The 230686-nt window shown below is 58.6% G+C and carries 210 protein-coding genes, 2 tRNA genes and 3 pseudogenes (1 of these 215 cut by a window edge); 97 read left to right on the forward strand and 118 right to left on the reverse strand.

Features of this window, described 5'->3' with window-relative positions:
- Positions 1–34 precede the first annotated feature (34 nt).
- Together JFU37_RS06325 and JFU37_RS06330 are read left to right on the forward strand one after the other, a co-directional pair.
- The gene (locus JFU37_RS06325; protein ID WP_201114146.1) at positions 35–400 is read left to right on the forward strand and encodes a YkgJ family cysteine cluster protein; all 366 of its coding nucleotides are present in this window, start codon (positions 35–37) and stop codon (positions 398–400) included.
- Positions 401–546: 146 nt separating this feature from the next.
- Positions 547–2829: a putative bifunctional diguanylate cyclase/phosphodiesterase gene (locus JFU37_RS06330; protein WP_201114148.1), complete on the forward strand. Its 2283-nt coding sequence runs from the start codon at positions 547–549 to the stop codon at positions 2827–2829.
- Here the strand turns inward: JFU37_RS06330 and JFU37_RS06335 are convergent.
- Positions 2720–3616, reverse strand: coding sequence for an NAD(P)-dependent oxidoreductase (locus JFU37_RS06335; protein ID WP_201114150.1), 897 nt, complete (start codon positions 3614–3616; stop codon positions 2720–2722). The two genes, JFU37_RS06330 and JFU37_RS06335, sit on opposite strands and share 110 nt — an antisense overlap.
- Before the next feature lie 198 nt (positions 3617–3814).
- Between JFU37_RS06335 and JFU37_RS06340 the strand changes: the two genes are divergently transcribed.
- Entirely contained in the window at positions 3815–6010 is a 2196-nt protein-coding gene (locus JFU37_RS06340) for a hypothetical protein (protein WP_201114152.1), read from the forward strand.
- 297 nt (positions 6011–6307) lie between these two features.
- Here the strand turns inward: JFU37_RS06340 and JFU37_RS06345 are convergent, their stop codons facing one another.
- Positions 6308–6613, reverse strand: a complete 306-nt coding sequence (locus JFU37_RS06345) for a DUF2288 domain-containing protein (protein ID WP_201114154.1) — start codon at positions 6611–6613, stop codon at positions 6308–6310.
- 338 nt (positions 6614–6951) lie between these two features.
- Between JFU37_RS06345 and JFU37_RS06350 the strand changes: the two genes are divergently transcribed.
- The 5 genes from JFU37_RS06350 (at position 6952) to JFU37_RS06370 (ending at position 11954) form a co-directional block, all read left to right on the forward strand.
- Entirely contained in the window at positions 6952–8079 is a 1128-nt protein-coding gene (locus tag JFU37_RS06350) for a branched-chain amino acid ABC transporter substrate-binding protein (RefSeq protein ID WP_201114156.1), read from the forward strand.
- A 232-nt stretch (positions 8080–8311) separates the two neighbouring features.
- Complete coding sequence (gene livH / locus JFU37_RS06355; RefSeq protein WP_201114158.1) at positions 8312–9235, forward strand: high-affinity branched-chain amino acid ABC transporter permease LivH; 924 nt, start codon at positions 8312–8314, stop codon at positions 9233–9235.
- Positions 9232–10488, forward strand: a complete 1257-nt coding sequence (locus tag JFU37_RS06360; RefSeq protein WP_201114160.1) for a high-affinity branched-chain amino acid ABC transporter permease LivM — start codon at positions 9232–9234, stop codon at positions 10486–10488. The genes livH and JFU37_RS06360 overlap by 4 nt, the downstream gene beginning before the upstream one ends.
- The gene (gene livG, locus JFU37_RS06365) at positions 10485–11252 is read left to right on the forward strand and encodes a high-affinity branched-chain amino acid ABC transporter ATP-binding protein LivG (RefSeq protein WP_201114162.1); all 768 of its coding nucleotides are present in this window, start codon (positions 10485–10487) and stop codon (positions 11250–11252) included. The genes JFU37_RS06360 and livG overlap by 4 nt, the downstream gene beginning before the upstream one ends.
- Complete coding sequence (locus JFU37_RS06370; RefSeq protein WP_201114164.1) at positions 11253–11954, forward strand: ABC transporter ATP-binding protein; 702 nt, start codon at positions 11253–11255, stop codon at positions 11952–11954.
- A gap of 185 nt (positions 11955–12139) precedes the next feature.
- Here the strand turns inward: JFU37_RS06370 and JFU37_RS06375 are convergent, their stop codons facing one another.
- On the reverse strand, positions 12140–13048 hold the full coding sequence (locus JFU37_RS06375) for a LysR family transcriptional regulator (RefSeq protein ID WP_201114166.1): 909 nt from the start codon (positions 13046–13048) through the stop codon (positions 12140–12142).
- Positions 13049–13153: 105 nt separating this feature from the next.
- On the opposite strand from JFU37_RS06375, the gene JFU37_RS06380 reads away from it, so the two are divergent.
- From JFU37_RS06380 to JFU37_RS06390, 3 genes are all read left to right on the forward strand, one after another.
- Positions 13154–13753: a short chain dehydrogenase gene (locus JFU37_RS06380; protein WP_201114168.1), complete on the forward strand. Its 600-nt coding sequence runs from the start codon at positions 13154–13156 to the stop codon at positions 13751–13753.
- A gap of 216 nt (positions 13754–13969) precedes the next feature.
- Positions 13970–14623 carry a COG3650 family protein gene (locus JFU37_RS06385; protein WP_201114170.1) on the forward strand — a complete coding sequence of 218 codons (654 nt, stop codon included), beginning with the start codon at positions 13970–13972 and terminating at the stop codon, positions 14621–14623.
- A gap of 95 nt (positions 14624–14718) precedes the next feature.
- Entirely contained in the window at positions 14719–16332 is a 1614-nt protein-coding gene (locus JFU37_RS06390) for an NAD(P)/FAD-dependent oxidoreductase (protein ID WP_201114172.1), read from the forward strand.
- Between the two features lie 117 nt (positions 16333–16449).
- Here the strand turns inward: JFU37_RS06390 and JFU37_RS06395 are convergent, their stop codons facing one another.
- A complete protein-coding gene (locus JFU37_RS06395; RefSeq protein WP_201114174.1) occupies positions 16450–17544 on the reverse strand; it encodes a PLP-dependent cysteine synthase family protein in 1095 nt (364 codons plus the stop codon).
- A 238-nt stretch (positions 17545–17782) separates the two neighbouring features.
- Here JFU37_RS06395 and nhaA point away from each other — a divergent pair, with 238 nt between their 5' ends.
- From nhaA to JFU37_RS06410, 3 genes are all read left to right on the forward strand, one after another.
- Complete coding sequence (nhaA, locus tag JFU37_RS06400; protein WP_201114175.1) at positions 17783–18970, forward strand: Na+/H+ antiporter NhaA; 1188 nt, start codon at positions 17783–17785, stop codon at positions 18968–18970.
- Positions 18971–19091: 121 nt separating this feature from the next.
- Positions 19092–20318 carry an S-type pyocin domain-containing protein gene (locus tag JFU37_RS06405; protein WP_201114177.1) on the forward strand — a complete coding sequence of 409 codons (1227 nt, stop codon included), beginning with the start codon at positions 19092–19094 and terminating at the stop codon, positions 20316–20318.
- 7 nt (positions 20319–20325) lie between these two features.
- Positions 20326–20580: a colicin E3-like toxin immunity protein gene (locus JFU37_RS06410; protein WP_201114179.1), complete on the forward strand. Its 255-nt coding sequence runs from the start codon at positions 20326–20328 to the stop codon at positions 20578–20580.
- A 100-nt stretch (positions 20581–20680) separates the two neighbouring features.
- On the opposite strand, the gene JFU37_RS06415 is transcribed toward JFU37_RS06410, so the two are convergent.
- On the reverse strand, positions 20681–21145 hold the full coding sequence (locus tag JFU37_RS06415) for a glycine zipper 2TM domain-containing protein (protein WP_201114188.1): 465 nt from the start codon (positions 21143–21145) through the stop codon (positions 20681–20683).
- 167 nt (positions 21146–21312) lie between these two features.
- Here JFU37_RS06415 and JFU37_RS06420 point away from each other — a divergent pair, with 167 nt between their 5' ends.
- Positions 21313–21549 (forward strand): hypothetical protein, encoded by a 237-nt coding sequence (locus JFU37_RS06420; RefSeq protein ID WP_201114190.1) that lies wholly within the window; start codon positions 21313–21315, stop codon positions 21547–21549.
- A 5-nt stretch (positions 21550–21554) separates the two neighbouring features.
- On the opposite strand, the gene pdxH is transcribed toward JFU37_RS06420, so the two are convergent.
- The 5 genes from pdxH to dinG form a co-directional block, all read right to left on the reverse strand.
- Positions 21555–22202 (reverse strand): pyridoxamine 5'-phosphate oxidase, encoded by a 648-nt coding sequence (pdxH, locus tag JFU37_RS06425; RefSeq protein WP_201114192.1) that lies wholly within the window; start codon positions 22200–22202, stop codon positions 21555–21557.
- 26 nt (positions 22203–22228) lie between these two features.
- Positions 22229–23218: an OmpA family protein gene (locus JFU37_RS06430; protein WP_201114194.1), complete on the reverse strand. Its 990-nt coding sequence runs from the start codon at positions 23216–23218 to the stop codon at positions 22229–22231.
- Positions 23219–23333: 115 nt separating this feature from the next.
- Positions 23334–24479, reverse strand: a complete 1146-nt coding sequence (locus tag JFU37_RS06435; RefSeq protein ID WP_201114196.1) for a serine hydrolase — start codon at positions 24477–24479, stop codon at positions 23334–23336.
- Positions 24480–24663: 184 nt separating this feature from the next.
- Positions 24664–27174, reverse strand: coding sequence for a beta-galactosidase (locus JFU37_RS06440; RefSeq protein WP_201114198.1), 2511 nt, complete (start codon positions 27172–27174; stop codon positions 24664–24666).
- Between the two features lie 95 nt (positions 27175–27269).
- Positions 27270–29414, reverse strand: coding sequence for an ATP-dependent DNA helicase DinG (gene dinG / locus JFU37_RS06445; RefSeq protein ID WP_201114200.1), 2145 nt, complete (start codon positions 29412–29414; stop codon positions 27270–27272).
- 99 nt (positions 29415–29513) lie between these two features.
- On the opposite strand from dinG, the gene JFU37_RS06450 reads away from it, so the two are divergent.
- Positions 29514–29978: a CopD family protein gene (locus JFU37_RS06450; RefSeq protein ID WP_201114202.1), complete on the forward strand. Its 465-nt coding sequence runs from the start codon at positions 29514–29516 to the stop codon at positions 29976–29978.
- Positions 29979–30121: 143 nt separating this feature from the next.
- Here JFU37_RS06450 and JFU37_RS06455 read toward each other — a convergent pair whose 3' ends face one another.
- From JFU37_RS06455 to JFU37_RS06470, 4 genes and pseudogenes are all read right to left on the reverse strand, one after another.
- Complete coding sequence (locus JFU37_RS06455) at positions 30122–30880, reverse strand: collagen-like protein (RefSeq protein ID WP_201114204.1); 759 nt, start codon at positions 30878–30880, stop codon at positions 30122–30124.
- Complete coding sequence (locus tag JFU37_RS06460; RefSeq protein WP_201114206.1) at positions 30873–31151, reverse strand: DUF1145 domain-containing protein; 279 nt, start codon at positions 31149–31151, stop codon at positions 30873–30875. The genes JFU37_RS06455 and JFU37_RS06460 overlap by 8 nt, the downstream gene beginning before the upstream one ends.
- Before the next feature lie 148 nt (positions 31152–31299).
- Positions 31300–31828 (reverse strand): annotated as a pseudogene (locus JFU37_RS06465) (OmpA family protein).
- Positions 31829–31917: 89 nt separating this feature from the next.
- A complete protein-coding gene (locus JFU37_RS06470; protein WP_201114208.1) occupies positions 31918–32613 on the reverse strand; it encodes an OmpA family protein in 696 nt (231 codons plus the stop codon).
- A gap of 191 nt (positions 32614–32804) precedes the next feature.
- Here JFU37_RS06470 and JFU37_RS06475 point away from each other — a divergent pair, with 191 nt between their 5' ends.
- The 4 genes from JFU37_RS06475 (at position 32805) to JFU37_RS06490 (ending at position 34606) form a co-directional block, all read left to right on the forward strand.
- Positions 32805–33302 carry a DUF6231 family protein gene (locus tag JFU37_RS06475; RefSeq protein WP_201114210.1) on the forward strand — a complete coding sequence of 166 codons (498 nt, stop codon included), beginning with the start codon at positions 32805–32807 and terminating at the stop codon, positions 33300–33302.
- A 4-nt stretch (positions 33303–33306) separates the two neighbouring features.
- Complete coding sequence (locus JFU37_RS06480) at positions 33307–33783, forward strand: YchJ family protein (protein WP_201114211.1); 477 nt, start codon at positions 33307–33309, stop codon at positions 33781–33783.
- A gap of 122 nt (positions 33784–33905) precedes the next feature.
- Positions 33906–34400, forward strand: a complete 495-nt coding sequence (locus JFU37_RS06485; protein ID WP_201114214.1) for an LEA type 2 family protein — start codon at positions 33906–33908, stop codon at positions 34398–34400.
- Positions 34397–34606: an SEC-C metal-binding domain-containing protein gene (locus tag JFU37_RS06490; RefSeq protein ID WP_201114216.1), complete on the forward strand. Its 210-nt coding sequence runs from the start codon at positions 34397–34399 to the stop codon at positions 34604–34606. Before JFU37_RS06485 ends, JFU37_RS06490 begins: the two co-directional genes overlap by 4 nt.
- A gap of 130 nt (positions 34607–34736) precedes the next feature.
- Here the strand turns inward: JFU37_RS06490 and JFU37_RS06495 are convergent, their stop codons facing one another.
- Positions 34737–35288, reverse strand: a complete 552-nt coding sequence (locus JFU37_RS06495) for a cysteine hydrolase family protein (protein ID WP_201114218.1) — start codon at positions 35286–35288, stop codon at positions 34737–34739.
- A gap of 168 nt (positions 35289–35456) precedes the next feature.
- Between JFU37_RS06495 and JFU37_RS06500 the strand changes: the two genes are divergently transcribed.
- From JFU37_RS06500 to JFU37_RS06525, 6 genes are all read left to right on the forward strand, one after another.
- The gene (locus JFU37_RS06500; protein WP_201114220.1) at positions 35457–37907 is read left to right on the forward strand and encodes a penicillin acylase family protein; all 2451 of its coding nucleotides are present in this window, start codon (positions 35457–35459) and stop codon (positions 37905–37907) included.
- A 499-nt stretch (positions 37908–38406) separates the two neighbouring features.
- Positions 38407–39189, forward strand: a complete 783-nt coding sequence (locus JFU37_RS06505) for a transporter substrate-binding domain-containing protein (RefSeq protein WP_201114222.1) — start codon at positions 38407–38409, stop codon at positions 39187–39189.
- 56 nt (positions 39190–39245) lie between these two features.
- Positions 39246–39974, forward strand: a complete 729-nt coding sequence (locus JFU37_RS06510) for an ABC transporter permease (RefSeq protein WP_201114224.1) — start codon at positions 39246–39248, stop codon at positions 39972–39974.
- The gene (locus tag JFU37_RS06515; RefSeq protein ID WP_201114226.1) at positions 39971–40681 is read left to right on the forward strand and encodes an ABC transporter permease; all 711 of its coding nucleotides are present in this window, start codon (positions 39971–39973) and stop codon (positions 40679–40681) included. The genes JFU37_RS06510 and JFU37_RS06515 overlap by 4 nt, the downstream gene beginning before the upstream one ends.
- Positions 40682–40705: 24 nt before the next feature.
- Positions 40706–41824 (forward strand): succinylglutamate desuccinylase/aspartoacylase family protein, encoded by a 1119-nt coding sequence (locus tag JFU37_RS06520; protein ID WP_201114228.1) that lies wholly within the window; start codon positions 40706–40708, stop codon positions 41822–41824.
- Positions 41825–41837: 13 nt separating this feature from the next.
- Positions 41838–42602 (forward strand): ABC transporter ATP-binding protein, encoded by a 765-nt coding sequence (locus tag JFU37_RS06525; protein WP_201114236.1) that lies wholly within the window; start codon positions 41838–41840, stop codon positions 42600–42602.
- A gap of 144 nt (positions 42603–42746) precedes the next feature.
- Here JFU37_RS06525 and JFU37_RS06530 read toward each other — a convergent pair whose 3' ends face one another.
- A complete protein-coding gene (locus JFU37_RS06530; RefSeq protein WP_201114237.1) occupies positions 42747–42956 on the reverse strand; it encodes a hypothetical protein in 210 nt (69 codons plus the stop codon).
- A gap of 107 nt (positions 42957–43063) precedes the next feature.
- Positions 43064–43630: a dCTP deaminase gene (gene dcd / locus JFU37_RS06535; RefSeq protein WP_201114238.1), complete on the reverse strand. Its 567-nt coding sequence runs from the start codon at positions 43628–43630 to the stop codon at positions 43064–43066.
- A 354-nt stretch (positions 43631–43984) separates the two neighbouring features.
- On the opposite strand from dcd, the gene JFU37_RS06540 reads away from it, so the two are divergent.
- The gene (locus JFU37_RS06540) at positions 43985–44194 is read left to right on the forward strand and encodes a cold-shock protein (protein WP_002554837.1); all 210 of its coding nucleotides are present in this window, start codon (positions 43985–43987) and stop codon (positions 44192–44194) included.
- A gap of 164 nt (positions 44195–44358) precedes the next feature.
- Here JFU37_RS06540 and JFU37_RS06545 read toward each other — a convergent pair whose 3' ends face one another.
- A complete protein-coding gene (locus tag JFU37_RS06545; protein WP_201114239.1) occupies positions 44359–45366 on the reverse strand; it encodes a DUF481 domain-containing protein in 1008 nt (335 codons plus the stop codon).
- 222 nt (positions 45367–45588) lie between these two features.
- Here JFU37_RS06545 and JFU37_RS06550 point away from each other — a divergent pair, with 222 nt between their 5' ends.
- The 4 genes from JFU37_RS06550 to JFU37_RS06565 all read left to right on the forward strand — a co-directional run bounded on the left by JFU37_RS06550 (position 45589) and on the right by JFU37_RS06565 (position 50376).
- Positions 45589–45942, forward strand: a complete 354-nt coding sequence (locus JFU37_RS06550) for an MGMT family protein (protein ID WP_201114240.1) — start codon at positions 45589–45591, stop codon at positions 45940–45942.
- A 44-nt stretch (positions 45943–45986) separates the two neighbouring features.
- On the forward strand, positions 45987–47546 hold the full coding sequence (locus tag JFU37_RS06555) for an AmpG family muropeptide MFS transporter (protein WP_201114241.1): 1560 nt from the start codon (positions 45987–45989) through the stop codon (positions 47544–47546).
- Positions 47547–47689: 143 nt separating this feature from the next.
- Positions 47690–49405 (forward strand): proline--tRNA ligase, encoded by a 1716-nt coding sequence (locus JFU37_RS06560; RefSeq protein ID WP_201114242.1) that lies wholly within the window; start codon positions 47690–47692, stop codon positions 49403–49405.
- A 17-nt stretch (positions 49406–49422) separates the two neighbouring features.
- Entirely contained in the window at positions 49423–50376 is a 954-nt protein-coding gene (locus tag JFU37_RS06565; protein WP_201114244.1) for a hypothetical protein, read from the forward strand.
- A 95-nt stretch (positions 50377–50471) separates the two neighbouring features.
- Here the strand turns inward: JFU37_RS06565 and dinB are convergent, their stop codons facing one another.
- Complete coding sequence (dinB, locus tag JFU37_RS06570) at positions 50472–51533, reverse strand: DNA polymerase IV (protein ID WP_201114252.1); 1062 nt, start codon at positions 51531–51533, stop codon at positions 50472–50474.
- 301 nt (positions 51534–51834) lie between these two features.
- Here dinB and JFU37_RS06575 point away from each other — a divergent pair.
- From JFU37_RS06575 to JFU37_RS06590, 4 genes are all read left to right on the forward strand, one after another.
- Positions 51835–51911: transfer RNA gene (locus JFU37_RS06575), tRNA-Met, on the forward strand.
- A 222-nt stretch (positions 51912–52133) separates the two neighbouring features.
- Positions 52134–52210: transfer RNA gene (locus JFU37_RS06580), tRNA-Met, on the forward strand.
- Between the two features lie 278 nt (positions 52211–52488).
- The gene (gene mprF, locus JFU37_RS06585) at positions 52489–55131 is read left to right on the forward strand and encodes a bifunctional lysylphosphatidylglycerol flippase/synthetase MprF (protein WP_201114254.1); all 2643 of its coding nucleotides are present in this window, start codon (positions 52489–52491) and stop codon (positions 55129–55131) included.
- On the forward strand, positions 55131–56429 hold the full coding sequence (locus JFU37_RS06590) for a virulence factor family protein (protein WP_201114257.1): 1299 nt from the start codon (positions 55131–55133) through the stop codon (positions 56427–56429). Before mprF ends, JFU37_RS06590 begins: the two co-directional genes overlap by 1 nt.
- 345 nt (positions 56430–56774) lie before the next feature.
- Here JFU37_RS06590 and JFU37_RS06595 read toward each other — a convergent pair whose 3' ends face one another.
- Positions 56775–57065 (reverse strand): type II toxin-antitoxin system Phd/YefM family antitoxin, encoded by a 291-nt coding sequence (locus JFU37_RS06595; protein WP_201114259.1) that lies wholly within the window; start codon positions 57063–57065, stop codon positions 56775–56777.
- Positions 57066–57557: 492 nt separating this feature from the next.
- Here JFU37_RS06595 and JFU37_RS06600 point away from each other — a divergent pair, with 492 nt between their 5' ends.
- Positions 57558–57863 carry a DUF3077 domain-containing protein gene (locus tag JFU37_RS06600; protein ID WP_201114261.1) on the forward strand — a complete coding sequence of 102 codons (306 nt, stop codon included), beginning with the start codon at positions 57558–57560 and terminating at the stop codon, positions 57861–57863.
- A gap of 210 nt (positions 57864–58073) precedes the next feature.
- Here the strand turns inward: JFU37_RS06600 and JFU37_RS06605 are convergent, their stop codons facing one another.
- Positions 58074–59975 carry a potassium transporter Kup gene (locus tag JFU37_RS06605; RefSeq protein WP_201114263.1) on the reverse strand — a complete coding sequence of 634 codons (1902 nt, stop codon included), beginning with the start codon at positions 59973–59975 and terminating at the stop codon, positions 58074–58076.
- A 289-nt stretch (positions 59976–60264) separates the two neighbouring features.
- On the opposite strand from JFU37_RS06605, the gene rimO reads away from it, so the two are divergent.
- The 6 genes from rimO to tsaA all read left to right on the forward strand — a co-directional run bounded on the left by rimO (position 60265) and on the right by tsaA (position 65497).
- The gene (gene rimO, locus JFU37_RS06610) at positions 60265–61602 is read left to right on the forward strand and encodes a 30S ribosomal protein S12 methylthiotransferase RimO (protein ID WP_201114265.1); all 1338 of its coding nucleotides are present in this window, start codon (positions 60265–60267) and stop codon (positions 61600–61602) included.
- Positions 61603–61714: 112 nt separating this feature from the next.
- Positions 61715–62188, forward strand: coding sequence for a GNAT family N-acetyltransferase (locus JFU37_RS06615; RefSeq protein ID WP_201114267.1), 474 nt, complete (start codon positions 61715–61717; stop codon positions 62186–62188).
- Between the two features lie 197 nt (positions 62189–62385).
- Positions 62386–63096 (forward strand): rRNA pseudouridine synthase, encoded by a 711-nt coding sequence (locus JFU37_RS06620; protein ID WP_201114269.1) that lies wholly within the window; start codon positions 62386–62388, stop codon positions 63094–63096.
- Between the two features lie 75 nt (positions 63097–63171).
- Positions 63172–63642 (forward strand): DUF1456 family protein, encoded by a 471-nt coding sequence (locus tag JFU37_RS06625; RefSeq protein WP_201114271.1) that lies wholly within the window; start codon positions 63172–63174, stop codon positions 63640–63642.
- 216 nt (positions 63643–63858) lie between these two features.
- Positions 63859–64629 (forward strand): SDR family oxidoreductase, encoded by a 771-nt coding sequence (locus tag JFU37_RS06630; protein WP_201114273.1) that lies wholly within the window; start codon positions 63859–63861, stop codon positions 64627–64629.
- A gap of 169 nt (positions 64630–64798) precedes the next feature.
- Positions 64799–65497: a tRNA (N6-threonylcarbamoyladenosine(37)-N6)-methyltransferase TrmO gene (tsaA, locus tag JFU37_RS06635; protein ID WP_201116429.1), complete on the forward strand. Its 699-nt coding sequence runs from the start codon at positions 64799–64801 to the stop codon at positions 65495–65497.
- Between the two features lie 170 nt (positions 65498–65667).
- On the opposite strand, the gene fpr is transcribed toward tsaA, so the two are convergent.
- On the reverse strand, positions 65668–66447 hold the full coding sequence (fpr, locus tag JFU37_RS06640) for a ferredoxin-NADP reductase (protein WP_008054100.1): 780 nt from the start codon (positions 66445–66447) through the stop codon (positions 65668–65670).
- Between the two features lie 136 nt (positions 66448–66583).
- On the opposite strand from fpr, the gene JFU37_RS06645 reads away from it, so the two are divergent.
- The gene (locus JFU37_RS06645) at positions 66584–67510 is read left to right on the forward strand and encodes a LysR family transcriptional regulator (protein WP_201114275.1); all 927 of its coding nucleotides are present in this window, start codon (positions 66584–66586) and stop codon (positions 67508–67510) included.
- On the opposite strand, the gene JFU37_RS06650 is transcribed toward JFU37_RS06645, so the two are convergent.
- The 3 genes from JFU37_RS06650 to JFU37_RS06660 form a co-directional block, all read right to left on the reverse strand.
- Positions 67507–67869, reverse strand: coding sequence for a diacylglycerol kinase (locus tag JFU37_RS06650; protein WP_019580981.1), 363 nt, complete (start codon positions 67867–67869; stop codon positions 67507–67509). The genes JFU37_RS06645 and JFU37_RS06650 overlap by 4 nt on opposite strands.
- A 76-nt stretch (positions 67870–67945) precedes the next feature.
- Positions 67946–68596 carry a response regulator transcription factor ErdR gene (erdR, locus tag JFU37_RS06655; RefSeq protein WP_150745628.1) on the reverse strand — a complete coding sequence of 217 codons (651 nt, stop codon included), beginning with the start codon at positions 68594–68596 and terminating at the stop codon, positions 67946–67948.
- A 242-nt stretch (positions 68597–68838) separates the two neighbouring features.
- Positions 68839–69582: a tRNA-uridine aminocarboxypropyltransferase gene (locus JFU37_RS06660; RefSeq protein ID WP_201114277.1), complete on the reverse strand. Its 744-nt coding sequence runs from the start codon at positions 69580–69582 to the stop codon at positions 68839–68841.
- A 186-nt stretch (positions 69583–69768) separates the two neighbouring features.
- On the opposite strand from JFU37_RS06660, the gene JFU37_RS06665 reads away from it, so the two are divergent.
- Positions 69769–70194: a PA3611 family quorum-sensing-regulated virulence factor gene (locus JFU37_RS06665; protein WP_201114279.1), complete on the forward strand. Its 426-nt coding sequence runs from the start codon at positions 69769–69771 to the stop codon at positions 70192–70194.
- Here JFU37_RS06665 and JFU37_RS06670 read toward each other — a convergent pair whose 3' ends face one another.
- Entirely contained in the window at positions 70195–70389 is a 195-nt protein-coding gene (locus JFU37_RS06670) for a hypothetical protein (protein ID WP_201114281.1), read from the reverse strand. It abuts the gene before it with no gap.
- A gap of 373 nt (positions 70390–70762) precedes the next feature.
- Between JFU37_RS06670 and JFU37_RS06675 the strand changes: the two genes are divergently transcribed.
- The gene (locus JFU37_RS06675; RefSeq protein ID WP_201114283.1) at positions 70763–71881 is read left to right on the forward strand and encodes an LOG family protein; all 1119 of its coding nucleotides are present in this window, start codon (positions 70763–70765) and stop codon (positions 71879–71881) included.
- 42 nt (positions 71882–71923) lie between these two features.
- Here JFU37_RS06675 and recX read toward each other — a convergent pair whose 3' ends face one another.
- From recX to JFU37_RS06690, 3 genes are all read right to left on the reverse strand, one after another.
- Positions 71924–72391 (reverse strand): recombination regulator RecX, encoded by a 468-nt coding sequence (gene recX / locus JFU37_RS06680; protein ID WP_201114285.1) that lies wholly within the window; start codon positions 72389–72391, stop codon positions 71924–71926.
- Between the two features lie 8 nt (positions 72392–72399).
- Entirely contained in the window at positions 72400–73452 is a 1053-nt protein-coding gene (gene recA / locus JFU37_RS06685) for a recombinase RecA (RefSeq protein ID WP_007947175.1), read from the reverse strand.
- 83 nt (positions 73453–73535) lie between these two features.
- Positions 73536–74036, reverse strand: coding sequence for a nicotinamide-nucleotide amidohydrolase family protein (locus JFU37_RS06690; protein WP_201114287.1), 501 nt, complete (start codon positions 74034–74036; stop codon positions 73536–73538).
- Between the two features lie 482 nt (positions 74037–74518).
- Between JFU37_RS06690 and mutS the strand changes: the two genes are divergently transcribed.
- Positions 74519–77098: a DNA mismatch repair protein MutS gene (mutS, locus tag JFU37_RS06695; RefSeq protein ID WP_201114289.1), complete on the forward strand. Its 2580-nt coding sequence runs from the start codon at positions 74519–74521 to the stop codon at positions 77096–77098.
- Between the two features lie 142 nt (positions 77099–77240).
- Positions 77241–77564 (forward strand): ferredoxin FdxA, encoded by a 324-nt coding sequence (gene fdxA, locus JFU37_RS06700; RefSeq protein ID WP_100938647.1) that lies wholly within the window; start codon positions 77241–77243, stop codon positions 77562–77564.
- Positions 77565–78100: 536 nt separating this feature from the next.
- On the opposite strand, the gene rpoS is transcribed toward fdxA, so the two are convergent.
- The 8 genes from rpoS to JFU37_RS06740 all read right to left on the reverse strand — a co-directional run bounded on the left by rpoS (position 78101) and on the right by JFU37_RS06740 (position 85236).
- Positions 78101–79108 carry an RNA polymerase sigma factor RpoS gene (gene rpoS, locus JFU37_RS06705; RefSeq protein ID WP_008154012.1) on the reverse strand — a complete coding sequence of 336 codons (1008 nt, stop codon included), beginning with the start codon at positions 79106–79108 and terminating at the stop codon, positions 78101–78103.
- A gap of 105 nt (positions 79109–79213) precedes the next feature.
- Complete coding sequence (locus tag JFU37_RS06710) at positions 79214–80080, reverse strand: peptidoglycan DD-metalloendopeptidase family protein (protein ID WP_201114291.1); 867 nt, start codon at positions 80078–80080, stop codon at positions 79214–79216.
- Positions 80081–80282: 202 nt separating this feature from the next.
- On the reverse strand, positions 80283–80918 hold the full coding sequence (locus tag JFU37_RS06715; protein ID WP_201116431.1) for a protein-L-isoaspartate(D-aspartate) O-methyltransferase: 636 nt from the start codon (positions 80916–80918) through the stop codon (positions 80283–80285).
- A gap of 41 nt (positions 80919–80959) precedes the next feature.
- Entirely contained in the window at positions 80960–81709 is a 750-nt protein-coding gene (gene surE / locus JFU37_RS06720) for a 5'/3'-nucleotidase SurE (RefSeq protein WP_201114293.1), read from the reverse strand.
- Positions 81697–82755 carry a tRNA pseudouridine(13) synthase TruD gene (truD, locus tag JFU37_RS06725; protein WP_201114295.1) on the reverse strand — a complete coding sequence of 353 codons (1059 nt, stop codon included), beginning with the start codon at positions 82753–82755 and terminating at the stop codon, positions 81697–81699. The genes surE and truD overlap by 13 nt, the downstream gene beginning before the upstream one ends.
- On the reverse strand, positions 82752–83225 hold the full coding sequence (gene ispF / locus JFU37_RS06730; RefSeq protein WP_010462780.1) for a 2-C-methyl-D-erythritol 2,4-cyclodiphosphate synthase: 474 nt from the start codon (positions 83223–83225) through the stop codon (positions 82752–82754). Before ispF ends, truD begins: the two co-directional genes overlap by 4 nt.
- Before the next feature lie 44 nt (positions 83226–83269).
- Positions 83270–84115 carry an S-formylglutathione hydrolase gene (gene fghA, locus JFU37_RS06735; protein WP_201114297.1) on the reverse strand — a complete coding sequence of 282 codons (846 nt, stop codon included), beginning with the start codon at positions 84113–84115 and terminating at the stop codon, positions 83270–83272.
- 8 nt (positions 84116–84123) lie between these two features.
- Complete coding sequence (locus JFU37_RS06740; RefSeq protein WP_201114299.1) at positions 84124–85236, reverse strand: S-(hydroxymethyl)glutathione dehydrogenase/class III alcohol dehydrogenase; 1113 nt, start codon at positions 85234–85236, stop codon at positions 84124–84126.
- A 107-nt stretch (positions 85237–85343) separates the two neighbouring features.
- On the opposite strand from JFU37_RS06740, the gene JFU37_RS06745 reads away from it, so the two are divergent.
- A complete protein-coding gene (locus JFU37_RS06745; protein WP_201114301.1) occupies positions 85344–86240 on the forward strand; it encodes a LysR substrate-binding domain-containing protein in 897 nt (298 codons plus the stop codon).
- A gap of 149 nt (positions 86241–86389) precedes the next feature.
- On the opposite strand, the gene ispD is transcribed toward JFU37_RS06745, so the two are convergent.
- From ispD to rpsB, 23 genes and pseudogenes are all read right to left on the reverse strand, one after another.
- On the reverse strand, positions 86390–87097 hold the full coding sequence (gene ispD, locus JFU37_RS06750; RefSeq protein WP_201114303.1) for a 2-C-methyl-D-erythritol 4-phosphate cytidylyltransferase: 708 nt from the start codon (positions 87095–87097) through the stop codon (positions 86390–86392).
- On the reverse strand, positions 87094–87372 hold the full coding sequence (gene ftsB, locus JFU37_RS06755) for a cell division protein FtsB (RefSeq protein ID WP_008028992.1): 279 nt from the start codon (positions 87370–87372) through the stop codon (positions 87094–87096). Before ftsB ends, ispD begins: the two co-directional genes overlap by 4 nt.
- 170 nt (positions 87373–87542) lie before the next feature.
- On the reverse strand, positions 87543–88832 hold the full coding sequence (eno, locus tag JFU37_RS06760; RefSeq protein ID WP_131059171.1) for a phosphopyruvate hydratase: 1290 nt from the start codon (positions 88830–88832) through the stop codon (positions 87543–87545).
- A gap of 149 nt (positions 88833–88981) precedes the next feature.
- A complete protein-coding gene (gene kdsA, locus JFU37_RS06765) occupies positions 88982–89827 on the reverse strand; it encodes a 3-deoxy-8-phosphooctulonate synthase (protein ID WP_007949350.1) in 846 nt (281 codons plus the stop codon).
- A gap of 5 nt (positions 89828–89832) precedes the next feature.
- Positions 89833–91464 carry a CTP synthase gene (locus JFU37_RS06770; RefSeq protein WP_201114305.1) on the reverse strand — a complete coding sequence of 544 codons (1632 nt, stop codon included), beginning with the start codon at positions 91462–91464 and terminating at the stop codon, positions 89833–89835.
- A gap of 274 nt (positions 91465–91738) precedes the next feature.
- Positions 91739–93066: pseudogene (gene tilS, locus JFU37_RS06775) on the reverse strand (tRNA lysidine(34) synthetase TilS).
- A gap of 129 nt (positions 93067–93195) precedes the next feature.
- The gene (locus JFU37_RS06780) at positions 93196–94143 is read right to left on the reverse strand and encodes an acetyl-CoA carboxylase carboxyltransferase subunit alpha (protein ID WP_201114307.1); all 948 of its coding nucleotides are present in this window, start codon (positions 94141–94143) and stop codon (positions 93196–93198) included.
- Positions 94144–94283: 140 nt separating this feature from the next.
- Positions 94284–97805, reverse strand: a complete 3522-nt coding sequence (gene dnaE / locus JFU37_RS06785) for a DNA polymerase III subunit alpha (RefSeq protein WP_201114309.1) — start codon at positions 97803–97805, stop codon at positions 94284–94286.
- A 76-nt stretch (positions 97806–97881) separates the two neighbouring features.
- Positions 97882–98508 (reverse strand): ribonuclease HII, encoded by a 627-nt coding sequence (rnhB, locus tag JFU37_RS06790; protein ID WP_201116434.1) that lies wholly within the window; start codon positions 98506–98508, stop codon positions 97882–97884.
- A gap of 11 nt (positions 98509–98519) precedes the next feature.
- Positions 98520–99650: a lipid-A-disaccharide synthase gene (gene lpxB, locus JFU37_RS06795; protein ID WP_201114311.1), complete on the reverse strand. Its 1131-nt coding sequence runs from the start codon at positions 99648–99650 to the stop codon at positions 98520–98522.
- Between the two features lie 2 nt (positions 99651–99652).
- Entirely contained in the window at positions 99653–100429 is a 777-nt protein-coding gene (gene lpxA / locus JFU37_RS06800) for an acyl-ACP--UDP-N-acetylglucosamine O-acyltransferase (RefSeq protein WP_201114313.1), read from the reverse strand.
- On the reverse strand, positions 100426–100866 hold the full coding sequence (fabZ, locus tag JFU37_RS06805) for a 3-hydroxyacyl-ACP dehydratase FabZ (protein WP_007907157.1): 441 nt from the start codon (positions 100864–100866) through the stop codon (positions 100426–100428). Before fabZ ends, lpxA begins: the two co-directional genes overlap by 4 nt.
- Before the next feature lie 108 nt (positions 100867–100974).
- Positions 100975–102030, reverse strand: coding sequence for a UDP-3-O-(3-hydroxymyristoyl)glucosamine N-acyltransferase (lpxD, locus tag JFU37_RS06810; RefSeq protein ID WP_201114315.1), 1056 nt, complete (start codon positions 102028–102030; stop codon positions 100975–100977).
- A 3-nt stretch (positions 102031–102033) separates the two neighbouring features.
- Entirely contained in the window at positions 102034–102537 is a 504-nt protein-coding gene (locus tag JFU37_RS06815) for an OmpH family outer membrane protein (RefSeq protein WP_008028980.1), read from the reverse strand.
- 45 nt (positions 102538–102582) lie between these two features.
- Positions 102583–104961, reverse strand: a complete 2379-nt coding sequence (gene bamA / locus JFU37_RS06820) for an outer membrane protein assembly factor BamA (RefSeq protein WP_201114317.1) — start codon at positions 104959–104961, stop codon at positions 102583–102585.
- Positions 104962–105037: 76 nt separating this feature from the next.
- On the reverse strand, positions 105038–106390 hold the full coding sequence (gene rseP / locus JFU37_RS06825) for a sigma E protease regulator RseP (protein WP_201114319.1): 1353 nt from the start codon (positions 106388–106390) through the stop codon (positions 105038–105040).
- A gap of 54 nt (positions 106391–106444) precedes the next feature.
- The gene (gene ispC, locus JFU37_RS06830) at positions 106445–107635 is read right to left on the reverse strand and encodes a 1-deoxy-D-xylulose-5-phosphate reductoisomerase (protein WP_201114321.1); all 1191 of its coding nucleotides are present in this window, start codon (positions 107633–107635) and stop codon (positions 106445–106447) included.
- Positions 107632–108438 (reverse strand): phosphatidate cytidylyltransferase, encoded by an 807-nt coding sequence (locus JFU37_RS06835; protein WP_201114323.1) that lies wholly within the window; start codon positions 108436–108438, stop codon positions 107632–107634. Before JFU37_RS06835 ends, ispC begins: the two co-directional genes overlap by 4 nt.
- Positions 108438–109193, reverse strand: a complete 756-nt coding sequence (gene uppS / locus JFU37_RS06840; protein WP_201114333.1) for a polyprenyl diphosphate synthase — start codon at positions 109191–109193, stop codon at positions 108438–108440. Before uppS ends, JFU37_RS06835 begins: the two co-directional genes overlap by 1 nt.
- A gap of 13 nt (positions 109194–109206) precedes the next feature.
- Positions 109207–109764, reverse strand: a complete 558-nt coding sequence (gene frr, locus JFU37_RS06845) for a ribosome recycling factor (RefSeq protein WP_008028968.1) — start codon at positions 109762–109764, stop codon at positions 109207–109209.
- A complete protein-coding gene (pyrH, locus tag JFU37_RS06850; RefSeq protein ID WP_003172271.1) occupies positions 109761–110504 on the reverse strand; it encodes a UMP kinase in 744 nt (247 codons plus the stop codon). The genes frr and pyrH overlap by 4 nt, the downstream gene beginning before the upstream one ends.
- A gap of 210 nt (positions 110505–110714) precedes the next feature.
- Positions 110715–111578, reverse strand: a complete 864-nt coding sequence (tsf, locus tag JFU37_RS06855) for a translation elongation factor Ts (protein ID WP_201114335.1) — start codon at positions 111576–111578, stop codon at positions 110715–110717.
- A gap of 192 nt (positions 111579–111770) precedes the next feature.
- Positions 111771–112508, reverse strand: a complete 738-nt coding sequence (gene rpsB / locus JFU37_RS06860; RefSeq protein ID WP_007907989.1) for a 30S ribosomal protein S2 — start codon at positions 112506–112508, stop codon at positions 111771–111773.
- A 372-nt stretch (positions 112509–112880) separates the two neighbouring features.
- On the opposite strand from rpsB, the gene map reads away from it, so the two are divergent.
- From map to JFU37_RS06890, 6 genes and pseudogenes are all read left to right on the forward strand, one after another.
- A complete protein-coding gene (map, locus tag JFU37_RS06865; RefSeq protein WP_201114337.1) occupies positions 112881–113663 on the forward strand; it encodes a type I methionyl aminopeptidase in 783 nt (260 codons plus the stop codon).
- Positions 113664–113708: 45 nt separating this feature from the next.
- Complete coding sequence (locus JFU37_RS06870; protein WP_201114339.1) at positions 113709–116411, forward strand: [protein-PII] uridylyltransferase; 2703 nt, start codon at positions 113709–113711, stop codon at positions 116409–116411.
- Between the two features lie 159 nt (positions 116412–116570).
- A complete protein-coding gene (dapC, locus tag JFU37_RS06875) occupies positions 116571–117773 on the forward strand; it encodes a succinyldiaminopimelate transaminase (protein ID WP_201114341.1) in 1203 nt (400 codons plus the stop codon).
- A 404-nt stretch (positions 117774–118177) separates the two neighbouring features.
- Positions 118178–118906 carry a M12 family metallopeptidase gene (locus JFU37_RS06880; protein WP_201114343.1) on the forward strand — a complete coding sequence of 243 codons (729 nt, stop codon included), beginning with the start codon at positions 118178–118180 and terminating at the stop codon, positions 118904–118906.
- 28 nt (positions 118907–118934) lie between these two features.
- Positions 118935–119248, forward strand: a pseudogene (locus JFU37_RS06885) (aminotransferase class I/II-fold pyridoxal phosphate-dependent enzyme); the annotation flags it as partial.
- 169 nt (positions 119249–119417) lie between these two features.
- A complete protein-coding gene (locus JFU37_RS06890) occupies positions 119418–120164 on the forward strand; it encodes a peptidase M12 (RefSeq protein ID WP_201114345.1) in 747 nt (248 codons plus the stop codon).
- 45 nt (positions 120165–120209) lie between these two features.
- Here the strand turns inward: JFU37_RS06890 and JFU37_RS06895 are convergent, their stop codons facing one another.
- Positions 120210–121841: a Na+/H+ antiporter gene (locus JFU37_RS06895; protein WP_201114354.1), complete on the reverse strand. Its 1632-nt coding sequence runs from the start codon at positions 121839–121841 to the stop codon at positions 120210–120212.
- Between the two features lie 312 nt (positions 121842–122153).
- Between JFU37_RS06895 and JFU37_RS06900 the strand changes: the two genes are divergently transcribed.
- The 4 genes from JFU37_RS06900 (at position 122154) to JFU37_RS06915 (ending at position 125372) form a co-directional block, all read left to right on the forward strand.
- Entirely contained in the window at positions 122154–122516 is a 363-nt protein-coding gene (locus JFU37_RS06900; protein WP_201114356.1) for an ArsC family reductase, read from the forward strand.
- Positions 122517–122549: 33 nt separating this feature from the next.
- Positions 122550–123584, forward strand: coding sequence for a 2,3,4,5-tetrahydropyridine-2,6-dicarboxylate N-succinyltransferase (gene dapD, locus JFU37_RS06905; protein ID WP_201114358.1), 1035 nt, complete (start codon positions 122550–122552; stop codon positions 123582–123584).
- Between the two features lie 181 nt (positions 123585–123765).
- Positions 123766–124971, forward strand: coding sequence for an aminotransferase class V-fold PLP-dependent enzyme (locus JFU37_RS06910; protein WP_201114360.1), 1206 nt, complete (start codon positions 123766–123768; stop codon positions 124969–124971).
- Positions 124968–125372, forward strand: coding sequence for a SufE family protein (locus JFU37_RS06915; RefSeq protein WP_201114362.1), 405 nt, complete (start codon positions 124968–124970; stop codon positions 125370–125372). The genes JFU37_RS06910 and JFU37_RS06915 overlap by 4 nt, the downstream gene beginning before the upstream one ends.
- Positions 125373–125500: 128 nt before the next feature.
- Here the strand turns inward: JFU37_RS06915 and tcdA are convergent, their stop codons facing one another.
- Positions 125501–126313 (reverse strand): tRNA cyclic N6-threonylcarbamoyladenosine(37) synthase TcdA, encoded by an 813-nt coding sequence (gene tcdA, locus JFU37_RS06920; protein WP_446738922.1) that lies wholly within the window; start codon positions 126311–126313, stop codon positions 125501–125503.
- Positions 126314–126540: 227 nt separating this feature from the next.
- Here tcdA and JFU37_RS06925 point away from each other — a divergent pair, with 227 nt between their 5' ends.
- From JFU37_RS06925 to JFU37_RS06940, 4 genes are all read left to right on the forward strand, one after another.
- The gene (locus JFU37_RS06925; RefSeq protein WP_201114371.1) at positions 126541–129132 is read left to right on the forward strand and encodes a glycosyltransferase; all 2592 of its coding nucleotides are present in this window, start codon (positions 126541–126543) and stop codon (positions 129130–129132) included.
- Positions 129133–129353: 221 nt separating this feature from the next.
- Positions 129354–130505: a succinyl-diaminopimelate desuccinylase gene (dapE, locus tag JFU37_RS06930; RefSeq protein WP_201114379.1), complete on the forward strand. Its 1152-nt coding sequence runs from the start codon at positions 129354–129356 to the stop codon at positions 130503–130505.
- Positions 130505–131314 carry a putative RNA methyltransferase gene (locus JFU37_RS06935; RefSeq protein WP_201114381.1) on the forward strand — a complete coding sequence of 270 codons (810 nt, stop codon included), beginning with the start codon at positions 130505–130507 and terminating at the stop codon, positions 131312–131314. Before dapE ends, JFU37_RS06935 begins: the two co-directional genes overlap by 1 nt.
- A gap of 75 nt (positions 131315–131389) precedes the next feature.
- Positions 131390–131767, forward strand: coding sequence for a hypothetical protein (locus JFU37_RS06940; protein WP_201114383.1), 378 nt, complete (start codon positions 131390–131392; stop codon positions 131765–131767).
- Positions 131768–131891: 124 nt separating this feature from the next.
- Here the strand turns inward: JFU37_RS06940 and JFU37_RS06945 are convergent, their stop codons facing one another.
- A complete protein-coding gene (locus tag JFU37_RS06945) occupies positions 131892–132101 on the reverse strand; it encodes a cold-shock protein (protein WP_010462862.1) in 210 nt (69 codons plus the stop codon).
- 166 nt (positions 132102–132267) lie between these two features.
- Here JFU37_RS06945 and plsB point away from each other — a divergent pair, with 166 nt between their 5' ends.
- From plsB to JFU37_RS06960, 3 genes are all read left to right on the forward strand, one after another.
- Entirely contained in the window at positions 132268–134769 is a 2502-nt protein-coding gene (gene plsB / locus JFU37_RS06950; RefSeq protein WP_201114399.1) for a glycerol-3-phosphate 1-O-acyltransferase PlsB, read from the forward strand.
- 132 nt (positions 134770–134901) lie between these two features.
- The gene (locus tag JFU37_RS06955; protein WP_201114401.1) at positions 134902–135300 is read left to right on the forward strand and encodes a YbaY family lipoprotein; all 399 of its coding nucleotides are present in this window, start codon (positions 134902–134904) and stop codon (positions 135298–135300) included.
- Positions 135301–135326: 26 nt separating this feature from the next.
- Complete coding sequence (locus tag JFU37_RS06960; RefSeq protein ID WP_201114414.1) at positions 135327–136016, forward strand: DUF4197 domain-containing protein; 690 nt, start codon at positions 135327–135329, stop codon at positions 136014–136016.
- Positions 136017–136125: 109 nt separating this feature from the next.
- On the opposite strand, the gene JFU37_RS06965 is transcribed toward JFU37_RS06960, so the two are convergent.
- From JFU37_RS06965 to JFU37_RS06980, 4 genes are all read right to left on the reverse strand, one after another.
- On the reverse strand, positions 136126–137469 hold the full coding sequence (locus tag JFU37_RS06965; RefSeq protein WP_201114416.1) for a Fic family protein: 1344 nt from the start codon (positions 137467–137469) through the stop codon (positions 136126–136128).
- Positions 137470–137670: 201 nt separating this feature from the next.
- Positions 137671–137955 carry a DUF6124 family protein gene (locus JFU37_RS06970; RefSeq protein WP_201114418.1) on the reverse strand — a complete coding sequence of 95 codons (285 nt, stop codon included), beginning with the start codon at positions 137953–137955 and terminating at the stop codon, positions 137671–137673.
- A gap of 973 nt (positions 137956–138928) precedes the next feature.
- Positions 138929–142000 carry an efflux RND transporter permease subunit gene (locus tag JFU37_RS06975; protein ID WP_201114420.1) on the reverse strand — a complete coding sequence of 1024 codons (3072 nt, stop codon included), beginning with the start codon at positions 141998–142000 and terminating at the stop codon, positions 138929–138931.
- Positions 142001–142006: 6 nt separating this feature from the next.
- Positions 142007–143107: an efflux RND transporter periplasmic adaptor subunit gene (locus JFU37_RS06980; protein WP_201114422.1), complete on the reverse strand. Its 1101-nt coding sequence runs from the start codon at positions 143105–143107 to the stop codon at positions 142007–142009.
- Positions 143108–143200: 93 nt separating this feature from the next.
- On the opposite strand from JFU37_RS06980, the gene JFU37_RS06985 reads away from it, so the two are divergent.
- A complete protein-coding gene (locus JFU37_RS06985) occupies positions 143201–143836 on the forward strand; it encodes a TetR/AcrR family transcriptional regulator (protein WP_201114424.1) in 636 nt (211 codons plus the stop codon).
- Between the two features lie 102 nt (positions 143837–143938).
- On the opposite strand, the gene JFU37_RS06990 is transcribed toward JFU37_RS06985, so the two are convergent.
- Positions 143939–144721 carry a class I SAM-dependent methyltransferase gene (locus JFU37_RS06990; protein ID WP_207201388.1) on the reverse strand — a complete coding sequence of 261 codons (783 nt, stop codon included), beginning with the start codon at positions 144719–144721 and terminating at the stop codon, positions 143939–143941.
- Positions 144722–144815: 94 nt separating this feature from the next.
- Between JFU37_RS06990 and JFU37_RS06995 the strand changes: the two genes are divergently transcribed.
- Positions 144816–145436, forward strand: a complete 621-nt coding sequence (locus tag JFU37_RS06995) for an energy transducer TonB (RefSeq protein ID WP_201114426.1) — start codon at positions 144816–144818, stop codon at positions 145434–145436.
- Positions 145437–145471: 35 nt separating this feature from the next.
- Here JFU37_RS06995 and JFU37_RS07000 read toward each other — a convergent pair whose 3' ends face one another.
- From JFU37_RS07000 to ppc, 6 genes are all read right to left on the reverse strand, one after another.
- On the reverse strand, positions 145472–146293 hold the full coding sequence (locus tag JFU37_RS07000) for an isocitrate lyase/PEP mutase family protein (RefSeq protein ID WP_201114428.1): 822 nt from the start codon (positions 146291–146293) through the stop codon (positions 145472–145474).
- Positions 146294–146326: 33 nt separating this feature from the next.
- Positions 146327–147187 carry a DUF72 domain-containing protein gene (locus JFU37_RS07005; protein ID WP_201114430.1) on the reverse strand — a complete coding sequence of 287 codons (861 nt, stop codon included), beginning with the start codon at positions 147185–147187 and terminating at the stop codon, positions 146327–146329.
- Positions 147187–147492 carry a hypothetical protein gene (locus JFU37_RS07010; protein WP_201114432.1) on the reverse strand — a complete coding sequence of 102 codons (306 nt, stop codon included), beginning with the start codon at positions 147490–147492 and terminating at the stop codon, positions 147187–147189. Before JFU37_RS07010 ends, JFU37_RS07005 begins: the two co-directional genes overlap by 1 nt.
- 276 nt (positions 147493–147768) lie before the next feature.
- Positions 147769–148443: a tRNA (adenosine(37)-N6)-threonylcarbamoyltransferase complex dimerization subunit type 1 TsaB gene (gene tsaB, locus JFU37_RS07015; protein WP_201114440.1), complete on the reverse strand. Its 675-nt coding sequence runs from the start codon at positions 148441–148443 to the stop codon at positions 147769–147771.
- 86 nt (positions 148444–148529) lie between these two features.
- The gene (gene adk / locus JFU37_RS07020; RefSeq protein ID WP_201114442.1) at positions 148530–149177 is read right to left on the reverse strand and encodes an adenylate kinase; all 648 of its coding nucleotides are present in this window, start codon (positions 149175–149177) and stop codon (positions 148530–148532) included.
- A 289-nt stretch (positions 149178–149466) separates the two neighbouring features.
- Positions 149467–152097: a phosphoenolpyruvate carboxylase gene (ppc, locus tag JFU37_RS07025; protein ID WP_201114444.1), complete on the reverse strand. Its 2631-nt coding sequence runs from the start codon at positions 152095–152097 to the stop codon at positions 149467–149469.
- Between ppc and JFU37_RS07030 the strand changes: the two genes are divergently transcribed.
- Positions 152059–152730: a hypothetical protein gene (locus tag JFU37_RS07030; protein WP_201114445.1), complete on the forward strand. Its 672-nt coding sequence runs from the start codon at positions 152059–152061 to the stop codon at positions 152728–152730. The two genes, ppc and JFU37_RS07030, sit on opposite strands and share 39 nt — an antisense overlap.
- A gap of 263 nt (positions 152731–152993) precedes the next feature.
- Here JFU37_RS07030 and JFU37_RS07035 read toward each other — a convergent pair whose 3' ends face one another.
- Positions 152994–154424 (reverse strand): IS1182 family transposase, encoded by a 1431-nt coding sequence (locus JFU37_RS07035; protein ID WP_201111875.1) that lies wholly within the window; start codon positions 154422–154424, stop codon positions 152994–152996.
- A 444-nt stretch (positions 154425–154868) separates the two neighbouring features.
- On the opposite strand from JFU37_RS07035, the gene JFU37_RS07040 reads away from it, so the two are divergent.
- A complete protein-coding gene (locus tag JFU37_RS07040) occupies positions 154869–155213 on the forward strand; it encodes a hypothetical protein (RefSeq protein WP_034150733.1) in 345 nt (114 codons plus the stop codon).
- Positions 155214–155380: 167 nt separating this feature from the next.
- On the opposite strand, the gene JFU37_RS07045 is transcribed toward JFU37_RS07040, so the two are convergent.
- From JFU37_RS07045 to JFU37_RS07115, 15 genes are all read right to left on the reverse strand, one after another.
- Positions 155381–155710: a hypothetical protein gene (locus tag JFU37_RS07045; RefSeq protein ID WP_201114446.1), complete on the reverse strand. Its 330-nt coding sequence runs from the start codon at positions 155708–155710 to the stop codon at positions 155381–155383.
- Positions 155707–156621: an alpha/beta hydrolase gene (locus tag JFU37_RS07050; protein ID WP_201114447.1), complete on the reverse strand. Its 915-nt coding sequence runs from the start codon at positions 156619–156621 to the stop codon at positions 155707–155709. The genes JFU37_RS07045 and JFU37_RS07050 overlap by 4 nt, the downstream gene beginning before the upstream one ends.
- Positions 156622–156769: 148 nt before the next feature.
- Complete coding sequence (locus JFU37_RS07055; protein ID WP_201114448.1) at positions 156770–158047, reverse strand: flavohemoglobin expression-modulating QEGLA motif protein; 1278 nt, start codon at positions 158045–158047, stop codon at positions 156770–156772.
- 34 nt (positions 158048–158081) lie between these two features.
- Complete coding sequence (locus JFU37_RS07060; protein ID WP_201114449.1) at positions 158082–158636, reverse strand: hypothetical protein; 555 nt, start codon at positions 158634–158636, stop codon at positions 158082–158084.
- A 137-nt stretch (positions 158637–158773) separates the two neighbouring features.
- Positions 158774–159490 carry a TetR family transcriptional regulator gene (locus JFU37_RS07065; RefSeq protein ID WP_201114450.1) on the reverse strand — a complete coding sequence of 239 codons (717 nt, stop codon included), beginning with the start codon at positions 159488–159490 and terminating at the stop codon, positions 158774–158776.
- Between the two features lie 99 nt (positions 159491–159589).
- Entirely contained in the window at positions 159590–161092 is a 1503-nt protein-coding gene (gene lysS, locus JFU37_RS07070; protein WP_201114452.1) for a lysine--tRNA ligase, read from the reverse strand.
- Positions 161093–161203: 111 nt separating this feature from the next.
- A protein-coding gene (prfB, locus tag JFU37_RS07075) for a peptide chain release factor 2 (protein ID WP_095920368.1) occupies positions 161204–162299 on the reverse strand; the annotation gives its coding sequence in 2 pieces (ribosomal slippage) (positions 161204–162226 and positions 162228–162299; 1095 coding nt in all).
- Positions 162300–162547: 248 nt separating this feature from the next.
- Positions 162548–163549 (reverse strand): response regulator, encoded by a 1002-nt coding sequence (locus JFU37_RS07080; RefSeq protein ID WP_201114454.1) that lies wholly within the window; start codon positions 163547–163549, stop codon positions 162548–162550.
- 48 nt (positions 163550–163597) lie between these two features.
- The gene (cheB, locus tag JFU37_RS07085) at positions 163598–164608 is read right to left on the reverse strand and encodes a chemotaxis response regulator protein-glutamate methylesterase (RefSeq protein ID WP_201114457.1); all 1011 of its coding nucleotides are present in this window, start codon (positions 164606–164608) and stop codon (positions 163598–163600) included.
- Positions 164605–166905 (reverse strand): hybrid sensor histidine kinase/response regulator, encoded by a 2301-nt coding sequence (locus tag JFU37_RS07090; RefSeq protein ID WP_201114458.1) that lies wholly within the window; start codon positions 166903–166905, stop codon positions 164605–164607. The genes cheB and JFU37_RS07090 overlap by 4 nt, the downstream gene beginning before the upstream one ends.
- Complete coding sequence (locus tag JFU37_RS07095; RefSeq protein WP_201114460.1) at positions 166902–167585, reverse strand: chemotaxis protein CheW; 684 nt, start codon at positions 167583–167585, stop codon at positions 166902–166904. The genes JFU37_RS07090 and JFU37_RS07095 overlap by 4 nt, the downstream gene beginning before the upstream one ends.
- Positions 167582–168847 (reverse strand): CheR family methyltransferase, encoded by a 1266-nt coding sequence (locus tag JFU37_RS07100; RefSeq protein ID WP_201114462.1) that lies wholly within the window; start codon positions 168845–168847, stop codon positions 167582–167584. Before JFU37_RS07100 ends, JFU37_RS07095 begins: the two co-directional genes overlap by 4 nt.
- A complete protein-coding gene (locus tag JFU37_RS07105; RefSeq protein WP_201114464.1) occupies positions 168844–169380 on the reverse strand; it encodes a chemotaxis protein CheW in 537 nt (178 codons plus the stop codon). The genes JFU37_RS07100 and JFU37_RS07105 overlap by 4 nt, the downstream gene beginning before the upstream one ends.
- Positions 169380–171002, reverse strand: a complete 1623-nt coding sequence (locus JFU37_RS07110) for a methyl-accepting chemotaxis protein (protein WP_201114467.1) — start codon at positions 171000–171002, stop codon at positions 169380–169382. Before JFU37_RS07110 ends, JFU37_RS07105 begins: the two co-directional genes overlap by 1 nt.
- Positions 171003–171220: 218 nt before the next feature.
- Positions 171221–171901 carry a tellurite resistance TerB family protein gene (locus JFU37_RS07115; RefSeq protein WP_201114470.1) on the reverse strand — a complete coding sequence of 227 codons (681 nt, stop codon included), beginning with the start codon at positions 171899–171901 and terminating at the stop codon, positions 171221–171223.
- A 198-nt stretch (positions 171902–172099) separates the two neighbouring features.
- Here JFU37_RS07115 and JFU37_RS07120 point away from each other — a divergent pair, with 198 nt between their 5' ends.
- The 8 genes from JFU37_RS07120 (at position 172100) to JFU37_RS07155 (ending at position 182227) form a co-directional block, all read left to right on the forward strand.
- Positions 172100–173014 carry a LysR family transcriptional regulator gene (locus tag JFU37_RS07120; RefSeq protein WP_201114472.1) on the forward strand — a complete coding sequence of 305 codons (915 nt, stop codon included), beginning with the start codon at positions 172100–172102 and terminating at the stop codon, positions 173012–173014.
- A gap of 102 nt (positions 173015–173116) precedes the next feature.
- Positions 173117–174604: a gamma-aminobutyraldehyde dehydrogenase gene (locus JFU37_RS07125; protein ID WP_201114484.1), complete on the forward strand. Its 1488-nt coding sequence runs from the start codon at positions 173117–173119 to the stop codon at positions 174602–174604.
- A gap of 187 nt (positions 174605–174791) precedes the next feature.
- Entirely contained in the window at positions 174792–175943 is a 1152-nt protein-coding gene (gene ydcS / locus JFU37_RS07130; RefSeq protein WP_201114487.1) for a putative ABC transporter substrate-binding protein YdcS, read from the forward strand.
- A gap of 180 nt (positions 175944–176123) precedes the next feature.
- Positions 176124–177161, forward strand: coding sequence for an ABC transporter ATP-binding protein (locus tag JFU37_RS07135; protein WP_201114490.1), 1038 nt, complete (start codon positions 176124–176126; stop codon positions 177159–177161).
- Position 177162: 1 nt separating this feature from the next.
- Positions 177163–178110: an ABC transporter permease gene (locus tag JFU37_RS07140; RefSeq protein ID WP_201114492.1), complete on the forward strand. Its 948-nt coding sequence runs from the start codon at positions 177163–177165 to the stop codon at positions 178108–178110.
- Positions 178100–178909, forward strand: coding sequence for an ABC transporter permease (locus JFU37_RS07145; protein ID WP_201114495.1), 810 nt, complete (start codon positions 178100–178102; stop codon positions 178907–178909). The genes JFU37_RS07140 and JFU37_RS07145 overlap by 11 nt, the downstream gene beginning before the upstream one ends.
- A gap of 182 nt (positions 178910–179091) precedes the next feature.
- The gene (locus tag JFU37_RS07150) at positions 179092–180516 is read left to right on the forward strand and encodes a gamma-aminobutyraldehyde dehydrogenase (protein WP_201114498.1); all 1425 of its coding nucleotides are present in this window, start codon (positions 179092–179094) and stop codon (positions 180514–180516) included.
- Between the two features lie 226 nt (positions 180517–180742).
- Positions 180743–182227, forward strand: a complete 1485-nt coding sequence (locus tag JFU37_RS07155; protein ID WP_201114500.1) for an APC family permease — start codon at positions 180743–180745, stop codon at positions 182225–182227.
- A gap of 44 nt (positions 182228–182271) precedes the next feature.
- Here the strand turns inward: JFU37_RS07155 and JFU37_RS07160 are convergent, their stop codons facing one another.
- Both JFU37_RS07160 and JFU37_RS07165 read right to left on the reverse strand, forming a co-directional pair.
- Positions 182272–182898, reverse strand: a complete 627-nt coding sequence (locus JFU37_RS07160) for an RloB family protein (RefSeq protein WP_201114503.1) — start codon at positions 182896–182898, stop codon at positions 182272–182274.
- A 2-nt stretch (positions 182899–182900) separates the two neighbouring features.
- Complete coding sequence (locus JFU37_RS07165) at positions 182901–184154, reverse strand: AAA family ATPase (protein ID WP_201114506.1); 1254 nt, start codon at positions 184152–184154, stop codon at positions 182901–182903.
- 435 nt (positions 184155–184589) lie between these two features.
- On the opposite strand from JFU37_RS07165, the gene JFU37_RS07170 reads away from it, so the two are divergent.
- The 3 genes from JFU37_RS07170 (at position 184590) to JFU37_RS07180 (ending at position 185872) form a co-directional block, all read left to right on the forward strand.
- A complete protein-coding gene (locus JFU37_RS07170; protein WP_201114509.1) occupies positions 184590–185102 on the forward strand; it encodes a BRO-N domain-containing protein in 513 nt (170 codons plus the stop codon).
- 253 nt (positions 185103–185355) lie between these two features.
- Entirely contained in the window at positions 185356–185604 is a 249-nt protein-coding gene (locus tag JFU37_RS07175; protein ID WP_201114524.1) for a CopG family ribbon-helix-helix protein, read from the forward strand.
- On the forward strand, positions 185582–185872 hold the full coding sequence (locus JFU37_RS07180; RefSeq protein WP_201114526.1) for a type II toxin-antitoxin system RelE/ParE family toxin: 291 nt from the start codon (positions 185582–185584) through the stop codon (positions 185870–185872). Before JFU37_RS07175 ends, JFU37_RS07180 begins: the two co-directional genes overlap by 23 nt.
- Before the next feature lie 51 nt (positions 185873–185923).
- Here the strand turns inward: JFU37_RS07180 and JFU37_RS07185 are convergent, their stop codons facing one another.
- Entirely contained in the window at positions 185924–186109 is a 186-nt protein-coding gene (locus JFU37_RS07185) for a hypothetical protein (protein ID WP_201114528.1), read from the reverse strand.
- 392 nt (positions 186110–186501) lie between these two features.
- Between JFU37_RS07185 and JFU37_RS07190 the strand changes: the two genes are divergently transcribed.
- A complete protein-coding gene (locus tag JFU37_RS07190; RefSeq protein ID WP_201114530.1) occupies positions 186502–188127 on the forward strand; it encodes a glucan biosynthesis protein D in 1626 nt (541 codons plus the stop codon).
- Between the two features lie 141 nt (positions 188128–188268).
- Here JFU37_RS07190 and JFU37_RS07195 read toward each other — a convergent pair whose 3' ends face one another.
- The 3 genes from JFU37_RS07195 to JFU37_RS07205 form a co-directional block, all read right to left on the reverse strand.
- On the reverse strand, positions 188269–189375 hold the full coding sequence (locus JFU37_RS07195) for an NADH:flavin oxidoreductase/NADH oxidase (protein ID WP_201114533.1): 1107 nt from the start codon (positions 189373–189375) through the stop codon (positions 188269–188271).
- A 224-nt stretch (positions 189376–189599) separates the two neighbouring features.
- Positions 189600–191309 carry a single-stranded-DNA-specific exonuclease RecJ gene (gene recJ, locus JFU37_RS07200; protein WP_201114542.1) on the reverse strand — a complete coding sequence of 570 codons (1710 nt, stop codon included), beginning with the start codon at positions 191307–191309 and terminating at the stop codon, positions 189600–189602.
- A 65-nt stretch (positions 191310–191374) separates the two neighbouring features.
- Complete coding sequence (locus tag JFU37_RS07205) at positions 191375–191917, reverse strand: YaeQ family protein (RefSeq protein ID WP_201114544.1); 543 nt, start codon at positions 191915–191917, stop codon at positions 191375–191377.
- A 147-nt stretch (positions 191918–192064) separates the two neighbouring features.
- Between JFU37_RS07205 and JFU37_RS07210 the strand changes: the two genes are divergently transcribed.
- The gene (locus JFU37_RS07210; RefSeq protein ID WP_201114546.1) at positions 192065–193264 is read left to right on the forward strand and encodes a CaiB/BaiF CoA transferase family protein; all 1200 of its coding nucleotides are present in this window, start codon (positions 192065–192067) and stop codon (positions 193262–193264) included.
- The gene (locus tag JFU37_RS07215; protein ID WP_342214918.1) at positions 193245–194171 is read left to right on the forward strand and encodes a TIGR02285 family protein; all 927 of its coding nucleotides are present in this window, start codon (positions 193245–193247) and stop codon (positions 194169–194171) included. Before JFU37_RS07210 ends, JFU37_RS07215 begins: the two co-directional genes overlap by 20 nt.
- 169 nt (positions 194172–194340) lie before the next feature.
- On the opposite strand, the gene JFU37_RS07220 is transcribed toward JFU37_RS07215, so the two are convergent.
- From JFU37_RS07220 to ffh, 10 genes are all read right to left on the reverse strand, one after another.
- Positions 194341–194628 carry a DUF3509 domain-containing protein gene (locus JFU37_RS07220; RefSeq protein WP_201114550.1) on the reverse strand — a complete coding sequence of 96 codons (288 nt, stop codon included), beginning with the start codon at positions 194626–194628 and terminating at the stop codon, positions 194341–194343.
- A 271-nt stretch (positions 194629–194899) separates the two neighbouring features.
- Positions 194900–196309, reverse strand: a complete 1410-nt coding sequence (gene thrC / locus JFU37_RS07225; RefSeq protein WP_201114552.1) for a threonine synthase — start codon at positions 196307–196309, stop codon at positions 194900–194902.
- A gap of 64 nt (positions 196310–196373) precedes the next feature.
- A complete protein-coding gene (locus JFU37_RS07230) occupies positions 196374–197678 on the reverse strand; it encodes a homoserine dehydrogenase (RefSeq protein WP_092281511.1) in 1305 nt (434 codons plus the stop codon).
- Positions 197679–197812: 134 nt separating this feature from the next.
- Positions 197813–198544, reverse strand: coding sequence for a bifunctional protein-disulfide isomerase/oxidoreductase DsbC (dsbC, locus tag JFU37_RS07235; RefSeq protein ID WP_201114561.1), 732 nt, complete (start codon positions 198542–198544; stop codon positions 197813–197815).
- A gap of 237 nt (positions 198545–198781) precedes the next feature.
- The gene (gene xerD / locus JFU37_RS07240; RefSeq protein ID WP_201114563.1) at positions 198782–199678 is read right to left on the reverse strand and encodes a site-specific tyrosine recombinase XerD; all 897 of its coding nucleotides are present in this window, start codon (positions 199676–199678) and stop codon (positions 198782–198784) included.
- Between the two features lie 182 nt (positions 199679–199860).
- Positions 199861–200211 (reverse strand): 50S ribosomal protein L19, encoded by a 351-nt coding sequence (gene rplS, locus JFU37_RS07245; protein ID WP_003175895.1) that lies wholly within the window; start codon positions 200209–200211, stop codon positions 199861–199863.
- A gap of 45 nt (positions 200212–200256) precedes the next feature.
- Positions 200257–201009 carry a tRNA (guanosine(37)-N1)-methyltransferase TrmD gene (gene trmD / locus JFU37_RS07250; RefSeq protein WP_163908654.1) on the reverse strand — a complete coding sequence of 251 codons (753 nt, stop codon included), beginning with the start codon at positions 201007–201009 and terminating at the stop codon, positions 200257–200259.
- A 2-nt stretch (positions 201010–201011) separates the two neighbouring features.
- Positions 201012–201548, reverse strand: a complete 537-nt coding sequence (gene rimM / locus JFU37_RS07255) for a ribosome maturation factor RimM (protein WP_007944873.1) — start codon at positions 201546–201548, stop codon at positions 201012–201014.
- Positions 201549–201553: 5 nt separating this feature from the next.
- Complete coding sequence (gene rpsP / locus JFU37_RS07260; RefSeq protein WP_007944872.1) at positions 201554–201805, reverse strand: 30S ribosomal protein S16; 252 nt, start codon at positions 201803–201805, stop codon at positions 201554–201556.
- 250 nt (positions 201806–202055) lie between these two features.
- A complete protein-coding gene (ffh, locus tag JFU37_RS07265) occupies positions 202056–203432 on the reverse strand; it encodes a signal recognition particle protein (RefSeq protein ID WP_003209589.1) in 1377 nt (458 codons plus the stop codon).
- A 195-nt stretch (positions 203433–203627) separates the two neighbouring features.
- On the opposite strand from ffh, the gene JFU37_RS07270 reads away from it, so the two are divergent.
- The 3 genes from JFU37_RS07270 (at position 203628) to JFU37_RS07280 (ending at position 207266) form a co-directional block, all read left to right on the forward strand.
- Complete coding sequence (locus JFU37_RS07270) at positions 203628–204440, forward strand: cytochrome C assembly family protein (protein WP_201114571.1); 813 nt, start codon at positions 203628–203630, stop codon at positions 204438–204440.
- 12 nt (positions 204441–204452) lie between these two features.
- Positions 204453–205697, forward strand: coding sequence for a transporter associated domain-containing protein (locus JFU37_RS07275; protein ID WP_201114579.1), 1245 nt, complete (start codon positions 204453–204455; stop codon positions 205695–205697).
- A gap of 252 nt (positions 205698–205949) precedes the next feature.
- On the forward strand, positions 205950–207266 hold the full coding sequence (locus tag JFU37_RS07280) for an MFS transporter (RefSeq protein WP_201114581.1): 1317 nt from the start codon (positions 205950–205952) through the stop codon (positions 207264–207266).
- A gap of 93 nt (positions 207267–207359) precedes the next feature.
- Here the strand turns inward: JFU37_RS07280 and purT are convergent, their stop codons facing one another.
- The 4 genes from purT to JFU37_RS07300 form a co-directional block, all read right to left on the reverse strand.
- Positions 207360–208541, reverse strand: a complete 1182-nt coding sequence (gene purT, locus JFU37_RS07285) for a formate-dependent phosphoribosylglycinamide formyltransferase (protein ID WP_201114583.1) — start codon at positions 208539–208541, stop codon at positions 207360–207362.
- Between the two features lie 181 nt (positions 208542–208722).
- Positions 208723–208938 carry a DUF1289 domain-containing protein gene (locus tag JFU37_RS07290; RefSeq protein WP_201114585.1) on the reverse strand — a complete coding sequence of 72 codons (216 nt, stop codon included), beginning with the start codon at positions 208936–208938 and terminating at the stop codon, positions 208723–208725.
- Positions 208935–209459 carry a gamma carbonic anhydrase family protein gene (locus JFU37_RS07295; protein WP_201114587.1) on the reverse strand — a complete coding sequence of 175 codons (525 nt, stop codon included), beginning with the start codon at positions 209457–209459 and terminating at the stop codon, positions 208935–208937. Before JFU37_RS07295 ends, JFU37_RS07290 begins: the two co-directional genes overlap by 4 nt.
- Before the next feature lie 67 nt (positions 209460–209526).
- Positions 209527–210126, reverse strand: coding sequence for a CoA pyrophosphatase (locus JFU37_RS07300; protein WP_201114589.1), 600 nt, complete (start codon positions 210124–210126; stop codon positions 209527–209529).
- 146 nt (positions 210127–210272) lie between these two features.
- Between JFU37_RS07300 and JFU37_RS07305 the strand changes: the two genes are divergently transcribed.
- The 7 genes from JFU37_RS07305 to cmoB all read left to right on the forward strand — a co-directional run bounded on the left by JFU37_RS07305 (position 210273) and on the right by cmoB (position 217175).
- A complete protein-coding gene (locus JFU37_RS07305; RefSeq protein ID WP_201114591.1) occupies positions 210273–210824 on the forward strand; it encodes an NUDIX hydrolase in 552 nt (183 codons plus the stop codon).
- Between the two features lie 107 nt (positions 210825–210931).
- The gene (locus JFU37_RS07310) at positions 210932–211435 is read left to right on the forward strand and encodes a L,D-transpeptidase family protein (RefSeq protein ID WP_201114593.1); all 504 of its coding nucleotides are present in this window, start codon (positions 210932–210934) and stop codon (positions 211433–211435) included.
- A 229-nt stretch (positions 211436–211664) separates the two neighbouring features.
- Entirely contained in the window at positions 211665–214082 is a 2418-nt protein-coding gene (gene lon / locus JFU37_RS07315; protein WP_201114595.1) for an endopeptidase La, read from the forward strand.
- A gap of 193 nt (positions 214083–214275) precedes the next feature.
- On the forward strand, positions 214276–214668 hold the full coding sequence (locus JFU37_RS07320; RefSeq protein ID WP_201114598.1) for a protease inhibitor I42 family protein: 393 nt from the start codon (positions 214276–214278) through the stop codon (positions 214666–214668).
- Positions 214669–214670: 2 nt separating this feature from the next.
- Positions 214671–215315 carry a lysoplasmalogenase family protein gene (locus JFU37_RS07325; RefSeq protein WP_201114600.1) on the forward strand — a complete coding sequence of 215 codons (645 nt, stop codon included), beginning with the start codon at positions 214671–214673 and terminating at the stop codon, positions 215313–215315.
- 127 nt (positions 215316–215442) lie between these two features.
- Complete coding sequence (gene cmoA, locus JFU37_RS07330) at positions 215443–216222, forward strand: carboxy-S-adenosyl-L-methionine synthase CmoA (protein ID WP_201114602.1); 780 nt, start codon at positions 215443–215445, stop codon at positions 216220–216222.
- Complete coding sequence (cmoB, locus tag JFU37_RS07335) at positions 216219–217175, forward strand: tRNA 5-methoxyuridine(34)/uridine 5-oxyacetic acid(34) synthase CmoB (protein ID WP_201114604.1); 957 nt, start codon at positions 216219–216221, stop codon at positions 217173–217175. The genes cmoA and cmoB overlap by 4 nt, the downstream gene beginning before the upstream one ends.
- Positions 217176–217300: 125 nt before the next feature.
- Here cmoB and tadA read toward each other — a convergent pair whose 3' ends face one another.
- The 3 genes from tadA to JFU37_RS30605 all read right to left on the reverse strand — a co-directional run bounded on the left by tadA (position 217301) and on the right by JFU37_RS30605 (position 219699).
- On the reverse strand, positions 217301–217798 hold the full coding sequence (gene tadA / locus JFU37_RS07340) for a tRNA adenosine(34) deaminase TadA (protein WP_201116438.1): 498 nt from the start codon (positions 217796–217798) through the stop codon (positions 217301–217303).
- Positions 217798–219174, reverse strand: a complete 1377-nt coding sequence (locus JFU37_RS07345; RefSeq protein WP_201114605.1) for a multicopper oxidase family protein — start codon at positions 219172–219174, stop codon at positions 217798–217800. The genes tadA and JFU37_RS07345 overlap by 1 nt, the downstream gene beginning before the upstream one ends.
- Before the next feature lie 252 nt (positions 219175–219426).
- Positions 219427–219699, reverse strand: a complete 273-nt coding sequence (locus JFU37_RS30605) for a hypothetical protein (protein WP_242485718.1) — start codon at positions 219697–219699, stop codon at positions 219427–219429.
- Between the two features lie 98 nt (positions 219700–219797).
- On the opposite strand from JFU37_RS30605, the gene JFU37_RS07355 reads away from it, so the two are divergent.
- A complete protein-coding gene (locus JFU37_RS07355; RefSeq protein ID WP_342214919.1) occupies positions 219798–222770 on the forward strand; it encodes a membrane-targeted effector domain-containing toxin in 2973 nt (990 codons plus the stop codon).
- Between the two features lie 638 nt (positions 222771–223408).
- The gene (locus JFU37_RS07360; RefSeq protein ID WP_201114606.1) at positions 223409–223684 is read left to right on the forward strand and encodes a hypothetical protein; all 276 of its coding nucleotides are present in this window, start codon (positions 223409–223411) and stop codon (positions 223682–223684) included.
- Positions 223685–223850: 166 nt separating this feature from the next.
- Here the strand turns inward: JFU37_RS07360 and JFU37_RS07365 are convergent, their stop codons facing one another.
- From JFU37_RS07365 to JFU37_RS07385, 5 genes are all read right to left on the reverse strand, one after another.
- Complete coding sequence (locus tag JFU37_RS07365) at positions 223851–224411, reverse strand: PqiC family protein (RefSeq protein ID WP_201114607.1); 561 nt, start codon at positions 224409–224411, stop codon at positions 223851–223853.
- Positions 224412–224428: 17 nt separating this feature from the next.
- On the reverse strand, positions 224429–226084 hold the full coding sequence (locus tag JFU37_RS07370) for a PqiB family protein (protein ID WP_201114610.1): 1656 nt from the start codon (positions 226082–226084) through the stop codon (positions 224429–224431).
- The gene (locus JFU37_RS07375) at positions 226065–226709 is read right to left on the reverse strand and encodes a paraquat-inducible protein A (RefSeq protein WP_201114612.1); all 645 of its coding nucleotides are present in this window, start codon (positions 226707–226709) and stop codon (positions 226065–226067) included. Before JFU37_RS07375 ends, JFU37_RS07370 begins: the two co-directional genes overlap by 20 nt.
- Entirely contained in the window at positions 226706–227302 is a 597-nt protein-coding gene (locus JFU37_RS07380; protein WP_201114614.1) for a paraquat-inducible protein A, read from the reverse strand. Before JFU37_RS07380 ends, JFU37_RS07375 begins: the two co-directional genes overlap by 4 nt.
- A gap of 573 nt (positions 227303–227875) precedes the next feature.
- Positions 227876–228400: a transporter suffix domain-containing protein gene (locus JFU37_RS07385; protein WP_201114616.1), complete on the reverse strand. Its 525-nt coding sequence runs from the start codon at positions 228398–228400 to the stop codon at positions 227876–227878.
- Positions 228401–228594: 194 nt separating this feature from the next.
- Between JFU37_RS07385 and JFU37_RS07390 the strand changes: the two genes are divergently transcribed.
- Both JFU37_RS07390 and JFU37_RS07395 read left to right on the forward strand, forming a co-directional pair.
- Positions 228595–230151 carry an efflux transporter outer membrane subunit gene (locus JFU37_RS07390; RefSeq protein WP_201114618.1) on the forward strand — a complete coding sequence of 519 codons (1557 nt, stop codon included), beginning with the start codon at positions 228595–228597 and terminating at the stop codon, positions 230149–230151.
- A protein-coding gene (locus JFU37_RS07395) for an HlyD family secretion protein (protein WP_201114620.1) crosses the window boundary here: on the forward strand, positions 230144–230686 show its beginning. The gene runs 597 nt beyond the window's last position; 543 of the gene's 1140 nt are visible here — the first part of the coding sequence; the start codon lies at positions 230144–230146; the stop codon falls past the right edge of the window. The genes JFU37_RS07390 and JFU37_RS07395 overlap by 8 nt, the downstream gene beginning before the upstream one ends.

The following is a 230686-nucleotide window of genomic DNA, read 5'->3' on the forward strand; positions in this document are numbered from 1 at the left end:
CCGTTGCCCCCCATTCCTCCTTTGATAATCGCCCATGTCCGAAGCCAGTCCGTGTCTGAATTGCGGTGCCTGCTGTTCTCATTTTCGCGTGTCTTTTTTTTGGGGTGAATGCACCTCGTCCGGGGGGACGGTGCCCGACGAACTTGTCGCGCCCATCAGCCCGAGTCGGGTCGCCATGCTCGGCACTGACTGTAAACCCACTCGCTGCGTCGCACTGGTGGGTGACGTCGGCAGCACCGTGCAGTGCTCGATTTACGACCAGCGCTCCAGCACCTGCCGGGAGTTCGACGCCTCTTGGGCCAATGGCGAGGCGAATGTGGATTGTGATGCCGCACGGGCAGCGTTCGGGCTACCCGCCCTGCAACCCGAGTTCGAAACGCTGTACGGACAGAGCGCTTAAGGCTTAGCACCAAACGCTATTAAATTAATGCCGAAATCGTTAGTACCAATGTGCCACCACCGCTTGCACTCCATGCATGGCCTCTATACTCCAAAGCATTCGCCAGCGTTCTTGGCGCCGACCATGGTGTAACAACGGGGCATGCTATGGAGTGGCTTGGTCTGCATTTCATTACCGAGCTTCCACAGAGCGGGCTGGTAATACTCGATTGCTCACATGATCCGCTGTTGGTCCTACTGGCTTATGTGGTCGCCTGTGTCGGCAGCTTTGCCACACTGCACATGGTCGAACGGGTCGGTCACGCCGAAAAGCCCGGCGCCCAACTCCTATGGCGCTGGGTGGGTGCCGGATGCCTGGCAGGCGGGATCTGGGCCATGCATTTCATCGGCATGCTGGCGTTTCAAGCGCCTGTCGAAACTCATTACGAACTGTCCGTCGCGCTCCTTTCGCTGTTGATCGCCCTGCTCGCCTCGTGGCTGCTAATGCATACCCTCAGCCATCCTGGCCCGAGCTTTTGGCAATGCCTCAAGGCGTCGATCTGGATCGGTCTGGGCATTGCCGCCATGCATTACGTCGGCATGACCGCCCTGCATTCGAGTGCAGTGGTTTATTACCGACCAGCGCTCTTCGCCCTCTCCATCGTGATCGCAATAGGCGCCAGCCTTGCAGCCCTGTTGATATCCAGCCATCTGCGCGAGGGTACCGGCCTGTTCCATCAACTGCTCAAATACAGCGCCGGTCTGGTGCTTGGGGCAGGCATTGTCAGCATGCACTTCACCGGCATGGCGGCCTTAAATCTGGTACTGCCCATCGACAGTCTCCAAGTGCCACCCAGCGAAAACAATCACCTGCAACTGGGCCTGACAGTGGCGATCATGACGCTGCTGATCATTGGCAGCAGCATCAGCGCTGCACTGGCGGACAAGAAGCTGCAACACAAAGAGCGCGACCTGCAACGGGTCAACGCGCTGCTCAGTCAACTGGACCAGGCGCGCATGTCACTGCAACAGGTCGCGCATTACGACGCCTTGACCAACCTGATCAATCGGCGGGGCTTCAACCAGATTTTCGCCGAGAGGCTCATCGAGAAGACCCACGAGGGCGGCATGCTGGCGGTGCTGTTTCTGGACATCGATCACTTCAAGCGGATCAACGACAGCCTCGGCCACGATGCCGGCGACGAACTGCTCAAAGTCCTCGCCAGCCACATCAAGAGCTCGGTGCGCAGTCATGAAGATGTGGTGGCACGCCTTGGCGGCGACGAGTTCTGTCTGCTCATCAGTCTGCAAGATCGCGAAGAAGCACGGCACATGGCCCAGCGCATCCTGGTGAAAATGAAGGAGCCCATCGAGTTGGCCGGGCGACGCGTGGTCATGACCACCAGTATCGGTATCAGCGTGTTTCCGGAGGACGGCAAGACCTGTGAAGAGCTGTTGAAAAACGCCGACCTCGCGCTGTATCAGTCCAAGGGCAGTGGCCGTAACGGCCTGCATTTCTTCAATACAACCCTGAAAACCCGCGCCACGCTGGAGCTGCAACTGGAGGAAGAGTTGCGCCATGCCTTGCGCGAAAACACCGGGCTAATGCTGTATTACCAACCAATCTATGACTTGAAAACCGGTCAGGTCAGCAAGCTTGAAGCGCTGATTCGCTGGCAACACCCGGTCCATGGATTGCTAGCTCCGGATCGATTCATCGGCATCGCCGAGGCCAACGGTCTGATCGCCGAACTGGACAATTGGGTGCTGCGCAAGGCGTGTGAGGACTTGGGCGAACTGTCACGCCAAGGCTGCGAAGAACTGAAGATTGCAGTGAATTGCTCGCCCTTGAACCTGGGGCGTGAAGAGCTGGCCGATGAAATCGAACAGGCGCTGCGGATCTCGGGGGTGGCGCCGCAGCGGCTGGAACTGGAAGTGACCGAAAATGCGCTGATGGACAACATCACCAATACCCTGGTGTTACTGCGCCAGATTCGTGCCCTCGGCGTGTCGCTGTCGATCGACGACTTCGGCACCGGTTATTCGTCCCTGGCCTACCTCAAGCGCCTGCCGCTGAACACACTGAAAATCGACCGCTCGTTCATCCAGGACATTCCCATGGCCACCCAGGACATGGAGATTGTCCAGGCCATTATCGTCATGGCCCACACCCTGCATTTACAGGTGGTCACCGAAGGCGTCGAAACGTTCGAGCAATACGAATTTCTCGAACGCCATGGTTGCGACTTCGTTCAGGGCTACCTGCTGAGTCGTCCAGTGCCGCTGGCTGAATTGCGCCCGGTGCTGAACGAAATCAACCAGCGCAAACATTCATGCACAGTCAGTTCGTTGAGCCTGGCTCGCGGTACATCTGCACTAATGTCGACGGATCTTTTTCCAGGAATCCCTGGGTCCCATGCAGTCGCATCAATTGTGCGGCCAGTCCACTGATCGGCGTGGCCGAACCCTGCTCGCGGGAAAATTTCACTGCCGTGTCCAGGTCCTTGAGCAACGTGCGGACATGCCACTTCACCGGTTCGAAACGACTCTCGGCCATTTGCGGGGCGAGGATTTGCAGAGGTTTTGAATCGGCAAAACCGCCGGCCAGGGCTTCGGCGATCAAACTGGCGTCGACACCGGAACGCTCAGCCAATGCCACGACTTCGGCGATCACCAGCGCATTGCAGGCGACGATCATCTGATTGCAGGCCTTGGTCACCTGCCCTGCTCCAACGGCGCCCATATGGGTCACTCGCTGGCCGAGGCTCAGCAGAACCGGTCTGACCCGCTCAAGGTCTGCTGCGTCGCCGCCGACCATAATGGCCAGGCTGCCGGCTTCGGCACCGACCACGCCGCCGGATACCGGCGCATCCAGCCATTGCATACCGGTTGTACTGGCAAGCTCCGTCGCCATTTCCCGCGTGGCCGTAGGCTCCAGGCTGGAAAAATCCACCAGCAATTGACCGCTTTTCGCCCCCTCGGCCACCCCGGTCGCGCCAAAAACCACCTCACGTACCACCGACGTATCCGCCAGGCACACCATCACCACATCAGCGTGCTCGCACAGTTGCGCAGGCGTGTTCACATATCGGGCGCCGGCCTCGACCAGAGGCGTGCACTTGGCCGGGTTGCGATTCCACACCGTCAGTGGATAACCCGCTGCCAACAGACGCCGGCACATCGGCAAGCCCATCAGGCCGATCCCGGCAAAGCCAAGCGAAGGTAACGTTGCCATCATCTGGCCTCCTTTTGATTAAAGATCGCCGAATATTGGCCGATTCATCATGACTAAGGAAAGGATTCCCCCTAGCGATGATCAGGCAACCCTTCTGACGCTCGGGCCAAATACGCGCTGAACAAAGACGCGAGCCCCCATTCCGTGAAGGTTCGACAACACCTTGTCGTCGAGCCAACCAGCCCAGGTACATGGCGCCCAATGACTTCTAAAAATAATCCGGCCACTACGGTTTCCGATCTGACACTGAGCCCCGCGGCGAACAGCCCCTCATCGTCAAAGCCATTGATCCCGTCGCGTCCGCTGGCCACTCAGCAGTATCTGTACTTCACCGAAACCAACACCGACCGTATCCTCGATAACCTCGACGGCCTGCGCGACATGGTGTTCCCGCGCCCACCGCACCTGGAAGGCGACAGCGAACATCACAGTGATCAGGAATTCCCGTCGGTGTGCCTGATCGGCCTCGGCCGATGCGGTTCGAACATCGCGCTGGACGTTGCGGAGCTGGTGTACAACGCCCGCAAGTTCTACCTCAACGAATTCAATAACGAAGACCGCCTGTCGCCGGACAAACGCTTTTCCGAAAAGGGCTACAGCCCGGCACAATGGATTCGTAACAACCTGCGCCTGGGCACCAACAAGGGCGCCAAACCGGTGTTCCTGGTGGAACCGCTGGTGATGCTTGGCGACCTGGACAAAGACATCGCCGGGCGCATCCGCTTCTCGCGCAAAGGCGAAAAGAGCGGCTTCCTTCGCGACTACAGCAAAATGAAAATCATGGACTTGTCGGAAGTCCACGCCGGTGGCGCCGGTAACGCGCCGATCCTCGGTCAGTACCTGGCCAAGATCATCCTGAACAAGGACACCCAGCGTTTCTCCAGCCCTGACTGGAAGATGATTCACTCGTACCTGATCGACAGCTGCGGCATCAAGGCCAACCAGTCGCGCCTGTATTTCTCGATTTTCAGTGCCGGTGGCGGTACCGGTTCGGGCATGGCCTCGGAATTCGGCCTGGCCCAGCAGCACTCGTACATGAACAAGACGTTCGACACCAAGCCAATGGACGAACATGACAGCAAAAGTGGTCATTCCTTCGTCTTCGAGCCGATCTTCACCAGCGGCATCTGCGTACTGCCGAACATTTCCGATCACCGCAGTGAAATGTCCGAAGCGCTGCACATCAACGCCGGTCGCTTGCTGTGCAAATACCTGTCGGAAGAGTGGGACTTCTCCTACAACTTCGCCAACGAAGACAGCAGCGAAGCCAGCGTCATGGGCCGTATCCGGCCCTGGAACGCGATGATGCTGATCTCCAACGACATCATGCGTTACGCCGAAGAAAGTGATGACGGCAACATCCAGAACATCGACGTCAACGCGATGGAAAAGCACGCCAACCAGTACATCTCGCAGCAGATCTTCAACATTCTGACGGCGCAGGCGGTAACGACCGACTACGACCAGAACTATTTCCGTCGCGCCGGTATCGATATCGGCGAAACCATTCGCCTCGACGCCAATGACTTGTTCATGAGTCTGGCCGGTCCGGTGGCCATCGCCTATGCCGAGTCCGTGGTGCCGGAAACCCCGCCGCCGAGCAGCGACAAATTCAAGGTGTTCGATAAAGAACCGCAGCGTTTGAACATCGACGACCTGTTCTTCCGCTCCATCGACCTGCCGCACTTCAACAAGGTCACTCAGGCGATCGAAGGCATCAGCTTGTTGCCCATCGAGTCCAAGCGCTATCGCGCCTCGCTGGAGCAGTACAAGAACTCCGGCTATGACGCGGCCGCATTGCACGACCTGCACTTCTTCAAGAACTGCTCGTCCGTCGTGTCGATCGTTTCGCTGCCAAAGGACTACAAGCTGTCCTACATGGACCTGAACCGGTTGAAGACTCACCTCAACAGCCTGTTCCCGAACACCACGCTCAAGCGCTATGCGCTGGTGATCGGTGCGTCGGCCAACCTGTCGTTGACCACGTTGATCGCCAAGAGTCCGTGCCTGTCGGACGACTTCCTGACGCTGATCGTGGCGTTCATCAAGCGCTGCTTTGCGAAAAACCCGTACCGCTTCGATGACACGCTGGACAACTCGATCCTGGACTTCGTCATCAACGAAGAGTTTGACGAAGACCGGATCGATGACCTGCTGAACGAATTCGAGAACCCGGCGAAGATCCTCGACACCAACTGGTACGCGATCAAACCGATGTATGAGAAGAAGTACCGCGAACTGATCAACGACAAGGACAAGTTCGTCTCGATCAACGACATTCGCTTGTCGCGGGACTGTGTGAAGAAGGCGATCAAGTATCTGCGCGAGATTTACCGTCACCGGATTGGCAAGACCAAGGTTATTTCGCTTAACAACCACACCGGTAAAACCGCTTAATCAGCGGCGCGCCTTTCGCGAGCAAGCCCGCTCCCACATTCGACCGCATTATTCCGGATAGAATGCGGTCGAATGTGGGAGCGGGCTTGCTCGCGAAAGCGGCATCAGAACCACCACAAATCCCAACATCCAGAAACAATTAAGCAGCCATCAGGCTGCTCAATAAACTGTTCCCGTTACGTTTACGTCACCCTCGCCAAGACCCTTCTGTGGCCTTTCTCTACGGCAACATGCCATCACGCTACTCGGCTACACACTTTTCCTGAAAAGAGCCGCGCACCAAACAGGTGCAACACCTCAGCTCGTCGCCCTTTCCTGGATCAGAATCCACGGCGAAACGACCACGGCCCACAGCTCCGGATCACGTTCGAAAAGATCCAGCGCCCGCGTTTCAGACAGCTTGGCGAGGGTGTCGGCAGCCAACCAGGCAGCCACTTTCTCGCCGTCATCAGTCGCCACCGCTTCAGCGGCAGCGATCAAATCCAGACCGGGGTCGACCCACAATAGGGCACCCTTGGCGAAGAAGGGTTCCAGCTCTTTCCACGTAATAGATGCGGTTTCACCAAGCAGCTTGGCATAGAGGGTGCTAGGTTCTTGAGTCATGGGTCCTGTCCGGAAAAGAAATCGACGTCATCATAACGTTGGTCGACTGGCAGAAAAACCCGGATGCAATTGAGTCACTGACTGAAAAGACCAGGAAAGCCAAGGATTGCTGTTAATTCAGCTTCAACCCCCGCCGCGATTCTGTCTTTTTCTTTCAAAAAAGCGACACCCTCGGGATTTGCCCCCCGGCGCTGCCTTCCCAGGCTAACAATCGGCGCTCTACACTGTACCGGTACAGTTGCCGGGGGCATTTTCCGGAGGATATCGATGATATCTGACCCGGTTCTGCTGCTACGGCGCCAGGACTATAAAAACTACAACAGTAAGAGTGGAGCACTATGACTAAGGCTACTAAGCAGATTTCCAAACTGTTTGCCGCTATGGTTCTGGCCGGGGTTGCCAGCCATTCGTTCGCAGCTGACACCATCAAGATCGGCATCGCCGGCCCTAAAACCGGTCCTGTAGCCCAATACGGCGACATGCAGTTCAGTGGCGCCAAAATGGCCATCGAACAAATCAACGCCAAGGGTGGCGTAGACGGCAAGAAACTCGAAGCCGTTGAATACGATGACGCCTGTGATCCAAAACAAGCGGTTGCTGTCGCGAACAAAGTCGTCAACGACGGCGTCAAATTCGTCGTCGGTCACCTGTGCTCCAGCTCCACTCAACCCGCTTCGGACATCTACGAAGACGAAGGCGTGATTATGATCACCCCGGCTGCTACCAGCCCGGACATCACCAACCGTGGTTACAAAATGATCTTCCGTACTATCGGTCTCGACAGCGCCCAGGGCCCTGCCGCCGGTAACTACATCGCCGATCACGTCAAACCGAAAATCGTTGCTGTCCTGCACGACAAACAGCAATACGGTGAAGGCATCGCCACCGCCGTGAAGAAAACCCTGGAAGGCAAAGGCGTCAAGGTTGCCGTGTTCGAAGGCATCAACGCCGGCGACAAAGACTTCTCTTCGATGATCTCCAAGCTCAAGCAAGCCAACGTCGACTTCGTCTACTACGGCGGCTACCACCCGGAGCTGGGTCTGATCCTGCGTCAATCCCAGGAAAAAGGCCTGAAAGCCAAGTTCATGGGTCCGGAAGGCGTGGGTAACGACTCCATTTCGCAGATCGCCAAAGACGCTTCCGAAGGCCTGCTGGTAACCCTGCCGAAATCCTTCGACCAGGATCCGGCCAACATTGCCCTGGCTGACGCGTTCAAAGCCAAGAAAGAAGACCCGAGCGGTCCGTTCGTGTTCCCGGCCTACTCGGCTGTTGAAGTCATCGCCGGTGGTATCACTGCCGCCAAGAGCGAAGACACTGCGAAAGTGGCTGCTGCCATCCACGCAGGCACGTTCAAAACCCCGACTGGCGACCTGAGCTTCGACTCCAAGGGCGACCTGAAAGACTTCAAATTCGTGGTTTACGAGTGGCACTTCGGCAAACCTAAAACTGAAGTTTCGCCTCAGTAAGGCGTAGCCTGACTGACTGCCAATAGAGCCCACGGCGTGCCGTGGGCTTTGTTTTACGAACGTATAGGGCCGCGCTGGCGTGATCCGCCAGTCTCCCCACCTGAAAATCTCAAAACCGTCATCAGCGGTTCGCTGGCAAACCTCGAATTCGAAGTGGATGCAGATCCACGGGGCTCGAGCGGGAAAATGACTCCACCAGTGAAATGCGTATCAGGTTTTTAGGAGCGCTGTAATGCCTGACATCTATCACTTCTTCCAGCAGCTGGTTAATGGTTTGACCATTGGCAGCACATATGCCCTGATCGCCATCGGCTATACGATGGTTTACGGCATCATTGGAATGATCAACTTCGCCCACGGCGAGGTGTACATGATTGGTTCCTACGTGGCGTTCATCGCCATCGCGGGCCTGTCCATGATGGGACTCGACAGCGTTCCGCTGTTGATGACCGCCGCTTTCCTCGCAACCATCGTCGTCACCAGTGCCTACGGCTACAGCATCGAACGGATCGCCTACCGCCCCTTGCGCGGCAGCAACCGTCTGATCCCGCTGATTTCCGCCATCGGCATGTCGATCTTCCTGCAGAACACGGTTCTGCTGGCGCAAGACTCCAAGGACAAATCCATCCCCAACCTGATCCCTGGCAACTTCGCCATTGGGCCAGGTGGCGCACAAGAAGTGCTGATTTCCTACATGCAAATCGTGGTGTTTGTGGTGACCCTGGTCGCCATGCTCGGCCTGACGCTGTTCATCTCCCGCTCTCGCCTGGGTCGCGCCTGCCGCGCCTGTGCCGAAGACATCAAGATGGCCAACCTGCTGGGTATCAACACCAACAACATCATCGCCCTGACCTTCGTCATCGGTGCCGCACTGGCGGCCATCGCGGCCGTGCTGCTGAGCATGCAATACGGCGTGATCAACCCGAACGCCGGTTTCCTGGTCGGCCTCAAGGCCTTCACCGCAGCGGTATTGGGCGGTATCGGCAGCATCCCCGGCGCCATGCTCGGCGGGATCGTGCTTGGGGTGGCGGAAGCCTTCGGTGCCGATATCTTCGGCGACCAGTACAAGGACGTCGTGGCATTCGGCCTCTTGGTCCTGGTGTTGTTGTTCCGGCCTACCGGCCTGCTGGGCCGTCCGGAGGTTGAAAAAGTATGACTAAGAATCTTAAACAGGCATTGTTCAGCGCCTTGCTGGTGTGGGCGGTTGCCTACCCGGTACTTGGCCTGAAACTGACCATCGTCGGCATTAACCTCGAAGTCCATGGCACCAGCAATACCACGCTGATCACCATCGCCGTGTGCTCGGTCCTGATGTTCCTGCGTGTGCTGTTCGACCAGAAGATCAGCGCGGCCTGGAAATCCTCGCCCAACATGCCGGTCATGCCGGCCAAGGCCAGTAATTTCCTGACCCTGCCGACCACCCAGCGCTGGATCATCATTGCGTTGATCATCGGTGCACTGGTCTGGCCGTTCTTTGGCTCTCGCGGTGCGGTGGATATCGCCACGCTGGTGCTGATCTACGTGATGCTCGGCCTTGGTCTGAACATCGTGGTCGGTCTGGCTGGCCTGCTCGACCTTGGTTATGTCGGCTTCTATGCCGTCGGCGCCTACAGCTATGCGCTGCTGTCGCACTACTACGGTCTGAGCTTCTGGATCTGCCTGCCGATTGCCGGGATGATGTCGGCCACCTTCGGCTTCCTGCTCGGCTTCCCGGTACTGCGCTTGCGCGGTGACTACCTGGCGATCGTGACGTTGGGCTTCGGTGAAATCATCCGCCTGTTCCTGCGTAACCTGACCGGCCTCACGGGTGGTCCGAACGGCATCAGCAACATTCCCAAGCCCACGCTTTTCGGGCTGAGCTTCGATAAAACTGCCGCAGAAGGTATGCAGACCTTCCACGAGTACTTCGGCCTGGAATACAACTCGATCAACAAGGTGATCTTCCTTTACCTGATCGCGGTGTTGTTGTCGTTGTTCGCGCTGTTCGTCATCAACCGCTTGCTGCGCATGCCACTGGGCCGTGCCTGGGAAGCGTTGCGTGAAGACGAAATCGCCTGCCGTGCGCTGGGTCTCAACCCTACCGTCATCAAGCTTTCAGCCTTCACCCTCGGTGCCTGCTTCGCCGGTTTCGCCGGCAGTTTCTTCGCCGCGCGTCAGGGGCTGGTGACACCCGAGTCGTTCACCTTCATCGAGTCGGCGACCATTCTCGCCATCGTGGTGCTGGGTGGCATGGGCTCGCAACTGGGCGTCGTACTGGCGGCCACGGTGATGATCCTGTTGCCGGAAATGATGCGTGAGTTCAGTGAATACCGCATGTTGATGTTCGGCGCCTTGATGGTGCTGATGATGATCTGGCGTCCTCAAGGTCTGCTGCCCATGCAACGTCCTCACATGGAGCTGCGCAAATGAGCCGCGAGATCCTGAAAGTAGAAAATTTGAGCATGCGCTTCGGTGGCTTGCTGGCGGTCAACGGCGTGGCCCTGACCGTGAAGGAAAAACAGGTCGTGGCGCTGATCGGCCCCAACGGTGCGGGCAAGACCACCGTGTTCAACTGCCTGACCGGTTTCTACAAACCGAGCGGTGGCAGCATCCTGCTGGACGGTCAGCCGATTGAAGGCCTGCCCGGCCACAAGATCGCCCTCAAAGGCGTGGTGCGCACCTTCCAGAACGTGCGGTTGTTCAAGGACATGACGGCGGTCGAGAACCTTTTGATCGCCCAGCATCGTCACCTGAACACCAACTTCCTGGCGGGTCTGTTCAAGACCCCGGGGTTCCGCAAGAGCGAGCGCGAGGCGATGGAGTTTGCCGAGTACTGGCTGGAGAAGGTCAACCTCAAGGCGTTCGCCAACCGTCCGGCCGGCACCTTGGCCTACGGTCAGCAACGTCGCCTGGAAATCGCTCGCTGCATGATGACCCGCCCGCGGATCCTCATGCTCGACGAACCGGCCGCCGGCCTGAACCCGAAGGAAACCGAAGACCTGAAGGCGCTGATCAGCATGCTGCGTGAAGAGCACAACGTCACCGTGCTGCTGATCGAACACGACATGAAACTGGTCATGAGCATTTCCGACCACATCGTCGTGATCAACCAGGGCACGCCTCTGGCCAACGGAACACCGGAGCAGATCCGCGACAATCCTGAAGTGATCAAAGCCTACCTGGGGGAAGCGTAAATGCTGCAATTCGAAAACGTTTCCACCTTCTACGGCAAGATCCAGGCGCTGCACAGCGTCAACGTGGAGATCCGCCAAGGCGAAATCGTGACCCTGATCGGTGCCAACGGCGCGGGCAAATCCACCTTGCTGATGACGCTCTGCGGTTCGCCGCAAGCCCACAGCGGAAGCATCCGCTACATGGGTGAAGAGCTCGTGGGCCAGACCTCAGCGCAGATCATGCGCAAGAGCATCGCCGTGGTGCCGGAAGGTCGTCGAGTGTTCGCCCGCCTGACCGTGGAAGAGAACCTTGCCATGGGCGGGTTCTTCACCGACAAGGGCGATTATCAGGAGCAGATGGACAAGGTTCTCGGACTTTTCCCACGCCTGAAAGAACGCTTCGCCCAGCGTGGCGGCACCATGTCCGGCGGCGAACAGCAAATGCTCGCCATCGGCCGTGCGCTGATGAGCAAACCCAAGCTGCTGCTGCTCGACGAGCCGTCGCTGGGTTTGGCGCCGATCATCATCCAGCAGATCTTCGACATCATCGAACAACTGCGCAAGGACGGTGTGACGGTGTTCCTGGTCGAGCAAAACGCCAACCAGGCGCTGAAAATTGCCGACCGCGCGTACGTTCTGGAGAACGGCCGGGTGGTGATGACAGGCACCGGTGAAGCCCTGCTGACCGATCCGAAAGTGCGTGAAGCGTACCTCGGTGGTTAAGCCTTTGCGGTAAACAAAAAAACGGCCTTTGCGGGCCGTTTTTTTATGCCCAGTGGCAACCCTGAGAACAACGAACATTCACTGTAGGAGCGAGCTTGCTCGCGATGGTCGTCAACGATCACGCTGCTAGCCTGACACCCCCGGGTGCTCTCAGGTTCATCGCGAGCAAGCTCGCTCCTACAAAGTTAAAGCCGATCCAGTGCCTCACCACTGCGCTTGAACCAGCCAATCAGGTAATCCGCCAGCACCTGAGTGCGTTTTGGCAACCCCCCTTGATACGGATGCACCAGGTACATCGGCATGCGGCGAGTCTGATAGTCGCGCAGGAGCCAGCGTAAACGCCCGTCAGCCAATTCCGTTTGCAGCAGGTAGGACGGCAGACGCGCAATTCCGGCCCCCGCCAGTGCGGCTTTTTTCAGCAGACTGTAATGGTTGCTGGCGAACGGTCCCGATACCCGAACCCGCAACAACTCGTGTTGCTGGTGATAGAGCCACTCTTCGCGGCCGCTGTAATGACTGTTGAGCAGACAGCGGTGTTCCGCGAGAGCCTGCGGCGTCAACGGTTCACCGTATTGTTCAAGGTAGGCCGGGCTGGCGCAGGTCATCTCGTGCCAGGCCAGAAGTGGCCGGGCCACTAGACGCTCGTCGTTACCTACGTCGGAGCGAACCGCCAGATCGAAACCGTCGCGGGACAAATCACGATAGCTGTTGCTGAGGTCGAGTTCGATCTGCACCTGCGGGTACTTGTGGGAAAACTCCAGCAACAAGCCATCGAAGAAGGTTTCTCCCAGCGATACCGGAACCGTCATACGCACCGGCCCGGCCATGTCGTCCTTCAACCGCGCCAATGCCTGGCGCGCTCGTTCTACCTGAACGACCAGGGCCTGGGCTTGCGGCAGCAACGCCGCACCCGCCGCCGTCAAACTCAAGCGTCGCGTGGTGCGTTGCAACAGAACCACGGAAAACCGCGTTTCCAGCAGGCTGATGCGCTTGGACAATTGGCCCTTGCTACAGCCCAGTTGCTGAGCCGCCAAGGTAAAACTCCCCGCTTCGATCAGCACCGAAAACGCCGCCAGATCATCCATCTCACTCATGGATTGTTTCCATTTGAAAACCAAAGGTTGCCCATTAGCGCGCTTATCAGCTGAAAAAACCACTCTAAACTGAAGCCTCACTCAACCCGTTCGAGGATCAGCAGCATGAAAATTCTTTTGATAGGCGCAGGCGGCACCATCGGTTCGGCGATCGACAAAGAGCTGTCGGAGCGTCACGAGATCATCCGCATCGGCCGCACCAGTGGCGACCTTCATGTGGATATCAGCGACAGCGCCTCGATTCGCAAGCTGTTCGAACAAACCGGCAAGTTCGATGCGCTGGTCTGCGCCGCGGGCAACGTGACCTTTGCGCCGTTGAGCGAGATGACTGAAGACAGCTTTGCACTGGGCCTGAAAGACAAGCTGATGGGGCAGGTCAACTTGCTGCTGATCGGCCGTGAATTTGCTAATGACGGTGGCTCGTTCACCCTCACCACTGGCGTGCTGAGTCACGACCCGATTCGCAGTGGCGCCTCGGCAGCACTGGTCAACGGCGCACTGGACAGCTTCGTTCGTTCGGCGGCCATCGAACTGCCTCGCGGTTTGCGCGTCAACTCGGTCAGCCCTACCGTTCTGGTCGAAGCCATGGGCAGCTACGCGCCGTACTTCCGCGGCTACAAACCGGTTCCCGCAGCCGATGTAGCGCTGGCCTACGCCAAAAGCGTAGAAGGTCTGCAGACAGGTCAGACCTTTCACGTCGGTTAATCCGACACATTCCGTAGGAGCGAGCTTGCTCCGGGCGGCGTTCCGACGAAGGACGTTAACGATGACTGGGCTGTCTGGATGAACGCGGCGCCTTCACGTTTTTCGCGAGCAAGCTCGCTCCTACAGGTTGATCGACGTGCCTAAATCAATAGTCCGCGGGGTTGTGATGAACGGTCAGGCTGCGTAACGTGGCGGCACTTGTCTGGAGAGCCAAAGATGCGTGTTGCCCGTTCCTTAGTCCTTGTTGCCCTGCTTCCGCTGTTCGCCGCTTGCCAGTTGCTGGATGGCTCGCGTGAAAATGCGTCCCACGTGGGTCAGAGCCGTATGCAGGGCCAGTTGACCGCGGCGGACGGTAAATTGCTGTTTCAGCCCTGCCATGAACAGCGCAGCTACGTCGTCAATGACACCGGCGGCACCAGCATTCTGCAACAGGCCGCCACCCTGGCCGATGACCAAGGCAAGCTTTTTGCCGACATACGCGGGCGGGTCGTCGATAGCCGTCTCGACCTTGAGCAGCTGTACCGTGTCGAGCGTTCGGGCACCGCGTGCGACGATCCCAATTTCAAACTGCTGATCCTGCGCGCCGCCGGCCACTCGCCGGAATGGAACGTCAAGGTCAGCGGCAAAGGCATGGTCATCGACCGCGCCGGCCAGCCGCCATTGGCGGTGCCCTATGTTGAAGAGCAACTGGGCGATGGGCGTTTCAATCTCAGTACCGAAGCCAATAATCAGCGCATCGAACTGTGGGTCGCGCCGCAACGTTGCGTCGACAGCAGCACCGGCAGTGTTCAGCACATGAGCGCCGAACTGCGCATCGATGGCCAGGTTCAGCGTGGCTGCGGGTATTTCGGCGGATCGCGTGACGACTGATCGTTTTAGCCTCACTGGAATCATCCGTTGAGGCTTATAATCGCGGCCTTCAAACGCCTTGGCGCAGTTGTGCGCCCCGCGAACCGGATCCTGTCATGTTACGAATCACTGAACTCAAGCTGCCGATCGACCATCCCGAAGAAGACCTGCGCCCTGCCATTGTGCAGCGCCTGGGCATCGCCAGTGATGACCTGCTCGATTTCACCTTGTTCAAGCGCAGCTACGATGCGCGCAAAAAGTCCTCCGAACTGTGCTTCATCTACACCATCGACCTCACCGCCAAGGATGAGGCGGCGTTGCTGCACACGTTCGCCGATGACCGTAACGTCAACGTGGCGCCGGATGTCAGCTACAAAGTGGTCGGCCAGGCGCCGGCCGACCTGGAGCAACGCCCTGTCGTCGTAGGCTTCGGACCTTGCGGGATTTTCGCCGGGCTGCTGCTGGCGCAAATGGGCTTCAAGCCGATCATCCTCGAGCGCGGCACTGAAGTGCGTCAGCGCACCAAGGACACGTGGGGCCTGTGGCGCAAAAGCGTGCTCAATCCCGAGTCCAACGTGCAGTTCGGTGAAGGCGGAGCGGGAACATTCTCCGACGGCAAGCTTTACAGCCAGATCAAAGATCCGAAGTTCATCGGCCGCAAAGTCCTCCACGAGTTTGTAAAAGCCGGCGCGCCGGAAGAAATCCTCTACGTCAGCAAACCTCACATCGGTACGTTCCGTTTGACCGGCGTAGTGGAAAACATGCGTGAGCAGATTCGTGCCCTGGGTGGCGAAGTCCGTTTTCAACAGCGCGTTACCGATGTGTTGATCGAGGACGGCCAACTGGTTGGCGTCGAACTCAACGGCGGCGAGCAGATTCATTCGAAACACGTGATTCTGGCCCTCGGCCACAGCGCCCGGGACACCTTCCGCATGCTCCACGGCCGTGGCGTGTTCATGGAAGCCAAGCCGTTCTCGGTGGGTTTCCGCATCGAACACCCGCAGTCGCTGATCGACCGTGCGCGTCTGGGCAAATACGCCGGCCACCCGAAACTCGGCGCTGCCGACTATAAGCTGGTGCACCACGCCAAGAACGGGCGCTCGGTCTACAGCTTCTGCATGTGCCCGGGTGGCACCGTGGTGGCGGCGACTTCCGAGCCGAACCGGGTCGTGACCAACGGCATGAGCCAGTACTCGCGTAATGAGCGCAACGCCAACTCCGGGATCGTCGTCGGGATTACCCCGGAAGTCGATTACCCGGGCGGCCCACTGGCGGGTATCGAGTTGCAGGAACGCCTGGAGTCCCACGCCTTTGTGCTGGGCGGCAGCAACTACCAAGCCCCGGCGCAGCTGGTCGGTGACTTCATTGCAGGCACGCCATCCACCGAGCTGGGCAGTGTTGAACCGTCCTACAAACCGGGCGTTGCCTTAGGTGATTTGGCGCTGGCTTTGCCGGCATTCGCGATCGAAGCCATTCGCGAAGCCTTGCCGGCGTTCGAGAAGCAGATTCGCGGTTACTCGCTGCACGACGCGGTGTTGACCGGGATCGAGACCCGTACGTCGTCTCCGCTGCGGATTACCCGTAACGAATCGATGCAGAGTTTGAACGTGAAGGGCTTGTTCCCGGCAGGTGAAGGTGCGGGTTATGCAGGCGGGATTCTGTCAGCCGGTGTGGACGGGATTCGGATTGCAGAAGCCGTGGCCCGCGACATCCTTGGCCTCGAAGCCTGACACAAATCCCCTGTGGGAGCGGGCTTGCTCGCGAATACGGTTTCACATTCAACAGAGATGTTGACTGATCTACCGCTTTCGCGAGCAAGCCCGCTCCCACATTTGATCTATGGCGTGTCAGATGTTGGCGCGCAGCACGGTGGCTGGCAGCGGCTCGCCGCGCTCTACGCTCGCGGCAACGACAGCGATCAACCCACTCAACTCATACCCCTGCGCCTTGAGCCAATCCTGATTGTAGTAACTGGTCTCATAGCGCTCGCCGCCATCGCACAGAATCGCCACGATCGACCCCACCTCTCCCGCCACCGCCATCTGCTGTGCCGCCATCAAGGCGCCGATCAGGTTGGTCCCGCTCGATCCGCCAACACGCCGTCCCAAATGCTGCGCCAGGTAATGCATGGCCGCCAGTGACAGCGCGTCCGGCACCTTGACCATCGCGTCGATCACCTTGGGCAGGAACGACGCCTCCACCCGAGGCCGACCAATGCCTTCAATTCGCGAACCGTGGTCCAGGCGCAGGCTGGCATCGCCGGTCTGGTAGTAATCAAAGAACACCGAACGCTCGGCATCGGCGCACAGCACGCGGGTGCAATGCTGGCGATAACGCACATAACGACCGAGCGTCGCGGTGGTGCCACCGGTGCCGGGGCTGGAAATGAGCCAGCTCGGCTCAGGGTGCCGCTCGAAACGCATTTGATGGAAGATCGATTCGGCGATGTTGTTGTTCGCCCGCCAGTCGGTGGCACGTTCGGCGTACGTGAACTGGTCGATGAAGTGCCCGTCGTGCTCCCGGGCCAGGCGCTCGGATTCGGCGTAGATCTGCGTCGGATCATCCACCAGATGACTTTTGCCGCCGTAAAACGCGATCTGCGCAATTTTTTCTTTGGACGTGGTGGCCGGCATCACCGCAATGAACGGCAAGCCCAGCAAACGGGCGAAGTACGCCTCGGAAATCGCCGTCGAACCGCTGGACGCTTCAATCACCGGCGCACCGGGTTTGAGCCAGCCGTTACACAGCGCATAGAGAAACAGTGAGCGCGCCAAACGGTGCTTCAGGCTACCGGTGGGGTGGCTGGATTCATCCTTGAAATACAACTCGATGCCCGCAAAGCCTGGCAGCGGCAATGGGATCAGGTGGGTGTCGGCGCTACGCTGGAAGTCGGCCTCGATAATCCGGATGGCTTCGCGGGCCCACTGTCGGTTGTCGCTCATGGTGGTTTTCTCGTTGAGTCGGCCTTGTCGCAAGGCTCAGTCCATAAGCTTAGGAAAAATCCTACATCCCGCACAGGTACAGCTGGGCTTCAATACGCTGGGTAACTGCTAGGCTCAGGCTCTTGGTGATCATTGAGCTTGTAACGGTATATAACAAAAAAGAATATAACTTTTGTTTTAACAACTAACCGTACGGGTTAGGGTGTTCCACCTTTTGATTAATCGATGGAGAGCGACCTTGCCTCTGCGTAGCACTTTCACGCGTTTCTTTCAGTTGGAAGCTGCCAGCGGTCTGTTACTGATCGCCGCCGCAGCCCTGGCTTTGATCATCAACAATTCCCCGCTGTCGTGGCTCTACAGCAGTTTCCTGGACACCCCGGTGGTGGCGCAGATCGGTGCGCTACAAATCGCCAAACCGGCGCTGCTGTGGATCAACGACGGCCTGATGGCGATGTTCTTCCTGCTGATTGGCCTGGAAGTGAAGCGCGAAGTCCTCGACGGTCAGCTGTCGAAACCTTCGCAGGTCGTCCTGCCCGGCGCCGCGGCGATTGGCGGCATGGTCGTGCCAGCGTTGGTTTACTGGTTTTTCAACCGCGATAATGCCGCCGCCCTCGGTGGCTGGGCCATTCCCATGGCCACCGACATTGCCTTCGCCCTCGGTGTACTGGCCCTACTGGGCAAACGCGTGCCGGTGTCGCTGAAGCTGTTCTTGATGACCCTGGCGATCATCGACGACCTGGGCGCGATCATCGTCATCGCCATTTTCTATTCAGGCACGCTTTCGACCCTGTCGCTGGCCTTGGCCGGCGCGTGCATCGTGGCGCTGATCGCGATGAACCGACTCGGCGTGGTCAAGCTCGGGCCGTACATGATCATCGGTTTGATCCTCTGGGTGTGTGTGCTCAAAAGCGGCGTCCACGCGACACTGGCCGGAGTCACCCTGGCCTTTTGCATTCCTCTGCGCACGAAAAATGCCGAGCCGTCGCCCCTGCTGACCCTCGAACACGCCCTGCACCCATGGGTGGCGTACGGCATCTTGCCGTTGTTCGCCTTCGCCAACGCCGGGCTGTCCCTGAGCGGCGTGACCGTCGACAGCTTCACCCACCACGTCCCCATGGGCATCGCCGTTGGCCTGCTGCTGGGCAAGACGCTCGGCGTGTTCGGCCTGACCTGGCTGGCCGTGAAAATCGGCATCGCCGCCCTGCCCCAAGGTGCCAATTGGGGCCAGGTGCTGGGCGTGGCGATCCTCTGCGGGATTGGCTTCACCATGAGCCTGTTTGTCGGCTCCCTGGCATTTGAGCCCGGTGTCAGTGATTACGCGGGGATGGATCGGATGGGGATTTTGACCGGTTCGATATTGGCCGCGTTGATCGGATATGCAGTAACGGCGGCAGCCAGTCGCAAGAGCGCTGCACTGCAATCCTGAGTGATAGGGAACACTCTTAGCGTCATTCAGGATTCGTCCTACAGCCACGATTAGCCACGTTCGTTAACGTCGTGCAGCCCATTTCTCAAGGGCTGTCGACGTACGAACGCAAGGAAGATCCGTGGCAGGCAACAAGGAAGTCCCCAGGGTTAAAAACCCGCCGTCCGGCGACGGACATCACGTCACTCACCGCTTCATGACGGCCACCGAACTGGCCGAGCGGGACGCCCGACAAAACGCCTACGACGCCATGCTTGTCAGGCAAGATGCCTTCGAGCGCGGCCGTCAGGTCTTGGCAGAAAGGCAAAAGCCCATTCAAGCCGGATGCGTCTTCGCCAAGTCATGCAATCTGCCGGACGCCATCATCGATTACTCGAATCCTTCGGGGATGGTGCCCACCGACAGTCTCAAGGACTACGGTGAAATTGCCTGGCTTGGCGCTCGCAAAGCAGATGATGCCGGCCTGCTGAACCTGGAGACGATCAGCGGAACGACCGTTTCGCTTGGCATTGGCCGACTTGCGCTGCGCTTCCCGGCTCTCTCCATTCCAGTCGCAGCATTAGGCGCTGCCAGCACAGCTGCGCTAGCCGGCCTGGCCGCGATTTTCTGGGTACCCAGCCTGGGCGATAGCGCCCTCTACACCGAAGACCAGCTCCGAACCCTGAAGCAAGCCCGAACCCGGGTTCGACTCAGCGTCGAGCAACAGGCTGACGGTACGCTCAAAGGCTACGGTTTCTACACCGGCAAGCACCGCGATTGGGAAATGGTTGATGTCGTGCAGTTCACCTTGCGCGGCAGTCAACAGGTGGCTGACCTTGGTGACGGCATTGAACTGATCTGGACTCCAGCTGAGGATGGCTCCGACATCCTCGGCATCCCCAAACTGGAAGCCGCCCCGCAAGCACCGCACATCTGGGTTTACCCGCCGACTAAAGCGGCTGACGGCATCATCGTGAACCCGGTTTATCCGCCTGAGTACAAGGATTTCATTCTTGTGTTTCCGGCGGATTCAGGTGTGAAGCCGCTATATGTTGTGGTCAGCGCGCCTCGTAAAGGCTTGCCAGCAGCCGGTCACAGTTATCATCCAGCACCAAAAACTGAGGAGATCAGTGCATTTCCTGGCCTAAAAAAAACCAAGAAAAAGAACCCCATTGTAGGAGGTGGAGGTCTTAGAGAACGCTGGACTGATGCGAAGGGCAAAACGATCTACGAGTGGGATTCTATGCATGGTGAGCTGGAAGCATATCGCGCAAGCAATGGGAGCCATCTGGGAGCATTTGATGCCATAACAGGTGAGCGACGCGATGATGCTAAAAACGAAAGAAACATCAAGAAAAAATACTTGTGAGGCGAAGATGGGACTGAAACTGAGACTGGAGTGGTATGACAAGCAAACCGAACTTTGTCAGGGCGAAGAGTCCTCCAAAGACTTAGGCGACGATGAATCAATACTTGATTCTCTCGGCATCCCTGTCGAAAACAATATCAACAATGGAGGTTTTGATGTTGCCAACCATTGGATCGAAATTATTCAGCCTCACTTTCAGCACTCTATTGTGTTGGCCACCTACGATTACCAGATCGCTTTCGACTACCGTGACAGTTGGTAACTCTATTTTGATTTTGACCTCCCCAGGCCACAGACATCATCCCAAAAAGAAAACCCCGACCAGTCACCTGATCGGGGTTTTCTTTTACCCGTTATCCCGCTTAGTGCGAAACGCGGCTCGTGCCATTAACCGTGGCAATCCGCACGCGCTCGCCAACACGGAACACCTCGTTTTCCTGAACCTGTTGCACGTAGGCGCGCATGCTGCCGTCGTCTTCGCGCACGGTGATTTCCACGCCTTGGGTGCGGGTCAGGCCTTCTTCGGCCGCAGAACCTACGAGGCCACCGGCGACTGCGCCGATGACTGCAGCAACGATGCTGCCTTTACCGCCACCGATGGCGCTACCGCCGACACCGCCCACGACGGCGCCAGCCGCGCCGCCGATTGGGGTTTTGGTGCCTTCGATTTTGACCGGGCGGAGGGATTCGATGGTGCCCATGCGAACGGTCTGAACGCGACGCGCTTCGTCACGGGAGTAGGAGTCACCGGTCAGGCTCGATTGGCAGCCAGTGAGCAACATCGCCATCGTGGAAAAGGAAGCAACCAGCAGAACAGACTTACGCATAGCATCAACTCCAAAGGACAAGTGTCCATTAAACTCCGCAGCTTGACGCCTGTCACGGCGTCGCCCGGATAAAAGTGTTTTGATTCAGGCTCGGTACAGGCGACTCCACGAGCTCGACACACAGTAGCGGCAAATTCTGCAATCTGCGCCACTGCATAAGGATTCTCATGGATTATTTTATCATTGTCGTCACCACTGTCGCCGGTCTGTACTTCCACGGGTGGCTGTACGTGCGGATCAAACGCTGGATGGACCGCGACCTGGCGTTAGCCCTTGCCGGTAAAGACGAACACAAAAAAGTGTTCATGCTCCAGCAGTTGGCGAACGCTCAAGCGCAGAAAATCAAGCGTCGGGACCTGCCTCAGTGGCTGGAGGCCGCTGCGGCAGGCTATCCCGGTCGGTAAACTGTTTAGGGTGCCAGACGTTCAAGCATCCAGTCAGCGCCCTGTAAACGGTAGTTGAGGCGGTCGTGCAGACGGCTCGGACGGCCCTGCCAGAATTCGACACGCTCAGGTAACAAACGATAACCGCCCCAGTGCTCCGGGCAATGTGGCTGGGTATCGCTGAAACGTTGCTCGGTGTTCTTGAGCAGCGCTTCAAGCTCACCACGATCGGCGATCACCCGGCTTTGAGGTGAAGCCCAGGCACCGAGACGGCTGCCCAGAGGCCGGACTTGATAATAAGCGTCGGACTCCTCGGGCGTTACCTTCACCACCCGACCTTCGATGCGCACCTGGCGCTCCAGGGTCGGCCAGAAAAAGGTCATGGCCGCGAACGGATTCGCCGCCAGATGCTGACCCTTGGCGCTCTCGTAGTTGGTAAAGAACGTGAAGCCCTGCTCGTCCAGGCCCTTGAGCAGCAGAATGCGGCAATGCGGCCGACCGTCCTGATCGACAGTGGCCAAGGTCATGGCATTCGCCTCCACCGGCGCCTGTTCGGTTTTCACCGCGTCGGCAAACCATCGATGGAACAGCGTGAACGGCTCGCCCGGGGCTTGTGCCTCGGTCAGGCCATCACGGGTGTAATCGCGGCGCATATCAGCCAGGGCCTTGGTCATGTGGCGCATTCCTTTTGGTTAACGAATCACTGCTTGGTGGTGTCAGCGGCGACGGCGGGTTTCTTCGAGTCGTCAGTGGCTTTGGCCGGAGCAACCTTTTTCGCCGGAGTCGCCTTTTTAGCAGGTGCCTTCTTGGCCGTGGTTTTTTTGGCCGGGGCTTTTTTCGCAGCCGGTACAGCCGCTTTTTTCGCGGCTGGCGCAGGCGTAACAGGCGCGACCGCCGGCTTGACATCCTGCACCGCGACCATGCGCACCGGCGCCGGGGCTGGCATGTTGTACTTGCTCAGCAAGGCGACCATGGTGTTTTGCGGGGTCACCAGCAGTTCGACGCGGCGGTTCAAGGCTCGGCCTTCAACACTGTCGTTGGCGGCACGCGGTGCTTCACCGCCCATGCCACGCAGCATCAGGCGATCACGCTGCAGGCCGCTAAGACGGAAGATCGCAGCCACGGATTGTGCACGCTCCTGGCTCAATTTCACGTTGGCCGGCGCGTCACCGGAGGTGTCGCTATGACCGAGGACCAGCACGGCTGTTTTCGGATCGACTTCAAGGATTTTCGCGACGCGAGTGAATGGACCCAGCGTCACCGGCAGCAGCATGGCTGGACGTTTAGGGTTGAACGAGCCTTCTACCGGCGCAATGACCACCAATACGTTGTCACGGCGTTCGACTTGCAGATTGCTGTCCTTGACCGCTTCGCGCAGACGCGGCTCGTAGTCGTCGAGCCAGGCTTGGGTCACTTTAGGGTCAGGCATCGGCACCGCTTTGGCGGTGGATTGGTCTTTACCACCGAACGGCCACCACCATTTGCTACCTGTGTCAGCCTCAGCCTTGGCCACTGGCGCCGTGACGGCAGGTTTCAGGGGTGCCGGGGCCGGAGCAGGGTCTTTAGACGCGACCTTGTCGGAGGAGCCGAACGGCCACCAGCTGCCGCCGTCTGTGTCATTTTTTGGGGTTTGTGCGCAACCGGTGATAGCGAAGCACAGTGCCAAAGCGAGGGTTGGTTTGGTTGACATTGGATATCCACAAAAAATCAAGAAATGAGAAATCAGGCCGGACTGGCCCCGCAAAACAGATGCTTTGAATCCGAAAAGGCTTCCGGGTTCCGGTTCTGGAACCCTTGAGCGAGATTTACAGACAAGTGGCCAGTACTCGCACAAGCCTTTGTGCGCGCGGATCCATCAAGACGTACGGCCCCAGTGTATTTGTCACAAAACCGAAGGCGACATCGTGTTCCGGGTCAGCAAACCCGATGGAGCCACCGGCGCCCGGATGGCCGAACGCCCTTGGGCCCAGGCCGTAGGTTGCGTTGGGCACGTCCGGTTGATCGAGCATGCAACCCAGGCCGAAACGGGTCCGGGTCAGTAAAGTCTTGTCCTCGCCAACGCTGTGTTCGCGCGTGAGCTCGTCGAGCATTTCGCTTTCCAGCAGGCTGCCATCGAGCAGACCGGCGTAGAACCCGGCCAGACTGCGAGCATTGCCATGGCCATTGGCGGCCGGCTGCTGCATTCGTCGCCACTCAGGTTTGTTGGTGCTGGTCATGATCGAGGGCGGGTTAGTGAAGGCCCGGGTGGTCATGGCCGTCGGCTCGCGCATAGTCACTTGCAGCAAGCGCTGGGCGGCAGCATCGCCGACGTTGCCCTTGCCACGGGCGATATGCGCCACGCGATGGAACTCTTGATCCGCCAGACCGACATGAAAATCCAGCCCCAACGGCTTCGCGACCCGAGCCACGATGGACTCTCCCGGTCCGCGACCGTCGGCACGGCGCAACAACTCGCCTACCAGCCAGCCATACGTGATCGCCGCATAACCATGACCTTCGCCCGGCGTCCACCACGGCGATTCAGCGGCCAGGGCATCGACCATGGTTTGCCAGTCGTAAAGCGCTTCGGGTGCGAGCAATTCGCGCAGCGCCGGCAAACCGGCCTGATGGCAGAGTAATTGGCGTAGCGTCACGGACTCTTTGCCGGCGGCGGCGAATTCGGGCCAGTAGCGTGCGACCGGTGCATCCAGTTGCAGCTTGCCTTCGGCGACCAGTTGCAGCGCGGTGACGGCGGTGAAGGTCTTGGTGCAGGAAAACAGGTTAGCGATGGTGTCGCTGTGCCAGGCCTCGGTGCCGTCCTTGTCGGCGGTGCCGGACCAGAGGTCGACGACTGTTTCACCGCCGATCTGGATGCACAACGCTGCGCCACGTTCCTGAGGATCGTCGAACAGCGCCGCGAAGGCTTCGCGAACTGCTTCGAACTTAAGCTCGTAATGACCCTGAATCTGCACCCGCAACTCCCTCGGATAATCGTTCTACAAAGTGGCCGGCATTGTTCCAGCCATTGAAGGTTTTGGGAACAGGGGCGGGCTGGGCGGTAAAACCTAAGGTCAAAAGATCGCAGCCTTCGGCAGCTCCTACAGGGCGACACATACCCAATGTAGGAGCTGCCGAAGGCTGCGATGGCCTCAAATATTAGTGGCCATTGCCGGAATGCCCACCCGCATGGCCAGCGCCCTGCCCTGCGCCTTTGCCGGCATCGCCTTTTCTTGCCCCTTCGCCTTCATGGCTGGCTTTATCCGCTTCTGCCTTGGCCTTCTCCGCCTCTTTACCCAACTGATCGACAGTCGCCAGGTTGCTTTTACGCACGCTGTCGACGAAGCCCTGAAACGGCAGATCAGTAATCCCCACCAGGCCAAAGTGACCATTCTCGCCATCCAACAGACGGCCGGTCACCGGTTGATCGAGGTATTGGAACCAGTGCACACCGACAATCGACGGCTCACTGATCGCCTGTTTCAGGAAGTTGGCGTAAGCCGGGCCACGATCTTCTTCCTTGGCCAGTTGCGTCACGCCGCCCCAGAACGGGCCGCGATCAGTCGAACCGAAGTTGAACTCGGTGATCAGCACCGGTTTGTCGAGGCTGCGCAGTTTGGCGAAGTCATAACCGTCCTGCGGTTGCAGGGTGTACATGTTGAAGCTCAATACATCGCAGTATTGGGCGCAGGATTCAATCGCTTCCGGGGTGCTGATGGCAAAGCGACCGCCCAGCAACAACTGGTTCGGCGCGTGCCATTTGAGCGAGTCGGAGATGGTTTTGAAGTAAGTGTCGGCGAAGACCTTCTGGAAGTACTTGAAGTCAGCCTCGATTTCCGGGTGTTCGGCGCTTGGCAGCGGCGGCACGAAGCCCGGGTCTTCCATCAATTCCCAGGCCGGCAAGTCGATGCCCCAGGCCTTGGAAAGGCCCGCCTGATTGCGGTATTTGTCCCTCAGTTGCTTGAGGAACGCGCGTTTTGCCGGCACGTCGGTCGTCATTTTCAAGGTGCCGTAGGCCAGCGCATAGCGGGCCTTCGGGTCGTCACCGGGGCCGGCCCAAGCCAGTTCGTTGTCGGCGAAATAACCGATCAGCCACGGATCGTCGCGATGATCGCGGGCAGCGATGGCCACGGCACGTTCGGTGGCCATGGCGAAACGAGGGTCGAACGGGTCGGGCATGCCGCCCCACCAGTCGGTGCCGGTACTGATGCTGGCGTAATCGCCGACGATCGACAGCGGCAAGGTGTATGGCACGCGATCAGCGTTGGCCAGCACCGGCGCGCTCCAGTTGCCCAAGGTGTTGAAACCCCAGGCCTGCAGGCGATCAAGGGTGTGGCTGGCCCAGCGTTGTTCATCGACCACCGCTTTGCAGGGTTCGGCGGGCGTTTGCTCAGCCGCTTTCGCGACGGTCGCGTCGGCTGCGCCAACCTTGGCCGCCTCGGCGACACCGGATTCAGCCGTCGAAGGGGCGACCGGTTGCTCGGCGGCCTTCTGCGCTGTCGCCTCTACCGCATCGGCTTTGGCCGCTTCGGCGACGCCGGCCTTGGTACCGCTGCCCAATGCACAAGGGTTGCCAAACAGGCGCTGTAAATTGGCACCATAGAAGTCGTACCAGCGACCGGCGTTATAGCCACGGCCCTGATCGACGCCGTTGCCACCACGGTTATCGCCTTCACCATAGTGGCTGGCGAGTGGCTCATCGGGTTTGGGCAGGGATTCGAACATCCACTCGCGACCGGTGATGTAGGTCTGGTTGACGTCCGGGGTGACGGTGTTGACCCCCAACGAATAGAACGGGTGACCTTCCGGGGTCACCAGGTACCAGCGACCGTCACGTTTTTCAGTGCGGAAAAAACCGCTAGCCTTGAACGCCGGGCCTTTGTTCCAGCCGCCGAACTTGTCCAGCGATGACTTCCCGCGCTCGGCCAGCCAGGTTTTCAGTTGCTGCTGTTCTTTGGCGGCGGTGCTTTTCAGTTGTTCATCGCTGCTGACCTTTTCTGGCCATTTGGCCCGGGTGGATTGGCCGTAGGCGTCCACCAGAGCGCCATAAACCGCTGGGGTCACCGCGTCGCCATCCTGCACACCAAAGCGCTCCAACAGGATGCTCTGGGCGACTTTCGGCTGGTCCATCGATAAGGTCACCGACACCACCTGGTTGCGATCCAGCTCACCGGCGCTGCTGGCCAGCAACACGCGCTGACCGTCGACCGTCATCGGCATTGGTGGCCCGGCTTTCATGCCCTGGCTCAGCGGCGAACTCGCCACCAGCGGCACCAACAGGGTCTGCGCAGGGCCTGCCGGCAAGTCGACACGGCTGATCAGCGTTTTGCCGTCATTGCTCTGGATTTTCACGTACAGGGTCACGGCCCAGTCCATTGCGCTCTGGATCCGCAGGCTCATGGCGCTCGACTGCGACCAGTCCCAGGCGCCGGTTTGCGGGGTCAGTCGCAGCGTCGGTTGCGCCACCGGGTTGAATGTCACCCGGCGCAGCACTTCGCCTTCGGCTGTTTGCTCCGCATTGGATTGCGGCAAGCTGGCGTCCTGAGTTGCCACCTGGACCACATCGGCCGGACGCACAAAGTTGAACAGCGTCTGTTGGCCGGCAGGGGCCGCCAGCAAAGGGGCTGCGAACATCAGGGCAAAAATGGCGGGCAACGAACGGCGAATCATGAGAACGAAATTCTCCCTAACGACCAACAATGGCCAGTGGAAAAGCGATGGTAGAGAGATAGACAACGCGGCGGGCACATTTGCCCACCGGTGTATCAGGAAATTTCGCGACGGAATGGCGGCAACGCATTGAGGATCGCTTTGCCGTAGCGCTGGGTCACCAGGCGCCGGTCGAGCAAGGTGATGGTGCCTCGGTCCTCTTCGGTGCGCAGCAAGCGACCGCAGGCCTGGACCAGTTTCAGAGACGCATCCGGCACGGAGATTTCCATGAACGGATTACCGCCCCGGGCTTCGATCCATTCAGCCAGGGCGGCTTCGACCGGGTCATCGGGCACCGAGAACGGAATCTTGGCGATCACCACGTGCTCACAATACGCACCGGGCAAGTCTACACCCTCGGCGAAACTGGCCAGGCCGAACAGCACGCTGGAATCGCCGCCATCGACGCGCGCCTTGTGCTTGTTCAGGGTTTCCTGTTTCGACAGGTTGCCTTGAATGAACACTTGCTTGCGCCAGTCGCGGTCGAGGCCGTCGAACACGTCCTGCATCTGTTTGCGCGAGGAGAACAGCACCAGCGTACCGCGAGAGCCTTCCACCAGAGCAGGCAGATCGCGAATGATTGCGGCGGTATGGGCCGGCGCATCCCGCGGGTCGGCTTTCAGGTCCGGCACCCGCAGCACACCAGCATCGGCGTGATGGAACGGGCTTGGGACCACCGCCGTTACGGCTTTTTTCGGCAGCCCGGCGCGCATGCGGAAGCGGTCGAAAGTGCCCAGCGCCGTCAGGGTCGCCGACGTCACCAGCGCACCATAAGCCACGTTCCACAGATTGCGCCGGAGCATTTCCGCCGCGAGGATCGGGCTGGCGTTGACCTCGATATCGAACAACGAACCGCTTTCGGCCAGGGTCAGCCAGCGGGCCATGGGAGGGTTGTCTTCCGGATCTTCGGCGGTGAACGCGCCCCACAACTCCCAGTTGCCCGAAGAACGAGACAACAGGCTGCCGAACAGCGGATACCACTCTTCGGCCTGGTTGCTGGCGATGCCGATGTTGACCTCGCCATCCATGCCTTCCTTGAGCAATTCGGTGAGGCGGGTGAACAGGTCGGTCAGGCGGGCAAAGCCCTTCTTCAACTCGACACCCATTTCGCGCATGTGCTCGGGAACGACCCCGCCGACGAAGCGATGACGCGGCCGCTCACGACCTTCGACGTCTTCGCCGGGTTTGAAATCGGCCACCTGCTCGCACGCGGTGAACATGAACTGCTGCTGGGTTTTGATCTCACGGGCCAGTTCTGGCACCTGCTCGATCAACTTGCCCAGATCGCCCGGCAGCGGGTGCTGGGCAAGCAATTTGGTGAGGTTCTTGGCGGTGGTTTCCAGCCAGTCGGCGGTAGAGCGCAGGCGCGTGTAGTGGGCGAAGTGGCCGATGGCCTTGTCCGGCAGGTGATGGCCTTCGTCGAAGACGTAAATGGTGTCGCGCGGGTCCGGCAATACGGCACCACCGCCCAACGCCAGGTCGGCCAGCACCATGTCGTGGTTGGTGACGATCACGTCGACCTTGCCCATGCCCTCGCGAGCCTTGTAGAAGGCGCACTGGCCGAAGTTCGGGCAATGACGGTTGGTGCATTGGCTATGATCGGTGGTCAGGCGCGCCCAATCGGCGTCTTCCAGCGCGGTGGACCAGCTGTCGCGGTCGCCGTCCCATTTATTGCCGGCAAGCTTCTCGATCATGCTGGTGAATAGCTTCTGGCTGGCCTCATCGACTTCGATCTTGAAGCCTTCTTCTTCGAACAGCTGCGCGGTGGCGGTTTGTGCGTGGCCTTCCTGAAGCAACATGTCGAGCTTGGACAGGCACATGTAGCGCCCGCGCCCCTTGGCCAGGGCAAAGCTGAAATTCAGCCCGCTGTTGCGCATCAGGTCAGGCAAGTCCTTGTAGACGATCTGCTCTTGCAGGGCCACGGTGGCCGTGGCGATCACCAGGCGTTTGCCGGCAGCCTTGGCGGTCGGGATTGCCGCCAGGCTATAGGCCACGGTTTTTCCGGTACCGGTGCCGGCTTCCACCGCGACAATCGCGGGGTCGCCACTGCGCCGGCCTTCGTCGTCGGTGTCGATGTCACCGAGGACTTTGGCAATTTCGGCGATCATCAGACGTTGACCGTAGCGCGGCTTGAGGCTCTTGGCTTCGAGAAAACGCGAGTAGGCGCCCTGGATCGTGGTTTTGAGTTCGGTGCTGATCATGGATTGTCGGGCGCAAAAAACGCTGGATAAATTTTCAGTGGTTCGGTTCGGCGGCTATCATACCCCGCTAATTAGTCCCGCGCAGAACGGAGTACCTCAATGACACCTTTTGGCATCGTTTATACCCTGCATGTCCTGTCCGCCCTGGTATGGGTGGGCGGTATGTTTTTCGCCTGGATGGTCCTGCGCCCCGCCGCGATGAAAGCCCTGGAAGGTCCAGCCCGGTTGAAGCTGTGGGTAGAAGTGTTTCAAGGTTTTTTCCGCTGGGTCTGGGTGGCGGTGGTGCTTTTACCCATCAGCGGTGTGGGCATGATTCATCTGCAATACGCCGGTTTTGAAACCGCGCCGCGTTATGTTCAGGTAATGATGGGGTTGTACGTGGTGATGACCGCGCTGTTTATCCGGATCCAGGCGCTGATGTTGCCGGAATTGCGTACGGCGGTGGCCGCGCAGGATTGGCCAACGGGGGCTGCTGTGCTGGGGCGGATTCGAAAGTTGGTGGGCATCAATCTGATGGTGGGGTTGGTGCTGGTGGCGATTGCTGCGGCCCGGCCGATGTTTTAAAAGCATCGTCGGAACGCCGCCCGGAGCAAGCCCGCTCCCACAGGTTTTGAGTTGTTCACAAATGTGTTGAACGACTCAAAACCTGTGGGAGCGAGCTTGCTCGCGAAGACCATCGATCAGACGACACACATTTCAGAAACAGCTTACAACCGCTGAACCGTCACCGAACCTGCCGCGCCCGCAGGCCCTGGCTGGCCGTCAGCGCCTGGCTTGCCATTCTTGCCGCCATCGGCCTTGTAGACGAAACATCCCTTGGCTTTACCGCCCGCCCCCGGCTTACCACCAGGGCCGGCCACGCCACCTGCACCGCCAGTGACCTGAACCTTGATCTGTTCGGCCGGGAAATCTCGCGGCACTTCCAACCGAACCAGCGCCCCGGCTGCACCCGGTTGGCCATCACTGCCATCACTGCCGTCGGCACCGCGACCGGCCTGGCCCCAAGTGCAACCCGGCGCCTGACCATTGGCCCCATCGAGACCGACAAAACCCGGTGCGCCCGCGCCACCACGAGCGTCTACCAACAATTGCGGCGCCTTCAGGGTTTTAATTTGCAGATTCAGATTGCGCCCGGATCGGGCGGCCCGCAGATAAGTCCCCGGCGCACCGCGAGCGGTGATTTGGCTGCCTTCCGACAATTCGGCATGACTGACTTTCAGCGCCAGCGGCTGCTCACTCGGCACAATGGCGATCCGCGCTTCACGACCCAGGTGCAATTGGCCAACGGTGACTTCGGTCACGTTAGACGGGATCAGCAACGTGCCGTAGTCGGCGACTTCCAGACGTTCCAGCTGCAAGGTGCTGGCGGTGCTGGGCAAACGCATCAGGGAATTGGTTTCGACACTCACCACTTGGGCGCAGGCGAACGGGCTGATAAGCGCGGCGAGCAGACAGAGTTTATGCATGGGAAGCCTTAGGTACAGTCGGAGCGGGGATGGTTTGCAGGTGGAAAACGCCGAAAAAGACAATTGTCAGGCGATCTAACCAAGGGTGAGCGCGACCTTTGAGGGTGCGATTGCAGAACAGCACCTCAAGAAGATGAAGGCCCGCTAACAGGCCGCCGGCCACATTGAGCAAAAAATGCAGCGGATGGACAAACGGGATGAGCAGATTGGCCAGCACCACCAGCCAGAACAGCAGGGTCAACAGCTTCCCCAGCCACCAAAACACCTTCATACGCTCCCCCGCAGAGAATTATTATTTGCAAGCACAGTAACGGCTTCCATGCGGGATAAGCCAGAGGGCGACGGAAAATTCTTCATGCGGACTGCCGAATGGCCGTCGGAGCACCAGCACTTGTGATCCGACGGCTCTATCACGCGGCTCAGCGATTGATGTGCAACTCTACGCGACGATTTTTCGCGAGCCCTTCTTCGGTTGCGTTATCGGCCACTGGCTGACTTCGCCCTTGCCTTCACGGGTGAGTTTGTTCGGTTACAGGCCCCGGCTGAGCACACTCAGGGTGATACGTCCGTCTGCACAGGTTCGGCGGGCACGCTGGCCGGGGCCGGGGCCATGGCCTGCGGCAACGGGCAACCATGATGTTCGACAGGCGTATTGGCGGGCGTATCGGGGCAGCGATCACGTCGGTCGAAAACACCATCGCCATCTTCATCGCCATCCTGGGCGTAACAGATCAAGCCGCCTGTCAAGATCCCGAGCGCTGCTCCGCCGGCCGCCCAACCGCCACTTTCGATCGCACCCAAACCTCCGCCAACCAGCCCGCCGATGACGCTGCAGATCGGCCAGGTACGTTGATTGAGGGGGGCAGTGCCATCGCTGTGAGTAGCGCAACCGGTCAACAGGCTGCCAAGCAGCAGAACCGGCATGACGGTCCGTGTGAGAACACTCATGGTCAAAGCTCCTGTATTACCGGCCGCTGCCGGTTACACAGGAGTAAAGACCCGCATCCGCGACTGCACAAGCCGCGGATGCGAGGGCGCTAGCGGTCGATTTTGATTTCAGTACGACGGTTCAACGCGCGGCCGTCAGCGGTTTTGTTATCGGCAACCGGCTGGCTTTCACCGGCACCGGTAACAGACACGAATTCGCTGCGGGGTACGCCTTGGGAAATCAGGTACTCGACCACCGAGTGAGCGCGTTTATCCGACAGTTTCTGGTTGTAGGCATCACTGCCGACGCTGTCAGTATGGCCGGTCACTGTCAGTCGAGCCGTTGGGGCTTCCTGTTTCAGGCGAGTAGCGATCTTGTCGAGGACCTGTTTATCCGAAGCGGTGAGCGTAGCCTTGTCGAACTGGAAGTGAACATCGCGGATAACAATGACTTCTTCCTTGACCACCGCCGCCTCTTCGACCACTGGGACTGGCACAGGTGGAGGGCAACCGTCGGCATCGACTCTCACACCTCTAGGTGTATGCGGGCACTTGTCGCGACTGTCCGGTACGCCATCGCCGTCTTCGTCGCCATCACCGTGAACCCAGCAATAGGCCGCAGCCGTGCCGCCAACAAGCAGCGCGCCATACCCCGCCCATGATGAGCTTTCGGTCGCGCCGAGCCCTGCACCCACGACACCACCGACCGCCGCACAGGTCGGCCAGTCGGTTTTCTGCAAACCTGCGCAACCAGTCAACACACTGGTTAGCAGAACCAAGGGTAATGCTGTCCGAACTATGCTCATCTAGTTTTCTCCTGAGGGATCGGCTTAGAACCGATTCTGGTAGTAAAGACCCGACCTTTAATCTCCGCCAGCGATAGGCCACTGCTGTTTTTTCCTGTGTTCAACGGCGTTCGGTGCTTTTTTGAGTCAAGACGCTCTAGGCCCGAACCTTTGAGCAGGCTAGTCTTGGCACCTCTGATTGAGGATCTTCGATGATTGCAGGTATTTCTTCGCGTACCCCGCAGCAAGCGCTGGCCGCTTTGCTGGATCGTTACGCCCCCGCGCGTCTGTTGCTGATCGGCGCCAGCGAGTTCCCGGCACTGGAAGCGTTCAAGCTCGCGCACCCGGACAGCTGCGTTGCGCACGCGACGCCGGGCCCGTTGCCTGCCGAGTTGGCCGCACGCCGGTTTGACCTGGCGCTGGTTGTTGATTGCCTCGAACACTTGCCCAAACGCGACGGACTGAATTTGCTCGGAGGGATCCGCAACCTCAATGCCAGTCGCATCGCGGTGCTGGCGGACTTGCCGGCCAGCGGCTGGCAGGAAACCGATTTTTTCTCGCTGGCCCTGCAAGCCAGTGAGCGCTTCCAGCGCGATGATCAAGTGCTGACGCTGTTCACCTACGATCTACTTGACTACAAACAAGTGCCCGACTGGCTCAACGCTCGGTTTTGGGCCAATCCGGAAAACTTCGGGAAATATTGGTGGTAACGCAATGAGTACATCCATTTGCCCTTGCGGCAGCGGCACCCTGCTCGACGCCTGCTGCGGTCATTACCATGAGGGCCATCCGGCCCCCTGCGCCGAAGCCTTGATGCGTTCGCGCTACAGCGCTTACGTGTTGGGCCTGATCGACTATTTGGTGGCGACCACCCTGCCCGCACAACAGGCCGGCCTCGATCGTCAGTCCATCAGCGACTGGAGCGCGCAAAGCACCTGGCTGGGTCTTGAAGTGGAAAGCTCCGAGGTCTTTGGCGGACAGCCGGAACATGCGTTCGTCACCTTTACTGCGCGCTGGCATGACGGCAGTGGTGAACACAGCCATCGCGAGCGCTCCTCGTTTGTGCAGAACGCCGGCCATTGGTACTTCATTGACCCCACCGTGCCACTCAAGGCCGGGCGTAACGATGCATGCCCTTGCGCCAGCGGGCAGAAGTTCAAGAAGTGTTGCGCGGGGTATTTTGGCGCGTGAGATGACGCCAAAAGATCGCAGCCTTCGGCAGCTCCTAGATAGGAATGGCGTACACCCTGTAGGAGCTGCCGAAGGCTGCGATCTTTTAGGGCTAGACTGGGTCTCAAGGGAGAAACATCACCATGACCAGTCAACGGCACGCCTTACACCTCCTCACCCTGCTCCTGCTTCTGGGTCTCAGCGGTTGTGCGTCCTGGTTCGGCGACGATGAGCCGGAACCCCAAGTGCACCTGGTCAAGGTCGAAGTGGTGCGGGCCAAACTGCTGGAGCAAAAATTCCTGCTGCACTTTCGTATCGACAATCCCAACGACAGCGATCTGACCGTGCGAAGCCTGGAGTATCGTATTCACTTGGGCGACCTGCTACTGACCGAAGGCGAGCACGAGCATTGGTTTACAGTGGGCCCCAAGCGCAGCGCCTATTTCAAAGTGCCGATCCGCACCAACTTGTGGCCGAAGATCCGGGACGTGGTGAAACTGCTGAAAAAACCCGATCAGCCCATTCCCTATCGTTTGGAAGGTGAACTGGAAACCGGTTTATTCATCGCGCACTACGTGCACCTGGCGCGTAATGGCGTGATAATCCCCGCCGATTTAATTCCGGAGCAACACCGATGACTCAGCAACCCCATGTCCATGGCCCTGACTGCGCCCACGATCATGACCATCACGACCACCATGATCACGACCACGGCCATGTCCACGGCCCGAACTGCGGCCACGCTCACCAGGAACCGGTGCGCAACGCCCTGAAAGACGTTGGCCGTAACGACCCTTGCCCATGCGGCAACGGCAAGAAATTCAAGAAGTGCCACGGCGCTTGAGGCTTAGGAAGAATTTCTTCTTCGCCTGTTGAATTGCCTTCGCGAGCAAGCCCGCTCCCACAGGGTTTATGTCGATCACAAAACCAATGTGGGAGCGGGCTTGCTCGCGAAGACGGACTGATAGTCACCATCAGGTCAGGAACTGCGCAGTACTCGCCACAGTCGCATATTCCCCCTGCAAATTCCCCAACGACATCGCATGCACTTCCTCGGCTGAATGCGGGTTGCCGAAATAGTCGGCCTTGTCGAACGTAAAGCACGCATCCTCCGCCACCCACGCCTCAAACCCCAGATTACCGGCGGTTCGCGCCGTGGACTCCACCGAGTTGTGGGTCGCCACACCGACGATGACCAACTGATCGATCCCCGCCTCTCGCAACCTCGCCTCCAGCCCAGTCGCACAAAACGCATCCGGCACCTGTTTCTGGATCAACTGCTCGCCGGCCAATGGCTGGAATCGCTCCTGAAACTCAACCCCCGATTGCTGCGGCCAGAACACTGAATCAGGTGAGCGGGACAGGTGCTGCACATGAATCACTGGCCGCCGGGTCAGGCGCCAATGCCCAAGCAATTCGAGGATACGCTCCTCGGCCTGGGGATTATTTCGCCGACCGAGTTTGGGGTGCAGGATGCCTTTCTGTTGGTCGATGATGATCAGCGCTGCGTTTGTCTTAAGCTCCATGCCGACTTTTCCCATGCAGGGTCATTGAATTTCCTGTACTTCAGCATCACCTCCTCTTACCGGCAAGCCATCAAACGCAAAAGAAATAACCCCGCCGCCGCTTGCGCGCCCCCGTCCTGCTCACTAACGTAGCGCCTTTACTGACGCTACCCCCGCAGGAGCTTTGCCATGGCCTCGCCAGCCCTTACACATTTTCTTCCCCGGTTCGGCGTTGCCGCAGCAGTGGCCGGTGTTTTGAGCCTGACCGGTTGTCAGACCTGGAACACCCAGGACACCCTCCCGCCGACCACCGGCGTGCAGCCGCTCAAGGGGCTGGCGCAGAACGTTTCGGTGCGCCGTAATGCCATGGGCATGCCGCTGATCGAAAGCAACAGCTTCCATGACGCCTTGTTCGCCCTCGGCTACGTCCACGCCAGCGACCGCATCACGCAAATGGTCACCTTGCGCCTGTTGGCCCAGGGCCGTTTGGCGGAGATGTCCGGTTCGGACTTGCTCGATGCCGACCGCTACATGCGTGCAGTCAACCTGAAGAAAAGCGCCAGCGAGCTGTACAAGGCGTCGTCACCGCGCCTCAAACGTTTCTTCGAAGTCTATGCGCGCGGGGTCAACGCCTACCTGTTCCGCTACCGCGACAAGTTGCCAGCGGACCTCGCGGCCACTGGCTACAAGCCTGAATATTGGCAGCCAGAAGATTCGGCGCTGATTTTCTGCCTGCTGAACTTCAGCCAATCGGCCAACCTGCCGGAGGAAATCTCGTCGCTGGTGCTGGCCCAGACCGTCACCACCGACAAACTGGCGTGGCTGACGCCGTCCGCGCCTGACGAAAAACTGCCACTGGCTGAAAGCGAAAAACTTCAGGGCCTCAAGCTCAATGGGCAAATTCCGGGGCTGGCCGAGCTCAGCAAAGCCACCCGTCAACTGTCTGATCTGAACCTGCTGGGCGCCACGTCATCGAATAATTGGGCCATCGCCCCGCAACGCAGTCGCAGCGGCAAAAGCCTGTTGGCCAGCGATAGCCATGGTCCCCTGGGCGTGCCGTCGTTGTTCAGTTATGTGCAGATTCGTGCACCGAAGTACCAGGCCTCTGGCGTGACCATCGCCGGGCTGCCGATGGTGCTCGGTGGATTCAACGGCAAAGTGGCGTGGAGCATGACCGCGGTCATGGGCGACAACCAGGACGTGTTCCTGGAAAAAATCAAACGTCAGGGCAACGGACTGTCCTACGAGGTCGGCGGCAAATGGCAGCCGGTCGTCGTTCGCAACGAAACCTACTTCGTCAAAGGCCAGCGGCCGATTCGCGAAGCGGTGTACGAAACCCGCCACGGGCCAATGCTCAATAGCGCCCAAGGCACCGAGCTGGGTAATGGCTTTGGCCTGGCCCTGCAGACGCCGAGCTTCACCGACGACAAGACCCTTGACGCGTTTTTCGACCTGTCCCGGGCGCAGAACGTCGAGAAAGCATCGGACGCCAGCCGTGAAATCCGCGCCATCGCGCTGAATCTGGTGTTTGCCGACGCCAGCAACATCGGGTGGCAGGTCACCGGTCGTTACCCGAACCGTCGCGAAGGTGAAGGCCTGCTGCCATCGCCGGGCTGGGAAGGTCGTTACGATTGGGACGGTTACGCCGACCCGATGCTCCACCCCTACGACCAGGACCCGGCACAAGGCTGGCTCGGTACCGCCAACCAACGGGTCATTCCCCATGGCTATGGCATGCAACTTTCCAATTCATGGTCGACGCCGGAACGTGGCGAACGCTTGGCCGAACTGGCTGGCGCGGGCAAACACGACACGCGCAGCCTGATCAACATGCAATACGACCAGACCACGACCTTCGCCGCCAAACTAAAGAAAATGTTTGAAGCACCGGGCATGTCCCAACCGCTCAAACAGGCCATCGAAGCCTTGCCCGTCGCTGATCGTGGCAAGGCTCATGAGGCATTGGCACGCTTGATGGCGTTCGATGGCAAGCTCAGCGCGACCTCCTCCGACGCAGCGATCTATGAGCTGTTCTTGCAGGAAAGCACCAAGCAGATCTTCCTCGACGAACTGGGTCCGGAAAGCAGCCAGGCGTGGAAAGCGTTTGTCGCCAACGGCAATTTGTCCTACGCAGCGCAGGCCGATCACCTGCTGGGGCGCGAGGACAGTCCGTTCTGGGATGACACCCGCACGCCACAGAAAGAAGATAAACCGACGATCCTTGCTCGCAGCCTCGCGGCGGCAATCACCGCGGGCGACAGCCAGTTAGGCGGCGATCACAAAGCCTGGCAGTGGGGCAAACTGCACCGCTACGAATGGAAGAATGCCAGCGGCCAGACCGTGCGCGGTCCATTGGCGGCGGGCGGCGATCACACTACCCTGAACACCGCGGCATTCGCCTGGGGCCAGGACTTCAACACCACGCTGGCACCGGGCATGCGCTTTATTGTCGATTTCGGCCAGGCCGAACCGTTGATGGGGCAGAACGGCACTGGGCAATCCGGCAACCCGGCCAGTCCGAACTACCTCGACAGCATCGATCCATGGCTCAAGGGCCAGTACCTGAGCTTGCCCATGCAGCCGCAGAACTTTGACAAGGTTTACGGGAACAAACGGTTGACCCTGACACCTGGGAAGTAGGTTCGCCACCGGCCAACTGTGAGAGCGAGCCTGCTCGCGAAGGAGGTGTGTCAGTTAGCGATGATATTGACTGACACACTGCCTTCGCGAGCAGGCTCGCTCCCACATTGGAATGTGGTTTCCCCTGCACATCTCGACCCATTCTGGTGCGCAGCGATTACACCGTCACCGTCCGGGACGGGTGGACTCGATTCCCTTTGTGGGAGCGAGCCTGCTCGCGAAAGCGGTCTGTCAGAAGCATTGATATCGACCGACACGCCCGCTTCGCGAACAGGCTCGCTCCCATCTTGGTTTGCGACACCACGAACCAAGTTGGTGCAGCTATTTTTTAGTGCCCATTTTCGTGCACAATTCCGGCTCTGCCACTTCTCGTATCACCTTTTAAAACGCTTGTTCGGGACTCTGGTTCGGAAATTGCTACTTTCATTAGGTCTTACGCTTTCCAGTAACAATAATTCTGCGCCACAAGCGCTCATATTGGTTCTTAGGGATTTGAATAATGAAAAAAGCATTGCTGACCCTTTCCGCACTGGCGTTGTGCATGGCTGCCGGCTCCGCCATGGCAAAGGAATACAAAGAACTGCGTTTTGGTGTTGACCCTTCCTACGCTCCGTTCGAGTCGAAAGCGGCCGACGGTAGCCTGGTGGGCTTCGACATCGATCTGGGGAACGCGATCTGCGCCGAGCTGAAGGTCAAGTGCAAATGGGTCGAAAGCGATTTCGACGGCATGATTCCGGGCCTGAAGGCCAACAAATTCGACGGTGTGATCTCTTCGATGACCGTTACCCAGGCCCGCGAAAAAGTCATCGACTTCTCCAGTGAGCTGTTCTCCGGCCCGACGTCTTTTGTGTCCAAGAAGGGCTCCGGCATTACCGCAGATACCGCTTCGCTGAAGGGTAAAAAGGTCGGCTACGAGCAAGGCACCATCCAGGAAGCCTACGCCAAAGCCGTGCTGGACAAGGCTGGCGTGACCACTCAGGCCTACGCCAACCAGGACCAGGTCTATGCTGACCTGACGTCCGGTCGTCTGGACGCGTCGATTCAGGACATGCTGCAAGCCGAACTGGGCTTTTTGAAGTCGCCACAAGGCGCCGAATACGAAGTCAGCAAGCCAGTGGATGATCCACTGCTGCCAGCCAAAACGGCTGTCGGTATCTCGAAAGGTAACAAAGACCTCAAGGCACTTCTTGATAAAGGTATCAAAGCGTTACACGACGATGGCACCTACGCCACCATTCAGAAGAAACACTTTGGCGATCTGAATCTGTACAGCGGCAAATAATGCCCGGCGCCCATCTCGCGATGGGCGCTTTTTTCTTCCGATCAGGTTGCAGATTTATGTTCGAAAACCTATTACAAAACCTGGGGCTTTCAGCCTTCAGCCTCAAGGGCTTCGGTCCGTTGCTGATGCAAGGCACCTGGATGACCATCAAATTATCGGTGTTGTCGCTGTTGGTGGCCGTGTTGCTCGGTCTGCTGGGCGCCAGTGCCAAGCTGTCAAAAGTCAAACTGGTGCGGGTTCCGGCCCAGATGTACACCACACTGATTCGCGGCGTACCGGACCTGGTGCTGATGCTGTTGATTTTCTACAGCCTGCAAACCTGGCTGACGTCGTTTACCGACTTCATGGAATGGGAATACATCGAGATCAACCCGTTCAGCGCCGGGGTCATCACCCTGGGCTTCATTTATGGCGCGTATTTCACCGAAACCTTCCGTGGCGCGATCCTCGCGGTACCTCGTGGTCAGGTTGAAGCCGCCACCGCTTATGGCCTCAAACGCGGTCAGCGTTTTCGTATCGTGGTGTTCCCGCAGATGATGCGTTTTGCCTTGCCGGGTATCGGCAACAACTGGATGGTGATGCTCAAGGCGACCGCGCTGGTGTCGATCATCGGCCTCGCCGATCTGGTCAAGGCGGCCCAGGACGCCGGTAAGAGTTCCTATCAACTGTTTTACTTCCTGGTGCTGGCCGCGATGATTTACCTGCTGATCACCAGCGCTTCCAACGTCGTCCTGCGTTGGCTCGAACGCCGCTACGCCGCCGGTTCCCGGGAGGCCGTACGATGATCGAACTCTTGCAGGAATACTGGAAACCCTTCCTTTATACCGACGGCTACCACATCACCGGCCTGGCCATGACCATGTGGCTACTCAGCGCCTCGATCTTCATCGGTTTTCTGGTGTCGATCCCACTGTCCATCGCCCGAGTCTCGCCGCACTACTACATTCGCTGGCCGGTGCAGTTCTACACCTACCTGTTCCGGGGTACGCCGCTGTATATCCAGCTGCTGATTTGCTACACCGGCATTTACAGCCTGGCCGCCGTACGCGCCCAGCCTGTGCTGGATTCGTTTTTCCGCGATGCGATGAACTGCACCATCCTGGCCTTCGCCCTGAACACGTGCGCGTACACCACGGAGATCTTCTCCGGGGCGATTCGCAGCATGAACCATGGTGAAGTCGAAGCTGCGAAAGCCTATGGTCTGACAGGCTGGAAGCTTTATGCCTACGTGATCATGCCGTCTGCCCTGCGTCGCTCGCTGCCTTATTACAGCAACGAAGTGATTCTGATGCTGCACTCGACCACTGTGGCGTTCACCGCAACGATCCCGGACATCCTGAAAGTGGCGCGAGACGCCAACTCGGCAACGTTCCTGACCTTTCAGTCGTTCGGCATCGCCGCGTTGATCTATCTGACCGTGACCTTTGCGCTGGTCGGCCTGTTCCGTCTCGCCGAACGCCGATGGCTGGCGTTTCTCGGGCCGACCCACTAGGACCCGCTTTAGGAATAAAGAGACATGCGCCACACGATTCATGACCTGCTGGCCCCGCTGCCAGGGACCGCACGACAGATACACAGTTTCCATTTCGGCCCGGAGTCGGCCAAAGGCAAGATCTACATCCAGTCATCCCTGCACGCCGATGAAATGCCCGGCATGCTGGTCGCCTGGCACCTCAAGCAGCGTCTGGCAGACCTGGAAGCCGCTGGCCGCCTGCGCAGCGAAATCGTGCTGGTCCCGGTGGCCAATCCGGTCGGCCTGGAACAAGTGCTGATGGATGTGCCGCTGGGCCGCTATGAGCTGGAAAGCGGGCAGAACTTCAATCGTTGGTTCGTGGATTTGAGTGAAGAGGTCGGCAATGAAATCGAAGGCCAGCTCGGCGACGATCCACAGCACAACCTCAAACTGATCCGCGACAGCCTGCGCGGCGCCCTCGCCCGGCAGACCGCCGGCACTCAACTGCAATCCCAGCGCCTGACCCTGCAACGCCTGGCCTGCGATGCTGACATGGTGCTGGACTTGCATTGCGATTTCGAAGCGGTCGCGCACCTCTACACCACGCCTGAAGCCTGGCCCTTGGTCGAGCCGTTGGCCCGTTACATTGGAGCTGAAGCCAGTCTGCTGGCCACCGACTCTGGCGGTCAGTCGTTCGATGAGTGTTTCACCCTGCTCTGGTGGCAGTTGAAAGAACGCTTCGGCGAGCATTTCGATATACCGCTCGGCAGTCTCTCGGTCACCGTCGAATTGCGCGGCCAGGGTGACGTCAATCACCCTCTGGCCAGTCTCGACAGCCAGGCATTGATCGACTACCTGATTCATTACGGCGCAATCGACGGTGAACCGGCGCTGCTGCCCGAACTGCCCTACCCGGCCACACCGCTGGCCGGTGTCGAACCGGTGGCCACACCTGTGGGCGGGCTGCTGGTATTCACCGCGTTGCCGGGGGAATACCTCGAAGCCGGGCAACTGATCGCCGAAATCATTGACCCGATCAACGATCGCGTCACCCCTGTCCATTGCACCGCCGCCGGGTTGATGTACGCCCGTTCGCTGCGCCGCATGGCCACTGCCGGCATGGTGATCGCCCATGTCGCGGGCACCGAAGCCTATCGCAGCGGCTACCTACTTTCGCCTTGAGGATGCATGCCCCATGTACAAACTGACCATCGAAGGCCTGCATAAAAGCTATGGCGATCATGAAGTACTCAAAGGTGTTTCGCTCAAGGCCAACACCGGCGATGTCATCAGCCTGATCGGCGCCAGCGGCTCGGGCAAAAGTACCTTCCTGCGTTGCATCAACTTTCTGGAACAACCCAACGACGGCGCCATGAGCCTCGACGGCCAGAACGTCCGCATGATCAAGGACCGCCATGGCATGCACGTGGCCGATGCCGATGAACTGCAACGGATCCGCACCCGTCTGGCCATGGTGTTCCAGCACTTCAACCTGTGGAGCCACATGACGGTGCTGGAAAACATCACCATGGCGCCACGCCGGGTGCTGGGCTGTGACAAGAAAGAGGCCGAAGACCGTGCCCGCCGTTACCTCGACAAGGTCGGTCTGGCGGCACGGGTGGCGGATCAGTACCCGGCCTTTCTCTCGGGCGGCCAGCAACAGCGCGTTGCAATTGCCCGCGCACTGGCCATGGAGCCGGAAGTCATGCTGTTCGACGAACCGACTTCAGCGCTCGACCCTGAACTGGTGGGCGAAGTGCTCAAAGTGATCCAGGGTTTGGCTGAAGAAGGCCGGACCATGATCATGGTCACGCACGAAATGAGCTTTGCCCGAAAGGTGTCGAGCCAGGTGCTGTTTCTGCACCAGGGCTTGGTGGAGGAAGAAGGCGCGCCGGAAGACGTGCTCGGCAATCCGAAAAGTGAACGGCTGAAGCAATTCCTCAGCGGCAACCTGAAGTAAATCGGCAGCACACCTACAAATCCCTGTAGGAGCGAGCTTGCTCGCGAAGGACGTTAACGATGACGCGTTTTTCCAGAATAAACGCGTTGCTCTCAGGACCTTCGCGAGCAAGCTCGCTCCTACAAGTTCGCCAGCGGTAGGGTTTCAAGCAACGGGCGCGGGAGGCGGCTCATCCGGCAGGGTGGGCTCTCCGGGCTCCATAGGTTGTTCGTTTGGCGTATCGGGATCAGGCTGGCCGGGGATGCCCCCTGCCCCGCTGATAGGCGGATGTGCCAACAAGGACCAGGCCAAAACGCCAACCTGATTGGGCTCAAGCCTTGCCAGTTCGGCACTTATTCGTGGATCGATCTTCATACAGCACTCCTGAGCAATGGCCCGTTCCGCTGTACGCGAACCGGGCAGTACACCCCAATAGAGTGTCTACCTGCTCAAGAATTCCCGCCAGTTACCAGATGAATGGATCAGGTGCGTGGCAGGGTGACGCCGAGCTGGCCCTGATACTTGCCACCACGGTCCTTGTAGGAGACTTCGCACTCTTCGTCGGATTCGAAGAACAACATCTGTGCCACGCCTTCATTGGCGTAGATTTTCGCCGGCAGGGTCGTGGTGTTGGAGAATTCCAGGGTCACGTGGCCTTCCCACTCTGGCTCAAGCGGCGTCACGTTGACGATAATGCCGCAGCGCGCGTAGGTGCTTTTACCGAGGCAGATGGTCAGCACGTTGCGCGGAATGCGGAAGAACTCCACGGTGCGCGCCAGGGCGAACGAGTTCGGCGGAATGATGCAGACGTCACTCTTGACGTCGACGAAGCTCTTCTCGTCGAAGTTCTTCGGATCGACGGTCGCCGAATTGATGTTGGTGAACACCTTGAATTCATCGGCGCAACGCACGTCGTAGCCATAGCTCGACACACCGTAGGAAATCACTCGGTCGGCGCCTTCACCGCGCACCTGGCGCTCTACGAAGGGCTCGATCATGCCGTGCTCTTGCGCCATGCGGCGAATCCACTTGTCCGATTTGATGCTCATGGCGGGTGTCCTGAATAGCGAGGTGGAAAAATTCTGTCCGGCATCTTACCGGGGCGCGCCGCCGGGTTCAAAGTCCGGGGCGCAAATCTTGCCGATCCCCGGTAAATTGCGGGGCTGGCGCGCAAATTGACGGACCGTCAGTCATGAAAACAGAGAAACCTTCGCAAGAAGCATTGGCACGTTCCGGAAAAAGGGTTAAGGTGGCGCCACTGTGCTGCTTGTGTCACTGAGAATCTCTACACGATATGTTGAATTTCGATCCAACCATCTACAAGAATTTTTCCTGCTCTTTGCACTCAGTCTCGGCCAGGGTTCTTCCTGAGTCGCAGTTATCTTTGTTCAAGGAGTTACACCATGTCTAATCGCCAAACCGGTACCGTTAAGTGGTTCAACGATGAAAAAGGCTTCGGCTTCATCACTCCACAATCCGGTGACGACCTGTTCGTTCACTTCAAAGCTATCCAATCCGACGGCTTCAAAAGCCTGAAAGAAGGCCAACAGGTTTCTTTCATCGCTACCCGCGGTCAGAAAGGCATGCAAGCTGAAGAAGTTCAAGTTATCTAACTTGTACTTGCTTTAGTAAAAGGCCCCGCCCTCAAAAGCGGGGCTTTTTTGTGCCTGTGTGTTTTACAGGTACAAAAAGATCGCAGCCTTCGGCAGCTCCTACAGAATGTACGCCAATCCAATGTAGGAGCTGCCGAAGGCTGCGATCTTTTAATCTTGGCGTCTTACCAGGTCACGCCAAACCCTGCCGTATACCGCGTCTTGCTCAGATCAGCTTCTTCGCTACCGGTGATGATGTGCTTCTCGGCCTTCAGATTCAGCGACGCCCACTCGGTGACCTTGTAGCGCAGCCCCGTCTCGGCATCCAGCGCATAATCGGCCACGCCGGATAATGGCTTGGCGACTTCGCCATTGGTGAAGAACTCGACGCGCTTGCCAATCAGGTAGCGGTTGTAATCCCACTTCATCGCCAGGGAATAGAAGTTCTCCTTGCTGCCATCGGCGAACTCATAGTCCGTGCGATTGACCAGCGAGCCCAGGGAGAATGCGCCCAATTCGTCGTCCCAGAACTGATAACCCGGACCGGTACCGACGGTGCGCTGACGGGAAAGGTCTTCGACCGTGTCGTGCTTGTAGACCAGACGACCTTGCCAGAACCATTTATCGGTCAGGAAGCGGTCAAGGGAGTACTCGGCCCGCCAGTTGTTCGTGGTGACCACGTCATCCTGGAATTCACGGTTGTACTCACCTTCCGCGGTATGTCGCCATCGACCATGACGCGCAGTGGTCTTGAAGTCGATGTCGTAGTCATCGGTGTCCTTTTCCGCCCGCTGATAATCCAGCGCGGCATCGATATTCCCCTTCCACACCAGATCCTCGACCACAGGCTTAGGCTTGAGAATCTGCTGGATACTCGCGAGCTCAACGGTCTTGGGGGCTTCACCGTTGGCCAGGATCACCTTGCCGTCGCCTGCCGCATGCAGCGACTTGGCTTTCTCGCCGGTGTAGGCATCCTGCTTGACCAGCAGTTCCTGATCGCTTTCCAGGGTCTTGACCTGCTTCCAGTCGATAGGAATCGCACCGGCGTAATCGGTCTGGATCAACAGTTTGCCACCATCGAAAAGAGTGATCTTGCCACTCAGTTTGTCACCGTTCTTCAACCAGACAGTATCGGCGAGCAACGGCGTGGAAGCGCTCAAGACAGCGAGGCATAGCAGGGTTCTGGACACCATAAGCAAACACGGGCTCAAGATTGCGAAAAAAAGTCGGCATTATCCGCAGGAATAAGGCCCTAGCAAGGACTGACCCGACTATTTCTATTGAGTTCATTTCTGCAGGAGCAGCCGGTCGACGCTCGATTGCTGCGATAAACTTTAAATTGACGGATCCTCCAGAGCATCCCGTCATCGTTAACGCCCATCGCGAGCAAGCTCGCTCCTACAGGAACCCAGGACGTGACCGACGCAACCACCGAACCCGAAAGCGCGGCGCAAATCCGACGCACGGCGCTCTACCTGACATTGGCCCAAGTCCCCGAGGGCAAAGTCGTCAGTTACGGCCAACTCGCTGAACTGGCGGGCCTGGGCCGCGCCGCCCGCTGGGTCGGGCGAACACTGAGCCAATTGCCGGGCGACAGCAAACTACCCTGGCACCGTGTACTCGGCGCCGGCGGGCGTATCAGCCTGCCTGTTGGCAGCCCTTCAGGGGATGAACAACGCGCGCGTTTGCGCATGGAGGGCGTCAGTATCCTGAATAATCGTGTTGATATTCAGCGCCATGGCTGGCGTCCGGTGGACCACAGCGGTTAGAGTGCGCGCTTTGTTTCCGTAACTCTTGAGGCAGACTCCAGCCCATGCCCCGTAAAACCTGGCGCGCCGCGCTCGCCGCCTATGCCAGCCCTTCAACGCTCGTGCTGTTGTTGCTCGGCTTCGCCGCAGGCCTGCCCTACATGCTGGTGTTTTCGACACTGTCGGTCTGGCTGCGTGAAGCCGGCGTGGCTCGCGAAACCATTGGCTATGCAAGCCTGATCGGCCTGGCCTACGCCTTTAAATGGGTTTGGTCACCGCTGCTCGACCAATGGCGCCTGCCATTGCTCGGCAAACTCGGTCGACGACGCTCCTGGCTGGTCCTTTCCCAGGCACTGGTTATTCTCGGTTTGATCGGGATGGGCTTCTGCGACCCGCAAAAGCATTTGTCCTGGCTGATCGCTATCGCGGTAGTCGTTGCGTTCGCCTCGGCGACGCAAGACATCGCCATCGACGCCTATCGCCTGGAGATTGCTGAAGACAACCGACAAGCCGCACTGGCCGCCAGCTATATGTCGGGTTATCGGATTGCCGCGCTGCTGGCCACCGCCGGCGCGCTGTTCTTTGCCGAGGGTTTCGGCTCCACCGGCTTCAACTACAAGCATTCAGCCTGGGCCGGCACTTACGTGCTGTTTGGCGCCCTGATGGTGCCTGCGCTGCTGACCTCGTTGTTCATGCGCGAACCGCCGGTGCCGCTGCGCACTCAGTTGCAGGCCGGGCGCTACAGCTTTGTGCATCAACTGGCGTCGGTGTTCGTGCTGATCGTATTGCTGATTTCCGTGCCAGCCATGTTCACCCAGCTCTACTACACCGATTTCGCCAGCGTGTTGTTTAAAGGCGTGAGCTTGCTCGACCTGCTTCTCGAAGACCGCGCATTCCTGCGGGCGATCCTCTACACCATGCTCACAGCCTTGTGCCTGTCGTCCATGGGCCGCCGCGGCCTGGCACCGGTGCTGACACCGGTCAACGATTTCATTCTGCGTTACCGCTGGCAGGCTCTGCTGCTGCTGGGACTGATCGCCACCTATCGGATGTCCGATACGGTGATGGGCGTCATGGCCAACGTTTTCTACATCGATCAAGGTTTCACCAAGGATCAGATTGCCAGCGTCAGCAAGATCTTCGGCCTGATCATGACCCTGGTCGGCGCCGGCATGGGCGGCCTGTTGATCGTGCGCTTCGGCATCCTGCCGATTCTGTTCATTGGCGGCGTTGCGTCAGCCGCCACCAACTTGCTGTTCCTGATGCTCGCCGACATGGGCGCCAACCTGAACATGCTCATTCTCACCATTTCCCTGGACAACTTCAGCTCGGGCCTGGCGACCTCGGCGTTCGTCGCCTACCTGTCGAGCCTGACCAACCTCAAGTTCTCCGCCACCCAATACGCCCTGCTCAGCTCGATCATGCTCTTGCTGCCACGCCTGATCGGCGGCTACTCGGGTGTCATGGTGGAGAAATTCGGCTATCACAACTTCTTCCTGATTACCGCCTTGCTGGGCGTTCCGACACTGCTGCTGATCGCCCTGCACTGGTTCCAGGAGAGCCGCCGCGCAGGTCCGACCCCTAAACCAGAGCCGGTTCCGACGCAGGTGGTGGAAGAGTCGTAGGCTCTTTACGCAGGATGCATCGCAAAGAGCGGCGCGATTCCCGCCCTCCCGCCACACCGCCGACCGCACGCCTGTACGTCGGCGGATCTCGCCCGTACAATGCTCCGTCATTTCTCGTCATCAGCAACCGACAACGGCCAACCATGCGCACCAGTCAATTTTTGCTCGCCACACAGAAAGAAACGCCTTCCGACGCGGTCGTGATCAGCCATCAGCTGATGCTGCGCGCCGGCATGATCCGCAAACTCGCCTCGGGCCTGTACACCTGGCTGCCGATGGGCTTGCGAGTGATGCGCAAGGTCGAAGCCGTCGTTCGCGAAGAAATGAACGCCGCCGGCTCTCTCGAAGTGTTGATGCCGAGCACTCAACCGGCTGAGCTGTGGCAGGAATCCGGTCGCTGGGAAGAATACGGCCCTGAATTGCTGCGTTTCAAGGATCGCCACGGTCGCGACTTCTGCGCCGGCCCGACCCACGAAGAAGTCATCACCGACCTGATGCGCAACGAGTTGAGCAGCTACAAACAGCTGCCAATCAACCTGTATCAGATCCAGACCAAATTCCGTGACGAAATCCGTCCACGCTTCGGTTTGATGCGCGGCCGCGAATTCATCATGAAGGACGCCTACTCCTTCCACGCGGACCAGGCTTCGCTGCAGGTCACTTACGACCGCATGCACCAGGCGTACTGCAACGTGTTCACCCGTCTGGGCCTGAAGTTCCGTCCCGTTGAAGCCGACAACGGCTCGATTGGCGGCGCCGGCTCCCACGAGTTCCACGTTCTGGCCGAATCCGGCGAAGACGATATCGTCTTCAGCAACGGTTCCGACTACGCCGCGAACATCGAGAAAGCTGAAGCCGTGCCGCGCGAAACCTCCCGCGCACTGCCTGCCGAAGAGCTACGCCTGGTCGACACCCCGAACGCCAAGACCATCGCGCAACTGGTCGAAGGCTTCAACCTGCCGATCGAGAAGACCATCAAGACCCTGGTGGTTCACGCTGAAGAGCAGGGCAAGCTGATTGCCCTGATCATCCGTGGCGACCATGAGCTGAACGAAATCAAGGCCGCCAACCAGCCTGGCGTCGCCAGCCCGCTGGTCATGGCGTCCGAGTCCGAACTGCGCGACGCCATTGGCGCCGGCGCCGGCTCCCTTGGCCCGTTGAACCTGCCACTGCCAATCATTATCGACCGTTCCGTCGAACTGATGAGCGACTTCGGTATCGGTGCCAACATCGACGACAAGCACTACTTCGGCGTGAACTGGGAGCGCGATCTGCCGGTTCCGACCGTTGCCGACCTGCGCAACGTTGTCGCCGGCGATCCTAGCCCTGACGGCAAAGGCACGCTGGAAATCAAGCGAGGCATCGAAGTCGGGCACATCTTCCAGCTGGGCAACAAGTACAGCAAAGCGATGAAGTGCGAAGTGCTGGGCGAGAACGGCAAGCCGGTCACACTGGAAATGGGCTGCTACGGCATCGGCGTTTCCCGCGTGGTGGCTGCTGCCATCGAGCAGAACAACGACGCCAACGGAATCATCTGGAGCGACACATTGGCGCCGTTCCAGGTCGCACTGGTGCCACTGCGCTACGAAACCGAGCAGGTTCGCGAAGCCACCGACAAACTGTACGCAGAACTGACGGCTGCCGGTTTCGAAGTGCTGCTGGATGATCGTGACAAAAAGACCAGCCCGGGCATCAAGTTCGCGGACATGGAGCTGATCGGCATTCCTCACCGGATCGTGGTCAGTGACCGCGGCCTTGCCGAAGGCAATCTGGAATACAAGAGCCGCACTGAGCCCGACGCGCAAGCGCTGCCGGTCGCTGACGTGCTGTCCTTCCTCCAGGCCCGTATCCGCCGCTGACACCAGATAGAGAAGTCATGTTCAAGCGAAACACCTTAGGCCTCGGTGGTGCCGCCCTGTGCGGCACCCTGCTGGTCAGCGGCTGTGCCAATCACATGTCACAACGCAATGAGCACGAGGAGCGCGTCGAGCGAAAACTGCTCGACCACAGCCTGCAGATCGATGTCGGCGAGCCCAAGATGCTTGAGCTTCCGCAACGCCGGGTGAAAATTCACGAACAGAAGACGTTTGAAATCACCGAGTTCGAAGTCACGCGTCGCTATGACCGCTACACGCCCTACCAACCCTGGCGGGAGATCTACGAGATTCCGCTGGGCGCGGTGGCCGTGGTCGCCGGTATCGGTGCGAATGTGGTCAACGTGTTCGCTCTCGGCAATCTGCCAGACAGCGTGACGAAGGACTGGCTCAGCTATGGTATCGCCGGGCTCAACCCGTTCATGAACGTGCAGTCTCATGGCCGCGCGCAACAGAACCTGGCGGGCATCGACGAAGTTCAGCGCGACAAACGCACCGAATACTCGAGCCTGCCCTGGAGCGAACGTCCGGTTGAGGTCAAGGCCGGCAAGGAAACCTTCGAACTGACCACCGACAAAAACGGCGTATTGCGCCTGAACCTGTTGGACAGCCCGTTCGCCGAACATGACATCAATCATTTAAGCCGACTGCTGATCAGGGTCGAAGACAGCCAGGGCGATGTGCGCACCGACTCATCCCTGGCGATCAGCAGCTCATTGCGTGGCAAGCTGCTGGAAGCCCACGGGTTGATTTACGATGACCTCGAAGACGATGAAGTGAGCCAGTGGGTGCACCGGGTCAAACGTCTGTCGGAGCTGGGTCTGGAAGAAGAAGCCAGTGAGCTGGAACAGAGCCTGATCGAACTGACGCGCAACGATCCGGAGTTGCAGACGGAATTTCTCAAGTCGTTGACCAAGAATGCCGGGCGACTGGTGGCGGATCCGGGACCGAATTAAGCCCCTTAAAAGATCGCAGCCTTCGGCAGCTCCTACAAGGGAGCGCACTCCGATGTAGGAGCTGCCGAAGGCTGCGATCTTTTGCTTTTTCAGTCCTACCGCTCAAACAACTCCATCTGCTCAAACCCACCCCGCAAATCCTCCAGCCGCACCCCTACCCCCAACAATCGCACCGGTTTCCCGCCCCGATTGAAGGCCTGGGTCAGCAACAACTGATAGCTGCCCAAATCCCGCCCTGCCCCGGCTTGCTCCAGCGTGGTCTGGGTGAAGTCATGGAATTTTACTTTGACGAACGGTTTGCCCGGCCGATAGCTACTGTCGATCCGCGCCATGCGACTACTCAGGGTTTCCAGCAACTCGGGCAGCTTATCCAGGCAACTGACCAGATCCGGCAAGTCCACGTCATAGGTGTTCTCGACACTGATCGACTGCCGACGACTGTCGTTGTGCACCAGCCGATCATCGATCCCACGCGCCAGGCTCCAGAGACGCTCACCGAAACTGCCAAACTCTCGCACCAATGCCAACTTGTCCCACTCGCGCAAATGCGAGCAATCGACGATGCCGAGCCTGCCCAGCTTATCGGCGGTGACTTTGCCAACTCCGTGCAACTTGCTGACAGGCAAGCCACTGACAAAGTCCTCGACCTGATCCGGCGTGATAACGAACAAACCGTTGGGCTTTTTCCAGTCGCTGGCGATCTTGGCGAGAAACTTGTTCGGCGCCACGCCGGCCGAGACGGTGATGTGCAGCTGATTGGACACTCGCCGCCGGATGTCCTGGGCAATTCGCGTGGCGCTGCCGCCGAAATGTGCACTGTCCGATACGTCGAGGTAGGCCTCATCGAGAGAAAGCGGCTCGATCAGATCGGTGTAATCGCGAAAGATCGTATGAATTTCCTTCGACGCTTCTCTATAGGCGTCCATCCGCGGTTTGACGATGGTCAGGTCCGGGCACAGCTTCAGGGCATGCCCGGAAGACATGGCCGAGCGCACACCGTACGCCCGCGCCTCATAGTTGCAGGTGGCGATCACCCCGCGCCGATCCGCCGAACCGCCCACCGCCAAAGGTTTACCGGCCAGGCGCGGGTCATCACGCATCTCGATCGCCGCGTAGAAGCAGTCACAGTCGACGTGGATGATTTTTCGCTGGGTCATATAAAAGCGGTGTTCATGGCGATGAAAAGGAGTCATAGCGTGCCGGATAGGCAGTATCTCACTGGCAACTGTATATAGCACCAGTAGTCTGAATGTTCTTTTCTACGCGTAGGAAAAGTACCGGATGAATTTATTTTATCAATCGACAAGCTCATCCCAATAGAGCTGCAAGCCTTGCCACGTCTGCCTTACAGCCGATAACGCCTCCTCGTTTTTTATGCTAAGCGATTGAACCAGAAGAGTTTTATCCAGATTGAAGGTTGACAGCCCCGCGATCCTCTGTAGAATGCCGACACACAGACGCGGGATGGAGCAGTCTGGTAGCTCGTCGGGCTCATAACCCGAAGGTCGTCGGTTCAAATCCGGCTCCCGCAACCAAACATCAAAAAAGGCTACTCGAAAGAGTGGCCTTTTTTGTGCGTGTCTGTTTTGTAAAAAAACGACGTGCACATCCGATCGTGCGCGGAAATGAGAAATCGTTCTGATTCCGAAACTTAAGACGCCCCTATGACCGTTCGCCACTCTTTTACGCTTATTTGACCCTATTCAGGATTAACGGTTGACACCCCGGCGTATCTCTATAGAATGCCGCCACACAGACGCGGGATGGAGCAGTCTGGTAGCTCGTCGGGCTCATAACCCGAAGGTCGTCGGTTCAAATCCGGCTCCCGCAACCAAACATCAAAAAAGGCTACTCGAAAGAGTGGCCTTTTTTGTATCTGTTGAAAAAGTCCTTTCGCAACAATGATCTGTCACTCTGTAGTGAACCGTTCGGGATCACCACCGCTCTGAGATCAGACTATGCTGAATCGCAGGCAGGCCCCTCTACGACTGATGACGTGCCGTCGCCTAATACCGGTGAGAGGCGTTAATATTTGTGATTATTTTTTTCTACAGGGATTGGTAACTTGACTCGATACCCCCATCCTGTCGCGCACAATCCAAGAGGTGATTGATGCGCGCCAACTCGTCTGATTCACAAGACACCGTCACAGCGACACAACCGATCAAAGCCGAGCGCCTGCGCCTGCTTGATCGAATCAGCAAATACCGTCAGCCCATCGGCTTGGCCGTCACGTTGCTGTTGTTCGCTATCGCGTTGATTGCCTGTCGCCATCTGTTGAGCGAGCTGGACCTGTACGCTCTGCACGACTCGATTCTTGAAGTACCTAAACCGGCGTTGCTCGGCGCGCTGGGCGCGACCGTGGTCGGTTTCATTGTTCTGCTGGGCTACGAGTGGTCGGCCAGCCGCTATGCCGGCGTGACGCTGGCACCGCGAACACTGGCACTGGGCGGCTTCACCGCGTTCGCCATTGGCAATGCGATTGGCCTGTCGATGCTGTCGGGTGGCTCGGTTCGCTACCGTTTATATGCACGACATGGCCTGGGCGCCGCTGAAGTCGCGCACATGACGTTGTTCGCCAGCCTCTCACTCGGCTGTGCCCTGCCCCCGCTCGCCGCCCTGGCGACCCTCAGCGACCTGCCTGCCGCCTCTTCGGCGCTGGGTCTGTCCGAGATATTGCTGGGCTCGATTGCCGTGGCGTTACTGCTGCTGTTCTCGGTCCTGGCCATCGGCATTTACCGCCGTCGCCTGCCGGACCAGCCTTACCCGGATAACCTGCTGGTCAAGGTCGGACGCCGCACCTTGCGCCTGCCGGGCCGCCGACTGACCTTTCTGCAACTGATCATCACGGCCCTGGACGTGGCTGCTGCCGCGACGGTGCTCTATCTGTTGCTGCCCGAAGCACCGCCCTTCGGCGCATTCCTGCTGGTGTACCTGCTGGCGTTGGCCGCTGGCGTGCTCAGCCATGTGCCCGGCGGCGTCGGGGTGTTCGAAGCGATTCTGCTGGCCGCCTTCTCCGACACACTCGGCGCGGCACCGCTGGCGGCTGCCCTGCTGCTCTATCGCCTGATCTATGTGGTGCTGCCGTTGCTGGTGGCCTGCGTGTTCCTGCTGATCAACGAAGGTCAGCGCCTGTTTCAGTCGCGCCAGTCCTTGAGGGTTGCGTCTGGCCTCGCGGCGCCGATTCTCGCGGTGCTGGTGTTCCTGTCCGGCGTGGTACTGCTGTTCTCTGGGGCAACGCCGGAAATCGACACCCGCCTGGAGCACATCGGTTTTCTGATCCCGCATCGATTGGTCGACGCCTCGCACTTCGGCGCCAGCCTGATCGGTGTTCTTTGCCTGCTGCTGGCCCAGGGCCTGCGTCGGCGACTGTCGGCCGCGTGGATGCTGACCACCATTCTGTTGCTGGTCGGCGCCCTGCTCTCTTTGCTCAAGGGTTTCGACTGGGAAGAAGCCTGCCTGATGACCCTGACCGCGAGCCTGCTGGGGGTTTTCCGGCGCTCGTTCTATCGCGCCAGCCGCCTGACCGAAGTGCCGTTCTCGCCGCTGTATCTGGTGTCCAGCCTTTGCGTACTCGGCGCGTCGATATGGCTGCTGTTGTTTGCCTATCAGGACGTTCCGTACAGCCATCAACTCTGGTGGCAGTTCACCCTCGATGCCGACGCCCCTCGCGGATTGCGCTCACTGCTCGGCGCCGCCGTGCTGTTGGTGGTGGTGTCTCTGACCTGGCTGTTGCGCACCGCGCGCCCGGTGATCCACCTGCCGACACCGGAAGAACTGGACCGCGCAGTGAAGATCCTCATGGCCTCCGCCCAACCGGATGGTGGCCTGGCGCTGACCGGTGACAAGGCGCTGTTGTTTCACCCTAACGACGAGGCGTTCCTGATGTACGCCCGCCGTGGCCGCAGTCTGGTGGCGCTGTATGACCCGATCGGCCCGACCCAGCAACGGGCGGAAATGATCTGGCAGTTCCGCGACCTCTGCGACATCCATCACGCCCGCCCTGTGTTCTATCAAGTGCGCGCCGAGAACCTGCCGTACTACATGGACATCGGCCTGACCGCGATCAAGCTCGGCGAAGAAGCCCGGGTCAATCTGCAGCGCTTTGATCTCGAGGCCAAGGGCAAAGAGATGAAGGACCTGCGCTACACCTGGAATCGTGGCACCCGCGATGGTCTGTCGCTGGAGATCCATGAGCCCGGGCAAGCGCCGATGGATGAGCTCAAGGTGATTTCCGATGCCTGGCTGACCGGTAAAAATGTGCGCGAGAAAGGCTTCTCCCTCGGCCGTTTCAGCGATGATTACCTCAAACACTTCCGCGTCGCGGTGATTCGCTTTGAAGGACGCCCAGTGGCATTCGCCAACCTGCTCGAGACCTACGGCCACGATTTGGCCAGCCTCGACCTGATGCGCGCGCACCCGGACGCCCCTAAGCTGACCATGGAGTTCATGATGGTCGGCCTGATACAGCATTATAAAAATCATGGATATGCACGGTTCAGCCTGGGCATGGTGCCGCTGTCGGGGCTTCAACCCCGTCGGGGCGCGCCACTGACTCAGCGTCTGGGCTCGATGGTTTTCCGCCGTGGTGAGCAGCTCTACAACTTCCAAGGTTTGCGCCGCTTCAAAGACAAATTCCAGCCTGACTGGGAACCCCGTTATATGGCCGTGCCCGCCGGACTCGATCCGCTGGTCGCCCTGGCCGATACTGCTGCCCTGATTGCGGGCGGCTTGACTGGATTGGTGAAACGCTGATGATTCAACGCTCCTTGCGGTACGTACTGGCCACACTGGTAGTGCTGGCCCTGATTCTCGGTGGCGGGTACTGGTACCTGAAACGTCCGGCACCGGCACCGACGCTCGAATTGCTGACACCGGTCGATGGCGCCGTCATGACCCGCGTAATTCCCGGTACCACGCCGAAGGCCCAAGTGCTGGTAGCGGTCAATGAAGACCAGAAGCTCAGCGACCAACAACTGATGACCCTGAGCCGCTCCGCCTCGGCGCAGATTGTTCAAGTGATTCTGCCCAAAGAATGCCTGCTGCAAAGTCGTGCGCTGCAATCGGCCCTGCGAGAACTCAAAGGCCCGGCCACCCTGGTCAGTGGCATCGGCCCTGGTGCCGTGCTGGCGTGGCGCTGGTTGTCCGAGCAGAAGAACGACAAGGCCCAGGCCGTTTCCGTCGATCTGGCGCTGGAAAAACCCGGCTGCACCCACCTGCTGCCGAAAAGCGCCGCCCACGGGCATTGGCTGGTGGCCTGGAACGACAACCCGGACGACGCCAGCGCGGGCTTCGTGCGAGACCAACCCAACGCCGAAACCAGCATCAGCGACTACGACATCAACTTGCCGCAGGTGCTGAACAACGAACTGCGCAAGATCCTCGTCGGCGGCGACAAAGCCGCTGGCGGCCTGCAGATTCCGGTGGTCGAAGTCCCGGCCGGCCAGGCCAAGGACACCGTCACCCTGTTCCTGTCCGGTGATGGCGGCTGGCGCGACCTGGATCGCGACGTCGCGGGCGAGATGGCGAAGATCGGCTACCCGGTCGTCGGGATCGACACCCTGCGCTACTACTGGCAACACAAGAGCCCGGAGCAAAGCGCCCTGGACCTCGCCGAACTGATGCAGCACTACCGGCAGAAATGGGGCACCAAGCGCTTCATCCTGACCGGCTACTCCTTCGGCGCCGACGTCCTCCCGGCGATCTACAACCGGCTGGCCGAGTCGGAACAACAGCGCGTCGATGCAATCATCCTGTTGGCCTTCGCCCGCACCGGCAGCTTCGAAATCGAAGTCGAAGGCTGGCTCGGCAACGCCGGTAAAGAAGCCGCCACCGGCCCGGAAATGGCCAAGCTGCCGCCCGAGAAAGTGGTGTGCATCTACGGTGAAGAAGAAGTCGATGAAAGCGGCTGCACCGACAAGACCGCGGTAGGCGAAGCGATGAAACTGCCTGGCGGCCATCACTTCGACGAAAACTACCCGGCGCTGGCCCAGCGTCTGGTGGACATCATCGTCAAACGGCAAGCCAAGGATGAGGCGACGGCTCAGGAGTGATCTGAACCCCGCCGAACAAAAAAAGCCCTCGCTGCCTCACGGTAGCGGGGGCTTTTTCATTCCAACTGACATCACAGATCCACTGTAGGAGCGAGCTTGCTCGCGAAAAACCTGAGAACTCCTCGGGGTATCAAGCTAACCGCGTTATCGTTGACGATCATCGCGAGCAAGCTCGCTCCTACAGGTATGCCCTTTGGCCTCAAGGGTTTTGTCGTTAGAGCCGACGCTCTGTCGCGTCGTAGACCTCTTCGTCACGAATGCGATTCGCCGCCACAGCTCCCAATAGATCCAGATCCTTCTGAACCTCCGGATGATAGATCACGCCCCAAACCATCCACAGCTCCTTTAGTCTTTCCTGGCGTACCGTGCCCGCATATCGTCATGGCTGACTGCCTTGGTCTCATCAAAACCGGTCAGGCGTTCCCGAGCGGCTACTTCAATCCGAAGGTCATCCAGCTCGTCGAGCATTTCCTGATACGCATCGACATTGATAATTACCGCAGCCGGTTGATTGTCTTTGAAGATAACCAGGCGCTCAGTGGTGCGACTGGAAATCTCCTTGAGCCTCGCGCTGAAGCCCCTGACCATGGCAGTCACCGATATGGCTTGGTCAGCACGCTCTAATAATGCCGTCATACTCACCTCTCTACCTACTCGTGCAAATTTGAACACACTGTTCTACGCAGAGTATTGCGTCGAATTCGACATACCGCAAACTGTAGAAAACGCGAGTCTCCTTCCAGCGATCGTAAAATTGCTCGCCGCGTTTACTTTCGTTTACCAAAGGTGTCGCAATATCGGATGACGCCCACAGACCTTGTAGGCAAACTCCGAATCGTGCTTTTTGGGCACTTTGATGCCTTGTTGCGCTTTTCTTCGACGGGATACTCTCCGGACGTCGCTGACCATTCAGCGATCGGGTGTGGTAACCCGGCGAGTAAAGGCGCAACAGCTTCCCTTCACGAATGCAGTCGGATGTATGGCTGTGATTCTGTGTTATGGCGGCTGTGCGTGGGACGCTTTCGGGCGTGCCGGTCTCCTTGGCTCCCGGTTTACCACCCTGCGCACAGCTGCCTCCCATTCGTGTGGTAACGAATGCAGCAGCTCCCTATGTCAAGGAGCAAGACTATGAACAAAACAAATCCGCCCGAAACGTCAGAACTGAAAACCATCGGCCTCACCCCTCTCATCTACTGCTCAAACCAACCGCTGTTCCATGTCACCCGAGACGTTCCCCTCGGCGATGCGTTAGCCATGGCTTCTGATTTTCTGTTCCTTGCCAAAGAACTGACCAGAGATGCTGCCTTTAACCGTGATACCGACCGACATATCTGGGCCGCGCATTATCTGACGGCGATGAGCAAGGCAGTGGTAGATGATGTGGTTAAGGTGCTCGAGCGACCTGCTCGGACTACGACTGAATCTAAAAACTAACGGCTTGAGTGCAGCGGGCACCGAATTCCCCTGTAGGAGCGAGCTTGCTCGCGAGAAACCCAAAGGCGCCGCGGGTTTGCCGGTTTCACGCGTTATCGTTCACGACCTTCGCGAGCAAGCTCGCTCCTACAGTATTCTCGTCAGTTCGGAGCATCAGACACAAAAAAGCCCCCGCTGCCTTCATGGCAAACGGGGGCTTTTTGATGGGGCTTACATCTCTACTTGTGTACCCAGCTCAATCACCCGGTTCAGCGGCAGATTGAAGAAACGCAGGTTGCCGTTGGCGTTCTGCAACATGAAGGCGAACAGCCCCTCACGCCAGCGAGCCATGCCTTCTAGCTTGGAGGCGATCACCGTCTCGCGACTGAGGAAGTAGGTGGTGCGCATCGGACTGAAATCCAGGTCATCCAGATGACACAGCTTCAACGCCTGCGGTACGTCTGGTTCGTCGACGAAGCCGAAGTGCAGGATCACCCGGAAGAAACCTTCGCCGTAGGAATCGACCTCGAAGCGCCGGGATGCAGGTACTCGCGGAATGTCTTCGTACACCACCGTCAGCAGTACCACTTGCTCGTGCAGCACCTGGTTATGCAGCAGGTTGTGCAACAGCGCATGCGGCACGGCGTCCGGGCGTGCGGTCAGGAACACTGCAGTGCCCTGGACGCGATGCGGTGGTTGCACGGCGATGCTGCTGATGAAGATCGGCAGTGGCAATCCACCCTCATCGAGACGCTCGACCAGCAATTGCTTGCCGCGTTTCCAAGTGGTCATCAGCACAAACAGCGCGATACCGGCGATCACCGGGAATGCCCCGCCCTGCACGATTTTCGGCACGTTGGCGGCGAAGTACAGACCGTCCACCAACAGGAAACCGATCAATAGCGGCACAGCGAGGAACGGAGGCCATTTCCACAGCAGCAGTATCACCGCCGACACCAGGATGGTGGTCATCAGCATGGTCCCGGTCACGGCCACACCATAAGCCGAGGCCAGCGCACCGGAAGATTCGAAACCCAGCACCAGCAAAATCACGCCGACCATCAGCGCCCAGTTCACTGCGCCGATGTAGATCTGGCCTTGTTCGGCGCTGGAGGTGTGGCGAATGTGCATGCGCGGAATATAACCGAGCTGAATCGCCTGACGGGTCAGGGAGAACGCACCGGAAATCACCGCCTGAGAAGCAATCACCGTGGCCAGGGTCGACAAGCCCACCAATGGAATCAGCGCCCAGCTCGGAGCCAACAGATAGAACGGGTTGCGAGCAGCTTCTGGATCACCGAGCAGCAGCGCACCCTGGCCGAAGTAATTGAGCACCAGCGCCGGCAGTACAAGAATGAACCATGCGCGGGCAATCGGCTTGCGACCGAAATGGCCCATATCGGCGTACAGCGCTTCGGCACCGGTCAGTGCCAGTACTACCGCGCCGAGGATGGCCACGCCCATGCCCGGATGAGTGACGAAGAAGCGTACGCCCCAGACCGGGTTCATCGCTTGCAACACTTCAGGGTGCTGCATGATGCCGTAGACACCCAGCGCGCCCAGCACCAGAAACCAGGTCACCATGATCGGTCCAAACAGAATGCCGATCCGCGCGGTGCCGTGGCTCTGAATCAGGAACAGCGCCACCAGCACGATCAGCGAGAGCGGCACCACCCAATGGTCGATGCCATTGAATGCCAGCCCCAAGCCCTCAATCGCCGAGAGTACGGAGATCGCCGGGGTAATCATGCTGTCGCCGTAGAACAGCGCCGCGCCGATCAGCCCGCAAACCACCAGAAAGCCACGCAACTTCGGATGCCCCGCCGCCGCTCGCCGGGCCAGTGCAGTCAAGGCCATGATCCCGCCTTCGCCCTGGTTATCGGCGCGCAGGACAAACATCATGTACTTGATCGAGACAACCCAGATCAGCGACCAGAAGATCAGCGCCAGGATTCCCAACACGCCGTCATGATTGACCGGTACGCCATAGCCACCGGAAAACACTTCTTTGAGGGTGTACAACGGGCTCGTGCCGATGTCGCCATAAACCACCCCGACCGCCGCGACCAGCATGCCTATCGGCTTCGCCACCGAATGACCGGCACCCGCCGCCTGACTACTTGCCTGACCCATCCACCACTCCTACTACCCAGACCGGACTTCTTTGGAAGAAGCACTATGCTTTGCCGTGCAGCATGCGCTGTTTTACTTATGGTTACAGACGTTTTATTGACTGTAAAAATTCGGTAAAGCGTAACGGCGCGAAGCATAGCGCAGCACTCGTCGTATTTCCCTGCATAAAGCTGGTCAAGTGAACGACTCATCGCTAGAATTGCGCACTTTTTGATCAGAGGCGCGACAAAGCGCCCGTTTGTCGCCTTGCCGACTTCGGCTGGAGGCGTCACAAATACCGAGGTTAGACATGTCCACCACTCCTGCGCCGGCCAATCCAAAGGTTGGCTTCGTATCCCTGGGTTGCCCCAAAGCACTGGTCGACTCCGAGCGCATCCTTACCCAGCTGCGCATGGAAGGCTATGACGTTGTGTCCACGTATCAGGACGCCGACGTCGTGGTGGTCAACACCTGCGGCTTCATCGACTCGGCCAAGGCTGAATCGCTGGAAGTGATCGGCGAAGCCATCAAGGAAAACGGCAAGGTTATCGTGACCGGCTGCATGGGCGTCGAAGAAGGCACCATCCGCAACGTGCACCCGAGCGTACTGGCCGTGACCGGTCCGCAGCAATACGAGCAAGTGGTCAACGCCGTGCACGACGCCGTCCCCCCACGTCAGGATCACAACCCGCTGATCGACCTGGTGCCGCCGCAAGGCATCAAGCTGACGCCGCGCCACTACGCCTACCTGAAGATTTCCGAAGGCTGCAACCATAGCTGCAGCTTCTGCATCATCCCGTCGATGCGCGGCAAACTGGTCAGCCGTCCAGTCGGCGATGTGCTCGACGAGGCCCAGCGCCTGGTCAAGGCCGGTGTCAAAGAGCTGTTGGTGATCTCGCAAGACACCAGCGCCTATGGCGTCGACGTGAAATACCGCACCGGTTTCTGGAACGGCGCGCCGGTGAAAACCCGCATGACCGAACTCTGCGAAGCCCTGAGCACCCTCGGTGTCTGGGTTCGCTTGCACTACGTTTACCCGTACCCGCACGTCGACGAGCTGATCCCGCTGATGGCGGCCGGGAAAATCCTGCCGTACCTCGATATCCCGTTCCAGCACGCCAGCCCGAAAGTGCTGAAGGCCATGAAACGTCCGGCCTTCGAAGACAAGACCCTGGCCCGCATCAAAAACTGGCGCGAGATCTGCCCGGACTTGATCATCCGTTCGACCTTCATCGTCGGCTTCCCAGGCGAAACCGAAGAAGACTTCCAGTACCTGCTGAACTGGCTGACCGAAGCCCAGCTCGACCGCGTCGGCTGCTTCCAGTACTCGCCGGTCGAAGGCGCCCCGGCCAACTTGCTGGACGCGGCCATCGTTCCGGACGACGTCAAGCAAGACCGCTGGGATCGCTTCATGGCGCACCAGCAGGCCATCAGCTCGGCACGCCTGCAAATGCGCGTCGGTCGTGAAATCGAAGTATTGGTCGATGAAGTCGACGATCAAGGCGCGGTGGGTCGTTGCTTCTTTGATGCCCCGGAAATCGACGGCAACGTGTTCATCGATAACGGCAGCAACTTGAAGCCGGGCGACAAAGTCTGGTGCAAAGTGACCGACGCCGACGAATACGACCTGTGGGCTGAACAGATCTAAACGCAAAAAATACGAAAAGCCCCGCTCTCTTGACGAGATGCGGGGCTTTTTTACGTCTATCGTTTTGGGTACGAAAGGACTCTCATCATCCAGGCTAAAGAGGCAGGCGGGCATGCGCCAACATTCGGTCATCCATACACCGAAACACAGCGACTACGAAGAACTCACCCGGGTTTGGGAAGCATCGGTGCGCGCCACCCATGACTTTCTGCCCGACAGCTACATCGAACTGCTGAAGAACCTGGTGCTGACCCGCTACCTTGATGCAGTGATGTTGATCTGTACCAAAGACCCGCGCCAGCGCATTACCGGGTTTGCCGGCGTCGCGTCGGGCAAGATCGAAATGCTCTTCATTGACCCGGCCCACCGTGGCCAGGGCTTGGGCAAACAGCTGCTGCGTTATGCCCTGGAGCACTTGAACGCCGATGAGCTGGACGTCAACGAACAAAACCCCCAAGCCCTGGGTTTCTACTTCAAACAGGGCTTCGAGGTGATCGGCCGCTCCGAGCATGACGGCATGGGTCAGCCTTATCCGCTGTTGCACATGCGTTTGCGCCAGACGCAACAATTGACGCGCAATGGCTGACACGCCATGGAAATGTAGGAGCTGGCTTGCCAGCGATGGTGGTGAACGATAACGCGTTGTTTCAGGATAAACGCGGCGCTCTTGAATCCATCGCAGGCAAGCCAGCTCCTACAAAAAAGCTCTACGCGCAAATGGAGCCGGGATTAACCGGCGCCAGGCAGGTACAATGCCCACCCCTTTTTTGTTACGGCCCTGTCATGACTGACCCGATTCGTCTCTCCAAACGCCTCATCGAACTCGTCGGCTGTTCCCGTCGGGAGGCTGAGCTGTTCATCGAGGGCGGCTGGGTCACCGTGGACGGTGAAGTCATCGACGAGCCGCAGTTCAAGGTCGACGCCCAGAAAGTCGAGCTCGATCCTGAAGCCAAGGCCACCGCGCCAGAGCCGGTGACCATTCTGCTGAACGTGCCAGTAGGCATGGACGCGGAAACGGCGATGGCGACTATCAGCGCCGAAACCCTGAGCGAAGAGCACCGCTTCAGCAAACGTCCGCTCAAGGGGCACTTCCTGCGGCTGACCGCCAGCACTGACCTGCAGGCCAACGCCAGCGGTTTGCTGGTGTTTACCCAGGACTGGAAGATCCTGCGCAAACTCACCGCCGATTCCGCCAAGATCGAGCAAGAGTACGTGGTCGAGGTTGAAGGCGAGATGGTCGCTCACGGCCTTAATCGCCTGAACCATGGCCTGACCTACAAGGGCAAGGAACTGCCGCCGGTCAAAGCCAGCTGGCAGAACGAAAACCGTCTGCGCTTTGCGATGAAGAACCCACAGCCGGGCGTGATTGCCCTGTTCTGCCAGGCCGTCGGCCTGAAGGTCGTCGCTATCCGCCGCATCCGTATTGGCGGCGTGTCCATTGGCAAGGTGCCGTTGGGGCAATGGCGCTACCTGTCCGGCAAAGAGAAGTTCTAAGACTTCTTACGCCGCCCTACATTTCGGCGTCGCTGCTTATGCGGCGCCCACTGCTGAATATCAGGATTGCACACCATGATTCATAACGACGTACTGCGCAGCGTGCGCTACATGCTCGACATCAGCGACAAGAAAGTCATCGAGCTCATCAAGCTCGGCGGCATGGACGTGACCCCGGAAGACCTGCTGACGTACCTCGACAAGAAAGAGGAAGACGAGGAAGGCTTCGTACGCTGCCCGGATGAAGTCATGGCGCACTTCCTCGATGGCCTGGTGATCTTCAAGCGCGGCAAGGACGAAAGCCGTCCGCCGCAGCCGATCGAAACACCGGTCACCAACAACATCATTCTGAAGAAGCTGCGCGTTGCTTTCGAACTGAAAGAAGACGACATGCACGCCATCCTCAAGGCCGCCGAGTTCCCGGTGTCCAAGCCTGAGCTGAGCGCGCTGTTCCGCAAGTTCGGCCACACCAACTACCGCACTTGCGGCGACCAGTTGCTGCGCAACTTCCTCAAGGGCCTGACCCTGCGCGTTCGCCCGCAGTAATCGCTGTGGCCCCTGTAGGAGCTGCCGCAGGCTGCGATCTTTTGACTTTGTTTTTTAAGATCCAGATCAAAAGATCGCAGCCTGCGGCAGCTCCTACAGGGGGCGGTGGCGATTCAGGGCTTAGCTGTATGGCCTCCCATTCCTCGCAAAAATAGTGGCTCCGCTTCCAGCGGCTGACGACTAGGGTGTATTGAACCTTAGTCCTCAGGAGTCGCCATGCACCCCTACTTTTCCCTGCAAGGCCGCACCGCTCTGGTGACCGGCGGCACCCGTGGTATCGGCAAAATGATCGCCAAGGCCTATGTGGAGGCCGGGGCTACCGTGTACGTCTGCGCCCGGGACGCCGAGGCCTGCCAGCAAACTGCCGACGAGTTGAGCGCATTGGGTCGTTGCCACGCGGTGGCCGCCAATCTGGCGACGGAAGAAGGTGTTCTGCAATTAGCCACACGGTTGGGCGAACGGATCACCCATCTGGATATTCTGGTGAACAACGCCGGCACCACGTGGGGCGCACCGCTGGAAAGCTACCCGATCAAGGGTTGGGAAAAGGTCATGCAGCTCAACGTGACCTCGGTATTCAACTGTATTCAGCAATTTTTGCCGCTGCTGCGCAAAGCCGGCTCGCCAGCCAATCCCGCCCGGATTATCAACATCGGCTCGGTGGCCGGGATTTCTTCCTTTGGTGAACAGGCTTATGCCTACGGGCCGAGCAAGGCTGCCCTGCATCAACTGTCGCGAATTCTGGCGCGTGAACTGGTGAGTCAGCACATCAACGTCAACGTGATTGCGCCAGGGCGCTTTCCGAGCAAGATGACGCAGCATATCGGCAATGATGAGCAGGCGCTGGCTGAGGACACGGCGCTGATTCCGATGAAGCGCTGGGGCCGGGAAGAAGAGATGGCGGCGTTGGCGATTAGCCTGGCGAGTACGGCTGGGGCTTATATGACCGGGAATATTATTCCGTTGGATGGTGGGTTTAGTCTCTGAGATCACTGGCGCGTCCTTCGCGAGCAAGCCCGCTCCCACATTTGATCTATGGTGCACAGGAGATCAGTGTGGGAGCGGGCTTGCTCGCGAAGGGGCCCTATTGGTCATCACCGATTCCAAGGTCGATCGGGTTATCATGCCCGCCCTCACCCCGCCTCGACCCCAGACCATGACCTACAGCGTTTCCCCCATCGGCTTCGTGCGTTCCTGTTTCAAGGAGAAGTTCGCCATCCCGCGCCAACCGCAACTGGCCCCGGCCGCTCGCGGTGTCCTGGAACTGGTGGCGCCGTTCGATCAGGGCGACGCGGTGCAAGGGCTCGAACACGTCAGCCATATCTGGCTGCTGTTCCTGTTCCATCAGGCCCTGGAAGAAAAGCCACGCCTGAAAGTCCGCCCTCCTCGCCTCGGCGGTAATAAATCCATGGGCGTGTTCGCCACTCGCGCGACGCATCGGCCCAATGGCATCGGTCAATCCGTGGTGAAGCTGGACAAGGTCGAAGCCAATCGCCTGTGGATATCCGGTATCGACCTGCTGGACGGCACGCCGGTTCTCGACATCAAACCCTACGTGCCTTACGCCGACATCATCGATACCGCCTCCAACAGCATCGCCAGCGCCGCGCCACAACTGATTCCCGTGCAGTGGACGGACTCGGCGCTGCAACAGGCTCACGGGCACGCTCAGCGTCTTGAGGAGCCGTTGGTGGAGCTGATTGAGCAATGCCTGGCACAAGACCCGCGTCCGGCTTACCAGACGCCTACGCCTGAACGGGAATACGGTGCGCAGTTCTGGGACTTGGATGTGCGCTGGCATTATCCCGAATCAGGTTTGATCCGAGTTCTGGAAGTCATTCCCGCAAAGGCCTGAACGCCGGAAATGAAAGAGCCCGCGCTGCCATGTATGGCAACGCGGGCTTTTGATCTCTGTAGGAGCGAGCTTGCTCGCGATGGTCTCGAGCACGCCGCGTTTAATCCATTAAGCGCGCGTTATCGTTAACGACCATCGCGAGCAAGCTCGCTCCTACAAGTAACCTTCGGTTACTTCTCGACGAACGCGCGCTCGATCAGGTAATCACCCGGCTCGCGCATCCGCGGCGAAACTTTCAGGCCGAAGCTATTCAACACTTCGCTGGTCTCGTCGAGCATGCTCGGGCTGCCGCACAGCATGGCGCGGTCGTCCTGCGGGTTGATCGGTGGCAGACCGATGTCGCTGAACAGCTTGCCACTGCGCATCAGGTCGGTCAGGCGACCTTCGTTCTCGAACGGCTCGCGAGTCACGGTCGGGTAGTAGATCAACTTGTCACGCAGGGCGTCGCCGAAGAACTCGTTCTGCGGCAGGTGCTCGGTGATGAACTCACGGTAAGCGACTTCGTTGACGTAACGTACGCCGTGGCACAGGATCACTTTTTCGAAACGCTCGTAGGTTTCCGGATCCTGAATGACGCTCATGAAGGGCGCCAGACCGGTGCCGGTGCTGAGCAGGTACAAATGTTTGCCAGGCTTCAAGTCATCCAGCACCAGCGTGCCGGTAGGCTTTTTGCTGATGATGATCTCGTCGCCTTCCTTCAGATGCTGCAACTGGGAAGTCAGCGGGCCATCAGGCACCTTGATGCTGAAGAACTCGAGATGCTCTTCCCAGTTCGGGCTGGCAATCGAGTAAGCGCGCATAAGCGGGCGGCCGTTGGGCTGTTGCAGGCCGATCATCACGAACTGACCGTTCTCGAAGCGCAGGCCCGGATCGCGGGTGCACTTGAAGCTGAACAGAGTGTCGTTCCAGTGATGAACACTGAGGACACGCTCGTGGTTCATGTTGCTCATGTACGTGGGACTCCTGGAGATTTTGTCTGCGCATGCTCTGCGCTAAATGAGCGATGCGCAATTGCATCGCATTCTAATGGCAGCGACAATATCTGTTAAATGGATTATCAAGATAAGGGTTATCGGTTATATAGATATGCGATTTACTCTCCGTCAACTTCAAGTATTCGTCGCCGTCGCCCAGCAGGAAAGCGTATCCCGTGCCGCGGGTCTGCTCAACCTTTCGCAATCGGCGGCGAGCACCTCGATCACCGAGCTGGAGCGCCAGTCCAGCTGTCAGCTGTTCGACCGCGCGGGCAAACGGCTGAGCCTCAACGCCCTCGGCAAACAGCTGCTGCCTCAAGCAGTGGCGCTGCTCGATCAGGCCAAGGAAATCGAAGACCTGTTCAACGGCAAGTCCGGATTCGGCTCCTTGGCCGTCGGGGCGACCCTGACCATCGGCAATTACCTGGCCACCTTGCTGATCGGCAGCTTCATGCAGCGCCATCCGGAAAGCCAGGTGAAGCTGCATGTGCAGAACACTGCCAACATCGTGCAACAAGTGGCCCACTACGAAATTGATCTGGGTCTAATCGAAGGCGACTGCAGCCACCCGGACATCGAAGTGCAGAGTTGGGTCGAAGATGAGTTGGTGGTGTTTTGCGCGCCGCAGCATCCGCTGGCCAAGCGCGGCGTGGCAACCATGGAGGAGCTGAGCCATGAGGCGTGGATTCTGCGTGAGCAAGGCTCGGGCACACGACTGACCTTTGACCAGGCCATGCGTCACCACCGCAGTGCGCTGAATATCCGCCTGGAGCTGGAGCACACGGAAGCGATCAAACGCGCGGTAGAGTCCGGGTTGGGGATTGGCTGCATTTCGCGCCTGGCGCTGAGGGATGCTTTCCGCCGAGGCAGCCTGGTGCCGGTGGAGACTCCGGACCTGGACCTGGCGCGGCAGTTCTATTTCATCTGGCACAAACAGAAATATCAGACGTCGGCGATGCGCGAATTCCTCGATCTGTGCCGCGCTTTCACCGCAGGGGTTCAGCGCAGCGACGAGATCGTGCTGCCCACCATCGCTTAAAGCAGGATCACCGCCCAAACCAGCGCGATCATGCTCAACGCCACCAACTGAGCGGCACTGCCCATGTCCTTGGCGTTCTTCGACAACGGGTGCAATTCAAGGGAGATGCGGTCGATGGCCGCTTCCACCGCCGAATTGAGCAACTCAACTATCAACGCCAACAGACACACGGCAATAAGCAACGCCTGTTCGACTCGGCTGACGTTCAGAAAGAACGAAAGCGGGATCAGGATGGCGTTAAGCAATACCAGCTGCCGGAAAGCGGCTTCACCGGTGAAGGCGGCGCGCAGGCCGTCCAGTGAATAACCGGAGGCGTTGAGGATGCGTTTGAGGCCGGTCTGGCCTTTGAAAGGTGACATAGAATAGGCAACTGAACCAAAATTGAGTGGGAAAGCTAGGTTAAACGAGGTCAAAAAAGCGTGAATATGCCACGCTTTAATGGCTGGAAATTGACTCAAGTTGTTGCAAGAGCAGCGCTGCCTGAGTTCGGGTCCGCACATTCAGCTTGCGGAAGATCGCCGTCACGTGAGCCTTGATCGTCGCTTCGGAAACACTCAGCTCGTAAGCAATTTGCTTGTTCAGCAACCCTTCGCAGACCATGGTCAACACCCGGAACTGCTGCGGTGTCAGGCTCGCAAGGCCTGCACTGGCGGCCTTGGCTTCATCGGAAACGCTGACCGCTTCAAAGGCCTGAGGCGGCCAGAATACGTCGCCATCCAACACCGCACGCACGGCTTTTTGAATGACACTCAGGTCGCTGGACTTGGGAATAAAGCCGCTGGCACCGAATTCACGGGACTTCACCATGATCGAAGCTTCTTCCTGGGCCGACACCATGACCACCGGAATCTGCGGGTACTGGCCGCGCAGCAACACCAGCCCGGAAAAACCGTACGCCCCCGGCATGTTCAGGTCCAGCAGCACCAGATCCCAGTCGGCCTTTTCGTCCAGACGGGTTTCCAGCTCGGCAATACTTGCCACTTCTACCAGACGGACATCTGGCCCCAGGCCCAGGGTCAGCGCTTGATGCAAGGCGCTACGAAAAAGGGGGTGGTCATCGGCAATCAGGATTTCGTATGTGGCCATTTTTCAAATGATCCTGTTTTTCATGGGACGCCTGATGCATTCAGGCCTCGCCAAAACAACTCGAGGTGCAGCCACGGAGCTGCACCAACAGGGCACGTTCAACGCCAATCACATGGCTCTTAACGTAAAAAAATACGGCGTATCAAACTTTGGCCGCGCCCTAATCGGCGCCAAGCATGCCCAGCGAAGCCGGGGTGGTCAAGTTACATGGCCCGACGAGCTCTTTGCAGTATGGGTGACTATTAGCAGAGGGCGGGCGTTGCGCTCTGAACGAACGGCATCAACTCGGCGTGTGCGGGTGTTGAAACGTTCATTTCAAGTTGATGCTTGGCATCGAGATAATGCTGGCTGAACACGTCGAAGTAAGCGTCCAGTGCCGAGGCAGCCGCACCATCACCTGCCAGATCGAGACACAACGCCGCCACTTCCGCTGTGCACAAGTGCTCGCTGCGCGTCGACCGGCGCAACCGGTAGCGCGAGAGTTTTTCGGGCAGCAAGCTCAAAATCGGCAAACGATCAAAATACGGACTCTTGCGGAAAATCTTTCTGGCTTCGGTCCAGGTCGCGTCCAGCAGAATAAATAGCGGCCGCTTGGCGCTGTCGGCGTAGACACTGTTTGTCACCCGCTCGGGTTCGACGTACTCACCCGGAAACACCAGATACGGCTGCCACTGCGGATCGGCCAACAGCGCCAACAGTTGCTGATCGACTTCGGTACGCGACCAAATGAACGCATGGTTGTCGCGCACCACATCGGCGATCAGCCAACCGGTGTTACTCGGCTTGAACACTTCTTTGTTAGTCATGATCAGGCACACGCCCGAGCGGGACTCGACTTGCGGGCGCCAGGCGCACAGGCAATGGCTCTCGATCACACGGCAGGCACGGCAACGCGGCGCCCTCCAGCCACGGGCTTGAATCGGCTTGATGCCTTCTTCTTCGCGTTCGTCGCGCAAACGGGCAACGGCGTTGGGGGCGTGGTTCATCGTGGGCGACGCCGGCAGACAGGAAAACTCGACACGAATAGCACTCAGGGCAATAAAGGCCGGCAGTTTACCAGAGCAGCCGGCGCAAGCCTGTACCGTCCAGACGGGCTCCCCTATAATTCGCGGCCACTGAACGCACAGTCACGTGGCTGGTCGAACCACCAGTCACTGAACCAGGAGAGTTTCATGCTGCGCCTTATCGTTCCCACCGCTGCCATTTTGCTGGCGTCGTCCTTCAACGCTCAGGCTGCGTCCTTGAGTCAGCAGAATCTCAACAGAGAGCTGCAAAACGTCGCCGAACAAAGCAGCGCCGGCACGCCACGGGCGATCAACGAAGACATTCTTGATCAGGGTTACACCGTCGAAGGAAACGTGCTGATCAACCACTTGAGCGTGCAAAGCAGCCACGCCCAAAAGATGCGTGCTGATCCGAAAGCGGTGTACTTCCAGCTTGGCGCCTCCGTATGCAACAACCCAGGGTTCCGCAAGCTGATGGCAAAGGGCGCGGTCATGCGCTACGACTTCACCGAAGTGAAGACCAATCGCGCGATCGGCTCCGCAAGTTTCCAGGAATCGGATTGCCCGAAAGCCACACCGGCGAAGAAAAAGTAATCACCGAGAATTGGCGCGCCGCTGTTCATCCTCGGCGCGCAGTTCCGCCAATAGCGCCTGTAAATAACGTGACCTTCGGTCAGCACCCTCCAGGCGACGGCAGCACTCTTCTTCGAGACTCAAATGATTGGTCTCGGCGGACGACTTCAGCAATCGATACAGTCGCGTATCGATCTCCAGAATGACTCTGGTCATGGCTCCCGCCTCCCTGCCCTTCGCCGTTGATTGGCGATAAATCCTTTGAACTGCTGGTACAGCGCGCCTTCCCTTTGACGCAAAGTTGTCGTGTGACGCCTGTCATTTAGTAAATCAGACTGACGGACACCTGGCTTGCGTTCAGACGAGCGGTGAAACCACCTTGCAAATCGTCAATAAGCGGTTGCCAGGAAAGACATTGCGGCGCAATGATCAAGTCAGCGTAAATCTCTGCGAGGGTCTAGATTCATAGTGTTCTCGTTCATTTTTCGGGGCAGGAAAGGGGCTGCCCTCTACGCGTATTGCTGTGCGAATGTTTCCTTCATCCAAGGAAAAAACAGAACCTATATGGCCTGTATGGAAGGAGAAGTTGATGCCTTACCAACCGAACGACCTCCTGAGCCGTCATTTTGAAGAAAGCGGCCACGACCTCACCAGCAAGGTCGAAGAGCAACTCAACCTGGTTTCACCCAACAGCCCGAACATCCCGATCTACCGCGACATGATCCTGACTGTGCTGCGCATGGCCCAGGAAGATCACAACCGCTGGAATGCCAAGATCACCCTGCAAGCCCTCCGTGAACTGGAGCACGCTTTTCGTGTGCTGGAGCAGTTCAAAGGGCGACGTAAAGTCACCGTGTTCGGTTCAGCCCGTACCCCGATAGAACATCCGCTGTACGGCCTGGCCCGAGAACTTGGTGCCGCGCTGGCACGCTCGGACCTGATGGTCATCACCGGTGCCGGTGGTGGCATCATGGCAGCAGCCCACGAAGGTGCTGGCCTGGCCCACAGCCTGGGATTCAATATCACCCTGCCGTTCGAGCAACACGCCAATCCCACCGTCCAGGGCACCACCAATCTGCTGCCCTTCCACTTTTTCTTTACCCGCAAGCTGTTCTTCGTCAAGGAAGCCGATGCGCTGGTCCTGTGCCCTGGCGGTTTTGGCACCCTGGATGAAGCGCTCGAAGTGCTGACCCTGATCCAGACCGGCAAAAGCCCGCTGGTGCCCGTGGTGCTGCTGGACGCGCCGGGTGGCAAGTTCTGGCAAGGCGCACTGGACTTCATACACCATCAACTGGAGGAAAATCGCTACATCCTGCCGACGGACATGAAACTCGTAAGCCTGGTGTACAGCGCCGAAGAAGCGGTGGAACAGATCAACCAGTTCTACAGCAACTTTCACTCCAGCCGCTGGCTCAAACACCAGTTCATCATTCGTATGAATCACCCGCTCAGCGAGCAGGCGCTCGAACACATGCAGGTGGCATTTGCCGACCTGTGCCTGAGCGATCATTTCCATCAGCATGCCTACAGCGGAGAGGAGCACGACGAAGCGCAATTCAGCCACCTGGCGCGACTGGCCTTCACCTTCAACGCTCGTGATCACGGGCGCCTGCGCGAACTGGTGGATTACATCAACCTGCCGGAGAACTGGGCGCAGACAAAACCCCAGGCGCAACATCGCTCGCGGGAACCGTCGAAGGTTACGTGAGGCAAAAAAACGGCCCGCTATCTAAATAGCGAGCCGTTTCATTCAATCGTCCATCCCTCGGCCGCTGAACAAGCGGCTGATCATTTCCATGGAATATCCCCGATAACTCAGGAACCGGCCTTGTTTGGCACGTTCACGGGCGTCTATCGGTAAATGCCCGGAAAACTTGCGTCGCCAGGTATCTTCCAGTTGTTCCTGCCAGTTGATACCGCTCTCGCGCAAGGCGAGTTCGATGTCGATACGTTGCAGGCCGCGCTGGCTCAGTTCTTCACGAATACGCAAAGGGCCATAACCGGAACGGGCGCGATAGGAAACGAAACTTTCGAGGTAACGGGATTCGGACAGGAGCCCTTCTTCCGTCAAGCGATCGAGTGCTGTGTCGATCATTTCTGGGAGGGCGCCGCGCTGACGCAGTTTACGCGTCAGTTCGACTCGACCGTGCTCGCGTCGAGCGAGCAGGTCCATTGCGGTTCGCCGCACCGCGACGAGTGTATCGAGTACGGCGGTCATCGGATCAATCAGATATCAGCGTCAGCCAGGTCATCAGCAGTCTCTTTGACTGGCGATGCTTTGACGTCCGGCGCAGGAGTCAGCAGCTTGTCGCGCAACTGCTTTTCAAGCGTCGCAGCGATTTCCGGATTGTCCGCCAGGAACTTGGCCGAGTTGGCTTTGCCCTGACCGATCTTGGTACCGTTGTAGGCATACCAGGCACCGGACTTCTCAACGAAACCGTGCAAAACACCCAGGTCGATCATCTCGCCATTGAGGTAAATGCCCTTGCCGTAAAGAATCTGGAATTCGGCCTGACGGAATGGCGAAGCCACCTTGTTCTTCACCACCTTGACGCGGGTTTCGCTACCAACGACTTCATCACCTTCTTTCACCGCGCCAGTACGACGGATGTCCAGACGAACCGAGGCGTAGAACTTCAGCGCATTACCACCGGTGGTGGTTTCCGGGCTGCCGAACATCACGCCGATTTTCATCCGGATCTGGTTGATGAAGATCACCAGGCAGTTGGCGTTCTTGATGTTACCGGTGATTTTACGCAGCGCCTGGGACATCAGACGGGCTTGCAGGCCCACGTGCATGTCACCCATTTCGCCTTCGATTTCAGCCTTGGGTACCAAAGCTGCCACGGAGTCGACGATGATCACGTCAACCGCGTTGGAACGCACCAGCATGTCGGTGATTTCCAGAGCTTGCTCGCCGGTGTCCGGCTGGGAAACCAGCAGGTCGTCAACGTTGACACCCAGTTTGCCGGCGTATTCAGGGTCAAGGGCGTGCTCAGCATCGACGAATGCGCAGGTCGCGCCGGCTTTTTGAGCCTGGGCGATCACCGACAGTGTCAGAGTGGTTTTACCGGAGGATTCAGGACCGTAGATTTCAACGATGCGGCCTTTTGGCAAACCGCCAATGCCGAGCGCGATGTCCAGACCCAGAGAGCCAGTGGAAATAGCCGGGATCGCCTGACGGTCCTGATCGCCCATACGCATTACGGCACCCTTGCCGAATTGACGTTCGATCTGACCCAGGGCCGCAGCCAAGGCTTTCTTCTTGTTGTCGTCCATTAAAGTCCTCACGTAATCAATAAGGCCTGACGGCCAACACCTGTATAAGTAGCCAGTATTATTCCACAGCGTTTCAGGATCGCCTACCCCTGATTTGAGATTTCTCCAGCGGCGTGGCGCAGCAGCCCCTCTAGCGCGGCCTTCACCGTTTGTCGGCGGACCTCTTCGCGGTTGCCGGGGAAGTACTGCACTTCGCTGAATACCTGATCACCTACGCCCCAGGCTAGCCATACCGTGCCCACCGGCTTGCCCGGCGAACCGCCATCCGGCCCGGCCACACCACTGACCGCCACGGCAAAATGCGCCCGGCTTTTTTCCTGTGCGCCACGGACCATGGCCTCGACCACCTCGCGACTGACTGCCCCCACCGTTGAAAACAGCTCGACAGGTACATTCAATTGCTGGGTTTTCTGACGGTTGGAATAGGTGACATAACCGGCCTCGAACCACGCCGAACTGCCCGGAATCCGGGTAATCGCCTCGCTGATCCCACCGCCGGTACAAGACTCCGCCGCAGTGACGTGGGCATTCAGAACCTGCATGCGCCTGCCAAGTTCAGCGGCCAGTTGGGTGATTTCTTTCACGGTCATCTCCTGATCGAGCGGAATGAGAACTACCGTACACGAGCGTATCGCGCTTGCAAGGCGCCAAGTCGATCAAAATGTTAGAGAGTGAGCGCGCTGACGGGGTGACGCTGTTGAACGGATCATGACGCCAGAAATGTACCCTCGGGCTTTCATGCCTGCGTCGGGCGGACTGCCCATGGTAACCTTGCGCCCATCGCGGAAAAGCCGGGTCGATGCCTAATTCCAGTCAGTTAAGCCGTAACGCGATCTGTAGCAGCTGGCGAAGCCTGCGTTCGGCTGCGCAGCAGTCGTAAAACCTGAGCGCGAGGTCTTCCTGAAACACCGCGCCGCCTGATTTCACGACTGCTGCGCAGCCGAACGCAGGCTTCGCCAGCTGCTACCAAGAGCGTGTTTCGCCTCAGATTTTCTTAACTGACTGGTATTAGGGTCGATGCCCCTCCTTTGCCCTACACCTTTCAACGAATTTGCCTGATTATCCGATGAATAAAGCACTCTCCGATCTGTCCTCCCACACCCCAATGATGCAGCAATACTGGCGCCTGAAGAACCAGCACCCTGACCAGCTGATGTTCTATCGCATGGGCGACTTCTACGAGATCTTCTATGAAGACGCGAAGAAGGCCGCCAAGTTGCTGGACATCACTCTGACCGCTCGTGGGCAATCGGCCGGTCAGGCGATTCCAATGTGTGGGATTCCTTACCACGCGGCGGAAGGTTACCTGGCGAAACTGGTCAAGCTGGGCGAGTCGGTGGTGATCTGTGAGCAAGTCGGCGATCCGGCCACCAGCAAAGGGCCAGTGGATCGTCAGGTGGTGCGGATCATTACGCCGGGGACGGTGAGTGACGAGGCGCTGCTGGATGAGCGCCGGGATAACCTGATCGCCGCGGTGCTGGGTGACGAACGCCTGTTCGGTCTGGCGGTGCTGGACATCACCAGTGGCAACTTCACCGTGCTGGAAATCAAAGGCTGGGAAAATCTGCTGGCGGAACTGGAACGGGTCAATCCGGTGGAGCTGATGATCCCGGATGACTGGCCAAAAGACCTGCCAGCAGAGAAACGTCGTGGGGTTCGTCGTCGTGCGCCGTGGGATTTCGAGCGAGACTCGGCGCTGAAAAGTCTCTGCCAGCAGTTTTCTACACAGGACCTTAAAGGTTTCGGCTGCGAGAACCTGACCCTTGCCATTGGCGCCGCCGGTTGCCTGCTCAGTTACGCCAAGGAAACCCAGCGTACGGCCCTGCCGCATTTGCGCAGCCTGCGCCATGAACGCCTGGACGACACCGTGGTGCTGGACGGCGCGAGCCGTCGCAACCTGGAACTGGATACTAACCTTGCGGGAGGTCGCGACAACACACTGCAATCGGTGGTCGATCGTTGCCAGACCGCCATGGGCAGCCGTCTGCTGACCCGCTGGCTGAATCGCCCGTTGCGTGATCTGACTGTATTGCTGGCGCGCCAGACCTCGATCACCTGCCTGCTCGACGGTTACCGTTTCGAAAAGCTGCAACCGCAGCTCAAGGAAATCGGCGACATCGAGCGGATTCTGGCACGGATCGGCCTGCGTAATGCGCGTCCTCGTGATCTCGCGCGCCTGCGCGATGCCCTCGGCGCACTGCCCGAATTGCAAGTGGCGATGACCGAGCTCGAAGCGCCTCACATCATCCAACTGGCAAACACCACCAGCACCTACCCGGAACTGGCGGCGTTGCTGGAGAAAGCCATCATCGACAACCCGCCCGCCGTCATCCGTGACGGCGGCGTGTTGAAAACCGGTTACGACGCCGAACTGGACGACTTGCAATCGCTCAGCGAAAACGCCGGTCAGTTCCTGATCGACCTGGAAGCACGTGAAAAGGCACGCACCGGCCTGTCCCACCTGAAGGTCGGCTACAACCGTATCCACGGCTACTTCATCGAGTTGCCGAGCAAGCAGGCCGAATCGGCACCGGCCGACTACATCCGCCGCCAGACGCTAAAAGGCGCCGAGCGCTTCATCACGCCGGAACTGAAAGCGTTCGAAGACAAGGCGCTGTCAGCCAAGAGCCGCGCCCTCGCCCGCGAAAAGATGCTTTATGAAGCGCTGCTCGAAGACTTGATCGCGCAATTGCCTCCCTTGCAGGACACCGCCGCCGCATTGGCTGAGCTGGACGTGCTGAGCAACCTCGCCGAACGTGCGCTGAATCTCGATCTGAACTGCCCGCGCTTCGTCGACGAGCCGTGCATGCGGATCACCCAGGGTCGCCACCCAGTGGTAGAGCAGGTGCTGACCACGCCGTTCGTGGCCAACGACCTGAGCCTCGACGACAATACTCGCATGCTGGTGATCACCGGTCCGAACATGGGCGGTAAATCCACCTACATGCGCCAAACCGCCTTGATCGTGCTGCTGGCTCATATCGGCAGCTTCGTGCCGGCAGCCCATTGCGAATTGTCGCTGGTGGACCGGATTTTCACCCGGATCGGTTCCAGCGATGACCTGGCAGGCGGGCGCTCGACCTTCATGGTCGAGATGAGCGAAACCGCTAACATTTTGCACAACGCCACCGAGCGCAGTCTGGTGCTGATGGACGAAGTCGGGCGTGGCACCAGCACTTTTGATGGTCTATCCCTGGCGTGGGCAGCGGCCGAACGCCTGGCGCATCTGCGGGCTTACACGCTTTTTGCCACCCACTATTTCGAGCTGACGGTGCTGCCGGAAGCCCAGCCATTAGTGGCCAACGTTCACCTCAACGCTACCGAGCACAACGAGCGCATCGTATTCCTGCACCACGTGCTGCCGGGGCCTGCCAGTCAGAGCTACGGCCTGGCCGTTGCGCAACTGGCCGGTGTACCGAGCGAAGTGATTGTGCGCGCTCGCGAGCACTTGGGCCGACTGGAAGCTACCGCCCTGCCCCATGAAGTTCCGAAGCCGGCCAAAGGCAAACCCGCCGCGCCACAACAGAGCGACATGTTCGCCAGCCTGCCACATCCGGTACTGGATGAACTGGCCAAACTTGACCTGGACGATATGAGTCCGCGTCGTGCACTCGAAATGCTCTATACACTAAAGACACGGATCTAACGCACTTGCCTGCAAGCTGTTAGAATCTCGCGCGGTTTGGGATGCTGCTGGCTAATAGCCTGGCCAGCAGACTATCGCTCCCGAACCTGGCGACCCCAACATGAAGGGGCTCCGCTGCCGCCGCCTGAGGAGAAAATTAGAAATGACCTTCGTCGTCACCGACAACTGCATCAAGTGCAAGTACACCGACTGCGTAGAAGTCTGTCCGGTGGACTGCTTTTACGAAGGCCCGAATTTCCTGGTGATTCACCCGGATGAGTGCATCGACTGCGCACTGTGCGAACCTGAATGCCCTGCCGTGGCCATTTTCTCTGAAGATGAAGTCCCGGAAGACATGCAAGAATTCATTCAGCTGAACGTTGAGTTGGCCGAAATCTGGCCCAACATCACCGAGAAGAAAGAATCGCTGCCAGACGCTGAAGAGTGGGATGGCAAGAAAGGCAAGATCAAAGACCTCGAACGCTGATTCCCCCCGCGTTCTCGAAAAGGCCCCTCGCGGGCCTTTTTGCTTTTTATGAAAGATCAAAAGATCGCAGCCTGCGGCAGCTCCTACCGACGGCTGCGATCTTTTGACTTTTCTGTAGGCAAAAAAAGGGGCGGTTTGACCCGCCCACATTTTTTCCCTATTCCCTGTGTTCCTTTTCATCGTCCTGATGAATCGCTTCCTGCGATGTCCTTCCCCTCGTCCTTGAAGGGCGTGTCTGTCCGTCGACACAGTTCAGATAGTAGAGAATTCCAAATCAAGAGCAATCGACCCAGATCAACAAAATCGTCTGTCATATGCTTTTAACATTAAACAATATGCATATAGATCAAATAGATAAGTAACTTTACGTACGAGGATGGACGACTGCCACCCTGTAAAAATAACGAACACTTACGAAAGAGTAAGCAAAGACTTACAGCGCGAACCTACAAACCCGCGGTGATCCCCCCCTCACTCCCCAGCCATAAAAAAACCCCGAACCAGTCGGGGTTTTTAATGGCGATTGAGCAAATTGCTTATTGAAACAGCGACTCGCTCGACAGGCCATTTTTCTCGAGGATCTCCCGAAGTCGCTTCAGTCCTTCAACCTGAATCTGTCTGACCCGTTCCCGGGTCAGGCCAATTTCCAGGCCTACGTCTTCAAGCGTGCTGCTCTCATGACCCCGCAGCCCAAAGCGGCGTATTACCACTTCACGTTGCTTGTCGGTCAGTTCCGAGAGCCATTGATCAATGCTCTGAGACAGGTCGTCATCCTGCAACAGTTCGCACGGATCGGTGGGACGATCATCGGTAAGGGTGTCCAGCAGGGTTTTATCCGAATCCGGACCCAGCGAGACGTCGACCGAAGAAACCCGCTCGTTCAAGCCGAGCATGCGTTTAACCTCTCCCACCGGTTTTTCCAGCAGGTTGGCAATTTCTTCGGGTGAGGGTTCATGATCGAGTTTTTGCGTCAGTTCCCGTGCCGCCCGCAGGTACACATTGAGCTCTTTGACCACATGGATCGGCAACCGGATGGTCCGGGTCTGATTCATGATCGCGCGCTCGATGGTCTGACGGATCCACCAGGTAGCGTAGGTCGAAAAGCGGAAGCCACGCTCAGGGTCGAACTTCTCCACAGCGCGGATCAGCCCGAGGTTGCCCTCTTCGATCAGGTCGAGTAGCGACAGCCCACGATTGACGTAACGCCGGGCGATTTTCACCACCAGCCGCAGGTTGCTTTCAATCATGCGTTTGCGCCCGGCCGGATCTCCACTCTGCGACAGGCGCGCAAAATGAACTTCTTCTTCCGGGGACAACAGAGGGGAAAAGCCGATTTCATTGAGGTACAGCTGCGTGGCGTCGAGCGCACGCGTGTAATCAATGTATTTGTGTTGCTTTAACGAAGCGGAGTGTTTGGATTTGGCACGAACGGAAGGTGGAGCTGCCCCTTCATCATTCGACATCGAATCCGTACCGATGCCGGTCTCCATCAGGAGAACCTCATCGTCGATGTCAAACTCCGGCACTTCTTTACTGAGAGCCATTGTTATAGTCCTTTGGTGAGTTCGACCTCAAGCTCAAGCGGCGCCTTTATCCTTGGCAACGCTGGAGCTTGTTCCCTCTACGTGACGGAACAAGCTGGTAAGCAATCAACGACGTGGCAGGAATTGCAGAGGATCTACAGGTTTACCCTGGCGGCGAATCTCAAAATGCAGCTTCACCCGGTCTGTTCCCGTTGACCCCATTTCGGCAATTGTCTGTCCGACCTTGACCTGCTGCCCCTCCCGAACCAACAGCCTACGGTTATGTCCGTACGCACTGACGTAGGTTTCGCTGTGTTTGATGATGACTAATTCGCCGTAGCCCCTTAAGCCACTCCCGGCGTATACCACCGTCCCATCAGACGCAGCTAAAACAGGCTGTCCCAAATCTCCGGCGATATCAATTCCTTTATTCAAACTGCCGTTTGATGAGAACTTTCCAATCAGAATGCCATTAGATGGCCATCCCCAGCCGGTTGGGGCCGGCCCTGCCGGAGGCAACGGAGCAGGTGCCGGCTTGTTTGCGACGGACGGTGCAACCACTGTTGTACTGGTGGTTGTGCCGTTTAACTGGCGCCGGATAACCGTGGTTTTACTCGATGACGAAGGCGTTGAATTCGACGAACTAACCACCTCTGTCGGCGCTGTCGACGTTGAACCGTTACGCCCGTCAAAGCGAATCGTCTGACCCGGGTGGATCGTGTATGGCTCGGCAATGTTGTTTCGCGCCGCCAGGGCCTTGTAGTCCCAGCCGTAGCGAAACGCGATGGAGAACAGCGTATCTTTAGGTCGAACGACGTACTGACCCGTGGTCACTACCGGACGCTGCGGGACGGTGTTATTGCGATCGACAACGCGTACGTCGCTCGTTTTGGTGCTGGAACAACCAACCAGCAAAGTACTCAAGACAAGGCCAGTCACCAGGCGCTGAAAGCCGGTTATACCCATACGCTGCGCAATGACTGTGAGACTCACCCGCCGCTCCCTTTGTGGTGGCTGGAAAATGTGAATTGCCGTGGTACGGCACGAAATGTCGCCAGTATAACGGGCCGTGCAGGCGTTACTCGTAATGATGAAGCGCACACGTTTGCTACCTGACGATGAATCCCGTTTAACTGATCGATGCCGCTGTAAGACAGGGGCAATCGAAGAGAATTCAGCACGCTAAAACAAATGCTCAGGCCAGAGGGCCATTGAGCAATGGCACAAAGCGCACAGCCCCTAAAACACGTCTGGAAAAGCCCTGTTCTTCACGGATTATCAGCATCAATTGTTGCACCTCGCCGGCCCCGACCGGAATCACCAGCCTGCCGCCCGGCGCGAGCTGGTCGAGCAGCGCCTGAGGGACATCGGTCGCCACTGCGGTCACGATAATGCCGTTGTACGGAGCCAGGGCTGGCCAGCCTTCCCAGCCATCGCCCCAGCGGAATACCACGTTGCGCAGGTTCAACTCGACCAGGCGTTCCTTGGCCCGGTCCTGCAGAACCTTGATGCGTTCTACGGAAAACACGCGTTCGACCAGTTGCGACAGCACCGCCGTCTGGTAGCCCGAGCCGGTGCCGATTTCCATCACCTTGTCGAGAGGACCGGCCTCCAGCAGCAACTCGCTCATGCGAGCCACCATATAGGGCTGAGAGATGGTCTGGTTGTGCCCGATTGGCAGCGCCGTATCTTCATAAGCGCGGTGGGCCAGTGCCTCGTCGACGAACAGGTGACGCGGTGTACGACGGATGACCTCCAGCACCTTGGCGTTGGACACGCCCTCTTCATACAGGCGCTGAATTAGCCGTTCGCGGGTCCGCTGGGAGGTCATCCCGATACCGCGGTGCAGCATAGGGTCTTGTTCACGAGCCATTAGCGCAGCCCCTCCAGCCAGCCATCGATGCTTCTGAACGCATCATTGAAGGTGCGATCCAGTTGCAACGGGGTGATGGAAACATAGCCCTGCATCACCGCATGAAAATCAGTGCCTGGGCCGCCGTCTTCCGCATCCCCCGCCGCGGCGATCCAGTAGCCGGATTTCCCGCGCGGGTCGACCACTTTCGTCGGTGCCGCAGCACGAGCGCGATGACCAAGTCGGGTTAACTGAATGCCGCGGATGTGGTCCAGCGGCAAGTTGGGAATGTTCACATTCAGTACCGTGCGCGGTGGCAGTTCGAGGTCAGCGTGGGCTTCCACCAGTTTGCGCGCAAAGTAAGCGGCCGTGGGAAGGTTCTCCACTTGCCGTGAGACCAACGAAAAAGCAAACGAAGGACGCTCAAGGAAACGCCCTTCAAGCGCTGCCGCCACGGTGCCGGAATACAGCACGTCGTCCCCCAGATTGGCGCCCAGGTTGATACCGGAAACCACCATGTCCGGTTCGCGCTCCAGCAAGCCGTTTAGGCCCAGATGCACGCAATCGGTGGGTGTGCCATTGAGGCTGATAAAGCCGTTGGCCAGTGTTTGCGGGTGCAACGGACGGTCGAGCGTCAACGAACTGCTGGCGCCGCTTTTGTCCTGGTCCGGGGCAATAACCACGCATTCGGTGTAATCCGCCAGCGCAGCATAAAGCGCGGCAAGACCGGGTGCGGTTACCCCATCGTCGTTAGAAATCAGAATACGCATGGGCTGTCCGTCTGCCCCACCGGCACCAGATCGACAAGTTCACGCACCAATACGGTGGCGAAGCATCCGGCCGGCAGGACGAATTCCAGTTGCAGAATGTCAGGCTCGGGATAATGCCACGTCAACCCACCAATGGGCAGCCGCAGGATGCGACGTTCGTGGCTCATTCCGGCGTTAATCAACCAATCGCGAAGATCGGCTTCGCGAGCAGCGATTGCCTGCTCCAGTTCATGGACAACACCAGTGGCCGGCGAGTCACCTTCACCCCACTGCGGGCCGGTCGGATGCAGGTCGAGAATCGCCAGACGAGGGTCGCTGCACTCGGCTTCACCTGCCGGAAAAAAACTGCGACTGTCGGTAAAGGCCAGCAGGTCACCGACCATGGCTCGCTGCCAGGTGCCATCGGCGACACGCGCCGCCAGCACCTGGTTAAATAGAAAACTGCGGGCGGTAGAGAGCAACCGCGAACGCACATTGCGCTGCTCCGGCAGGGCCTTGCGCGCAGCCCAGGCACGAGCATCGACCACGTTGCCGCCATCAAACCCAAAACGCTGGGTACCGAAATAATTGGGTATACCTTGCTTGGCGATCTGTTGCAGACGCTCTTCGATCGCGGCTTTGTCACCCGCGAACTGGGTCAGGCGCAACGTGAAGCCATTGGCCGAGTGGGCGCCGCGTTGCAGCTTGCGTTTGTGCCGGCCGGTCTTGAGGATTTTCAGCGTGTCATTTTCGGCCGCCGACAAATCAGGATCAGCCTTGCCCGGCAGTTGCACACTGAACCACTGGCGAGTCAGCGCCTGACGGTCCTTGAGCCCCGCATAACTGACAGTACGCAACGGCACGCCCGCCGCCTTGGCAATCCGCCGCGCCGCTTCTTCGGTATTCAGACCGCGCTTTTCCACCCAGATCCACAGGTGTTCGCCATCGCCACTGAGGGGAATATTGAGGACTTCATCAACCTGAAAGTCTTCCGCCGTGGCTTTCAATACGGCAGTGCCCAGAGCTTCGCCATAGGCTCGCGGGCCGAGCAATTGCAGTTCGTTCATGCGCGCAGCAACAAGGCAACGGAATGCACGGCGATGCCTTCTTCGCGACCGACAAAGCCGAGCTTTTCGGTGGTGGTAGCTTTCACGTTCACTTGATCCAACTCAACTTGAAGATCCGCGGCAATCAGCGCGCGCATCGATTCGATATGCGGGGCCATTTTCGGCGCCTGGGCGACGATGGTGTTATCGACGTTGCCGACTTTCCAGCCTTTGGCGTGGATCAGTGCGACGACATGACGCAACAGCACACGACTGTCGGCGCCCTTGAATGTTGGGTCGGTGTCCGGGAAATGCTTGCCGATATCACCCAACGCTGCGGCGCCGAGCAAGGCATCGCTCAAGGCGTGCAGCAGGACGTCACCGTCGGAGTGAGCGAGCAGCCCGAAGCCGTGTGCAATGCGCACACCACCCAGAGTAATGAAGTCGCCTTCAGCGAAACGGTGCACATCATAGCCGTGGCCAATACGCATAAAAAAAACGCCCCGATTTTTGTCAGGGCGTGATTCTACCTGCATTAGAGGCCTAGAGCGCGTCCGTGATGTTGCAAGTGATCGTCGATGAAGCTGGCGATGAAGAAATAGCTGTGGTCGTAGCCCGGTTGCAGGCGCAACGTCAGCGGATGACCGGCCAGTTTGGCGGCCTGTTGCAACGCTTCAGGCTTAAGCTGGGTGGCCAGGAAATCGTCTCGATCACCTTGGTCGACCAGCAACGGCAGCTTTTCGTGTGCCTCGGCCATCAGCGCACACGCATCCCATTCACGCCATTTCGAACGGTCTTCGCCCAGGTAACGGGTAAAGGCTTTCTGACCCCACGGGCAATCCATCGGATTGTTGATCGGCGAGAACGCCGACACCGATTGATATCGCCCCGGATTGCGCAACGCACAAACCAACGCACCGTGCCCACCCATGGAGTGGCCGCTGATGCCACGTTTGTCCGACGCAGGGAAATGCGCCTCGACCAATGCCGGCAATTCCTGCACGACATAGTCATGCATCCGATAGTGCCGCGACCACGGTTCCTGCGTGGCATTCAGATAAAACCCGGCACCGAGACCGAAGTCCCAAGCGCCATCCGGATCGCCCGGTACATCCGCACCGCGCGGGCTGGTGTCCGGCGCGACAATGATCAACCCCAGCTCGGCAGCCATGCGCTGGGCGCCAGCCTTTTGCATGAAGTTTTCGTCGGTACAGGTCAAGCCGGACAACCAGTACAGCACCGGCAGCTTGCCACCCTGTTCCGCTTGCGGCGGCAGGTAGACGGCAAACACCATGTCGCAACCGAGCACTTCGGAACGGTGCCTGTAGCGTTTGTGCCAGCCGCCGAAGATTTTCTGGCAGGAGATATTTTCCAGGCTCATAACCGACCTCAGAAGTGGATGACGCTACGAATGCTTTTGCCTTCATGCATCAGGTCGAAAGCCTTGTTGATATCTTCCAGGCCCATGGTGTGGGTGATGAACGTATCCAGCGGGATCTCGCCGGTTTCGGCCATTTCGACATAGCTCGGCAATTCGGTACGACCACGCACACCGCCAAACGCCGAACCGCGCCAGACACGACCGGTCACCAGCTGGAATGGACGGGTAGAGATTTCCTGGCCTGCACCCGCAACACCAATGATCACCGATTCGCCCCAACCCTTGTGGCAGCACTCCAGTGCGGCGCGCATCAACTGGACGTTGCCGATGCACTCGAAGGAAAAGTCGACGCCGCCGTCGGTCATGTCGACGATGACTTCCTGGATCGGACGGTCGAAATCTTTCGGGTTCACGCAGTCGGTTGCACCCAGCTGCTTGGCAATCTCGAATTTCGCCGGGTTGATGTCGATGGCGATGATCCGTGCTGCCTTGGCTTTTACCGCACCGATAACAGCTGAGAGCCCGATGCCGCCGAGGCCGAAAATAGCGACGGTATCACCCGGTTTTACCTTGGCTGTATTAAGCACCGCGCCGATGCCGGTGGTGACACCGCAGCCCAGCAAGCAGACTTTTTCCAGTGGCGCTTCTTTAGGGATTTTGGCCACGGAGATTTCCGGCAGCACGGTGTACTCGGAGAATGTCGAGGTCCCCATGTAGTGGAAAATCGGCTGGCCCTTGTAGGAAAAACGCGAAGAGCCGTCCGGCATCAGGCCTTTGCCCTGGGTCGCGCGAATGGCCTGGCAGAGGTTGGTTTTGCCCGACAGACAGAATTTGCACTGGCGGCATTCCGGGGTGTACAGCGGGATCACATGATCGCCGATGGCGACGGAGGTCACACCCTCACCGATTGCTTCAACAATCGCCCCCCCTTCGTGACCGAGGATCGACGGGAAGATGCCTTCCGGATCGGCGCCGGACAGCGTGTAGGCGTCCGTGTGGCAAACACCGGAAGCCACGACGCGCAGCAGGACTTCGCCGGCCTTCGGCATGGCGACATCAACTTCAACGATCTCGAGGGGTTTCTTGGCCTCGAAGGCAACGGCGGCGCGCGACTTGATCATGCTGGCTCTCCAGTGAATAAAAACGAGACAACGAGTGTAATACACCGCCATACGATGAATAATCGGGACAAACGCAAAATATTATTGCTGTACAGGGATAATCCTCGATGTCTGAAAACCGCTGGGAAGGGATCGACGAGTTCGTCGCCGTCGCTGAGTGCAGTCAATTCACCGCAGCGGCGGAACGTCTTGGGGTTTCCTCCTCCCATGTCAGTCGACAAATCGTACGCTTGGAAGAGCGACTTCAGACGCGGCTGCTTTACCGCAGCACACGTCGGGTCACCCTGACCGAGGCCGGGCAAACGTTCCTGCAACATTGCCAGCGTTTGCAAGACGGACGCGAAGAAGCATTGCGCGCAGTCGGCGACCTGACCAGCGAACCCAAGGGCATGCTGCGCATGACTTGCGCGGTGGCGTACGGCGAACGATTCATCGTGCCGCTGGTGACCCGCTTCATGGGGCTCTATCCACAACTTCGAATCGACATTGAACTGAGTAACCGCCAGCTCGACCTGGTTCATGAGGGCCTCGACCTGGCGATCCGCCTGGGTCGCCTGCAAGACTCGCGTCTAGTGGCGACACGCCTGGCACCGCGACGCATGTACCTGTGCGCCTCACCGTCCTACCTGGAACGGTACGGTCGACCACACAGTTTGTCGGAACTAAGCCGGCACAACTGCCTCATCGGCAGCTCGGACGTCTGGCAACTGGAACAGAACGGGCGGGAATTTTCCCAACGGGTGCAGGGAAACTGGCGTTGTAATAGTGGGCAAGCGGTACTGGATGCGGCACTACTGGGTGTAGGGTTGTGCCAGCTGCCGGATTATTACGTGCTGGAGCATTTGAAAAGCGGCGCGTTGATCTCGCTGCTGGAGGCGCATCAACCGCCGAATACTGCCGTTTGGGCGCTGTATCCGCAGCAGCGGCATTTGTCGCCGAAGGTGCGCAAGTTGGTGGATTATTTGAAAGAGGGGTTGGCTGGGCGGCCGGAGTATCGGAGCTAAATGTATATTTCAGTGGCGGATGTGTTGTCTAGATCACCGCTTTCGCGAGCAAGCCCGCTCCCACATTTAACCGAGTTCCTTCAGAAAGAATGCAGTCAAATGTGGGAGCGGGCTTGCTCGCGAAAGCAATCTGACAGGCACCACAGTCGTTAGCGCCGGTTAGCCCAACGCTGTCGCAACCATTCGAGGTCTTCAGGACGTGTGAGTTTGATATTGTCGGACCGCCCTTCGATCAAGCGCGGCGCCATCCCCGACCACTCCATGGCAGAGGCCTCGTCAGTGATGACAACGTCCGCCACCAGACTGTCGGCCAATGCCCGATGCAGCGCACCCAGGCGAAACATCTGCGGCGTATAAGCCTGCCAAATCACACTGCGATCCACGGTTTCAACCACGCGACCCTGCTTGTCGACCCGTTTGAGGGTATCGCGAGCCGGAACCGCCAACAGTCCGCCGATCGGATCGTCAGCCAGTTCACCCAGCAACTTGTCCAGATCATCACGGCTCAGATTCGGCCGCGCGGCATCGTGAACCAACACCCAGTCCTCATCATCAGCACCTTGCGCGTGCAAATGCAGCAGCGCATTGAGCACCGACCCGGAACGCTCGTCGCCGCCATCGACACGCTGGATACGTGAATCGACAGCACACGCCAGATTCGGCCAATAAGGATCATCAACAGCAAGACTGACCACCAGCCCCTTCAGGGAAGGATGATCAAGGAAACAGCCGAGGCTGTGTTCGAGAATTGTGCGCCCGCCCAGTTGCAAGTATTGCTTGGGACGGTCCGCGGCCATACGGGCACCGACGCCCGCGGCAGGAATCACGGCCCAGAAGGCCGGTAACGACTGGATCATTGAGCCAACTGGTAAAGGGTTTCACCGTCCTTGACCATGCCCAACTCATGACGAGCCCGTTCTTCAACGGTCTCCATGCCCTTCTTCAACTCACTGACTTCAGCGTCCATGACCCGATTGCGCTCCAGCAATCCTTCGTTCTCAGCGTGTTGATCCGCGATCTGCTGAGTCAGCTCGGCCACTTGCGCCAGACTGCCATTACCCACCCACAGGCGGTACTGCAGGCCAGCCAGCAGCAGGAGCAAAACGAGGAACAACCAATTGGGACTGCGCATCGAATATCAGGTATCCAGTGAAAAAAGACAGCCATGCAAAAACTTTGAAGCTTCTGATAGCACGAAGCCTGGAAGACCCAGGCTTGTGCTTATAAGGCATCAGATTAGTGGCAAATTCATCACCGGAGCGATTTTTCCGACACAATCTGCTGTCTTTTTATCATGCACAATCAGCCGCGGAATTCGCTGCGACCGTTGTACTTGGCCTTGCCATTCAATTGCTCTTCGATACGCAGCAGTTGGTTGTACTTGGAAACGCGATCGGAACGGCACAGGGAGCCGGTCTTGATCTGGCCAGCCGCAGTACCCACCGCCAGGTCGGCAATGGTCGAATCTTCGGTTTCGCCGGAGCGGTGCGAGATGACGGCGGTGTAACCAGCGGCCTTGGCCATCTGGATGGCTTCCAGGGTTTCGGTCAGGGTGCCGATCTGGTTGAACTTGATCAGGATCGAGTTGGCGATCTTTTTATCGATGCCTTCTTTCAGGATCTTGGTGTTGGTCACGAACAGGTCGTCGCCTACCAGCTGAGTCTTCTCGCCGATCTTGTCGGTGAGGATTTTCCAGCCAGCCCAGTCGGACTCGTCCAGGCCATCTTCGATGGAGATGATCGGGTAACGCTCGGTCAGGCCTTTGAGGTAATCGGCGAAACCTTCAGCGGTGAACACCTGGCCTTCGCCGGACAGGTTGTACTTACCGTCTTCGTAGAATTCGCTCGCAGCGCAGTCCAGGGCCAGGGTCACGTCGGTGCCCAGCTTGTAACCGGCGTTGGCCACGGCTTCGGAAATCACTTTCAACGCGTCTTCGTTGGAAGCCAGGTTAGGTGCGAAACCACCTTCGTCACCGACAGCAGTGCTGAGGCCACGGGCCTTCAGAACAGCTTTCAGGTGATGGAAAATCTCGGTGCCCATGCGCAGACCTTCCGAGAAAGACTTGGCGCCGACTGGCTGAACCATGAATTCCTGGATGTCGACGTTGTTATCGGCGTGCTCGCCACCGTTGATGATGTTCATCATCGGAACCGGCATCGAGTAAACACCCGGGGTACCGTTCAGGTTGGCGATGTGAGCGTACAGCGGCAGGTCCTGGTCTTGAGCGGCTGCCTTGGCCGCAGCCAGGGAAACGGCGAGGATCGCGTTGGCGCCCAGGGAACCTTTGTTTTCAGTACCGTCGAGCTTGATCATCGCGTGATCCAGCGCTTTCTGGTCGCTTGGGTCTGTACCTTTCAACAGGTCACGGATCGGACCGTTGATGTTGGCGACGGCTTTCAGAACGCCTTTGCCCAGGTAACGGCTCTTGTCGCCATCACGCAGCTCGAGCGCTTCACGCGAGCCAGTGGAAGCACCGGACGGCGCGCAGGCGCTACCGATGATGCCGTTATCGAGAAGCACGTCCGCTTCCACGGTGGGGTTGCCACGGGAGTCGAGAACTTCACGACCTTTGATGTCGACGATTTTTGCCATTGTTGTAAACACTCCAAAGTTGACGAAAACGCTTTGTACCGCTCGATTTATAACTTGTGGGTCACATTGTTGCATAAGACCGGCTTGCTCATGGCGCTCTCTCGGGCCCCATCGCGAGCAAGCTCGGCTCCTACACGGAGAAATGAGGATTACGCGGTTTCTACCGTCGGAAAACTCTTCACCAGTTCGTCCAATGCTTTGAGCTGGGCCAGGAATGGCTCCAGTTTGTCCAGACGCAGGGCGCAAGGGCCGTCGCATTTGGCGTTGTCCGGGTCCGGGTGGGCTTCGAGGAACAGGCCGGCCAACGACTGGCTCATGCCGGCCTTGGCCAGGTCGGTGACCTGGGCACGACGACCACCGGCGGAATCGGAGCGACCGCCGGGCATTTGCAGCGCGTGGGTCACGTCGAAGAACACCGGGTATTCGAACTGCTTCATGATGCCGAAGCCGAGCATGTCGACGACCAGGTTGTTGTAGCCGAAGCTCGAACCGCGCTCGCAGAGGATCAACTGATCATTACCCGCTTCCACGCACTTGCTCAGGATGTGTTTCATTTCATGAGGGGCGAGGAATTGAGCTTTCTTGATGTTGATCACTGCACCGGTCTTGGCCATCGCGACCACGAGGTCGGTCTGGCGCGACAGAAAGGCCGGCAGCTGGATAATGTCGCAGACTTCAGCAACGACCGCAGCCTGATCAGGCTCGTGGACGTCGGTGATGATCGGCACGCCAAAGGCTTGCTTGATGTCCTGGAAGATCCGCATGCCCTCTTCCAGGCCGGGGCCACGGTAAGAGGTCACGGAGGAACGGTTGGCCTTGTCGAAACTGGCCTTGAACACGTAAGGGATACCGAGTTTCTCGGTCACCTTCACGTACTCTTCGCAGACCTGCATTGCCATGTCGCGGCTTTCCAGCACGTTCATGCCACCGAACAGCACCATTGGCTTGTCGTTGGCAATCTCGATATCGCCTACACGGATGATCTTCTGCGCCATTGGATTTACGCCTTCTTCTGGTGTTGAATCAACGCTGCTTTAACGAAACCGCTGAACAACGGGTGACCGTCGCGTGGTGTCGAGGTGAACTCCGGGTGGAACTGGCAAGCGACGAACCATGGATGGTCCGGGGCTTCGACCACTTCAACCAGCGCGCCATCACCGGAACGACCGGTGATTTTCAGGCCGGCTTCGATGATTTGCGGCAGCAGGTTGTTGTTCACTTCGTAGCGGTGACGGTGACGCTCGACGATCACGTCCTTGGCGTAGCAATCGTGCACCAGGGAACCCGGCTCCAGCAGGCAATCCTGTGCGCCAAGGCGCATGGTGCCGCCCAGGTCGGACGTTTCGGTACGGGTTTCAACCGCGCCGGTGGCATCTTCCCACTCGGTAATCAGACCCACGACCGGGTGACCGCTTGCACGATCGAACTCGGTGGAGTTGGCGTCTTTCCAGCCCATTACGTTACGCGCAAACTCGATCACGGCCACTTGCATGCCCAGGCAGATGCCCAGGTATGGAACCTTGTTTTCGCGAGCGTATTGTACGGCGGTGATCTTGCCTTCCACGCCACGCAGACCGAAGCCGCCTGGAACCAGAATCGCGTCGACGCCTTCCAGCAGCGCGGTGCCCTGGTTTTCGATGTCTTCGGAGTCGATGTAGCGCAGGTTGACCTTGGTACGGTTGCTGATGCCGGCGTGACTCATCGCTTCGATCAGCGACTTGTAGGCGTCCAGCAGCTCCATGTACTTGCCGACCATGGCGATGGTGACTTCGTGTTCAGGGTTGAGCTTGGCGTCAACCACGGCTTCCCACTCGGACAGATCGGCGCCGCCGCATTGCAGGCCGAAACGCTCGACAACGAAATCATCCAGGCCCTGGGCGTGCAGAATGCCCGGGATCTTGTAGATGGTGTCGGCGTCTTCCAGCGCAATGACCGCACGTTCTTCAACGTTGGTGAATTGCGCGATCTTGCGACGCGAGGAGATGTCGATCGGGTGATCGGAGCGGCAGACCAGCACGTCTGGCTGCAGGCCGATGGAACGCAGTTCCTTGACCGAGTGTTGGGTTGGCTTGGTTTTGGTTTCGCCGGCAGTGGCGATGTATGGCACCAGTGTCAGGTGCATCAGCATCGCGCGCTTGGCGCCGACTTCGAAACGCAATTGACGGATCGCTTCGAGGAACGGTTGCGATTCGATGTCACCCACGGTGCCACCGATCTCGACCATGGCCACGTCGGCATCGCCGGCGCCCTTGATGATCCGGCGCTTGATTTCGTCGGTGATGTGCGGGATCACCTGAATGGTGGCGCCCAGGTAATCACCACGGCGCTCTTTGCGCAGGACGTGTTCGTAGACACGGCCAGTGGTGAAGTTGTTGTTCTGGGTCATGGTCGTGCGGATAAACCGCTCGTAGTGCCCCAGGTCCAGGTCGGTCTCGGCGCCGTCGTGGGTGACGAATACTTCACCGTGCTGGAACGGGCTCATGGTGCCCGGGTCGACGTTGATGTACGGGTCCAGCTTCAGCATGGTGACCTTAAGTCCCCGCGCCTCCAGGATGGCCGCCAATGAAGCCGATGCAATGCCTTTCCCCAAAGAAGAAACAACACCGCCCGTGACGAATATGTAGCGCGTCATGAAAAACCCTAGAAGTCTGCGTTAAAGCGGTCCGAGCCGCCGGGGAAAGCGAAGGAAGGCCGAAGCCCCCGATCACCTGCATTAATCACAGTGCACCTTTCAAAAAAACCGCCGCGTTGGGACAGACCGGAAGATGAGGCACCGGTTCGTTGCTCGCTACACATTTTTTGGAATCGCCCAGCAAAGACTGCTTGGTAATCGGCAACTCCTGCAATTCAGGCGAATCCACAGAAGTTGTATCAAGAAGGGAGCGTAGTCTACCGGAAAGCCCCTTTCAGCTCAAACCTTGATCGCAGGTGGTGGCTGCCAATGCAAATTCCAGCCCTCCTGCACGCTGCCGTTCAACCCCGGCAGGTTCGCCACTGCGAGTAATTGTTCGCCGCGATAAAGCAGCGGCAATCTGCCACGGGCGAAGCTCGGAACCCCACGTTCATTGAGCAAACGCTTAACATCCCGGTGGCCGCGACCAGGCAGATTCATGACCTCGCCTCCCTGACGATAGCGGATATGCAGCGGGCCGTCGGGGATTTGGCCCGTGAGCCTGAGTATCCCGTTATCTGGCAACTTCAACGATTTCGAGGGATCAGGCCAGTGAAAGGCAGGCAACGGATTGCGTAGCCAACAGCCCGACAGCCACCAGATACGGCCCCCCGTCCGATGGAGCTCGCCATCCGCCAGCCTCCAGATCGGACGTGCATCGCCGATGGCATCGCGCAAATCATCCCAACCCGACCAATGGTCGCTGTCCGGTAGTCGCGTCAGCGCTGTGAGCCAGTGACTCAACGCATTGCGCTGGCGAGCGGCGGAAAGTTTTGCAAGTGCCGCCAGCTCCAGAGAGGGCACGCCCAGCCAGGCGAAATCACTGACCGTATTGGCTTCGGCGAGATCGATTTGTGCCAGTTCGTTAAGCAACGCCTGCGCTTCATTCAAATGCGAAGCGCTACGCGCCATGCTCGCCATCGCCTGAGGCCAGCGCTCGGTCAATACCGGGAACACCTGATGTCGCAGGTAATTGCGTGAGAACTGTCGGTCCTGGTTCGAAGGGTCCTCGATCCAGTTCAAGTGATTCTCCGTTGCGTAGGCTTCAAGCTCTGCCCGAGTGACAGCCAGCAAGGGTCGCACCAGAAGCCCTCGCCCCACAGGTCGCTGGTTTGGCATTCCCGACAAGCCTCTCACCCCGGCGCCACGCAACAGCCGAAACAGCAGGGTTTCCGCCTGATCATCCTGGTGTTGCGCCGTCAGCAGCACATCATCGACTTGAGTCGCGTCAACGAATGCACCATAGCGCGCATCCCGGGCGGCACGCTCAAGGCTGGCGCCGCGCTGAACCTGAACGCGAACCACGTGTAGCGGCACACCCAGCGCATCACAGACCGACTGACAATGCTCCGGCCATGCATCAGCCGCAGCCTGAAGGCCGTGATGAATATGCAGGGCGCTGAGCGCCGGCAGGTTTTCGGTTTTTGCGAGGTGTGCAAGAAGGTGCAGCAGGACAGTGGAGTCGAGACCACCAGAGAACGCGATGCGCCAGGTTTTGGCGTTGCGCCAAGGTTTTAGATTAAGGAGCAGCCTGACTGGCAGATCATTCTTCGAAGGATTCATAGACGTCAGTCGCATCACTTAGACCCTCTGTAGGAGCTGCCGCAGGCTGCGATCTTTTGATCTTATTGCTTTTTCAAGATCAAAAGATCGCAGCCTGCGGCAGCTCCTACAGGGGTGTAGTGAGTACAGTTACAGACCGTAGCTCATCAGACGCTCGTAACGACGGGCCAGCAGCGCGTCGTTGTCGAACTTCTTCAACATCGCCAGTTGCGAGCTCAGCTCGGCACGGATCGATGCAGCCGCAGCGGCCGGATTACGATGTGCGCCGCCCAAAGGCTCGCCAATCACTTTATCCACGATACCCAGGCCTTTCAGGCGCTCGGCGGTGATGCCCATGGCTTCAGCGGCATCCGGTGCTTTTTCGGCGGTTTTCCACAGAATCGAAGCACAGCCTTCCGGCGAAATCACCGCGTAAGTCGAATACTGCAGCATGTTCAACTGGTCGCAAACACCGATCGCCAGCGCACCACCAGAACCACCTTCACCGATCACGGTGGCGATGATTGGGGTTTTCAGGCGGGCCATGACACGCAGGTTCCAGGCAATCGCCTCGCTCTGGTTGCGCTCTTCAGCGTCGATGCCAGGGTAGGCGCCCGGGGTGTCGATGAAGGTCAGAATCGGCATTTTGAAACGCTCGGCCATTTCCATCAGACGGCACGCCTTGCGGTAGCCCTCTGGACGCGGCATGCCGAAGTTGCGACGAACTTTCTCGCGCACTTCACGGCCTTTCTGGTGACCGATGATCATCACTGGCTGGTCGTCCAGACGAGCAATACCGCCAACGATGGCGGCGTCGTCGGAGAAGTGACGATCACCATGCAGTTCGTCGAACTCGGTGAAGATGTGTTCGATGTAGTCCAGGGTGTACGGACGTTTCGGGTGACGCGCCAGACGCGCGATCTGCCAGCTGGTCAGCTTGCCGAAGATGTCTTCGGTCAACGTGCTGCTTTTGTCCTGCAGGCGGGAGATCTCATCGCCGATATTCAGCGAATTGTCATTACCGACCAAGCGCAACTCTTCGATCTTGGCTTGCAGGTCGGCGATCGGCTGTTCGAAATCTAGAAAATTCGGGTTCATAGGCGTCCGTCTTGGGTCGACGTCCAAGTGAGCTTGGGTCGGCCGGTTGTCTATTCGCGCCCTACCTTAAGGGACAGGCGCGTTCAGGTCGAGATTAAAAATTCTGGTCGCGATCGGGCCACAATAATGGCACCTGACCGTTAACGGTATTGGAGGAAGACGTTGTCTCGCCCGAACTGGTCACGCAGTGCTTGAATCAAGGCATCCGCCGGGTCGATTCGCCAGGTCTCGCCAAACTGCAGCAAGGCCTTCGCATCGGGACTCGTGTACTCCATGGTGATGGGGCACGCACCGCGGTGACGCTTGAACAACTCGCCCAGCCAGCGTAGCTGATCGCCTTTCAAATCCTTGGTCTGCAACTTCAAGCGCAGGCTTTCGGCCAGGTTCGTGCGTGCATCCTCCATGCTCATCACCCGCTTGACCCGCAACCGCAGGCCGCCAGAGAAGTCGTCGTTGCTGACTTCGCCTTCGACCACCACCATCGCGTCGGTCTGCAACAGCGATTGCGCCGAATGGAACGCGTCGGCGAACAGCGAAGCTTCGATCCGCCCGGAGCGGTCATCAAGGGTAATGAACCCCATCTTGTCGCCCTTTTTGTTCTTCATCACCCGTAGCGCGATGATCATGCCTGCGACGGTCTGAGTATCCCGAGCCGGTTTCAGGTCGATGATGCGCTGACGGGCAAAGCGGCGGATTTCACCTTCGTACTCGTCGATCGGGTGACCGGTGAGGTACAAACCCAAGGTATCTTTCTCGCCTTTCAGGCGCTCCTTGAGGGTCAGCTCTTTCGCCTTGCGGTGATTGGCATAAACATCAGCGTCTGCCTCGACGAACAACCCGCCAAACAGGTCAGCATGGCCACTGTCGTGGGTGCGAGCGGTTTGTTCAGCGGCTTTGATCGCCCCTTCCATCGCATTCAGCAAGACCGCACGATTCTGGTCGATGCTCGCTTGATAGGCCTTCGATTCGTCATGAAAATACGGGCCCAGACGATCGAGCGCACCGCTGCGGATCAAACCGTCCAGGGTGCGTTTGTTGATACGCTTGAGGTCGACACGGGCGCAGAAATCGAACAGGTCCTTGAACGGACCCTCTTGACGCGCCTCGGTAATCGCTTCGACCGGTCCTTCACCCACACCCTTGATCGCGCCGAGGCCGTAAATGATGCGGCCTTCGTCATTCACCGTGAACTTGAACTCCGAAGTATTCACATCCGGCGCGTCGAGACGCAGCTTCATGGTGCGAATTTCTTCGATCAAGGTCACGACCTTGTCGGTGTTGTGCATATCCGCTGACAGTACCGCGGCCATGAACGGCGCCGGATAGTGTGTTTTCAGCCATGCAGTCTGGTACGACACCAGGCCGTAAGCGGCGGAGTGGGATTTGTTGAAGCCATAACCGGCGAATTTTTCTACCAGGTCGAAAATGTTACCGGCAAGATCGGCTTCGATATTGTTGGTCTTGCAACCTTCAATAAAACCGCCACGCTGCTTGGCCATTTCTTCAGGTTTTTTCTTACCCATGGCCCGACGCAGCATGTCTGCACCGCCGAGCGTGTAACCGGCCATGACCTGGGCAATCTGCATCACCTGTTCCTGATACAGGATGATGCCGTAAGTCGGCGCCAGAACCGGCTTGAGGCCTTCGTACTGGTAGTCCGAGTGCGGATACGCGAGCTCGGCGCGACCGTGCTTACGGTTGATAAAGTCGTCAACCATGCCTGATTGCAATGGGCCCGGACGGAACAGGGCCACCAGTGCGATCAAGTCTTCCAGGCAGTCGGGCTTGAGCTTTTTGATCAGCTCTTTCATGCCGCGCGACTCGAGCTGGAACACCGCGGTGGTTTCAGCTTTTTGCAGCAACTGGTAAGTCGGTTTGTCATCCAGCGGGATGAATGCGATGTCCAGCGGCGGTTCATCCACCTTGGCGCGGTCGCGGTTGATGGTTTTCAGTGCCCAATCGATGACCGTCAGGGTCCGCAGACCGAGGAAGTCGAACTTCACCAGACCGGCGGCCTCTACGTCATCTTTGTCGAACTGGGTTACCAGGCCATCACCGGCTTCGTCGCAATAGATCGGCGAGAAGTCCGTCAGCTTGGTCGGTGCGATCACCACACCACCGGCGTGCTTGCCGACGTTACGCACAACGCCTTCAAGCTTGCGGGCCATTTCCCAGATTTCCGCAGCTTCCTCATCGACCTTGATGAAGTCGCGGAGGATTTCTTCCTGCTCGTAGGCTTTTTCCAGGGTCATGCCGACTTCGAACGGGATCATCTTCGACAGACGATCCGCCAAGCCGTAGGACTTGCCCTGCACCCGCGCCACGTCCCGGACCACCGCCTTGGCGGCCATGGAACCGAAGGTGATGATCTGGCTCACCGCGTTGCGACCGTATTTCTCGGCCACGTAATCGATCACGCGGTCACGGCCATCCATGCAGAAGTCGACGTCGAAGTCGGGCATCGATACGCGTTCCGGGTTAAGGAAACGTTCGAACAGCAGGTCATATTCCAGCGGGTCGAGGTCGGTGATCTTCTGCACATAGGCCACCAGCGACCCGGCACCCGACCCACGGCCAGGACCTACCGGCACGCCATTGCTTTTGGCCCACTGGATGAAGTCCATAACGATCAGGAAGTAACCAGGGAACCCCATCTGGATGATGATATCCAGCTCGAAATTCAGCCGGTCGACGTAGACCTGTCGCTTGGCTTCGTAGTCTTCGGTGGTGTCCTTGGGCAACAGAACGCTAAGTCGTTCTTCCAGGCCATCGAATGACACCTTGCGGAAATACTCATCGATGGTCATGCCATCGGGAATCGGGAAGTTGGGCAGGAAGTGAGTGCCCAGCTTCACTTCGATGTTGCAGCGCTTGGCAATTTCAACGGTATTTTCCAGCGCTTCTGGAATGTCGCTGAACAGCTCGGCCATTTCCTCGGCGCTTTTGAGGTACTGCTGATCACTGTAATTCTTCGAGCGCCGCGGATCGTCGAGGGCGCGGCCTTCACCGATGCAAACGCGAGTTTCGTGAGCAGCAAAGTCTTCCTGCTTGATGAAGCGCACATCGTTGGTCGCCACCAGCGGCGCGCCGATTTTCTCGGCCAGGGCCACGGCGCCGTGCAATTGTTCTTCATCGTTGGGGCGGTTGGTGCGCTGGATTTCCAGATAGAAGCGGTCCGGAAACACCGCCATCCACTCGCGAGCCAGGTTTTCTGCTTCGGCTGGATTGCCACTGAGCATGGCCAGGCCGATCTCACCTTCTTTCGCCGCCGACAGCATGATCAAGCCTTCGCTGGCTTCGGCCACCCACTCGCGCTCGATGATGACCGAGCCATTACGCTGGCCGTCAATGAAGCCACGAGAGATCAGTTCGGTCAGGTTGCGATAGCCGACGGCGTTCATTGCCAGCAGGCTGATCCGGCTTAGGGCGTTGTCCGGATCCTTGTTCGACAGCCACAGGTCTGCACCGCAGATTGGCTTGATGCCCGCGCCCATTGAGGCTTTATAGAATTTGACCAGGGAACACATGTTGTTCTGATCGGTCACCGCAACGGCAGGCATGTTCATGCCGACCAGGGTCTTGACCAGCGGTTTGATCCGCACCAGACCGTCGACGAGGGAATATTCAGTGTGCAGGCGTAGATGTACGAATGAAGCCGGCATAGTGATCCTGTCTGTAAACGTGGAGACAACAAGGCCCGGATTGTACCGGGCCTTGGCAAAAACATCAGCCTTGCGACTAACTCTCGATCAGCCCTTCACGGGCCTCATACGCCAGACGTACGGGGGCGAACGAGCGTCGGTGAATCGGGGTCGGCCCCAAGCGGGCCAAGGCTTCCAGATGAACGGGTGTCGGGTAGCCCTTGTGGCCACCGATGCCGTAACCCGGGTAGATCAATTCGAAAGCAGCCATTTCACGGTCACGACTGACCTTGGCCAGAATCGATGCCGCGGCGATGGCGGGCACCTTGCCGTCGCCCTGCACCACCGCTTCGGCGCGCATGGACAGTTTCGGGCAGCGGTTGCCGTCGATCATTGCCAGTTTCGGCTGAATGTGCAGCCCTTCGATCGCACGCTGCATGGCCAACATGGTGGCATGCAGAATATTCAGCTCGTCGATTTCTTCGACTTCGGCGCGGGCGATGCAAAAGCTCAGGGCTTTTTCGCAGATTTCGTCGTAGAGCTTTTCGCGGCGGGCTTCAGTCAGCTTCTTCGAATCGTTCAGGCCGAGGATCGGACGGTTCGGATCAAGGATCACCGCTGCTGTCACGACGGCACCACAAAGCGGGCCGCGACCGACTTCGTCAACACCGGCAACCAACTCTTCAACTTCAGCGACCAAGGTGAAATCCAGCCCCATTTGCATACTTGTTCTACTCATTGTACGTGGCCGATCAGCGTCAGAACTGCATCCGCAGCCTGATTGGAGGCATCCAGACGCAAGGTGCGGTGAATTTCGTCAAAGCCGCGAGTCTGTTCTTCGCCGCCCTCGATCAAGGGCGACAGCGTTTGAGCCAGCGCTTCAACGGTCGCATCGTCCTGCAGCAACTCCGGCACCAACAGGCGCTGGGCTAGCAAGTTCGGCAGCGAAACGTATGGACTCTTAACCATGCGTTTGAGGATCCAGAATGTCAGCGGCGCCAGACGGTAAGCAACCACCATTGGCCGCTTGTACAACAGTGCTTCCAGCGTGGCGGTTCCGGAGGCGATCAACACTGCGTCGCAGGCTGCCAGGGCCAGGTGGGATTTGCCATCGAGCAAGGTCAGTGGCAGATCGCGGCCGGCCAGCAACTCTTCAAGCTGCGCACGGCGCTCGGGGCTGGCGCAAGGCATTACGAACCGCACGCCAGGGCGCAGGGCTCGCAAGCGTTGGGCAGTATCGAGGAACAACGCGCCCAGACGACCGACTTCGCCACCACGGCTGCCAGGCATCAGCGCGACTAACGGCCCGTCAGGCAAGCCAAGTTCGGCTCGCGCAGCCGCACGATCCGCTTCCATCGGGATGGCATCAGCCAGGGAGTGCCCGACAAACCGCACCGGGACGCCCTTCTCTTCATAGAATTTTGCTTCGAACGGGAACAGCGTCAGCATCAGATCGCAGCCTTCGCGAATCTTTAGCACGCGCTTCTGCCGCCAGGCCCAGACCGACGGGCTAACGTAATGCACGGTCTTGATCCCGGCCTGACGCAGCTTGAGCTCGATATTGAGGTTGAAGTCCGGGGCATCGATACCGATGAACACGTCCGGCTTTTCGGCGATCAGGTCTGCGACCAACTTCTTGCGCCGAGCCAGCAGCTCGCGCAATCGGCCCAGTACTTCCACCAGCCCCATGACAGAGAGACGTTCCATCGGGAAATACGAGACCAGACCTTCAGCCTGCATCAGCGGGCCGCCGACCCCCATGAACTCGACTGCCGGATGCTTAGCCTTGAGCGCGCGCATGAGTCCCGCACCCAGAATGTCACCGGAAGCCTCACCCGCTACCAGCGCAATACGCAGATTGGCCATGGTTAACGCGTGATGCCGCGAGTCGAAGACTGGATGGAATCACGGAACACCGCGACTTCCGGGAACTGAGCCGAGGGTTCAGCCAGTTCGGTAAGCGCCTGTTCGACCGTCAGGCCCTGGCGGTAAACCACCTTGTAGGCACGACGCAGGGCGTGAATCGCATCTTCGCTAAAACCGCGTCGGCGCATGCCTTCGAAGTTCATGCTGCGAGCTTCGGCCGGGTTGCCGAATACCGTGACGTACGCTGGAACATCCTTGCCAATGGCGGTGCCCATACCGGAAAAGCTGTGGGCGCCAATGTGGCAATACTGGTGAACCAGGGTAAAGCCGGACAGGATCGCCCAATCTTCAACGTGTACGTGGCCGGCCAGTGCGGTGTTGTTCACCAGGATGCAGTGATTGCCAATGACGCTGTCGTGGCCAATGTGGGCATAGGCCATGATCAGGTTGTGATCACCCAGCGTCGTTTCCGAACGGTCCTGAACGGTGCCGCGGTGAATCGTCACGCCTTCGCGAATGACGTTGTGGTCACCGATGACCAGACGGGTTTCTTCACCCTTGTACTTCAGATCGGGGGTGTCCTCGCCTACCGAAGAAAACTGGTAGATGCGGTTGTGCTTACCGATTCGGGTCGGGCCCTTGAGAATTACATGCGGCCCGATCACTGTCCCCTCGCCGATTTCCACACCTGCGCCGATGATCGACCAAGGGCCGACCTCGACGTCGTCGGCCAGGATGGCCGTCGGATCGATGATTGCGCGAGGGTCAATCAAACTCATAGTTTGCGTTCCGCGCAGATGATTTCAGCGGAGCAGACCGGCTTGCCATCGACTGAAGCCTGGCATTCGAACTTCCAGATCTGGCGCTTGCAGCTCAGAAACTTGGCTTCAAGGATCAACTGGTCGCCCGGCAGCACTGGCTGACGGAAACGCAGCTTGTCGGAACCCACGAAGTAGTAAAGGGTGCCGTCGGCCGGTTTCACGTCGAGCATTTTGAAACCAAGGATCCCGGCAGCCTGAGCCATCGCTTCGATGATCAATACGCCTGGCATGATCGGATGCGCAGGGAAGTGACCATTGAAGAACGGTTCGTTGATGCTGACATTCTTGTAGGCGCGAATGCGCTTGCCTTCCACATCCAGATCCACGACCCGGTCCACCAGCAGGAACGGGTAACGGTGAGGCAGGTATTCGCGAATCTCGTTGATGTCCATCATTTCGGGGGGAAGCCTATGTAAAGATTGGGAGCGCGCGACTGACGCGCACCCCTCTAGCAAATCAAGGAGGCAGTCTAGCGGCTGTGCACACTTGATATGGAAATGGTTTCAGCCATCTGATGAAGCATTACCGTCAGGGGTCACTTCCCCTACACGCTTTTCCAGCTGTCGCAGACGCCGCGCGATGTCATCGAGCTGACGTATGCGTGCCGCGCTTTTGCGCCACTCGGCAGCCGGTTGCATCGCCGTACCGGAAGAATATGAACCCGACTCGGTAATCGAGTGAGTGACCATTGTCATCCCGGTAATAAAAACGTTGTCGCAAATGTCGATATGCCCCACCAGCCCTACGCCACCCGCGAGCATGCAATGCTTGCCGATTTTGGTGCTGCCGGAAATCCCCACGCACGCGGCCATGGCGGTGTGATCACCGATCTGGACGTTATGGGCAATCTGAATCTGATTGTCGAGCTTCACGCCATTGCCGAGGATGGTATCGGCCAAGGCACCACGGTCGATGGCAGTATTAACGCCAATTTCCACGTCGTCACCGACCAGGACACCACCGATTTGAGCGATTTTCTGCCAAACGCCTTTCTCGTTGGCAAAACCGAAACCTTCGCCGCCCAGTACCGCACCCGACTGAATCACCACCCGTTTGCCAATGCGAACATCGTGGTAGAGCGTCACTCGCGGGGCGAGCCAGCCGCCCTCGCCAATTTCGCAACGGGCACCGATGAAGCAGTGCGCGCCAACAGTCACGCCCCCAGCAATACGCGCGGCGCTTTCGATCACCGCAAAGGCACCAATACTGGCTGTCGGATCAACCACTGCATCCGCCGCCACAACGGCTGTCGGATGAATACCGGCAGCGGCCTTGGGCTTGGGATCGAACAGATGGGAGACCCGCGCATAGGCCAGGTACGGATCAGGTACCACCAGCGCATTACCTGCAAAACCTTCCGCGTCAGCCGCCTTCAACAACAGGGCTGCAGCCCGGCTATCAGCCAGGTATTTACGGTACTGAGGGTTTGCCAGAAAGCTCAACTGAGCTGGGCCAGCCTCTTGTAAAGTGGCTAGCCCAGTAATTTCTTTCTCCGCGTCGCCACGTAGCGTGGCGCCGAGGAACTCGGCCAGCTGGCCGAGCTTTATAGTCACTGTCATGGATTACTTCAGCTGATTCATGCGCTCGATAACCTGGCGAGTAATGTCGTACTGAGGTTTGACATCAATCACTGCGCCACGCTCGAAGACCAGGTCAAAAGCACCTTTCTTGATGACTTCTTCCACAGCGCTGTCCAGTTTCGGCTTGAGCTGCTTCAGCATTTCACGGTCGGCAACGGCTTTGGCTTCGTTCAGTTCCTTGGACTGGAACTGGAAGTCACGGGCCTTTTGCTTGAATTCCAGCTCAAGACGTTCACGCTCGCCTTGTTGCATTTTGTCGCCACCGGCCATCAGACGGTCCTGAATGCCTTTGGCACTGCTTTCCAGTGTCTTGAGCTTGGTCAGCTGAGGACCGAATTTTTTCTCGGCATCCACGGCGTATTTTTTGGCCGCATCGGATTCCAGCAGAGCCATCTGATAGTTCAGAACGGCGATTTTCATGTCGGCAAAAGCCGGACCTGCTACCAATACGGTTGCCAGGAGAACCAATTGAGTCAACTTACGCACGATGCACTCCTACAAAATCCATTGTCGTTATCTTGGGTCAGACGCTTAGAACGTCTGGCCGAGGGAGAATTGGAACACTTGAGTCTCGGCATTGCTGTCCGGTTTCTTGACTGGCATCGCCAAGGCGAAGCTCAACGGACCAAGGGCGGTAACCCATGTCACACCGACACCCACCGAACTGGCCATATTGCTCAGGCTGATGTCGTTACACTGAGTGTTGGACTTCGAACCATCGGCGTTAGTGCTCTGCTTGCAAGACGAATCGAACACATTACCCACGTCCCAGAATACCGAAGTGCGCAAGGAACGCTGATCTTTCACGAACGGCAGAGGGAACAGAACTTCTACACCACCCTGAATCAGGACGTTACCACCAAACGGTAGTGGATCCTGGTCCGGGTCGACTGCGGTCCCCGGGTTCACGCCCCGGCTCGGCGTACTACGAGGCCCCAGAGTACTGTCCTTGAAGCCACGAACCGAGTTGAAACCACCAGCATAGTAGTTTTCATAGAACGGCAAGCCATCGGTCGAACCATAACCATCGCCATAACCCAGTTCGGTGTGAAGGCGCATGGTGTAGTTTTCAGACAACGGCTGGAACAATTGACCGCGGTAATCGAGCTTGAAGAACGACAAGTCGCTGCCCGGGGTCGTGGCTTCCGCGGTAAGACTTTGGGAGTGACCACGGGTCGCCAGTACACCTTTGTTCAAGGTGGATTCAGACCAACCGGCCGATGCCTTGAAGTTCAGGTACTGATCACCTTGCTGGTTAACGAAGTCGAAGATTTCGTCGACGGTGTAAAGACCGGTCTTGATCTTGTCTTGTTGCGCAGACAAACCAAACGTCAGACGTGAAGTCTCGCTGATCGGGTAACCGACGCTGACACCTGCACCCAGGCTGTCTACGGCGTAGCTGGCTACGTTGACATCGAGGTCTTTGTAGTCGGTGGTGCGATAGAACGCGTTGTAACCCAGGCTCACGCCATCAGCAGTCCAGTACGGGTCGACATAACCGAAGTTATAGCGGCTTTGGTATTGGCTTTTGGTCAAGCCGATACTGACCTTGTTACCGGTACCCAGGAAGTTGTTCTGCGTGATCGAACCACCCAGGATCAGACCGGCGCTCTGGGCGAAACCGATACTGGCGGTGATCGAACCGGAAGCCTGCTCTTCTACGCTGTAGTTCACATCAACCTGGTCATCGACACCCGGTACAGCCGGGGTTTCGACGTTGACTTCCTTGAAGAAGCCCAGACGCTCAAGACGGGTCTTGGACTGGTCGATGAGGTAGGTCGAAGCCCAGCCACCTTCCATTTGACGCATTTCACGGCGCAGCACTTCGTCTTCGGACTTGGTGTTGCCACGGAAGTTGATGCGGTTGACGTAAGCACGTTTGCCCGGATCGACAGCGAAGGTAATGTCTACGGTGTGATCGTCATCGTGAGGCTGTGGCACGCCGTTGACGTTGGCGAAGGTATAGCCTTCGTTACCCAGACGGCGGGTGATCAGCTCGGAGGTGGTGGTCATCAGCTTGCGCGAGAACACCTGGCCTTTCTGGACCAGCAAGAGGGACTTGACCTGGTCTTCTGGAACTTTCAGGTCGCCGCTCAGCTTGACGTCACGAACGGTGTACTTCTCGCCTTCGTTGACATTGACAGTGATATAGACGTGTTTCTTGTCCGGGGTGATGGACACCTGGGTCGAAGCGATATCCATATTGATATAGCCACGGTCCAGGTAGTAGGAACGCAGACGCTCCAGGTCACCGGAAAGTTTTTCACGAGCGTACTTGTCATCGTTCTTGAAGAACGACAGCCAGTTAGTCGTCTTGAGCTCGAACAGGTCGATCAGGTCTTCATCAGGGAAAACGGTATTACCCACCACGTTAATGTGCTGGATAGCCGCGACGGTGCCTTCGTTGATGTTGACCTTCAGCGCAACGCGGTTACGCGGCTGCGGCACCACTTCGGTGTCGACGGTAGCCGAGTAGCGGCCCTGAGCGACGTATTGGCGCTGCAGTTCGTTACGCACACCTTCGAGGGTGGCGCGCTGGAAGATTTCGCCTTCGGCCAGACCGGACTGTTTGAGGCCTTTCATCAAGTCTTCAGTGGAGATCGCCTTGTTACCCTCGATCTCGATACTGGCAACTGACGGACGTTCGACTACCGTGATGACAAGGACGTTGCCTTCGCGGCCCAGTTGGATATCTTGAAAGAACCCGGTTTTGAACAGCGCACGAGTGGATTCCACCAGGCGACGATCATCCGCCTGTTCACCGACGTTCAACGGTAAAGCACCAAAGACGCTACCCGCGGAGACCCGCTGGAGGCCATTGACGCGAATATCAGAGATAGTGAAGGACTCGGCGTGAACTTCGGCGATCATCAATACGGTGAGAACCGCAGTTAGCAGCAGACGTTTCATGAAGTCCTTTCTTATTCCAACTGGCAATAAACAAACTGCCGCAAAATGCGGCAGATTCGCAATTCAGCGAATTGTGTTACAGACGGCCCAAATCATTGACCAGAGCAAGCAACATCACCCCGACCACCAAACTGATACCGATCTGTATCCCCCAACCCTGCACCCGATCCGACAAGGGACGACCACGCGTCCACTCGATCAGATAAAACAACAAATGCCCCCCATCCAGTACCGGAATAGGCAACAAATTCAGAACCCCCAAGCTAATACTCAGATAAGCAAGGAAATTCAGGAAATCAGCGACGCCCGACTGGGCAGAAGCGCCCGCCACTTTAGCAATGGTTATCGGTCCACTCAAGTTTTTTACCGAGAGCTCACCGAACAACATTTTCTTAAGTGAATCGAGGGTCAGTACGCTCATGGTCCAGGTGCGTCGAGCCCCCTCTCCAATCGCGGCCATCGGTCCGTAACTGACCTCGCGAATCATCTCTGGCGGCCAATCGACAGCTTTCACCCCTGCCCCCAAATAACCGTTGGGTGCCTTGCTCTCGCCGCGAGCAGCCAGCGTCACAGGGACGTCGATTTGAGCACCATCGCGTTCAACGCGCAGCATGATTTTGGTATCGGGATGCATACGCACCGTATCGACCACCTGCTGCCAGTCATCCAGCGACTTGCCATCAAGCGCCAGCAACCGGTCACCAGTTTTCAGGCCCGCCGCCTGGGCCGGGCCTTTCGGATCAAGTTCGGCCAGGACCGGTGGCAACGCAGGACGCCAAGGGCGAATACCCAGCGAGCGAATCGGATCCGGCTCATCGGCTCCCTTGAGCCATTTATCCAACGCCAGCTCACGAGGTGAATCCGCCGTCGAGCCTTGCTCACGAACCAGCAACTGAAGGGTTCCGCTCTCCCCAAGGCGGCGGACCAACTGCAGATTCACCGCAGCCCACCCGGAAGTCGGTTCGCCATCGATGGCAACAATTTCCTGCCCCGGGCTCAAACCTGCCCCGGCCGCGAGACTTCCAGTCTCGACAGAACCAATGACTGGCCGCACCTGCTGGCTGCCGAGCATTGCCAGCACCCAGAAAAAAATCATCGCCAGCAAAAAGTTGGCAATCGGACCGGCAGCCACGATAGCAATGCGCTGACGAACTGATTTGCGATTGAAAGCCTGATCGAGCAGGTCAGCCGGCACTTCGCCTTCACGCTCGTCGAGCATCTTGACGTAGCCCCCCAGCGGAATGGCGGCGACGACGAATTCAGTGCCTTTCTTGTCGTGCCAGCGCAGCAACGGCATACCAAAGCCCACGGAGAAACGCAGCACTTTGACCCCACAGCGACGTGCGACCCAGAAATGGCCGAATTCGTGGAAGGTAACCAGCACACCCAAAGCCACCAGGGTGCCGACAATCATATAGAGCGCGCTCATCTACTTTCTCCGCAAACCTATTCAGTGCTGCATGAGGCCAACGTATTGCTGCACCTATCGCCCATGACGACTCAACCATTGCCCGGCCAGTACTCGCGCTTTCGAGTCAGCCGTGAACACCGCCTCGAGATCATCCACCACAACCACCGGCTCGAGATTCAAGACTTCCTCGATGATACTCGCGATTTCCAGGTAACGAACCCGTCCGTCGAGAAAGGCCGCGACGGCCACTTCATTCGCCGCGTTAAGCATCGCCGGCGCGCTGTTGCCAGCCTCGGCGGCCTGACGCGCCAGGCGCAGACAAGGGAATCGCTCTTCATCGGGCGCCTGGAAGTCGAGGCGCGCAATGGCAAACAAATCCAGCGGTGCAACACCCGAATCTATCCGCTCTGGCCACGCCAGGGCGTTGGCGATCGGCGTGCGCATGTCCGGATTGCCCAACTGGGCCAATACGGAGCCATCGATGTAGTCGACCAGCGAATGAATCACGCTCTGAGGGTGAATCACCACTTCGACCTGCGACGGTTTGGCGTCGAACAACCAGCAAGCCTCGATCAACTCGAGGCCTTTGTTCATCATGCTGGCTGAATCGACCGAAATCTTGCGCCCCATGGACCAGTTCGGGTGGGCACACGCCTGCTCAGGAGTCACATGCGCCAGCTCAGCCATGGGTGTCTGTCGGAATGGACCGCCAGAGGCTGTGAGTAAAATTCGACGCACACCGACCGCCCCAAGACCACGGGCAAAATCCAGCGGCATGCACTGGAAAATCGCGTTGTGCTCACTGTCGATCGGCAGCAGTACCGAACCGCTGTTGCGCACAGCCTGCATGAACAACGCACCGGACATTACCAGTGCTTCTTTGTTAGCCAGGAGAATTTTCTTGCCGGCTTCGACCGCCGCCAGCGTCGGACGCAAGCCCGCCGCACCCACGATGGCCGCCATGACGGCATCGACTTCAGGATCGGAAGCGATCTGACACAGCCCCTCCTCACCCACCAACACACGGGTCGACAAGCCAGCGGCACGCAGATCGTCCTGCAACGCTCGGCCAGCGCCCGCTTCAGGCACCACGGCGAACCGTGGCTTATGCCGCACACACAGCGCCAGCAGCTCACTCAGACGAGTGAAACCACTCAATGCGAAGACCTGATAGCTCTCGGGATGACGAGCGATGACATCGAGCGTGCTCAGGCCGATCGAGCCGGTCGCTCCCAGGACGGTAATCTGCTGTGGGCGGCTCACGGTGCCGCCATCCACAGCAACACCGCAAACACGGGAATCGCCGCCGTCAGACTGTCGATGCGATCCAGCACCCCGCCGTGACCTGGCAGCAAATTGCTGCTGTCCTTGATCCCGGACTGGCGCTTGAACATGCTTTCAGTGAGATCACCCACTACCGAAATGAACACGATCAGGGCGGCACCCAACAGCCCCATCAACACCTGGGCGAAGCTCCAGTCACGCACAATACCGACGACCGCTGCGATCACCAGACTTAACAGCAAGCCGCCATACACGCCTTCCCAGCTCTTACCGGGACTGACCTGTGGTGCCAGCTTGCGCTTGCCGAAGGCCCGACCGGAAAAGTAGGCGCCAACATCGGCACCCCAGACGAGCACCATCACCGCCATGATCAGCCAGTTACCCAAAGGCTCCTGCTTGATCTGAACCAGACCCTGCCAGGCCGGCAGCAGGATCAGCAGGCCGATCACTAGTTTGCAGACAGCGCTGGCCCAGTGGTCGCTGGAGCGCGGATAAGTCAGCACCAGATAAGTCGCAACGCCCCACCACAGCACCGATGCACCCAACACCCAGGGCGCGAGCCCCGGCAGGATGTGCATGACGAACAACATCAACGCGACGACAGCGGCATAGGCAATGCGGATTGGCTGGGCGGTGAAGCCCGCCAGACGAGCCCACTCCCAGGCGCCAAGGGTCACGATCAACCCGATGAACAGCGCAAAACCTGATCCTTCGAGCAGAAAAAACCCGCACAGGGCAATCGGCAGCAGGATCAGTGCGGTGATGATTCGTTGTTTAAGCATTAAACCCGGGCTCCAGCCTCGACCTGCTCGCTCGTTTTACCGAAGCGGCGCTGGCGAGAAGCGAAATCTGCCAGCGCGGTGCGCATAGCGTCGTGTTTGAAGTCCGGCCAGAACAGGTCGGAGAAGTACAGCTCGGTGTAAGCCAGCTGCCACAGCAGGAAGTTGCTGATGCGATGCTCACCGCCGGTACGAATGCACAAGTCCGGCAACGGCAGATCCCCGGTCATCAGACAGGTTTGCAGCAGTTCGGGCGTGATGTCTTCCGGACGCAGATGCCCGGCCTGAACCTCCCGCGCCAGACGCTGCGCAGCTTGCGCGATGTCCCACTGGCCGCCGTAGTTGGCGGCGATCTGCAGGATGAAACGATTGGCGCCCGCCGTCATGGCTTCGGCCTCACGCATGGCCGCTTGAAGCTCTGGATGAAAACGCGAACGGTCGCCAATGATGCGCAAACTGATGTTGTTTTCGTTCAGGCGCTTGGCCTCACGACGCAATGCCTTGAAGAACAGATCCATCAAGGCACTGACCTCGTCGGCCGGGCGCTGCCAGTTCTCGCTGGAGAAAGCAAACAGGGTCAGTACCTCGACCTTGGCCTCGGCACACACCTCGATCACCGCACGAACCGCATCTACGCCCGCTTTATGCCCGGCAACACCCGGCATAAAGCGTTTTTTCGCCCAGCGATTATTACCATCCATGATGATCGCGACATGGCGCGGCACCGCGGACGGCACAGTCTGCTTGGTCTTTTCCATGAAAACGCGACCCTTATACGGCCATCAGGTCTTTTTCTTTCTGCGCCAAGTTCGCGTCGATTTCAGCCACGTACTTTTTGGTCAGATCATCAATTTCGCCAGTGGCGCGACGCTCTTCGTCTTCGCTGATTTCCTTTTCCTTGACCAGATCCTTGAGCTGGCTGTTCGCATCACGACGGATGTTGCGCACAGCAACACGGGCGTCTTCAGCAACATCGCGAGCCTGCTTGGTGAAGCCCTTACGGGTTTCTTCGGTCAGGGCCGGCATGGAGATCAGCAGCAACTCACCCAGGTTGGTCGGGTTGAGGTTCAGGCCAGCACTGCCGATCGCTTTGTCGACAGCGCCCAGCATGTTGCGCTCAAAGGCAACGACTTGCAGGGTACGAGCATCCTTAACGGTGATGTTAGCCACCTGTTTGATCGGCGTGTCGGAGCCGTAGTACGGCACCATCACACCTTCCAGAATGCTTGGATGCGCCTGGCCGGTACGAATTCGGCCGAAGTTGTGCATCAGCGACTCGACGGATTTCTGCATACGCTCTTTAGCGTCTTTCTTGATTTCGTTGATCATTGTTGGCCTTCCTCGATCAGGGTCCCTTCAGCGCCGCCATGTACGATATTCAGCAGGGCGCCGGGCTTGTTCATGTTAAATACACGCAACGGCATCTTGTGGTCGCGGCACAGGCAAATGGCAGTCAGATCCATCACGCCCAGCTTGCGATCCAGCACTTCATCGTAAGTCAGATGATCGAACTTCTCGGCATGCGGGTCTTTGAATGGGTCTGCGGTGTAGACGCCATCGACCTTGGTCGCCTTGAGCACGACGTCGGCATCGATTTCGATCGCTCGCAGGCAAGCCGCCGAATCCGTGGTGAAGAACGGATTGCCGGTGCCGGCCGCGAAGATCACGACTTCCTTGGCGTTCAAGTGGCGCATGGCTTTGCGGCGATCATAGTGATCAGTCACGCCCACCATGGAAATGGCCGACATCACGATGGCCGAGATATTGGCACGTTCCAGCGCATCGCGCATGGCCAGGGCGTTCATCACAGTGGCCAGCATGCCCATGTGGTCGCCCGTCACCCGATCCATGCCGGCCGCGCTCAGCGCTGCACCGCGGAACAGGTTACCGCCACCGATCACCAGACCGACCTGAACGCCGATGCCGACCAGTTGGCCAACTTCCAGCGCCATGCGATCCAGAACTTTCGGATCGATCCCGAACTCTTCCGAGCCCATCAGGGCCTCGCCGCTAAGCTTGAGTAGAATGCGTTTATAGCGAGCCTGATAACCACTGCCCTGCTGAGCCATTGCGAATCTCTCCTGCGGCGTATTTTAAAAATTCTTTGCGAGCTGTTTTCAGCTGGCGTTCACTCTAGCTTGGCGCTGCTTCAGCGCCATCGGAACATGGCTTTGTAAGCCAGTTCCAAAGGGAAACCAATTAAAAATTGGTACCCCATCTGAAAAGAGGCTGCGCGCGTAAGCGGGCAGCCTCTTCAGGGCGACAGTTAAAAAACCGTCTTATTGCTTGGCGGCAGCCAGCTGGGCAGCAACTTCTTCAGCGAAGTTGTCGACCGGCTTCTCGATGCCCTCGCCTACTTTGAAGTAGGTGAAGGAAACGATTTCAGCACCGGCTTTCTTGGCCAGTTCGCCGACCTTGATTTCAGGGTTCTTGACGAACGCCTGCTCAACCAGGCTCGCTTCAGCCAGGAACTTGCTGATACGACCTTTGACCATGTTTTCAACGATGTTTTCTGGCTTGCCAGCGATCTTGTCAGCGTTGAGGGTCAGGAACACGGCTTTCTCGCGCTCGACCGCTTCAGCGGAAACTTCCGATGGCAGCAGGAATTCAGGGTTGGTCGCCGCTACGTGCATAGCGATGTCTTTGGCCAGCTCAACGTCGCCGCCCTTGAGAACAACCGCAACACCGATCTTGTTACCGTGCAGGTAACCACCAACAACATCACCTTCAACGCGAGCCAGGCGACGGATGTTGACGTTTTCGCCAACCTTGCCGACCAGAACCAGGCGATCGGCTTCTTGAGCTGCGATCAGCGGCGCAACGTCAGTCAGCTTGTCAGCGAATGCTTTTTCAACGCTGGAAGCAACGAATGCCTTGAAGTCGTCCTGCAAAGCCAGGAAGTCGGTCTGCGAGTTCACTTCCAGCAGAACGGCGGATTTACCGTCTTCTTTAAGAGCGATCGCGCCTTCAGCAGCTACGTTGCCTGCTTTCTTGGCAGCCTTGATGGCGCCCGAAGCACGCATGTCATCAATGGCTTTTTCGATGTCGCCGCCGGCCTTGGTCAAGGCCTTTTTGCAGTCCATCATGCCTTCGCCGGTACGCTCGCGCAGTTCTTTGACCAACGCTGCAGTAATCTCTGCCATTTCAAAATCCTCTTGGATAGGTTTTCAACCATTCCACCCGATCGAACGGGCGTTCAATTCTTCCCGAACCACCCTTGTTAGCAGCTGCAAGTTACAAATGCTGTAAATGCGCCACCGGACAAATGGTTTTCGAGGTGGCAAAAAGGGGGCCAAGCCCCCTTTTTGCTTACTGAGTCAACGCCAAGGCGTCAATTACTCAGCTGCAGCTGCCGGAGCTTCTTCAACAAACTGCTCGGTGCCGCCAGCAACGTGGTTGCGACCGCGGATAACAGCATCAGCCATCGAACCCATGTACAGCTGGATAGCGCGGATTGCGTCATCGTTGCCTGGGATGATGTAGTCAACGCCTTCCGGGCTGCTGTTGGTATCGACTACGCCGATAACCGGGATGCCCAGCTTGTTGGCTTCGGTGATCGCGATGCGCTCGTGATCAACGTCGATAACGAACAGAGCGTCTGGCAGACCGCCCATGTCCTTGATACCACCCAGGGAACGATCCAGCTTCTCAAGATCGCGAGTGCGCATCAGCGCTTCTTTCTTGGTCAGCTTGGCGAAAGTACCGTCTTCGGCTTGTACTTCAAGGTCACGCAGACGCTTGATGGAAGCACGGATGGTTTTGAAGTTGGTCAGCATGCCGCCCAACCAGCGGTGATCGACGTACGGCGAACCGCAACGTGCTGCTTCTTCAGCAACGATCTTGCCAGCGGAACGCTTGGTGCCGACGAACAGGATCTTGTTTTTGCCCTGGGCCAGACGCTCTACGAAAGTCAGAGCTTCGTTGAACATTGGCAGGGTTTTTTCAAGGTTGATGATGTGGATCTTGTTACGCGCGCCGAAAATGTATTTACCCATTTTCGGGTTCCAGTAACGGGTCTGGTGACCGAAGTGCACACCGGCCTTCAGCATATCGCGCATGTTGACTTGGGACATGATAGTTCCTTAATAAGTCGGGTTTGGCCTCCACGTATCCCAATGACCAACCAGCAGCATCAGCTGAAGGCACCCAGGTCATCGTGTCGACACGTGTGTGGATTTAAGCCTCTCGGGGTATCCCCGGAAAGCGGCGCATTTTATATCACAAGACTGCAAAAAACGGAACCCGGATTCTCAAATCCTGACGCACGCCTACTTCCCGCCCTTGGAATCGCTCAAGAATGCGCCAATCAATAGAGAGAAGCGATGCACTGAGGGTCAGATTTGCGCTGTTCGTCTGTTAGAATCGCCTTTTTCGGGGCCGTGAAGAACGATCACGCAACGCCCATTCCGTTTTAGAAAGCGCCATCGAGCGCAGAGAGAGCCTGTATGACCGTCACACTCAAAACGCCAGAGGACATCGTAAAAATGCGTGTCGCCGGCAAACTGGCCGCCGATGTGCTTGAAATGATTGCCGAGCATGTCAAGCCAGGCATCACGACCGAAGAGCTCGACCGCATTTGCCACGACTACATCGTCAATGTGCAGCACGCCATTCCTGCCCCGCTCAACTACAAGGGCTACCCGAAGTCGATCTGCACCTCGATCAACCATGTGGTCTGCCATGGCATTCCGAATGAGAAGCCGCTGAAGGATGGCGACACCCTGAACATCGACGTCACCGTCATCAAGGACGGTTTCCACGGCGACACCAGCCGTATGTTCCACGTCGGCACCGTGCCGGTCTGGGCCGAGCGCCTGTCGCAAGTGACTCAGGAATGCATGTACAAGGCCATCGAAATTGTCAAACCCGGCTGCCGCCTGGGCGATATCGGCGAAGTGATCCAGAAGCACGCTGAAAAGAACGGCTTTTCGGTGGTTCGCGAGTTCTGCGGCCACGGCATCGGCAAGGTGTTCCACGAAGAACCGCAGATTCTGCATTACGGCCGCGCCGGCACCGGCATGGAACTGAAAGCCGGCATGACCTTCACCATCGAACCGATGATCAACCAGGGCAAGGCCGACACCAAGGTGTTGGGCGACGGCTGGACCGCCATCACCAAGGACCGCAAGTTGTCGGCACAGTGGGAACACACGCTGGCGGTCACCGAAACCGGTTACGAAATCTTCACCTTGCGCGCCGATGACACCATCCCGCGCGTTTCGGCCTGATCCGGACCCGGCAGCTCCCAGCCTTATAGATAGGAAAGCCAATCGATGCCACAGGTGGATCCCGAACTCTTCGACCGTGGCCAGTTCCAGGCTGAACTGGCCCTGAAGGCCAGCCCGATCGCGGCCTTCAAGAAAGCGATCCGTCAGGCGCGTGAAGTACTCGACGGGCGCTTTCGCAGCGGGCGGGATATTCGCCGGCTGATCGAGGATCGCGCCTGGTTCGTCGATAACATCCTGCAAAAGGCCTGGGAGCAGTTTGACTGGAGCGAAGATGCCGATATCGCGCTGGTCGCGGTCGGTGGCTACGGTCGGGGTGAGTTGCACCCGTATTCCGACATTGATCTGCTGATCCTGCTGGACAGCGCCGACCATGAAATTTTCCGCGATTCCATTGAGCGTTTTCTGACGCTGTTGTGGGACATCGGCCTGGAAGTCGGCCAGAGCGTTCGCTCGGTCGACGAATGCGCCGTTGAGGCCCGCGCCGACCTTACGGTGATCACCAACCTGATGGAAAGTCGCACCATTGCTGGCCCCGAACGCTTGCGCCAACGCATGCTGGACGTCACCAGCACAGCGCACATGTGGCCAAGCAAAGACTTTTTCCTGGCCAAGCGCGCCGAACAGAAGGCTCGCCACCACAAATACAACGACACCGAATACAACCTGGAACCCAACGTCAAAGGCTCGCCTGGCGGACTACGGGATATTCAGACGATTTTGTGGGTCGCCCGTCGCGAGTACGGCACCCTGAACCTGCGGGCACTGGCCGGCGAAGGGTTCCTGGTCGAGAGCGAAAACGCCCTGCTGGCTTCGTCCCAGGAATTCCTGTGGAAGGTTCGCTACGCGCTGCACATGCTCGCCGGCCGTGCCGAAGACCGCTTGCTGTTCGACCACCAGCGCTCGATTGCCGGGCTACTGGGTTTCGAAGGCGATGATGCCAAGCAAGCCATCGAAAACTTCATGCAGCAGTATTACCGGGTGGTCATGAGCATTGCCCAGCTCAGCGACCTGATCATCCAGCACTTCGAGGAACTCATCCTCGCGCCGGTGGACGAAGTGCCGCCACAACCGATCAACCCACGATTCCAGTTGCACGACGGTTACATCGAGGCACGCAACGACAATGTATTCCGTCGCACGCCATTCGCCATGCTCGAAATCTTCGTGTTGATGGCCCAGCAGCCGGAAATCAAAGGCGTGCGCGCCGACACCATCCGCCTGTTGCGCGAACACCGGCATCTGATCGACGACGATTTCCGCAACGACATTCGCAATACCAGCCTGTTCATCGAGCTGTTCAAGTGCAAGATCGGCATCCACCGCAACCTGCGCCGGATGAACCGTTACGGCATCCTCGGGCGTTATCTGCCGGAGTTCGGCTTCATCGTCGGGCAGATGCAGCACGACCTGTTTCACATCTATACGGTCGATGCGCACACCCTGAACCTGATCAAACACCTGCGTAAATTGCAGTACACCCAGGTCTCGGAAAAATTCCCGCTAGCCAGCAAACTCATGGGAAAACTGCCCAAACCCGAGCTGATTTACCTGGCAGGCCTGTACCACGACATCGGCAAAGGCCGGCATGGCGATCACTCGGAAATTGGCGCGGTGGACGCCGAAGCCTTTTGCCAGCGCCACCAACTGCCGGTGTGGGACAGCCGCCTGATCGTCTGGCTGGTGCAGAACCATCTGGTGATGTCGACCACGGCGCAGCGCAAGGACTTGTCCGACCCGCAGGTGATCCACGACTTTGCGCAGGCCGTGGGCGATGAAACCCGCCTCGACTATCTGTATGTGCTGACGGTTGCCGACATCAACGCCACCAACCCGACACTGTGGAATTCCTGGCGCGCCAGCCTGTTGCGCCAGCTGTACACCGAAACCAAGCGCGCCTTGCGCCGTGGCCTGGAAAACCCGGTGGACCGCGAAATGCAGATCCGCCAGACGCAGAGCGCCGCCCTGGACATCCTGGTACGCGGCGGGACCGACCCGGACGACGTCGAGCAGCTGTGGTCGCAACTGGGCGATGACTATTTCCTGCGCCACACCGCCGGCGACGTGGCCTGGCACAGTGACGCGATCCTCCAGCAACCGGCCGATGGCGGGCCGCTGGTGCTGATCAAGGAAACCACCCAGCGCGAATTCGAAGGTGGCACCCAGATCTTCATCTACGCACCGGACCAACACGACTTCTTCGCCGTGACCGTGGCCGCGATGGACCAGCTCAACCTGAACATTCATGACGCCCGGGTCATCACCTCCAGCAGCCAGTTCACCCTCGACACCTACATCGTGCTCGACACGGATGGCGACTCGATCGGTGACAACCCGGCGCGGGTCAAACAGATCCGCGAGGGCCTGACCGAAGCCTTGCGCAACCCGGACGACTACCCGACCATTATTCAGCGTCGGGTGCCGCGCCAGCTCAAGCATTTCGCGTTTGCCCCGCAGGTGACGATCCACAACGATGCTCAACGTCCAGTGACGGTGCTGGAGCTCAGCGCCCCTGACCGCCCAGGATTGCTGGCGCGGATCGGCACGATCTTCCTCGAGTTCGATCTGTCGCTGCAGAATGCCAAGATCGCCACCCTCGGCGAACGCGTCGAAGACGTTTTCTTCATCACCGACGCGAACAACCAGCCGTTGTCCGACCCGTTGCTGTGCAGCCGTTTGCAGGATGCGATCGTCGAACAGTTGAGCGTCAGCCACGAACCGGATATCAAACTGTCGCGCATCAGCATTTGAATTAACAACGGCCCGCCCTTTTGTAGGAGCGAGCTTGCTAGCGATGGACTCAAATACGCCGCGTTGTCCTGGCAAGCACGCGTTATCGTTGACGACCATCGCGAGCAAGCTCGCTCCTACAGGGGCCAGCGCCGCCCCCACACCGAACGAGATCTACCGATGAACAACGCTCTGAACCAGTTGCAGCCCTACCCGTTCGAGAAGCTCCGCGCCCTGCTCGGCAGCGTCACGCCAAACCCGGAAAAACGCGCCATCGCGCTGTCCATCGGTGAGCCGAAGCACCGTTCGCCAAGCTTTGTCGCCGAGGCCCTGGCGAGCAATCTGGATCAGATGGCCGTGTACCCGACCACCCTCGGCATCCCGGCCCTGCGCGAAGCCATCGCCGCGTGGTGCGAGCGTCGTTTCAGTGTGCCGAACGGCTGGCTCGACCCGGCGCGTAACGTGCTGCCGGTCAACGGCACCCGCGAAGCACTGTTCGCCTTCACCCAGACCGTGGTCAACCGTGGCGATGACGCACTGGTGGTCAGCCCGAACCCGTTCTATCAAATCTACGAAGGCGCGGCATTCCTCGCCGGGGCCAAGCCGCATTACCTGCCGTGCCTGGATGAAAACGGCTTCAACCCGGATTTCGATGCCGTGTCGCCAGACATCTGGAAACGCTGCCAGATCCTGTTCCTGTGCTCGCCGGGCAATCCGACCGGTGCGCTGATTCCGGTCGAGACACTGAAAAAACTGATCGCCCTGGCCGACGAATACGACTTCGTGATCGCCGCCGACGAATGCTACAGCGAGTTGTACTTTGACGAAAAAACCCCGCCGGCCGGCCTGCTCAGCGCCTGCGTAGAACTGGGTCGCAAGGACTTCAAGCGCTGCGTGGTGTTCCATAGCCTGTCCAAGCGCTCCAACCTGCCAGGCTTGCGTTCGGGCTTCGTGGCCGGTGATGCGGACATTCTTAAAGGCTTCCTGCTGTACCGCACTTACCACGGCTGCGCGATGCCGGTTCAGACTCAACTGGCCAGCGTTGCCGCGTGGAACGATGAAGTGCATGTACGCGCCAACCGTGCGTTGTATCGCGAGAAGTATGATGCGGTGCTGGAAATCCTCAGCCCGGTGATGGACGTTCAGCGTCCGGACGGAGGATTCTACTTGTGGCCGAATGTTGAAGGTGATGACGAAGCGTTCTGCCGCGATCTGTTCGTTGAAGAACATGTGACGGTAGTGCCAGGTTCCTATCTGTCCCGCGAGGTTGACGGAGCCAATCCGGGTGCCGGTCGCGTACGCATGGCGCTGGTTGCGCCGCTGGCGGAATGTGTGGAGGCTGCTGAACGCATCCGGGCGTTTATCATTCGCCATCGCCCTTAAAGTTCATTACCCGCACGGTGCAATGCCGTGCGGGCTTACACAAACATAAAGCAATATAACCAACTTACTCAAAACTTAACTTTTCGACTACCATAAGATTACTGCCCACTGAAAAACCAACCAACAAATTCTCATACAAGATAACAAAAAACCAATCCAGAAAAACACAAACATGGATGTTTGTTATGAACACCAGATCACATCACATTAATATATCGCTCTATATTCTCTCACCTCACGAAGTTGCAACCACCGGAAGGACGCTATCAAGGAAGTGGCAAGCAACTCTTCAACATCCATCGTTTCACTCCTGATGATGCAGTACCGCACGCCAAATAAACACAAAAGTTACGGACATCAAAGGTAAATAATTTTTACTCTAAACTTCAAGGAGGAAGTAAAAAATGAACAGCATCCTGGATTACCAGCCAACACAGTGTAAACACGACCCTGCATCTGATGAAGCTGCCATCACGGAAAATCCTGCCGATGCAGGACTGCCCCGCGGCAATCGCCTCAAACGCTCGCTGGTCAACTATCCGAAATTGTGGGAAAACGGTCGAGCCTTAAAAATTGCCTTTATGAACAACCTGGACGTCGACCATAAACAGAAGATCATAGACGCAGCCAGACATTGGTTGCCATTTGTTAACCTCTGCTTTAATTTTGTCGATGGTCATCAGGGTGACATTCGCATCGCCACCGAAAACAACAAAAATAGCGCAGTACTAGGTACCAACTCGCTGTTGGTTCATCCGGACAAGCCAACCATGAACCTCGGCGTCAATCCTGAGCACGAGGATTTCGAGGTAATTGTTATCCACGAATTCGGCCATGCACTGGGCGCGATGCATGAACACCAGCATCCAAACGCGAACATCCCTTGGGACAAGCCTAAAGTTTATGAGTTCTATCAGAATCGCGAGATGAATCCACTTTCTCGAGAACAAATTGACAGGCACATATTTACGCCATTCAACACTTCCGATGCTTTCTACCTGCCCTACGACAAGACGTCCATCATGCACTATCCAGTACCCAACACGTTAACATTGGGTAACTGGGAGCTTCCGATCAATCGCAAGATCAGCAAAAAAGACAAAGAAATCATGAAATTACTTTACCCCTACTAATCAATCATGAGAATCAACACCCAACAAGCATGTACGCGCCAACCGTGCGTTGTATCGCGAGAAGTATGATGCGGTGCTGGAAATCCTCAGCCCGGTGATGGACGTTCAGCGTCCGGACGGTGGATTCTACTTGTGGCCGAATGTTGAAGGTGATGACGAAGCGTTCTGCCGCGATCTGTTCGTTGAAGAACATGTAACGGTGTTGCCAGGCTCTTACCTGTCCCGTGAGTAGATGGCCTCAATCCAGGCGCAGGTCGTGTGTGCATGGCGCTGGTTGCTCCACTGGCGGAATGTGTTGAAGCGGCCGAGCGAATTCGCAGCTTCATTAATTCCCGCAAGTAATAACTTTAGTAAACCCGCACTGTGCAATGCAGTGCGGGTTTTATCTTCAGTTACAAGACACGCATATACAAACCGCCTATTTGAAATTAACTTCATATTCGCCCTCAAACAGCAGGCAACTATCGTAATACACCAAACCAAAAACAATACTTACAAGGATGTAATAACCATGACTGCATTTAGTTCATGCCGAATACTTCAACCCGTTAGTGACACCGCATCTTATTCAGCCGCCACCAATGAACACCCGATCAATACCAACAACACTGGCAGTCGCCGTAAAAGAAACGTTGGTTCCCATACCAAATTCTGGAAGCCTGGAAAAACACTTAAAATCGCAATGTACAACGCCAGCGACGAAGCCATTGAAGAGGTCCGAGCTGCCGCCAGTGAATGGCTGCCTTACGTAAACCTGACATTTGACTTTGTAAAAGGCGATATTGGCGATATACGCATTTTCCTCAATCGGCCAGACGGGATTGAGGCCTCGCAAATTGGTACCGATGCACTCATTGATGATATAGGCGGCACCGACGAGCAAAGACGCGGGCCCAGCATGTACCTGAACTGGACGCCTGGCAGCCATCGGTTCAGATTTGTCGTTCTACATGAGTTCGGACACGCTCTGGGGGCCCTACATGCTCACCAACACCCCAACTCGGATATACCGTGGGATGTACCGAACACCTATAGGCACTGTGCACAAACTTTCGGCTGGGACAAGAGCGTCGTTGATGCCAATATCCTGCCCCTGCTCCTGAGCGACCAGTTCACTTACCAGCCTTACGACGGAGACTCGGTCATGCATTATGAAATTCCCAACGAGTGGACTGTTGGCTACTGGGGACAATCGGAATCATGGGCAATCAGCAATGGCGACATCGCCATGATGCGCAACGCTTATCCCAAAGACTGAGCGCACCTTTAGCGCCATCAATCCCACCGGCATTTCAACAATCGGCTACTGGACGACGCCCAGATTGGCTTCACTCAAATCCAGTTCAGCCAGTACCTCGCGCAAAACGTCATCACCAATCTGGTGATGACGACTGAGCTTGTACAACTCCAGGCGTTGCGCTCGCAACGCCTTGACGCGCAGACGTCGCTCCAGCAAGTTCATCTGAAACGCCAGCGCCTGGGCCTCTGTCGAATCGTTGAACACCTCCAACTGATGCCGATACTCAGACATGATCCGCGCCTTGAGTTCGGCGGACAATGCTGCCTCAGCCGCATCCACTGGCTTGGCCTCGTTGATTTCCAAGGAGTGAATCGCCGCTTCGGCGGTCTTGCGCCAGGCGTCACGCACTTCATTGCGACGCCTGGCGTCCGGGCTTTTCTCGATACCGCGCAGCAGCAGTGGCAAAGCAATGCACGCGGCAATCAGCGACAGCAGAATCACCCCGGCCGCGATGAAGATCAGCAAATCCCGCTCAGGAAACGCATCGCCGCCCATCAGCATCGGCACCGACAAGACACCCGCCAACGTCACTGCCCCGCGTACGCCGCCGACCGTCAGCAACCAGCATGAGCGCGCTGTAGGCACGTGCGTCATCTCACCTTGCCCGCGCAGCCGGCGCAACAGACCCGACAGCCGCCAAGTGCTCTGTACCCAAATAAACCGCAACAGCAGCAACACGCAGAAAATCGCCACCACCTCCAGGCAGCGGTAAAGCAGCGTCGGCCACAGCGAGGTTTCGTGACTGGCGACAGCCTTGATGATGTCCGGCAGCTGCAAGCCCAACAGCAGGAAGATCAAGCCGTTAAAGGCGAATTCCAGCAACGACCAGACGCTGCGATTGAGCAAGCGGGTGTTGGTCTGGCGCGGCAGCAGATCGAGCCAGCTCTGCATCATTCCCGCCGCCACCGCTGACAGAATGCCCGAGGCGCCCACGCGCTCTGCCAAAACATAAGCGGCAAACGGCAGCAGCAACATGAAGACGACGTGAGTCGCCGGATCATCCCAGCCGCGGGCGATCATCCACGCCCTCAAACGCCCCACCAGCCAACTCAACGCCACACCGACGGCCAGTCCGCCAACCGCCACCAGCACAAACGTCAGGCTGGCATTGGCCAGCGAGAACACCCCGGTCACCGCCGCAAGCAACGCGAACTTGAACGTCACCAGGCCCGAAGCGTCGTTCATCAGCGCCTCGCCCTGCAGCATGTGCATCAGAGGTGTCGGCAAGCGGTTCTGGGAAATTGCCGAGACCGCCACGGCATCCGTCGGCGACAACACCGCCGCCAGGGCGAACGCCACCGGCAGGGGAATACTCGGCAACATCCAATGAATGAAATAGCCCGCGCCGACAACGGTGAACAGCACCAGGCCGACCGCCAACGTCAGAATCGGCCCGCGCAGCCGCCACAACTCACGCTTGGGCATGCGCCAGCCATCGGAGAACAATAGCGGCGGCAGGAACAGGAAAAGAAACAACTCGGGGTCCAGCGCCACATGCAATCCGAGGGTCGACCACGCCAGCAACGCGCCGGCGGCAATTTGCACCAGCGGCAAAGGCAAGGGAATCACTCGTCCGATCAGGCGTGAAACGCCGACCAGCATCAGCATAATCAGGACGGTGTAGGCGGTTTGCATAAAAGCGCGGTTCCAGGCAATCGACAGCATTGAAGTGCCATATTAGCCGCTTAGACTGCCGGCTGACCGTTGTACCAATGTCGCACGCAGCCGCAGACCATCCTGAAACACCGCAATACTTGTAGGAGCGAGCTTGCTCGCGATGCACCTGAGAGCACCGCGGGGTGTCAGGTTTTTACTGTTATCGTTGACGACCTTCGTCGGAACGCCGCCCGGAGCAAGCTCGCTCCCACAGGGTTTTGCGTTTTAACTGAACGGTCATGGCATAATCCGTCACCTTTTTTTTCCAGCACCTGTAAAGGGGGCAATTCCTTGACCGTTTCAAGCAAAACGTTGCACCTTTTCGGCATCAAAGCCTGCGACACCATGAAAAAGGCGCGCACCTGGCTCGATGAACACGCTGTCAGCTATGACTTTCACGATTACAAAACGGCCGGAATCGACCGTGAACACCTGACCCAATGGTGCGATGAGCACGGCTGGCAAGTGGTGTTGAACCGTGCAGGCACGACCTTTCGCAAGCTCGACGACGAACGCAAAGCCGATCTCGACCAGCCGAAAGCCATCGACCTGATGCTCGCACAACCCTCGATGATCAAGCGCCCGGTGCTTGATCTCGGTGACCGAACCCTGATTGGCTTCAAGCCAGATATCTACGCGGCAGCCCTCAAGTAAGGCCGCCCGTTCCATTTTGTAAGAGGTATCAACATGTCCACTACCCTGTTCAGCCTGGCCTTTGGTGTCGGCACTCAAAACCGTCAAGGCGCATGGCTGGAAGTGTTTTACGCGCAGCCACTGCTCAACCCGTCGGCCGAACTGGTCGCTGCCATTGCCCCGGTTCTGGGCTACACCGAAGGCAATCAGGCCATCGCGTTCAGCACCGCACAGGCCTCGCAACTGGCCGAAGCGCTGAAAAGCGTCGATGCCGGCCAAGCTGCATTGCTGACTCGTCTGGCCGAAAGCCACAAGCCGCTGGTCGCCACTCTGCTGGCCGAAGATGCTCAGCTGACCTCCACGCCTGAGGCCTACCTGAAGCTGCATTTGCTGTCCCACCGTCTGGTCAAGCCGCACGGCCTGAACCTGGCGGGCGTGTTCCCGCTGCTGCCGAACGTCGCCTGGACCAGCCAGGGCGCGATCGACCTGACTGAACTGGCCGAGCATCAACTCGAAGCCCGCCTGCGTGGCGAGTTGCTGGAAGTGTTCTCGGTGGACAAGTTCCCGAAAATGACCGACTACGTGGTTCCGGCCGGCGTGCGTATCGCTGATGCGGCACGTATTCGTCTGGGCGCTTACGTGGGCGAAGGCACCACCGTGATGCACGAAGGTTTCGTCAACTTCAATGCGGGCACTGAAGGCCCGGGCATGATCGAAGGTCGTGTCTCCGCTGGCGTGTTCGTCGGCAAAGGTTCGGACCTGGGCGGCGGTTGCTCGACCATGGGCACCCTGTCGGGCGGCGGCAACATCGTGATCAAGGTTGGCGAAGGCTGCCTGATCGGCGCGAACGCCGGTATCGGCATCCCGCTGGGCGACCGCAACACTGTTGAATCGGGCCTGTACGTGACCGCTGGTACCAAAGTGGCGCTGCTGGACGAAAACAACAAACTGGTCAAAGTCGTGAAGGCCCGTGAATTGGCGGGTCAACCTGACCTGTTGTTCCGCCGTAATTCGGAAACCGGTGCCGTGGAATGCAAAACCCACAAATCGGCGATCGAACTGAACGAAGCGCTGCACGCTCACAACTAAGCAGAGCGCCAAACGATTACCTGATCACCTGATCACCTGTGGGAGCGAGCTTGCTCGCGATGGACGTTAACGATGACGCGTTCAGCTTGATAAACGCGGTGCTGTTACGTTCTTTCGCGAGCAAGCTCGCTCCTACAGGGGTCAGGCGTACACCCGCCCATGTTTACCAGGGCCGAACAACATGATGATTCCTTCTCCCTGGCGCGCCGATTTTCCGGCCATCGCCGCGTTGCAACGGCAAGACCAGACGTACCTGGACAACGCCGCCACCACGCAAAAACCTCAAGCCCTGCTGGATGCCCTGGCGCATTACTACGCCAATGGCGCGGCCAACGTGCATCGGGCGCAACACTTGCCCGGCGCGCATGCGACCCAGGCGTTCGAGGACAGCCGCAGCAAAGTCGCCCATTGGTTGAATGCCGGCGATGTCGGGCAGATCATTTTTACCCACGGCGCCACTAGCGCACTGAACCTCCTGGCCTATGGCCTGGAACACTCATTCAATCCGGGCGATGAGATTGTCATCAGCGCGCTGGAGCATCACGCCAACCTGCTGCCGTGGCAGCAACTGGCCCACCGTCGCGGGCTGAAACTGGTGATCCTGCCGCTGGACGCCGACGGTTTGATCGACCTGGAGGCTGCCGCGTCGTTGATCAATCCGCGCACGCGCTTGTTGGCGATCAGTCAACTGTCCAACGTGCTCGGCGCCTGGCAGCCGGTGCCCGCACTGCTGGCGATGGCCAAGGCGCACGACGCACTGACCGTGGTCGATGGCGCTCAAGGCGTGGTGCATGGTCGGCATGACGTGCAGGCGCTGGGTTGCGACTTTTATGTGTTTTCCAGCCACAAACTCTATGGCCCCGATGGCCTGGGCGTGCTGTTCGGTCGCAATGAGGCGCTCAAGCAACTGCGTCATTGGCAGTTCGGCGGCGAAATGGTGCTGGACGCGGATTACCTCAGCGCTCGCTTTCGCCCTGCCCCGCTGGGTTTCGAGGCCGGAACGCCGCCGATTTCGAGTGTGATTGGTCTGGGGGCGACTCTGAATTACCTCGCCGGTCTCGATCAGGACGCGGTCTCGGCTCATGAAGCGGCGCTGCATGACTATTTGCTGAAAGGCCTGGAGGCGCGCAACGGCATTCGGCTGCTGGGCAAGCCTCAACTGGCGTTGGCGAGTTTTGTCGTGGAGGGTGTGCATAACTCTGATCTGGCGCACTTGTTGACGGAACAGGGGATTGCGGTGCGCGCCGGTCATCATTGCGCCATGCCGCTGCTCAAGCACTTTGAACTGGCCGGGGCGATTCGGGTTTCATTGGCGCTGTACAACGATTCCGAAGATCTGGAACGGTTCTTTGACGCGCTGGATCAAGCGCTGGAGTTGTTGCGATGAGTTTGCCTGCTGAGGCTGCAACGGCACTGGAGACTTTTCAGAATGCCGCGGGTTGGGAACAACGGGCGCGGCTGCTGATGCAGTGGGGCGATCGTCTACCTGCGTTGAGCAATGTGGATAAAGTCGACGCCAACCGGGTGCATGGCTGTGAAAGTCAGGTGTGGTTGGTGGGCTCGCTGAGAGATGGCCACTGGCAGTTTGCCGCGAGCAGCGACGCACGGTTGATTCGCGGGTTGGTGGCGTTGCTGCTGGCGCGGGTCAACGGGTTGTCGGCGGGTGAGTTGCAGCAGGTGGATTTGCCGGATTGGTTTAATCAGCTTGGGCTGAGTCGACAGCTATCGCCGTCGCGCAGTAATGGCCTCAACGCCGTGTTACAGCGAATGCGCGAACTGGCAAGCTAATCACCTTCGCCCCCATTCCAATGTAGGAGCTGCCGAAGGCTGCGATCTTTTGATCTTCGGCACTCTCGGGACGCCTAGAATCAAGATCAAAAGATCGCAGCCTTCGGCAGCTCCTACAGGGTTCGTCGTTAAACCTCGGGTTTGATGCGATCCGCAGGGCGCCGCACACCCGCCACAATCTTATCCACAGCCTTGGTCGCCGCGACCATGCCGAACGTCGCCGTCACCATCATCACCGCGCCAAACCCGCCAGCGCAGTCCAGCTTCACGCCATCGCCGACAAAACTCTTCTGCAAACAAATGCTGCCATCCGGTTTCGGGTAGCGCAGTTGCTCGGTCGAAAACACGCACGGCACGCTGTAATGGCGGGTCACGGTGCGGGAGAAGTTGTAATCACGGCGCAACGTCGAACGCACTTTCGAGGCCAATGGATCATTGAACGTACGGTTCAGGTCGCACACCTGAATCAGTGTCGGGTCAATCTGCCCACCCGCACCACCGGTCGTGATGATCTGGATCTTGCGGCGCTTACACCAGGCGATCAACGCAGCCTTGGCGTTGACGCTGTCGATGCAGTCGATCACGCAATCGATGTTCGGCGTGATGTATTCGGCCATGGTCTCGCGGGTGACGAAATCCGCCACCGCGTGCACCGTGCAATCCGGGTTGATCCCGCGCAGGCGCTCGGCCATCACGTCGACCTTGGGTTTGCCGACAGTGCTGTCCAGCGCGTGCAGCTGACGGTTGGCGTTGCTGACGCAGACGTCGTCCAGGTCGAACAGCGAAATCTCGCCCACGCCACAACGGGCAATGGCTTCCGCCGCCCAGGAACCGACGCCACCGACGCCGACGATCGCCACATGCGCCGCGCGCAAGCGTTCGAGGCCGTCGATGCCATACAAACGAGCGATGCCGGCAAACCGTGGATCTTCTGTACTCATGACCATTACCCCAAAAACCGGCGCGCATTATAGGGCCACAGCGGGAGAACTTTTAACCTTCCTGCGACAAGTGTAAGAACTTATGTGAATGCGGATTGCCCAACGTCCGGCATTTCCCTGTTCGCTGTACGGTCAGAGAACCTCCAGTGTAGGATGCGCGCCCTGCCCCTTGGCAGCCAGCCGCCAACCGTTCCTTCGTTCCACAGCCTTTGGAACCCGAAATAGCTATGTCATCGCGTAAATTTGGACTCAACCTGGTCGTGGTGCTCGCCATCGCAGCCTTGTTTACCGGCTTCTGGGCGCTGATCAATCGCCCGGTCGCCGCCCCTAACTGGCCAGAACAGATCTCCGGCTTTTCGTACTCGCCGTTCCAGCAAGGCCAGTACCCACAGAAAGAGCAGTACCCGACCGACGATGAGATGCGTCGCGATCTGGAAATCATGAGCAAGTTGACGGACAACATCCGTACTTACTCGGTCGACGGTACGCTGGAGGACATTCCCAAACTGGCGGAAGAGTTCGGCCTGCGGGTCACCCTCGGTATCTGGATCAGCCCGGACCAGGAACGCAATGAGCGCGAGATTCTGCGCGCCATCGAACTGGCCAACACGTCCCGCAGCGTGGTTCGCGTGGTGGTCGGTAACGAGGCGATCTTCCGTAAGGAAATTACCGCCGCGCAACTGAGTGTGATCCTGGATCGCGTTCGCGCCGCCGTGAAAGTGCCGGTGACCACGTCCGAGCAGTGGCACGTCTGGGAAGAACACCCGGAACTGGCCAAGCACGTCGACCTGATTGCCGCGCACGTTTTGCCTTACTGGGAGTTCATCCCGGTGGACAAGGCCGGTCAGTTCGTACTCGACCGCGCCCGCGACCTGAAAAAGATGTTCCCGAAAAAGCCACTGCTTCTCTCGGAGGTTGGCTGGCCGAGCAACGGCCGCATGCGTGGCGGCACCGATGCGAGCCCGGCGGATCAGGCGATCTACCTGCGCACATTGGTTAACAAGCTCAACCGCCAAGGCTTCAACTACTTCGTGATCGAAGCGTTCGACCAACCGTGGAAGGCCAGTGACGAAGGTTCGGTGGGTGCTTACTGGGGCGTGTTCAACGCCGCGCGTCAGCAGAAATTCAACTTCGAAGGCCCGGTTGTGGCGATCCCGCAATGGCGCGTGCTGGCCATTGGTTCGGCGGTGCTGGCCTTGCTGTCCCTGACCTTGCTGATGATCGACGGCTCGGCCCTGCGCCAACGTGGCCGCACCTTCCTGACCTTTATCGCCTTCTTGTGCGGTTCGGTATTGGTCTGGATCGGTTACGACTACAGCCAGCAATACAGCACCTGGTTCAGCCTGACGGTAGGTTTCCTGCTGGCGCTTGGCGCACTCGGGGTCTTTATCGTACTGCTGACCGAGGCCCACGAACTGGCCGAAGCGGTCTGGACCCACAAACGTCGGCGTGAATTCCTGCCGGTGGTGGGCGAGTCGGACTACCGACCGAAAGTCTCGATTCACGTGCCTTGTTACAACGAGCCGCCGGAGATGGTCAAACAGACCCTCAACGCACTGGCCAACCTCGACTATCCGGACTTCGAAGTCCTGATCATCGATAACAACACCAAGGACCCGGCGGTCTGGGAACCGGTGCGCGATTATTGCGAAACCCTCGGCCCACGCTTCAAGTTCTTCCACGTTGCACCGTTGGCCGGTTTCAAGGGTGGCGCGCTGAATTACCTGATTCCGCACACCGCCAAGGACGCCGAAGTGATTGCCGTGATCGACTCGGACTACTGCGTCGATCCGAACTGGCTCAAGCACATGGTGCCGCATTTCGCCGACCCGAAAATTGCCGTGGTGCAGTCGCCACAGGATTATCGCGATCAGAACGAAAGCACCTTCAAGAAGCTCTGCTACGCGGAATACAAAGGCTTCTTCCACATCGGCATGGTTACCCGTAACGACCGTGATGCGATCATCCAGCACGGCACCATGACCATGACCCGGCGCTCGGTGCTCGAAGAGTTGGGCTGGGCCGATTGGTGTATCTGTGAAGACGCCGAGTTGGGTCTACGCGTATTCGAAAAAGGTCTGTCGGCGGCGTATTACCACACCAGCTACGGCAAAGGCCTGATGCCCGATACCTTTATCGACTTCAAGAAACAGCGTTTCCGCTGGGCCTATGGGGCGATTCAGATCATCAAGCGTCACACCGCCAGTTTGCTGCGCGGCAAGGACACCGAGCTGACCCGTGGCCAGCGCTACCACTTCCTCGCAGGCTGGTTGCCGTGGGTCGCGGATGGCATGAACATCTTCTTCACCGTCGGCGCCTTGTTGTGGTCGGCAGCGATGATCATCGTGCCGCAGCGAGTCGATCCGCCGTTGCTGATTTTCGCAATCCCGCCATTGGCGTTGTTTGTGTTCAAGGTCGGCAAGATCATCTTCCTCTACCGTCGTGCGGTCGGAGTCAACCTGAAGGATGCATTCTGCGCGGCACTGGCCGGGCTGGCGTTGTCGCACACCATCGCCAAAGCGGTGCTGTACGGCTTCTTCACCAGCAGCATTCCGTTCTTCCGCACGCCGAAAAACGCCGATAACCACGGTTTCTGGGTGGCGATTTCGGAGGCTCGCGAAGAAATGTTCATCATGTTGCTGTTGTGGGGCGCGGCGCTGGGGATCTTCCTGGTGAATGGTTTGCCGAGCAACGACATGCGCTTCTGGGTGACCATGTTGCTGGTGCAGTCGTTGCCGTACCTGGCGGCGCTGATCATGGCGTTCCTGTCTTCGCTGCCGAAACCGGCGGCCGAGGCTGAAACGGCACCGGCTGTCTAAATCAGCACAGATGCACTAAACGGCGGCCAATGGCCGCCGTTTTGCTTTAAGATAACCGCCATTTTGCAGGCCTGGCTCAAGGGCCAAGCCCAATACCTGTAGGAGCGAGCTTGCTCGCGAGAAACGCAAGGGCAACGCGGTTATTCAGATCGCACGCGTTATCGTTAACGTCCATCGCGAGCAAGCTCGCTCCTACACATTGACAGTTTCCGGAGTCTTACATGACGGCCCACGCCGACCTTTCGCCGACCCTTCAACTCGCCATCGACCTGATCCGCCGTCCATCCGTGACGCCGGTCGACGCCGATTGCCAGAAGCAGATGATGCAGCGCCTGGGCGATGCCGGTTTCACTCTGGAACCGATGCGCATCGAAGATGTGGATAACTTCTGGGCCACTCACGGCAAACACGACGGTCCGGTGCTGTGCTTTGCCGGTCACACCGACGTGGTGCCGACCGGTCCGGTGACGGCCTGGCAGATCGATCCGTTCAACGCGGTGATCGACGAACACGGCATGCTCTGCGGCCGTGGCGCGGCGGACATGAAAGGCAGCCTTGCGGCAATGACCGTGGCCGCTGAGCGCTTTGTCGCCGACTACCCGGATCACAAGGGCAAAGTGGCGTTCCTGATCACCAGCGACGAAGAAGGCCCGGCGCATCACGGCACCAAGGCTGTGGTCGAACGCCTCGCTGCCCGCAAGGAACGTCTGGACTGGTGCATCGTCGGCGAACCGTCGAGCACCACGCTGGTGGGTGACGTGGTCAAGAACGGCCGTCGTGGCTCCCTCGGCGCCAAGCTGACCGTGCACGGCGTGCAAGGCCATGTGGCTTATCCACACCTGGCAAAGAACCCGATCCACCTCGCCACTCCGGCGCTGGCCGAACTGGCCGCCGAGCACTGGGACCACGGCAACGATTTCTTCCCGCCGACCAGCTTCCAGATCTCCAACGTCAATTCCGGCACCGGCGCGACCAACGTGATCCCGGGTGATCTGGTGGCGGTGTTCAACTTCCGCTTCTCCACCGAGTCCACCGTCGAAGGCCTGCAAAAGCGCGTCGCCGACATCCTCGACAAGCATGGCCTGGACTGGCACATCGACTGGGCCTTGTCCGGCCTGCCGTTCCTCACTGAGCCTGGCGCACTGCTGGATGCCGTGGCCTCCAGCATCAAGGACGTGACCGGTCGCGAAACAAAAGCCTCCACCAGCGGCGGCACCTCCGACGGTCGCTTCATCGCGACCATGGGCACGCAAGTGGTTGAACTGGGCCCGGTCAACGCGACGATCCACCAGGTCAACGAACGTGTGCTGGCTGCTGACCTCGACGTGTTGACCGACATTTACTACCAGACCCTGATCAAGTTGCTCGCCTGATGCTGGCCTGCCCGATCTGCAGCGAACCGCTGAACGCGGTAGACAACGGCGTGGCCTGCCCCGCCGGGCATCGTTTCGACCGCGCGCGCCAGGGTTACCTGAACCTGCTGCCGGTGCAGCACAAAAACAGCCGCGACCCTGGGGATAACCTGGCGATGGTCGAAGCCCGTCGCGACTTCTTGAACGCCGGCCATTACGCGCCGGTGGCCAAGCGCCTGGCCGAACTCGCCGCGCACTACGCGCCACAACGCTGGCTGGACATCGGGTGTGGCGAGGGTTACTACACCGCGCAAATCGCCGAGGCCTTGCCAAGCGCGGACGGTTACGCGCTGGACATCTCCCGGGAAGCGGTCAAACGCGCCTGCAAACGCAACCCGCAGTTGACTTGGTTGATCGCCAGCATGGCCCGGGTGCCGTTAGCCTCGGGCAGTTGCCAGTTCCTCGCCAGCGTCTTCAGCCCGCTGGATTGGGAAGAAGCCAAACGCTTGCTCAGCCCCGGTGGCGGCTTGATGAAAGTCGGGCCGACCAGCGGCCATCTGATGGAATTGCGCGAGCGACTGTACGACGAAGTCCGTGAATACACCGACGACAAGCATCTGGCACTGGTGCCGGAAGGCATGGCGCTGCAACACAGCGAAACCCTGGAATTCAAACTGACGCTGGACAAGGGTCAGGACCGTGCGAACCTGTTGGCCATGACACCCCACGGCTGGCGCGCCAGTGCCGAGCGCCGGGCGGCGGTCATCGAACAGACTGAGCCGTTCGAGGTCACTGTTTCAATGCGCTACGATTATTTCGTACTTCAATAATTTTTGGTCTTGAGCAACGGCTTGAGACCGGCTAAATCCGCGAATGGATTTTTCAGACCCGCAGTGAGGACATCCATGCGCCAACCCGATATCGAGATTTACCTGAAAGACGCCGACGTCGACTACAAGGCCATTTCCACCTGGCTCGGCGCGGCTTTGGGCCCATGCACCGACTGGGTTCAGAAAGGTCAGACCTACAAGTGCAAGGCCGGCAACGTGCCGGTGACCTGGCTGCCAAAAGCCGTAGGCAAATGGAACAGCCTGTACCTGGAAAGCGACCAGACCCCTTGGGAAGACGACATCGCTTGCGCCCGCGCTGCCTTTGCCGCGCTGAATGTCGAAGTGCGTTGTGCACCGGGTACGTGGGTTGAGGAAGAAGGTGAAGAGACGGCGGATCGCTGGATGCGGATCAGCGCTGATGGTGAAGAAGAAATCACCTGGAAAACAGCTTAACCAAATTGTGGGAGCGGGCTTGCTCGCGAATGCGGTGTATCAGTCAACGTTAATGTCGACTGATACACCGCATTCGCGAGCAAGCCCGCTCCCACAGTGTTTCTGTGTGATCTGAAGTCTGGGTTTACAAGCCCACCACATCCTCAGCCTGCAAGCCCTTCTCGCCCGTCACCACGGCATATTCAACCTGCTGACCTTCCGCCAGCGAACGATGCCCTTCGCCGCGAATCGCGCGGTAGTGCACGAACACGTCTACCCCGTCCTCGCGCTGAATGAAGCCGTAGCCCTTGGCGTCGTTGAACCACTTCACGTTGCCGGTTTCGCGCGTAGCCATGAATCAGTACCCCCCTTATTTTTATTTTGAACGGCCGAGTATATGACAGCCGTCAAAACTCTCAACTCACTTTACTTAGCCGCCTTTTTGCCGATTTTCAGCGAATACGGCACACTATCGACCGCCCGAGCAAACGCTCGGTTTTATTCACTCATGCAGAAGCCGTATGACCCGTTCCCCGTTCCGCCGTCTGGTGTTTGGCACCCTGCGCCGACTGCTCTATCTCTGGGTTCGCTCAGAGACGATCAACCAGTCGTCGTTCACCCTCAACCTCGACCGCAGTCGTCCGGTGTTCTACGTCCTGCAAAACCCTTCCCTGACTGACCTCGCCGTGGTCGACACCGAATGCAGCAAGGCCGGTCTGCCCCGCCCGGTGTTGCCAGTGTCGGTCGGCAATCTGCTGGAGCCCGCCGCCTTCTTCTACCTGACGCCGGAGCCCGATTGGCTTGGTCGCCAGGACAAGCGTGGCGCGCCGCCGACCCTGACTCGCCTGGTCAGCGCCCTGAGCCAGAACGGCGCCGAAGACGCGCAGATCATTCCGGTCAGTGTGTTCTGGGGCCAGTCGCCCGACAGCGAATCGAGCCCGTGGAAATTGCTCTTCGCCGATAGCTGGGCGGTCACCGGACGTCTGCGTCGGTTGCTGAGCATCATCGTGCTGGGCCGAAAAACCCGCGTGCAGTTCTCCGCGCCGATTCATCTGCGGGAACTGATCGACCACAACAAAGGCCACGAGCGCACCGTGCGCATGGCCCAGCGAATTCTGCGGGTGCACTTTCGCAATCTGAAAGCCGCCGTCATCGGCCCGGACATTTCCCACCGTCGCAACCTGGTCAAAGGCCTGCTCAATCAGCCGCTGGTCAAGCAGGCGATCCTCGACGAAGCCGAGCGTGAGAACATGTCCCCGGAGAAAGCCAAGGCCCAGGCCCTGCGCTATGGCAACGAGATCGCGTCGGACTACACCTACACCGCGATCCGTTTTCTGGAAGTGGTGCTGAGCTGGTTCTGGAATAAAATCTACGACGGGATCAAGGTCAACCACATCGAAGGTGTGCAGAACGTCGCTCAGGGTCACGAAGTGATCTATGTGCCATGCCACCGCAGTCACATCGATTACCTGCTGCTCTCGTACCTGCTGTTCCGCAACGGCCTGACCCCGCCGCACGTTGCCGCCGGCATCAATCTGAACATGCCGGTGATCGGCAGCCTGCTGCGACGCGGCGGTGCGTTCTTCATGCGTCGCACCTTCAAGGGCAACCCGCTCTACACCTCAGTGTTCAACGAATACCTGCACACCCTGTTCACCAAAGGCTTCCCGGTGGAGTACTTCGTCGAGGGCGGCCGTTCCCGCACCGGGCGCATGCTGCAACCTAAAACCGGGATGCTGGCGATCACCCTGCGCAGTTTCCTGCGCTCGTCGCGCATGCCCATCGTCTTCGTGCCGGTGTACATCGGTTATGAGCGCGTACTGGAAGGCCGGACCTACCTCGGCGAACTGCGTGGCGCGAGCAAGAAGAAAGAATCGATCTTCGACATCTTCAAGGTCATCGGTGCCCTCAAACAGCGTTTCGGCCAAGTGGCGGTGAATTTCGGTGAGCCGATCAAACTGGCGGAGTTCCTCGACAGCGAACAGCCGGACTGGCGCCAACAGGAACTCGGCCCGCAATTCAAACCAGCCTGGCTCAACGAAACCACCAACCGTCTCGGCGAGAAAGTCGCGCAACATCTGAACGAAGCAGCGGCCATCAATCCGGTCAACCTGGTGGCGCTGGCGTTGCTGTCCACCAGCCGTTTGGCACTGGACGATCGCGCCATGGTGCGGGTGCTGGACCTGTATCTGGCGCTGTTGCGCAAAGTACCGTATTCGCCGCACACCACGTTGCCGGAAGGTGACGCCCGAGCACTGATCGAGCACGTGAAGGACATGGATTTGCTGTCCGAGCAGAGTGATGCCCTGGGCAAGATTCTGTACCTGGACGAGCAAAACGCCGTCCTGATGACTTACTACCGCAACAACGTTTTGCACATCTTCGCCCTGCCGGCGTTGTTGGCGAGCTTCTTCCAGAGTGCGTCACGCATGAGCCGCGAGCAGATCCTGCGCTACACCCGCGCGCTCTATCCGTACCTGCAATCGGAGCTGTTTATTCGCTGGTCACTGGACGAACTGGATGCGGTGATCGACCAATGGCTCGAAGCATTCGTCGAGCAAGGTTTGCTGCGATTCGAGAATGAGGTCTTCCTGCGCCCGGCGCCAAGCTCGCGGCATTTTGTGCTGCTGACGCTGCTGTCGAAAAGCATCGCGCAGACCCTGCAACGCTTCTACATGACCGTGTCCCTGCTGCTCAACAGCGGCCAGAACAGCATCAGCGCCGAAGAACTGGAAGACCTGTGCACGGTCATGGCCCAGCGCCTGTCGATCCTGCATGGCCTGAACGCTCCGGAGTTCTTCGACAAGAGCCTGTTCCGCCATTTCATCCAGACAATGCTCGACCTTGACGTGCTCAAGCGCGATGAAGCCGGCAAGCTGAGCTACCACGAACTGCTCGGCGAACTGGCCGAAGGCGCCGCCAAGCGGGTCTTGCCAGCGGAGATTCGCTTGTCGATTCGGCAGGTGGCGTTGCATCGCAGTGAAGATGCGGCGGATCAGGTCGCAACAAAACCCGAAACCTGATGCAAAAACCTGTGGGAGCGAGCCTGCTCGCGAAAGCGGTGTGTCAAATAGCGATGATGTTGACTGACACACCGCTTTCGCGAGCAGGTCGGATCGCCGCACCGTCGCTCCCACATTAAATAGAGATCACCGATGAAAAAACTATCTCTATTGGCCATGGCCGCTTTGCTGGGCGCCTGTCAGTCGATGCAGCCTGCCGCTAAACACAGCCTCGATGGCGAAGTCTTCTACTTGCAACGCATCGCCCTGCCGCCGACCGCCACCTTGAGCGTCAGCTTGCAGGACGTCTCTCTTGCCGACGCGCCTGCCGTGGTGCTCGACAAGCAAACAGGCCCAGTCAAAAGCCAGGTGCCACTGCCCTTTCATCTGAGCTACGATCCAGCGCAGGTCAAACCCGGCCATCGCTACTCCGTCAGCGCGCGCATCGAAGTCAATGGCAAACTGATGTTCATCACCACCGAACATCACTCCGTACAACTGGATGGCAGCGACCCGCAGCCACTGAAAATCCGCGTCGCCGCCGCCCGCTAACTCCACTTTCGAACAAGGAAGCCGACATGTTCCGCCCTACCCTTCGCTTCGCCGGCCTGTGTGCAGGCTTGATGATCTCCGCCAGCGCCCTGGCCCTGTCGCTCAGTGACTTGTCACAAAAGGACGCCACCGGCGGCCTCAAGGATGCCCTGACCCAAGGTGCACAACTGGCCGTGAAACAACTCGGCACACCGGGCGGGTTCAGCAACAACCCGGACGTGAAAATCGGTTTGCCGGGCAAACTTGGCAAGGTCGCCAGCAAAATGAAACAGTTCGGTATGGGCGATCAAGTCGACGAACTGGAAGCCAGCATGAACAAAGCCGCTGAAACCGCCGTGACCCAGGCTCAGCCGATTCTCGTGGACGCAGTGAAGAAGATGAGTGTGGAAGATGCCAAGGGCATCCTCAGCGGCGGCAACGACTCGGCCACTCAATACCTGAACAAAACCAGCCGCGAACAGATCCGCGCGAAGTTCCTGCCGATTGTGAAGCAAGCCACTGACCAGGTCGGCCTGGCCAAGCAATACAACACGTTCGCGGGTCAAGCGGCGACCATGGGTGTGCTGGATACCAAGAACGCCAACATCGAAAACTACGTGACCGAACAGGCGTTGAACGGTTTGTTCGAAATGATTGGCAAACAGGAAGAAACCATCCGCCAGAACCCGGCGGCTGCGGCGACCAGTTTGGCGAAGAAGGTGTTTGGTACGCTCTGAGCTCGAACCCGAACCTGTGGGAGCGAGCTTGCTCGCGATGGCGGCGTGTCAGGCAATGTTGAGTCGACTGACACTCCCTTATCGCGAGCAAGCTCGCTCCCACAATAGATCAGATCGATGTAGGCCTTAGAAAAAACACCCACTCCCTGCCCATCTTCCTTTTCTCGAACACCTTCAATTCGACCAACCCGTTCAGGGTCGCCGACGCCGTGTTGTAAGAGCAGTCCAGATGTTCCTTCACGTTGACCGCCGTAAACTCCTTGGCCATCCCACTCTTGGCCACCTGGAATACGGCTCGCTGCTTCTCGGTCAATCGGTCAAAAAAACCGGACGCCAACAACCAGCGATCAAAGCCCTCCGAATACGCCAGACTTTTCCGATAAGCCTCGGTAAAACCACTGACAGCCCGCAGGATGACCGAACACTGGAAATCGATGAAATACGTCAGGTCGAGTTCATCAGCTTCAGCGTTCAGATAAGAACGCCCATATTTCACCGGCGCGTTGCGTAGCAAAATGCTGATCGCAATGTAACGAAAGGCCGAGAAGTCATTCTTGAACATGAACCAGTAGAACAGTGCTCGCGCCACCCGGCCATTGCCATCACGGAAAGGATGTTCATAACCCAACGCAAAATGCAGTGCGATGCCTTTGATCAGCGGATGCAGGTAATCCACTTGATCGGGATCGTTGTGGGACCGGTTAATCCACGTCGACAGCACCCGCAATCGTGACACCACCCCCACGGCGGGCGGCGGTGTATGAACGGTGTTGCCCTCGCCGTCCTGCACCACCACATCATCGCTGTCCCTGAACGCTCCCGGCGAATACTGCACGTCATCAATGCCTTCGACGCCCACCCGGTGCATGGCTGAAATCAACTCGACACTCAGTGGGTCAAAACGCTTTTCCCAGGCGAAGTTCATCATTTTGTAATTGCCGATCACCATTCGCTCATCCGGCGTGCGCGGCAGGCGATTGCGCTTGAGCATGTCTTTGGCCACCTGCGTGGTGGTCGCCGCGCCTTCGAGCTGGCTGCTACTGATGGCTTCGTCTTCGATCAAATCGTTGAGCAGATAACTGAAGTGCGCATGTTCGCCGATCTGACTGGTCATGTACTCCAGCGCAGCCGTTGTGGTTTGTCGATCGACGGCAGAAACAGCTTTTTGTGCCAGCGGCGTGAGCACGAAGTTGCCCCACTCAACAGGCTCGCCCAAAGGCAAAAGAGTTGAATACTGTGCAGTCCGGGCTTTCTTCACCAATGCCCAGCATAGCGTCGAATCCAGCCCGGGCTCCCAGCGATAGCGCAGCTCATCGAAAGGCAGATAGCGCCCCTGATCGTCCAGCGGCTTGAGCAGGGCGAGGTAGTCCGCGAGGCGTTCTTTGTGTGGTGACTTCCCCAACAGGTCGAATACCGGGTCCGTCCGACCTTTCAGTTTGGGTGGTTTTTTCATAGTGCCGTCTCAAAACACTCACGAAACTGAGTCGTGAGTACAGCACTTCAATCTCCAGGTCTCAATATCAGACAAGTCCGAGATAGGTGTAGGAACAAAGCTCGTCACAATGGCCATGACTTGATCTGCCTCATCGGACATTGCAGTCATTCACAAAAAGCCCGCTGACCTTCTACAGGTTCAGCGGGCTTTTTCGTTGGGCTATTGCTGTGGATCAAACTGATCCAGCACCCGGTTCACCGATAGTTGCGCCAGAACAATCATCTGCTGAATACCGAGCACTAAATTGCACGTTGGGCCGGTCAGGCTGGAGGACAGCTCCGTGGCCATCACATTGGCGGAGGCAAGGGTTTCGTAGGCATGGACCAGGAGGGTTTCGGAATTGACGCCGGGGCGGATGGTGAAAATCGGACAGGGACGGTATGTCGTTTTCGACGTTAGATTAGCGGGATCGGACTCTGGAGGTTTTTTTGACTTGCAGCTCATGGTGCAACTCCTAAAAACGATTGGAGCGACCAACATCTCTTTAGAATGCGGCGCCTATTTGCGCCTAACAAATTTCGGGCTTGCAGTCCCGGTCGCTGAATTGGCAGCGACGGTCACAGGCTAAAGATCGTGCTTCCGACGGACAACCTGAAAATGTTGTGGGAAGGTTCTGAATGTTTGGTTGAGCGATAAACATCGTCGGCTGTGGGGCCGCTTTCGCGAGCAGGCTCGCTCCCACAGGGAATTAGGTACATCCGCAAGATCAGGTCGGCTGTCAGGCCGCCATCGCAGGCAAGCCAGCTCCCACAGGAATTGGGTACAGCCGCAAGATCAGGTCGGCTGTCAGGCCGCCTTCGCAGGCAAGCCAGCTCCCACAGGAATTGGGTACAGCCGCAAGATCAGGTCGGCTGTCAGGCCGCCATCGCAGGCAAGCCAGCTCCCACAGGGAATTAGGTACATCCGCAAGATCAGGTCGGCTGTCAGGCCGCCATCGCAGGCAAGCCAGCTCCCACAGGAATTGGGTACATCCGCAAGATCAGGTCGGCTGTCAGGCCGCCTTCGCGAGCAGGCTCGCTCCCACAGAAAAGCACAAGCAGATCGGTGTGCACACTTCGCTCCTCAGCACTCAACAGGCCGAGCGTTAGCTCGCCTGTAGCTTTTGATCTGGACGCACCGCCCCCTCGAGAGGCCGAGTGGAGGTTCTGCGCAGTGGGCAACCCGGCATGGATGCCGGGTTAGCCGCGCACGGCCATGGATGGCCGATCGCGGCGGGCCCACGGAGCAGGACCGGAGCGAGGGCATGCCGAGCCACAGCGAGGCACCGAACGAAAGGGGCAAGAGCCCTTGGTTACTTGGGGCTCTTCCAAGTGACTCGCCGTAAGGGCGAAACCGCCAGCGGCCATTACCGCAACAACGGATGTGCACTCAATCACCCAAAAACCTGGTCGGCCCGAAGGCCGCCACGCTTAAAAGATCAAACCGACTTTTCCTTGACCCGAAACCAAGCCGCATACAACGCTGGCAAGAACAAAAGCGTCAACGCCGTCGCCACAATCAACCCACCCATGATCGCCACCGCCATCGGCCCAAAAAACACACTGCGCGACAACGGAATCATCGCCAGCACCGCCGCAAGCGCCGTCAACACAATCGGCCGAAAACGCCGCACCGTGGCTTCAATAATCGCCTGCCAAGGCTTGAGCCCGGCCGCGATATCCTGCTCAATCTGATCCACCAGAATCACTGAGTTGCGCATAATCATCCCCGACAGGGCGATGGTCCCGAGCATGGCCACAAAACCGAATGGCTGACGGAACACCATCAGGAACAGCGTCACACCGATCAACCCCAATGGCGCTGTCAGAAACACCATCAGGGTGCGTGAGAAACTGCGCAATTGCAGCATCAGCAATGTCAGCACCACCACGATAAACAGCGGCACGCCGGCCTTCACCGAGTTCTGACCACGGGCCGAGTCTTCCACGGTGCCGCCGACTTCCAGCAGATAACCGTCAGGCAATTCCGCCCGAATCGGGTCCAGCGTCGGCATGATTTGCTGCACCAGGGTCGCCGGTTGTTCCTTGCCATAGATGTCGGCGCGGACCGTCACATTCGGCAGGCGGTTGCGGTGCCAAATGATGCCCTCTTCAAAGCCGTATTCCAGGGTCGCGATCTGCGACAGCGCCACGCTGCGACCGTTGTCGGTTGGCACCGCCAAGCTTGGCAGCAACGACAGTTCGGTACGTTCATGCAAGGTGCCGCGCAACAGGATCTCGATCAACTCGTTGTCTTCACGGTACTGGCTGACGCTGGAACCGGTCAGGGAGCTTTGCAGAAACTTCGACAGGTTCGCCGTGCTGACACCGAGCGCTCGGGCGCGGTCCTGGTCAACGTTCAGATAAACGACTTTGCTCGGTTCTTCCCAGTCCAGGTGGACGTTGACCACATGCGGATTCTCACGAACCTTGGCTGCCACTTTACGGGCCAGGGCGCGGACTTCTTCGATGTGTTCCCCGGTGACCCGGAACTGCACCGGATAGCCAACCGGCGGACCATTTTCAAGTCGCGTAACCCGAGAGCGTAGCGCCGGGAATTGCTCGTTGAGGGTTTCGATCAGCCACGTGCGCAGGGTTTCGCGGTCCTCGATGGTTTTGGCCAGGACTACAAACTGGGCGAAGCTCGCTGCCGGAAGTTGCTGATCCAGCGGCAGGTAAAAGCGCGGCGAACCGGTGCCGACGTAGGCCACGTAATTGTCGATGCCGGCATGATCCTTCAGCAAACCTTCAAGCCGGTTAACCTCGTCGGCGGTGTTGCTCAGAGAAGCACCTTCGGCCAGTTTCAAATCGACCATCAATTCCAGTCGCCCCGAGGCCGGGAAGAATTGTTGTGGCACAAAACGGAACAACACGATGGAGGCGATGAACAACACCACCGTCAGCACGATCACCGTCTTGCGCCAGCGCACACACCACGCCACCAAACCTCTGACGCGTTGATAGAACGGCGTGCCGTAAGGGTCAGATTGGCCGGCGCCAGTGCCGTGTTTGGCGGCATGAATTTTCGCCAGGTCCGGCAGGAGTTTTTCCCCCAGATAAGGCACAAAAACCACGGCCGCAATCCACGACGCCAGCAATGCGATGGTGACCACCTGAAAGATCGAACGGGTGTATTCGCCGGTGCCCGATTGCGCGGTAGCAATCGGCAGGAACCCGGCCGCGGTGATCAATGTGCCAGTGAGCATCGGGAACGCAGTGCTGGTCCAGGCATAGCTCGCGGCTTTGATGCGGTCGAAGCCCTGCTCCATTTTGATCGCCATCATTTCCACGGCGATGATCGCGTCATCCACCAGCAAGCCCAGCGCCAGTACCAGCGCACCGAGGGAAATCTTGTGCAGGCCAATGCCGAGGTAATACATGCAGGCGAACGTCATGGCCAACACCAGCGGAATCGCCAGCGCCACCACCATGCCGGTGCGCACGCCGAGGGAGAAAAAGCTCACCAGCAACACGATTGCCAGCGCTTCTACCAGCACCTGGACGAACTCGCCGACGCTTGTTTTTACCGCTGCTGGTTGATCGGAGACCTTGCGCAGCTGCATGCCGGCCGGGAGATTCTTCTGGATACGGTCGAACTCGATTTCCAGCGCCTTGCCCAGTACCAGAATGTCGCCACCGTCCTTCATGGCCACCGCCAGACCGATGGCGTCTTCCGCCATGAAGCGCATGCGTGGGGCGGGAGGATCGTTGAAACCACGCCGGACGTTCGCGACATCGGAGATACGGAACGTACGATCACCGACGCGAATCGGGAAGTTCTTGATCTCGTCGACCGTCTGAAAATTCCCCGAAACCCGTAGCTGTAAACGCTCACTGGTGGTTTCAAAGAAGCCCGCCGTGGACACCGCGTTCTGCTCTTCCAGCGCTTGTTGCACAGCCGCCAAGGGCAAGCCGAGGGTGGCGAGCTTGACGTTGGAGAGTTCAATCCAGATCTTCTCGTCCTGCAGGCCGAGCAGGTCGACTTTGCCCACATCCTTGACCCGCTGCAGCTGGATCTGGATGCGGTCGGCGTAGTCCTTGAGCACCGCGTAATCAAAACCGTCCCCGGTCAGCGCGTAAATATTGCCGAAGGTGGTGCCGAATTCATCGTTGAAGAATGGCCCCTGAATACCCGGTGGCAATGTTTGACGAATGTCGCTGATTTTTTTGCGGACCTGATACCAGAGATCAGGGATGTCCACCGAGTGCATGGAATCGCGAGCAACGAACGTCACCTGGGATTCGCCCGGTCGAGAGAACGACACGATGCGCTCGTACTCGCCGGTTTCCATCAGTTTCTTTTCGATGCGCTCGCTGACCTGCCGCGACACCTCCTCGGCGGTGGCTCCCGGCCAGTTGGTGCGGATCACCATGGCCTTGAAGGTGAACGGCGGGTCTTCGCTTTGGCCGAGCTTGGTGTAGGAAAGCGCGCCGACGATGGCCAGCAAGAGCATCAGGAACAGGACGATCTGGCGGTTACGCAGCGCCCATTCGGAAAGATTGAAACCCATCGGGGATTACTCCTTGTCCGCCAGATTGACCACGCGGTTGGAGCGATCCACCGGGCGCACTTGCTGCCCGTCATGAAGCACATGGACACCGGCGGCCACCACCCAATCACTGGCGTTGAGGCCTTCGAGCACCGGTACGGTTTTCTCGCCGAATGGACCGACCCGGACCGGGGCTTTTTTCAGGGTGTTGTTGGCGCCAAGCACCCAAACGTAGGTGGCACCGTTTTCTGCGGTGACGGCAGACAGCGGCACCGACAGCGTCACAGCGTCAGCGGTCTGGATGAACACTCGGGCGCTCTGGCCAAGTTCGGCCGGCACCTTACCCGCGGTGAACGCGATGCGGGCGGCGAAGGTGCGGGATTTTGGATCGGCGGCGGGCGACAGCTCACGAATGCGCCCGGCGAAACGTTGATCGGGCTGGGTCCAGAGTTCAACCGAGACCGGCTGCCCCACTTTGAATCGCCCGAAACTCTGCTCCGGCAGGCTTATCAACACTTCGCGCTCACCATCGGTGGCGAGGGTAAACACCGTTTGCCCCGCCGCCACCACTTGCCCGACTTCGACCGCACGTTTGGCCACCACGCCGTCCTGAGGCGCGCGCAACACGGCGTAGCTGGCCTGATTGGTCGAGACGTTGAACTCGGCCTTGATCTGCTTCAGCCGGGCTTCACCGGATCGGTAGAGGTTTTCGGAATTGTCGTACTGCGATCGGCTGACCATCTGACGGTCCATCAGGGTCTTGTAGCGATCACGTTCGGCGCGAACCAGGTTCAAATTGGCTTCGGCAGCGGCAACCTGAGCGCGGGTGGCTTCCAGTTGCAGGCGCACGTCTTGCGGATCGAGTTCAGCCAGAGGCTGCTCAGCCTTGACTCGCTGGCCTTCCTCGACCAGTCGTCGGCTGACTTTACCGCCAATGCGAAATGCCAGATCCGGCTCATAGCGAGCCCGCACTTCACCGGGATAACTTTCCATCGCCTGGGCCGAAGGCTCTGGCTGCACCACCATGGCCGGGCGAACAGTGACTTGAGGCGCCTCTTCGTGACCACACGCAGACAATAAAAACGCCAGACTGACTGGCAATGCGAGGGGCAAGGCATAGCGGAACATGGTGAAGGACCTTTCGCTAATGGTGCTTGGAATAATTATACTGACCAGTATGTTATTAATAGCAAACTCACCAGTCCAGTATTAAAGCGAAGAATGACGAACAATCTTTCAGCACCCAATGGTCCGGGCCGCCCCAAGGATCTGGCCAAGCGCCAAGCCATCCTCGATGCGGCGAAAATTCTGTTTCTGAGCAATGGTTATGCGAACACCAGCATGGACGCCGTGGCGGCCGAAGCGGGTGTGTCGAAGCTGACCGTCTACAGCCATTTCAACGACAAGGAGACGCTGTTCTCCACCGCCGTCGTCGCCACGTGCGAAGAGCAGTTGCCTACGCTGTTGTTTGAATTGCCGGACGGCATTGCGGTAGAAACGGTGCTGCTGAACATCGCGCGCGGCTTTCATCACCTGATCAACAGCGACGAATCGGTGAACCTGCATCGGCTGATGATGACGCTGGGCAGCCAGGACCCGAAACTCTCACAAATATTCTTCGAGGCCGGGCCGGAGCGCATGCTGCATGGCATGGAGCGGCTGCTGGCCAAAGTTGATCAGAGCGGCGCGTTGCACATCGATAAGCCACGCAATGCGGCCGAGCATTTCTTCTGCCTGCTCAAGGGCGCGGGGAATTTTCGGTTGCTTTATGGTTGCGGCGAGCCATTGACCGGGGAGGCGGCCGAGAGCCATGTGCAGGAAGTGGTGGGGTTGTTTATGCGGGCTTATCGGGCGTAATTCCCGGGGAAATTGTGCCGGTGCTGAAAAGATCGCAGCCTTCGGCAGCTCCTACAGGGGGGTTGCGTTCGATCTGTAGGAGCTGCCGAAGGCTGCGATCTTTCAGGGCTTCAACGCTTTCTTCGGGTAAATATCATACCGACTGGATTTCCCATCCAGCGCATGACTCGGCTTTGGCCCCTCAATGCACGGCGCCTTGCGCGGCCGCTTGACCACCACCCGGTGACTGGCCAGTGCCAATGCCGCTTCAAGCAGTGCCGGGGCGTCCGGGTCATCGCCTACCAACGGCCGGAACAGGCGCATTTCCTTCTTCACTAGCGCCGTTTTCTCACGGTGGGGAAACATGGGGTCCAGGTAGATCACCTGCGGCGGCTCGCCTTCCCAGTTACGCATCAACTCGATTGAGTTGCCCTTGAGCAAATGCATCCGCGCCACGATCGGCGCCACGTCGAAGTCTTCCGCGGCTCGGGCCAGGCCATCTTCAAGCAAGGCACCGATCAAGGGCTGACGTTCGATCAGGCTCATCTCACAGCCCAGGCTCGCCAGCACGAACGCATCTTTGCCCAGCCCTGCCGTGGCATCCAGCACACGCGGACGCACACCCTGCGCGATGCCAACCGCCTTGGCGATCATTTGCCCCGTGCCGCCACCGAATAACCGGCGATGGGCTGCGCCGCCTTCGACAAAGTCCACCCGCACCGGCCCTGGCGCATCAGCACCCAGCTGTTGCAGCTGCAAGCCCTGCTCGCCCACTTGCAAGGCAAACTCGCCGTCAGCTACGTGCATAGGCAAACCCAGGCGCTCGGCCCATTGCTCGGCTTGTGGCTGAAACGCCGGGGCCGAGGCCTCGACATGGATGCGGCAGGCCGCAGGTGGCTCAATCATGGGAAAACACGCTCAAAAAAATTAATGATCGGCAAAAACGGCCGATAACAAAACTATCGAGCATTTTGCCAGACCTCAGCGTCGACCGAGAGAAATGTCAGACTTTCAACCCACAATCACAGGTTTTATCTCGCCCTACGGCGATTACCGCCTGCGAAATAGCCAAGCACTGAGCGGTGTTAGCCACCACTGGCAAGATTTTTTTGCCCGGGCGCTGGCCGATCAGTCGAGCGATGGGGTGCCGGCTTCTCTCGACTTTCCACCGGTCGATCTCGATAGCCCGGTCGAACCGACGGTGGGCAGCGAACTGCTGGCGCACATCGTTTCCCAGCGTGAATGTGACGTGAAGGAAACCGCAGTTCGCCCTCCCGAGCCACTGTTCCTGCCGATTGCCGAGTTCGAAATGGACCTGGCCGACAAACCGTTCCCTCCGTTCCCGGCAGAAGAAATCGTCGCGCAACAGCAACAACAGCACTTCGAAAGTGGTTGGGTTCGCCCGATCGTGCTGGCCGCCGGTCAACCTGTGCCAGCAGCCGGTCCGGCACCACAACCGCGTCCATTGCACCTGCCGATCGCCGAGTTCGAACTCCATCTGCTGGACAAGCCATTCCCGCCGTTCTCGCCCGAAGAGCTGGTGGAACAACAGAAACAACTCGATTTCGATAACGGCTGGGCTCGCCCAATCGTCCTGCAAAACCTGCGCATCGCCGCCTAAACCTCAGCGACACAGCCATCACCGAAACCGTATTGTCAGCTTTTGAACAATTGATTGGCCTGTTGATACGGCATCGACCGCGATGTGAACCCGAACGTGCCTGACTTCTGGATCTCTTCGGCTGCACGGTAGAACTCGCCATACGCCGCCAACGCCAGCGCTGAACCCACGCTGATCCGTTTAACGCCCATTTCGCTCAGTTGCTCGACCGTCAGCTTCAGTCCGCCAGACATCAAGACATTGACCGGTTTCGGCGCCACCGCGCGCACCACCGCCAGGACGTCTTCAGCCGTGCGCAGACCGGGCGCATACAACACGTCGGCCCCGGCTTCGGCAAAGGCCTGCAAGCGGCGAATGGTATCGGCCAGGTCAGGATTGCCATGCAGAAAGTTCTCGGCCCGCGCCGTCAGCATGAAGGGGAAAGGCAAACTGCGGGCTGCAGCAACGCAAGCTTCGATGCGGGCCACAGCATGTTCGAAGCAGTAGATCGGAGCGTCCTCACGGCCCGTGGCATCTTCGATCGAGCCGCCGACGGCACCGACGTCTGCCGCGCGCAAAATACTTTTCGCGCAATCCGCCGGGTTGTCGGCGAAACCGTTTTCGAGGTCGACCGCTACCGGCAAATCGGTGGCCGCGACAATCGCCTGAACGTTTGCCAGGGTATCGTCCAGTGTCAGCCCACCATCGGGACGGGCTCTGGAAAAGGCATAACCGGCACTGGTGGTCGCCAGCGCCTCGAAACCCAGGCTGGCGAGCATTTTCGCCGAGCCGGCGTCCCAAGGGTTGGGAATGACAAAAGCGCCGTCGCGTTCATGCAGTGCTTTGAACGCCTGGGCTCGAAGGGTTTGCGTATCCATTGGCAGGCTCCTGAAAAAAGCAGGGAATCCGCTTCAAAGCAGGCCAAGCTGCTCGATGGCGGGCTCTCTGTATAGCTCAGGCAGCGGCGGCAGGCCAGGCAAACGCAGCATCAGTTGTGCGTGAAAACGTTGCGCGAGTTTGGCGGCCAGCAGGTTGTCGGCGGTGTGCAGGAAGATATAGGGCGTGCGGCCCTCTTCGATCCACTGGGCGATTTTCTCGACCCACGGTACGAGGAACGGATCATTGGCCTCTAACTGTGGATGACCGATGAAACGGACTTGCGGGAACTGGGTGAAGGCTGCCGGGCGCGGCGGTACCTTGGGCTTTTTTGATTGGGCGTGAAGTACTGACGGATCAGTCGACACGCAGCTGAACAATGCGCGAGGATCGAGACAAATGCGCTCGACTCCGCGATCCCGCAGCAAGCGATTGAGCCCGCGCTCGGCATCGCCCTTGGCGAAGAAATCGTCGTGCCGCACTTCGATGGCCAGAGGCCTGTCCACCGCGTCGATAAAGCCCGCCAGCTCGTGCAATCGTTGAGGCGTGAAGCTTTTTGACAATTGCAGCCAGAGGGGCGAAACGCGATCGCCCAAGGGGCTGAGCAATTGCAGAAACGTTTCGACAGCGGTCAGTTGTTCGCGCAAGTCTCCGCTGTGGCTGATGTCGCCGGGGAATTTGGCGGTGAAGCGAAAGTGCTGAGGCATGGTCTCGGCCCAGCGCTGCACGGTGCTGGCAGCAGGGCTCGCGTAGAAGGTCGTATTACCTTCCACGGCGTTGAATACTTGAGAATAGAGATTTAGAAATTCGGAGGGCTTGGCGTCGGGCGGATAGAGGTATTCGCGCCAGGCGTTTTCACTCCAGGACGGGCAGCCGAGGTAATAAGGCAGCCACATCAGATGTACAGGTCGAGGCCCAGCACATTCGAATCCCAGTCGACAAAAGTGGCGGTGCTCAGGTAGCTGGCGAGTGCCGTGGCCACGCTTTTGCTCATGGCGCGGTGGTAAATCATGTCTTGTTGACGAGCCGGCAGATTAGCCAGGCGTTGCGCGGAAGCCTTGGCAGCGCGGGCGGCCATTTGCTCTTCGGATGGCATTTCCAGCTCACCGTCGATGTCGACGTAATCGTCTTCCGCCACAGGGCCTTTGCGAGGCTTGCGCTTGATGGGGTAGGACTGAGAGGAAACGCCGTCTATACGCATGAGTACATGTCCGGTATCAGTAATGGCAGTTTAATGGCGCATAGCCAACTTCGCAAACCGCTTGGTGATAACTAGAACACAGAAATACAAAAAGGTTTAAAAGCGGGGGCTATAAAACGACGATTGGCAGGAGGTGACGATGTTTTGTGGCGAGGGGATTTATCCCCGTTCGACTGCGAAGCAGTCGCAGACCAGCCTGCCCGTGTGCCTGATGAAATCTGGGGTCGCTTCGCAACCCAACGGGGATAAATCCCCTCACCACAAAGCAACCGGGGATCAACGCGCCTTAGGGGTCGCGACCTTGTCGCGCAGATAAACCGGCTGCGCCTCATCCGCCACTATCGCCTCACCGCGTTCCCAGGCAAACCGCGCCAGGGTCAACAAGTCTTCGGCGTGGGGCAACATGCCCGCCTCTTGCCCGGTCAATTTGACGGCGATGCGCTCGGCATACCCCCAACCGGTGCCCGCGCCAAACCATTCGCCGTTGGCATCCGCCGGCAATGCCGCCGCTTCCGGCGGCAACACGGCCTCATTGCCGACCAGTCGCATCTCCCCTGCCGTCTCGCGGTAGCAACCCCAATACACTTCGTCCATCCGCGCATCGATGGCGGCCGCCACCTGGCTCACGCCATGCTCGCGATACGCCCGCTGCGCCAGCACCGCCAGGTTCGACACCGGCAGTACCGGGCGATCCAGCGCAAACGCCAGGCCTTGCACCACACCAATCGCAATCCGCACACCGGTGAAAGCCCCGGGCCCACGGCCGAAAGCAATGGCGTCGACCGCTTGCAGGGTGGTCCCGGCGTCGGCGAGCAATTGCTGAATCATCGGCAGTAGCTTCTGCGCGTGCAGGCGCGGGATCACCTCGTAATGGCTCGTGACTTTGCCATCATGCAGCAAGGCAACGGAGCAAGCTTCAGTCGCGGTGTCCAGGGCCAGCAAGGTGCTCATCGATGTATCCGTAAGAGAGGTCAGAAAAAGTGCGCCAGTATAAACAACTACGGCCCGCAAGCGGGCCGTAGAAGATGAAGCGGTTTTCAGCTCAGCGCTTCAAGCACCTTGTCGGTAATCGCTTCAACCGAGCCAACGCCAGCAATGTGGCTGTATTTCGGCTTGCCCTGATCCGCGGCCAGGTTCTGGTAGAAGGCTACCAGTGGCTTGGTCTGGGAGTGGTAGACCGACAGGCGATGACGCACGGTTTCTTCGGTGTCGTCCTTGCGCTGTACCAGGTCTTCGCCGGTGATGTCGTCCTTGCCGGCAACTTTCGGCGGGTTGTAGACGGTGTGGTACACGCGGCCACTGGCTTCGTGAACACGACGACCGGCGATACGCTGAACGATTTCTTCGTCATCGACGGCGATTTCGACCACGTTGTCCAGTTCGACGCCGGCTTTCACCAGGGCTTCGGCCTGAGGAATGGTGCGCGGGAAACCGTCGAACAGGAAACCGTTGGCGCAATCGGCCTGGCTGATGCGTTCCTTGACCAGGTTAATGATCAAGTCATCGGAGACCAGACCGCCGCTGTCCATGACGCTCTTGGCGATCAGGCCCAGCTCGGTGCCGGCCTTGACCGCGGCACGCAGCATGTCGCCAGTGGAGATTTGCGGAATGCCGAATTTCTCGGTGATGAACTTAGCCTGAGTACCTTTACCGGCCCCGGGAGCTCCCAGCAGAATGACGCGCATCGATGTGCTCCTCAATTTTTTATATAGATAACGTCAGATTCGCCTCGTGGGGCCAATCTCAAAAATAGGGTCGTGGCCGCCCAAACGGCCAGAGGCTGATCAAGATACACAGCAGGCCCTGAGCACACAAGCCGCCGAAAGTCGGAGAAACCTACGCCTGATGTGACCTTTCAATGGGGTACCCCAAGTCGCAACCCCATCATTAACTGTCGCCTGACAGCACTTTTCAGCCCCTCGCCCTCAGGCGCTCGACGCTCGCGCCGGGTGCCTTCCCCCACGACGAAAAACCTTAGCCGGTATTGCGCAAACCGGCGGCAATCCCCGCTACAGACACCAGCAACGCCTGTTCTACCGGGCTGCCTTGTGCCACTTCCTGTTGCCGTGAACGGGCCAACAGTTCGGCTTGCAATAGATGTAGCGGGTCGAGATAGGTGTTGCGCAGGCGGATGAATTCAAGGGTGTCAGGGCTATGTGCCAGCAGCTGCGACTGACCAGTCAACCCCAGGACCACTGAACACGCCTGCGACAATAGGTCGCGTAAATGCGCACCCAAAGGCAACAAATCTGGCTCAACCAAGCGTTCATCGTAGGACCGGGCGATATCGGCATCGGCCTTGGCCAGTACCATTTCCAGCATATCGATCCGGGTCCGGAAGAACGGCCACTGCTCGCGCATCTGCCCCAGCAACTCGCCCTCACCGCGCTCCAGCGCCTTGCTCAGCGCCGCTTCCCAGCCAAGCCACGCTGGCAGCATCAAGCGAGTCTGGGTCCAGCCGAAGATCCATGGGATTGCCCGCAGGCTTTCGATCCCGCCGGCGCGGCGCTTGGCCGGGCGGCTGCCCAGCGGCAGGCGGCCCAATTCCTGTTCCGGCGTGGACTGGCGGAAATACTCGACGAACTGGGGGTTTTCCCGCACCACCGCACGGTAAGCGCTGACGCCGTCTGCAGCCAATTCGTCCATCAAATGACGCCACGCAGGCTCCGGGGGTGGCGGTGGCAGCAAGGTCGCCTCCAGCACCGCCGCCAGGTACAGGTTGAGGTTTTGTTCGGCGATGTCCGGCAGGCCGAATTTGAAGCGAATCATTTCGCCCTGCTCAGTTGTGCGGAACCGCCCGGCCACCGAACCCGGTGGCTGCGACAGAATCGCCGCGTGCGCCGGACCACCGCCACGGCCCACGGTGCCACCGCGACCGTGGAACAACAGCAGCTCCACTTGTTGCTCGCGACAGATATCGACCAGCCGCTCCTGCGCCCGATACTGCGCCCAGGCGGCTGCGGTGGTGCCGGCGTCCTTGGCCGAGTCGGAGTAGCCGATCATCACTTCCTGCGGCCCTTGCAGGCGCGCGCGATAACCCGGCAGCAGCAACAGTTTTTCAATCACCGGGCCGGCGTTGTCGAGGTCGGCGAGGGTTTCGAACAGCGGCACCACGCGCATCGGCCGCAAGACGCCAGCCTCTTTGAGCAGCAGTTGCACAGCCAGCACATCGGAAGCGGCGCCAGCCATGGAAATCACATACGAACCGAGCGAAGCCCCCGGTGCGGCTGCGATTTCCCGGCAAGTGGCGAGCACTTCGGCGGTGTCGGCCGAGGGCTTGAAGTACGCCGGAAGCAATGGCCGACGGTTATTCAGTTCACGCATCAGGAAGGCAATTCGCTCTTCCTCGCTCCAGTCCTCATAGCGACCGAGGCCCAGGTAATCGGTGATTTCAGTCATGGCCGCGGTATGGCGCGACGAGTCCTGACGCACATCGAGGCGCACCAGGAACAAGCCGAACGTCACCGCCCGGCGCAGGCAATCGAGCAATGGACCGTCCGCGATAACACCCATGCCGCACTCATGCAGCGACTCGTAACACAGTTCCAGCGGATCCAGCAGGTCGCGGTTGTTTTGCAGCACATCGGCGGTCGCCGGCGTAGCACTCGCCAAGGAAGCGTGAGCCCAGTTCCGGGTGGCACGCAGACGTTCACGCAACTGTTTAAGCACCGCGCGATAGGGTTCTGCGCTGTCTCCGGCCTTGGCTTTAAGCGCATCGCTGGCCTGTTGCATCGACAACTCGGCGGCGAGGTGATCGACGTCACGCACAAACAAATCGGCCGCCATCCAGCGCGCCAGCAGCAAAACCTCGCGCGTCACGGCAGCGGTAACGTTGGGGTTACCGTCACGGTCGCCGCCCATCCACGAAGCAAAGCGAATCGGCGCGGACTCCAGCGGCAGATGCAACCCGGTGGCGTCATACAGGGCTTTATCGGCCTTGCGTAAATAGTTGGGAATCGCCTGCCACAACGAATGCTCGATCACCGCGAAACCCCATTTGGCTTCGTCCACAGGCGTCGGGCGTGTACGGCGGATTTCTTCGGTGTGCCAGGCTTCGGCGATCAATCGCTGCAACTTCGACTGAATCTGCTCGCGCTCGGCGCTGGTCAGGTCGCGATGATCCTGCGCGGCGAGTTGCGCGGCGATGGCGTCGTATTTCTGGATCAGCGTGCGCCGAGCGACTTCAGTGGGGTGAGCCGTCAACACCAGCTCGATTTCCAGGCGCCCCAATTGTCGGGCCAGGGAGTCGGCGCCATGGCCTTCAGCACGCAGGCGAGCGAGCAATTCCGGTAGCACCCGTGCCTCGAACGGCGCTGGCTGCGACTCTTCGCGGCGGTGAATCAGCTGATATTGCTCGGCGATATTGGCCAGGTTGAGAAACTGGTTGAACGCCCGCGCGACCGGCAGCAACTCGTCTTCACCCAATTGATTGAGACTGGCGCTCAGTTCAGCGTCCATCGAGCCACGACGGTCGGCCTTGGCGCCCTTGCGGATCTGCTCGATCTTGTCGAGAAAATCGTCCCCGTACTGCTCACGAATGGTGTTGCCCAACAGTTCACCCAACAGGTGAACATCCTCGCGCAAGCGTGCATCAATATCGGTCATCTGCCGTTCTCCAGCGAAAAATCCGGGTGTGCTTCGTCGTTAGAGAGTGCCGCCGTAAGGCGGTTCTTACAAGCGGGCGACGATGGTAATGGTGTTCACTTAAGAGATTTTTGGGATTGGGATTGGGTGTATATCCATTTCTTCGGTAGCGGCTGCTGGCGGTTTCGCTTTTACAGCGAGTCACTTTCGAAAAGCGCGAAAGTAACCAAAGCGCTTCTGCCCCTCCATTCGGTGCCTCGCCTAGGCTCGGCATGCCCTCACTCCGGCATTGCTCCGGGGGCCCGCCGCCATCGGCCATCCATGGCCGGGGGCGGCTACCGCGGCATCCTTGCCGCGGTGCCCCCTGCGCAACGCCTGCGTTCGGCCTCTGGGAAAGGGGCGGTAGATCTGAAGCAACAGCAAGATCAAGATCAAGATCAAGATCAAGATCAAAAGATCGCAGCCTTCGGCAGCTCCTACAGGGGGAATAGTGCGCTCTGTAGGAGCGAGCTTGCTCGCGATGAATTCGAAGGCAACGCATTTTTCCAGACAGTACGCGTTATCGTTCACGTCCATCGCGAGCAGGCTCGCTCCCACAAAAAGCAGATCGGCGTATCGCTTTGGCTGTTCACCACTCAACAGGCCGAGCGTTAGCTCGCCTGCGGCTTTTGATCTTGAGGCACCGCCCCCTCGAGAGGCCGAGTGGAGGTTCTGCGTAGTGGGCAACCCGGCATGGATGCCGGGTTAGCCGCCCCCGGCCCAGAGTGTGTAAAAACGGGCTCAAACATCGTCGGCGCGTGCGCCGACGAGTGTTGGCTGGCTCATTAAACCAAAAGCGTTTTTCGTAGCTCCAGCCCGTTATCAAGGGGCCTCTGGCGGCGCATCACAGCTCGTCTACCAGACAAAACGGGGGCTTTTCAGGCCGCCAGCGCTTTCATCAGATTCTGCGCACCGAGGATTTTCATCACCCTTTTCAAGTTGTAAGCGAGCACATTCAAGCTCATTTCGGTGCTCACCCCGGCAAGTCGTCGGGTCAAAAAGTGCGTCGCACCCATCCATTGTTTGAGCGTCCCGAAAGGATGTTCAACTGTCCGTTTGCGGATCTTCATCATCTCCGGCGCTTCGTCCAGGCGGACCTGCATCTCCTCCAGCACCGCTTCATGTTCCCAGCGACGAACCTTTCGCTCTCTGGCCGGTGTGCATTGCGCCTTTATCGAGCAGGACCGACAGTTCGAGCTCCAGTAACTGTTCAGCGTCTTGCCATTATCGACGCAAGCGTTGCGCCAGGTCAGCACTTCCTTGGCGGGGCAGACGTACACGTCTTTGTCCGCGTCGTAGATGAAAGCATCATTGTTAAAGCGGCCATCGAATTTGGCCCGCGAGCTCTGCGTCTTCGGCACATACGCGGTAATCGCTGCTTCATGGCAGGCAAGGATCTCCCCGCTTTTGTAATACCCGCGGTCAGCCACCACCGACAACGATTCGAGTTTCATCGCCTCACGGGCCTGCACCGCCATCGAACTGAGCTGATCACGGTCGTGGCCCACATTGGTCACTTCGTGCGCAACGATCAGGTGGTGCTTGGTATCGACCGCGGTCTGTACGTTGTAACCCACGATGCCTTTACCGCTCGTCATCATCGAGCGGGCGTCCGGGTCGGTCAGCGAGACCTGCTTATCCGGCGATGTCTCAACTTGAATTTCTATCTCCTGAAGCGCTTTCATTTGCTCCTTGAGTTTGGCGATTTTCTCTTCCAGGCCGCCGCTTTTTGGGTCCGAGGGCTTGGGCTCTTCACGATCAGCGGCATCCAGTGCCTTCAGATAACGGGCAATGCTCGATTCGATTTCTTCCATCCGCTTCTTCAGCTTGGCGCTGGTAAAGTTGCGGTCGCGGTGGTTCACCGCCTTGAACTTGCTGCCGTCGATGGCAATCAGGTTTTCCGAGAAAAGCCCTAGTTGCTGGCACAGCACAACAAACTGGCGGCAAACGCCTCGAATGGCCTTGCCGTTGTCCTTGCGGAAGTTGGCGATGGTCTTGAAGTCCGGCATCAGGCGACCGGTCAGCCACATCAGCTCGACGTTGCGCTGCGCCTCGCGCTCAAGGCGTCGGCTCGACTGAATACGGTTGAGATAGCCGTAGATGTAGATCTTCAGCATGACGGCGGGGTGGTAGCCCGGTCGGCCCGTTTCAGCTGGGACCGCGCTTTCAAAACCCAGGGTGATCAGGTCGAGCTCATCCACGAAGACATCGACAACGCGCACCGGATTGGTGTCGCTGACGTAATCGTCCAGGCTCTCGGGGAGCAAGGTACTTTGACCTCGGTGTTCACCTTGAATGAAGCGTTTCATGGCTAACCCTTACGATGAAATCCCGGGAAATCATAGCAAGGGTTGGCTTGGATTTTTACACACTCTGGGCCATGGATGGCCGATGGCGGCGGGCCCCCGGAGCAATGCCGGAGTGAGGGCATGCCGAGCCTTAGCGAGGCACCGAACGAAAGGGGCAAGAGCGTTTGGTTACTTTGCGCTTCTCAAAGTGACCCGCCGTAAGGGCGGAACCATTAGCAGCCATCACCAAAAAAACGGATATACACCCAAAAAAGCCCTCACGTGAACCCGCCCTACAAATACGCACGCCCAAAGCACCGAGGCAAAGGGAACAGCATCAGACGACGAAGGGACTTTAAACCTTGGGCGTTAAAGCTAGTCTGAAGAGTAAGCCGCATAACGGCTGCCGCCGGCCACCGCCGGACACTCACAGCCTGCCACGAGCAGGTGCGCAATGAGGTTTTTATGAAAATTCGCGAGCTTGCCCAGCATTGGGAAGAAAACGCCAAGGGTCGCTTGACCGAGACGGGTTACACGATTCATCTGGATGTGGAAGCCGCCGCCCGGCTGGCGGCGATTACCGAGATGTACCCGAAACGCCAGCCTGAAGAACTGCTCGGCGAGCTGATCGGCGCCGCGCTGGAAGAGCTCGAAAAAAGCTTCCCATACGTGAAAGGGTCGACCGTCGTGGCCACCGACGAAGAAGGCGATCCGCTGTACGAAGACGTCGGTCCGACGCCGCGCTTTCTCGCGTTATCCCGTCGTCATTTGCACGATTTGTCGGCGGGCAATGACAAGCAGAAACACTGATTCCCTCCCGCCAACAAGGTTGTATGTAGGAGCGAGCTTGCTCCGGGCGGCGTTCCGACGATGGACTTCACAGCAACGCGTTTACCAGTGATCACGCGTTTTCGTTAACGACCATCGCGAGCAAGCTCGCTCCTACATTATTGGGTTGTTGGCGACCACAGAATGGGTTACGGCTCCAGTTTCTGCGGCGTTTCCTGCCCCATGCAGCGCACGGCTTTTTTCTGCCCGTTGACCAACACGCCGCTCAGGCCTTTTTGTTCGGTGTCGAACAGCACCAGTACGCCATCAATGCATTGGGCCACTTGTGCAGCGGGTTCCAGAGAAACTTTGTAATCCTCGCCCGGCACGGTCTTGAGCATGGTGAAGTCGCTGAGCAGCAACGCATCCTCAGGCTTGGCGAAGTGCAGGTAACCGTAGAACCACAGGGCACCGACGGTACCGAGGATGCTGCAGATACCCGTGATGATCAGCGGGATGGCGTTACGTTCTTCACTCATTTCAGGCTCTCTGGTGGTTCATCTTCTGAATTCGGCGGCGCCGGGTAATTCGGGGTTTCGGCCAGTCGGCGCAGGCCGTTGAAATGCTGCGGGTCATCGAGGTAGCGCAGCATGACTTTGCGCCAGACCGGCTCGGCGAACGTCTGCACATGCCCTCCTCGGGTCAGTTGCAGCACCCGCGGCGGCGGCGCAGCTTGATACAGACGGATGCCGTTGGAAAGAGGCACGAGCGGATCGTCGATGCTGTGGTAGATCAGTTTCGGCACGCCGTTGAGCTGCGCCATCGAGTTGATCGCGCTGTCACCGTCCGGTACCAGCCAGGACAGCGGCACCTGGAACGCCCAGGTCACCCATGAATTGCTCAGGGCAAACTGGCCGACACTGCGGTAACTGGCGGGCACGCCGTCGAGCACTAAAGCCTTGAGCTGTCGCTGGCGCTCGGGATGCTGGACCAGGTAATGCACGGCCATCGAACCACCGAGGCTCTGGCCCAACAGGATCAGCGGTTTGCCTTTGACCTCAGGGGCCTGGTCGAGCCATTTGAATGCAGCGTCGATGTCCTGGTAGATCGCCGGCAAACTCGGTTCGCCTTCGGACAGGCCATAACCGCGATAGTCCACCAGCAACACCTGATAACCCGCCTTCGGCAACCACCAACTTCCGCCCAGGTGCATAGGCAGATTGCCGCCGTTGCCGTGCAGGTGCAGCACCGTGCCTTTGACCTCGACGCCTTTCTTGGCCGGCAGCCACCAGCCGTGCAGCTTGAGGCCATCAGCGGTGATCAGGGTGACGTCGCGGTATTCGAGCTTGGCTTTTTCCGGGGTAAACAGCTGACCGGGGTCGGGGTAGAACAGCAAGGAGCTGCAACCGCCCAGGGTCAGGAGAAGGCAGAGGATGCCGAGGATTCTCATCCGTTGAAACCTCGCAGAAATTGTAGTTGGAACACAAATCAAATGTGGGAGCGGGCTTGCTCGCGAAAGCGGTGTGTCAGACAACAGAGATGTTGAATGTTAGACCGCATTCGCGAGCAAGCCCGCTCCCACATTGGGGTCCGCGTCGTTAGAGTATATTGGAGTAATCCGCTTCGATCCGGTCCAGGCTCAGGTGGTTGAGGAAGTTGGAGAAGCACATCCACGCCGACAATGCGTTCATGTCGCGGAACTGCTCCGGCAAATATTTCGGCGGCACCACCAACCCTTCATCCACCAATTGCCGCAACGTCCGCATGTCTTCCAGCGTCGTCTTGCCGCAAAACAGCAAGGGTATTTGCTCAAGCTTGCCTTTACGCACGGCCAACTGAATGTAGTTGTAAACCATGATAAAGCCCTTGAGGTAGGACAAGTCTTTGGTAAATGGCAGACCTGTCGGCACCGACCCGCGGAAAACCCGACTGGCGTTGCCGTAGCTTTCCGCCATTTCAAAACCCTGCTCGCGGAAGAACTCGAAGATCTGCAAGAAATCGGCGCCCTCTTCCACCATGTGAATGGCGCGCGTGCGGTTGGTCAGTTTGCGCAGGCGACTGGGGTAGGAGGCGAAGGTGATGATTTCCATCAGGATCGCCAGACCTTCCTGAGTCACCGTCGACGACGGCGGCCCTTTGGACAGGAACGTGCAGATCGGCTGGTTCAGACCATTGAGCGTGGTGCCCACATGCACCAACCCTTCGTGAACTTCCAGGGCGCGCACGTCGCGGTCGTTGAACATCGCGTCAGCGCGGATCTTGATGTAGTCGGCACCGGCCGCCGCATCGGCGACGATCCCGTCGGATTCGAACACCCGAATCGTCTCTTCGGCTTCGCCAAAGACCTTGTTCAACCGGGTTTGCAAGAGATGCACGGCCTCTTTGGCGGAGAGCGTCTTGGGCTCATCCTTCAGGTCGCCACGGCCATCAATGTTGTTCAAGTAATCCGACAGCATCAGCCCCAGGTCGGCCAACGTCGGGTCGCCAGCATGGAAGGCATCGGACGCGGCGCCGTAAAGTTCCTGGGAAATCAGCCCGAAGTCCTCGGTGCCGCGCGCTTCGAGCATGCGCACCACCATCCGGTACTCCTTGCACATGCGGCGCATGATCTGGCCAACCGGATTGAACTGACCGAGCTGACGGGTGATGTCACGCTCGATGTTCTGGAATTCCAGTTTCACTTTGCTGGAGTCGAAGGACAACGGCCGATTCAGGTAGTAATCGCGGTCCACTGCCGGCATTTCCTTGCCCTTGGCCTTGAGGAAACCCTTGCGAATGTTCTCGTCCCATTTGACCGCGTCGAGGACGCGAATCGGCGTCTGCGCCAGCACAATGCGATCGGACAAAATGCGTATCGTCTGCTGGTAATCGTCCACCCGAAACTCCTGTAGAAAAACCGTTAGTACTGGGTTATTTGGCTTTGGCCAGGCGCTGATAACGCACTGCTTCGACGAACACATCGGAATTGGCCGGATCGTCGAGGTAGGCGAACACCTGTTCCAGGTTGCTGTTGATCAGCACACCGTCGCCGTCATCAGTCTGGAAGCCTTCGCCGCTGAGGACTTTCTGCCCCAGGGCCTGATTGATCTGCTCGAGGTCGAGGTTGTAGACCACCAATTCATGCTTTTCGTTGAGCTCGAAACCGGCAATCGTGAAATGCCCGCCGAACTGCGTCGGCACTTTCGCCGACAGATACCAGCGATCACCATGGTGCGACACCGTGAACGGGTAGGCTTCTCGCTCCTTGGGTTTGGCCTTGAAGTAACTGACGGCCTGATAGTGATTGTCGCCAAGACGCGTCAGCTCAAGATTCATCGGCTCGCCCCAGGCGTTGGTGCTGGTCCACTTGCCGAGCAAGCCTTTTGGCGCGGGCTCGCCGCCGGGCAGAGGCTCCTTGAAGGTCACCAGGCAGCCACTGAGCAGCAGGCAGGACAAGGCGATCACAACGACACGCCAGGCTTTCATTCAACACTCCCTATCGATACAGCGCGCTTTTGTAGGAGCTGCCGAAGGCTGCGATCTTTTGATCTTGCTTTACATAGGTATCAACAAGATCAAGATCAAAAGATCGCAGCCTTCGGCAGCTCCTACCGGGGATTGAGTTACACCGACGCCAATACCAGGTGCATGTAGCGATTGAGGATACCGAGCATTTCCGCTTCGGCCACAGGCTCGGCGTTGTTGAGCAGGCCCTGATATTCCATCCGTCCGATAATCGCCGTCAACACTTTGGCATCCTGTTGTGGCTCGCGTGAACCCAATACCTGTAAAAGCTGGCACGTACCCTGTAGAAGAATTTGCTGATGCGAACGCACCAACACGGCAAGACGCGGGTTAAGCAGCGCTTCCTGGCGGAACGCCTGTTCTGCCATCAAGTGTTCACGCCGGTTGATCAACTGGCGGTGAACATAGTCCGCCATCAACCGCGCAATATCATCCGCCAGTTGCGAGCGAGACTCGGGGCCGCCGTCGCCGCTGTCCACCATCTCGCGCAACAGGATTTCGGTGTTCACCCATAGCTTGGCCATGAACGCCGCACTGCGTTCCACATATTGAGCGAAGGTATCGGTGAGCAAGTCATCGATATCCTTGAAATAGTAGGTGGTGGCCGATAACGGCACACCGGCCTCGGCGGCGACCGCCCGATGACGCACGGCCCGTACCCCCTCGCGCACGACAATACGCATCGCCGCATCGAGAATGTCCTGTCGACGCTGTTCGCTGCCCTGTCGGCTGGCCTTGCGCCCCTGGTACTGAACACTTTCAGCGACCGCAGTGGCGACGCCCGCTGCACCTACTTGAGCAATTGCACGATTCACGACAGGTCATTCCTCTCTGCTTTAAGCAACAAATTGATACGTTTGTACCAGACAGGCAATAAAAAGCCGCCTGAGCAGGCGGCTTTTTAATTGGAACACTTACGCTTGCGGCCGCATATGCGGGAACAGGATCACGTCGCGGATCGACGGTGAGTTGGTCAACAACATCACCAGACGGTCGATGCCGATACCTTCGCCGGCCGTTGGCGGCATGCCGTACTCCAGAGCACGAACGAAGTCGGCGTCGTAGTGCATGGCTTCATCGTCACCGGCGTCCTTGTCGGCCACCTGAGCCATGAAGCGCTCGGCCTGGTCTTCCGCGTCGTTCAACTCGGAGTAGGCGTTGGCGATTTCGCGACCACCGATGAACAGCTCGAAACGGTCGGTGACGTTCGGGTTCTCGTCGTTACGACGGGCCAGCGGCGACACTTCGAACGGGTACTGGGTAATGAAGTGCGGCTGTTCCAGCTTGTGCTCGACCAGCTCTTCGAAAATCATCACCTGCAACTTGCCCAGACCTTCGAAGCCCAGCACCTTGGCACCGGCCTTCTTGGCGATGGCGCGGGCCTTGTCGATGTCGTTCAGGTCCGCCGCGGTCAGCTCAGGGTTGTACTTGAGGATCGAGTCGAACACCGACAGACGCACGAACGGTTCGCCGAAGTGGAACACCTTGTCGCCGTACGGAACGTCGGTGCTGCCCAGAACCAGCTGCGCCAGTTCACGGAACAGTTCTTCGGTCAGGTCCATGTTGTCTTCGTAGTCGGCGTAAGCCTGGTAGAACTCCAACATGGTGAATTCAGGGTTGTGACGAGTCGAAACACCTTCGTTACGGAAGTTGCGGTTGATCTCGAACACTTTCTCGAAGCCGCCCACTACGAGGCGCTTGAGGTACAACTCAGGCGCGATACGCAGGAACATGCCCATGTCCAGCGCGTTGTGATGCGTTTCGAACGGTTTGGCCGCTGCGCCACCCGGAATGGTTTGCAGCATCGGCGTTTCCACTTCCAGGAAGTCACGCTGCATCAGGAAGCTGCGGATGTGGGCGATGACTTGCGAACGCACGCGGAACGTCTGGCGCACGTCTTCGTTGACGATCAGGTCAACGTAACGCTGGCGGTAGCGTTGCTCGGTGTCGGTCAGGCCGTGGTGCTTGTCCGGCAGCGGGCGCAGGGATTTGGTCAGCAGGCGCACGGTGGTCATTTCGACGTACAGGTCGCCCTTGCCGGAACGGGCCAGGGTGCCTTCGGCGGCAATGATGTCGCCCATGTCCCAGGTTTTCACCGCGGCCAGGGTGTCTTCGGACAGGGTTTTACGGTTGACGTAAACCTGGATGCGACCGGTCATGTCCTGGATCACCATGAACGAGCCACGGTTGAGCATGATGCGACCGGCAACCTTGACCGGGATTGCAGCCTCTGCCAGCTCTTCCTTGGTCTTGTCCGCGTACTGTTTCTGCAAGTCATTGCAGTAGTTTTCGCGGCGGAAGTCGTTCGGGAAGGCATTGCCCTTGGCGCGCTCGGCAGCAAGCTTTTCCTTGCGCAGGGCGATCAGGGAGTTTTCTTCCTGTTGCAGGGCTTGCGGGTCGAGTTCTAGGTCGCTCATGTCTTTAAAAATTCCATCACAGGTTCGTTGCCCCCAGCCTTCGGCTGGGGATCGCGGGCAAGCCCGCTCCTACAAGATCGCGCCGAGTCAGCGGATCCTGTATTGCATGCGTTACAGGCCTTGTTTCAGGCTGGCCACCAGGTATTCGTCGATGTCGCCGTCGAGCACCTTGTCGCAGTCGCTGCGTTCGATGTTAGTGCGCAAATCCTTGATTCGCGACGCATCGAGTACATACGAGCGGATCTGGTGACCCCAGCCGATGTCGGACTTGGTGTCTTCCAGGGCCTGGGAGGCGGCGTTGCGTTTCTGCACTTCCTGCTCGTACAAGCGCGCCCGCAACATTTTCATCGCGGTGTCTTTGTTGGCGTGCTGGGAGCGTTCGTTCTGGCAGCTGACCACGGTGTTGGTCGGTACGTGCGTAATACGGACGGCCGAGTCGGTGGTGTTTACGTGCTGACCACCGGCACCGGAGGAGCGGTAGGTGTCGATGCGCAGGTCCGACGGGTTAATGTCGATTTCGATGTTGTCATCGATTTCCGGCGACACGAACACGGCCGAGAACGAGGTGTGACGGCGGTTGCCGGAGTCGAACGGGCTCTTGCGCACCAGACGGTGCACGCCGATCTCGGTACGCAACCAGCCAAAGGCGTATTCGCCCTTGATGTGCACGGTAGCGCCCTTGATCCCGGCGACTTCACCGGCGGACAGTTCCATGATGGTCGCGTCGAAACCGCGTTTGTCAGCCCAGCGCAGGTACATGCGCAGCAGGATGTTGGCCCAGTCCTGGGCCTCGGTGCCACCGGAGCCGGCCTGGATGTCCAGGTAGGCGTTGTTGGCATCCATTTCACCGCTGAACATGCGACGGAATTCGAGTTTTTCCAGCGACTCGCGCAGGCGCTCGACTTCGGCAGCGACGTCATCGACGGCGGCCTGGTCTTCTTCTTCAGCGGACATCAGCAGCAGGTCTTTGGCGTCGGCCAGGCCGGAGTGCATTTCGTCGAGGGTTTCGACGATCTGCGCCAGCAGGGACCGCTCGCGGCCCAGTTCCTGAGCGTACGACGGGTTGTTCCAGACAGACGGATCTTCAAGCTCGCGATTGACTTCAGTCAGACGCTCATGCTTTTGATCGTAGTCAAAGATACCCCCGAATAGTTTCGGAGCGCTCGGACAGGTCCTTGATACTGTTAAGGATCGGGTTGATTTCCATGGCGGGCAGCACTCGTTGGCGAACTTTTGAAAGCCGGCGAGTATAACGTAATCAGGCTGTCACGGCAGCCCGCCTGGCGGCTTTAGCGGCGAATGGTTTTGAGCGGCGCGGTGCACCTGTAGGAGCTGCCGAAGGCTGCGATCTGTTGATCTTGATCTTGATCTTGATCTTGATCTTAATCTTAAAAAGCAAGATCAAAAGATCGCAGCCTTCGGCAGCTCCTACAATAGATGGCGTTCAACCGTGCGTTATTCGATCCCCACCTGATTACGCCCATTGTTCTTCGCCAGATACAGCCCCTTGTCCGCAGCAAGGATCAACTGACGACAATCGCTGCCCGGTTGCGGGGTCATGGTCGAGAGGCCGATGCTGATGGTCAGGTTCGAACCTTCGGCCGGGAAAATATGCGGAATGTTCAGCGCCGCCACGGTCTGGCGGAGTTTTTCCGCTACCAGCCGCGCACCGCCCGGCGAGGTATTGGGCAGGACCAGGGCGAATTCCTCGCCACCGTAACGGGCCGGCAGGTCCGAAGGCCGTGCGCTGGCGTCACGAATCGCTGTGGCTACCTGGCGCAGGGCTTCATCGCCTTCGAGGTGGCCGAAACTGTCGTTGTAGGACTTGAAGTAGTCCACATCAATCATCAGCAGCGACAATTGACTCTGGTCACGCAACGAGCGTCGCCATTCCAGTTCCAGGTATTCGTCGAAGTGGCGACGATTCGACAGCCCGGTCAGGCCGTCTGAGTTCATCAAACGCTGTAGCACCAGATTGGTGTCGAGCAACTGCTGCTGACTCACTCGCAACGCACGGTAGGCCGCATCACGTTGCAACAACGTCATATAGGAGCGTGAGTGATAGCGAATGCGTGCCACCAGTTCGATATTGTCCGGCAGCTTGACCAGGTAATCATTGGCCCCGGCCGCGAACGCCGCGCTCTTGATCAGCGGGTCTTCCTTGGTCGACAGGACAATGATCGGAATGTTCTTGGTTGCCGGGTGATTGCGGTACTCGCGCACCAGGCTCAGGCCATCGAGGCCAGGCATGACCAGGTCTTGGAGGATCACTGTGGGCTTGATGCGGATCGCCTGGGCAATGGCCTGGTGCGGGTCGGCGCAGAAGTGGAAATCGATATTTTCTTCGTTCGACAACCCGCGGCGCACCGCCTCGCCGATCATTGCCTGATCGTCCACCAACAACACCATGGCGGCGTTTTCGTCGGTCTTGAAGTCGTCGAGCTGTAAGTCATTCATGTGCGGTCACCTGAGTACTACTTGGGCCACAATTGCTGTGAAAAGTGTTCACTTGGGGAAAATCTCCAGCAATCGTGGCGCTATCTTGTCCAGTGGGCGAATTTCCACTGCGGCATCAATGGCGGCTGCCGCCTTCGGCATACCATATACCGAACTGCTTTGTTGGTCCTGAGCGATGGTCAGGTAGCCCTGTTGGCGCATGAGTTTAAGCCCTTGGGCGCCATCGCGCCCCATCCCGGTGAGCAAAACACCCACGGCATCTCCGTTCCAGTAACTGGCCACGCTTTCGAAAAACACATCAATCGAGGGACGATAGATCTCGTTGACCGGTTCAGCGGTGTAGGCCAGCGTTCCATTTTTCAACAAGCGAATATGGTGGTTGGTGCCGGCCAACAGCACGGTGCCAGCCTGCGGCGGCTCACCCGCCTCGGCCAGACGCACGTTCAAGCCACTGGCGCTGCTCAGCCATTCGGCCATGCCGGCGGCGAATACTTGATCCACATGCTGGACCAGCACGATGGCCGCTGAAAAATCCCGTGGCAGCCCCTTGAGCAAGACTTCCAGCGCGGCCGGGCCGCCGGCGGATGAGCCGATGGCCACCAGGCGCTGGCGCGAGCCCGAACTGCGCAATGGGCCTGGCGCCGGGCGCGGCTGACTGCCCTTTTCACCGATCAGCCAACCGATGTTCATGATCTTGCGCAACAACGGCGCCGCCGCTTCCTGCGCATTACCGGCTCCGAGCGCCGGCGTATCGACCACATCCAGCGCCCCGTGGCCCATCGCCTCGAACACCCGGTGCACGTTCTGCTGACGATCGACGGTGACCACCACGATGGCGCACGGGGTCTCGGCCATGATCCGTCGGGTCGCCTCCACACCGTCCATTACCGGCATGATCAGGTCCATCAGGATCAGATCCGGGGTGTTTTCGGCGCAACGCTGTACGGCCTCCGCCCCATTGCTGGCCACCCAGATCACCTGATGCGCCGGTTCAAATGCCAAGGCACGGCGCAGAGCCTCTACCGCCATGGGCATATCGTTGACAATTGCGATTCTCATGCCCGCGCTCCTCCTATGAGCTCAACCACTGCATCAAGCAGGGCGTCGTCGTGAAAACTGGCTTTGGCTAGATAATAGTCGGCTCCAGCGTCCAGTCCACGACGACGATCCTCTTCACGATCCTTGTAAGACACCACCATAACCGGCAGGGATTGCAGTCGATTGTCCCGGCGCAATAAAGACACCAGTTCGATGCCATCCATGCGCGGCATATCGATGTCGGTGATCAGCAGATCGAAATCCTCCGAACGCAGCGCGTTCCAGCCATCCATTCCGTCGACCGCCACGGCCACGTCATAGCCGCGGTTGAGCAACAGTTTGCGCTGCAACTCGCGCACCGTCAGTGAATCATCGACCACCAGAATCCGTTTGCGCGCCGCTTCAACCACCTGATTGCCGTGACGCGCAATGCGCTCCAGCCGCCCGGTGTTGAGCAATTTATCCACCGAACGCAGCATGTCTTCGACGTCGACGATCAGCACCACCGAACCGTCGTCGAGCAAGGCCCCGGCAGAGATGTCCTGGACTTTGCCCAGTCGCTCATCCAGCGGCAATACGACCAACGTCCGCTCGCCGATAAAACGCTCCACCGCCACGCCGTAAATCGCATCGCGCTCGCGGATCACCACGACTTTCAGGGTTTGCTGGGGATCCTGGCTGGCCGGACGCTGCAACAGTTGACTGGCTGCGACCAGCCCGACATGTCGACCTTCGTACCAGAAATGCTGGCGACCCTCGACCTGAACGATGTCTTGCGGCGCCAGGTCGCACATGCGTTCGATGTGGGCCAGCGGAAAGGCGTACGCCTCGTCGCCGACTTCCACCACCAGACTGCGCACCACCGACAGGGTCAGCGGCACTTCGAGATGGAAGCGACTGCCCTCGCCCGCCGCCTGCTCCAGCACCACCGCGCCGCGCAATTGCCGGACCATGTGCTGAACCGCATCCAGACCAACGCCACGCCCGGAGACTTCAGTGACCTTGTCGCGCAGGCTGAAGCCTGGCAGGAACAAGAACGTCAGCAGCTCTTCCTCGCTCAACTGCGCGGCGGTTTCAATCGGCGACAGCTGCCGTTCGATGATGCTACGGCGGACCTTTTCCAGATCCACACCGTTGCCGTCATCGCTCAGTTCCAGCACCAGCAGACCGGCCTGGTGAGAGACGCGCAAGCGGATCAAGCCTTCAGCCGGTTTGCCGGCGAACAGCCGCTGCTCCGGGGATTCGATTCCGTGGTCCACCGCATTGCGCAGCAAGTGCGTCAGCGGCGCTTCAAGTTTTTCCAGGACATCGCGGTCAACCTGGGTCTTTTCGCCCTCGATCTCCAGCCGCACCTGTTTGCCGAGGCTGCGACCCAGGTCGCGAACCATCCGCACTTGCCCGGTCAACACATCGGCAAATGGCCGCATGCGACAGGCCAGTGCCGTATCGTAGAGCACCTGCGCCCGTTGGCTGGCCTGCCAGGCAAACTCATCCAGCTCGGCGTTTTTTTCTGTCAGCAATTGCTGGGAGTCCGCCAATAACCGGCGGGCATCCTCAAGGGCTTCTCGCGCTTCCAGGCTCAACGCCTGATCCTTGAGATGGACGTTGAGGTTCTCCAGGGCCCGCAGGCCGTTGTTCTGCATACGCTTGAGGCGTTGCATGGTCGCCAGGTGCGGTTTGAGCCGAAGGGTTTCCACCAGGGATTTGCTCGACAGATCGAGCAGGCTGTTCAGGCGCTCAGCGGTAACTCGCAATACGCGCTCACCATTTTCGGTGGTGCGCCGGGCCTTGTGCAGGGACTCGACCGGTGCAGCGGCTGGCGATTCGACGACCGAAATGGGCAGGTCAACGTTGGCTACTTCGGATTCGGGCTCGGCCATGAACGGCGTAATCGGCGTAATCGGCGTGCTGATCGGCGCGGCGAGCGCCTGCGGATCCAGTAACCGAGCCATCAAGGCTACATAAGATTCGATATCCGCCGGCGCGGGCGCGTTATTCGGCGTCGCGATGCGCATCAATAAATCGGTGCCTTGCAGCAAGGCATCGATGTGCTCGGGCCGCAGATAAAGACGCCCTTCCTGGGCACTGACCAGGCAATCTTCCATCACATGCGCAACGCTGACCCCGGCATCGACACCGACGATCCGCGCCGCGCCCTTGAGCGAGTGCGCCGCACGCATGCACGATTCGAGATGACCGGCCTGGGTCGGATCGCGCTCAAGGGCCAACAGTCCTGCGCTCAGCACTTGGGTCTGGGCCTCGGCTTCCAGGCTGAACAGTTCGAGCAAAGAGGCGTCGCGCATTTGCTCGGGGGTCATGTGAGGCTCCGGGTCACGGCGGACAATAGCTGTTCTTCATCCAGCCAACGCAGGCTGCGACCTTTGAATTGCAACACGCCGCGGGTGTATTTGGCACTGGCCTGAGTACCGGACTGAGACGCAGCCTCGAGAACGCGCTCGTCAATGGCGTGAATCCCGTCCACTTCGTCCACCGGCACCACCACCGGGCCGCCGTGGGCCGCGATGATCAGCATCCGCGGCATGACTCGCGCGCCAGACGCCACGCTGCTCGCACCGTCGAGCCCGAGCAGCTCCACCAGCGACAAACAGGCCACCAACGCCCCCCTCACATTGGCAACGCCGAGCAAGGCCCGGGAACGTTGGTGCGGCAAGGAGTGAATCGCTTGCAGCGGCGCCACTTCCACCAGACTGCGCGTCGCCAGGCCTAGCCACTCTTCCCCGAGACGGAACATCAACAGTGAGCGGGTTACAACGTCGGTCTCAACCGCCGTGGAGACTTCCCCGCGATCCTCCTGTTGCAATGCATAGCGGTCGAGCAAGCGCGTTGCGGCGGCTGAATACACCGCGCAATTGCGACAGTGAATATGCGCTGTCAGCAGTGGGCAGGACTTGTCGCCGTGGATACCGATGCGGTTCCAGCAGTCGTCGATGGCCTGGGCATTTTCATGGGTGACGCTAAAGGCATCGGAGGCGATCATCGTTTACGCTCACTGTCAGCGACGCGTTCACTGCGGGCGGCGCGTTCCTGCAATCGTCTGGCGCCCGCCGTATCGCCCTGGGATTGCAGCAACGCCGCCAGGTGCATCAACGCGTCGGGATGTTGCGGTTCGAGGTAAAGCGCCTTGCGATAAAAACCCTGGGCCTGCAGGGCACTGCCGGCGACATCGCTGAGCAACCCCAGCCAGTAAAACACCTGAGCCACCGGTTCGTGACTGCGCAGGTAGCTTTCGCAGGCGGTGCGGGCTTCGGCGCTTTTGCCTTCGTTGGCGAGGGTCGCGATGTTGGCCAGCAAGGTGGTGGCGTCCGCTGCTTTCGGGGTGACGGCTGGCGGAGTGAGGGTTGCAAACGGGCGATTGCGCACGGGCAACGACGTCACGCTGCGTACCGGTAGGCGTACGGGCAGCGGCGTCGGAACGAACGTCGAAACAGGCTCAGGCTCCGGCGCACGCTGACGACTGAAGGCAAAGGACTGCGGGATACCAATCGAGCGCATGCCGAAGCGACCCAGCAAACTACCCTCGGACGGGCCGATGAACAGCACGCCGTCGACGTGGGTCAGACGTTTGAGCACTTCGAACACCTGTTGCTGGGTCGGCTGATCGAAATAGATCAGCAAGTTGCGGCAGAACACAAAGTCATAGGCCGGCTCACTGGCGAGCAAGGCCGGATCGAGCAGATTGCCGACCTGCAAACGCACTTGTTCAAGCACTCGCCCGCTGAGGCGATAGCCTTCATCTTCGGCACTGAAATGACGATCGCGAAAGGCGATGTCCTGACCGCGAAACGAATTTTTGCCGTACAGCGCGCGCTTGGCTTTTTCCACCGACAGCGGGCTGACGTCCATGCCTTCGACCTTGAACTGATGCGGCTTGAAACCCGCATCGAGCAAGGCCATGGCGATGGAGTACGGTTCTTCACCCGTGGAGCACGGCAGGCTGAGAATCCGCAGCGCGCGCATGTTGTTGATCTCGGCCAGCCGCTTGGCAGCCAGTTTCGCCAAGGTAGCGAAGGATTCCGGGTATCGGAAAAACCAGGTCTCGGGAACGATCACCGCTTCAATCAGCGCCTGCTGCTCGTCCTGAGAACCTTGCAGGGTGCGCCAATAGTCATCGGCCGTCAGCGCCTGAGACGCCGTGCTGCGCTGGCGCACGGCGCGCTCGATGATTGCCGGTCCGACGGAGGTCACGTCGAGGCCGATGCGTTCCTTGAGGAAATCGAAAAACCGCTGATCGGTGCTCATGGCCGCTCCTCAAGCTGCGCCACGTCCAGAGGGGGCGACGGAAACAGCACGCCGCGAACCCGCTCATCGAGCAAATCGGCGACGCGCACCCATTGCAACAACCCCTGAGCGTCTTCACGCACCGGCCCGAGGTACGGCGCCTGGCGATTGTCCAGGCCATAGGGCTGAAAGTCCGCCGGGTTGCAGCGCAAGGTGTCGGTGGCCTGCTCCAGGATCAGCCCGAGCAATCGAGCCTCGGTGCTCTCACCCGGACGGTAATTGACCAGCACCAAACGCGTGCTGGTGCGAGCCTGGGCCGGCTCGCCGAACGTCAATGCACTGAGGTCGATCACCGGCACTACGGCGCCACGATACGCGAACACCCCAGCGACCCAGTCCGGCGCGCGGGCGATCGGCTTCAAAGGCAGACGCGGCAGCACTTCCGCCACCTCGATAGCCTGTAAGGCAAAGCGCTCGCTGCCGATGCGGAACACCAGAAACAATGCTTGCAACGCCGGCTTCACGGCGGTGCGTTTGGCCGTGAGTTCGCTCATCAGACTTTGAATCGCGAAACGCCGCTACGCAGTCCCACGGCGACCTGACTCAGTTCGTCGATGGCGAAACTGGCCTGGCGCAGGGACTCGACGGTCTGGCTGCTCGCATCGCCCAACTGCACCAGCGCGTGGTTGATCTGTTCGGCACCGGTGGCCTGGGCCTGCATGCCTTCGTTGACCATCAACACCCGCGGCGCCAGCGCCTGAACCTGATGGATGATCTGCGACAACTGCTCACCGACCTGCTGCACTTCGGACATGCCGCGGCGCACCTCTTCGGAGAACTTGTCCATGCCCATCACCCCGGCCGACACCGCCGACTGGATCTCACGCACCATCTGCTCGATGTCATACGTGGCGACGGCCGTCTGGTCCGCCAGACGCCGTACCTCGGTGGCGACCACGGCAAACCCGCGACCGTATTCACCGGCCTTTTCGGCTTCAATGGCGGCATTGAGGGACAGCAGGTTGGTCTGGTCGGCGACCTTGACGATGGTGACCACCACCTGGTTGATGTTGCCGGCCTTCTCGTTGAGGATCGCCAGTTTGGCGTTGACCAGATCGGCCGCGCCCATCACCGAGTGCATGGTCTCTTCCATGCGCGCCAGGCCTTGCTGCCCGGAACCGGCCAGCACCGAAGCCTGATCGGCGGCGGTAGAGACTTCGGTCATGGTGCGCACCAGGTCTCGCGAGGTGGCGGCAATTTCACGGGAGGTCGCGCCGATTTCGGTGGTGGTGGCCGCCGTTTCCGTGGCAGTGGCTTGTTGTTGCTTGGAGGTAGCGGCGATCTCGGTGACCGACGTAGTGACTTGCACCGAGGAGCGCTGGGCCTGGGACACCAGGGACGTCAGCTCGGTCATCATGTCGTTGAAGCCGGTTTCGACGGCGCCGAACTCGTCCTTGCGCTCCAGGTTCAGGCGGCCGCTAAGGTCGCCGGTGCGCATGATTTCGAGGATCTGCACGATGCGATTCATCGGCGCCATAATTGCGCGCATCAACAGCAAACCGCAGAGGCCGGCGGCTAATACCGCGACCAGCAGCGAAATGCCCATGCTGATTTTTGCGGTGATCACGGCGTTATCGATGGCCACTATGTCCTGATCCGCCACCACTTTGTTTTCGTGAATGATGTCATTGAGCTTCACGCGACCTGCCGTCCAGACTGGAATCAGCTGATCGTTGAATAGCTTGATGGCCTCCGCTGCCTGATCGCGCTTATGCAAATCGAGCACGGCCGTCAGTGCCTTGTTGTAGTCGGCATAGATTTTTTCAAAAACAATGAACTCAACCTTGTCTTCATCCGTGGTGATGGTTCCGCGATAGCTGTTCATCTCCTCTTGCAGCTTCGCCTCGAAGTTTTTGTAGTCTTCTGCATCCTCAGCGCTGATGCCCTGCCCTTGCTTCAAGCCCAGCAGCTCCTGGGTCTGAATAAAACTTTCGGACCAGGCGCCGCGAATCATCGAGCTGTAATACACCCCGGGAAGCGCGTCGTCACGAACGCTTGCTTCGCTGGTTTCGATCTTCAACAGACGGGAATACGAGACGACGACCATCAGCAACATGATGGCGATAATTACCGCAAAGCTCGCCAAGATGCGTTGGCGCAACGTCCAGTTCTTCACAGTCAGTCCTCGGGGTCGTTTCAAATGCTGCGGAGTATAGCCGAGGGCGGTGTTTCATTTATAAGACGTATGCGCACCCCGTCTCATCTCGACGAGAAACGCCGGGATCGGTGTAAAAAAGTCAAAAGATCGCAGCCTGCGGCAGCTCCTACAAGGGAGTGCATTCCAATGTAGGAGCTGCCGCAGGCTGCGATCTTTTGATCTGTAAAGGGTGCCGGTTAAATCGAAGCCTGGCGCACCTGCTTCTCAAGTTCAGCCTTCAACCCCGGCTCGAGCTTCAACTGCCGCGCCAGTTCATCGAGGTAGGACTTCTCCATGAAGTTCTCCTCATCCACCACCATGACACTGGCGACGTACATCTCGGCCGCCATTTCCGGGGTGCTCGCAGCGCGGGCGACGTCAGTCGGGTCCAGTGGTTTGTTGAGTTCGGCGTGCAGCCAGTGCTGCAACGCCTGATCGTTATCGAGTTTGCTGAACTCGCCTTCAATCAACGCGCGCTCACGCTCATCGACGTGTCCATCCGCCTTGGCGGCAGCCACCAGCGCCTTGAGTATCGCCTGGCTGTGCTGCTCGACCTGCGCTGCCGGCAAGCGGTCAACCGTTTGCGGTTCGCTCTTCGACGCCGTGCCCTGCTGGGCCTGCCAGTTGCCGTAGGCCTTGTAGGCAATGACGCCTAACGCGGCGAGGCCGCCGTAGGTCAGCACCTTCCCGCCGACACTGCGCCCCTTCTTGCTACCCAGTAACAGCCCCATGGCGCCGGCGGCGAGCGCGCCGCCGCCAGCCCCCGAGAGCAAACTGCCAAGTCCGCCGGACACCTTGTTCTGATGACCCTTCGCCTTGTTCTGCAACAGGTCCTGGCCAGACTTCAGTAGCTGATCGAGCAATCCACGGGTGTTCATTTACTGCCTCCACGCATTCGGGTTAACCGGGCGAATAAGGTCACCAGCCTAGATCGAAAGTGCCCGACGGCTTCCAGCGAGTGTGCTTCCAGATGTTGCTTGCCTATTGCGCCCAGCCAAGGCTTCGGGCTGGGCCATCGATTAAAAAGATATACACTCAGGCGAATCGATAAAAACCGCCCACCGGGTACTTTTCCCATGATGACCTTGCGTCAGATTCGTCACTTCATCGCCGTGGCCGAGACCGGCTCGATCTCCGCCGCCGCGCAAACCGCGTTCATTTCCCAGTCAACCCTGACCCTGGCGATCCAGCAACTGGAGCAGGAAATCGGTGTAAGCCTGTTCAACCGCCACGCCAAGGGCATGACGCTGACCCACCAAGGCCATCAATTCCTGCGCCAGGCGCACCTGATTCTGGCCACCGTGGACAACGCCAAACGCAGCCTCCAGCAGAGCACCGACCAAGTGGCCGGGCAGTTGATTGTCGGCGTGACCAGCCTGGTGGCCGGTTATTACCTGGCGGATTTACTCACCCGTTTTCAGCGCGCCTATCCCAACGTCGAAATCCGCGTGATGGAGGACGAACGGCCCTACATCGAGCATTTGCTGGTCAGCGGCGAGATCGATGTCGGCGTGTTGATCCTGTCCAACCTCGAAGACCGCCACGCCCTGCAGACTGAAGTCTTGACGCACTCGCCCCATCGCCTGTGGCTGCCAGCTCAGCATCCCTTGCTGGAACACGACAGCATCAACCTCGCCGACGTGGCCCGGGAGCCGCTGATTCAGCTGAACGTTGATGAAATGGACCGCAACGCTCACCGCATGTGGAATGGCGCCGGCCTGCAACCGCGCATCACCCTGAAAACCGCCTCGACCGAGGCCGTACGAAGCCTCGTCGCGGCGGGTTTGGGCGTGTCGATCCAGCCAGACATGACCTACCGACCGTGGTCACTGGAGGGCGACATCATCGAAGCACGCTCCATCGCCGACCTGAGCCAGACCCTCGACGTCGGCCTGGCCTGGCGTCGCGGCACCGCGCGCCCGGCGCTGGTGGACCCGTTTCTGACCGTCGCCCGCGAGCAACCCCACGGCGGGCGCAAGCCATCTATTTAATCGAACGCCACCTTCAGTATTTAGTATTTGTCGACCTCGGGTCTGCGCACTAGTCTTGATGCATCTATATAAGACGGCCGGGCCCCAGTCACAGGGAGCAGCATGGCCACACAAGAAAAGAGAACCCGAAAAATGGCTGGCGCGCACACCCCGTTGTTCACCGCTCTATTGATCGATGGTGAATTAGTTGCCGGCCAGGGCGTTGTCGAGCCAATCCTCAACCCGGCCACCGGTGAAGTGCTGACGCAGATTGCCGAGGCCAGCACCGAACAAGTCGAAGCGGCGATCCTCGCGGCCCATAATGCGTTCGCCAGTTGGTCACGCACCACGCCGCAGCAACGTTCGAACCTGTTGCTGGACATCGCCAACGCCATCGAAAAAAACGCCGACCTCCTCGCCCGCCTCGAATCGCTGAACTGCGGCAAGCCGTTGCACCTGGCCCGTCAGGACGATTTGAGCGCCACCGTCGATGTGTTTCGCTTCTTCGCCGGCGCCGTGCGCTGCCAGACCGGTCAGCTCAGCGGCGAATACCTGCCGGGCTACACCAGCATGGTCCGCCGCGATCCGATTGGCGTGGTGGCGTCGATTGCGCCGTGGAACTATCCGATCATGATGGCCGCATGGAAAATCGCCCCCGCCCTGGCCGCTGGCAACACGCTGGTGTTCAAACCGTCCGAACACACGCCATTGTCGATTCTGGCCTTGGCGCCAGCGCTGGCGGAAATACTGCCGCGCGGCGTGATCAATATCATTTGTGGCGGCGGCGAAGGCGTTGGTAGCCATTTGGTCAGTCACCCTAAAGTGCGCATGGTGTCGTTGACCGGCGATATCGTCACCGGACAAAAAATCCTCCAGGCCGCCGCAAAAACCCTCAAGCGCACACACCTCGAACTCGGCGGCAAGGCCCCGGTGATCGTCTGCAATGACGCCGACATTCAAGCCGTGGTCGAAGGCGTGCGCACTTACGGCTATTACAACGCCGGCCAGGATTGCACCGCCGCGTGCCGCATTTATGCACAAGCCGGGATTCATGACCGCTTGGTGGCCGAACTCGGCGCGGCGGTCAGCAGCCTGCGCTTCGCCGGTAAACGCGATGCCGACAACGAAATCGGCCCGCTGATCAGCACCCGCCAGCGCGATCGCGTGGCCAGTTTTGTCGAACGCGCCCTCGGCCAGCCACACATCGAGCGCGTGACCGGCGCGGCGGTGCATTCCGGCGCCGGCTTCTATTACCAGCCGACGTTGCTGGCCGGGTGCAAGCAGAGCGATGAAATCGTCCAGCGCGAAGTGTTCGGACCGGTCGTTACCGTGACCCGTTTCGATGCACTCGAACAGGCGGTGGACTGGGCCAACGACTCGGAATACGGCCTCGCCTCCTCGGTCTGGACCCAGAACCTGGACAAGGCGATGCAAGTCGCGGCGCGTTTGCAGTACGGCTGCACTTGGATCAACAGCCACTTCATGCTGGTCAGCGAAATGCCCCACGGCGGCCTGAAACGTTCGGGCTACGGCAAAGACCTGTCCAGCGACTCGCTTCAGGACTACAGCGTGGTGCGGCACATCATGGCGCGCCACGGAGAGCATCTCTGACTACGCTAATAACAAGCCGCTAACGGCCAATGTAGGAGCGAGCTCGCTCGCGATGAACGCAAGAGCGGCGCGTTTATTCAGGAAACGCTCGTTATCGTTCACGACCATCGCGAGCAAGCTCGCTCCTACAGCATGCTTCACCACGTTCACAACTGCCCCGACCATAATTAAAGAAGAGGGAAATCCCATGTTCGTGCACAAGACCGCACTGCTCAGTGCAATCACCACGGCGCTGCTGGCCAGTGCCAGTATCCAGGCCGCCGAACCGCTGAAAGCTGTCGGTGCCGGCGAAGGTCAGCTGGATATTGTCGCCTGGCCCGGCTACATCGAACGTGGCGAGAGCGATAAGGCCTATGACTGGGTGACCGGTTTCGAGAAGGAAACCGGCTGCAAGGTCAATGTGAAAACCGCCGCGACCTCCGACGAAATGGTCAGCCTGATGGCCAAGGGCGGTTATGACCTGGTCACCGCGTCGGGCGATGCGTCGTTGCGGTTAATCGTCGGCAAGCGTGTGCAGCCGATCAACACGGCGTTGATTCCGAACTGGAAAGGCCTCGACCCGCGTCTGAAAGATGCGCCGTGGTACGTGGTCAACAAGCAAACTTTCGGCACCCCGTATCAGTGGGGACCGAACGTGCTGATGTACAACACCAACGTGTTTAAAACCGCGCCGACCAGCTGGGGCGTGGTGTTCGACGCGCAAAACCTGCCGGACGGCAAGCCAAACAAGGGCCGCGTCCAGGCTTACGACGGTCCGATCTACATTGCCGACGCGGCGCTGTACTTGAAAACCACCAAGCCGGAACTGGGCATCCAGAGCCCGTACGAACTGACGGAAGCCCAGTACAAAGCCGTGCTCGATCTGTTGCGCGCCCAGCAGCCTTTGATCCACCGCTACTGGCACGACACCACCGTGCAAATGAGTGACTTCAAGAACGAAGGCGTGGTCGCGTCCAGCTCCTGGCCGTATCAGGTCAACGGCCTGATGAACGAGAAGCAGCCGATCGCGTCGACCATCCCGAAAGAAGGCGCCACCGGTTGGGCCGACACCACCATGTTGCACGCCGAAGCCAAACACCCGAACTGCGCTTACAAGTGGATGGACTGGTCGCTGAAACCGAAGGTCCAGGGCGACGTAGCGGCGTGGTTCGGTTCGCTGCCAGCGGTTCCCGCGGCGTGCAAGGAGAGCGAGTTGCTCGGCGCAGAGGGTTGCAAAACCAACGGTTTCGACCAGTTCGAGAAGATCGCCTTCTGGAAAACCCCGCAGGCTGAAGGTGGCAAATTCGTGCCGTACAGCCGCTGGACCCAGGATTACATCGCGATTATGGGCGGCCGTTAAGCCCCCGTGTAGGAGCGAGCTTGCTCGCGATGGTCGTTAACGATCACGCGGACATCCTGAATGAACGTGTCGACCTGACATTCTTCGCGAGCAAGCTCGCTCCTACAACAGATTCCCCGCTTTTTCAGAAGTCCAGGCAGGGCCGCTGCGACGGCCTTCGCCTTTTTGGAGCACCGCATCATGACGCTTGCAGTCCAGTTCACCAACGTTTCCCGTCTATTCGGCGAAGTGAAAGCCGTAGACCGGGTTTCCATCGACATCCAGGACGGCGAGTTTTTCTCCATGTTGGGCCCTTCCGGCTCGGGCAAAACCACGTGTTTGCGCCTGATTGCCGGTTTCGAACAACCGAGCGCAGGCTCCATCCGGATTCATGGCCAAGAAGCTGCCGGCCTGCCGCCCTATCAGCGTGACGTCAACACGGTGTTCCAGGATTACGCACTGTTCCCGCACATGAACGTACTCGACAACGTCGCCTACGGTTTGAAAGTCAAAGGCGTCGGCAAGGCCGAACGCCGGAAGCGTGCCGAAGAAGCCCTCGACATGGTCGCCCTCGGTGGCTACGGCGAGCGCAAGCCCGTGCAATTGTCCGGCGGCCAGCGCCAGCGTGTGGCCCTGGCTCGAGCCTTGGTCAATCGCCCTCGCGTGTTGCTGCTCGACGAGCCACTCGGGGCGCTGGACTTGAAGCTGCGCGAGCAAATGCAGGGCGAGCTGAAAAAGCTGCAACGCCAACTCGGCATCACCTTCATCTTCGTCACCCACGACCAGACTGAAGCCTTGTCGATGTCCGACCGCGTGGCCGTATTCAATAAGGGTCGCATCGAGCAGGTCGACACGCCGCGCAACCTCTACATGAAGCCAGCGACCACCTTCGTCGCCGAATTCGTCGGCACCTCGAACGTGATTCGCGGTGATCTGGCGAAGCAGTTGAGCGGCAATCCACAGCCGTTTTCGATTCGCCCGGAGCACGTGCGTTTCGCCGAAGGCCCGTTGGCCAGCCACGAGATCGAAGTCAGCGGCTTGCTGCATGACATTCAATACCAGGGCAGCGCCACCCGCTATGAAATGAAACTGGAAAACGGCCAGACCCTGAACATCAGCCAGGCCAACGTGCAGTGGCTGGACGTCAGTGCCCAACACCAGACCGGGCAACGCATCAGCGCACGCTGGGCGCGGGAAGCGATGATCCAGCTGCATGACACCGTTGTTGGCGGGGTGTGAAATGAACACCTTGGCAATCTCTCAACACCCATCCGGCGGCTCGCCGTTGCGCAGGTTTTCCAACCTGCTGTATCGCCGACCGAATTTTTACCTGTCGCTGCTGCTGGTGCCGCCGCTGCTATGGTTCGGCGCGATCTATCTCGGCTCGCTGTTGGTTTTACTGTGGCAAGGTTTCTACACCTTCGATGACTTCACCATGGCGGTCACACCCGATCTGACCCTGGCGAACTTCGCGGCGCTGTTTCAGCCATCGAACTTCGACATCATCCTGCGCACGCTGAGCATGGCGATTGTCGTGTCGATCGCCAGCGCCATCGTTGCGTTCCCGATTGCCTACTACATGGCGCGTTACACCACCGGCAAAACCAAAGCGTTTTTCTACATCGCGGTGATGATGCCGATGTGGGCCAGTTACATCGTCAAGGCTTACGCCTGGACGTTGCTGCTGGCCAAGGGAGGCGTCGCACAGTGGTTCGTTCAACACCTCGGGCTAGAGCCGGTTTTGCAGTTTGTGCTGGGCATTTCGGGCGTGGGCGGTAGCACGTTGTCGACCTCGCACCTGGGGCGGTTCATGGTGTTCGTCTACATCTGGCTGCCCTTCATGATCCTGCCGATCCAGGCGTCGCTGGAACGCTTGCCACCCTCCTTGCTGCAAGCCTCGGCCGACCTTGGCGCCAAGCCGCGCCAGACCTTCATGCAAGTGATTCTGCCACTGTCCATTCCAGGCATTGCCGCCGGTTCGATCTTTACCTTTTCGCTGACCCTGGGCGACTTCATCGTGCCGCAACTGGTGGGCCCGCCGGGCTACTTCGTCGGCAGCATGGTTTATGCCCAGCAAGGCGCGATTGGCAATATGCCGATGGCCGCCGCGTTCACGCTGGTGCCGATTGTGTTGATCGCCGTCTACCTGACCATCGTTAAACGACTGGGGGCCTTCGATGCACTCTGAGAAAGCTTCTTTAGGCTTAAAAATCGCAGCCTGGGGCGGGTTGGTGTTTCTGCACTTCCCGATCCTGATCATCTTCATGTACGCCTTCAACACCGAAGACGCGGCCTTCAGCTTTCCGCCCAAGGGCTTCACCCTGCACTGGTTCAGCGTAGCGTTCTCGCGGCCCGACGTGCTGGAGGCGATCAAGCTGTCGGCCGAAATCGCCGCCATCGCGACGTTGATCGCGATGGTGCTCGGCACCCTCGCGTCGGCGGCGTTGTACCGGCGGGATTTCTTCGGCAAACAAGGCATTTCGCTGATGTTGATCCTGCCGATTGCCTTGCCGGGGATCATCACGGGTATCGCGCTGCTGGCGACCTTCAAGACATTGGGCATCGAGCCGGGGATGTTCACCATCATCGTCGGCCACGCAACCTTCTGCGTGGTGATCGTCTACAACAACGTCATCGCCCGTTTGCGCCGCACCTCGCACAGTTTGATCGAAGCCTCGATGGACCTCGGTGCCGACGGTTGGCAGACCTTCCGCTACATCGTCCTGCCGAACCTCGGCTCGGCGTTGCTGGCCGGCGGCATGCTCGCGTTTGCCCTGTCGTTCGACGAAATCATCGTCACCACTTTCACCGCCGGCCATGAACGCACCCTGCCGTTGTGGCTGCTCAACCAGCTCAGCCGCCCACGAGACGTGCCGGTGACCAACGTCGTCGCGATGCTCGTGATGATGGTGACCATGCTGCCGATTCTCGGCGCCTATTACCTGACCCGTGGCGGCGAAAGCGTCGCGGGCAGTGGCGGGAAATAGCTTGCAACTCATTTGTGGTGGAGAAACGGTTTTGTGTAGGAGCGAGCTTGCTCGCGAAGGACGTGAGGGCGCTGCGTTCATCCAGGCGGCCCTCGTCATCGTTAACGTTCATCGCGAGCAAGCTCGCTCCTACAAATGGCCAGTTTCCAAAGAAAAATAATGGATTCGAAGAGGACAATGCCATGCAAACCAAATTACTGATCAACGGCCAACTGCTCGACGGCGAAGGCCCCGCCCAACCCGTGTTCAACCCGGCCCTCGGTCGGGTGCTGGTGGAAATCAACGAAGCCAGCGAAGCCCAGGTCGATGCCGCCGTGCGCGCCGCCGATGCCGCCTTCGACAGCTGGTCGCACACCCCGCCAAAAGAGCGTTCGTTGCTGCTGCTCAAACTGGCTGACGTCATCGAAGCCCACGGTGAAGAGCTGGCCAAACTGGAATCGGACAACTGCGGCAAACCTTACAGCGCCGCGCTGAACGACGAAATCCCGGCGATTGCCGACGTGTTCCGCTTCTTCGCCGGTGCCAGCCGTTGCATGAGCGGCTCGGCGGGCGGTGAATACCTGCCGGGCCACACCTCGATGATCCGCCGTGATCCGGTGGGCGTGATCGCCTCCATCGCGCCGTGGAACTACCCGTTGATGATGGTCGCCTGGAAAATCGCCCCGGCCCTCGCCGCCGGTAATACCGTGGTGCTCAAGCCGTCGGAACAAACCCCGCTGACCGCCCTGCGTCTGGCCGAACTGGCGTCGGAGATTTTCCCGGCCGGCGTGCTCAACCTGGTATTCGGCCGGGGTCCTACGGTGGGCAGCCCGCTGGTCACGCACCCGAAAGTGCGCATGGTGTCGCTGACCGGTTCGATCGCCACCGGTTCGAACATCATTTCCAGCACCGCCGACAGCGTCAAACGCATGCACATGGAACTGGGCGGCAAGGCCCCGGTGATCATCTTCGACGACGCCGACATTGACGCTGCGGTGGAAGGCATCCGCACCTTCGGCTTCTACAACGCTGGCCAGGATTGCACCGCCGCTTGCCGCATCTATGCGCAGGAAGGTATCTACGACCAGTTCGTCGAGAAGCTCGGTGCGGCCGTCAGCAGCATCAAATATGGCTTGCAGGATGATCCGTCGACCGAGCTGGGTCCGCTGATCACCGCGCAACATCGCGACCGCGTGGCCGGGTTTGTCGAGCGGGCCGTGGCGCAGCCGCACATCCGTTTGATCACCGGTGGCAAAGCGGTGGACGGCAATGGCTTCTTCTTCGAGCCGACGGTGTTGGCCGACGCGCAACAGGACGACGAAATCGTGCGTCGCGAAGTGTTCGGGCCGGTGGTGTCGGTGACCAAATTCACCGATGAAGCGCAGGTGCTGGGCTGGGCCAATGATTCGGACTACGGCCTGGCGTCGTCGGTCTGGACCTCGGATGTCGGCCGTGCGCATCGCTTGTCGGCACGCTTGCAGTACGGCTGCACCTGGGTGAACACGCACTTCATGCTGGTCAGCGAAATGCCCCATGGCGGTCAGAAATTGTCCGGTTATGGGAAAGACATGTCGATGTATGGGCTGGAGGACTACACCGTCGTACGGCATGTGATGTTCAAGCATTAAAAAACATCGCGAGCAGGCTCGCTCCCACAGTTGATCGCATTCCCCTGTGGGAGCGAGCCTGCTCGCGAAGGCGTCACCTCGGTTTCAAGGTCGAAACCGGCATTACGCACCACCAGGTTTCAACGCAGACAAACAAAACAATAACCACCGATCCGGGCAGCGCCGTCATGGCCCCGCCACGGTTTCGGACATCCGAAATCTGCCGATTTTCCGGAGCTTACACACCATGAGTGCACTACCCGAACTCTCTGCATCCGCTGCCGACAGCGATGCCGAGCAACTACGTAAACTGGGTTACACCTCGAACTTCAATCGCAGCATGAGCCTGTGGGAAAACTTCGCCCTGGGCTTCACTTACCTCTCTCCGGTCGTAGGGGTTTATACCCTCTTCGGCCTGTGCCTGGCCGCTGGCGGGCCACCGATGTTCTGGGCTTATTTGCTGGTCGGTTGCGGCCAGTTGCTGGTGTGCCTGATCTTCGGTGAAGTGGTCTCGCAGTTCCCTATTTCCGGCGGCGTTTACCCGTGGGCTCGTCGCTTGGTGGGCAAACGCTGGGCGTGGATGGTCGGCTGGATCTACTCCATCGCCCTGTGCGTGACCATCGCTGCGGTTGCCGTGGGTGCCGGTCCGTACCTGGCGGCCATGATGGGCTTCGAACCGAGTAACAACACCAACATCGTCATCGCCTTGTTCCTGACGCTGTTCGCTACCCTGGTGAACCTCAGCGGCACCAAAGTGCTGGCGCGCATTGCCATGTTCGGCTTCCTGTGCGAACTGGTCGGCGCGGTGATCGTTGGCGTTTACCTGCTGGTCTTCGAGCGTCATCAATCGATCAGCGTGCTGTTCAACACCTTCGATATCCGTGTCGATGGCTCTTATCTGCCGGCATTCCTGACTGCATCGCTGGCGGGGATGTTCCTGTACTACGGCTTCGAGGCCTGCGGCGATGTGGCCGAAGAAACCCCGAACCCGAGCAAGCAGATCCCGGTGGCCATGCGCATGACCATCTACATCGGCGGTATCGCCGCGATGTTCGCCTGCCTGGCGCTGATCCTCGCCGTGCCGGACATGCAAGCCGTGATCAACGGCACCGACAAGGACCCGGTCACCACCATCCTCAACAACGCCTTTGGCCCGGTCGGTTCGAAAGTAGTGATGGGTGTGGTGATGATTTCCTTCATCTCCTGCGTCATCAGCCTGCAAGCGGCGGCGAGTCGCCTGCTGTACTCCTACGCTCGGGATGAAATGGTCATTGGCAGCTCACTGCTGAAGAAGATTTCCCCTACGACACAGGTTCCGGTGGCGGCGCTGTTCGTATCCGGCGTCCTGCCGGGGCTGATCATTGTGCTGGGCTTCTTCCTGCAAGATGCGGTGGCAACCATCGTCAGCTTCGCGGCCATCGGTATCTACCTGGCGTTCCAGATGATCGTGCTCGGAGCACTCTATGCGCGTATGAAAGGCTGGAAACCGAGCGGCAAGTTCACCCTCGGTGCATGGGGCTGGGCCGTGAACATCGGCGCGCTGGTTTATGGCGTGAGCGCGATTATCAACATGGCCTGGCCGCGCACCCCGGATGCGGCGTGGTACATCAACTACGCCATGGTGCTGAGCACGGCGATCGTGATTGGTCTTGGCTTGCTCTATATGTGGCTCGGCAAACCGTATGACCACGGCACGGCGCCTGCTGGCGATGCTTGGAAGGTTAGTCGCTAACGTTGCTTGTCCAGCCCGCAGCGATGCGGGCTGGATTAGTCGTGTTAGATCGGTTGAGGTCTAGAGAGGGTTTCGAACTCGTCCATCAGCAGATGAATCTCGGTGCTGGGATTGGGTTCTCCACTGACGGCGACGTCCTCGATAATCTTTGGTGCTAAAACTCTCGCTCTGTCGAATAGCTCACCCAACAGTTGTAAAAAATAGTTGGTGTTTTCGCCCTTCTCATATTTATCCATGTTGGGTTTCTCTCTGAGACTCTTGGCCACCAGGTCGCCAGGAGAATGCTTCCCAACCGCTCGAAATGGCTTTCGATTGAAACCGAAGTGCAGGAGTAGCCAAAACTCAAAACAGGGATACGAGGCAATAACTTTGATTTTCGGATGCGACCTCGCCAGATTCATTGCTCGCTCAAAACACAGATGCGTATCGCGATCCAATACACAAAACACCTTATCGAAGCCTCTCTGGCGGGCGATGGCTATTTCTACAATGCCGCTTGGGTGCGTGACGCCGCAATGGGCAATTTCCACTTGAGCGTTGGCCCGGAAGTGAAATGCAGCCTCCTCCAGATATCGTTTTCCTGACTTGCTGTCTTCACAGAGGACCAGCACTTTGGGTTGAGGCTTGAACCGCGAGGCCTTTCGATCAAACAGCCGTATCGAACGCGCCATGCTCAACCCCGCCTTATCAGCGGCAACCCGCGATAACGTCCTTCGAAGTAGCGTTTCTCCACATCCTCGCCCTCTCGTCCTTCAAAATCGTGAACAGAAAAAAGGCAGGTTGCACCGTTAGCATCGCGTTCGGTGATCCAGAACTGATCACGTCGAAGTGCTTTGGCGCTCATAAGATGAGTATCGTGAGTGGTAAAGATCAGTTGAGTATCCAACCCACTGTCCAGGTGTTTCTCAATCAGGTCAGCGACTATTGAAGGGTGGAGGCTGCTGTCCAACTCATCGACAGAAAGTATCCCGCTACCATCGGCGTGGTTGATCATGAACCAAGGTAGCCAGAATCCAATCAGGTTTTTCGTGCCGCCGGACTCTTCGGAAAAATCAAATTCCGCTTTGCCTAGAAGACTCGTATGCGTGAGGGTCACTTTGTCTTTTTGGGCGGCTGCGAAGAACTCTTTCAGTGTGAGTTTTTTAGTGCGCTGAACAGACTCTGCGTCCTCGGTATTGAACTGGATGGCTGACACCGGGATATCCACTTCCTTTAGAAAGTCTCGTAAATCGCTCGTGTAGTCCGAGGCCATCCGTAGAAACCTGATGGACGCGGCTGATAACCCCATCATGTTGTTCTGCTCAATAACGAGTAGACCGGTTTGAAACCAGCTAAATGGCCTGCGCAACTGAGTCAGCTCTTCGCTACTGTTCGCAACCGCTTGCGAAATAAACAACACTTTGGGGCTCGTCAGGCGCTGCCAGGCATTGTGAACCTCTTTACCACCCTCAAGCTTTGAACCAAAAACATACTGCTCTCCCTCTTCCACAAAACGACGCTGGTACAGCAGCGTTTCTTTCCCTTTGGGGTAAGAGACCAGTTGCTCCTCGATAATCCGTTGCGCAGTCATGCGCAGAACAAACCGATATCGGAGCCCGTGTTGAATGAAGTTGTACTCAAAAAAACTGGGTTCGTTTTCAAGTCGCGGGTCAAAACGAAATGGCGAGACCGGTAGCGGTTCATCATTTGAGGGGGGCTGTGCTGTAAGCAGCTGCCCTATGATCCCCATCGCCCGGACAAGCGAAGATTTACCCGACGCATTCGGTCCATAGATCGCAGCCACCTTCAACAAATCCGGAAGTTTTTCTCCATTTACAGCCGGCGTGAAGATGTTGCGCTTTTTGCTTAAGCGCGGCGTCGCAGCCATGGAGAAGGTTTGCTTGTCACGGAAGGAGCGGTAATTGGAAACGGAAAATTCGATCAACATGTCGCGAACCCGCAGTTGATTCCTGAAAGAACAAAAAATAAAGGAAAAAACAGCAGTTCGGCGCAGCTGCACTGCAGATCATGCAAAAACAGGCAATTCCTACAGATCAAGCCTTCCAGAAATGACACCGATTCCTACAACACGCGGCGCCAGAGTAGACTTGGCGCCGCGAGCGCCTTGCAGATAGGCTTCACTTCGTCGCTGCAACATCAGCGACCCGGGGTCGAAGCCGGAATATCATCAACATGGCGCATCCGCGCCCCCATATGAACTGGGGCATTTTTGCCTTTCAGCTTCTCTTTATGGCGGGCCGTGTGGCGCGGGCCTCTCGGCTTCATGTTGATCGAGAATGTTCCGACTTCGAACGCCACATGGTCCGCCACCCAAATCTGTCGAAGGATTAGTGGCGGCTCCTTTTCAACATGGAGTCGAATAATGCTTAAGCACACGCTAAATCCGTCTGAAATCCATCCTCATTTCACCCCAACCGTCTTTACCCGCCACAACCGATTCCTCCACACGCTCATGCAAGACAATCAGGCCTGGTTCTGCGTCCATGACCTCGGTCGCTTGATGGGACGCCCGATGGACCAACGCCTCACCCTGAAACTCGACCCAGATCAACGCCGATACGTTTGGCTGCTAAAAAACGGCAAAACAGTCGAAGCACTGATGGTCAGCGAATCAGGGATGTACGCACTTCTAGTCCACCATTTCATCCCGGAAAACCGGAACCTGCGCCAATGGTTGAGCAACGAAGTCATGCCAATGCTGCGTAATGCGGAGGTGGCGCCTGTGGACAACATTCCTAGCCTGAATTCGTTGCAATGGGCCGGGATCTCGGTGCCGCTACTGCATTGGCAGCATCAGGCCTGGATCAAATGGCGGGATATGCCTGATCTGATGCAGGTACAGCGGCCGTTCACGATCCTGGGTACGTGTAGCTGAAAGCAGGATGAATTAGCGGGAGAAAAGCAGCCCGGTGAGCGAGCCTCCGGGGGATGCTTGGAGGTTGTTTGCCCCGGTGCCATCAATGGCAGCGGGGCACTCATTGCATTTCGAAATACATCACCTCCTCCCGTTCTTCTTCCGCCCGCTAAGATTTCTTCAAACCAATGCACGGCGACCGGTTGACGAACAAGTCGGTAAGACCTAGGGTGTTTACGTCGTTTACAACGTATACATTTCTAGGAGAGCCACCATGGCCTCACCCGTTTTGTCTTTTCGAGTTGAAGAAACGCTGGCCCAACAGCTGGATAATCTGGCAGCGGCCACCGATCGAGACCGTCAGTACCATCTCAAGCGTGCATTGGTTCGATATGTAGAAGCCGAGTCATGGCATCTGCAAGCCATAAGCGATGGCATAGAAGACGCCGACGCAGGAAAACTTACCGATCTGGATGCCGTAAAGGCTAAGTGGGCAAAACGTGCCGAGCGTAGTACTGACTGAAAAAGCAGAAAGTGACCTCGACTCTATTCATGAGTATTACCAAGGCGCCCTTGGCGCTGATGCCGCTTTCGAGGTAATAGCGATTTTTCTGCAATCCTTCCATCAGCTAGAGCGGTTCCCAGGTTCAGGAAGGCCCTCTGTAGTGCCAGATGTACGCGAATTAGTATTCGGCCGTTATCCATTCATCGCTCCCTATCGACTGATGCATGGCCAGATACAGATACTGCGTGTTTTGCACCAACGGGCAGAGCGATCGCAGAATTGGTAATAGGCGACATTCAGCCGTGACACTATCGCCACGGCTGAACGGCGTACCTCCTCAAAACCGCGAAACACTCCGCATCGCATCCACCAGACACCGCATCGCAATTCGGTCACTCTCCGACAAGTCCCGATAACGCTCCACCAACGTCAACTCCTCTGAACTGAGTCGACGCCTTCGTCGCCCGGTCGCCAGGCACGGAAGGATTCCCAACATTTCGGTGATGCTTCGTACTTTCGTCATGGACGATGTCCTTTTATAAGCCCGAGAAAACTTCAAAAAACGCATCGCCCTCTCCTTTTTGTCAGTCGCCGGCCTGAAGGGCAAAAACCGGTCATGACCACAGAATAGAAACTATCCGGGCGCTGAAAAGCGATTTTTAGAGTAATTAATCAAAAAAAGCAGAAATGCCCTATAAATCAGAAAACTCTGTGGGAAACGTTAACCGAAACGTCTTGTTTCATTGCCGCGCCATCGCCATGCAATCAATCATTTTTTCTCTGCCACCGAACGGTCTAAGCTATTTGGCATCTGTTTAATGTCCGTTGCGTTTGGCCGAAGGCATGTCCGAACCGTTATTTCAGATCCAGCACGTGCCAGGAACGGCGCGGGATTGTTCACGACAGGTTGTACTTATGCACCGCAGAAATTTGCTCAAAGCATCCATGGCCATTGCGGCTTATACCGGTTTGTCGGCCACCGGCCTGCTGGCCGCACGCGCTTGGGCGGGGAATGGCGCGGCGGATGGCGAGGCTCAAGCGTTCGACTTCGAAGCGCTGAAAATCCAGGCCAAGCAGCTCGCCGGCAATCGCTATCAGGACACCAAGCAAGTGCTGCCGCCGACGCTGGCGACCATGACGCCGCAGAACTTCAACGCGATCCAGTACGACGGCAATCACTCGCTGTGGAATGAGTTGAACGGTCAGCTGGATGTGCAATTCTTCCACGTCGGTATGGGATTCAAGCAGCCGGTGCGCATGTACAGCGTCGATCCGAAGACGCGCCAGGCTCGCGAGGTGCATTTCCGCCCGTCACTGTTCAACTATGAAAAAACCACGGTCGACACCAAACAGCTCACGGGCGACCTGGGGTTTTCCGGGTTCAAGCTGTTCAAGGCACCGGAGCTGGATAAGCACGACGTGTTGTCCTTTCTCGGCGCCAGCTATTTCCGTGCGGTAGACGCCACAGGCCAGTACGGACTGTCGGCGCGCGGTCTGGCGATCGATACCTACGCCAAGAAGCGTGAGGAATTTCCCGACTTCACCAAGTTCTGGTTCGAGACGCCGGACAAGGACAGCACCCGCTTCGTGGTCTACGCCCTGCTGGATTCGCCGAGCGCCACTGGCGCGTACCGTTTCGATATCGACTGCCAGGCCAATCAGGTCGTCATGGGCGTCGATGCCCACATCAATGCACGCACCGCCATCGAACAACTGGGCATCGCGCCGATGACCAGCATGTTCAGTTGCGGCACCCATGAGCGGCGCATGTGCGACACCATTCACCCGCAAATCCACGACTCGGATCGCCTGGCCATGTGGCGCGGCAACGGCGAATGGATCTGCCGGCCACTGAACAACCCGGCCACCTTGCAATTCAACGCCTTCGCTGACACCGACCCAAAAGGTTTCGGCCTGGTGCAGACCGATCACGAATTCGTCAGCTATCAGGACACCGTCGACTGGTACAGCAAGCGTCCTAGCCTGTGGGTAGAACCGACGACTGCGTGGGGCGAAGGCTCTATCGATTTGTTGGAAATTCCTACAACCGGCGAAACCCTCGATAACATTGTCGCGTTCTGGACGCCGAAAAAACCGGTCGCGCCCGGTGATTCCCTGAACTATGGCTACAAGCTCTACTGGAGCGCCCTGCCACCGGTCGGGACGCCGTTGGCGCGGGTCAATGCGACCCGTTCGGGCATGGGCGGTTTCGTCGAAGGCTGGGCACCGGGCGAGCATTACCCGGAAGTCTGGGCTCGTCGCTTCGCCGTGGACTTCACCGGTGGCGGTCTCGATCGCTTGCCGGAAGGTGCGGCGATCGAGCCGGTGGTCACTTGCTCGAACGGGCAGGTGAAAGATTTCAACGTGTTGGTGCTCGATGACATCAAGGGTTACCGCATCACGTTTGACTGGTACCCGACCAATGACAGTGTGGCGCCGGTGGAGCTGCGGTTGTTCATTCGCACCCATGACCGGACGTTGAGTGAGACCTGGTTGTACCAGTACTTCCCGCCGGCGCCGGATAAGCGCAAGTACACCTGACGGCAAAATCAAAAGATCGCAGCCTGCGGCAGCTCCTATATGGGGTCACATACCTTTGTAGGAGCTGCCGCAGGCTGCGATCTTTTGATGTTAAAAAGCCCCGATCACATTGACCGGGGCTTTTTGTTTTTACCGCCTCATTCAGTCACGCAAATCCGACTCATGAATCGGCTGATCACGATGCGTCGCCCGCTGATACTGCGCCGGCCAGATCGCCTTGTGCCCACCCAGATCATCATCGGCATGCAGCGGCCAATACGGATCCCGCAGCAGCTCTCGGGCAAGGAAGATGATGTCCGCCTGACAGGTGCGCAGAATGTGCTCGGCCTGGGCCGGTTCGGTAATCATTCCTACCGTGCCGGTGGCTATGCCTGACTCCTTGCGCACACGTTCGGCGAAGCGGGTCTGATAACCCGGGCCTGTAGGAATCTCGGCGTTGGCCGCTGTACCGCCCGACGAGACGTCAATCAGGTCCACACCCAAGTCTTTTAGGCGCCGTGCCAGCTCGACGGTTTCATCGGGGTTCCAGCCATCTTCTACCCAGTCGGTGGCCGACACCCGCACGAACAACGGCAATTCTTCAGGCCACACCGCGCGCACCGCTTCGGTGACTTGCAGTACCAGCCGAATTCGATTCTCGAACGAACCCCCATATTGATCGCGTCGCTGATTACTCAGGGGCGACAGAAACTGGTGCAGCAAATAACCGTGGGCAGCGTGTATTTCAACCACTTTGAAACCGGCGACCAAGGCCCGTTTTGCCGAGTCGACAAAGGCCTGAATGACCTCGGCGATCTGGCTTTCATCAAGCTGCTTCGGTGCGGTGTGCTGGGGGTCGAACGCAATCGGCGAAGGACCGACCGGAGTCCAGCCGCCATCTTCCGGCTTGAGGCTACCGTGCTTGCCGAGCCACGGCCGATGGGTACTGGCCTTGCGTCCGGCGTGAGCCAGCTGAATGCCGGCGACAGCGCCTTGAGCGGCGATGAAACGGGTGATGCGTTGCAGGGGTTCGATCTGTTCATCGTTCCACAAGCCGAGGTCTTCGGCGGTGATGCGTCCATCGGCGGTGACCGCCGTGGCTTCGGTGAACACCAGTCCGGCGCCACCGGCAGCGCGGCTGCCGAGGTGCACCAGGTGCCAGTCATTGGCCAGCCCATCGACGCAGGAATACTGGCACATCGGTGACACGGCGATGCGGTTGAGCAGGGTCAATTGGCGAAGGGTATAGGGTTCAAGCAGCAGACTCATGGGGCACCTCTCGAATCAGTGGGCAGGCTCCAGGGTTCTGTTTGAAAAGTCGACGAGTGACAGGAAAATGGTGCAGCACCCGCCCCCGCGGGCAAAAAAATAAGACAAGACGTCACAAGGATTATCAAGCAGTGCTTAGAGCCTAGTCGACAACGGGCATGAGTGGGGGGTTCAAGAAAAGATCGCACCTGTAGGAGCTGCCGAAGGCTGCGATCTTTTGGGGCTCAACGCGGTTCGATGTGGGCAATCATCAACTGCACGGTCTCGTTCCCTCGAAACTCGTTGAGGTCGAGCTTGTAGGCCAATTCCACCCACCTGATGGTCGGGTTCGGCCAGATATCACGGTCGATGCCAAAGGCAATGCCGTCGAGTTTGACCGAGCCACATTCACTTTTGAGCACCACTTTAAGGTGCCGCTCACCGACGACACGCTGCTCGACCAACTGAAACACGCCATGGAACAACGGCTCCGGAAAGTGCTGCCCCCAAGGTCCGGCATGGCGCAACGCGCGGGCCAGTTCCAGGTGAAACTCCTCGACCGCCAGGGTGCCGTCCGACAGCAAGCGCCCGGTCAGGTCCTCTTCGCGCAATTGCCTACGCACCTCAGCGTCAAAGGCTTCGGCGAACAACGGAAAATTCGCTTCGGGCAACGTCAAGCCGGCCGCCATGGCATGACCGCCGTACTTGCTGATCAGGTTGGGATGCTGTGCCGCCACGACGCTCAAGGCGTCGCGAATGTGGAAGCCCTGAACCGAACGTCCCGAGCCCTTGAGCATGCCATCGCCCGCATCGGCAAAGGCAATCGTCGGACGGAAATAGCGCTCTTTCATACGCGAGGCGAGGATGCCGATGACACCCTGGTGCCACTCCGGATCAAACAGGCACAGGCCGAACGGCATCGATTCGACCGGCAAGTCCTTGAGCTGAGCCAGCGCCTCACGCTGCATGCCCTGCTCGATGGATTTGCGGTCCTGGTTCATGCCGTCGAGCTGGACCGCCATTTCCCGCGCCATACCGGCATCGTCGGTGAGCAGGCATTCGATGCCCAGGCTCATGTCATCCAGCCTTCCTGCCGCGTTAAGGCGTGGGCCGACGATAAATCCCAGATCGGTGGAGGTGATGCGCGCAGACTCACGTTTGGCCACTTCGAGGATCGCCTTGATCCCCGGCCGCGCACGTCCGGCACGAATCCGCTCAAGTCCCTGGTGCACCAGAATCCGGTTGTTGGCATCCAGCGGCACCACGTCGGCGACGCTGCCCAGGGCCACAAGGTCCAGTAACTCGCCGATGTTCGGCTGAGGCTGGCTCTCGTACCAGCCCAGAGCGCGCAAGCGCGCACGCAGGGCCATCAGCACATAGAAAATCACCCCGACGCCGGCCAACGCCTTGCTCGGGAAGTCGCACCCCGGCTGGTTCGGATTGACGATGGCATCGGCCAACGGCAGTTCATCGCCGGGCAAGTGGTGGTCGGTGACCAATACCTGGAGCCCGGCCTTTTTCGCCGCCGCCACGCCCTCGACACTGGAAATACCATTGTCCACGGTAATCAGCAGCTGGGGTTGACGTTCCAGCGCCACCGCCACGATTTCCGGCGTCAGGCCGTAGCCATACTCGAATCGGTTTGGCACCAGGTAGTCGACGTGCGCCGCCCCCAGCAGACGCAAGCCCAACACGCCCACGGTACTGGCGGTCGCGCCATCGGCGTCGAAGTCGCCAACGATCAGAATCCGCTGCCGTTGTTCGAGCGCCGTCACCAGCAAATCCACGGCAGCATTGATGCCTTTGAGTTGCTGGAACGGAATCAGCCGCGCCAGGCTCTTGTCCAGTTCAGCCTCGGACAGCACGCCCCGCGCCGCGTACAGACGGGTCAGCAGCGGCGGCAGATCACCGAGGAATGGCAGGGTGTCGGGCAACAGGCGAGGTTCGATGCGCATGGGGTGACAGGTGCTTCTCTTGAATACGTAGGATAAAACCGGAAAACGCGAACGATCGGCGAAAATCAGCCGCGTTCGCCGCTCAGCCACTGCAACTGGACTTCGTGTTGACCACGGTCGTCGGTGACGAAGATTGTCCCTTCGCTGATCATCACGTCCCACTTGATAACGCGGGGCATGTCCTTGGCCAGGGTTTCCAGGATTTCCTGCGGCACGGCAGCGATGTGCACGTTTTTCAGGTTTTTGATCGCCGGAATCACTTTGGTTTCCCAGACGCGCAGGCTGCCGTAGGCCAGCAAGCTGGTGCGCTCGGTGCGGCGGGAGCACCAGGTCAGGCGATCAGCGTCTGGCTGACCGACTTCAATCCAGTGCAGAACACGGTCATCCAGGCTCTTTTCCCACAGAGCGGGCTCATCCACGTCTGACAGACCGCGACCAAACGACAGCTGCTCGTTGTACCAGAACGCGTAGGCCAGGAGCCGCACGGTCATGCGCTCTTCGGTTTCCGAAGGGTGACGGGCAATGGTCTGCTTCACTGTCTCGTAAACACTGCGGTCGAGGTCGGTGAGGTTCAGTTCAAACTTGTAGGTCGTGGACGGCTGGGCCATGAACGGGCTTCTTGATACGAGGAAAGGCGGCAAGTCTAACCGATGCGGTAGGCAATCAACGAATTGAAGGCGATCAACCTTGGTCGACTGACGTTCGGCTATGTTAAAACGCTCTATCAGCTCAGCCTTCGTCCTACAGGATCCAGCATGCCGCTCACCGGAAAACCGCTCTCAGGTCTGAAAGTCATTGAATTGGGTACGTTGATTGCCGGCCCGTTTGCCTCACGCATTTGCGGCGAATTCGGCGCCGAAGTGATCAAGATCGAATCCCCGGACGGCGGTGATCCGTTGCGCAAATGGCGCAAACTGTATGAAGGCACCTCGCTGTGGTGGTTCGTCCAGGCGCGCAACAAGAAGTCCCTGACCCTGAACCTCAAACACCCGGACGGCCTGGCAATCCTGAAAAAACTGCTCGGCGAAGCGGACATCCTGATCGAGAATTTTCGCCCCGGCGTGCTGGAAAAGCTCGGGCTTGGCTGGGACGTCTTGCACGCACTGAACCCGAAACTGGTGATGGTGCGACTCTCGGGCTTCGGCCAGACCGGGCCGATGAAAGATCAGCCTGGGTTTGGCGCGGTCGGGGAGTCCATGGGCGGCTTGCGTTACATCACCGGCTTCGAAGACCGTCCGCCGGTGCGCACCGGGATTTCCATCGGCGACTCGATTGCCGCGCTCTGGGGCGTGATCGGGGCGTTGATGGCTCTGCGTCATCGCGAGGTCAACGGTGGCCAGGGGCAAGTGGTGGACGTGGCGTTGTATGAAGCGATCTTCGCCATGATGGAAAGCATGGTTCCGGAGTTCGACGTCTTCGGTTTCATCCGCGAACGGACTGGCAACATCATGCCGGGCATCACGCCCTCTTCGATCCACACCAGCGCCGACGGCAAACATGTGCAGATCGGCGCCAATGGCGATGCGATCTTCAAGCGCTTCATGCTGATCATCGGGCGCGAAGACCTGGCCAACGATCCGGTACTGGCCAGCAACGATGGCCGCGATACCCGTCGCGACGAGATTTACGGCGTCATCGATCGCTGGGCCAACTCGCTGCCGCTGGACACGATCATTGAACAGCTGAATCAGGCCGACGTGCCGGCCAGCCGGATCTTCAGCGCGGAAGACATGTTCAACGATCCGCAGTATCTGGCTCGGGAAATGTTCCTGAAGGCCAAATTGCCGGACGGCAAAGACTTCAAGATGCCAGGCATTGTGCCGAAACTATCAGAGACACCGGGCACATCGGAATGGGTCGGACCGCAACTGGGCGAACACAATGCGCAGGTACTTCACGATCTTGGCTATGACAAGGGACAGATCGCAAAGCTGCGTGAAGACGGGGCCATCTAAGCTGAAACGGCTGCTGTCATCAGCGCTCTATCACACTCGCAACTGGCGTGCAGTCGCGGCTTTCGCGCTATTGGCCGGATTGACCACAGCCGTTTCGGCGCAGCCCAAAGACACCTTGATCTGGTTATTGCGCGACCTGCCGCCCACGATGATTTTCGAAGGGCCGAAAAAAGGTCAGGGTGTCATCGATCAAATGTTGCCGCTGCTGATCGCCGGTATGCCGCAATACAACCACACCCTGATGCGGGTCAACCGCGCCCGCGGCATGCAGATGCTCCACGAAGCGTCGTTCACGTGCGACCCCTCCCTGGTCTGGACCAAGGAGCGGGAACAATGGATTGCGTTCTCGATTCCAGCCTTTCGTGCCGTGAGTAATGGCTTGGTGATCCGCCAGGAAAATCGATCGCTTCTGGAACCCTTCCTGATCGACAGCGAAGTCGATCTGGCGGCGCTGCTGGCGAGCGGCGGGAAGAAAGTTGGCGTGGTCGCCGAGCGCAGTTACGGGCAGCTTCTCGACGCCCTGCTGCGACAGGCTCCACCCGGCGCCTTGACGCCCCACTACGGCAACGACGCCCTCGGCAGTCTGTTGCAGATGCAACGCTTGGGTCGTTTGCAGGTGGTATTGGGTTATTGGCCAGAGATCCGCTATCAGGCCCAACAGAAAAACATCAGCGACGAGCAACTGGTGTTCTATCCGGTCAAGGGCACGGGCCCCTACCTGTCCGGGCATATCGGCTGTTCCAATACCGGCCAAGGTCGACAGGCGATCAGCGAGATCAACCAGCTATTGCGCACCATGCCCCATGAGCGACTGGATCGGCTGTATGCCGACTGGCTCGATCCACCAAGGCGCAGCGACTACCTGGAAGCCGCCAAGGCTTTTTTTGAGCATCAGGCCAAGCAGTGACAAATCGCGGACAAAAGAAACCCCGAGAAGTGGGGAGACGACTCGGGGTCAAACGTGGCCTACATAAAGACCAGTAGCAACAAGCTACAAACATCGGAGCACAATGCTTGATCCTGCTGTTACATGTTCTGACTGACCTTGGCGCAGGAAGGTTCCCACAGAAAAAAATTCAATTTCGACTGGCCAGGATCTTGTCCTGAGCGGCATTGCGCAATGCCGCGATAACGCAGGGCTCCAGACGTCCTTCGGCGATCAGCACGTCACGGTGCAAACCGTCGACCACATCCGTCAGCAGGCGTTTATCCGCCAACTGGGCTTGATTGAACGCATGCTCGACGACGATTGCGCCGGCCGCGTTCTTCAGTGTCACCAGGCATTCGCCATGGGTTCCCGACGGGGTCAATGTCACCTGATACGGGCTCAGAGCCTCACCGAGCAATAGACTGATACTTTCCATCTCGATCACCACTCAATAGTCCGAAAACAAAATGCCTGGGGCATGTCTACCTTAAATGACCGCTGGCCCGAGAAGAAAGTTCTGATTACCGAGTGCGAGTGAACCGGCGTCTTCGGTTGTTTGAGCATGCACGGTAAAGATGACAGGGAAAAAACAAAAAGATCGCAGCCTGCGGCAGCTCCTACAGGGGAATGCATACCCTGTAGGAGCTGCCGCAGGCTGCGATCTTTTGATCTAGCCGCGAAGCCCGTCAGAAGACGGGCTTTACCACTTACAAAGGTTTACCACGATTGCCGTGCTGACTGACGAAGGCCTGTACGGCTTTCAGGTCATTCGGCAAAACGGTGCAACGCTCATCCCGCTCAAACAAATCAGCAAGGTGCACCGGCAATTCCAGCGCTTTACCCACACCGGCCTTCTCCACCGCATCCGGGAATTTGACCGGATGAGCGGTGCCCAGGATCACCATAGGAATATCCAGGCTACGACGGCATTCGCGCGCTGCCTTCACACCGATGGCGGTATGCGGGTCCAGCAACTCGCCGGTTTGCTCGTAGACTTCGGCGATGGTTTCGCAGGTTTGTGCGTCATCCACGGCCAGGGAATCAAACAGCTTGCGGGCTTCGGTCCAGCGCTCTTGTTCGACGCTGAAACCGCCACCCTGCTTGAAGCTGTCCATCAAACCGGCAATCGCCGCGCCGTTGCGACCGTGCAGGTCGAACAGCAGACGTTCGAAGTTCGACGAGACCATGATGTCCATCGACGGCGACAGGGTCGCGTGCAGGGTTTCCTTGACGTACTGGTTGCCGCTCATGAAGCGGTGCAGGATGTCGTTGCGGTTGGTGGCGACGATCAACTGGTTGATCGGCAAGCCCATGTTGCGTGCCAGGTAACCGGCGAAGATATCGCCGAAGTTGCCGGTTGGCACCGAGAACGATACCGAACGTGCCGGGCCGCCCAACTGCAGCGCTGCGTGGAAGTAGTAAACGATCTGGGCCATGATCCGCGCCCAGTTGATCGAGTTCACCGCGACCAGACGCGTGCCTTTGAGGAAGCTCTGGTCGGCGAAGCTCGCCTTGACCATTTCCTGGCAGTCATCGAAGTTGCCTTCGATGGCGATGTTGTGGATGTTCTCGCCGAAGATCGTGGTCATCTGGCGACGCTGCACCTCGGACACACGGTTGTGCGGGTGCAGGATGAAGATGTCGACGTTTTCACAGTGCTTGCAGCCTTCGATGGCGGCCGAACCGGTGTCGCCGGAGGTGGCACCGACGATCACTACGCGTTCACCGCGTTTTTCCAGCACGTAATCGAGCAGGCGACCGAGCAGTTGCAGGGCAAAGTCCTTGAACGCCAGGGTCGGGCCATGGAACAGCTCCAGCACCCATTCATTGCCATTCAGCTGGCGCAACGGTGCCACGGCGTTGTGGGAAAACACGCCATAAGTCTCATCCAGAATCTTTTTGAAATCGGCATCCGGGATGCTGCCGGTGACGAACGGGCGCATGACCCGGAAGGCCAGCTCGTGATACGGCAGGCCGGCCCAGGAAGCGATTTCTTCCTGGGTGAAACGTGGCAGGTTTTCCGGGACGTACAAACCGCCGTCAGTGGCCAGACCGGCCAGCAGGACGTCTTCGAAGTTCAGGGCCGGTGCCTGGCCGCGGGTACTGATATAACGCATGACTGGCTCCAATAGACAGTGTTCGCAAACCCGGGCCCGTACGCGGGCCCGGTGAACGATCGGCTTAGTTCAGGTGCTCGACGCGGATCCGTACGACCGGACCGACTACGCCTGCCAATGCTTCCAGGGCGGCGATCGCATCGTTCATGTGCTGTTCCAGCACGCGGTGGGTCAGCAGGATCATCGGTACCAGACCGTCATGCTCTTCGACTTCTTTCTGCATGATCGATTCGATGTTGATGCCGCGCTCCGACAGGATGCTCGCGACCTGGGCCAATACGCCCGGATGGTCCTTGGCCTGAATGCGCAGGTAGTAGGCGCTTTCGCAGGCTTCGATCGGCAGGATCGGGTGAGCCGACAGCGAATCCGGCTGGAAGGCCAGGTGCGGCACGCGGTTTTCCGGGTCGGAGGTCATGGCGCGAACCACGTCCACCAGGTCGGCGATCACCGACGAAGCGGTCGGCTCCATACCGGCGCCGGCGCCGTAGAACAGGGTCGAGCCGGCGGCGTCACCGTTGACCATCACCGCGTTCATCACGCCGTTGACGTTGGCGATCAGGCGATCGGCCGGGATCAGCGTCGGATGCACACGCAGCTCGATGCCGGCAGCGGTGCTGCGAGCAACACCGAGGTGCTTGATGCGATAGCCCAGCGCTTCGGCGTAGTTCACGTCAGCGGTGGTCAGCTTGGTGATGCCTTCGGTGTAGGCCTTGTCGAATTGCAGCGGAATACCGAACGCGATGGATGCCAGAATCGTCAGCTTGTGGGCGGCGTCGATGCCTTCAACGTCGAAGGTCGGATCAGCTTCGGCGTAACCCAGGGCTTGCGCCTCGGCCAGCACGTCTTCGAAGGTTCGACCCTTCTCGCGCATCTCGGTGAGGATGAAGTTGCCAGTGCCGTTGATGATACCGGCCACCCAGTTGATGCGGTTGGCGGACAGGCCTTCACGGATCGCCTTGATCACCGGAATGCCACCGGCCACGGCGGCTTCGAACGCTACGATCACGCCTTTTTCGCGGGCCTTGGCGAAGATTTCGTTGCCGTGAACGGCGATCAGCGCCTTGTTCGCGGTTACCACATGTTTTCCGTTCTCGATCGCTTTGAGTACCAGCTCGCGGGCAACGGTGTAGCCGCCCATCAGCTCTATGACGATGTCGATCTCAGGGTTCGTGGCCACTTCGAAGACATCGTTGGTAATCGCAATACCGGTCGTCTGGAACTGAGGCTTTGGCGTGCGCATGGCAATTTGTGCCACTTCGATTCCACGCCCGGCACGACGAGCAATTTCCTCGGCGTTGCGCTGAAGTACGTTGAAGGTACCGCCACCGACGGTCCCTAACCCACAGATGCCTACTTTGACCGGTTTCACTGTGAACTCCCCATAAAACGGCCGACTCAAGGCCGGCCGTGAAAACAACCGCATGCTCGCGGTTCTCTATTAATGACCCGGCGAACGTTGCCGCCGGACCATGATCGTCAAAGGCTGGCGATGACGATGCGAATTTATTTCGCGCCCAGCGCCAGTTTGGCGACTTGTGGCGCAGGCTGGTAGCCCGGAATGACCTGACCGTCGGCCAAAACGATGGCCGGCGTGCCGTTCACGCCAATCGACTGACCGAGGGCGAACTGTTTGGATACCGGGTTATCGCACTTGGCGGCCTTGATTTCCTTGCCGTCGACCATTTTGTCCATGGCCGCTTTCTTGTCTTTCGAGCACCAGACCGCTTGCAATTGTTCGTCACCCGGCGAGCCCAGGCCCTGGCGCGGGAACGCGACGTAACGCACTTCAATACCGCGCTTGTTCAGCTCAGGCACTTCGGCGTGCAATTTGTGGCAGTACGGGCAGGTGGTGTCGGTAAACACCGTGATGTGCGATTTGGTTTCACCAATCGCCGGATAAACCACGGTTTCCGCGACCGGAATGTCGTTGATCAGTTTGGAAACGCCCAGGCGTTCGGCCTTCTCGGTCAGGTTGACCGGTTTACCGTCCTTAAGCTGGAACAGGTAGCCCTGAACAATGTACTGGCCATCGGCGCTGGCGTAGAGCACGCGACTGCCTTTGAGTTTGACTTCATACATACCAGGCAAAGGGCTGGCGCTGATGCTTTCTACCGGCACCTCGAGCTCGAGGTTTTCCAGGCTTTTACGGATGGCTTTGTCGGCCGCGTCATCGGCGACGGCAAAGGTGCTGACCAACGCAATGGCGGCGGCGGCGAAAATCTGGGTCAGACGCATGAGAACTCCTGAAGGCGGACAAATGGGACGATCAGAACGCCCGTGCCGAAACACCGGGTCATAACCGCCCATCGTGCAAACCGGCAAAGCCTACCACATAAGGCCCGTGTGGCCGAATGCGCCAGACGCAAGACATTGTGGGACCGTAGGAGCGAGCTTGCTCGCGATGGTGTGTCAGCAACATTAATGTCGACTGACACACCATCGCGAGCAAGCTCGCTCCTACAGGGGCTGCGGTCATCCGCGCGGGTGATGTTTGGCGTGCAGGTCTTGCAAGCGTGCGCGGGCGACGTGGGTGTAGATTTGGGTCGTGGACAGGTCGCTGTGGCCGAGCAGCATTTGCACCACCCGCAGATCAGCGCCATGGTTGAGCAAGTGTGTGGCGAAGGCATGGCGCAAGGTGTGGGGCGACAGTGACTTGCCGATCCCGGCGACCTTGGCTTGATGCTTGATGCGATGCCAGAAGGTCTGGCGAGTCATCTGCTCGCCCCGCTGACTGGGGAACAGCACATCGCTGGGACGCCCGCTGAGCAGTTCACCACGGGCATCGCGCATGTAGCGCTCGACCCAGACAATCGCCTCTTCCCCCATCGGCACCAGCCGCTCCTTGCTGCCCTTGCCCATGACGCGTAACACACCTTGACGCAGGTTGACCTGCTCCAGCGTCAGGCTGATCAGCTCCGTCACCCGCAAACCGCAGGCATAAAGCACTTCAAGCATGGCGCGATCACGCTGGCCGATGGCTTCGCTCAGATCCGGAGCCTTCAGCAGTGCCTCCACGTCAGCTTCCGACAAGGATTTGGGCAGCGGCCTGCCCAGTTGCGGCATGTCGACACGCAAGGTCGGATCGACGGCGATCAGTTTTTCCCGCAGCAGATAGCGATAAAAGCCACGCACGCCCGAGAGAAATCGCGCCGTTGAACGTGGTTTGTAGTTTTGCTCCAGGCGCCAGGCCAAGTGATCGAGGATCAACTCGCGACCCGCGTTGATCAGCTCCAGGCCCTTTTCCTGCATCCAGCCGTTGAACAGGGCGAGGTCACTGCGGTAGGCGTCACGGGTGTTATCGGACAGACCTTTCTCCAGCCAAAGGGCGTCGAGGAATTGGTCTATCAGCGGGTGGTCGATGGCGGGCATAAAGGCTCAGGTCACTGGAAAACTGATGGCAAGTCTTTCATAGCCTGCTGAGGCTTTATAGAGCCTGATGTAAACGCGGTGCTTGGTAAATCGATTCGCGGGAAAGCCACGCTCCCACAGGTAAATCGCAGGCAACAAAAAAGCAGCCCGTAGGCTGCTTTTTTCTGCATCGGAAGCTGGACTTAAGCCAGTTTTTCCTTGATGCGAGCTGCTTTACCGGACAGGTCACGCAGGTAGTACAGCTTGGCTTTACGTACGTCACCGCGACGTTTAACGGCCATGCTGTCGATTTGCGGGCTGTAGGTCTGGAAAGTACGCTCTACGCCAACACCGTTGGAGATTTTACGAACGGTGAAAGCACTGTTTACGCCGCGGTTACGCTTGGCGATAACAACACCTTCGAACGCTTGCAGACGCGAACGGTCGCCTTCCTTCACTTTCACCTGAACGACAATGGTGTCGCCCGGGGCAAAGGTAGGGATCTCTTTGGTCATCTGCTCTGCTTCGAGTGCAAGGATGATTTTGTTAGTCATGCTGTGCTCCTAAGGTAAATCAACGGACTTACCATCGATACGTTGTTAACTATCGTCCCGCTCGCGGATGTATTCCTCGAGCAGCTTCTTCTCTTCTCCAGAAAGCGAGCGGCTTTCCAGAAGATCGGCGCGTCGTTCAAAGGTCCTACCAAGGGACTGCTGTAAACGCCAACGCCGGATGTGCGCGTGATTGCCACTTAGCAATACGTCGGGAACACGCTGATCCGCATACACCTCCGGTCGGGTGTAGTGCGGGCAATCCAGCAAACCATCCGTAAAGGAATCTTCCTCAGCGGAGTCCGCATGCCCTAAAGCTCCAGGCAGCAGTCGTGTAACCGCATCGATCAGGACCATCGCCGGCAGCTCACCGCCAGACAGTACATAGTCGCCAATCGACCACTCTTCATCGACATGAGCCTCTATAAAGCGCTCGTCAATGCCTTCATAGCGGCCGGCAATCAGGATCAATGCATCCAGATTCGCCAACTCGCGTACCGCCGACTGAGTCAGTTGACGGCCTTGGGGGGACAGGTAAATTACCTTCGCCGCCTCCCCGGCTGCTGCCTTGGCCTGAGCCAGAGCATCTTCCAGGGGCTTGATCTTCATCACCATGCCCGGACCACCGCCAAATGGGCGATCATCCACAGTGTGATGTCGATCCGTCGTGTAGTCTCGCGGGTTCCAACAGGTGAGCTGCAACAGCCCCTGTTTCACCGCCCGACTGGTGATGCCGTACTCGCTGATGGCGGAGAACATCTCGGGAAACAAACTGATCACTTCTACGCGCAAGTTAGCCACGCTTAGAAATCCGCGTCCCAATCCACCTTCATCTCGCCTGCTGCCAGGTCGACAGCCAACACGCATTGCTCCGTATAGGGCAACAGGCGTTCGCGATCATCCAGGCTGCCAGCGCAAGGCTTGACCACCATTACATCATTGGCGCCGGTTTCCAGAAGATGATCGATTTTCCCGAGCAATTGCCCGAGTTGATCAATAACCTTCAGACCTTCCAGCTGGTACCAGTAGTACTCGCCGTCGGTCAATTCAGGGAACAGGTTGCGCGGCACACAGATCTCATAACCAGCCAGAAGACGCGCTTCTTCACGATCATCGAGACCCTTGAGCTTTGCGACCAGGAACTTGTCGTTCCCACGTCCGCTGACCAGCTCGACCTGTTTCACATTGCCTTCGCGCTTGAGCGTCCAGGTTTTGTACTGCAACAGGTTTTCAGTCGGATCAGTAAAGGAATACACCTTCACTTCGCCGCGAACGCCATGAACCGAATAAATTTTGCCGATAACGATCAAATCATCAGCAACAGCTGGCGTCGCGTTCATATTGCTCAGGCCGCAGCCTTAGCAGCGTCCTTCAACAACTGAGCAACACGCTCAGAAGGTTGTGCACCAACGCTCAGCCAGTAGGCTACGCGCTCTTGGTTCACGGACAGACGGACTTCTTGACCACGAGCAACAGGGTTGAAGAAACCAACCTGTTCCTTGTGCGAACCGTCGCGCGGGTTGCGGCTGTCGGTTACGGTCAAGTGGTAAAACGGGCGCTTTTTGGAGCCGCCAAGGGCAAGACGGATTGTTAGCATGTGAACATCGTTCCTGTAGTCGGTGCTGCAAATCTAAAGGCACAGCGGGCATAGGTGCCCGAAAGGCCGCATATTCTAAGGAATATCCGGACTTTTGCAAATGTCTTTTTCCGGCTGCCTATCGGCCGCCATCAAGATTTGCTATAGAGCCGTCGTTGAAAACGGCCGGTCAGCTCCCGCCAAGTGCGGGTTTGCTGGAGATCCCACTTCCGTGTGGGGCTGCGCCGACATCACTGCCGGCGCGAATTCTTTACATTTTCGGCATGCCGCCGCCGGGCAACATACCGCCCATGCCGCGCATCATTTTGGCCATTCCGCCTTTGGCGGAGAACTTCTTCATCATCTTCTGCATCTGCTTGTGCTGCTTGATCAAGCGACCGATGTCCTGCACCTGAGTGCCGGAACCCATGGCGATACGGCGTTTGCGCGAACCGCTGATCAGCTCAGGGTCGCGGCGCTCGGCCGGGGTCATGGAGTTGATGATGGCTTCCATCTGCTTGAATTGCTTCTCTGCCGCGCCCTGGGCGTTGCCCATCTGCGCCAGGTTCACGCCGCCGATATTCGGCAGCTTGTCCATGAGGCCGCCAAGGCCGCCCATGTTCTTCATCTGTTGCAGCTGATCGCGGAAGTCTTCGAGGTCGAAGCCCTTGCCCTTCTTCAGCTTCTTGGCCAGTTTGTCGGCCTTGTCTTTGTCGAGGGTCGCCTCAGCTTGCTCGATCAGGCTGAGCACGTCGCCCATGCCGAGGATGCGCGAAGCAATACGCTCAGGGTGGAACGGTTCGAGCGCTTCGCTCTTCTCGCCCATACCGATGAACTTGATCGGCTTGCCGGTGATGGCGCGAACCGACAGCGCGGCACCGCCACGGGCGTCGCCGTCGACCTTGGTCAGGATCACACCGGTCAGTGGCAGCGCATCGCCAAAGGCCTTGGCCGTGTTCGCGGCATCCTGGCCGGTCATGGCGTCGACCACGAACAGGGTTTCGACCGGGTTGATCGCGGCGTGCAACGCCTTGATCTCGCCCATCATCTCTTCATCGATGTGCAGGCGACCGGCGGTATCGACGATAACCACGTCGATGAATTTCAGTTTTGCTTCTTTAATAGCCGCTTGCGCGATGTCGACCGGCTTCTGGCTCAGGTCAGACGGGAAGAAGGTAACACCGACTTCACCGGCAAGCATTTCCAGCTGCTTGATCGCGGCCGGACGGTAAACGTCCGCGGACACGACCATGACCGACTTCTTCTTGCGCTCTTTAAGGAAGCGCGCGAGTTTGCCGGCGGTGGTGGTTTTACCAGCGCCCTGCAAACCGGCCATCAGCACGACGGCAGGCGGAACGGCGCTCAGGTTCAGGTCTTCGTTGGCCGCGCCCATCAGGCTTTCAAGTTCGGCCTGGACGATCTTCACGAAGGCCTGGCCCGGCGTCAGGCTGCGCGACACCTCGGTGCCGACGGCGCGTTCCTTGACCGAGTTGACGAAGTCTTTGACCACCGGCAAGGCGACGTCGGCTTCGAGCAACGCCATGCGCACTTCACGCAGGGTGTCTTTGATGTTGTCCTCGGTCAGCTTGGCCTTGCCGGTGACATGGCGCAGCGTCTGCGAGAGACGGTCGGTTAAGTTTTCAAACATTGCGCGATCCTTTCAGGCCCTGTGTAGACCGGGATAATGGCGGCCCAGACCGTGATAAACATGTACTCGGCGAGCCTGCGGCGTGGGCAGGTCGCGGATTATAGCGAAGACTGCGTCTGGCGGACACCTCGCACTTTCGTGTGATGTGGGTTCTATGCCAAACTCAGCGCCTTTCGGGCTTGCCTAACAGGATTTATGCTCCCCTTGTCACCCAGTTTGCTTACCACCCTCGCCGCCGCCTGCTTATATGCCGCTGCGACTCTCTACCAGGGCACTCGTCTGGCCAAAGGCGCCAAGGCGAACAAGCGCCTGCTGGTCACGCTCGGCGTGCTGGCGGTACTGGCTCACAGCGCCAGCCTGTTCACTCACTTGCTAACGCCGATCGGCCTGGGCCTGGACTTTTTCAGCGCCGCCAGCCTGATTGCCGCAGCGGTCATTGCCCTGACGCTGCTGGCCTGCTCGCGGATCCCGGTGGAAAACCTGCTTGTCTTGCTGTTTCCGCTAGGCCTCGCGACCGTGCTGCTCGCGCAATTCGCGCCTGCCGGCACCGTTCAAATCATCGACGAAGAGCCGGGCATCCTCGCCCACATCCTCCTGTCGATACTGGCCTATGGCATGTTCACCATCGCAGTGTTCCAGGCCTTGCTATTGCTGGTTCAAGACCACCAGCTCAAGCACAAGCACCCGTCCGGGCTGATCAAGAACTTCCCGCCGCTGCAAACCATGGAGAGCCTGCTGTTCGGCTTCCTCTGGGCCGGCTGGACCCTGCTTTCGCTGTCGCTGATTTCCGGCTGGCTGTTCGTCGACAACCTCTTCGCCCAGCACCTGGTGCACAAAACCCTGCTGGCCTGCCTGGCCTGGATTGTCTTCAGCGTGTTGCTCTGGGGCCGTAACCACCTTGGCTGGCGCGGACACAAAGCCATTCGCTGGACCCTCGCCGGTTTCTGCCTGCTGATGCTGGCGTATTTTGGCAGCAAGCTGGTTCGTGAATACATCCTGCATATCTGACGGGCGGCATTAATGGACGACTTGCCCATAGGGCCGATGCTCGCAGTAGTGGCCCTGCTGATTTTATGGTCGGGGCTGTTTACCGCCATCGAAGCGGCGCAACAACACTTGCTGGCCCAGCGCACCGCCTCGCGCTCAAGCGACAAACCGGTGGCGAAGCTGAGTTTTCCGCTCAACAGCCTGATCCTCTGCAACACCCTGTGCCGTGCGCTCGTCGTGGTCATCAGCACTTTGCTGGCAATTTTCACGTGGGCAGAAAACGGTCCATGGGCCGCTTGTGCAGGGGCCGGCGCCATTCTGCTGGTGTTTGCCGATTATCTGCCGCGCACCCTCGCCGCCCGCTACCCGGATGCGATCCTTAATCTGGGCAACACCCTGCTCCGCGTGCCACTGAAAATCCTCTACCCAGCCGCCTGGCTGCTGAATAGCATCAGCCTGTTACTGATGCGACCGTTCGCCCGCAAAGCCAAAGTCGTGCAGTACAGCGAAGACGAAGCACCGAAGGACCGGCTCGACGACCATGAACACGCCGTCTGCCGTCCGCACGCGCTGTCAGGCATCCATGCGCTGGACAACATCACGGTCAACGACATTCTGGTACCGCGCAGTGACGTAGACGGGATCAACCTCGACGACCCCCTCTCGGACATCATCGAACAACTGCGCCACAACAAGCGCACGCGCCTGCCGGTCTTCCACAGCGACATCAACCAGGTCGAAGCGGTGCTCAACACCCGGCAGATCCGCCATTTGCTGCCTGATGGCAGCCTGACCCGAGAAGCGCTGCTGGCCGCCAGTCATGAACCGTACTTCGTGCCGGAAAGCACGCCGTTGCAGCTGCAGCTGCTGAACTTCCACAAACAGCAGCGACGCTTGGGCATGGTGGTCGACGAGTACGGCGAAGTGCTCGGCATCGTCACCCTGGAAGACATTCTCGAAGAAATCGTCGGCGAATTCGAAAGCCAGCACAGCCTGCATAACCCGCATATCCACCCGCAAGCCGATGGACGACTGGTCATTGATGGCGCCGCGTCGATTCGCGAATTGAACAAAAGCCTAGGCTGGCACCTGCCAAGTGACGGCCCCAAGACCCTTAACGGCCTTGTGACCGAAGCGCTGGAAACGATTCCGGACAGTTCGGTGTGCCTGAAGATCGGGCGTTATCGCCTGGAAATCCTCGAGACCGAGGACAATCGCGTCACTCGTGTGTTGATCTGGCATACCAGTTCGGCTCCGGCTGTTTTGCCCGTCCGATAGATCAAAAGATCGCAGCCTGCGGCAGCTCCTACACCTGGAATGCGTTCCCTTGTAGGAGCTGCCGCAGGTTCGGGCCGCGTTCGGACGATCTTTTTGCCCTTGTTTGATCGTTAGCCGCCTTCCTATAATCGAGCCGCTTACCCAAGCGCCGCTCTACCCCAGTGCTACCCGCACGCTGCGTTAAACCCACATCCCTGGGTGTTCGACCATAATAATTCGCTCCAATGGAGCATGACTGTCAGGGATCACCGCATGACGACGAGCACAACGTACAGCGAAACCACGCCTGCCCAGCCGACAAACTCCGCCACTCGTGTGGCCACGGCGAGTTTCATCGGCACCGCCATCGAGTTCTACGACTTCTACGTCTACGCCACCGCCGCAGCGCTGGTGATCGGCCCGGTGTTCTTTCCGCAGACGTCCGGCACCGCCCAGATGCTCTCGGCGTTCCTCACCTTTGGTATCGCATTCCTCGCACGCCCCTTGGGTTCGGCGCTGTTCGGTCACTTTGGTGACCGCATCGGCCGGAAGTCGACCCTGGTCGCTTCTTTATTGTTGATGGGCGTGTGCACCACACTCATCGGCGTGTTGCCCGGTTACGACAGCATCGGGCCCTGGGCGCCGATCCTGCTGTGCGTGCTGCGGTTCGGCCAAGGCCTTGGATTGGGCGGCGAATGGGGTGGCGCGGCATTGCTGGCCACAGAAAATGCGCCCAAAGGCAAACGCGCCTGGTTCGGCATGTTCCCGCAACTCGGTCCTTCGATTGGCTTTCTGGCGGCTAACGGCCTGTTCCTGACCCTGGCCATGACCCTGAACGATGAACAGTTCCGCTCGTGGGGCTGGCGGATTCCGTTCCTGCTCAGCGCTGTGCTGGTGATGGTCGGTCTGTACGTGCGCCTCAAACTTCACGAAACGCCGGTGTTCGCCAACGCCATGGCTCGCCAGGAACGGGTGAAGATCCCGCTGATCGAGCTGTTCAGCCAATACTGGGCGCCGATGCTGCTGGGCGCCGGCTCGATGGTGGTGTGCTACGCGCTGTTCTATATCTCGACGGTATTTTCGCTGAGCTATGGTGTCTCGACACTCGGCTACACCCGCGAAACCTTCCTCGCGCTGCTGTGCTTCGCCGTGCTGTTCATGGCGGCCGCGACACCGCTGTCGGCCTGGGCCAGTGATCGTTACGGGCGCAAACCGGTGCTGATTATCGGGGGCGTACTGGCGATTTTGTCCGGTTTCTTGATGGAACCGCTGCTGACCCAAGGCTCGACCTGGGGTGTGGCGCTGTTCCTGTGCATCGAACTGTTTCTGATGGGCGTGACATTTGCCCCGATGGGCGCGCTGCTGCCGGAGCTGTTTCCGACGCACGTGCGCTATACCGGCGCGTCAGCGGCCTACAACCTCGGCGGTATTGTCGGAGCCTCGGCGGCACCGTTCTTCGCACAGAAGCTGGTGGCGATGGGTGGTTTGAGTTATGTCGGCGGGTATGTGTCGGGGGCGGCGGTGCTGAGCTTGATTGCGGTGTTGTGCCTGAAGGAGACGCGGCATAACGATTTGAATCGGGTGGCTTGAAAATAAAGCAAAAGCTTCGCGAGCGAGCCCGCTCCCACAGGGATCACACTGAACCTGTGGGAGCGGGCTTGCTCGCGAATGTCGCGCCTCGGTTTACAGCTCTACGACGACAGCCTGAGAAGCACGGGTCGCCTTGGCACGAGCCGCTTCAATCGACTCGTCACGCGCCAACGCCACACCCATCCGACGCTGACCATTGACCTCAGGCTTGCCAAACAGACGCAACGCCGTGTCCGGCTCGCTCAACGCAGCGCCCAGGTTAGCGAAAGCGGTCTGAGTCGACTGCCCTTCCACCAGGATCACCGCCGAAGCCGACGGCCCGAATTGACGGATCAACGGAATCGGCAGGCCCAGAATCGCCCGTGCGTGCAGCGCAAACTGTGACAGGTCCTGGGAAATCAGGGTAACCAGACCGGTGTCGTGCGGGCGCGGCGACACTTCGCTGAACCACACCTGATCGCCTTTGATGAACAGCTCGACGCCAAACAGGCCACGACCGCCCAAGGCTTCGGTGACCGCTTTGGCCACGCGCTCGGACTCGGCCAGGGCAATCGGGCTCATGGCTTGTGGCTGCCAGGATTCCTGGTAGTCGCCCTTCTCCTGACGGTGGCCGACTGGCGCGCAGAACGTGGTGCCACCGACGTGACGCACGGTCAGCAGGGTGATTTCGTAGTCAAAATCGATGAAGCCTTCGATGATCACGCGACCTTTACCAGCGCGGCCGCCTTCCTGGGCGTAATCCCAAGCGGTCTTCACGTCATCGGCGCTGCGCAACAGGCTCTGGCCTTTGCCCGACGAGCTCATCACCGGCTTGACCACGCACGGGAAGCCCAGGTCCTGAACGGCCTTGCTGTAATCCTCGAAGGTGTCGGCGAAGTGATACGGCGAGGTCGGCAGGTCCAGCTCTTCGGCGGCCAGGCGACGGATGCCTTCGCGGTTCATGGTCAGCTGCGTGGCGCGCGCGGTCGGAATCACGGTGAAGCCTTCGGCTTCCAGTTCGACCAGGGTCGCGGTGGCAATGGCTTCGATTTCCGGCACGATAAAGTGCGGTTTCTCGGCTTCGATCACCGCACGCAGGGCGGCGCCGTCGAGCATGTTGATCACATGGCTGCGATGCGCGACTTGCATGGCCGGAGCGTTGGCATAGCGGTCGACGGCGATGACTTCAACGCCCAAGCGTTGCAGCTCGATCACCACTTCCTTGCCCAACTCGCCACAGCCACACAGCAATACGCGGGTCGCGGTTGGCGACAATGGAGTTCCGATACGGGTCATCTCAGGTCCTCAAAAGAGCGGATCATCGAGGGATGCAGCGAAAACGCGCTTCCCATGGGGAGAAAGCGCGGCATTTTACATGAACCGCAGGGTTTGGCTTCAGATCAAAAGATCGCAGCCTGCGGCAGCTCCTACACGGTGTACCCATGTAGGAGCTGCCGCAGGCTGCGATCTTTTGATTTTAAGAACCCGGGGTTTTGCCGATCATCCAGAGCAACCCGCTCGACTTGGCCCGCTCATGACACAACCCCAGCACCTTGCGCCGTTCTTCGTTTTCCATCCGGCTCCAGCGCGTGATCTCTTCCACTGTGCGCTGACACCCGATGCAAATGTCATCGTCGTCCAGCGCACACACATTTACGCACGGCGATCGTACGGGACGTTCGGGCGTGCTCATTCTTCCTGCTCTACCAGATCGCGGGCATAACGCTGAGCGTTATGCACATAGTGGGCGGCGCTGGCTTCCAGCATCTTCTTCTGCGGTTCGGTCAGCTCGCGCACCACTTTGCCGGGCGAGCCCATGACCAACGAACCGTCCGGTATTTCCTTGCCTTCGCCGATCAACGAATTGGCGCCAATGATGCAGTTTTTGCCGATTTTCGCGCCGTTGAGAATGACCGCATTGATGCCAATCAGGCTGTAATCACCGACGGTGCAGCCGTGGAGCATGGCGTTGTGGCCGATGGTCACGCCGGTGCCGACGGTCAGCGGGTAGCCCATGTCGGTGTGCATCACGGTGCCGTCCTGGACGTTACTGTTCTTGCCGATCAGGATCAGTTCGTTATCGCCACGCAGCACAGTGTTGAACCAGACGCTGGCGCCCTCTTCAAGTTTGACCTTGCCCACCAACACGGCGTTGGGGGCGACCCAGCTCTGCGGATGGGTTTCGACGCGGGCGTCGCCCAGGCGGTATTTCATCTTATTGTCCTCAAGGCCAGGCCGGCTCACTCGCAACAGCGGGGATCACGCCATACAAACGATGGCTTCAAATATTGATAAAGCTTTTTGGGGGTTGGTGCAGGCTGATGTCGGCGTCATAAAGCAGGTTGATCAACTCGACGATCATGATCGCCGTCAGGCCCCAGATCTTGTATTCGCCATAACGATAACTCGGCACGTACCAACTGCGCCCCTGGTAATCGATGCGATGCGTGTGTTCCCGAGGATCCTTGCGGAAGAACTCCAGAGGCACGCTGAACACTGCGGCGATCTCGGCATCGTTGGCCAGGTATTCGACAAAATCCGGGATCACGCCGACATAAGGCGTGACCTTGATGCCATGCAGGGAAATCAGCGGGCTCAGCGGGCCGATGACTTCGACCAGCCCTGGCGGCAAGCCGATTTCTTCTTCGGCTTCGCGCAGGGCAGTGAAAATCAGGTCCGGGTCTTCGGGGTCGCGTCGCCCGCCGGGGAAGGCGACTTCGCCGCCATGGGTCGAGAGCCCGCTGGCACGCAGGGTCAGAACCAGTTCCGGTTCGTCACTGCGGGTGATGGGCACCAGTACCGCGGCCTCCGGGAAACGTAGGTCGGTTTCCAGCGTGCGCGGTGTGTGATTGCTTACCCTATGCAGTAGCTCGTCCAGCATGAGTGTTCTCGATCTGTGCCTTACATTGCATCATGCACCAATCGAACCGACCGCCCAACCCCCGAACTGCCGTGTGTCGCTAAACGACAACTTGCCGACTGACACCGCCTCACGCCAAGATAGGCGCAGCATTCAGGAACCCAAGCATGAAATTTTGCAGTCAGTGCGGCAACCCGGTGACCCAGCGCATTCCCGAAGGCGATTCGCGCCTGCGGTTTGTCTGCGACAGCTGTCAGGCGATTCACTATCAAAACCCCAATATCGTCGCCGGTTGCGTGGCGACCTGGGGCTCCAAAGTGTTGCTGTGCCGACGAGCCATTGAGCCACGACGCGGTTACTGGACCCTGCCCGCCGGTTTCATGGAAAACGGTGAAACCATCGAGCAAGCGGCTATTCGCGAGACGGCCGAAGAAGCCTGCGCCCGGGTGCGCAATCTGAGCATCTATACGTTGATCGACGTGCCGCACATCAGCCAGGTGCATGTATTCTTCCGTGCCGAGCTGGTCGATCTGGACTTTTCCGCCGGCCCCGAGAGCCTGGAGGTGCAGCTTTTCGAAGAAGCCGACATCCCTTGGTCCGAGCTGGCTTTCCGCACGGTGGGCCGTACCTTAGAATGCTTCTTCGCTGACCGGCGGACCGAGGTCTACCCCGTGCGGTCCGAATCGATCCCGCCGCTTGCTCAGCCTGCCATCACCTGATTTCGACATCGGCGTTCTTACCGACGTAAATAGATCGCGGCCTGCGGCAGCGCCTACAACAAACAGCTATAAATATATAGTCGCGACACTTTTTGGGAATCGTTTCAATGCGCTGGTTGCTTGCCCTGTTTTGCTTGTCGTTCGTCGCTGTCTCCCAGGCTTCTGTAGCGGAAACCCTGGACGGCAAAGTCATCGAAAAAGTATTGATTCTGAAATCTGCCCACCAATTGCAATTGATCAATGACGGCAAGCCGCTCAAGACCTATCGCATTTCCCTGGGCAAACACCCCAAGGGGCCGAAGCTGATGGAAGGCGACAAACGCACGCCTGAAGGTTTCTATTGGGTGGACTGGCGCAAGGTCAGCGACCGCTTCAACCTGGCGATGCACATCTCCTACCCGAACATCAGCGACTCCGCCCGCGCACGGCGCGAAGGCGTCGACCCGGGCGGCATGATCATGATCCACGGCACCCCGGACACTGAAGACGCCCCCGAAGACCTGTTCCACACCCTGGACTGGACTGACGGCTGCGTCGCCATGCGCAACATGGACATGCGTGAAGTCTGGGGCCTGGTGCCAGATGGCACGATGATCGAAATCCGTCCCTAATTCCCAATACCTGTGGTGAGGGAGCTTGCTCCCTCGCCACAACAGCGTCCGCAATGCTGACAAACCTCTTCGCGAGCCCGCTCGCGAAAGGGCCTTCCAAACACCCAGCCCCAGCTAACCTGTCTCTGCACTGAACACGCTTTCGAATTATCCGTTATCCCCAAGTCATCATTGAAACCACCGCCAACCTGCCCCATCTAAGACCCATACCCCATTGCGCAGGTGCCCCATGAGCGACCAGCAAGAATTCCCCGAAGACCCGAGCGAATACGCCGACCCAGAGAACGCCGAACACCACTCCACCGGCAAAGGCCTCGCCCTGCCAGGCCAGAACCTGCCGGACAAGGTCTACATCATCCCGATCCACAACCGCCCGTTCTTCCCGGCCCAAGTGTTGCCGGTCATCGTCAATGAAGAACCGTGGGCCGAAACCCTCGACCTGGTCAGCAAATCCGATCACCACTCCCTGGCCCTGTTCTACATGGACACGCCCCAGGAAGACCCACGCCATTTCGACACCTCGGCCCTGCCGCTCTACGGCACACTGGTCAAGGTGCACCACGCCAGCCGCGAAAACGGCAAACTGCAATTCGTCGCCCAGGGCCTGACCCGCGTGCGCATCCGCACCTGGCTCAAACACCATCGCCCGCCGTACCTGGTGGAAGTCGAATACCCGCACCAGCCCACCGAGCCGACCGACGAGGTCAAGGCCTACGGCATGGCGCTGATCAACGCGATCAAGGAACTGCTGCCGCTCAACCCGCTGTACAGCGAAGAGTTGAAAAATTACCTCAACCGCTTCAGCCCCAACGACCCGTCGCCGTTGACCGACTTCGCAGCCGCCCTGACCTCGGCCACCGGCAGCGAGCTGCAAGAAGTGCTCGACTGCGTCCCCATGCTCAAGCGCATGGAAAAAGTCCTGCCGATGCTGCGCAAGGAAGTCGAAGTCGCGCGCCTGCAAAAAGAAATTTCCGCCGAAGTTAACCGCAAGATCGGTGAGCATCAGCGCGAGTTCTTCCTCAAGGAACAACTCAAGGTCATCCAGCAAGAGTTGGGCCTGACCAAAGACGACCGTAGCGCCGACATCGAACAGTTCGAGCAGCGCCTGGAAGGCAAGGTGTTGCCCGCCCAGGCGCAAAAACGCATCGAAGAGGAAATGAACAAGCTGTCGATCCTCGAGACCGGCTCGCCGGAATACGCGGTGACCCGCAACTACCTCGACTGGGCGACCTCGGTGCCGTGGGGCGTGTACGGCGAGGACAAACTCGATCTCAAGCACGCGCGCAAGGTGCTGGACAAACACCATGCAGGCCTCGACGACATCAAGGACCGGATCCTCGAATTCCTTGCGGTCGGTGCTTATAAAGGCGAAATCAGCGGCTCCATCGTGCTGCTGGTCGGCCCACCGGGCGTGGGTAAAACCAGCGTCGGCAAATCCATCGCCGAATCCCTGGGCCGGCCGTTCTACCGCTTCAGCGTCGGCGGCATGCGCGACGAAGCCGAGATCAAGGGCCACCGCCGCACGTACATCGGCGCGCAACCGGGCAAACTCGTGCAGGCGTTGAAAGACGTCGAAGTGATGAACCCGGTGATCATGCTCGACGAAATCGACAAGATGGGCCAGAGCTACCAGGGCGACCCAGCCTCGGCGCTGCTGGAAACCCTGGACCCGGAACAGAACGTCGAATTTCTCGACCATTACCTGGACCTGCGCCTGGACCTGTCGAAAGTGCTGTTCATTTGCACCGCCAACACCCTGGACTCGATCCCCGGTCCGTTGCTCGATCGGATGGAAGTCATCCGTCTGTCGGGCTACATCACCGAAGAAAAGATCGCCATCGCCAAGCGTCACTTGTGGCCAAAGCAACTGGAAAAGGCCGGTGTGTCCAAAGGCAGCTTGTCTATTAGCGACAGCGCGTTGAAGGCGTTGATCGACGGATACGCCCGCGAAGCCGGCGTGCGCCAGCTGGAAAAACAGCTGGGTAAACTGGTGCGCAAAGCCGTCGTTAAGTTGATCGATGAGCCGAAAGCGGTGATTAAACTCGGTCCGAAAGACCTCGAAGCGTCACTCGGGCATCCAGTGTTCCGCAACGAGCAAGTCCTCTCCGGCACCGGCGTCATCACCGGACTGGCCTGGACCAGCATGGGCGGCGCGACTTTGCCGATCGAAGCCACGCGTATTCACACGTTGAACCGTGGTTTCAAACTCACCGGGCAACTGGGTGACGTGATGAAAGAGTCGGCCGAAATCGCCTACAGCTACGTCAGCTCCAATTTGAAGTCGTTTGGCGGTGATCCGAAGTTCTTCGACGAAGCCTTTGTTCACCTGCACGTCCCCGAAGGCGCCACCCCGAAAGATGGCCCGAGCGCCGGCGTGACCATGGCCAGCGCCCTGCTTTCGCTGGCGCGCAATCAGCCGCCGAAAAAAGGCGTCGCCATGACCGGCGAATTGACGCTGACCGGGCATGTACTGCCGATTGGCGGGGTGCGCGAGAAAGTGATTGCGGCGCGGCGGCAGAAGATCTTCGAATTGATCCTGCCGGAGCCCAATCGCGGAAGTTTTGAGGAATTGCCGGACTATCTTAAAGAAGGGATTACCGTGCATTTCGCCAAGCGTTTTGCGGATGTGGCGAAGATTCTGTTCTGATAGTGATGTAGCGCCTGCACAACTGCTTTCGCGAGCAAGCCCGCTCCCACATTTGACCGAGTAGTGAATGTGGGAGCGGGCTTGCTCGCGAAGGCGTCCGCATTCACAACGCCGACTACCCTGCGTCTGTCACACTTCGTCTCATCTTCAGTTATGCTCGCCGTTCGTCGTGAATGCCGGAGCCGCTGACCCTATGTCCCCCACCCGCCTGTTTGTCCCCCTCGCCCTCGCCTTGCTGGCCGCGTGCGCCACGCAACCAAAACAGAATGTGACCGTGGAAAAACAAAGCGAATGCCCGGCAACACTGCGCAACGGGCAGAACCTGATCCTGACGCTGCCAAGCAACCCGACCACGGGTTATCGCTGGGCAATCCAGGATTCCGCCGGTGGCGTGCTGCGCGCGCTCAGCCCTGAGGTTTACAGCAATCCGGAAGATGCCGGTGTGGTGGGTGCGGCCGGAATCTCGACCTGGCGCTTTCAGGCGTTCGCTACCGGCACAGGGCGTTTGCGTCTGACCTCGCAACAACCGTGGGCCCCGGAAGTGCTGCCGGTAGAAACCTTCGACTGCGCAATCTCGGTTAACTGATCGTGGGCTGGCTGATACTGGCGCTGATGGGCGCGGTGACCTTTCTCTATGGCGTCAGCGTGCATGCCGCGCTGCTCTGCCTGCTGGTCAAACCGTTGCCGGTGCTGGCCTTGCTCGGATGGCTGCATGATGCGCCGCCCTCCGAGTACCGGCGCTGGATCAGCCTTGGATTGATTTTCTCCCTGCTCGGCGATGTGTTGCTCGCATGGCCGGGGGATTTGTTCGTGTTCGGCCTCGGGGCGTTTCTGGTCGCCCACCTGGCGTACCTGAAAGCGTACGTGAGCGATTGCCGGCGACTGGCGCCGGTACCGCTGATCCTGGCGCTCGGCGTTGGCGCGGTGCTGTTGGGGATTCTGATTTCTCACGGTCTGGGACCGTTGCTGATCCCGGTGATCGTTTACGGCCTGGCGATCAGCGCGATGCTTTGGCGGGCGCTCGCCAGGCTTGGTAGCGAGGTGCCCACGCGCTCGGCGTTGCTGGCGGCAGCGGGGGCGGTGGCATTTGTGTTTTCGGACAGCGTGATTGGGATCAGTCGGTTTGTGGTGCCGTTCGAAGCCGCGCCTTACGTGATTATTCTCAGCTACTGGCTGGGGCAATGGGGGATTACGGCGTCGGCATTCGGTCCAAAACCGCGTTCAGCCGTTTAAAAGATCGCAGCCTTCGGCAGCTCCTACAGGGGAATGCATTCCAAATGTAGGAGCTGCCGGAGGCTGCGATCTTTTGATCTGGCGGTTTATCAGACAACTCGCGCATCCGCGCGCCAAGTTGGCTAAAATGCCGTCCTTTTCAACCGAAGCCGCTGGAACCGCCGTGAGCAAAGAACCCGATCGCCTTTTCGCCCAGCCTTTGGCCCAGGTGCCTGACTTCGCCTTTAACGAGGATGTAGTGCGGGTGTTCCCGGACATGATCAAGCGCTCGGTGCCGGGTTATCCGACCATTGTTGAAAACCTCGGCGTGCTCGCCGCGCAGTTTGCCCAACCCAACAGCGTGCTCTACGACCTGGGTTCCTCCCTCGGTGCCGTGACCCAGGCCTTGCGTCGACATGTGCGCACTGACGGCTGTCGCGTCATTGCTGTGGATAACTCGGCAGCGATGGTCGAACGGTGTCGCGAGTACCTCAACGGTCAGGACTCGATGTTCCAGGAGTTGCTGCCGGTCGAAGTGATCGAAGGCGACATCCTCGCGCTCGATTTCCAGCCAGCCTCTGTCGTGGCGCTGAACTTCACCCTACAGTTCATAGCCCCTGACCAGCGCACCGCGCTATTGAGCCGCATCCGCCAGTCGCTGCTGCCCGGTGGTGCGTTGATCCTCTCGGAGAAGCTGCGCTTCAACGACCTCGAGGAACATGCGTTGCTCACCGATCTGCACGTGGCGTTTAAACGCGCCAACGGCTACAGCGAACTGGAAATCGCCCAGAAGCGCAGTGCCATCGAGAACGTCATGAAGCCCGACAGTCTCGAAGAACACCGCGAGCGCCTGCTGGCCGCCGGGTTCTCGAAAGTCGTGCCGTGGTTCCAGTGTCTTAACTTTGCCTCGTTGATTGCCTTGCCATGATTGATTTGTCTCCCCTCGCCCGCCGTTTGGCCGGTACGCCGCTGGCCAATTGGGCTAACACCTTGCAAGCGCAACTCGACAAGAAGATGGAGAAAGGTCACGGCGACCTGGAGCGCTGGCAGAGCGCGCTGGACGCGTTGCCGAAGGTCCAGCCGAGCGAAGTCGATTTGCTCAACGGCCTGATGCTGGACACTGATTGTGACGATGAAACCCGTGCGCAGATGCGCACCGCGTTGATGGGTTTATCGCCTTGGCGAAAAGGCCCGTTCGATCTGTTTGGCGTGCATGTCGACACCGAATGGCGTTCCGACTGGAAGTGGTCGCGGGTAGCTCCGCACCTGGACTTGAAGGGCAAACGCATCCTCGATGTCGGCTGCGGCAACGGTTACTACATGTGGCGCATGCTCGGTGCCGGTGCCGACAGCGTGATCGGCGTCGACCCGAACTGGCTGTTCTTTTGCCAGTTCCAGGCTGTGCAGCGCTATCTGTCCGAGCCCAACGCCTGGCACCTGCCGTTCCCTTTCGAAGACCTGCCGCCGAACATGGAAGGCTTCGACACCGTGTTTTCAATGGGCGTGTTCTACCACCGTCGTTCGCCGATCGAGCACTTGCTGGCGCTGAAGGATTGCCTGGTCAAGGGCGGTGAATTGGTGCTGGAGACGCTGGTGATTGAAGGCGATCAGCAGCAAGTGTTGGTGCCGGAAGACCGTTACGCGCAGATGCGCAACGTGTGGTTCCTGCCGTCGGTGCCTGCGCTCGAATTGTGGCTGCGTCGTGCCGGGTTTACCGATGTTCGTTGTGTGGATGTGAGCGTAACGACGGTTGAAGAGCAGCGCGGGACGGAATGGATGAAGTATCAGTCGTTGAGTGACTTCCTTGATCCCGAGGATCACAGCAAGACCGTGGAAGGCTTGCCGGCACCGATGCGCGCCGTGATCGTCGCCCGTAAGTAAACACAAATCTCCAACCAATGGAGATCCCCTGTAGGAGCGAGCTTGCTCGCGATGGTGTGTCAGTCGACATCAATGCAGCTGATACACCATCGCGAGCAAGCTCGCTCCTACATTAGGTTCGGTGTTTATTCTGCGGGTTTTGCCCGGCGGGCCTTGAAGAACTCGCTCAACACGGCCCCGCACTCCTCCGCCAACACCCCACCTTCAAACAATACCCGATGGTTGAGAAAGCCTTGGGTGAAAAACTGTCCCTGGCTCTGCACAATCCCGGCCTTGGGTTCGAGGGCGCCATACACCACCCGCGCAATCCGCGAATGCACGATCAGCCCGGCGCACATGCTGCACGGCTCAAGCGTCACGTACAGCGTACTGCCAGGCAGGCGATAATTGCTCGCGGCCGTTGCTGCGGCACGGATCGCGACCATCTCCGCATGAGCACTCGGGTCGTTACCGCTGATCGGGCAATTGAAGCCGCGGCCGATGATTTCACCGTCCTGCACCAGCACCGCGCCCACCGGCACTTCGCCCAGAACCGCACCTTGAGCGGCCAGCGCCAGCGCTTCGCGCATGAAGTCACGATCACGGCTGCGATCGATGATTGCGGCGGGACGTATCTGACGCATCATGCCACCTCGATGGCGGCCATCAGGCCGGTTTCCATGTGATCGATCACGTGGCAATGGAACATCCACACACCCGGGTTATCCGCCACCAGCGCCACTTGCGCGCGTTCGTTCTTACCCAACAGGTACGTGTCGGTGAAGTACGGGATGACCTTGTGCCGGTTCGACGCGATGACCTTGAAGCTCATGCCATGCAGGTGAACCGGGTGTTGGTACTGAGTCATGTTCTTAAATTCAAAAATATAGCTCTTGCCCTTCTCAAGCTTGGCAATCGGGCGGTCGGCGCAGGTCTTGTCAGTAATGTCCCAGGCCTTGCCGTTTATCTGCCACAAGCTGGGCGGCTTGCCGTTGTCGACGTTCACCGACACCGAGCCTACCCATTCGAAATTGAAGTTGAGTTTCTCGGCATTGGCCAGGTCCGGCTCGGCCACCGGGTTGGCGGGCAACGCAGGTGGCCAGGCGGTGGGTGAATCGCTGTTGGCCACAGAGCGGAACGTGCCCAGACGTACCGGGCCGTTGCGCAGGGACAGTTCTTCACCGACTGGCGGCGCCTTGATCGCCAGACAAATACGCATGCCCGGGCCGAGCCAGTATTCCTTGCCCAACGGGCGCGGTTCGACGGGATTGCCGTCCAGCGCATAGATCTGCGCTTCGACGCCCGGAATGTTGAGGCGATACGTCAGCGTGTTGTCGAGGTTGAGCACGCGCACCCGGGTAATCTGCCCGGCCGGCAATTCGATCACCGCTTGCGAGACGCCATTGATGGTCGACAGTCGCCCCGCCGTACCGCCACGGGCCGCTTCGCGAGGAACGCTGAAGGCGACGAAAGCGCCCTGTTCATCGACGTGCCAGCTCTTGAGGCTCAGGGTTTTCTCGTACTTGAAACCGGTCGGCTCACGCTCTTCGACGATCAGCGGACCGACCAGCCCGCGCCCCAGCTCTTCGCTGCTGTTCACATGGGGGTGATACCAGTAACTGCCGGCGTCGGGCACGCGGAATTTGTAGTCGAAGTATTCACCGGGCAACACCGGAAGCTGCGAGACGTACGGCACGCCATCCATTTCCAGTGGCAGGCGGATGCCGTGCCAGTGAATGGTGGTCGCGACCGGCAGGTGGTTGATAAAGCGCACCCGCAGCCATTCGCCCTGACGCACACGCAGCTCGGTGCCCGGCGCCGACGGGCCAAACGCCCACGCTTCGGTCGTGTGCCCGGCCACCAGTTCAACGTTCAGCGGCGCGGCGATCAGCTCATAGTCGTGGCCCGCGTCGGCGTCGGCCATCTTGCCCAACCAGTAACGCGATGCACCACCGGCGCCCACGCCAACGACAACAAGACCGGCCAGGCCACCGAGGATTTGGCGACGGGTAAAGGACATGAACTCAACTACCTCACGTATAAGCGCCAGGCACAGGGCCGGCAAAAGGCGAATACGATACACCTGCGGTTGAGAAACAGTAAGGGTGGCGCGGCGACTGGTCACAGTCGATCAATGATTGTTGATGCCCTGTAGGAGCAGCCGGTCGACGCTCGATTGCTCGCGAAGGTCTTGAAAGCAACGCGTTCATTCAGGACGAACGCGTTATCGTTAACATCTTTCGTCGGAACGCCGCCCGGAGCAAGCTCGCTCCTACAGTCCTGTGATCAGATGGACCACGCCCCCCTCCCGCGACATGACGCCCGGCACACCTGCCAGGACCAATGCCTGCCGATCCACCCGCCCCACATCCCGCAACTCCACCCGCACCCGGGTCAGCGCCACGGCCTGCTGCGACTTGAGGTTTTCCAACACTCGAAGGGCGTCTGCCTCTGTAAGAACACTGAATGGCGATTTTCGACGGCCCCCGGTCACCACAAACAGTGGTGACCGGCACTGGCGTTTTTTCTTACGGCACTCGTCCATCAACCTGAACTTCGATAGCTCCCGAATCCTACATATTCAAGCTCGTTGACTCGCCATAGTGCCCATGACTCTTACCCCCATTTCTTAAGGAACGAGAAGTGAACCCACCCGAAACAACCACCCCGTCCCTCCTCCCAGATCCGGCCGACGAGCAGTCCCTCAAAGCGCTGGTCCTGCCCTTTACCGAAGCCTGTCCCGATTTGCATGCCATGGCCCATGAAGCCGGCCAAGAGATCCTCGACAAGCACAGCGTCAAAGGCATCGACCCGGACAAGGTCTGGTGGCACCGCTTCAACAACACGTCAGTCAGCAGCACCAAGGCGTTTCTGTTCTGGGAGCATTACCCCACGCCGTCCGAATCCCTGACGCTGCCGCAATTGGTGGTCAAGCGCTTCCGCCCTCATGACCAGGACAACGCCGACCTGCTGGATGGTGATGGGGGGTTCTACGATGAAGGGCCCCACGCCTCCATATACAACGAAACCAACGAAGTGAAGATGTACCCCAGCGAGGTCCTGAAGGACCTGTGGGCCATCAATTTCAGTGAACGCTACCGAGACAAAATGGAGCAGTTCTGGAAGCTCCATTCGGACGATTTCCGTACCCTTGCCAAGCTCAACTTTCTGGCCAAGGCGCTGGACGAGCACGACGGCGCTCGGTTGAGTAACGAAAACCTCAAGACCGTCATCAAGGCCGTCGCGAGCAACGTCACATGGCCAGTCAGCGTCCAGATGCTGCAAGCTCAAGCGGCGACTGTCGACAGCTTGCGCGTCTACCCATTGGACATTGGCGGCTATCAAGCCACTGACATTCTCTGCATCACCGACCGCAACGGCGTACTGATCCTTTACACGCCGGGTGAAACCGACAGCTTTCACCTCTTTGCCACGGCGTCCGATCTGCACTGGTGGCTGCTGATGCAAAACAATCGCGCGGAGAATCGAGCACGCTTCATGGCTCACTTCCCGTTGGCCGCCCAGCAGCAGGATGACGGCAACATCGGTCTGAACGCCATGATCGACTTGCTCTACTCCACCTGGGGCACGAGCGATCACCCTCTGATCAATCAAAAAGCCGAGCCGATCACGGGTGACCCGTTCAGCTGGCTGCGTGACTCTGTGAAGGCTCGCATGCACAGCGATGCGGACCTGTCCTTGCGTTCCAACGGCGATCTGCGCGAACAGATGTGGATCGGTTATCTGAACGCCTTCGTCCACGTCTTCGGTTCCATGGCCGCCCTCGGTTGGCCCGTGGCACTGGCAGCCGTCGGTGCCGGCATAGCCGACATGGGCTTGAACATTGACCAGGCGATCAACGGCAGCACCAAGGCAGATCGCAAGGCCGGGGTCGCGGGCGCCATCGGCAGTGCCATCGAAACCCTGTTCAATCTGCCTTTTCTGCGCGGCGCGGCAGAGCTTGCCGAAGTGGGGGAAGCCAGCGAAGCCTTCGAGCTCAAGGGCGACTTTTCCGAGTTACCGCCCGCGGAGCCGGCAGGCATCCCGCCGATCGCCCAACTCGCCCCCGGGCCTGCTTATGCGCAGGAAGCTGCCGAGCTGCTGACCTACTTTGAAACCAATGAAATTCTGGACGGCCTGTCACCTGTCGCCCAGGACGGTAAGTTTAAAGGCATCTACCAACCGCCAACCGGCGGAAACTATGTACTGATCAATGACAATTATTACCTCGTGCGTTACGTCAAAGAGTTGAAGACCTGGGCCATCATCGACGCCGCCAATCCGTACTCGTTCTATCGCAACCTGCCCATTCGCCTTGATGCAGAGGGAGACTGGCAGCCCATCAACCGCCCCGGCCTCCATGGTGGCGGCAAATTCGACGGGTTATGGCCTTGGGGTCGCGCCAGCGAGCCCTTGCCGGACGTTGAAAGCCCGCCCACCGCATACGACATGCCGCAGGCCTTGCGCAAGGACCTCAACAAGATCGCTCAGGGCGGAGGGTCCAAGTACGAGCTCAATGACGCTTACGCGAGCTTCGACCTCAACCCTGACGGTAGCGACCCGGTGGGTGACTTCAAGGCCATGAGAAAAACCCTGTACCGGGACGCCACCGCTTTCTTGGAATCGCTGCCCTTGCCAGCCAGGCCCGAGATCCCGGCCCTGCCGGCTGGCTTGCCAAAAAAGGACCTCATCAAGAAACTGTTTCGCATCGCTTCGGGCCTGGTCATCGGCGAGAACCATTCAAGCGTCGGCAGCAAACAGTTCCTGATCGAAAACATGGAGGTGTTGGGCAAGCAAAAGGTCAAAACCCTTTACTTTGAACACCTCCTGACGGACTTCCATCAGGCTGACCTGGACATCTTCAACCGCACGGGTGAGCTTTCGGAGAGCCTCGAAAACTACTTGAAGAATCTTGATAAAGGCCATAGCACCGACCCCAGTGGCCAATACACGTTTCTGGAAGTGATCAAGGCTGCGCGCAAGAGTCATATCCGGATCCAGGCCATTGACTGTCTGGCCAGTTACCAAAGTACGGGCATGAAGGGTGTGGAGAAGAATTTTCGCCAGAAGATGATGAATTTTTTTGCCCATGAGGTGATTCGCACCGATCAAGTCACTCGCGGCGCCCATCGTTGGGTCGCGCTGGTAGGCGACAGTCATGCCAACACCTGGGAAGGTGTGCCCGGCCTCAGTGAGTTGGAAGGAGGCATCGGCTTGCGCATCGAGAACACTCCGGCGGGCACGGCGCGCGGCGTCGAAGTGGACCCCGGACGTATTCCAACCGATAACTTCGGTCGTCCATTGGCAATGGTCAAAAGCGATTTGCGCATGCAACTGGATACGCCACCCAATATCGCTCTGGCGGAATCGCTGGAAAAAGCCCTCAGGCGTCCTGGCGACTGCACGGTAATCAATGTCGATGACCAGGCCACGCTCATTCATCGCAGCAGAACGGGCACTCTCGTTCGTACACCGATCTTGCGCGACCACGGGTCGTATTACATCGAGCGAGACAGTTGGCCATCCATCACCGGTCGGCGCTACCCCAGCCTGACAGAACTCTCTACCGCGTTGAGGCTTACTGGTCTGCGTTCGGTCCAGCTGCCAGAGTCCTGACATGCAAAAGGCCCCGTGAACTCACATTCACGGGGCCTTTCAGGTGTTACGGGCGATCAGTCAGACTATTGTAAATTGAAGAGAAAATATCAATGTTTCCAATAGAATATATAGAATATGTAACGAAATACCATGAACGATGCCATGACGTAAAACCGACACCTCTACGTATCCAGCATGTCCCATTCATCGCCGAGCATCCAACGTATCGCAGACAGCTTGCCGTTTATCACCCCCCACTCGAAGTCGGTCCAAGGCCCTAGCTCGTCCGTGCCGAGCTCTTCTTCTGCCCGCTTCATGGCAGCGAGCATCCCTTCCCAGATTGGGTCTATTAGAAGGTTACGCCTCTCTTCCGGCATAGCCTTAAGTTGATTTCCTATCAACCCAAAAGCTCTCCACTCTTATCGTTGCCGTTAGTCATAAACATAACCGTTTGCCTATCCCTTATCGTAAGGGGGAAACGGTGTCCTGTCTTTCATGGGGCTCGTTCAGACACAATGTGGACACTCTCGCCGTAAAACGATGCCACCCACTTTTCGCGTTCAACGCTGTCGATCAAGATTCTACTCTCTAGGGATACTGAACATGTCTGACATTGTATCGATATACGATACGCTCTCCCCTCTTATGTCCCCGCTATGGGGAGTACCAAGGATTTTGCGAACGCTGCTTTCACCACTTCATTGAGCGGATCTTTGGCAGGGGCTTTTGCCGGTGCAATAGCCGCGCAACGCATCGCCGAGAAGGGAAAATTCAGAGAGAAACTAGTAAAAGAATTTCATCACACAAACGCCGCCTTAGCGCTTGGCATTGCAATATCAGGTGTCGCATTGGCGTTGAAAAAGCAGCACATCAAGGACGGGGGAGGCTTGAAATGTATCAAATACGTATTCAATCGCCCCTGGTTTTGTTGATGCCGTGACCGTCCACAACAGATCAATAGCGAGCGGCTAACCCGAATAGACATTTGAATCGTCCAGCTATGCCTGAACTGGTCTTTATCGCTGAACAAAGGCCGTCCACTTTTGACTTAAAGCGAACGGCCAATGCTCATAAAAATGCTTACTTCAGACGCACTTTTTACTGCCCTGCAGGGCATTCGCTAGAAGTCCTGCCGGCAACTTGACTGATTAAGGCGGCTAACCGTTTAACATTGTATTGATGAGCTACTACTAGCTCATCAATGCTGGGGCCGGATGGCGACCGTAGGGTGGTTCGGCAAGTTATCAGCGAGTTATCACCTTCACCCGTTTTGCGAAGGCGCCATTTGACGTCGAGCAAGGCGTACTGACCGGGGATTGAGTCAAACCGCTGCACATCCAACCGCAATGACATTTTACGCTGGGGATTGCTGTTGACCAATTGATCTACCAACGCGCTACGCAACTCATCCACCAGCGTTGCAGCCCACCATTCGGTTTCGAGAATCGCCACGCCACTGTTGCCCTGACGAATGACGATCTGCGGCCGGTCAACTTGGGGCGGCACGCTGAGGCCTTCGATTTGAATGTCCGCACCGTGAACCGAGGCCCCGGCGCCTAGTTGTGTGGGAGTCAGGGTGTGGAATTGTATTGGATCACTACGACATGCAGTGAGCAGCAATAACGTAGTGATCAGAGTTATCTTCAACGGGAAAGCCATTGGGGTTGCTCCTGTAGTCAGTTCCGCGGTGGCGACTGTAAATCCAGTGGTGCGGCCTTGTCGGGACGCCCCCTAATCAGCGATTCCGGATGCCGTCCCAGGTAATCCGAGAATTCACGCAAGGAGCGCGACATGCGGCCAAGTTCTTCCATGGTCTGACCTAACTGTTCGCGTTGCGGCGAGTCTTCGGCCAAAGTCGAACTGGCCGATTGCAGGGTCTTGCTGACGTCCGCCAAAGTAGTCTGCACTCCGGGCAGCGTTTTCGCGTTGAACTGGGCGAGGCCTTTGCGCAGTTCGACAAGGTTGCTGTCGAGATTGTTAGCAATACGCTCAACGGGGAGTTTGTTGATTTTTTCGACCATGGCCTGCAGTTGCTCCTGCAATAGATCGAGGCTTCCGGGAATAGTCGGGATGCTGACAGGGCGGAGGGTCGGATCGAACGCGACTTTTTCCGCTTTGGGGTAAAAGTCGAGCGAGATATAAAGTTGGCCGGTCAACAGATTGCCAGTGCGCGCCTGAGCCCGCAGACCATTGTCGATGAAGGTCCCGATCAACCGCACCCCCGCAGCCTCGTCATTCGGGTCATGATTGAGCGTCTTGTGCAATTTGAGTTGAGCTTGCCCCAGACGTTGCGGGTAAATCACGATGCCGACATTGAGCGGGAAACTACGCTTTTTTGCGTCGAAATCCAGATTGATCGCCACCACCTTGCCGATTTCCGTGCCGAGGAACTCCACCGGTGCATCGACCTTGAGCCCACGCAGGGCCTGGTCGAAACGCAGGCTCAGGTACTGCGCCTTGCCATTGGGTGGCGCGAGGGCAGTTTGCTGGTCTTCGAACAGATCGAAGGTTTTTTCTTCTCCGGCCGGTTTATCGTTGGGGCTGTAGTCCGGCGCGCGGAAAACAATGCCGCCCACCAGTAAGGAGGACAATGACTCGGTCTTCACCGCAAACCCGTTGGCGCCGACATTCACATCGATGCCGCTGGCGTTCCAGAATCTAGTGTTTTCGGTGACATAGACATCATTAGGGGCGTGGATAAATACCTCGATGTTGACCCCTTTGCCGTCCGGGTCCAGGGCATAGGCCACCACCTGGCCAACCGGGATTTTGCGGTAGTAAACGGGGGAGCCAATATCTAGTGACCCCAGGTCCTCGGTATGCAGCGTAAAGCGCTTGCCCGGCTCGCCATAGGTGATGGGTGGAGGGTTTTCCAAGCCTTTGAAGTTTTTGGCGCGGGTGTTGGCCTTGCCAGTATCAGCACCAATGTAGTCACCAGACAGCAGGGTATCGATGCCCGAGATGCCCCCCGCGCCGATGCGCGGTCGCACCACCCAGAATTGCGAGTCTTCACGGGTGAAGCTTTCTGCCTGCTTGGTCAGTTTGATCGTGGCGTTGACGCTTTTTTGGTCATCGCTCAGTTCCACCTCCGAGACTTGACCGATCACCACGTTGCGGTATTTGACCGCGGTCTTGTTGGCGGTCAGGCCGCTGCCGGTCTTGAATGTGACGGTGATGGTCGGGCCCTCCTGCATCATGCTGTGCACGACCAGCGAAATCCCCACCAGCACCGCAACAATCGGCACGATCCACACCAGCGACACACTGAAGCGTCGAGTCTTGATTGGGGTTTTTCCCGGGACTTGCAGCTCTTCAGTGGTTAGCAACGTCATCCATCTGCTCCTTATTTTGTGGGTTGTCCCAGATCAGGCGCGGGTCGAAACTCATCGCCGACAGCATGGTGAATATCACCACCAGACCAAAGAACAGGATGCCCGGGCGCGGTTCGATATCACCCAGAGCCTGGAATTTCACCAGTGCCGCTACCAGCGCGACGACAATTACGTCCAGCATCGACCAATAGCCGATCAGTTCAACAAAACGGTAAAGCTTTGATCGCTCTTTACGCGCCCATTGGCTGTTGCATTGCACGGTGACCAGCAGCAACGTCAGAGACACGAACTTGACGCCCGGCACCGCAATGCTGGCGATGAAAATAATCAACGCAATGTCCCAGGCGCCGTGCTGCCAGAACTCCAGTACACCGCTCATGATGGTGCTGTCGGCACCGGAGCCGAGCATTGTAGTATTCATTACCGGTAGCAAATTGGCCGGGATATAAAACACCAGCGACGCCAAAAGGTAGGCCCAGGTTCGGGTTAGAGAATTGATTTTTCGGTCGTGCAGCGGGGCGTCACAGCGCTTGCACACATGTGGATGATTGGTCATGTCGCAGACTAGACCGCAGCTATGACACAGGCTCACCTTAAGATTGCGGGCCACCGGGGGCGTATTCATAAAATGTCCCACAGTTCACGAACATCGCGTCCGGCGATCCGGATCAACAGCAGGCTAAGGATAGCGAGTGCAAACAGCCCGATGCCTGGCAGCACATCAAGCATGCCCGCAAGTTTGAACACCGCTACCATGGCCCCTAATAGACAGACTTCCAGCATGCTCCAGGGCCTCAGAGTTTCCAGCCAGCGCATGCACAGCTTGAACGCTGGGGAACGTCTGTTCGCAAGGGCGAAACTCAAGACCCACATCAATAAAAGCAGCTGAAAAATTGGCGCGATAATGATCGCAATTGCCGCCACCAACGCGATGAAAGTGATGGGCCCCAGGCTCAGTGCTAATACCGAGTCCCATAACGTGGCGCTGCTCTTCAGACCTTGCAGGCTAATACTCATCACCGGATAAAAATTGGCGAAAATCCACAGCACTGCAGCAGTGAAAGTCAACGCCAGGCGCTGCTCCACCGAGAGGCCGTTAAAGCGCTGAAGAATACCATCGCAACGTGAACATACAGATGTTTGATGCTTGACGAGTGTGATTTTTTCATACACACAGTCACAATGCTCACAAATGACCAGCCGGTCACAATTCGCCATAGATCTTACTCGTCAAAAAACCGAAGGGTCATGGAGCTCAGTCAACATAGAGACGTTAGGGGAATGAGTAAACTTCACTGAGAAACACGGCTAAACATGTGATCCGACTCAATACCTGAATCAAAGAATTTTGTATATACCTGACCGGCTCTAGTGTCTAGTTATCCTGATTAGGAATTAGTGCGATTTACTTGGTTTTCATTTTCAGATTACCGGAGTAGTCATCCTCTCACGACAGTCAGTGAGCTTAAAGTATGAGGTTGGCGTTTTTGAGTTTTCTCCATTTTGCCTTCCTAATAGTGATGAGGTGTACAGATAATCTTACTTGGCCTGGCGAAAACCTTAGTTTCTGGAGGGCTACTATCTACTCATGAGGAAAAGTCGCTATTCGGTGCGCCGGTTATGCGATGGGCTGTTCTCAAGCTCGACTTGGGCAATGGCCTCCTCAGCTCAGTCGCTGGCACAGACATCAAAAAAACTATTACGAATTGCCTTAGATCAGCACATTTTTGGTGTGCTAATCGCTCGCGCGATTCAGGCAGTGCTATAAATTGCCTGAATTTTTCCTTTGACTCACGCTGCTTCTGTATTGGCAACTCGCGCGGTTCGAATGAATAGTGCGCGCACTTTCTCCCAGAAGCTTCCTCCTAGCACGAAAAAGCTGCCAATCAGCATTGCATCACCCAGCACTTGTAGTTCCCAGAGGTTTGGTCTGAGGCCGGGCCAGAGGCTATCGATGTAGGGTTCAAGAAATCCTGAAATCAAAGGCAAACAGAACATGACGATACCAATGCTATGACGCACCGGGCCTACTTCTACGTCTTTGTCAGGGGCAAGCGAGGACGCGTAACCGAATAGGCTACGTTTTAACTGCTGAAATCCAGACTTGCCCATTATGGTGATTACAAGAACTAGCAGAACTTTATTGCTGATAAATAAGATGCCGGTCAGCGCTGCGATTTTTGAGCCTGGCACTCCAGTCGCCGCGAGGATCGGTACCATCAGCCAAGAGCCTGCCATTAAACAGATGATTGCAATACCCAATTTGAAACGCCAGTCGGCAGAATGGAGGGCAGCTGTACCCTGGGTAGAATTCATTTTCGTTACCTTTTCTTGTCTTTTTTAGCGGATTTTGTGACGCACGAAGATCGTAGCAGCTGGCGCGATAAAAGTGATAGCTTGAAGTACGGTTTTTGACAGTAAAGGATGACAACTCCATATAGTCATTGACATTATTTCACCCCATTTAGAGCAACTGCGCTCCATTGATCTTTCTGTATGGAAAACTCCCAATGCATTTAAGCGCAACCGTGCTGATACGGTCGAGCACTCTCATCTTAATTAGCGCTCTGGGCCTCAGCGGCTGCATACGGTTGGGACCGAATTTTCAGGTGCCCGGTGAGGCATGGGTTAACCACTGGAGTAGCCCATCTCTTGAGCAATCCAGTCAGCGTAGGGTTAGTCCGGATATCCGCCAGTGGTGGCAAGTTTTCGCCGATCCTGTGCTCGACCATCTGATTGCCGAAGCGGATGCGTACAACGCCAACCTGAAGATTGCTGGTCTGCGGGTGATGGAAGCTCGTGCCCAATTGGGCATTGCCCAGGCCGGGCTTTACCCGCAACTGCAGCAAGCCAGCGCCGACAGCCTGTACGTCAACCGCAGGCAATCCGGTGGGAGTAATCCTCAGAACAGCCATTTCTGGCAAAACAGTGCCGGGTTTGACGTTGGTTGGGAGTTGGACTTCTGGGGGCGCTTCAGTCGAGCGATTGAGTCGTCCGATGCCAGCTACTTTGCCGCCCAGGCCAACTATGAAGACGTACTCGTATTGCTGCGAGCTCAGGTCGCGGACACCTACTTTTCGCTGCGCACTACCGAGGCGCGATTGCGCGTTGCCCGGGAAAACGCCGCGCAGCAAAAACGTAACTTCGAGATCACCGAAAAACTGTTTAACAGTGGTCAGAATGCCGAACTCGACTTGCAACAGGCCAAGACCCAGTACCTGGGCACGCTGAGCAGCATCCCCAGCCTCGAAGACCAGGTGCAACGTACCCGCAATGTGCTGGCCGTGCTGATCGGCCAACCACCTGGCGCGTTACCACTGCTGGTCGAGAATGAAGGCCTGATCCCGCTGGTCGATCGAGCCGTGCTGCAGGATGTACCGGCCAACCTGCTGCTGCGTCGGCCCGATGTACGTGCCGCTGAACTCAATGTCGCGGCTCAGACGGCGCTGATCGGCGTGGCCGAAAGCGATTTCTATCCATCGTTGACCTTGCTCGGCAGCATCGTCTGGTCGGCCGACACATTGAATGGCACGTCCAAAGGGCTGGACGTGATCGGCGGCCCCAGTCTGCGCTGGAACCTGTTCGACCACGGCCAGATCAGCAACAACGTGCGCGTGCAGGATGCGCGGTTGCAGCAGCTGATCGAGGCGTACCGGGACAAGGTGCGCCAGGCTGCACGCGAGGCTGACGATGCCGCCAGCGGTCTGATCAAATCCCTGGAGCGTGAACGAATCCTGGGTGAGGCCGCAGTGGCCGCCAAACGTTCGCTGGTGCTGGCCAGCGCCCAGTACCGCGAAGGTTACTCAGACTTCCAGAGAGTGCTGGATGCGCAGCGTGCGCTGCTCGACCAACAGGACAACTACTTGATCGCGCGCAGCAACGCGGTGAGCAATCTGATTGCCCTGTACAAGGCACTGGGCGGTGGTTGGTACAGCGCTCAGCCGAAAGTGGATCAAGCTACTCGCCAACAAATGGAACAACGCACTAACTGGGGCGACTTGCTGAATGAGCCCGCAACTGCGCGGCCCGCCCTTCCAATGTCTTACAAGGTAAAAACCAATGAGTAAAGCCGCCCAGTCCTCGTCCGAGACACCTGTCGCCAATGCGCCAGAGTTGGCCCCCGACCCGGCAAAAAAAGGTATTAAGTGGGTGCTCCTGCTGATCGTTCTGAGCTTGGCCTGGTATCTATTGGCGGATCGCTTCACTCCCTATACACAACAGGCGCGTGTGGGGGTCTTTGTTGTTCCGGTAGCTTCGGAGGTGGCAGGTCGCGTAACCCGCGTGAACGTTCGCAACAACCAGGACGTTCAGGCCGGCGATGTGCTCTTTGAGGTCGATCCACAGCCGTACCAGATTGCCGTTGACCGGGCGCACGCTGACCTTGAATCGACGCGCCGGCAAATTGGTGCCAGTACCGCTGGCATTGCCTCGGCGCAAGCCTCTTTACGCGCCGCTCAAGCCAACGAACTCAAGACACAACAGGACAATCAGCGTTTGGAAGGCTTGTACCGCGATGACCCGGGCACCATTTCCGTGCGGCTGCTCGAAGTGTCTCGCGCCAACCGTGAACAGGCCGTCAGCCAGGTGGCCGCCGCCCGCGCC

The organism is Pseudomonas sp. TH41, assembly GCF_016650695.1.
Classification (GTDB): Bacteria; Pseudomonadota; Gammaproteobacteria; order Pseudomonadales; family Pseudomonadaceae; genus Aquipseudomonas.

Bases quoted from the DNA above. Each gene is read 5' to 3' on its own strand.
- JFU37_RS06325 (WP_201114146.1), top strand. From the start codon at position 35: ATGTCCGAAGCCAGTCCGTGTCTGAATTGCGGTGCCTGCTGTTCTCAT.
- JFU37_RS06330 (WP_201114148.1), top strand. From the start codon at position 547: ATGGAGTGGCTTGGTCTGCATTTCATTACCGAGCTTCCACAGAGCGGG.
- JFU37_RS06335 (WP_201114150.1), bottom strand. From the start codon at position 3,616: ATGATGGCAACGTTACCTTCGCTTGGCTTTGCCGGGATCGGCCTGATG.
- JFU37_RS06340 (WP_201114152.1), top strand. From the start codon at position 3,815: ATGACTTCTAAAAATAATCCGGCCACTACGGTTTCCGATCTGACACTG.
- JFU37_RS06345 (WP_201114154.1), bottom strand. From the start codon at position 6,613: ATGACTCAAGAACCTAGCACCCTCTATGCCAAGCTGCTTGGTGAAACC.
- JFU37_RS06350 (WP_201114156.1), top strand. From the start codon at position 6,952: ATGACTAAGGCTACTAAGCAGATTTCCAAACTGTTTGCCGCTATGGTT.
- livH (WP_201114158.1), top strand. From the start codon at position 8,312: ATGCCTGACATCTATCACTTCTTCCAGCAGCTGGTTAATGGTTTGACC.
- JFU37_RS06360 (WP_201114160.1), top strand. From the start codon at position 9,232: ATGACTAAGAATCTTAAACAGGCATTGTTCAGCGCCTTGCTGGTGTGG.
- livG (WP_201114162.1), top strand. From the start codon at position 10,485: ATGAGCCGCGAGATCCTGAAAGTAGAAAATTTGAGCATGCGCTTCGGT.
- JFU37_RS06370 (WP_201114164.1), top strand. From the start codon at position 11,253: ATGCTGCAATTCGAAAACGTTTCCACCTTCTACGGCAAGATCCAGGCG.
- JFU37_RS06375 (WP_201114166.1), bottom strand. From the start codon at position 13,048: ATGAGTGAGATGGATGATCTGGCGGCGTTTTCGGTGCTGATCGAAGCG.
- JFU37_RS06380 (WP_201114168.1), top strand. From the start codon at position 13,154: ATGAAAATTCTTTTGATAGGCGCAGGCGGCACCATCGGTTCGGCGATC.
- JFU37_RS06385 (WP_201114170.1), top strand. From the start codon at position 13,970: ATGCGTGTTGCCCGTTCCTTAGTCCTTGTTGCCCTGCTTCCGCTGTTC.
- JFU37_RS06390 (WP_201114172.1), top strand. From the start codon at position 14,719: ATGTTACGAATCACTGAACTCAAGCTGCCGATCGACCATCCCGAAGAA.
- JFU37_RS06395 (WP_201114174.1), bottom strand. From the start codon at position 17,544: ATGAGCGACAACCGACAGTGGGCCCGCGAAGCCATCCGGATTATCGAG.
- JFU37_RS06410 (WP_201114179.1), top strand. From the start codon at position 20,326: ATGGGACTGAAACTGAGACTGGAGTGGTATGACAAGCAAACCGAACTT.
- JFU37_RS06415 (WP_201114188.1), bottom strand. From the start codon at position 21,145: ATGCGTAAGTCTGTTCTGCTGGTTGCTTCCTTTTCCACGATGGCGATG.
- JFU37_RS06420 (WP_201114190.1), top strand. From the start codon at position 21,313: ATGGATTATTTTATCATTGTCGTCACCACTGTCGCCGGTCTGTACTTC.
- pdxH (WP_201114192.1), bottom strand. From the start codon at position 22,202: ATGACCAAGGCCCTGGCTGATATGCGCCGCGATTACACCCGTGATGGC.
- JFU37_RS06430 (WP_201114194.1), bottom strand. From the start codon at position 23,218: ATGTCAACCAAACCAACCCTCGCTTTGGCACTGTGCTTCGCTATCACC.
- JFU37_RS06440 (WP_201114198.1), bottom strand. From the start codon at position 27,174: ATGATTCGCCGTTCGTTGCCCGCCATTTTTGCCCTGATGTTCGCAGCC.
- dinG (WP_201114200.1), bottom strand. From the start codon at position 29,414: ATGATCAGCACCGAACTCAAAACCACGATCCAGGGCGCCTACTCGCGT.
- JFU37_RS06450 (WP_201114202.1), top strand. From the start codon at position 29,514: ATGACACCTTTTGGCATCGTTTATACCCTGCATGTCCTGTCCGCCCTG.
- JFU37_RS06455 (WP_201114204.1), bottom strand. From the start codon at position 30,880: ATGCATAAACTCTGTCTGCTCGCCGCGCTTATCAGCCCGTTCGCCTGC.
- JFU37_RS06460 (WP_201114206.1), bottom strand. From the start codon at position 31,151: ATGAAGGTGTTTTGGTGGCTGGGGAAGCTGTTGACCCTGCTGTTCTGG.
- JFU37_RS06470 (WP_201114208.1), bottom strand. From the start codon at position 32,613: ATGAGCATAGTTCGGACAGCATTACCCTTGGTTCTGCTAACCAGTGTG.
- JFU37_RS06475 (WP_201114210.1), top strand. From the start codon at position 32,805: ATGATTGCAGGTATTTCTTCGCGTACCCCGCAGCAAGCGCTGGCCGCT.
- JFU37_RS06480 (WP_201114211.1), top strand. From the start codon at position 33,307: ATGAGTACATCCATTTGCCCTTGCGGCAGCGGCACCCTGCTCGACGCC.
- JFU37_RS06485 (WP_201114214.1), top strand. From the start codon at position 33,906: ATGACCAGTCAACGGCACGCCTTACACCTCCTCACCCTGCTCCTGCTT.
- JFU37_RS06490 (WP_201114216.1), top strand. From the start codon at position 34,397: ATGACTCAGCAACCCCATGTCCATGGCCCTGACTGCGCCCACGATCAT.
- JFU37_RS06495 (WP_201114218.1), bottom strand. From the start codon at position 35,288: ATGGAGCTTAAGACAAACGCAGCGCTGATCATCATCGACCAACAGAAA.
- JFU37_RS06500 (WP_201114220.1), top strand. From the start codon at position 35,457: ATGGCCTCGCCAGCCCTTACACATTTTCTTCCCCGGTTCGGCGTTGCC.
- JFU37_RS06505 (WP_201114222.1), top strand. From the start codon at position 38,407: ATGAAAAAAGCATTGCTGACCCTTTCCGCACTGGCGTTGTGCATGGCT.
- JFU37_RS06510 (WP_201114224.1), top strand. From the start codon at position 39,246: ATGTTCGAAAACCTATTACAAAACCTGGGGCTTTCAGCCTTCAGCCTC.
- JFU37_RS06515 (WP_201114226.1), top strand. From the start codon at position 39,971: ATGATCGAACTCTTGCAGGAATACTGGAAACCCTTCCTTTATACCGAC.
- JFU37_RS06520 (WP_201114228.1), top strand. From the start codon at position 40,706: ATGCGCCACACGATTCATGACCTGCTGGCCCCGCTGCCAGGGACCGCA.
- JFU37_RS06525 (WP_201114236.1), top strand. From the start codon at position 41,838: ATGTACAAACTGACCATCGAAGGCCTGCATAAAAGCTATGGCGATCAT.
- JFU37_RS06530 (WP_201114237.1), bottom strand. From the start codon at position 42,956: ATGAAGATCGATCCACGAATAAGTGCCGAACTGGCAAGGCTTGAGCCC.
- dcd (WP_201114238.1), bottom strand. From the start codon at position 43,630: ATGAGCATCAAATCGGACAAGTGGATTCGCCGCATGGCGCAAGAGCAC.
- JFU37_RS06540 (WP_002554837.1), top strand. From the start codon at position 43,985: ATGTCTAATCGCCAAACCGGTACCGTTAAGTGGTTCAACGATGAAAAA.
- JFU37_RS06545 (WP_201114239.1), bottom strand. From the start codon at position 45,366: ATGGTGTCCAGAACCCTGCTATGCCTCGCTGTCTTGAGCGCTTCCACG.
- JFU37_RS06555 (WP_201114241.1), top strand. From the start codon at position 45,987: ATGCCCCGTAAAACCTGGCGCGCCGCGCTCGCCGCCTATGCCAGCCCT.
- JFU37_RS06560 (WP_201114242.1), top strand. From the start codon at position 47,690: ATGCGCACCAGTCAATTTTTGCTCGCCACACAGAAAGAAACGCCTTCC.
- JFU37_RS06565 (WP_201114244.1), top strand. From the start codon at position 49,423: ATGTTCAAGCGAAACACCTTAGGCCTCGGTGGTGCCGCCCTGTGCGGC.
- dinB (WP_201114252.1), bottom strand. From the start codon at position 51,533: ATGACCCAGCGAAAAATCATCCACGTCGACTGTGACTGCTTCTACGCG.
- mprF (WP_201114254.1), top strand. From the start codon at position 52,489: ATGCGCGCCAACTCGTCTGATTCACAAGACACCGTCACAGCGACACAA.
- JFU37_RS06590 (WP_201114257.1), top strand. From the start codon at position 55,131: ATGATTCAACGCTCCTTGCGGTACGTACTGGCCACACTGGTAGTGCTG.
- JFU37_RS06595 (WP_201114259.1), bottom strand. From the start codon at position 57,065: ATGACGGCATTATTAGAGCGTGCTGACCAAGCCATATCGGTGACTGCC.
- JFU37_RS06600 (WP_201114261.1), top strand. From the start codon at position 57,558: ATGAACAAAACAAATCCGCCCGAAACGTCAGAACTGAAAACCATCGGC.
- JFU37_RS06605 (WP_201114263.1), bottom strand. From the start codon at position 59,975: ATGGGTCAGGCAAGTAGTCAGGCGGCGGGTGCCGGTCATTCGGTGGCG.
- rimO (WP_201114265.1), top strand. From the start codon at position 60,265: ATGTCCACCACTCCTGCGCCGGCCAATCCAAAGGTTGGCTTCGTATCC.
- JFU37_RS06615 (WP_201114267.1), top strand. From the start codon at position 61,715: ATGCGCCAACATTCGGTCATCCATACACCGAAACACAGCGACTACGAA.
- JFU37_RS06620 (WP_201114269.1), top strand. From the start codon at position 62,386: ATGACTGACCCGATTCGTCTCTCCAAACGCCTCATCGAACTCGTCGGC.
- JFU37_RS06625 (WP_201114271.1), top strand. From the start codon at position 63,172: ATGATTCATAACGACGTACTGCGCAGCGTGCGCTACATGCTCGACATC.
- JFU37_RS06630 (WP_201114273.1), top strand. From the start codon at position 63,859: ATGCACCCCTACTTTTCCCTGCAAGGCCGCACCGCTCTGGTGACCGGC.
- tsaA (WP_201116429.1), top strand. From the start codon at position 64,799: ATGACCTACAGCGTTTCCCCCATCGGCTTCGTGCGTTCCTGTTTCAAG.
- fpr (WP_008054100.1), bottom strand. From the start codon at position 66,447: ATGAGCAACATGAACCACGAGCGTGTCCTCAGTGTTCATCACTGGAAC.
- JFU37_RS06645 (WP_201114275.1), top strand. From the start codon at position 66,584: ATGCGATTTACTCTCCGTCAACTTCAAGTATTCGTCGCCGTCGCCCAG.
- JFU37_RS06650 (WP_019580981.1), bottom strand. From the start codon at position 67,869: ATGTCACCTTTCAAAGGCCAGACCGGCCTCAAACGCATCCTCAACGCC.
- erdR (WP_150745628.1), bottom strand. From the start codon at position 68,596: ATGGCCACATACGAAATCCTGATTGCCGATGACCACCCCCTTTTTCGT.
- JFU37_RS06660 (WP_201114277.1), bottom strand. From the start codon at position 69,582: ATGAACCACGCCCCCAACGCCGTTGCCCGTTTGCGCGACGAACGCGAA.
- JFU37_RS06665 (WP_201114279.1), top strand. From the start codon at position 69,769: ATGCTGCGCCTTATCGTTCCCACCGCTGCCATTTTGCTGGCGTCGTCC.
- JFU37_RS06670 (WP_201114281.1), bottom strand. From the start codon at position 70,389: ATGACCAGAGTCATTCTGGAGATCGATACGCGACTGTATCGATTGCTG.
- JFU37_RS06675 (WP_201114283.1), top strand. From the start codon at position 70,763: ATGCCTTACCAACCGAACGACCTCCTGAGCCGTCATTTTGAAGAAAGC.
- recX (WP_201114285.1), bottom strand. From the start codon at position 72,391: ATGACCGCCGTACTCGATACACTCGTCGCGGTGCGGCGAACCGCAATG.
- recA (WP_007947175.1), bottom strand. From the start codon at position 73,452: ATGGACGACAACAAGAAGAAAGCCTTGGCTGCGGCCCTGGGTCAGATC.
- mutS (WP_201114289.1), top strand. From the start codon at position 74,519: ATGAATAAAGCACTCTCCGATCTGTCCTCCCACACCCCAATGATGCAG.
- fdxA (WP_100938647.1), top strand. From the start codon at position 77,241: ATGACCTTCGTCGTCACCGACAACTGCATCAAGTGCAAGTACACCGAC.
- rpoS (WP_008154012.1), bottom strand. From the start codon at position 79,108: ATGGCTCTCAGTAAAGAAGTGCCGGAGTTTGACATCGACGATGAGGTT.
- JFU37_RS06715 (WP_201116431.1), bottom strand. From the start codon at position 80,918: ATGACCTCCCAGCGGACCCGCGAACGGCTAATTCAGCGCCTGTATGAA.
- surE (WP_201114293.1), bottom strand. From the start codon at position 81,709: ATGCGTATTCTGATTTCTAACGACGATGGGGTAACCGCACCCGGTCTT.
- truD (WP_201114295.1), bottom strand. From the start codon at position 82,755: ATGAACGAACTGCAATTGCTCGGCCCGCGAGCCTATGGCGAAGCTCTG.
- ispF (WP_010462780.1), bottom strand. From the start codon at position 83,225: ATGCGTATTGGCCACGGCTATGATGTGCACCGTTTCGCTGAAGGCGAC.
- fghA (WP_201114297.1), bottom strand. From the start codon at position 84,115: ATGAGCCTGGAAAATATCTCCTGCCAGAAAATCTTCGGCGGCTGGCAC.
- JFU37_RS06740 (WP_201114299.1), bottom strand. From the start codon at position 85,236: ATGATCAAGTCGCGCGCCGCCGTTGCCTTCGAGGCCAAGAAACCCCTC.
- JFU37_RS06745 (WP_201114301.1), top strand. From the start codon at position 85,344: ATGTCTGAAAACCGCTGGGAAGGGATCGACGAGTTCGTCGCCGTCGCT.
- ispD (WP_201114303.1), bottom strand. From the start codon at position 87,097: ATGATCCAGTCGTTACCGGCCTTCTGGGCCGTGATTCCTGCCGCGGGC.
- ftsB (WP_008028992.1), bottom strand. From the start codon at position 87,372: ATGCGCAGTCCCAATTGGTTGTTCCTCGTTTTGCTCCTGCTGCTGGCT.
- eno (WP_131059171.1), bottom strand. From the start codon at position 88,832: ATGGCAAAAATCGTCGACATCAAAGGTCGTGAAGTTCTCGACTCCCGT.
- kdsA (WP_007949350.1), bottom strand. From the start codon at position 89,827: ATGGCGCAGAAGATCATCCGTGTAGGCGATATCGAGATTGCCAACGAC.
- JFU37_RS06770 (WP_201114305.1), bottom strand. From the start codon at position 91,464: ATGACGCGCTACATATTCGTCACGGGCGGTGTTGTTTCTTCTTTGGGG.
- JFU37_RS06780 (WP_201114307.1), bottom strand. From the start codon at position 94,143: ATGAACCCGAATTTTCTAGATTTCGAACAGCCGATCGCCGACCTGCAA.
- dnaE (WP_201114309.1), bottom strand. From the start codon at position 97,805: ATGCCGGCTTCATTCGTACATCTACGCCTGCACACTGAATATTCCCTC.
- rnhB (WP_201116434.1), bottom strand. From the start codon at position 98,508: ATGCAAATGGGGCTGGATTTCACCTTGGTCGCTGAAGTTGAAGAGTTG.
- lpxB (WP_201114311.1), bottom strand. From the start codon at position 99,650: ATGGCCAATCTGCGTATTGCGCTGGTAGCGGGTGAGGCTTCCGGTGAC.
- lpxA (WP_201114313.1), bottom strand. From the start codon at position 100,429: ATGAGTTTGATTGACCCTCGCGCAATCATCGATCCGACGGCCATCCTG.
- fabZ (WP_007907157.1), bottom strand. From the start codon at position 100,866: ATGATGGACATCAACGAGATTCGCGAATACCTGCCTCACCGTTACCCG.
- lpxD (WP_201114315.1), bottom strand. From the start codon at position 102,030: ATGACAGTGACTATAAAGCTCGGCCAGCTGGCCGAGTTCCTCGGCGCC.
- bamA (WP_201114317.1), bottom strand. From the start codon at position 104,961: ATGAAACGTCTGCTGCTAACTGCGGTTCTCACCGTATTGATGATCGCC.
- rseP (WP_201114319.1), bottom strand. From the start codon at position 106,390: ATGAGCGCGCTCTATATGATTGTCGGCACCCTGGTGGCTTTGGGTGTG.
- JFU37_RS06835 (WP_201114323.1), bottom strand. From the start codon at position 108,438: ATGCTTAAACAACGAATCATCACCGCACTGATCCTGCTGCCGATTGCC.
- uppS (WP_201114333.1), bottom strand. From the start codon at position 109,193: ATGGAAAAGACCAAGCAGACTGTGCCGTCCGCGGTGCCGCGCCATGTC.
- frr (WP_008028968.1), bottom strand. From the start codon at position 109,764: ATGATCAACGAAATCAAGAAAGACGCTAAAGAGCGTATGCAGAAATCC.
- pyrH (WP_003172271.1), bottom strand. From the start codon at position 110,504: ATGGCTCAGCAGGGCAGTGGTTATCAGGCTCGCTATAAACGCATTCTA.
- tsf (WP_201114335.1), bottom strand. From the start codon at position 111,578: ATGGCAGAGATTACTGCAGCGTTGGTCAAAGAACTGCGCGAGCGTACC.
- rpsB (WP_007907989.1), bottom strand. From the start codon at position 112,508: ATGTCCCAAGTCAACATGCGCGATATGCTGAAGGCCGGTGTGCACTTC.
- map (WP_201114337.1), top strand. From the start codon at position 112,881: ATGACCGTCACACTCAAAACGCCAGAGGACATCGTAAAAATGCGTGTC.
- JFU37_RS06870 (WP_201114339.1), top strand. From the start codon at position 113,709: ATGCCACAGGTGGATCCCGAACTCTTCGACCGTGGCCAGTTCCAGGCT.
- dapC (WP_201114341.1), top strand. From the start codon at position 116,571: ATGAACAACGCTCTGAACCAGTTGCAGCCCTACCCGTTCGAGAAGCTC.
- JFU37_RS06880 (WP_201114343.1), top strand. From the start codon at position 118,178: ATGAACAGCATCCTGGATTACCAGCCAACACAGTGTAAACACGACCCT.
- JFU37_RS06890 (WP_201114345.1), top strand. From the start codon at position 119,418: ATGACTGCATTTAGTTCATGCCGAATACTTCAACCCGTTAGTGACACC.
- JFU37_RS06895 (WP_201114354.1), bottom strand. From the start codon at position 121,841: ATGCAAACCGCCTACACCGTCCTGATTATGCTGATGCTGGTCGGCGTT.
- dapD (WP_201114358.1), top strand. From the start codon at position 122,550: ATGTCCACTACCCTGTTCAGCCTGGCCTTTGGTGTCGGCACTCAAAAC.
- JFU37_RS06910 (WP_201114360.1), top strand. From the start codon at position 123,766: ATGATGATTCCTTCTCCCTGGCGCGCCGATTTTCCGGCCATCGCCGCG.
- JFU37_RS06915 (WP_201114362.1), top strand. From the start codon at position 124,968: ATGAGTTTGCCTGCTGAGGCTGCAACGGCACTGGAGACTTTTCAGAAT.
- tcdA (WP_446738922.1), bottom strand. From the start codon at position 126,313: ATGAGTACAGAAGATCCACGGTTTGCCGGCATCGCTCGTTTGTATGGC.
- JFU37_RS06925 (WP_201114371.1), top strand. From the start codon at position 126,541: ATGTCATCGCGTAAATTTGGACTCAACCTGGTCGTGGTGCTCGCCATC.
- dapE (WP_201114379.1), top strand. From the start codon at position 129,354: ATGACGGCCCACGCCGACCTTTCGCCGACCCTTCAACTCGCCATCGAC.
- JFU37_RS06935 (WP_201114381.1), top strand. From the start codon at position 130,505: ATGCTGGCCTGCCCGATCTGCAGCGAACCGCTGAACGCGGTAGACAAC.
- JFU37_RS06940 (WP_201114383.1), top strand. From the start codon at position 131,390: ATGCGCCAACCCGATATCGAGATTTACCTGAAAGACGCCGACGTCGAC.
- JFU37_RS06945 (WP_010462862.1), bottom strand. From the start codon at position 132,101: ATGGCTACGCGCGAAACCGGCAACGTGAAGTGGTTCAACGACGCCAAG.
- plsB (WP_201114399.1), top strand. From the start codon at position 132,268: ATGACCCGTTCCCCGTTCCGCCGTCTGGTGTTTGGCACCCTGCGCCGA.
- JFU37_RS06955 (WP_201114401.1), top strand. From the start codon at position 134,902: ATGAAAAAACTATCTCTATTGGCCATGGCCGCTTTGCTGGGCGCCTGT.
- JFU37_RS06960 (WP_201114414.1), top strand. From the start codon at position 135,327: ATGTTCCGCCCTACCCTTCGCTTCGCCGGCCTGTGTGCAGGCTTGATG.
- JFU37_RS06965 (WP_201114416.1), bottom strand. From the start codon at position 137,469: ATGAAAAAACCACCCAAACTGAAAGGTCGGACGGACCCGGTATTCGAC.
- JFU37_RS06970 (WP_201114418.1), bottom strand. From the start codon at position 137,955: ATGAGCTGCAAGTCAAAAAAACCTCCAGAGTCCGATCCCGCTAATCTA.
- JFU37_RS06975 (WP_201114420.1), bottom strand. From the start codon at position 142,000: ATGGGTTTCAATCTTTCCGAATGGGCGCTGCGTAACCGCCAGATCGTC.
- JFU37_RS06980 (WP_201114422.1), bottom strand. From the start codon at position 143,107: ATGTTCCGCTATGCCTTGCCCCTCGCATTGCCAGTCAGTCTGGCGTTT.
- JFU37_RS06985 (WP_201114424.1), top strand. From the start codon at position 143,201: ATGACGAACAATCTTTCAGCACCCAATGGTCCGGGCCGCCCCAAGGAT.
- JFU37_RS06990 (WP_207201388.1), bottom strand. From the start codon at position 144,721: ATGATTGAGCCACCTGCGGCCTGCCGCATCCATGTCGAGGCCTCGGCC.
- JFU37_RS06995 (WP_201114426.1), top strand. From the start codon at position 144,816: ATGTCAGACTTTCAACCCACAATCACAGGTTTTATCTCGCCCTACGGC.
- JFU37_RS07000 (WP_201114428.1), bottom strand. From the start codon at position 146,293: ATGGATACGCAAACCCTTCGAGCCCAGGCGTTCAAAGCACTGCATGAA.
- JFU37_RS07005 (WP_201114430.1), bottom strand. From the start codon at position 147,187: ATGTGGCTGCCTTATTACCTCGGCTGCCCGTCCTGGAGTGAAAACGCC.
- JFU37_RS07010 (WP_201114432.1), bottom strand. From the start codon at position 147,492: ATGCGTATAGACGGCGTTTCCTCTCAGTCCTACCCCATCAAGCGCAAG.
- tsaB (WP_201114440.1), bottom strand. From the start codon at position 148,443: ATGAGCACCTTGCTGGCCCTGGACACCGCGACTGAAGCTTGCTCCGTT.
- adk (WP_201114442.1), bottom strand. From the start codon at position 149,177: ATGCGCGTCATTCTGCTGGGAGCTCCCGGGGCCGGTAAAGGTACTCAG.
- ppc (WP_201114444.1), bottom strand. From the start codon at position 152,097: ATGACCGATATTGATGCACGCTTGCGCGAGGATGTTCACCTGTTGGGT.
- JFU37_RS07035 (WP_201111875.1), bottom strand. From the start codon at position 154,424: ATGAAACGCTTCATTCAAGGTGAACACCGAGGTCAAAGTACCTTGCTC.
- JFU37_RS07040 (WP_034150733.1), top strand. From the start codon at position 154,869: ATGAAAATTCGCGAGCTTGCCCAGCATTGGGAAGAAAACGCCAAGGGT.
- JFU37_RS07045 (WP_201114446.1), bottom strand. From the start codon at position 155,710: ATGAGTGAAGAACGTAACGCCATCCCGCTGATCATCACGGGTATCTGC.
- JFU37_RS07050 (WP_201114447.1), bottom strand. From the start codon at position 156,621: ATGAGAATCCTCGGCATCCTCTGCCTTCTCCTGACCCTGGGCGGTTGC.
- JFU37_RS07060 (WP_201114449.1), bottom strand. From the start codon at position 158,636: ATGAAAGCCTGGCGTGTCGTTGTGATCGCCTTGTCCTGCCTGCTGCTC.
- lysS (WP_201114452.1), bottom strand. From the start codon at position 161,092: ATGAGCGACCTAGAACTCGACCCGCAAGCCCTGCAACAGGAAGAAAAC.
- JFU37_RS07080 (WP_201114454.1), bottom strand. From the start codon at position 163,549: ATGAATGACTTACAGCTCGACGACTTCAAGACCGACGAAAACGCCGCC.
- cheB (WP_201114457.1), bottom strand. From the start codon at position 164,608: ATGAGAATCGCAATTGTCAACGATATGCCCATGGCGGTAGAGGCTCTG.
- JFU37_RS07090 (WP_201114458.1), bottom strand. From the start codon at position 166,905: ATGACCCCCGAGCAAATGCGCGACGCCTCTTTGCTCGAACTGTTCAGC.
- JFU37_RS07095 (WP_201114460.1), bottom strand. From the start codon at position 167,585: ATGATCGCCTCCGATGCCTTTAGCGTCACCCATGAAAATGCCCAGGCC.
- JFU37_RS07100 (WP_201114462.1), bottom strand. From the start codon at position 168,847: ATGAGCACCGATCAGCGGTTTTTCGATTTCCTCAAGGAACGCATCGGC.
- JFU37_RS07105 (WP_201114464.1), bottom strand. From the start codon at position 169,380: ATGAGCGAACTCACGGCCAAACGCACCGCCGTGAAGCCGGCGTTGCAA.
- JFU37_RS07115 (WP_201114470.1), bottom strand. From the start codon at position 171,901: ATGAACACCCGTGGATTGCTCGATCAGCTACTGAAGTCTGGCCAGGAC.
- JFU37_RS07120 (WP_201114472.1), top strand. From the start codon at position 172,100: ATGATGACCTTGCGTCAGATTCGTCACTTCATCGCCGTGGCCGAGACC.
- JFU37_RS07125 (WP_201114484.1), top strand. From the start codon at position 173,117: ATGGCCACACAAGAAAAGAGAACCCGAAAAATGGCTGGCGCGCACACC.
- ydcS (WP_201114487.1), top strand. From the start codon at position 174,792: ATGTTCGTGCACAAGACCGCACTGCTCAGTGCAATCACCACGGCGCTG.
- JFU37_RS07135 (WP_201114490.1), top strand. From the start codon at position 176,124: ATGACGCTTGCAGTCCAGTTCACCAACGTTTCCCGTCTATTCGGCGAA.
- JFU37_RS07140 (WP_201114492.1), top strand. From the start codon at position 177,163: ATGAACACCTTGGCAATCTCTCAACACCCATCCGGCGGCTCGCCGTTG.
- JFU37_RS07145 (WP_201114495.1), top strand. From the start codon at position 178,100: ATGCACTCTGAGAAAGCTTCTTTAGGCTTAAAAATCGCAGCCTGGGGC.
- JFU37_RS07150 (WP_201114498.1), top strand. From the start codon at position 179,092: ATGCAAACCAAATTACTGATCAACGGCCAACTGCTCGACGGCGAAGGC.
- JFU37_RS07155 (WP_201114500.1), top strand. From the start codon at position 180,743: ATGAGTGCACTACCCGAACTCTCTGCATCCGCTGCCGACAGCGATGCC.
- JFU37_RS07160 (WP_201114503.1), bottom strand. From the start codon at position 182,898: ATGGCGCGTTCGATACGGCTGTTTGATCGAAAGGCCTCGCGGTTCAAG.
- JFU37_RS07165 (WP_201114506.1), bottom strand. From the start codon at position 184,154: ATGTTGATCGAATTTTCCGTTTCCAATTACCGCTCCTTCCGTGACAAG.
- JFU37_RS07170 (WP_201114509.1), top strand. From the start codon at position 184,590: ATGCTTAAGCACACGCTAAATCCGTCTGAAATCCATCCTCATTTCACC.
- JFU37_RS07175 (WP_201114524.1), top strand. From the start codon at position 185,356: ATGGCCTCACCCGTTTTGTCTTTTCGAGTTGAAGAAACGCTGGCCCAA.
- JFU37_RS07185 (WP_201114528.1), bottom strand. From the start codon at position 186,109: ATGACGAAAGTACGAAGCATCACCGAAATGTTGGGAATCCTTCCGTGC.
- JFU37_RS07190 (WP_201114530.1), top strand. From the start codon at position 186,502: ATGCACCGCAGAAATTTGCTCAAAGCATCCATGGCCATTGCGGCTTAT.
- JFU37_RS07195 (WP_201114533.1), bottom strand. From the start codon at position 189,375: ATGAGTCTGCTGCTTGAACCCTATACCCTTCGCCAATTGACCCTGCTC.
- recJ (WP_201114542.1), bottom strand. From the start codon at position 191,309: ATGCGCATCGAACCTCGCCTGTTGCCCGACACCCTGCCATTCCTCGGT.
- JFU37_RS07205 (WP_201114544.1), bottom strand. From the start codon at position 191,917: ATGGCCCAGCCGTCCACGACCTACAAGTTTGAACTGAACCTCACCGAC.
- JFU37_RS07210 (WP_201114546.1), top strand. From the start codon at position 192,065: ATGCCGCTCACCGGAAAACCGCTCTCAGGTCTGAAAGTCATTGAATTG.
- JFU37_RS07220 (WP_201114550.1), bottom strand. From the start codon at position 194,628: ATGGAAAGTATCAGTCTATTGCTCGGTGAGGCTCTGAGCCCGTATCAG.
- thrC (WP_201114552.1), bottom strand. From the start codon at position 196,309: ATGCGTTATATCAGTACCCGCGGCCAGGCACCGGCCCTGAACTTCGAA.
- dsbC (WP_201114561.1), bottom strand. From the start codon at position 198,544: ATGCGTCTGACCCAGATTTTCGCCGCCGCCGCCATTGCGTTGGTCAGC.
- xerD (WP_201114563.1), bottom strand. From the start codon at position 199,678: ATGCCCGCCATCGACCACCCGCTGATAGACCAATTCCTCGACGCCCTT.
- rplS (WP_003175895.1), bottom strand. From the start codon at position 200,211: ATGACTAACAAAATCATCCTTGCACTCGAAGCAGAGCAGATGACCAAA.
- rimM (WP_007944873.1), bottom strand. From the start codon at position 201,548: ATGAACGCGACGCCAGCTGTTGCTGATGATTTGATCGTTATCGGCAAA.
- rpsP (WP_007944872.1), bottom strand. From the start codon at position 201,805: ATGCTAACAATCCGTCTTGCCCTTGGCGGCTCCAAAAAGCGCCCGTTT.
- ffh (WP_003209589.1), bottom strand. From the start codon at position 203,432: ATGTTTGAAAACTTAACCGACCGTCTCTCGCAGACGCTGCGCCATGTC.
- JFU37_RS07270 (WP_201114571.1), top strand. From the start codon at position 203,628: ATGCTCCCCTTGTCACCCAGTTTGCTTACCACCCTCGCCGCCGCCTGC.
- JFU37_RS07275 (WP_201114579.1), top strand. From the start codon at position 204,453: ATGGACGACTTGCCCATAGGGCCGATGCTCGCAGTAGTGGCCCTGCTG.
- JFU37_RS07280 (WP_201114581.1), top strand. From the start codon at position 205,950: ATGACGACGAGCACAACGTACAGCGAAACCACGCCTGCCCAGCCGACA.
- purT (WP_201114583.1), bottom strand. From the start codon at position 208,541: ATGACCCGTATCGGAACTCCATTGTCGCCAACCGCGACCCGCGTATTG.
- JFU37_RS07290 (WP_201114585.1), bottom strand. From the start codon at position 208,938: ATGAGCACGCCCGAACGTCCCGTACGATCGCCGTGCGTAAATGTGTGT.
- JFU37_RS07295 (WP_201114587.1), bottom strand. From the start codon at position 209,459: ATGAAATACCGCCTGGGCGACGCCCGCGTCGAAACCCATCCGCAGAGC.
- JFU37_RS07300 (WP_201114589.1), bottom strand. From the start codon at position 210,126: ATGCTGGACGAGCTACTGCATAGGGTAAGCAATCACACACCGCGCACG.
- JFU37_RS07305 (WP_201114591.1), top strand. From the start codon at position 210,273: ATGAAATTTTGCAGTCAGTGCGGCAACCCGGTGACCCAGCGCATTCCC.
- JFU37_RS07310 (WP_201114593.1), top strand. From the start codon at position 210,932: ATGCGCTGGTTGCTTGCCCTGTTTTGCTTGTCGTTCGTCGCTGTCTCC.
- lon (WP_201114595.1), top strand. From the start codon at position 211,665: ATGAGCGACCAGCAAGAATTCCCCGAAGACCCGAGCGAATACGCCGAC.
- JFU37_RS07320 (WP_201114598.1), top strand. From the start codon at position 214,276: ATGTCCCCCACCCGCCTGTTTGTCCCCCTCGCCCTCGCCTTGCTGGCC.
- cmoA (WP_201114602.1), top strand. From the start codon at position 215,443: ATGCCGTCCTTTTCAACCGAAGCCGCTGGAACCGCCGTGAGCAAAGAA.
- cmoB (WP_201114604.1), top strand. From the start codon at position 216,219: ATGATTGATTTGTCTCCCCTCGCCCGCCGTTTGGCCGGTACGCCGCTG.
- tadA (WP_201116438.1), bottom strand. From the start codon at position 217,798: ATGCGTCAGATACGTCCCGCCGCAATCATCGATCGCAGCCGTGATCGT.
- JFU37_RS07345 (WP_201114605.1), bottom strand. From the start codon at position 219,174: ATGTCCTTTACCCGTCGCCAAATCCTCGGTGGCCTGGCCGGTCTTGTT.
- JFU37_RS30605 (WP_242485718.1), bottom strand. From the start codon at position 219,699: ATGGACGAGTGCCGTAAGAAAAAACGCCAGTGCCGGTCACCACTGTTT.
- JFU37_RS07360 (WP_201114606.1), top strand. From the start codon at position 223,409: ATGGGGAGTACCAAGGATTTTGCGAACGCTGCTTTCACCACTTCATTG.
- JFU37_RS07365 (WP_201114607.1), bottom strand. From the start codon at position 224,411: ATGGCTTTCCCGTTGAAGATAACTCTGATCACTACGTTATTGCTGCTC.
- JFU37_RS07370 (WP_201114610.1), bottom strand. From the start codon at position 226,084: ATGACGTTGCTAACCACTGAAGAGCTGCAAGTCCCGGGAAAAACCCCA.
- JFU37_RS07375 (WP_201114612.1), bottom strand. From the start codon at position 226,709: ATGAATACGCCCCCGGTGGCCCGCAATCTTAAGGTGAGCCTGTGTCAT.
- JFU37_RS07380 (WP_201114614.1), bottom strand. From the start codon at position 227,302: ATGGCGAATTGTGACCGGCTGGTCATTTGTGAGCATTGTGACTGTGTG.
- JFU37_RS07385 (WP_201114616.1), bottom strand. From the start codon at position 228,400: ATGAATTCTACCCAGGGTACAGCTGCCCTCCATTCTGCCGACTGGCGT.
- JFU37_RS07390 (WP_201114618.1), top strand. From the start codon at position 228,595: ATGCATTTAAGCGCAACCGTGCTGATACGGTCGAGCACTCTCATCTTA.